General features: G+C 58.2%; 217 protein-coding genes, 1 tRNA gene and 19 pseudogenes (2 of these 237 cut by a window edge). 140 read left to right on the forward strand and 97 right to left on the reverse strand.

What is annotated here, in order from left to right; genetic code table 11:
• A protein-coding gene (gene aspS, locus N4R57_03680; GenBank protein UYV38200.1) for an aspartate--tRNA ligase crosses the window boundary here: on the forward strand, positions 1–349 show its 3' end. The gene continues 1,427 nt to the left of window position 1, outside the view; 349 of the gene's 1,776 nt are visible here — the last part of the coding sequence; the start codon falls outside the window, past its left edge; its stop codon occupies positions 347–349.
• A 134-nt stretch (positions 350–483) separates the two neighbouring features.
• Here the strand turns inward: aspS and N4R57_03685 are convergent, their stop codons facing one another.
• Both N4R57_03685 and N4R57_03690 read right to left on the reverse strand, forming a co-directional pair.
• Positions 484–642, reverse strand: coding sequence for a hypothetical protein (locus tag N4R57_03685; protein UYV38201.1), 159 nt, complete (start codon positions 640–642; stop codon positions 484–486).
• A 143-nt stretch (positions 643–785) separates the two neighbouring features.
• A complete protein-coding gene (locus tag N4R57_03690; protein UYV38202.1) occupies positions 786–1,502 on the reverse strand; it encodes a response regulator in 717 nt (238 codons plus the stop codon).
• Between the two features lie 197 nt (positions 1,503–1,699).
• On the opposite strand from N4R57_03690, the gene mce reads away from it, so the two are divergent.
• The 3 genes from mce to N4R57_03705 all read left to right on the forward strand — a co-directional run bounded on the left by mce (position 1,700) and on the right by N4R57_03705 (position 3,297).
• Entirely contained in the window at positions 1,700–2,104 is a 405-nt protein-coding gene (gene mce, locus N4R57_03695) for a methylmalonyl-CoA epimerase (GenBank protein UYV38203.1), read from the forward strand.
• Positions 2,104–2,379: a DUF1467 family protein gene (locus N4R57_03700; GenBank protein ID UYV38204.1), complete on the forward strand. Its 276-nt coding sequence runs from the start codon at positions 2,104–2,106 to the stop codon at positions 2,377–2,379. Before mce ends, N4R57_03700 begins: the two co-directional genes overlap by 1 nt.
• A gap of 75 nt (positions 2,380–2,454) precedes the next feature.
• Entirely contained in the window at positions 2,455–3,297 is an 843-nt protein-coding gene (locus tag N4R57_03705; GenBank protein UYV38205.1) for an isocitrate lyase/phosphoenolpyruvate mutase family protein, read from the forward strand.
• Here N4R57_03705 and N4R57_03710 read toward each other — a convergent pair.
• The 3 genes and pseudogenes from N4R57_03710 to N4R57_03720 all read right to left on the reverse strand — a co-directional run bounded on the left by N4R57_03710 (position 3,294) and on the right by N4R57_03720 (position 6,079).
• On the reverse strand, positions 3,294–3,995 hold the full coding sequence (locus tag N4R57_03710) for an EI24 domain-containing protein (protein ID UYV38206.1): 702 nt from the start codon (positions 3,993–3,995) through the stop codon (positions 3,294–3,296). The two genes, N4R57_03705 and N4R57_03710, sit on opposite strands and share 4 nt — an antisense overlap.
• The gene (locus N4R57_03715; protein UYV38207.1) at positions 3,980–4,558 is read right to left on the reverse strand and encodes a nitroreductase family protein; all 579 of its coding nucleotides are present in this window, start codon (positions 4,556–4,558) and stop codon (positions 3,980–3,982) included. Before N4R57_03715 ends, N4R57_03710 begins: the two co-directional genes overlap by 16 nt.
• A gap of 377 nt (positions 4,559–4,935) precedes the next feature.
• A pseudogene (locus N4R57_03720) lies at positions 4,936–6,079 on the reverse strand (class II histone deacetylase).
• Positions 6,080–6,173: 94 nt separating this feature from the next.
• Between N4R57_03720 and N4R57_03725 the strand changes: the two are divergent.
• Positions 6,174–6,434 carry a DUF167 domain-containing protein gene (locus N4R57_03725; protein UYV38208.1) on the forward strand — a complete coding sequence of 87 codons (261 nt, stop codon included), beginning with the start codon at positions 6,174–6,176 and terminating at the stop codon, positions 6,432–6,434.
• On the opposite strand, the gene N4R57_03730 is transcribed toward N4R57_03725, so the two are convergent.
• Complete coding sequence (locus N4R57_03730; GenBank protein UYV38209.1) at positions 6,431–6,682, reverse strand: hypothetical protein; 252 nt, start codon at positions 6,680–6,682, stop codon at positions 6,431–6,433. The two genes, N4R57_03725 and N4R57_03730, sit on opposite strands and share 4 nt — an antisense overlap.
• Positions 6,683–6,795: 113 nt before the next feature.
• On the opposite strand from N4R57_03730, the gene N4R57_03735 reads away from it, so the two are divergent.
• Entirely contained in the window at positions 6,796–7,524 is a 729-nt protein-coding gene (locus N4R57_03735; protein ID UYV38210.1) for a M48 family metallopeptidase, read from the forward strand.
• A 21-nt stretch (positions 7,525–7,545) separates the two neighbouring features.
• Here N4R57_03735 and N4R57_03740 read toward each other — a convergent pair whose 3' ends face one another.
• Entirely contained in the window at positions 7,546–7,797 is a 252-nt protein-coding gene (locus N4R57_03740; GenBank protein UYV38211.1) for a hypothetical protein, read from the reverse strand.
• 129 nt (positions 7,798–7,926) lie between these two features.
• Here N4R57_03740 and N4R57_03745 point away from each other — a divergent pair, with 129 nt between their 5' ends.
• The 3 genes from N4R57_03745 to N4R57_03755 all read left to right on the forward strand — a co-directional run bounded on the left by N4R57_03745 (position 7,927) and on the right by N4R57_03755 (position 8,901).
• Positions 7,927–8,283, forward strand: coding sequence for a YigZ family protein (locus N4R57_03745; GenBank protein ID UYV39505.1), 357 nt, complete (start codon positions 7,927–7,929; stop codon positions 8,281–8,283).
• A 70-nt stretch (positions 8,284–8,353) separates the two neighbouring features.
• Positions 8,354–8,641: a DUF6455 family protein gene (locus tag N4R57_03750; GenBank protein UYV38212.1), complete on the forward strand. Its 288-nt coding sequence runs from the start codon at positions 8,354–8,356 to the stop codon at positions 8,639–8,641.
• A complete protein-coding gene (locus N4R57_03755) occupies positions 8,638–8,901 on the forward strand; it encodes a DUF6455 family protein (GenBank protein ID UYV38213.1) in 264 nt (87 codons plus the stop codon). Before N4R57_03750 ends, N4R57_03755 begins: the two co-directional genes overlap by 4 nt.
• Positions 8,902–9,070: 169 nt before the next feature.
• Here the strand turns inward: N4R57_03755 and N4R57_03760 are convergent, their stop codons facing one another.
• Positions 9,071–9,904, reverse strand: coding sequence for a tryptophan 2,3-dioxygenase family protein (locus N4R57_03760; protein ID UYV38214.1), 834 nt, complete (start codon positions 9,902–9,904; stop codon positions 9,071–9,073).
• Between the two features lie 133 nt (positions 9,905–10,037).
• On the opposite strand from N4R57_03760, the gene N4R57_03765 reads away from it, so the two are divergent.
• The 9 genes from N4R57_03765 (at position 10,038) to N4R57_03805 (ending at position 18,989) form a co-directional block, all read left to right on the forward strand.
• The gene (locus N4R57_03765; protein ID UYV38215.1) at positions 10,038–12,332 is read left to right on the forward strand and encodes a bifunctional salicylyl-CoA 5-hydroxylase/oxidoreductase; all 2,295 of its coding nucleotides are present in this window, start codon (positions 10,038–10,040) and stop codon (positions 12,330–12,332) included.
• Entirely contained in the window at positions 12,329–12,826 is a 498-nt protein-coding gene (locus N4R57_03770; GenBank protein UYV38216.1) for a MarR family transcriptional regulator, read from the forward strand. The genes N4R57_03765 and N4R57_03770 overlap by 4 nt, the downstream gene beginning before the upstream one ends.
• Positions 12,826–13,626, forward strand: coding sequence for an enoyl-CoA hydratase family protein (locus tag N4R57_03775; GenBank protein UYV38217.1), 801 nt, complete (start codon positions 12,826–12,828; stop codon positions 13,624–13,626). Before N4R57_03770 ends, N4R57_03775 begins: the two co-directional genes overlap by 1 nt.
• Positions 13,627–13,690: 64 nt before the next feature.
• Positions 13,691–14,851, forward strand: coding sequence for an acyl-CoA dehydrogenase family protein (locus tag N4R57_03780; protein ID UYV38218.1), 1,161 nt, complete (start codon positions 13,691–13,693; stop codon positions 14,849–14,851).
• On the forward strand, positions 14,851–16,467 hold the full coding sequence (locus N4R57_03785) for an AMP-binding protein (GenBank protein UYV38219.1): 1,617 nt from the start codon (positions 14,851–14,853) through the stop codon (positions 16,465–16,467). Before N4R57_03780 ends, N4R57_03785 begins: the two co-directional genes overlap by 1 nt.
• A gap of 55 nt (positions 16,468–16,522) precedes the next feature.
• Positions 16,523–16,987: a cupin domain-containing protein gene (locus tag N4R57_03790; GenBank protein UYV38220.1), complete on the forward strand. Its 465-nt coding sequence runs from the start codon at positions 16,523–16,525 to the stop codon at positions 16,985–16,987.
• 14 nt (positions 16,988–17,001) lie between these two features.
• Complete coding sequence (locus tag N4R57_03795) at positions 17,002–17,304, forward strand: NAD(P)-binding protein (protein UYV38221.1); 303 nt, start codon at positions 17,002–17,004, stop codon at positions 17,302–17,304.
• A complete protein-coding gene (locus N4R57_03800) occupies positions 17,205–18,491 on the forward strand; it encodes an NAD(P)/FAD-dependent oxidoreductase (GenBank protein ID UYV38222.1) in 1,287 nt (428 codons plus the stop codon). Before N4R57_03795 ends, N4R57_03800 begins: the two co-directional genes overlap by 100 nt.
• Before the next feature lie 69 nt (positions 18,492–18,560).
• Positions 18,561–18,989 (forward strand): RidA family protein, encoded by a 429-nt coding sequence (locus N4R57_03805; GenBank protein UYV38223.1) that lies wholly within the window; start codon positions 18,561–18,563, stop codon positions 18,987–18,989.
• A gap of 593 nt (positions 18,990–19,582) precedes the next feature.
• Here the strand turns inward: N4R57_03805 and N4R57_03810 are convergent.
• Positions 19,583–20,191 carry a LuxR C-terminal-related transcriptional regulator gene (locus tag N4R57_03810; GenBank protein ID UYV38224.1) on the reverse strand — a complete coding sequence of 203 codons (609 nt, stop codon included), beginning with the start codon at positions 20,189–20,191 and terminating at the stop codon, positions 19,583–19,585.
• 109 nt (positions 20,192–20,300) lie between these two features.
• Between N4R57_03810 and N4R57_03815 the strand changes: the two genes are divergently transcribed.
• From N4R57_03815 to N4R57_03845, 7 genes are all read left to right on the forward strand, one after another.
• Positions 20,301–21,497, forward strand: coding sequence for a substrate-binding domain-containing protein (locus N4R57_03815; protein ID UYV38225.1), 1,197 nt, complete (start codon positions 20,301–20,303; stop codon positions 21,495–21,497).
• A gap of 76 nt (positions 21,498–21,573) precedes the next feature.
• Positions 21,574–22,341 (forward strand): ABC transporter ATP-binding protein, encoded by a 768-nt coding sequence (locus N4R57_03820; GenBank protein UYV38226.1) that lies wholly within the window; start codon positions 21,574–21,576, stop codon positions 22,339–22,341.
• Complete coding sequence (locus N4R57_03825) at positions 22,338–23,042, forward strand: ABC transporter ATP-binding protein (protein ID UYV38227.1); 705 nt, start codon at positions 22,338–22,340, stop codon at positions 23,040–23,042. The genes N4R57_03820 and N4R57_03825 overlap by 4 nt, the downstream gene beginning before the upstream one ends.
• A gap of 244 nt (positions 23,043–23,286) precedes the next feature.
• Positions 23,287–24,279: a branched-chain amino acid ABC transporter permease gene (locus N4R57_03830; GenBank protein UYV38228.1), complete on the forward strand. Its 993-nt coding sequence runs from the start codon at positions 23,287–23,289 to the stop codon at positions 24,277–24,279.
• A gap of 7 nt (positions 24,280–24,286) precedes the next feature.
• On the forward strand, positions 24,287–25,360 hold the full coding sequence (locus N4R57_03835) for a branched-chain amino acid ABC transporter permease (GenBank protein ID UYV38229.1): 1,074 nt from the start codon (positions 24,287–24,289) through the stop codon (positions 25,358–25,360).
• Positions 25,357–25,932: an alpha/beta hydrolase gene (locus N4R57_03840; protein ID UYV38230.1), complete on the forward strand. Its 576-nt coding sequence runs from the start codon at positions 25,357–25,359 to the stop codon at positions 25,930–25,932. The genes N4R57_03835 and N4R57_03840 overlap by 4 nt, the downstream gene beginning before the upstream one ends.
• The gene (locus N4R57_03845) at positions 25,929–26,195 is read left to right on the forward strand and encodes an alpha/beta hydrolase (GenBank protein UYV38231.1); all 267 of its coding nucleotides are present in this window, start codon (positions 25,929–25,931) and stop codon (positions 26,193–26,195) included. The genes N4R57_03840 and N4R57_03845 overlap by 4 nt, the downstream gene beginning before the upstream one ends.
• A 111-nt stretch (positions 26,196–26,306) precedes the next feature.
• On the opposite strand, the gene N4R57_03850 is transcribed toward N4R57_03845, so the two are convergent.
• The gene (locus N4R57_03850; protein ID UYV38232.1) at positions 26,307–28,511 is read right to left on the reverse strand and encodes an NADP-dependent isocitrate dehydrogenase; all 2,205 of its coding nucleotides are present in this window, start codon (positions 28,509–28,511) and stop codon (positions 26,307–26,309) included.
• A 252-nt stretch (positions 28,512–28,763) separates the two neighbouring features.
• Between N4R57_03850 and N4R57_03855 the strand changes: the two genes are divergently transcribed.
• On the forward strand, positions 28,764–29,549 hold the full coding sequence (locus N4R57_03855; GenBank protein UYV38233.1) for an HAD hydrolase family protein: 786 nt from the start codon (positions 28,764–28,766) through the stop codon (positions 29,547–29,549).
• A 12-nt stretch (positions 29,550–29,561) separates the two neighbouring features.
• Entirely contained in the window at positions 29,562–30,782 is a 1,221-nt protein-coding gene (locus N4R57_03860) for a glycosyl transferase (GenBank protein UYV38234.1), read from the forward strand.
• Between the two features lie 101 nt (positions 30,783–30,883).
• Here N4R57_03860 and N4R57_03865 read toward each other — a convergent pair whose 3' ends face one another.
• A complete protein-coding gene (locus tag N4R57_03865; protein UYV38235.1) occupies positions 30,884–31,450 on the reverse strand; it encodes a carboxymuconolactone decarboxylase family protein in 567 nt (188 codons plus the stop codon).
• A 101-nt stretch (positions 31,451–31,551) separates the two neighbouring features.
• Here N4R57_03865 and N4R57_03870 point away from each other — a divergent pair, with 101 nt between their 5' ends.
• On the forward strand, positions 31,552–32,127 hold the full coding sequence (locus N4R57_03870; GenBank protein ID UYV38236.1) for a TetR/AcrR family transcriptional regulator: 576 nt from the start codon (positions 31,552–31,554) through the stop codon (positions 32,125–32,127).
• A gap of 69 nt (positions 32,128–32,196) precedes the next feature.
• Here N4R57_03870 and N4R57_03875 read toward each other — a convergent pair whose 3' ends face one another.
• From N4R57_03875 to N4R57_03910, 8 genes and pseudogenes are all read right to left on the reverse strand, one after another.
• On the reverse strand, positions 32,197–33,168 hold the full coding sequence (locus N4R57_03875) for a helix-turn-helix domain-containing GNAT family N-acetyltransferase (GenBank protein UYV38237.1): 972 nt from the start codon (positions 33,166–33,168) through the stop codon (positions 32,197–32,199).
• 44 nt (positions 33,169–33,212) lie between these two features.
• Positions 33,213–33,821 (reverse strand): glycerol-3-phosphate 1-O-acyltransferase PlsY, encoded by a 609-nt coding sequence (gene plsY / locus N4R57_03880; GenBank protein ID UYV38238.1) that lies wholly within the window; start codon positions 33,819–33,821, stop codon positions 33,213–33,215.
• Positions 33,821–35,118 (reverse strand): annotated as a pseudogene (gene pyrC / locus N4R57_03885) (dihydroorotase). The gene plsY and the pseudogene pyrC overlap by 1 nt, the downstream one beginning before the upstream one ends.
• Positions 35,115–35,597 (reverse strand): hypothetical protein, encoded by a 483-nt coding sequence (locus N4R57_03890; GenBank protein UYV38239.1) that lies wholly within the window; start codon positions 35,595–35,597, stop codon positions 35,115–35,117. Before N4R57_03890 ends, pyrC begins: the two are co-directional and overlap by 4 nt.
• A gap of 79 nt (positions 35,598–35,676) precedes the next feature.
• Complete coding sequence (locus N4R57_03895; GenBank protein ID UYV38240.1) at positions 35,677–36,150, reverse strand: hypothetical protein; 474 nt, start codon at positions 36,148–36,150, stop codon at positions 35,677–35,679.
• The gene (locus N4R57_03900; protein ID UYV38241.1) at positions 36,143–36,619 is read right to left on the reverse strand and encodes a hypothetical protein; all 477 of its coding nucleotides are present in this window, start codon (positions 36,617–36,619) and stop codon (positions 36,143–36,145) included. Before N4R57_03900 ends, N4R57_03895 begins: the two co-directional genes overlap by 8 nt.
• A gap of 120 nt (positions 36,620–36,739) precedes the next feature.
• The gene (locus tag N4R57_03905; protein UYV38242.1) at positions 36,740–37,351 is read right to left on the reverse strand and encodes a hypothetical protein; all 612 of its coding nucleotides are present in this window, start codon (positions 37,349–37,351) and stop codon (positions 36,740–36,742) included.
• Positions 37,352–37,356: 5 nt separating this feature from the next.
• The gene (locus tag N4R57_03910; protein ID UYV38243.1) at positions 37,357–38,307 is read right to left on the reverse strand and encodes an aspartate carbamoyltransferase catalytic subunit; all 951 of its coding nucleotides are present in this window, start codon (positions 38,305–38,307) and stop codon (positions 37,357–37,359) included.
• A gap of 420 nt (positions 38,308–38,727) precedes the next feature.
• Here N4R57_03910 and N4R57_03915 point away from each other — a divergent pair, with 420 nt between their 5' ends.
• The 4 genes from N4R57_03915 to N4R57_03930 all read left to right on the forward strand — a co-directional run bounded on the left by N4R57_03915 (position 38,728) and on the right by N4R57_03930 (position 41,426).
• Complete coding sequence (locus N4R57_03915) at positions 38,728–39,531, forward strand: uracil-DNA glycosylase (protein UYV38244.1); 804 nt, start codon at positions 38,728–38,730, stop codon at positions 39,529–39,531.
• A 309-nt stretch (positions 39,532–39,840) separates the two neighbouring features.
• Positions 39,841–40,434, forward strand: coding sequence for a metallophosphoesterase family protein (locus N4R57_03920; GenBank protein ID UYV38245.1), 594 nt, complete (start codon positions 39,841–39,843; stop codon positions 40,432–40,434).
• Positions 40,435–40,446: 12 nt separating this feature from the next.
• A complete protein-coding gene (gene moaB / locus N4R57_03925; GenBank protein UYV38246.1) occupies positions 40,447–40,989 on the forward strand; it encodes a molybdenum cofactor biosynthesis protein B in 543 nt (180 codons plus the stop codon).
• Complete coding sequence (locus N4R57_03930; GenBank protein UYV38247.1) at positions 40,986–41,426, forward strand: NUDIX hydrolase; 441 nt, start codon at positions 40,986–40,988, stop codon at positions 41,424–41,426. Before moaB ends, N4R57_03930 begins: the two co-directional genes overlap by 4 nt.
• Here the strand turns inward: N4R57_03930 and N4R57_03935 are convergent.
• A complete protein-coding gene (locus N4R57_03935; protein UYV38248.1) occupies positions 41,392–41,568 on the reverse strand; it encodes a hypothetical protein in 177 nt (58 codons plus the stop codon). The genes N4R57_03930 and N4R57_03935 overlap by 35 nt on opposite strands.
• A gap of 253 nt (positions 41,569–41,821) precedes the next feature.
• Here N4R57_03935 and N4R57_03940 point away from each other — a divergent pair, with 253 nt between their 5' ends.
• Complete coding sequence (locus N4R57_03940; protein ID UYV38249.1) at positions 41,822–43,291, forward strand: efflux RND transporter periplasmic adaptor subunit; 1,470 nt, start codon at positions 41,822–41,824, stop codon at positions 43,289–43,291.
• A 35-nt stretch (positions 43,292–43,326) separates the two neighbouring features.
• Positions 43,327–46,712: pseudogene (locus tag N4R57_03945) on the forward strand (efflux RND transporter permease subunit).
• Positions 46,713–46,726: 14 nt separating this feature from the next.
• Here the strand turns inward: N4R57_03945 and N4R57_03950 are convergent.
• A complete protein-coding gene (locus N4R57_03950; GenBank protein UYV38250.1) occupies positions 46,727–48,487 on the reverse strand; it encodes an alpha-amylase family glycosyl hydrolase in 1,761 nt (586 codons plus the stop codon).
• Positions 48,488–48,743: 256 nt separating this feature from the next.
• Here N4R57_03950 and N4R57_03955 point away from each other — a divergent pair, with 256 nt between their 5' ends.
• Both N4R57_03955 and N4R57_03960 read left to right on the forward strand, forming a co-directional pair.
• Positions 48,744–48,941: a CsbD family protein gene (locus tag N4R57_03955; protein UYV38251.1), complete on the forward strand. Its 198-nt coding sequence runs from the start codon at positions 48,744–48,746 to the stop codon at positions 48,939–48,941.
• 207 nt (positions 48,942–49,148) lie between these two features.
• On the forward strand, positions 49,149–50,171 hold the full coding sequence (locus N4R57_03960; protein UYV38252.1) for an AI-2E family transporter: 1,023 nt from the start codon (positions 49,149–49,151) through the stop codon (positions 50,169–50,171).
• 52 nt (positions 50,172–50,223) lie between these two features.
• On the opposite strand, the gene N4R57_03965 is transcribed toward N4R57_03960, so the two are convergent.
• Genes N4R57_03965 through N4R57_03980 form a run of 4 tightly spaced genes read right to left on the reverse strand, consistent with a single transcriptional unit; the run spans position 50,224 to position 52,671 of the window.
• Entirely contained in the window at positions 50,224–50,526 is a 303-nt protein-coding gene (locus tag N4R57_03965; GenBank protein UYV38253.1) for a hypothetical protein, read from the reverse strand.
• Positions 50,487–51,941 (reverse strand): sensor histidine kinase, encoded by a 1,455-nt coding sequence (locus tag N4R57_03970; protein UYV38254.1) that lies wholly within the window; start codon positions 51,939–51,941, stop codon positions 50,487–50,489. Before N4R57_03970 ends, N4R57_03965 begins: the two co-directional genes overlap by 40 nt.
• The gene (locus N4R57_03975) at positions 51,941–52,495 is read right to left on the reverse strand and encodes an RNA polymerase sigma factor (protein ID UYV38255.1); all 555 of its coding nucleotides are present in this window, start codon (positions 52,493–52,495) and stop codon (positions 51,941–51,943) included. The genes N4R57_03970 and N4R57_03975 overlap by 1 nt, the downstream gene beginning before the upstream one ends.
• Positions 52,495–52,671, reverse strand: a complete 177-nt coding sequence (locus N4R57_03980; protein ID UYV38256.1) for a NepR family anti-sigma factor — start codon at positions 52,669–52,671, stop codon at positions 52,495–52,497. Before N4R57_03980 ends, N4R57_03975 begins: the two co-directional genes overlap by 1 nt.
• A 102-nt stretch (positions 52,672–52,773) precedes the next feature.
• Here N4R57_03980 and N4R57_03985 point away from each other — a divergent pair, with 102 nt between their 5' ends.
• Entirely contained in the window at positions 52,774–53,589 is an 816-nt protein-coding gene (locus N4R57_03985; protein UYV38257.1) for a response regulator, read from the forward strand.
• 118 nt (positions 53,590–53,707) lie between these two features.
• Here N4R57_03985 and N4R57_03990 read toward each other — a convergent pair whose 3' ends face one another.
• Entirely contained in the window at positions 53,708–54,205 is a 498-nt protein-coding gene (locus tag N4R57_03990; protein UYV38258.1) for a DNA starvation/stationary phase protection protein, read from the reverse strand.
• An 88-nt stretch (positions 54,206–54,293) separates the two neighbouring features.
• Positions 54,294–54,464, reverse strand: a complete 171-nt coding sequence (locus N4R57_03995) for a DUF1328 domain-containing protein (protein ID UYV38259.1) — start codon at positions 54,462–54,464, stop codon at positions 54,294–54,296.
• 176 nt (positions 54,465–54,640) lie between these two features.
• Here N4R57_03995 and N4R57_04000 point away from each other — a divergent pair, with 176 nt between their 5' ends.
• Positions 54,641–54,982, forward strand: a complete 342-nt coding sequence (locus tag N4R57_04000) for a DUF883 domain-containing protein (protein ID UYV38260.1) — start codon at positions 54,641–54,643, stop codon at positions 54,980–54,982.
• A 4-nt stretch (positions 54,983–54,986) separates the two neighbouring features.
• Positions 54,987–55,361 carry a hypothetical protein gene (locus tag N4R57_04005; protein UYV38261.1) on the forward strand — a complete coding sequence of 125 codons (375 nt, stop codon included), beginning with the start codon at positions 54,987–54,989 and terminating at the stop codon, positions 55,359–55,361.
• On the opposite strand, the gene N4R57_04010 is transcribed toward N4R57_04005, so the two are convergent.
• Positions 55,336–55,695, reverse strand: coding sequence for a hypothetical protein (locus tag N4R57_04010; GenBank protein ID UYV38262.1), 360 nt, complete (start codon positions 55,693–55,695; stop codon positions 55,336–55,338). The two genes, N4R57_04005 and N4R57_04010, sit on opposite strands and share 26 nt — an antisense overlap.
• Positions 55,696–55,943: 248 nt before the next feature.
• Complete coding sequence (locus N4R57_04015) at positions 55,944–56,135, reverse strand: PLDc N-terminal domain-containing protein (protein UYV38263.1); 192 nt, start codon at positions 56,133–56,135, stop codon at positions 55,944–55,946.
• Positions 56,136–56,370: 235 nt separating this feature from the next.
• Between N4R57_04015 and N4R57_04020 the strand changes: the two genes are divergently transcribed.
• Positions 56,371–57,603, forward strand: a complete 1,233-nt coding sequence (locus N4R57_04020) for a DUF2254 domain-containing protein (GenBank protein ID UYV38264.1) — start codon at positions 56,371–56,373, stop codon at positions 57,601–57,603.
• Between the two features lie 70 nt (positions 57,604–57,673).
• On the opposite strand, the gene N4R57_04025 is transcribed toward N4R57_04020, so the two are convergent.
• Positions 57,674–58,135, reverse strand: a complete 462-nt coding sequence (locus N4R57_04025) for a PRC-barrel domain-containing protein (GenBank protein ID UYV38265.1) — start codon at positions 58,133–58,135, stop codon at positions 57,674–57,676.
• Positions 58,136–58,383: 248 nt separating this feature from the next.
• On the opposite strand from N4R57_04025, the gene N4R57_04030 reads away from it, so the two are divergent.
• Positions 58,384–59,310: a mechanosensitive ion channel gene (locus tag N4R57_04030; protein ID UYV38266.1), complete on the forward strand. Its 927-nt coding sequence runs from the start codon at positions 58,384–58,386 to the stop codon at positions 59,308–59,310.
• Here N4R57_04030 and N4R57_04035 read toward each other — a convergent pair.
• The 5 genes from N4R57_04035 to N4R57_04055 form a co-directional block, all read right to left on the reverse strand.
• The gene (locus N4R57_04035) at positions 59,298–60,077 is read right to left on the reverse strand and encodes an SDR family oxidoreductase (protein UYV38267.1); all 780 of its coding nucleotides are present in this window, start codon (positions 60,075–60,077) and stop codon (positions 59,298–59,300) included. The two genes, N4R57_04030 and N4R57_04035, sit on opposite strands and share 13 nt — an antisense overlap.
• Before the next feature lie 2 nt (positions 60,078–60,079).
• Positions 60,080–61,444: a TRAP transporter large permease subunit gene (locus tag N4R57_04040; protein ID UYV38268.1), complete on the reverse strand. Its 1,365-nt coding sequence runs from the start codon at positions 61,442–61,444 to the stop codon at positions 60,080–60,082.
• Positions 61,445–61,981, reverse strand: a complete 537-nt coding sequence (locus N4R57_04045; GenBank protein ID UYV38269.1) for a TRAP transporter small permease subunit — start codon at positions 61,979–61,981, stop codon at positions 61,445–61,447.
• A 57-nt stretch (positions 61,982–62,038) separates the two neighbouring features.
• Complete coding sequence (locus N4R57_04050) at positions 62,039–63,067, reverse strand: TRAP transporter substrate-binding protein (GenBank protein UYV38270.1); 1,029 nt, start codon at positions 63,065–63,067, stop codon at positions 62,039–62,041.
• An 81-nt stretch (positions 63,068–63,148) separates the two neighbouring features.
• Positions 63,149–63,862: an SDR family oxidoreductase gene (locus N4R57_04055; GenBank protein ID UYV38271.1), complete on the reverse strand. Its 714-nt coding sequence runs from the start codon at positions 63,860–63,862 to the stop codon at positions 63,149–63,151.
• Between the two features lie 249 nt (positions 63,863–64,111).
• On the opposite strand from N4R57_04055, the gene N4R57_04060 reads away from it, so the two are divergent.
• The 5 genes from N4R57_04060 to N4R57_04080 are packed head-to-tail and all read left to right on the forward strand — an operon-like array spanning position 64,112 to position 69,821.
• A complete protein-coding gene (locus N4R57_04060; GenBank protein ID UYV38272.1) occupies positions 64,112–64,921 on the forward strand; it encodes an IclR family transcriptional regulator in 810 nt (269 codons plus the stop codon).
• Positions 64,922–64,954: 33 nt separating this feature from the next.
• Positions 64,955–66,133, forward strand: coding sequence for an acetyl-CoA acetyltransferase (locus tag N4R57_04065; protein UYV38273.1), 1,179 nt, complete (start codon positions 64,955–64,957; stop codon positions 66,131–66,133).
• A complete protein-coding gene (locus N4R57_04070; GenBank protein UYV38274.1) occupies positions 66,130–67,749 on the forward strand; it encodes an acyl-CoA synthetase in 1,620 nt (539 codons plus the stop codon). The genes N4R57_04065 and N4R57_04070 overlap by 4 nt, the downstream gene beginning before the upstream one ends.
• A 2-nt stretch (positions 67,750–67,751) precedes the next feature.
• A complete protein-coding gene (locus N4R57_04075; GenBank protein UYV38275.1) occupies positions 67,752–68,639 on the forward strand; it encodes a hypothetical protein in 888 nt (295 codons plus the stop codon).
• 54 nt (positions 68,640–68,693) lie between these two features.
• Positions 68,694–69,821, forward strand: coding sequence for a CoA transferase (locus N4R57_04080; protein ID UYV38276.1), 1,128 nt, complete (start codon positions 68,694–68,696; stop codon positions 69,819–69,821).
• On the opposite strand, the gene N4R57_04085 is transcribed toward N4R57_04080, so the two are convergent.
• Both N4R57_04085 and N4R57_04090 read right to left on the reverse strand, forming a co-directional pair.
• Complete coding sequence (locus N4R57_04085; protein UYV38277.1) at positions 69,818–71,377, reverse strand: acetolactate synthase large subunit; 1,560 nt, start codon at positions 71,375–71,377, stop codon at positions 69,818–69,820. The genes N4R57_04080 and N4R57_04085 overlap by 4 nt on opposite strands.
• Positions 71,374–72,942, reverse strand: a complete 1,569-nt coding sequence (locus N4R57_04090) for an acyl--CoA ligase (GenBank protein ID UYV38278.1) — start codon at positions 72,940–72,942, stop codon at positions 71,374–71,376. Before N4R57_04090 ends, N4R57_04085 begins: the two co-directional genes overlap by 4 nt.
• Positions 72,943–73,463: 521 nt before the next feature.
• On the opposite strand from N4R57_04090, the gene N4R57_04095 reads away from it, so the two are divergent.
• Together N4R57_04095 and N4R57_04100 are read left to right on the forward strand one after the other, a co-directional pair.
• Positions 73,464–76,910, forward strand: a complete 3,447-nt coding sequence (locus tag N4R57_04095; protein ID UYV38279.1) for a glycosyltransferase — start codon at positions 73,464–73,466, stop codon at positions 76,908–76,910.
• Positions 76,907–79,399 (forward strand): DUF3131 domain-containing protein, encoded by a 2,493-nt coding sequence (locus N4R57_04100; GenBank protein UYV38280.1) that lies wholly within the window; start codon positions 76,907–76,909, stop codon positions 79,397–79,399. The genes N4R57_04095 and N4R57_04100 overlap by 4 nt, the downstream gene beginning before the upstream one ends.
• Before the next feature lie 32 nt (positions 79,400–79,431).
• Here N4R57_04100 and N4R57_04105 read toward each other — a convergent pair whose 3' ends face one another.
• Positions 79,432–79,980 carry a hypothetical protein gene (locus N4R57_04105; GenBank protein UYV38281.1) on the reverse strand — a complete coding sequence of 183 codons (549 nt, stop codon included), beginning with the start codon at positions 79,978–79,980 and terminating at the stop codon, positions 79,432–79,434.
• Between the two features lie 270 nt (positions 79,981–80,250).
• Positions 80,251–81,018, reverse strand: coding sequence for a DeoR/GlpR family DNA-binding transcription regulator (locus tag N4R57_04110; GenBank protein ID UYV38282.1), 768 nt, complete (start codon positions 81,016–81,018; stop codon positions 80,251–80,253).
• A gap of 161 nt (positions 81,019–81,179) precedes the next feature.
• Here N4R57_04110 and N4R57_04115 point away from each other — a divergent pair, with 161 nt between their 5' ends.
• The 6 genes from N4R57_04115 to N4R57_04140 are packed head-to-tail and all read left to right on the forward strand — an operon-like array spanning position 81,180 to position 86,958.
• Complete coding sequence (locus tag N4R57_04115) at positions 81,180–82,148, forward strand: ABC transporter substrate-binding protein (protein UYV38283.1); 969 nt, start codon at positions 81,180–81,182, stop codon at positions 82,146–82,148.
• Positions 82,148–83,851 carry an iron ABC transporter permease gene (locus N4R57_04120; protein ID UYV38284.1) on the forward strand — a complete coding sequence of 568 codons (1,704 nt, stop codon included), beginning with the start codon at positions 82,148–82,150 and terminating at the stop codon, positions 83,849–83,851. Before N4R57_04115 ends, N4R57_04120 begins: the two co-directional genes overlap by 1 nt.
• Positions 83,839–84,888, forward strand: coding sequence for an ABC transporter ATP-binding protein (locus tag N4R57_04125; GenBank protein UYV38285.1), 1,050 nt, complete (start codon positions 83,839–83,841; stop codon positions 84,886–84,888). The genes N4R57_04120 and N4R57_04125 overlap by 13 nt, the downstream gene beginning before the upstream one ends.
• Positions 84,889–85,956 carry an MBL fold metallo-hydrolase gene (locus tag N4R57_04130; GenBank protein ID UYV38286.1) on the forward strand — a complete coding sequence of 356 codons (1,068 nt, stop codon included), beginning with the start codon at positions 84,889–84,891 and terminating at the stop codon, positions 85,954–85,956. It abuts the gene before it with no gap.
• On the forward strand, positions 85,953–86,531 hold the full coding sequence (locus tag N4R57_04135) for a histidine phosphatase family protein (GenBank protein ID UYV38287.1): 579 nt from the start codon (positions 85,953–85,955) through the stop codon (positions 86,529–86,531). Before N4R57_04130 ends, N4R57_04135 begins: the two co-directional genes overlap by 4 nt.
• The gene (locus N4R57_04140; protein UYV38288.1) at positions 86,494–86,958 is read left to right on the forward strand and encodes a polynucleotide kinase; all 465 of its coding nucleotides are present in this window, start codon (positions 86,494–86,496) and stop codon (positions 86,956–86,958) included. Before N4R57_04135 ends, N4R57_04140 begins: the two co-directional genes overlap by 38 nt.
• Positions 86,959–87,190: 232 nt before the next feature.
• Here the strand turns inward: N4R57_04140 and N4R57_04145 are convergent.
• From N4R57_04145 to N4R57_04175, 7 genes and pseudogenes are all read right to left on the reverse strand, one after another.
• A pseudogene (locus tag N4R57_04145) lies at positions 87,191–87,329 on the reverse strand (transposase).
• A gap of 210 nt (positions 87,330–87,539) precedes the next feature.
• On the reverse strand, positions 87,540–91,217 hold the full coding sequence (locus N4R57_04150) for a hypothetical protein (GenBank protein ID UYV38289.1): 3,678 nt from the start codon (positions 91,215–91,217) through the stop codon (positions 87,540–87,542).
• A gap of 703 nt (positions 91,218–91,920) precedes the next feature.
• On the reverse strand, positions 91,921–92,244 hold the full coding sequence (locus N4R57_04155; protein ID UYV38290.1) for an RcnB family protein: 324 nt from the start codon (positions 92,242–92,244) through the stop codon (positions 91,921–91,923).
• 324 nt (positions 92,245–92,568) lie between these two features.
• Complete coding sequence (locus N4R57_04160) at positions 92,569–94,515, reverse strand: MacB family efflux pump subunit (GenBank protein UYV38291.1); 1,947 nt, start codon at positions 94,513–94,515, stop codon at positions 92,569–92,571.
• A 2-nt stretch (positions 94,516–94,517) separates the two neighbouring features.
• Complete coding sequence (locus tag N4R57_04165; protein ID UYV38292.1) at positions 94,518–95,678, reverse strand: efflux RND transporter periplasmic adaptor subunit; 1,161 nt, start codon at positions 95,676–95,678, stop codon at positions 94,518–94,520.
• A gap of 261 nt (positions 95,679–95,939) precedes the next feature.
• On the reverse strand, positions 95,940–97,055 hold the full coding sequence (locus tag N4R57_04170; GenBank protein ID UYV38293.1) for a hypothetical protein: 1,116 nt from the start codon (positions 97,053–97,055) through the stop codon (positions 95,940–95,942).
• Positions 97,056–97,127: 72 nt separating this feature from the next.
• Positions 97,128–97,607 carry a tetratricopeptide repeat protein gene (locus tag N4R57_04175; GenBank protein ID UYV38294.1) on the reverse strand — a complete coding sequence of 160 codons (480 nt, stop codon included), beginning with the start codon at positions 97,605–97,607 and terminating at the stop codon, positions 97,128–97,130.
• 134 nt (positions 97,608–97,741) lie between these two features.
• Here N4R57_04175 and N4R57_04180 point away from each other — a divergent pair, with 134 nt between their 5' ends.
• Positions 97,742–97,930: a hypothetical protein gene (locus tag N4R57_04180; protein UYV38295.1), complete on the forward strand. Its 189-nt coding sequence runs from the start codon at positions 97,742–97,744 to the stop codon at positions 97,928–97,930.
• Positions 97,931–98,014: 84 nt separating this feature from the next.
• Here the strand turns inward: N4R57_04180 and N4R57_04185 are convergent, their stop codons facing one another.
• Positions 98,015–98,548, reverse strand: a complete 534-nt coding sequence (locus N4R57_04185) for a hypothetical protein (GenBank protein ID UYV38296.1) — start codon at positions 98,546–98,548, stop codon at positions 98,015–98,017.
• 482 nt (positions 98,549–99,030) lie between these two features.
• On the opposite strand from N4R57_04185, the gene N4R57_04190 reads away from it, so the two are divergent.
• Positions 99,031–100,389 carry a GntP family permease gene (locus tag N4R57_04190; protein ID UYV38297.1) on the forward strand — a complete coding sequence of 453 codons (1,359 nt, stop codon included), beginning with the start codon at positions 99,031–99,033 and terminating at the stop codon, positions 100,387–100,389.
• 35 nt (positions 100,390–100,424) lie between these two features.
• On the opposite strand, the gene N4R57_04195 is transcribed toward N4R57_04190, so the two are convergent.
• Together N4R57_04195 and N4R57_04200 are read right to left on the reverse strand one after the other, a co-directional pair.
• On the reverse strand, positions 100,425–100,775 hold the full coding sequence (locus N4R57_04195; protein UYV38298.1) for a universal stress protein: 351 nt from the start codon (positions 100,773–100,775) through the stop codon (positions 100,425–100,427).
• On the reverse strand, positions 100,748–101,296 hold the full coding sequence (locus N4R57_04200) for a universal stress protein (GenBank protein UYV38299.1): 549 nt from the start codon (positions 101,294–101,296) through the stop codon (positions 100,748–100,750). Before N4R57_04200 ends, N4R57_04195 begins: the two co-directional genes overlap by 28 nt.
• A gap of 386 nt (positions 101,297–101,682) precedes the next feature.
• On the opposite strand from N4R57_04200, the gene N4R57_04205 reads away from it, so the two are divergent.
• A complete protein-coding gene (locus N4R57_04205; protein ID UYV38300.1) occupies positions 101,683–103,404 on the forward strand; it encodes a cation:proton antiporter in 1,722 nt (573 codons plus the stop codon).
• Positions 103,405–104,268: 864 nt separating this feature from the next.
• Entirely contained in the window at positions 104,269–106,791 is a 2,523-nt protein-coding gene (locus N4R57_04210) for a cation:proton antiporter (protein ID UYV38301.1), read from the forward strand.
• A 117-nt stretch (positions 106,792–106,908) separates the two neighbouring features.
• Here N4R57_04210 and N4R57_04215 read toward each other — a convergent pair whose 3' ends face one another.
• Positions 106,909–107,382 (reverse strand): integrase core domain-containing protein, encoded by a 474-nt coding sequence (locus N4R57_04215; GenBank protein UYV38302.1) that lies wholly within the window; start codon positions 107,380–107,382, stop codon positions 106,909–106,911.
• Between the two features lie 162 nt (positions 107,383–107,544).
• Between N4R57_04215 and N4R57_04220 the strand changes: the two genes are divergently transcribed.
• From N4R57_04220 to N4R57_04290, 15 genes and pseudogenes are all read left to right on the forward strand, one after another.
• On the forward strand, positions 107,545–107,892 hold the full coding sequence (locus N4R57_04220; GenBank protein ID UYV38303.1) for a hypothetical protein: 348 nt from the start codon (positions 107,545–107,547) through the stop codon (positions 107,890–107,892).
• 704 nt (positions 107,893–108,596) lie between these two features.
• Positions 108,597–109,808 carry an ROK family transcriptional regulator gene (locus tag N4R57_04225; GenBank protein UYV38304.1) on the forward strand — a complete coding sequence of 404 codons (1,212 nt, stop codon included), beginning with the start codon at positions 108,597–108,599 and terminating at the stop codon, positions 109,806–109,808.
• A gap of 11 nt (positions 109,809–109,819) precedes the next feature.
• The gene (locus N4R57_04230) at positions 109,820–110,746 is read left to right on the forward strand and encodes a carbohydrate kinase (protein ID UYV38305.1); all 927 of its coding nucleotides are present in this window, start codon (positions 109,820–109,822) and stop codon (positions 110,744–110,746) included.
• Between the two features lie 64 nt (positions 110,747–110,810).
• On the forward strand, positions 110,811–111,839 hold the full coding sequence (gene gap, locus N4R57_04235) for a type I glyceraldehyde-3-phosphate dehydrogenase (GenBank protein ID UYV38306.1): 1,029 nt from the start codon (positions 110,811–110,813) through the stop codon (positions 111,837–111,839).
• Positions 111,840–111,843: 4 nt separating this feature from the next.
• The gene (gene zwf / locus N4R57_04240) at positions 111,844–113,289 is read left to right on the forward strand and encodes a glucose-6-phosphate dehydrogenase (GenBank protein ID UYV38307.1); all 1,446 of its coding nucleotides are present in this window, start codon (positions 111,844–111,846) and stop codon (positions 113,287–113,289) included.
• Positions 113,290–113,531: 242 nt separating this feature from the next.
• Positions 113,532–115,108: pseudogene (gene edd, locus N4R57_04245) on the forward strand (phosphogluconate dehydratase).
• 3 nt (positions 115,109–115,111) lie between these two features.
• Positions 115,112–115,782 (forward strand): annotated as a pseudogene (locus tag N4R57_04250) (bifunctional 4-hydroxy-2-oxoglutarate aldolase/2-dehydro-3-deoxy-phosphogluconate aldolase).
• 354 nt (positions 115,783–116,136) lie between these two features.
• Positions 116,137–117,168, forward strand: a complete 1,032-nt coding sequence (locus N4R57_04255; protein UYV38308.1) for a LacI family transcriptional regulator — start codon at positions 116,137–116,139, stop codon at positions 117,166–117,168.
• Between the two features lie 114 nt (positions 117,169–117,282).
• Positions 117,283–118,586: pseudogene (locus N4R57_04260) on the forward strand (sugar ABC transporter substrate-binding protein).
• Between the two features lie 115 nt (positions 118,587–118,701).
• Complete coding sequence (locus tag N4R57_04265) at positions 118,702–119,568, forward strand: sugar ABC transporter permease (protein ID UYV38309.1); 867 nt, start codon at positions 118,702–118,704, stop codon at positions 119,566–119,568.
• A gap of 10 nt (positions 119,569–119,578) precedes the next feature.
• Positions 119,579–120,409 carry a carbohydrate ABC transporter permease gene (locus N4R57_04270; protein UYV38310.1) on the forward strand — a complete coding sequence of 277 codons (831 nt, stop codon included), beginning with the start codon at positions 119,579–119,581 and terminating at the stop codon, positions 120,407–120,409.
• A 14-nt stretch (positions 120,410–120,423) separates the two neighbouring features.
• Complete coding sequence (locus N4R57_04275) at positions 120,424–121,428, forward strand: ABC transporter ATP-binding protein (GenBank protein ID UYV38311.1); 1,005 nt, start codon at positions 120,424–120,426, stop codon at positions 121,426–121,428.
• Positions 121,428–121,652: a hypothetical protein gene (locus tag N4R57_04280; protein UYV38312.1), complete on the forward strand. Its 225-nt coding sequence runs from the start codon at positions 121,428–121,430 to the stop codon at positions 121,650–121,652. The genes N4R57_04275 and N4R57_04280 overlap by 1 nt, the downstream gene beginning before the upstream one ends.
• Positions 121,645–123,183: a mannitol dehydrogenase family protein gene (locus N4R57_04285; protein UYV38313.1), complete on the forward strand. Its 1,539-nt coding sequence runs from the start codon at positions 121,645–121,647 to the stop codon at positions 123,181–123,183. Before N4R57_04280 ends, N4R57_04285 begins: the two co-directional genes overlap by 8 nt.
• 427 nt (positions 123,184–123,610) lie before the next feature.
• Positions 123,611–124,510: a LysR family transcriptional regulator gene (locus N4R57_04290; protein ID UYV38314.1), complete on the forward strand. Its 900-nt coding sequence runs from the start codon at positions 123,611–123,613 to the stop codon at positions 124,508–124,510.
• Here the strand turns inward: N4R57_04290 and N4R57_04295 are convergent.
• The 3 genes from N4R57_04295 to N4R57_04305 form a co-directional block, all read right to left on the reverse strand.
• Complete coding sequence (locus N4R57_04295) at positions 124,499–125,977, reverse strand: tripartite tricarboxylate transporter permease (GenBank protein ID UYV38315.1); 1,479 nt, start codon at positions 125,975–125,977, stop codon at positions 124,499–124,501. The two genes, N4R57_04290 and N4R57_04295, sit on opposite strands and share 12 nt — an antisense overlap.
• A 93-nt stretch (positions 125,978–126,070) precedes the next feature.
• Positions 126,071–126,535 (reverse strand): hypothetical protein, encoded by a 465-nt coding sequence (locus tag N4R57_04300; protein UYV38316.1) that lies wholly within the window; start codon positions 126,533–126,535, stop codon positions 126,071–126,073.
• The gene (locus N4R57_04305) at positions 126,536–127,471 is read right to left on the reverse strand and encodes a tripartite tricarboxylate transporter substrate binding protein (protein UYV38317.1); all 936 of its coding nucleotides are present in this window, start codon (positions 127,469–127,471) and stop codon (positions 126,536–126,538) included. It lies immediately after the preceding gene.
• Positions 127,472–127,819: 348 nt separating this feature from the next.
• Between N4R57_04305 and N4R57_04310 the strand changes: the two genes are divergently transcribed.
• The gene (locus N4R57_04310; protein UYV38318.1) at positions 127,820–128,227 is read left to right on the forward strand and encodes a hypothetical protein; all 408 of its coding nucleotides are present in this window, start codon (positions 127,820–127,822) and stop codon (positions 128,225–128,227) included.
• Here N4R57_04310 and N4R57_04315 read toward each other — a convergent pair.
• A complete protein-coding gene (locus N4R57_04315; GenBank protein UYV38319.1) occupies positions 128,193–128,909 on the reverse strand; it encodes a CPBP family intramembrane metalloprotease in 717 nt (238 codons plus the stop codon). The genes N4R57_04310 and N4R57_04315 overlap by 35 nt on opposite strands.
• A gap of 261 nt (positions 128,910–129,170) precedes the next feature.
• Between N4R57_04315 and N4R57_04320 the strand changes: the two genes are divergently transcribed.
• On the forward strand, positions 129,171–130,007 hold the full coding sequence (locus tag N4R57_04320; protein UYV38320.1) for a hypothetical protein: 837 nt from the start codon (positions 129,171–129,173) through the stop codon (positions 130,005–130,007).
• Between the two features lie 36 nt (positions 130,008–130,043).
• On the opposite strand, the gene N4R57_04325 is transcribed toward N4R57_04320, so the two are convergent.
• From N4R57_04325 to N4R57_04335, 3 genes are all read right to left on the reverse strand, one after another.
• Positions 130,044–130,418, reverse strand: coding sequence for a serine hydrolase (locus tag N4R57_04325; GenBank protein UYV38321.1), 375 nt, complete (start codon positions 130,416–130,418; stop codon positions 130,044–130,046).
• A 127-nt stretch (positions 130,419–130,545) separates the two neighbouring features.
• A complete protein-coding gene (locus N4R57_04330; protein UYV38322.1) occupies positions 130,546–131,205 on the reverse strand; it encodes a beta-lactamase family protein in 660 nt (219 codons plus the stop codon).
• Positions 131,202–132,035 carry a CPBP family intramembrane metalloprotease gene (locus N4R57_04335; protein ID UYV38323.1) on the reverse strand — a complete coding sequence of 278 codons (834 nt, stop codon included), beginning with the start codon at positions 132,033–132,035 and terminating at the stop codon, positions 131,202–131,204. Before N4R57_04335 ends, N4R57_04330 begins: the two co-directional genes overlap by 4 nt.
• A gap of 445 nt (positions 132,036–132,480) precedes the next feature.
• Between N4R57_04335 and N4R57_04340 the strand changes: the two genes are divergently transcribed.
• From N4R57_04340 to N4R57_04365, 6 genes are all read left to right on the forward strand, one after another.
• Positions 132,481–132,780 (forward strand): DUF3489 domain-containing protein, encoded by a 300-nt coding sequence (locus tag N4R57_04340; GenBank protein UYV38324.1) that lies wholly within the window; start codon positions 132,481–132,483, stop codon positions 132,778–132,780.
• A gap of 22 nt (positions 132,781–132,802) precedes the next feature.
• Positions 132,803–133,174, forward strand: coding sequence for a DUF2924 domain-containing protein (locus N4R57_04345; protein ID UYV38325.1), 372 nt, complete (start codon positions 132,803–132,805; stop codon positions 133,172–133,174).
• 3 nt (positions 133,175–133,177) lie between these two features.
• Positions 133,178–134,449 (forward strand): recombinase family protein, encoded by a 1,272-nt coding sequence (locus tag N4R57_04350; GenBank protein UYV38326.1) that lies wholly within the window; start codon positions 133,178–133,180, stop codon positions 134,447–134,449.
• Positions 134,450–134,671: 222 nt separating this feature from the next.
• Entirely contained in the window at positions 134,672–134,818 is a 147-nt protein-coding gene (locus N4R57_04355) for a hypothetical protein (protein UYV38327.1), read from the forward strand.
• Positions 134,819–135,481: 663 nt separating this feature from the next.
• Positions 135,482–136,783, forward strand: a complete 1,302-nt coding sequence (locus tag N4R57_04360) for a site-specific DNA-methyltransferase (GenBank protein ID UYV38328.1) — start codon at positions 135,482–135,484, stop codon at positions 136,781–136,783.
• Entirely contained in the window at positions 136,780–137,499 is a 720-nt protein-coding gene (locus N4R57_04365) for a DUF5681 domain-containing protein (protein ID UYV38329.1), read from the forward strand. Before N4R57_04360 ends, N4R57_04365 begins: the two co-directional genes overlap by 4 nt.
• Positions 137,500–137,853: 354 nt before the next feature.
• Here N4R57_04365 and N4R57_04370 read toward each other — a convergent pair whose 3' ends face one another.
• Positions 137,854–138,090 (reverse strand): hypothetical protein, encoded by a 237-nt coding sequence (locus N4R57_04370; protein UYV38330.1) that lies wholly within the window; start codon positions 138,088–138,090, stop codon positions 137,854–137,856.
• 151 nt (positions 138,091–138,241) lie between these two features.
• Here N4R57_04370 and N4R57_04375 point away from each other — a divergent pair, with 151 nt between their 5' ends.
• The gene (locus N4R57_04375; protein ID UYV38331.1) at positions 138,242–138,976 is read left to right on the forward strand and encodes a Crp/Fnr family transcriptional regulator; all 735 of its coding nucleotides are present in this window, start codon (positions 138,242–138,244) and stop codon (positions 138,974–138,976) included.
• A gap of 465 nt (positions 138,977–139,441) precedes the next feature.
• Here N4R57_04375 and N4R57_04380 read toward each other — a convergent pair whose 3' ends face one another.
• Both N4R57_04380 and N4R57_04385 read right to left on the reverse strand, forming a co-directional pair.
• Positions 139,442–139,855 carry a hypothetical protein gene (locus N4R57_04380; GenBank protein ID UYV38332.1) on the reverse strand — a complete coding sequence of 138 codons (414 nt, stop codon included), beginning with the start codon at positions 139,853–139,855 and terminating at the stop codon, positions 139,442–139,444.
• Positions 139,852–140,277: a hypothetical protein gene (locus N4R57_04385; protein ID UYV38333.1), complete on the reverse strand. Its 426-nt coding sequence runs from the start codon at positions 140,275–140,277 to the stop codon at positions 139,852–139,854. Before N4R57_04385 ends, N4R57_04380 begins: the two co-directional genes overlap by 4 nt.
• Before the next feature lie 467 nt (positions 140,278–140,744).
• On the opposite strand from N4R57_04385, the gene N4R57_04390 reads away from it, so the two are divergent.
• The 10 genes from N4R57_04390 (at position 140,745) to N4R57_04435 (ending at position 148,396) form a co-directional block, all read left to right on the forward strand.
• A complete protein-coding gene (locus N4R57_04390; GenBank protein ID UYV38334.1) occupies positions 140,745–141,035 on the forward strand; it encodes a hypothetical protein in 291 nt (96 codons plus the stop codon).
• Positions 141,036–141,307: 272 nt separating this feature from the next.
• The gene (locus N4R57_04395) at positions 141,308–141,787 is read left to right on the forward strand and encodes a hypothetical protein (protein ID UYV38335.1); all 480 of its coding nucleotides are present in this window, start codon (positions 141,308–141,310) and stop codon (positions 141,785–141,787) included.
• 201 nt (positions 141,788–141,988) lie between these two features.
• Positions 141,989–142,771, forward strand: a complete 783-nt coding sequence (locus N4R57_04400; protein ID UYV38336.1) for a hypothetical protein — start codon at positions 141,989–141,991, stop codon at positions 142,769–142,771.
• A 31-nt stretch (positions 142,772–142,802) separates the two neighbouring features.
• Positions 142,803–143,609, forward strand: a complete 807-nt coding sequence (locus N4R57_04405; protein ID UYV38337.1) for a transglutaminase family protein — start codon at positions 142,803–142,805, stop codon at positions 143,607–143,609.
• A gap of 341 nt (positions 143,610–143,950) precedes the next feature.
• A complete protein-coding gene (locus N4R57_04410) occupies positions 143,951–144,484 on the forward strand; it encodes a hypothetical protein (protein ID UYV38338.1) in 534 nt (177 codons plus the stop codon).
• 672 nt (positions 144,485–145,156) lie between these two features.
• Positions 145,157–145,444 (forward strand): co-chaperone GroES, encoded by a 288-nt coding sequence (locus N4R57_04415; GenBank protein UYV38339.1) that lies wholly within the window; start codon positions 145,157–145,159, stop codon positions 145,442–145,444.
• Between the two features lie 44 nt (positions 145,445–145,488).
• Entirely contained in the window at positions 145,489–147,132 is a 1,644-nt protein-coding gene (gene groL, locus N4R57_04420) for a chaperonin GroEL (protein UYV38340.1), read from the forward strand.
• Between the two features lie 335 nt (positions 147,133–147,467).
• Positions 147,468–147,656: a hypothetical protein gene (locus N4R57_04425; protein ID UYV38341.1), complete on the forward strand. Its 189-nt coding sequence runs from the start codon at positions 147,468–147,470 to the stop codon at positions 147,654–147,656.
• Between the two features lie 96 nt (positions 147,657–147,752).
• On the forward strand, positions 147,753–148,016 hold the full coding sequence (locus tag N4R57_04430; GenBank protein UYV38342.1) for a hypothetical protein: 264 nt from the start codon (positions 147,753–147,755) through the stop codon (positions 148,014–148,016).
• Between the two features lie 23 nt (positions 148,017–148,039).
• A complete protein-coding gene (locus tag N4R57_04435; protein ID UYV38343.1) occupies positions 148,040–148,396 on the forward strand; it encodes an SPW repeat protein in 357 nt (118 codons plus the stop codon).
• 184 nt (positions 148,397–148,580) lie between these two features.
• Here N4R57_04435 and N4R57_04440 read toward each other — a convergent pair.
• Positions 148,581–149,932 (reverse strand): IS3 family transposase gene (locus N4R57_04440; protein UYV38344.1). Its coding sequence is split into 2 segments (ribosomal slippage): positions 148,581–149,596 and positions 149,596–149,932, totalling 1,353 coding nucleotides; the frame shifts between segments, so codons are not numbered across the junction.
• Between the two features lie 92 nt (positions 149,933–150,024).
• Positions 150,025–150,549 (reverse strand): AAA family ATPase, encoded by a 525-nt coding sequence (locus N4R57_04445; GenBank protein ID UYV38345.1) that lies wholly within the window; start codon positions 150,547–150,549, stop codon positions 150,025–150,027.
• Between the two features lie 219 nt (positions 150,550–150,768).
• On the opposite strand from N4R57_04445, the gene N4R57_04450 reads away from it, so the two are divergent.
• From N4R57_04450 to N4R57_04480, 7 genes and pseudogenes are all read left to right on the forward strand, one after another.
• Entirely contained in the window at positions 150,769–151,110 is a 342-nt protein-coding gene (locus N4R57_04450; protein UYV39506.1) for a metalloregulator ArsR/SmtB family transcription factor, read from the forward strand.
• Positions 151,107–151,574, forward strand: coding sequence for an SRPBCC family protein (locus N4R57_04455; GenBank protein UYV38346.1), 468 nt, complete (start codon positions 151,107–151,109; stop codon positions 151,572–151,574). Before N4R57_04450 ends, N4R57_04455 begins: the two co-directional genes overlap by 4 nt.
• 95 nt (positions 151,575–151,669) lie before the next feature.
• Positions 151,670–152,089 carry a lactoylglutathione lyase gene (locus tag N4R57_04460; GenBank protein ID UYV38347.1) on the forward strand — a complete coding sequence of 140 codons (420 nt, stop codon included), beginning with the start codon at positions 151,670–151,672 and terminating at the stop codon, positions 152,087–152,089.
• Positions 152,086–152,568, forward strand: a pseudogene (locus N4R57_04465) (VOC family protein). The gene N4R57_04460 and the pseudogene N4R57_04465 overlap by 4 nt, the downstream one beginning before the upstream one ends.
• A 197-nt stretch (positions 152,569–152,765) precedes the next feature.
• A protein-coding gene (locus N4R57_04470; protein ID UYV38348.1) for an IS3 family transposase occupies positions 152,766–153,862 on the forward strand; the annotation gives its coding sequence in 2 pieces (ribosomal slippage) (positions 152,766–153,015 and positions 153,015–153,862; 1,098 coding nt in all).
• Between the two features lie 64 nt (positions 153,863–153,926).
• Positions 153,927–154,067 (forward strand): annotated as a pseudogene (locus N4R57_04475) (IS3 family transposase).
• Positions 154,068–154,087: 20 nt separating this feature from the next.
• Complete coding sequence (locus N4R57_04480; GenBank protein UYV38349.1) at positions 154,088–155,608, forward strand: hypothetical protein; 1,521 nt, start codon at positions 154,088–154,090, stop codon at positions 155,606–155,608.
• Positions 155,609–156,095: 487 nt separating this feature from the next.
• On the opposite strand, the gene N4R57_04485 is transcribed toward N4R57_04480, so the two are convergent.
• The 9 genes and pseudogenes from N4R57_04485 to N4R57_04525 form a co-directional block, all read right to left on the reverse strand.
• Entirely contained in the window at positions 156,096–156,728 is a 633-nt protein-coding gene (locus tag N4R57_04485) for a tyrosine-type recombinase/integrase (GenBank protein ID UYV38350.1), read from the reverse strand.
• 142 nt (positions 156,729–156,870) lie between these two features.
• Positions 156,871–157,641: a CPBP family intramembrane metalloprotease gene (locus N4R57_04490; GenBank protein ID UYV38351.1), complete on the reverse strand. Its 771-nt coding sequence runs from the start codon at positions 157,639–157,641 to the stop codon at positions 156,871–156,873.
• Between the two features lie 58 nt (positions 157,642–157,699).
• Positions 157,700–158,254, reverse strand: coding sequence for a TetR/AcrR family transcriptional regulator (locus tag N4R57_04495; protein ID UYV38352.1), 555 nt, complete (start codon positions 158,252–158,254; stop codon positions 157,700–157,702).
• A 413-nt stretch (positions 158,255–158,667) separates the two neighbouring features.
• A complete protein-coding gene (locus N4R57_04500) occupies positions 158,668–159,399 on the reverse strand; it encodes an SDR family NAD(P)-dependent oxidoreductase (GenBank protein ID UYV38353.1) in 732 nt (243 codons plus the stop codon).
• A 60-nt stretch (positions 159,400–159,459) separates the two neighbouring features.
• Positions 159,460–160,811 (reverse strand): IS3 family transposase gene (locus tag N4R57_04505; GenBank protein UYV38354.1). Its coding sequence is split into 2 segments (ribosomal slippage): positions 159,460–160,475 and positions 160,475–160,811, totalling 1,353 coding nucleotides; the frame shifts between segments, so codons are not numbered across the junction.
• 81 nt (positions 160,812–160,892) lie between these two features.
• Positions 160,893–160,982, reverse strand: a pseudogene (locus N4R57_04510) (SDR family NAD(P)-dependent oxidoreductase).
• Positions 160,983–160,992: 10 nt separating this feature from the next.
• Positions 160,993–161,955, reverse strand: a complete 963-nt coding sequence (locus tag N4R57_04515) for an LLM class oxidoreductase (protein UYV38355.1) — start codon at positions 161,953–161,955, stop codon at positions 160,993–160,995.
• A 52-nt stretch (positions 161,956–162,007) separates the two neighbouring features.
• A complete protein-coding gene (locus N4R57_04520) occupies positions 162,008–162,286 on the reverse strand; it encodes a DUF1330 domain-containing protein (GenBank protein ID UYV38356.1) in 279 nt (92 codons plus the stop codon).
• A 58-nt stretch (positions 162,287–162,344) separates the two neighbouring features.
• Positions 162,345–163,355, reverse strand: coding sequence for a zinc-binding alcohol dehydrogenase family protein (locus N4R57_04525; protein ID UYV38357.1), 1,011 nt, complete (start codon positions 163,353–163,355; stop codon positions 162,345–162,347).
• Between the two features lie 108 nt (positions 163,356–163,463).
• Here N4R57_04525 and N4R57_04530 point away from each other — a divergent pair, with 108 nt between their 5' ends.
• Entirely contained in the window at positions 163,464–164,369 is a 906-nt protein-coding gene (locus N4R57_04530; protein UYV38358.1) for a LysR family transcriptional regulator, read from the forward strand.
• A 626-nt stretch (positions 164,370–164,995) separates the two neighbouring features.
• Here N4R57_04530 and N4R57_04535 read toward each other — a convergent pair.
• From N4R57_04535 to N4R57_04565, 7 genes are all read right to left on the reverse strand, one after another.
• Entirely contained in the window at positions 164,996–165,277 is a 282-nt protein-coding gene (locus tag N4R57_04535) for a hypothetical protein (protein UYV38359.1), read from the reverse strand.
• 126 nt (positions 165,278–165,403) lie between these two features.
• Positions 165,404–165,640, reverse strand: coding sequence for a hypothetical protein (locus N4R57_04540; protein UYV38360.1), 237 nt, complete (start codon positions 165,638–165,640; stop codon positions 165,404–165,406).
• A 49-nt stretch (positions 165,641–165,689) separates the two neighbouring features.
• Positions 165,690–166,811 (reverse strand): alanine/ornithine racemase family PLP-dependent enzyme, encoded by a 1,122-nt coding sequence (locus N4R57_04545; GenBank protein ID UYV38361.1) that lies wholly within the window; start codon positions 166,809–166,811, stop codon positions 165,690–165,692.
• Positions 166,808–168,007, reverse strand: a complete 1,200-nt coding sequence (locus N4R57_04550; protein UYV38362.1) for a DUF1611 domain-containing protein — start codon at positions 168,005–168,007, stop codon at positions 166,808–166,810. The genes N4R57_04545 and N4R57_04550 overlap by 4 nt, the downstream gene beginning before the upstream one ends.
• Before the next feature lie 85 nt (positions 168,008–168,092).
• The gene (locus tag N4R57_04555) at positions 168,093–168,932 is read right to left on the reverse strand and encodes a hypothetical protein (protein UYV38363.1); all 840 of its coding nucleotides are present in this window, start codon (positions 168,930–168,932) and stop codon (positions 168,093–168,095) included.
• Positions 168,922–169,275 carry a hypothetical protein gene (locus N4R57_04560; GenBank protein ID UYV38364.1) on the reverse strand — a complete coding sequence of 118 codons (354 nt, stop codon included), beginning with the start codon at positions 169,273–169,275 and terminating at the stop codon, positions 168,922–168,924. Before N4R57_04560 ends, N4R57_04555 begins: the two co-directional genes overlap by 11 nt.
• Positions 169,272–169,556: a hypothetical protein gene (locus N4R57_04565; GenBank protein ID UYV38365.1), complete on the reverse strand. Its 285-nt coding sequence runs from the start codon at positions 169,554–169,556 to the stop codon at positions 169,272–169,274. The genes N4R57_04560 and N4R57_04565 overlap by 4 nt, the downstream gene beginning before the upstream one ends.
• Before the next feature lie 652 nt (positions 169,557–170,208).
• Here N4R57_04565 and N4R57_04570 point away from each other — a divergent pair.
• From N4R57_04570 to N4R57_04600, 7 genes are all read left to right on the forward strand, one after another.
• The gene (locus N4R57_04570) at positions 170,209–170,508 is read left to right on the forward strand and encodes a DUF3489 domain-containing protein (GenBank protein UYV38366.1); all 300 of its coding nucleotides are present in this window, start codon (positions 170,209–170,211) and stop codon (positions 170,506–170,508) included.
• A 22-nt stretch (positions 170,509–170,530) separates the two neighbouring features.
• Entirely contained in the window at positions 170,531–170,902 is a 372-nt protein-coding gene (locus N4R57_04575; GenBank protein ID UYV38367.1) for a DUF2924 domain-containing protein, read from the forward strand.
• Positions 170,903–170,905: 3 nt separating this feature from the next.
• Positions 170,906–172,177, forward strand: a complete 1,272-nt coding sequence (locus N4R57_04580; protein ID UYV38368.1) for a recombinase family protein — start codon at positions 170,906–170,908, stop codon at positions 172,175–172,177.
• Positions 172,178–172,399: 222 nt separating this feature from the next.
• The gene (locus tag N4R57_04585) at positions 172,400–172,546 is read left to right on the forward strand and encodes a hypothetical protein (GenBank protein UYV38369.1); all 147 of its coding nucleotides are present in this window, start codon (positions 172,400–172,402) and stop codon (positions 172,544–172,546) included.
• A gap of 663 nt (positions 172,547–173,209) precedes the next feature.
• Entirely contained in the window at positions 173,210–174,511 is a 1,302-nt protein-coding gene (locus tag N4R57_04590) for a site-specific DNA-methyltransferase (protein ID UYV38370.1), read from the forward strand.
• Entirely contained in the window at positions 174,508–175,080 is a 573-nt protein-coding gene (locus tag N4R57_04595; protein UYV38371.1) for a DUF5681 domain-containing protein, read from the forward strand. Before N4R57_04590 ends, N4R57_04595 begins: the two co-directional genes overlap by 4 nt.
• 458 nt (positions 175,081–175,538) lie before the next feature.
• Complete coding sequence (locus tag N4R57_04600) at positions 175,539–176,039, forward strand: GNAT family N-acetyltransferase (protein UYV38372.1); 501 nt, start codon at positions 175,539–175,541, stop codon at positions 176,037–176,039.
• 165 nt (positions 176,040–176,204) lie between these two features.
• Here the strand turns inward: N4R57_04600 and N4R57_04605 are convergent.
• A pseudogene (locus tag N4R57_04605) lies at positions 176,205–177,336 on the reverse strand (IS3 family transposase).
• 181 nt (positions 177,337–177,517) lie between these two features.
• Between N4R57_04605 and N4R57_04610 the strand changes: the two are divergent.
• From N4R57_04610 to N4R57_04640, 7 genes and pseudogenes are all read left to right on the forward strand, one after another.
• On the forward strand, positions 177,518–178,498 hold the full coding sequence (locus N4R57_04610) for a tripartite tricarboxylate transporter substrate binding protein (protein UYV38373.1): 981 nt from the start codon (positions 177,518–177,520) through the stop codon (positions 178,496–178,498).
• Between the two features lie 25 nt (positions 178,499–178,523).
• Positions 178,524–179,288, forward strand: coding sequence for an enoyl-CoA hydratase/isomerase family protein (locus N4R57_04615; GenBank protein ID UYV38374.1), 765 nt, complete (start codon positions 178,524–178,526; stop codon positions 179,286–179,288).
• A 24-nt stretch (positions 179,289–179,312) separates the two neighbouring features.
• Positions 179,313–180,524 (forward strand): annotated as a pseudogene (locus N4R57_04620) (CoA transferase).
• Positions 180,511–181,431 (forward strand): fumarylacetoacetate hydrolase family protein, encoded by a 921-nt coding sequence (locus tag N4R57_04625; GenBank protein UYV38375.1) that lies wholly within the window; start codon positions 180,511–180,513, stop codon positions 181,429–181,431. The pseudogene N4R57_04620 and the gene N4R57_04625 overlap by 14 nt, the downstream one beginning before the upstream one ends.
• A gap of 373 nt (positions 181,432–181,804) precedes the next feature.
• On the forward strand, positions 181,805–182,278 hold the full coding sequence (locus N4R57_04630) for a tripartite tricarboxylate transporter TctB family protein (GenBank protein ID UYV38376.1): 474 nt from the start codon (positions 181,805–181,807) through the stop codon (positions 182,276–182,278).
• A 17-nt stretch (positions 182,279–182,295) separates the two neighbouring features.
• Positions 182,296–183,764: pseudogene (locus N4R57_04635) on the forward strand (tripartite tricarboxylate transporter permease).
• Between the two features lie 87 nt (positions 183,765–183,851).
• Complete coding sequence (locus tag N4R57_04640) at positions 183,852–184,535, forward strand: TetR/AcrR family transcriptional regulator (GenBank protein ID UYV38377.1); 684 nt, start codon at positions 183,852–183,854, stop codon at positions 184,533–184,535.
• Positions 184,536–184,577: 42 nt separating this feature from the next.
• Here the strand turns inward: N4R57_04640 and N4R57_04645 are convergent, their stop codons facing one another.
• Entirely contained in the window at positions 184,578–185,078 is a 501-nt protein-coding gene (locus tag N4R57_04645) for a hypothetical protein (protein UYV38378.1), read from the reverse strand.
• 165 nt (positions 185,079–185,243) lie between these two features.
• On the opposite strand from N4R57_04645, the gene N4R57_04650 reads away from it, so the two are divergent.
• The 7 genes from N4R57_04650 (at position 185,244) to N4R57_04680 (ending at position 192,955) form a co-directional block, all read left to right on the forward strand.
• On the forward strand, positions 185,244–185,552 hold the full coding sequence (locus N4R57_04650) for an SCP2 sterol-binding domain-containing protein (GenBank protein ID UYV38379.1): 309 nt from the start codon (positions 185,244–185,246) through the stop codon (positions 185,550–185,552).
• A 14-nt stretch (positions 185,553–185,566) separates the two neighbouring features.
• Positions 185,567–186,052: a (2Fe-2S)-binding protein gene (locus N4R57_04655; GenBank protein ID UYV38380.1), complete on the forward strand. Its 486-nt coding sequence runs from the start codon at positions 185,567–185,569 to the stop codon at positions 186,050–186,052.
• Positions 186,049–188,361, forward strand: coding sequence for a xanthine dehydrogenase family protein molybdopterin-binding subunit (locus N4R57_04660; protein UYV38381.1), 2,313 nt, complete (start codon positions 186,049–186,051; stop codon positions 188,359–188,361). Before N4R57_04655 ends, N4R57_04660 begins: the two co-directional genes overlap by 4 nt.
• Positions 188,358–189,164, forward strand: coding sequence for an FAD binding domain-containing protein (locus tag N4R57_04665; protein ID UYV38382.1), 807 nt, complete (start codon positions 188,358–188,360; stop codon positions 189,162–189,164). Before N4R57_04660 ends, N4R57_04665 begins: the two co-directional genes overlap by 4 nt.
• A gap of 76 nt (positions 189,165–189,240) precedes the next feature.
• A complete protein-coding gene (locus tag N4R57_04670) occupies positions 189,241–190,419 on the forward strand; it encodes an acetyl-CoA C-acyltransferase (GenBank protein ID UYV38383.1) in 1,179 nt (392 codons plus the stop codon).
• A 306-nt stretch (positions 190,420–190,725) separates the two neighbouring features.
• Positions 190,726–191,913 carry a CoA transferase gene (locus N4R57_04675; GenBank protein ID UYV38384.1) on the forward strand — a complete coding sequence of 396 codons (1,188 nt, stop codon included), beginning with the start codon at positions 190,726–190,728 and terminating at the stop codon, positions 191,911–191,913.
• A gap of 235 nt (positions 191,914–192,148) precedes the next feature.
• Complete coding sequence (locus N4R57_04680) at positions 192,149–192,955, forward strand: TIGR03084 family metal-binding protein (protein UYV38385.1); 807 nt, start codon at positions 192,149–192,151, stop codon at positions 192,953–192,955.
• A 175-nt stretch (positions 192,956–193,130) separates the two neighbouring features.
• Here N4R57_04680 and N4R57_04685 read toward each other — a convergent pair whose 3' ends face one another.
• Genes N4R57_04685 through N4R57_04695 form a run of 3 tightly spaced genes read right to left on the reverse strand, consistent with a single transcriptional unit; the run spans position 193,131 to position 195,725 of the window.
• Entirely contained in the window at positions 193,131–193,988 is an 858-nt protein-coding gene (locus tag N4R57_04685; protein ID UYV38386.1) for an alpha/beta hydrolase, read from the reverse strand.
• A 1-nt stretch (position 193,989) separates the two neighbouring features.
• A complete protein-coding gene (locus tag N4R57_04690; GenBank protein ID UYV38387.1) occupies positions 193,990–195,195 on the reverse strand; it encodes an acetyl-CoA C-acyltransferase in 1,206 nt (401 codons plus the stop codon).
• Positions 195,192–195,725, reverse strand: coding sequence for a PaaI family thioesterase (locus tag N4R57_04695; protein UYV38388.1), 534 nt, complete (start codon positions 195,723–195,725; stop codon positions 195,192–195,194). Before N4R57_04695 ends, N4R57_04690 begins: the two co-directional genes overlap by 4 nt.
• A 212-nt stretch (positions 195,726–195,937) precedes the next feature.
• On the opposite strand from N4R57_04695, the gene N4R57_04700 reads away from it, so the two are divergent.
• Together N4R57_04700 and N4R57_04705 are read left to right on the forward strand one after the other, a co-directional pair.
• Positions 195,938–196,486: a TetR/AcrR family transcriptional regulator gene (locus N4R57_04700; GenBank protein UYV38389.1), complete on the forward strand. Its 549-nt coding sequence runs from the start codon at positions 195,938–195,940 to the stop codon at positions 196,484–196,486.
• Between the two features lie 35 nt (positions 196,487–196,521).
• Entirely contained in the window at positions 196,522–197,145 is a 624-nt protein-coding gene (locus tag N4R57_04705; GenBank protein UYV38390.1) for an aspartate/glutamate racemase family protein, read from the forward strand.
• Between the two features lie 738 nt (positions 197,146–197,883).
• Here the strand turns inward: N4R57_04705 and N4R57_04710 are convergent.
• The 3 genes from N4R57_04710 to N4R57_04720 are packed head-to-tail and all read right to left on the reverse strand — an operon-like array spanning position 197,884 to position 200,029.
• Positions 197,884–198,609 carry a DUF2182 domain-containing protein gene (locus N4R57_04710; GenBank protein ID UYV38391.1) on the reverse strand — a complete coding sequence of 242 codons (726 nt, stop codon included), beginning with the start codon at positions 198,607–198,609 and terminating at the stop codon, positions 197,884–197,886.
• On the reverse strand, positions 198,596–199,300 hold the full coding sequence (locus N4R57_04715; protein ID UYV38392.1) for a DUF899 domain-containing protein: 705 nt from the start codon (positions 199,298–199,300) through the stop codon (positions 198,596–198,598). The genes N4R57_04710 and N4R57_04715 overlap by 14 nt, the downstream gene beginning before the upstream one ends.
• A gap of 18 nt (positions 199,301–199,318) precedes the next feature.
• Positions 199,319–200,029: a glutathione S-transferase family protein gene (locus N4R57_04720; GenBank protein ID UYV38393.1), complete on the reverse strand. Its 711-nt coding sequence runs from the start codon at positions 200,027–200,029 to the stop codon at positions 199,319–199,321.
• A 113-nt stretch (positions 200,030–200,142) separates the two neighbouring features.
• Here N4R57_04720 and N4R57_04725 point away from each other — a divergent pair, with 113 nt between their 5' ends.
• The 4 genes from N4R57_04725 (at position 200,143) to N4R57_04740 (ending at position 202,454) form a co-directional block, all read left to right on the forward strand.
• Positions 200,143–200,496 carry a helix-turn-helix transcriptional regulator gene (locus tag N4R57_04725; protein UYV38394.1) on the forward strand — a complete coding sequence of 118 codons (354 nt, stop codon included), beginning with the start codon at positions 200,143–200,145 and terminating at the stop codon, positions 200,494–200,496.
• Positions 200,497–200,901: 405 nt separating this feature from the next.
• Positions 200,902–201,462: an XRE family transcriptional regulator gene (locus tag N4R57_04730; protein ID UYV38395.1), complete on the forward strand. Its 561-nt coding sequence runs from the start codon at positions 200,902–200,904 to the stop codon at positions 201,460–201,462.
• Complete coding sequence (locus N4R57_04735) at positions 201,459–201,992, forward strand: GNAT family N-acetyltransferase (protein UYV38396.1); 534 nt, start codon at positions 201,459–201,461, stop codon at positions 201,990–201,992. The genes N4R57_04730 and N4R57_04735 overlap by 4 nt, the downstream gene beginning before the upstream one ends.
• A gap of 3 nt (positions 201,993–201,995) precedes the next feature.
• Positions 201,996–202,454, forward strand: a complete 459-nt coding sequence (locus N4R57_04740; protein ID UYV38397.1) for a DMT family transporter — start codon at positions 201,996–201,998, stop codon at positions 202,452–202,454.
• Positions 202,455–202,573: 119 nt separating this feature from the next.
• On the opposite strand, the gene N4R57_04745 is transcribed toward N4R57_04740, so the two are convergent.
• Positions 202,574–203,092, reverse strand: coding sequence for a TetR/AcrR family transcriptional regulator (locus N4R57_04745; protein ID UYV38398.1), 519 nt, complete (start codon positions 203,090–203,092; stop codon positions 202,574–202,576).
• 162 nt (positions 203,093–203,254) lie between these two features.
• Here N4R57_04745 and N4R57_04750 point away from each other — a divergent pair, with 162 nt between their 5' ends.
• Together N4R57_04750 and N4R57_04755 are read left to right on the forward strand one after the other, a co-directional pair.
• On the forward strand, positions 203,255–203,788 hold the full coding sequence (locus N4R57_04750) for a redoxin family protein (protein ID UYV38399.1): 534 nt from the start codon (positions 203,255–203,257) through the stop codon (positions 203,786–203,788).
• Between the two features lie 17 nt (positions 203,789–203,805).
• Positions 203,806–204,204 (forward strand): hypothetical protein, encoded by a 399-nt coding sequence (locus tag N4R57_04755; protein UYV38400.1) that lies wholly within the window; start codon positions 203,806–203,808, stop codon positions 204,202–204,204.
• Positions 204,205–204,598: 394 nt separating this feature from the next.
• Here N4R57_04755 and N4R57_04760 read toward each other — a convergent pair whose 3' ends face one another.
• A complete protein-coding gene (locus N4R57_04760; protein ID UYV38401.1) occupies positions 204,599–205,558 on the reverse strand; it encodes a DJ-1/PfpI family protein in 960 nt (319 codons plus the stop codon).
• Between the two features lie 82 nt (positions 205,559–205,640).
• On the opposite strand from N4R57_04760, the gene N4R57_04765 reads away from it, so the two are divergent.
• The 3 genes and pseudogenes from N4R57_04765 to N4R57_04775 all read left to right on the forward strand — a co-directional run bounded on the left by N4R57_04765 (position 205,641) and on the right by N4R57_04775 (position 208,446).
• Positions 205,641–206,840, forward strand: a complete 1,200-nt coding sequence (locus N4R57_04765) for an MFS transporter (protein ID UYV38402.1) — start codon at positions 205,641–205,643, stop codon at positions 206,838–206,840.
• An 11-nt stretch (positions 206,841–206,851) separates the two neighbouring features.
• The gene (locus N4R57_04770; protein UYV38403.1) at positions 206,852–207,166 is read left to right on the forward strand and encodes a DUF1272 domain-containing protein; all 315 of its coding nucleotides are present in this window, start codon (positions 206,852–206,854) and stop codon (positions 207,164–207,166) included.
• Positions 207,167–207,336: 170 nt separating this feature from the next.
• Positions 207,337–208,446, forward strand: a pseudogene (locus N4R57_04775) (IS3 family transposase).
• Here N4R57_04775 and N4R57_04780 read toward each other — a convergent pair.
• Positions 208,408–208,956 carry a hypothetical protein gene (locus tag N4R57_04780; protein ID UYV39655.1) on the reverse strand — a complete coding sequence of 183 codons (549 nt, stop codon included), beginning with the start codon at positions 208,954–208,956 and terminating at the stop codon, positions 208,408–208,410. The pseudogene N4R57_04775 and the gene N4R57_04780 overlap by 39 nt on opposite strands.
• A gap of 664 nt (positions 208,957–209,620) precedes the next feature.
• Between N4R57_04780 and N4R57_04785 the strand changes: the two genes are divergently transcribed.
• Genes N4R57_04785 through N4R57_04795 form a run of 3 tightly spaced genes read left to right on the forward strand, consistent with a single transcriptional unit; the run spans position 209,621 to position 211,958 of the window.
• Positions 209,621–209,920, forward strand: coding sequence for a DUF3489 domain-containing protein (locus N4R57_04785; protein ID UYV38404.1), 300 nt, complete (start codon positions 209,621–209,623; stop codon positions 209,918–209,920).
• A 22-nt stretch (positions 209,921–209,942) separates the two neighbouring features.
• Entirely contained in the window at positions 209,943–210,314 is a 372-nt protein-coding gene (locus tag N4R57_04790; GenBank protein ID UYV38405.1) for a DUF2924 domain-containing protein, read from the forward strand.
• 3 nt (positions 210,315–210,317) lie between these two features.
• Positions 210,318–211,958 carry a recombinase family protein gene (locus N4R57_04795; protein ID UYV38406.1) on the forward strand — a complete coding sequence of 547 codons (1,641 nt, stop codon included), beginning with the start codon at positions 210,318–210,320 and terminating at the stop codon, positions 211,956–211,958.
• A gap of 172 nt (positions 211,959–212,130) precedes the next feature.
• Here N4R57_04795 and N4R57_04800 read toward each other — a convergent pair.
• From N4R57_04800 to N4R57_04810, 3 genes are all read right to left on the reverse strand, one after another.
• Positions 212,131–212,205 (reverse strand) — tRNA-Gln (locus tag N4R57_04800).
• A 61-nt stretch (positions 212,206–212,266) separates the two neighbouring features.
• On the reverse strand, positions 212,267–213,631 hold the full coding sequence (locus N4R57_04805; protein ID UYV38407.1) for a mechanosensitive ion channel: 1,365 nt from the start codon (positions 213,629–213,631) through the stop codon (positions 212,267–212,269).
• A 157-nt stretch (positions 213,632–213,788) separates the two neighbouring features.
• The gene (locus tag N4R57_04810) at positions 213,789–214,241 is read right to left on the reverse strand and encodes an SH3 domain-containing protein (protein ID UYV39507.1); all 453 of its coding nucleotides are present in this window, start codon (positions 214,239–214,241) and stop codon (positions 213,789–213,791) included.
• Positions 214,242–214,393: 152 nt separating this feature from the next.
• On the opposite strand from N4R57_04810, the pseudogene N4R57_04815 reads away from it, so the two are divergent.
• From N4R57_04815 to N4R57_04835, 5 genes and pseudogenes are all read left to right on the forward strand, one after another.
• Positions 214,394–215,384, forward strand: a pseudogene (locus tag N4R57_04815) (D-glycerate dehydrogenase).
• 185 nt (positions 215,385–215,569) lie between these two features.
• Positions 215,570–217,356: pseudogene (gene ggt / locus N4R57_04820) on the forward strand (gamma-glutamyltransferase).
• A 100-nt stretch (positions 217,357–217,456) separates the two neighbouring features.
• Positions 217,457–218,263 carry a hypothetical protein gene (locus tag N4R57_04825; GenBank protein ID UYV38408.1) on the forward strand — a complete coding sequence of 269 codons (807 nt, stop codon included), beginning with the start codon at positions 217,457–217,459 and terminating at the stop codon, positions 218,261–218,263.
• A gap of 165 nt (positions 218,264–218,428) precedes the next feature.
• The gene (locus N4R57_04830; protein ID UYV38409.1) at positions 218,429–220,120 is read left to right on the forward strand and encodes a hypothetical protein; all 1,692 of its coding nucleotides are present in this window, start codon (positions 218,429–218,431) and stop codon (positions 220,118–220,120) included.
• Between the two features lie 262 nt (positions 220,121–220,382).
• Positions 220,383–222,884: an FAD-dependent oxidoreductase gene (locus N4R57_04835; protein UYV38410.1), complete on the forward strand. Its 2,502-nt coding sequence runs from the start codon at positions 220,383–220,385 to the stop codon at positions 222,882–222,884.
• 58 nt (positions 222,885–222,942) lie between these two features.
• Here N4R57_04835 and N4R57_04840 read toward each other — a convergent pair.
• The 5 genes and pseudogenes from N4R57_04840 to N4R57_04860 all read right to left on the reverse strand — a co-directional run.
• Positions 222,943–223,772 (reverse strand): annotated as a pseudogene (locus tag N4R57_04840) (GH25 family lysozyme).
• A gap of 83 nt (positions 223,773–223,855) precedes the next feature.
• Complete coding sequence (locus N4R57_04845; protein ID UYV38411.1) at positions 223,856–224,521, reverse strand: class I SAM-dependent methyltransferase; 666 nt, start codon at positions 224,519–224,521, stop codon at positions 223,856–223,858.
• 92 nt (positions 224,522–224,613) lie between these two features.
• Positions 224,614–225,556, reverse strand: a pseudogene (locus N4R57_04850) (aldo/keto reductase).
• A gap of 178 nt (positions 225,557–225,734) precedes the next feature.
• Positions 225,735–226,807 (reverse strand): annotated as a pseudogene (locus N4R57_04855) (BMP family ABC transporter substrate-binding protein).
• A gap of 45 nt (positions 226,808–226,852) precedes the next feature.
• Positions 226,853–226,973: the end of an ABC transporter permease gene (locus N4R57_04860; protein UYV38412.1), read on the reverse strand. It continues 800 nt past the right edge of the window; the window shows 121 of its 921 coding nt (coding positions 801–921); its start codon lies beyond the right edge, outside the window — the gene reads right to left on this strand; the stop codon is at positions 226,853–226,855.

The raw sequence follows: 226,973 nt of genomic DNA on the forward strand, positions 1-226,973 counted from the left end.
TCAGTATGACCTTGCGTGCAACGGTTATGAGTTGGTGTCCGGGGCGATCCGGAACCACCGGCCAGAGATCATGTTCAAGGCGTTCGAGATTGCCGGGTATGGCAAGGACGAAGTCGAAAAGCGCTTTGGCGGGATGGTCAATGCCTTCCAATACGGCGCGCCGCCGCACGGGGGCTGTGCCGCCGGGATCGACCGGATGGTGATGCTGCTGGCGGATGAAACCTCGATCCGTGAGGTGATCATGTTCCCGATGAACCAACAGGCGCAGGACCTGATGATGAACGCGCCGAGCGATGTCAGCCCAGAGCAGTTGATGGAATTGCACCTGCGCACGGTTGAGCCGGAATAAACCCGGCACCATTGCAATGAGACGAAAAAAGAAACCGGGCGCTTTGGCGTCCGGTTTTCTTTTGGTCTGGTCTGGATCTAGGTGGATTGGCGGGCGAGTCGCGCAGCGCTAGCTGACCTGTTCGCGCGCCTCTGTCAGGGGGTGGGAGAATTGTCGGCGATGTCTTGGGGCGGCTGCCCGAGCGAGACAAAAAAGGCGGTGCACAGCATGAAAACTCCGGCACCGAGCACCAGCCTATCGGTGGTGACGTTGCCTTTTTCATCGCTGACGAAACGTTTGAACATGTGTTCCATATGCGGTGCCTTGCTCTCGTTGTTGCGAATTTGAAGGTGCCGCCGGAATGTGGCGAGATTTGGCACAAGTGCGGGCGGGAATGGTTCTTTTGACCAAAAGGAGTTTGCCCATCCGACCCCGTTTACCGGCGCAAATTACGGGGTTAAATGGCGACGCGTTCGGACAAGCGCTCTTGAACGAGGCCGGCGAGGCGGGCGAGCGCCGAGCCGGTGGGGCGTTTTTCAGAGCGCGACAGGGTCAGCGACCGGGCGGCGCGTTCGAGCTGTTCATCATGGGCGCTTCGGGCGACGCCGTAGACGAATTGAGCGAGGTAATCGAGCGACGGACCTTCGGCGCTGTCGGTCAGAAGCTCGGCAGCATGGGTGAGGTCGTCGCGATAGCTGACCTGATCGGGGAGCATTTCTTCGCCAGAGATGATGCGCGGGCCGGAGGGCTGCCGTTCGGCGGGCAGGTGAGACAGGATCACAGACTGAAAAAGCGAGAGGTTTGACAGGGGTTTGGCAAGGAAATCATCCGCCCCGGCGGCGCGCACGCATGCTTCGGCCCCGTCATCGCCGCTGGTCCCGAGGAGGACCGAGACACGCGGGTTGGCCCCGCTCATTTCGGTAATAAGCTCGGCACCGGAGCCATCAGGCAGGCCGAGATCGACGATCAGAACCGAAGGGCGATAGACCTGTAGGTGACGCCGCGCGGATTGCAGGCAATCGGCCCGCCGGATACGCGCCCCGGAACGCAGACACATCAGGCGGATCGCCTCGCAGGCGAAGCGGCTGTCTTCGACGACGAGAACGGTCAGGCCCAGAAGCGGGCGGTTGGCGGTTGGGGATTGTTGGGCGTTGAGCAGGTCGAAATCGTCCATGGTCTGTCCCTTTCAGGGATGGGGCGCGGCGGGCGCGGGGTTTCCTTTGGCAGTTGATTGGGACTCAGCATGGCGCAGTCTTGCCTAATGTTAGGTTAATGAAACGCCGGGGATTGCAGAGAACTTGCGCAAGGCGTCTGCGCACCGCATAAGGGCGGGCGAACCCAGAGCGACAGCCAAGCAGGAGAGTTGCCCCAATGATCGGACGCCTGAACCACGTAGCCATTGCCGTTCCCGACCTTGAAGCGGCGTCAGAGCAATACCGCAATGCGTTGGGCGCCAAAGTGGGCGCGCCGCAGGATGAGCCGGATCACGGCGTCACGGTTGTGTTCATTGAATTGCCCAACACCAAGATCGAGCTGCTCTACCCCTTGGGCGAAGACAGCCCGATCAACAGTTTTCTGGAAAAGAACCCGTCGGGCGGCATGCATCATGTTTGCTACGAGGTGGATGACATCATCGCGGCGCGTGACCATCTTAAGGAAACCGGCGCGCGGGTTCTGGGCAGCGGAGAGCCAAAGATCGGCGCACATGGCAAGCCGGTATTGTTCTTGCATCCCAAGGACTTCAATGGCTGTCTTGTGGAGTTGGAGCAAGTCTGATGAGCGTTACTTCGGCGATTGTTCTGTTTGTGGTGATCTGGTTTCTGACCTTCCTTGTGGTGATTCCGTTCCGGTTGAAGACCCAAGGCGACGTGGGCGAGATTGTTCCCGGAACGATGGCCGGGTCGCCGCATGAGCATAACCTGAAGAAGAAAGCGGTGATCACCACGGTGATTGCTGCGGTTCTTTGGGCCGTTATTGGCGGGATCATCCTTAGCGGTGTGATCACCGTGCGCGATTTCGACTGGTTCGGGCGGATGGGTCCGGTGGAGTGATCGCGCGCGTCTGAATTTGTTCGCCCTTTGTTCGCGCTTCTGCTAATGTGAGGCGCGCAACAGGAGGGCCGAGCCATGCCGAGCAGACAGGAAAAATTCGAGACATTTCGCGCGTTGCACGACCGCAGCGGCGTATTTGTGATGCCCAACCCATGGGATGCGGGAACGGCGCGGATATTGAGCACATTGGGGTTCGAGGCGCTGGCGACGACGAGCGCGGGCTATGCGTTTTCTGTTGGGCGTCGGGATTCCTTTGCCGGGTTGTCACGCGACGAATTGCTTGAAAACGCGCGCGCCATCGTCGAGGCGAGTGATCTGCCGGTGTCAGGGGATCTGGAGGACGGCTTTGGCGCGTCACCCGAGACATGCGGCGAGACCATCCGAATGGCCTGTGATGTCGGGCTGGTTGGCGGGTCGATCGAGGATGCGACGGGCAATGCGGACGATCCCATTTTTGGTGCCGATGCCGCGGTTGAGCGGGTGCGCGCCGCCGCAGAGGCGGCGCGGGGCAATGGGTTTGTATTGACGGCCAGAGCGGAGAATTACCTGTGGGGGCGGCCTGATCTGGGCGATACGATTGCGCGGCTGCAGAGGTTTGCCGAGGCGGGGGCCGATGTGGTTTACGCGCCCGGCCTGCGCGACATTGAGGCGATTGCAACGGTGTGCCGTGAGGTCGACAAGCCGGTGAACGTGGTGATGGGGTTGCAGGGCCCACGGTATTCGGTGGCACAGCTGGGCGACGCGGGGGTGAAACGGATCAGCGTGGGCGGATCATTTGCGCGTGCGGCGCTGGGCGCGATGATGCGGGCGGCGCAAGAGGTATTGCACGAGGGCAGTTTTGATTATGCCAGCGCGGCCGTGCCCGACCGTGAGGTCAGCGCGATGATGTCGGATGAGGCCATGACCCACCGGGGTTAACGCCGCTCTAGCCCGTGGAAGATATGGGTGAAGGTGGCCGCGCCGAGGATCGGGATGAACAGGTTCAGGATTGGCACGACGAGGGGCAGGGCCATGAGAACGCCTGCGGCCCAGATCGTTGCGCTATGGCGTTTGCGCAGGGCTTTGGCCCGGTCGCGCCCGATACGGCGCATGGCGGCGAGTTGGAAATACTCGCGCCCCAAGAGAAAGCCGTTCAGCCCGAAGAAGATGAAGAGCGACAGGTAAGGCAGAAAGGCATAGATCACGAACGCCAGAAGGTTGGCGGCGATGATGATCGCGAGAAAGCCCAAAGTGTCGCGCAGCGCATCGCCAAAGGACGCGCCGGGCGCCGGGGCGAGGGCGGGGTAGTGGCGCGCTTCGACCGCATCGGCGACCTCGTCGAGAAACATCGAGGTGATGGCCGAGGCGACGGGGATCATCAGAAAGAAGCTGAGCACCAGCATGAAAACCAGCGACGAGAAGGTCAGCAGATCGCCCAGATCAACCACGCGGCCGAGCACTTCGGTATGGGCGTCAGGACCGGCGATGGCTTCGGCGATCCAGAGCAGACCGGCATAGGCGGCCACCAGAAGCGCGATGGTCAGCAGGATGCCGAGCCAGAAGACGCGCCGGAAGCGGGCGTCGCCCATCTGGGACAAGGCTTTGAAAAAGGACGTAAATATCAGGTTGATAGCCATGTCGTGTTCTCTTGCACATCCGGGCGGGGGCGTTCCGGCGGGGTGTTGGTTTCAGTCGCGATATGGATAAAGCCGGCGACCCGTTCATGGGCGGCGAGGCCAAGGGTTTGTTCCTGAAAGCTGCGGTCATGCGAGGCAAAGCCCGACAGCCAGTTTGCGCCCCAGCCCGCCGCCAGTGCCGCATTGAGCAGCGCAAGGCAAACGCCACCGACGGCGTAGGTTTGTTCGATGGCAGGCACTTTTGCGGAGGGTTTTTGCACTTCGATCACGGCCACGGCGAGGTGACCCTGATCGAATTGGTTACGCGCTTTGGTGGTGGCATCGGCGTCAAGGCCTGCCGCCCGGGCGGCGGTTTCGGCGGCGTCGGCCATGCGGGGCATGGCGGCGGCGTCGATCACGATGAAGCGCCAGGGTTCAAGCTTGCCATGATCCGGGCTGCGCGAGGCGGCGGTGAGCAGCGTGTGCAGCTCTTCACGGGTCGGGGCCGGGGCGGTGAGCGTTTTGGCCGGGCGCGAGCGGCGCGAAAGCAGGAAATCAAGGGCGGCTTGGTTGCGTGCGGGCATTTTCGGTCCTTTGCGGTGTCTGGCGTCTTATGTCGGTTGGCGGCGGGTGGGCGTCAAGGGCGGAAGTGGTGCGGGGTTTGTCGTTACGGGCCGCTCCTTGGCGCGCAGGATGGGGGGCTGTGCCGCCCAAAGACGCGGTTTAAGAGGGGGAGGCTGAGCTCCACATACCGCAGTTTAGAAACGGGGGGCTCAGCCCTCCACACCAGCAGTTTAAAAGTGGGGGGCCAGCCCCCCACGCCAGCAGTTTGAAAGTGGGGGGCCAGCCCCCCACACCCCCCGGAGTATTTTTAGCAAGATGAAGGGTTGGTTGGGCCAAGGGGGCGGCGCGGCTCGGGTTTGGGGTGGTTATGGTTGGGGGGCGGGCAGTTGGGGGTGGGTTAGTCGAGCAGGGCCTCGGCCATTTCGGTGATGAGGTCGGAATGGAAGGCTTGCATCCGCGCGTTGGGTTGGCGGCGGGACAGGGTGTCGGCCATCGGGTCGGGCACGTGGTGGGCGGAGTCGGCGAGTTCTTCGATCACAGCATGGCCGCAGAAGGGCACGTAGGCCTCGGAGTAGCCGCCTTCATGCACCAGAACCAGTTTCCCGTCGCACAGGTGTTTGGCCGATTGCATCATCTGGGCGGTCATCGTGCGGAAGGTGTCAGCGGTGCAGAGCATATGCGCGAGCGGGTCGAAGGCGGAGGCGTCAAAGCCGCAGGCGACGATGATCACATCGGGGCGGAAATCGGCCAGCGCGGGTTGCACGATACGTTCCATCACCTCGGTATAGCCAGCGTGGCCAACGCCCGGGGGCAGGGGGATGTTGAGGTTATACCCCACGCCCGCACCGGTGCCGCGGTCGGTTACATCGCCGCTGTCGAGGGGGTAGTTGTGCTCTTGATGCATCGAGATCGTGAGCACGTCGTCGCGATCATAGAAGATCGCCTCAGTGCCATTGCCGTGATGCACGTCCCAATCGACCACGGCGAAGCGTTTGGCCTGTCCGGCGGCGATGGCGGCTTCGATGGCGACGGCGATATTGGCCAGAAGGCAGAAGCCGTTGGGCCAATCAGGCAGGCAGTGATGCCCCGGCGGGCGCGACAGGGAGTAGGCGTTGCTCAACTGGCCCGAGAGGGACCTGTGACAGCGCCTCTTTGGCGAGACCGGCGGAGAGGGCGGCGATTTCGAAGCCGCCTTTGAGGAAGGGGGTGCGCAGGCCGAGTTCGCCGCCGCCTGCGTCCGAGGTGTCTTTGAACTTTTGCAGGAAGCTTTCGGGGTGGACGCGGGCGAGGTCATCCCATGTGGCGGGATCGGCCGATTGTTGTTGCAGGTCTTTGATTAAACCGCTGACTTCCATAAGGTTTTTCAGGCGGCGTTTGGTTTCGGGGTTTTCAGGCAGCCCGCCAGCGGCAAGCGGTTGCACGTAATCGCCCAGAGGCAGGGTCAGCGCATAGTCGCCGCCCGCGTGCCAGAAGCATTTCTCATCCCAGAAAAAGCCCGTTTTTCCGGTTGCTGCTGATGCACCTGTTAACCCTGTTGTCATGTTGGCCCCTCTCACGAATCCTTTGATGGTGTCGCATTTAGCGCGGCTGTTGTGGCGGATTGCAAGCCGGGGCGTGCGCGCGTTAGGAAGGGGAATGGAGAAGAGCGCGTTGAAAACCCTTGCCAAACCGGGCGCGGAGATATCCGTGCGGGTGACGCCGAAAGCCTCGCGCAATGCAGTTGTGGCCGAGGCGGGCGGCGCGATCAGGGTCTATGTCACCACGGTGCCGGAGGGGGGCAAAGCCAATGCCGCGGTCGTCAAGCTATTGGCCAAGGCGTTGGGCGTGGCGAAGACCCGGCTTGAGCTTGTCCGTGGGCAGAGCGCACGCGACAAGGTGTTTCGGGTTCTGGATTAATCGGCGGCAGGCGCGAGGGAATAGACCCCTTCGGGCAGGTTGAGCGCGGCAGCCATGTCGCGGACCTGGGCCATGGAGAGCGTTATTTTCTGGACCATATCGGTGCGCGGGTCGACCTGTTCCACGGTGACGCATTCGGCGAAAGCGTTGACGATAATGTCCTCCTGCAAGGGGGAGTCGGTGCTGCTATCGCCTTCGTCTACGAGGGTGATCACGGTGGCGTCGAATTCATGCTCGATTGAAAACATACCCCCAGCATAAACGGCGAAAATCGGCGTGCAAGCCCTCAACCCTGCGTGAAGAGGCTGGAAAGGGCGGCGGCACCTGCTATTCTGGCGTTCGAACCAAAAGGATACAATCTATGCAAGGTCTTGCGCGATGGATGGTGATGGGCGCGGTTCTGGTGCTGGCCGGCTGTGTCGGCGTCACGCCAAGCCAAACGCCACCGGCGGGGGGCACGGCGGGCGCGGAAAAAGTCACCGTATCCTCGAAGGTCAGAGCGCAGCGGGCGGCGAAGCAATTCGTGGCGGTGGTCAACACGGTCGAGCCCGTGGCGGAAAGCGAATGTCGCAAGCGGGCAAAGGGCGCAAATTGCGATTTTCAGATCGTGGTGGACGACCGGCCGGGGCAGCCGCCGAATGCCTATCAAACGTTGGATAAAACGGGCCGTCCGATCATTGCCTTTACGCTGGCGTTGATCGCGGATGTGCGCAACGCGGATGAGTTGGCTTTTGTCATGGGGCATGAGGCGGCGCATCATATTGCGGGCCATATCCAGCGCCAGAAAGAGAACGCGGCGGCGGGGGCGGTGATCTTTGCCGGTTTGGCGGTTTTGACCGGGGCGGATGCGAGCTCGGTTCAATCGGCGCAGGATCTGGGGGCGGCGGTGGGCGCGCGCAGTTACTCGAAAGAATTCGAGTTGGAGGCGGATGCGCTGGGCACTGTGATAACCAAGCGGGCGGGGTATAACCCGTTGATTGGGGCGGAGTTTTTCACCCGTATCCCCGATCCGGGCAACCGGTTTTTGGGCACCCATCCGCCCAATGCACAGCGCATCGAAACGGTGCGACGGGTGGCGGCGCAGATGTAGGAGCGCGGCTGACGGCGCGGCTTAGATGCGGCGCATGACGCGCAGGGAAATTGCGATCAGCGACATCACGATCCAGAAGCCTTGGACCATGGCGGCGGCGAGGTTGAAGCTTGCCGTAAGGCCAAGCAGCACGAGGCTGGCTGCGCTGACGTTGATGACGTAATAAGTGATGCAATCGCCGCTCAGACGCCGAAAGGTGAGCATGGCGTAATTGAACACGTAAAGCGCAAAACCGAAGACGCCGGCGATTTCAAAAAGAGACAGGTCTGGCATGGAAAATGTCATTGAAATACCTATGAAACACTGGGGTTTATGGGGTAAATTGAGCGATAAAAGTCAAATAATATGCTGTGGTTTTAGCAGCCCTTGGCGTTGGCCGCAGGTGGGGGATTCCTGACCTTGATGAGACAACTTGAGAACGTGGTGAGCGATCGGGGCTCGAAATACGCGGTGTCGGGTGGCAAGGCCGCGAACCGGGCCGAGGCGGACGCGTTTTTGAAGGCGCTGAAACGGGTCAAGAAATACGCCAAGGCGACGCACAACAGTTGGGCGGTTTTGCTGTCGGACGGGACGCCGATCAAGGCGGATGACGGCGAATCCGGGGCCGGGATGGTGATCTTGAGGATGCTGGAGCGGGCGGATTTGCGCGATCACGTGATCGTTGTAACCCGTTGGTATGGCGGCACAAAGCTGGGCGGTGATCGGTTCCGGCGGGTGCAGGATTGCGTGCGCGCCTATCTGGATGACGGGGCGGTTTGATTAGGGTCAAAGACCGGGGTCAGCGGGCCGGGGTAGGGTGGGTTTAGCGACCAACCGACCGGAGAGCAGCATGACACCACCGATGACACCGCTGGGAGAGACCCGCAAACACACTTTGTTGGCGCAACGCATGGCGCGGCTGAACGGGGTGGCGCTGGTGCGGGCGGTGGAGGAGGGCAACCTCAGTCAGGAGGCATGGGCCGCGATGGTGCAACGCTGCCGGGGGTGCAAATGGGTCAAGGGCTGCGAGCGGTTTCTGGAGGCGAATGAGACGCCGGAAACGCTCCCTCAGAATTGCCGTAATCGGGTGCAGTTCGGGGTGCTCAAGGCGCTGACCGAGATGGAGGAAAATCCATGAAAGACAATGTATTACCCCTTGGCGATCCGGTAACGCACTTTTGGCTGACACGCTCGGTCGCGCGGGCGATGGGGATCAGTTTGAGCGAGGCGATGGCCGATGGCAAACTGACCACGCAGGCCTATTCCGGGATGGTCACGACGTGCCGCCAATGCCCGTTTGTTGCGGCCTGTCAGCAGTGGCTGGCGACGGAGGCGGTGCCGCTGTGCCAAGCCTATGAGGCGTGCCCGAACAAGGCGCAGTTGCAGCGGCTGCAATAGGGCGGGCGCCGCGCCGGATTTTACCGAAAAAACCGCAAAGGTTAACGCGGCCATGGGGGCCAAAGCGGGGGGGGTGACTCCCGGCTGACATCCGGCTGCCCCCCGGCTGCCGGGGCGCGGATAGGTGTTAACGCGCGTTAAGGTTAATGGGGCGTGCGGTGGGGGGCAATTACAGCCCGCCGCGCAGGTTCCAGAGTTCGGGGAAAAGTTCGACCTCGAGCATCTTGCGCAGGTATTTCACGCCGCTGGTGCCGCCGGTGCCGCGTTTGAAACCGATGATGCGTTCGACCGTGGTGACGTGGTTGAAACGCCAGCGGCGGAAGTAGTCTTCGAGGTCGACCAGCTTCTCGGCCAGCTCGTAGAGGTTCCAGTATTTTTCGGGGTCTTTGTAGACCACGCTCCACGCCGCTTCGATCGCGGGGTCGGCGATGTGCGGGCTGTCCATGCGATAGGTCTCAGGGGCGAAGGGCGTGCCGGTTTCGGCGGCGAGCGCGTCGAGGGCGACGTGATAGAGAGTCGGGCGGGCGAGTTCATCGACGAGCATCTGGTGCAGCTCGGGGCGGTGTTCGTGCACCTGCATCAGGTGGGTGTTGCGATTGCCGAGCGCGAATTCGATCAGCCGGTATTGATGCGACTGAAAGCCCGAAGAATTGCCCAAAGTCTCGCGGAAGGTGGTGTAGTCGGAGGGCGTCATGGTGCGCAGCACGTCCCACGCCGAATTGAGTTGGTCAAAGATGCGCGCAACGCGGGCGCACATTTTGAAGGCCTGTTGGAAAGCGCCCTTTTGCAGGAGCGTGCGGGCGGCGCCGATTTCATGCAAGGCGAGGCGCATCCAGAGTTCCGATGTCTGATGCTGGATGATGAAGAGCAGCTCATCATGGGCGTCCGATATCGGGTGCTGGGCCGAGAGGATTCGGTCGATCTGAAGGTAGTCGCCATAGCTCATATCCTTTTTATAGGACATTTTCGCGCCGTCCGTTTCGGGATTGTAGCTGTTGCTCATGGCCTTTTTTCCTTTGGTTTCTCAGGCAAAAGCCTATCCAGAGGGGCGCATAATTTCAAGCTTAAAGCTTTAGGCTTGAAATAATTTTGAACATGCGCAAAGCTTGATCCCATAACGACAAGGGAGAGTGGCGATGCGTGTTGCGTGTTTGGGTGGGGGGCCTGCGGGGCTATACTTTGCCATCTCGATGAAGTTGCGCGACCCGGATCACGAGGTTGTGGTGATCGAGCGCAACAAGGCGGATGACACCTTTGGTTGGGGCGTGGTTCTGTCGGATGACGCGCTTGAGAACATGACGGCGAATGACCCGGTGTCGGCCGAGGCGATCCGCGAGAATTTCGCCTATTGGGACGATATTGCCGTGGTGCATGACGGGCAGCGCACCGTGTCGGGCGGGCATGGGTTTGCCGGGATCGGGCGCAAGCGGATGCTGATGCTGTTGCAGGAGCGGGCGCGGGAATTGGGTGTTGATCTGCGGTTCGAGACCGAGTTTGCGCCGCTGGAAGAGTATCGCCGCGACTATGACATTGTGGTCGGCTGTGACGGATTGAATTCAAAGGTGCGCACGGAATATGCCGCGCATTTCAAGCCCGACATCGACGCGCGCAAATGCAAGTTCATCTGGCTGGGCACCGAGCAGCGGTTTGACGATGCGTTTACCTTTATTTTTGAAAAGACCGAGCATGGCTGGGTCTGGGCGCATGCCTATCAGTTTGATGACAAGACGGCGACCTTCATTGTCGAATGCTCGCAAGAGACATGGGACAATTTCGGCTTTGAGGGGATGAGCAAGGAAGAGATTGTCGAGACGTGTCGCGCGACGTTTGCGGCGCATTTGGGGGGGCACAAGCTTATCTCGAACGCGGATCATTTGCGGGGGTCGGCGGTTTGGATCAACTTCCCACGGGTGCTGTGCGAAAAGTGGCATTACGGCAATGTCGTATTGCTTGGCGATGCGTCGGCGACGGCACATTTTTCGATCGGGTCGGGAACGCGGTTGGCGTTTGACAGCGCGATTGCGCTGGCCGAGTTGGTCAATGTCGAGCCGAGCATGGAGCGGGCGTTTGAACGCTATCAGGAGGAGCGGCGGCTGGAGGTTTTGCGGCTGCAATCGGCGGCGCGCAATTCGCTGGAGTGGTTTGAGGAGGTCGAGCGGTATCTTGACCTTGATCCGGTGCAGTTCAACTATTCGCTGCTGACGCGATCGCAGAGAATATCGCATGAAAACTTGCGGTTACGCGATCCAGAGTGGCTGAGCTCGGCAGAGCGGTGGTTTATGGATCAGGCCGGGGCTGAGGCGAGTGCGCCGACGCGGGCGCCGATGTTTGCGCCTTATCGGTTGCGCGGGATGGCGTTGGAGAACCGCATCGTGGTGTCGCCGATGGCGCAGTATAAGGCGGTTGATGGCTGTCCGACCGATTGGCATTTGATCCATTACGGCGAGCGGGCCAAGGGCGGTGCCGGGCTGGTTTATACCGAGATGACATGTGTGTCGCCAGAGGGGCGGATCACGCCGGGCTGTCCGGGGCTTTATGCGCCCGAGCATGAGGCGGCGTGGGCGCGGCTGACCGGGTTTGTGCATGGCGAGACGGGGGCGAAGATCTGCTGTCAGATCGGGCATTCGGGGCGCAAGGGTTCGACGCAGGTCGGTTGGGAAGAGATGGACGCGCCATTGGGCGAGGGCAATTGGGAGATTGTCAGCGCCTCGGCGATCCCGTGGTCGGAGAGCAACGCCACCCCGCGCGAGATTACGCGCCGTGAGATGGACGCGATCCGCGATGAGTTTGTCGCGGCGGCAGAGATGGCGGAGCGGGCCGGGTTTGACATGATCGAGCTGCACGCGGCGCATGGGTATTTGCTGTCGTCGTTTATCTCGCCTTTGTCGAATATCCGTACCGACGAGTATGGAGGGGCGCTGGGGAACCGGATGCGCTATCCCTTGGAGGTGTTCGCGGCGATGCGGCAGGTGTGGCCCGAGGACAAGCCGATGTCGGTTCGGATTTCGGCCAATGATTGGGTCGGCGAGGGTGGGGTCACGCCGGATGAGGCGGTCGAGATTGCGCGAATGTTCAGCGCCGTGGGGGCCGACATCATCGACGTGAGCGCGGGGCAGACCAGCGTCGAGGCGCGGCCCGTTTATGGCCGGATGTTCCAGACGCCGTTTTCCGACCGTATCCGCAATGAGGCGGGGCTGGCGACGATGGCGGTTGGCAACATCTATGAGGCGGATCACGCCAATTCGATATTGATGGCGGGGCGCGCCGATCTGGTGGCTGTGGGGCGGCCGCATCTGGCCGATCCGTATTGGAGCCTGCATGAGGCGGCGCGGATTGGCGACCGGTTTGGTGCGTGGCCGCAGCCCTATGAAGCGGGGCGCGATCAGGCGTGGCGATTGGCGGACAGGGAAGCGGAGATGATCCGGGCATGAGTGGTTTGGACAGCGAGATGATTGAGGCCGCTGGCGGCGACAAGGCGAGCGAGGCGAGCAAGGCGCGGTTGCGGCTGTGGCTTCGCCTGCTCAAGGCGTCGCGCCATATCGAGGCGGAATTGCGCGAGCAGCTGCGGGTCGAGTTCGGCTCGACCTTGCCGCGGTTTGACGTGATGGCGGCGCTGGCGCGGTTTCCCGACGGGATGAAGATGAGCGCCCTGTCGAGCGTTTTGAAAGTGTCAAATGGCAATGTGACCGGGATCATCGACCGGCTGGCCGAAGATGGTCTGGCCGAGCGCGCAAAGGTGCCGGGGGACAAGCGGGCGTCATTGGCGCGGCTGACCAAAAAGGGGCGCGAGGAGTTCGCGCGGCAAGCTTTGGCGCATGAGGCATGGGTCGATGATTTGTTAAAGGATGTGCCCAAGGGGCGGGCCGAGAGGCTGTCTGCGCTTTTGGCGGATGTGGTGACTTCTATCGAAGAAAAGGACGTGTGATGCGCAGCGATGTGAAACATTTTCAATGCCGGATCGAGGATGGGGTGGCGACGATTGCGCTGAACCGGCCCGAGCGGAAGAACCCTTTGACGTTCGAGAGCTATGCCGAGCTGCGCGATTGGTTCCGCGATCTGGTGTATGACGATGAGGTCAAGGCGGTGGTCTTTGCCTCCAACGGCGGGAATTTTTCGTCCGGTGGCGATGTGCATGACATCATCGGGCCGCTGACGCGGATGAGCATGAAGGACCTGCTGAATTTTACCCGGATGACCGGCGATCTGGTCAAGGCGATGGTGAATTGCGGCCGGCCGGTGATTGCGGCAATTGACGGGATTTGCGTGGGCGCGGGGGCGATTATTGCCATGGCGTCGGATCTGCGGATTGCGACGCCGGAGGCGAAGGTGGCGTTTTTGTTCAGCCGTGTGGGCTTGGCCGGGTGCGACATGGGCGCTTGTGCGATCCTGCCGCGCATTATCGGGCAGGGACGGGCGGCGGAGCTGCTTTATACGGGCCGGTCGATGAGTGCGGAAGAGGGCGCGGCCTGGGGGTTTCACAACACGCTGGTGGCAGCAGATGCCTTGGACGATGAAGCGGCGACATGGGCCAAGCGGTTGGTTGCGGGGCCGAATTTCGGGCAGATGATGACCAAGACGATGTTGGCGCAGGAATGGTCGATGTCGATTGAACAGGCGATTGAGGCCGAGGCGCAGGCGCAGGCGATTTGCATGCAGACCGGCGATTTCGAGCGGGCCTATAAGGCGTTTGTGGCCAAGGAGCGCCCGGTTTTCGAGGGGGATTGAGCCGTGGTGAGGATGGGAGCCTCCGGCGGAGGTATTTTTCAAACAGAAGAAGCTGGGTGGTGTCATGGCTGATCGGAGTTTTTTGGGCTGGCCGTTTTTTGAAGAGCGGCATCGGGAGTTTGCCGGGCGGCTTGAGGTTTGGGCCGAAGGGACGCTCGTCGGGATTGACCATTCGGATGTGGATGGGGCCTGTCGTGGGTTGGTCAAGGCGCTGGGCGAGGGCGGCTGGTTGCAGCCTTCGGGGGCGGGAGAGGGAGAGGCGCTGGATGTGCGCACGCTCTGTTTGATCCGCGAAACGCTGGCGCGTCATGACGGGTTGGCGGATTTTGCCTTTGCCATGCAAGGCCTGGGCACCGGGGCGATTTCGCTGTTTGGGACGCCCGCGCAGCAGGAGGCGTGGTTGCCTTTGACGCGAACGGGCCAAGCGATTTCGGCCTTTGCGCTGACGGAGCCGCAGTCGGGATCGGATGTGGCGAATTCGACCATGAGCGCGGTTGAGGATGGCGATGATTACGTTTTGAATGGTGAAAAGACGTGGATTTCCAATGGTGGGATCGCGGATGTTTACACGCTGTTTGCCCGCACCGGTGAGGGGGCGGGTGCGAAGGGGTTGAGCGCCTTTATCGTGCCGGCAGGCCTGCCCGGTTTCGAGGTGGTCGAGCGGTTGGAGGTGATTGCGCCGCATCCCTTGGCGACCTTGCGGTTCACCGATTGCCGGGTGCCGAAGTCGGCGATGTTGGGCGCGCCGGGGCAGGGGTTTCGCATTGCGATGTCGGTTTTGGATGTGTTCCGCTCGACCGTGGCGGCCGCCGCTTTGGGCTTTGCGCGGCGGGCGTTGGACGAGGCCTTGGCAAGGGTCAGCACACGCGAGGTGCAGGGTGCGCCGCTGTTCGAATTGCAGATGGTGCAGGGGCATATTGCCGATATGGCGCTGGATGTGGATGCGGCGGCTTTGCTGGTTTATCGCGCGGCATGGGCCAAGGATTCTGGTGCGGCGCGGGTGACGCGCGAGGCGGCGATGGCGAAGCTTTTCTCGACCGATCAGGCGCAATTGGTGATTGACCGGGCGGTGCAGTTGCATGGCGGCGATGGTGTGAAGTCGGGTCAGAAGGTTGAGGAATTATACCGCGATATCAGGGCGTTGCGCATTTATGAAGGCGCGTCGGATGTGCAGCGTGTGGTGATCGCCCGCCAGACAATGGGTGCTTTTCAAGGAGGTCAGTGATGCTGGGGCCGAGTGCACATGAGGACAGGTTTTCGCGGGACAACTTGCCGCCGGAAGATCAGTGGCCTGCGTTTTTGCTGGAGGGGTTTGAGTATCCCGAGCGGTTGAATGCGGCGGTGGAATTGACCGATGCGATGGTGGCGCGGGGGTTTGGCGACCACACCGCGCTGATCGGCAACGGGCGACAGCGGACCTATAAGGAGCTGGCGGATTGGACCAACCGGCTGGCGCATGTGTTGGTTGAGGATCTGGGCGTTGTCCCGGGCAACCGAGTGCTGATCCGCTCGGCCAATAATCCGGCGATGGTGGCCTGTTGGCTGGCGGCGACCAAGGCGGGGGCGGTGGTGGTGAACACCATGCCGATGCTGCGTGCTGGAGAGTTGAGCGCGATTGTCGATAAGGCCGAGATTTCCCATGCGCTTTGTGACACGCGCTTGATGGAGGAAATGGCGGCCTGCGCGGATGGGAGCCGGTTTTTGACCCGCGTGGTCGGGTTTGACGGGACGTCGAACCATGAGGCCGAGCTGGACCGGATGGCGTTGGAAAAGCCGGTGCGGTTTGACGCGGTGGAGACCGGGCGGGACGATGTTGCGCTTCTGGGCTTTACCAGCGGGACTACGGGCAGCCCGAAGGCGACGATGCATTTTCACCGTGATTTGCTGATCATTGCCGATGGCTATGCCCGCGAGGTTTTGAACGTGGTGCCCGAGGATGTGTTCATCGGCTCGCCGCCATTGGCGTTTACCTTTGGGCTGGGCGGCTTGGCGGTGTTTCCCTTGCGGTTTGGTGCGACGGCGACGTTGTTGGAACAGGCGACGCCGCCGAACCTGATCGAGATCATCGAGAAATATAAAGCGACCGTGTGTTTCACCGCGCCGACCGCATACCGCGCGATGATGCGGGCGATGGATGAGGGGGCGGACCTGTCGAGCCTGCGCGCCGCCGTGTCGGCGGGCGAGACCTTGCCCGCGCCGGTTTATGACGAGTGGATGGAAAAGACCGGCAAGCCGATGCTGGACGGGATCGGCGCGACCGAGATGCTGCATATTTTCATCACCAACCGGTTTGACGATCACCGCCCCGCCTGCACCGGAAAGCCGGTGGCGGGGTATGAGGTCAAGGTGCTGGGGCCAGACGGCGAAGAGGTGGCGCGCGGCGAGGTTGGCAAGTTGGCTGTGCGGGGGCCGACCGGGTGCCGGTATCTGGCGGATGAGCGGCAGGGGGTTTACGTGCAGGGTGGCTGGAACATCACCGGCGACAGTTTCATGCAGGACGCGGATGGCTATCTGCATTTTGCCGCGCGGAACGATGATATGATCGTTTCGTCCGGGTATAACATTGCCGGGCCAGAGGTTGAGGCGGCGCTTTTGTCGCATGAAGCGGTGGTGGAATGCGGCGTGATCGGCGCGCCGGATGATGCGCGCGGGTTTATCGTTGAGGCGCATGTCGTGTTGGCCGAGGGCTGGGCGGCGGATGCGGCCACGGCGAAGGCCTTGCAGGATCACGTGAAGGCGGTGATCGCGCCATATAAGTATCCGCGCAGTGTGAGGTTTATTGACGCCCTGCCCAAGACGCAGACCGGCAAGATCCAGCGGTTCAGGCTGAGAGATGACTGAACCCATTATTATTAAACAATAAAAAACCAAATAAGTTCAACAAGGAGCGACAACCATGGAAGAGACAATTGGCATTACCCCGGCCTCGGACGGGATTGGCGGGACATCGTGGAACGTGGTGGGGCATACTTATAAGCCCAAGCTGCACAGTGATAACGCGATGATCTGGCACGCGGAAATTCCGGCGGAGACATTCGTGCCGCCGCATATTCACCCGACGCAGGATGAGTGGATTGTCATGCTGGAGGGCAATCTTGAGGTTGAGTTCGGCCACGACAAGGGCGCGCCGAGCGTTCACAAGGCCGGGCCGGGGGACACCATTCGCATGCCGCGCGGCATCGCCCACGGGATTTTCAACCGCTCGGGCAAGGTGGCGACCTGTGTGTTTGGCGTGGCGCCGTCGCGCAAGCTGTTTGACCTGTTTGGTGCGCTTGACGGGGTGACGGACCCTGAGGAGTTGACCCGCTTGTCGGCCTTGCATGAGGTTGATTTCCTGCCGCCGCCGCCGGATGGGGCCTGAGAGGGGGGCGCATCATGGTCAATCGCAAGACAGTTGCCGTCATCGGCGGCGGGGTGTCGGGCCTAGCCGCGGCCAAGGCCTTTGACGAGCGCGGGCATCGGGTGTGCGGGTTTGAGCGCAGTCACGATCTGGGCGGGGTGTGGGAGTTGTCACGCTCTTACCCCGGTGTGCAGACGCAATCGCCCAAGCCGACCTTTATCGCTATACCGATCTGCCCATGCCGGAGGACTATCCGGAGTGGCCCAAGGGGCCGCAGGTTCATGCGTATTTGCACAGCTATGCCCGCAAGCATGATCTGTCGCGTCTGTTCCGGTTGAATACCTCGATCAAGTCGATGGACCGGCGGGCCGACGGGCAGGCGGGCTGGACCCTGACAATTGAGGAAGCCGGGCGCGAACGGCAGGAAGATTTCGATTTTGTCGCCATTTGCACCGGGCAGTTTTCGGAGAAGAACATCATCAGTCACCCCGGTCAGGACGCGTTCATCGCGCGGGGCGGGCAGGTGATGCATTCGTCCGAATACACCGACCCCGAGATCGCGCGCGGCAAGCGTGTTGTCGTCCTTGGCGGGTCGAAATCGGCCACGGATATTGCCGTGAACGCGGCCAAGCATGGCGCGAGCGAGGTGACGATGGTCTACCGCGAGAACGTCTGGCGGGTGCCGTATTTCGTCGGCGGCATCAACTTTAAGCGCCTGCTTTATATGCGCGCGCAGGAGCAGCAGTTTAACCAATGGGGCAAATCGCCCCTACAGCGGGTGATCGCGGCGGTTTTGAAGCCTTTGGTCTGGGTCAACTTTCGCGGGCTTGAGACGCTATTGAAGTTCCAGTTGGGTTTGAAGAAGTGGAACATGGTGCCCGACAGCCCGATCGAGAAGGAGGCGTCATGTTCGCTGCCGATCGTGACGCCGGGGCTGTTTGAGGCGTTCAACGATGGCACGGTGAAGCCGATTCAAGGCACCTACGAACGCTATGACGGCGACGGTATCACGCTGACCACGGGAGAGACGGTGGGCTGTGATCTGTCGGTTCTGGCCGTGGGGTGGAAGTTGGGCGTGCCGTATCTTGCTCAGGAATACCGTGACAAGCTGATCGAGGCGGACGGGCAATACCGGGTGTACCGCTTGGCTGCGAACCCGGATTTGCCGGACATGGGCTTTGTCGGGTTCAATTCGAGCTTTTGCACGGTGTTGTCGGCAGAGATGGTGGCCAATTGGCTGGTGCGTTACGCCGACGGGCAGTTGGCGCATCAGCCGAGCGACAGCGAGATGCGCGAGAACATCGAAATGATGTTGAACTGGCGGCGCAAGGAGCGACCGGCGGCGCAGGTCTATGGCGGCTTGTGTTCAGCGCCGTTTCATTTCAAGCACTTCGACGAATTGCTCGCGGATATTGGCGCCAAGACGCGCAAGCGGTCCAATCCGCTGGCCGAGCAGTTTTCCTATCCCAATGCCGATGCCTATGGGACGTTTCTGGCGTCGGCGCCTCAATATCAGGCCGGGTGACAGGGGGTCACATCGGCAAGCATCCCGGCGCGCCAGATGGGGGCGCCGGGCCAAAGAAAGGACTGGCTTATGCCTAACAAGATCATTCACCCCGAAGGGTGGGCTCCGGCCAAGGGCTATGCCAATGGCGTGTTGACCGAGGATGGCACGCTTTATGTTGGCGGGCAGATCGGCTGGAGCGCGGAGCAGGTGTTCGAGAGCCATGATTTTATCGGCCAGATGGAACAGGCGCTATGGAATATCGTGGCGATTGTTGAGGCTGCCGGTGGCGGGCCCGAAGATATCACGCGGCTGACGTGGTATGTGGTGAACAAGGCAGAATATGTGGCCCGGCAGCGCGAGGTGGGTGAGACCTATCGGCGGGTGCTGGGGCGCAACTTTCCGGCGATGACGATGGTTGTTGTGGCGGGGTTGGTTGAGGATGACGCGCTGTTGGAGATCGAGGCGACGGCGAAGCTGTCGCCGCGTGGCGCGGAGGATGGGTTGAACCGGCGGTGAGTTGGGCTTTGAGGGCGGCGTGTCTGGCCCGGAATCAAGGGCGCAGCCCGCCGGGCCATCGTCAGCCCCTCCCGTGGGCTGACGATTGGGTGAGGGCAGCGCAGCAATGCTCTGTTGAGTGGTTTTGCCGGGATAAAGTGCTTTGCCATGGGCGTTGGATCGTCACCCCAGGGGCTGACGCTGGCCCGGCTTTGGGGAGAGGGGTGCGCTTTGCTGATTGGTTAGCGCTGCATGCCTGTCGCTCTGTCGAGTGGGTTGGCCGGGGTGAAGCGCTTTGCCGCGGGTGTTGGATCGTCAGCCCCTCCCTTGGGCTGACGATTGGGTGAGGGCAGCGCAACATTGTTCTGTGGAGTGGTTTTGCCGGGATAAAGTGCTTTGCCATGGGCGGTGGCTCGTCACCCCAGGGGCTGACGATGGCCCGGCTATGGGGGAGGCGGTGCACTTTGCTGATTGGTTAGCGCTGCATGCCTGTCGTTCTGTGGAGTGGTTTGGCGGGGATAAAGTGCTTTGCCGCGGGTGTTGGGTCGTCATCCCAGGGGCTGACGCTGGCTCGGCTATGGGGAGAGGCGGTACGGGGCTGGCGCTGGCGCGGCTTAGCGATCTGAGGCCATGTGGGGGGCGAGGTTTTCCTGACCCAGCGAGCTGAGCGATTGCAAAAGGCTCGACGTGTTGGAGGCATCGAATTTCTTGAGCAGCTTGGCGCGGTAAACCTCGACCGTGCGATAGGAAATGTCGAGCTTGCGGGCGATTTCCTTGCTGGTCAGACCGTCGGCGAGGAAAGACACGATTTCACGCTCGCGACGGGTCAGCGGTGAGTAGGGGCGGGTGGCGGAAAGGTCGGCAAAGCTCCAGACCGCGCGCATCAGCGGTTCATCCGGCGTGAAGGAATGGCCGCGCACACGCACCCAAAAGAGCGAGCCATCGCGGCGCGCCATCACCCGTTCGTCCCAATAGGTATTGGTGTCGCGCAGGTCCTGAATACCTCGGTCGCGGATGTTCACGAATTCTTCGTCCGAGGGGTAAAGGATTGCAAACAAACGATTTTGAAGCTCTTCACGGGGATAGCCGAACATCGCGGCAAAGGTGCGATTGCAGTCGCGGATCACCCGGTTTTCCGTGACGACAAGGCCGATCGGCGCATGGAGAAACGCCAGTTCGGCGAAGTCTCCGTTTTGATAGCATTCGTCGATACGTGTTTTCACAATATTGCTCCGGCACCGTCATTTCGGTGAAGTTTACCCATCGACACGCTACCTGTCGGCGCTGCGTCTTGCAACGCCGCGCTGGGTGTCTGTATGAGGAGGAACCACCATGAAACCTGTCATTCGACTGGCCGCTTCGGCCGTCGTTGCGGCGGCCTTTGCCACCGCATCCTGGGCCGCTGACCCGATCAAGATCGCGCTTGTGCACGGCATTTCGGGCCACGCGTTCGAGGCGTTTTCCAAGCAATCGCAGACCGGCTTCGAGCTGGGTCTGGAATATGCAACCAAGGGCACGATGGAGGTGAAGGGCCGCAAGATCGAGGTTATTCACAAGGATACGCAGTTCAAGCCCGACGTGGCGCGCGCTGTTCTGGCCGAAGCCTATGGCGACGATGATGTGCTGATTGCCGTGGGGGCGACGTCTTCGGGTGTGACCAAGGGGTTGCTGCCGATCGCCGAGGAATACGAGCGCATTCTGTTGATCGAACCGGCGGTGGCCGACAGCCTGACTGGGCCGGACAGCAACCGCTATGTTTTCAAGACTTCGCGCAACTCGTCGATGGACATGCAGGCGCAGGCGCTGGCGTTGAAGCCCGACAGCAACCTTTATGTGGCCACGCTGGCCGAGGATTATGCCTTTGGTCGTGACGGGATCGCCGCGTTCAAGACCGCGCTGGAAGGCACGGGCGCGACGCTTGTGACCGAGGAATATGTGCCGCAGAAGACCACCGATTTCACCGCCGCCGCCGAGCGCATGTTCAATGCGCTGAAGGATAAGGAAGGCCGCAAGGTTATCCTGATCTATGTCGCCGGTGGGGGCGATCCGATGGGCAAGATTCAGGCGATGGATCCGGCCCGCTTTGGCATCGAGATTTCGACCGGGGGGCATATCCTGCCAGTTTTGCCGACCTATAAGCGGGTGCCGGGCATGGAAGGCGCGATTTACTATTACTATGAAGCGCCCAAGAACGAGATCAACGACTGGCTGGTTGCCGAGCATCAGAAGCGGTTCAACAGCCCGCCGGATTTCTTTACTGCCGGTGGTATGGCGGCGGCTCTGGCTGTGGTGAAGGCGCTGGAGACGGCGGACAAGCTGGAGACCGAAGCGCTGATCACGGCGATGGAGGGTATGAGCTGGGAGACGCCGAAAGGGACGATGATGTTCCGTCCGGAGGACCATCAGGCGCTGCAATCCATGTATCACTTCAAAATCCGCGTGGATGACAACGTGGAGTGGGCGATCCCGGACCTTGTTCGTGAGATCAAGCCGGAAGAGATGAACATTCCGATCGGGCGCAAGAACTGATCCTGCGCTGTTGATTAGAACGCTCCGGGCCGGGTGTGCCCATGGCCCGGAGCACGCATTTGCGGATGATTTTCCAATGACAAAACCATCGCTTGAGACCCGCGATCTGACGATCCGGTTTGGTGGCCATACGGCTGTGAACCGGGTCAATTGTGCCTTTCACCCCGGTGAGTTGACCGTGATTGTGGGGCCGAACGGAGCGGGCAAGACGACGTATTTCAACCTGATCTCGGGCCAGTTGGCGGCCAGCGAGGGGCAGGTGGTGAAGGATGGTGTCGAGCTGACCCGGATGTCGCCATCGACGCGGGCGCATCACGGGATCGGGCGGGCGTTCCAGCTGACCAATCTGTTTCCGCAGTTGAGTGTGCTAGAGAATATCCGGCTGGCGGTTCAGGCGCGCTCTGGCGATGGCTGGCGGATGTTTCGCGGGGTCGGGGCGTTCAAGGAGTTGCGCGCCAAGGCCGAGCGATACCTTGAGGCGACAAAGCTGACCGATAAGGCCTATTTGCCAGCGAGCGCCCTGCCGCATGGCGATCAGCGCAAGCTGGAGGTGGCGCTGTTGATGGCGATGGAGCCGGACATTTACATGTTTGACGAGCCGACTGCGGGGATGAGCCTTGACCATGCGCCGGATGTTCTGGAGCTGATTGCCGAGATCAAGCATGACCGCTCGAAAACCGTGCTGTTGGTTGAGCACAAGATGGATGTGGTGCGGGCGCTGGCCGACCGGATCATCGTGCTGCACAACGGCGAGTTGTTGGCCGATGGGGCGCCCGACGAGGTGATGTCGAGCCAGATTGTGCGCGACGTTTACCTGGGTAAATCGGGGGAGGACGCGGCATGAGTTTCCTGACCCTGAGGGATATGAAAACCAGCATCGGGCAATATGCGGTGCTGCACGGGATCGACCTTGAGGTGCCGGAGGGCGGCGTGTTTGTCCTGTTGGGGCGCAACGGGGCGGGCAAGACAACGACGCTGCGTTCGATCATGGGCTTGTGGCGGCCATCGCCGGGGTCGGTGATGTTGCGCGGTGAGGATTTATCGGCGCTGCACACCGCCGATATTGCCCGCAAGGGGATCGCGTTTGTCCCCGAAAACATGGGTGTTTTTGGCGGGCTGACGGTGGAGGAGAACCTGATCCTTGCCACTGCGAAGGGCAAGTTTGATGCGGCGCGTTTGAAGCGGATACAGGAGCTGTTCCCGGCGTTGGAGCAGTTCTGGACCAAGCAGGCGTGGTCATTGTCGGGCGGGCAGAAGCAGATGCTGTCGGTGGCGCGAGCGATCATCGAGCCGCGTGAATTGATCCTGATTGATGAGCCGACCAAGGGGTTGGCCCCGGCGATTATCGACGCGATGGCGGATGCGTTCCGCGAGATCGCCGAGCAGACGACGATTTTGCTGGTTGAGCAGAACTTTCATTTCGCGCGCTCTTTGGGGCGCGACATGGCGGTGATTGATGACGGGCGGATTGCCCACGCCGGAACGATGGACGATTTCGCAGCGGACAAGGCGTTGCAGGATCGTTTGTTGAGCCTGTCGGCATGAGGGGGTTGGGGATGATAGGAAGCCGTATGTTGATGCTTCAGGGTGCCAGCCCGGAACAAGGCCGAAGGCCGCCGGGCATCGCTGCCGCGCCCGGACGCGGTGGCGATTGGGTGAGGTTGGCGCTTCGCTTTGAGCTTTTTCGGATTTGGCGGGCATTAAGTGGCCCCAACGACTGTTGGATCGCCCCCGCGCGCGGCAGCGATGCCCGGCTTGGTGCACGTGCTTTGCGACCAGGAGGATCGGCATGACACAGCTTTCGCAAATACTCGGACGGTTCGGCGGGGTGAACCTGTTGCCTGTCGCCGTGGCGCTGATCGCTTTTGTGCTGATCGGGGCGCCGTCGAGCTGGATGACGTTGACCGTGGCCGGCTTGGCCATGGGGATGATGATTTTCCTCATGGCCTCGGGCTTGAGCCTTGTGTTCGGGTTGATGGATGTTTTGAACTTCGGCCATTCGGCCTTTGTCAGCTTTGGCGCCTTTGTGGCGGCGACGGTTCTGGCCGCGCTGAGCGGTTGGCTGGCGGCGGATAGTATCGCGCTTAACGTCTTGGCTTTGGTCGCGTCTTTGGTGGCGGCGTTGATATTCGGGCTGGCCGCGGGGTGGTTTTTTGAGACCGTGATTATCAAGCCGGTTTATCACGACCATCTGCGTCAGATCCTGATCACGATGGGCGCGTTGATCGTGTCCGAGCAGATCATCCTTGCCGTTTGGGGCGGCACGCCGATGTCGGTGCCGCGGCCCGCGTTCCTTGAGGGGTCATGGATTTTGGGCGATGTGTCGATCGAGATTTACCGCGCCTTTGCCTTTGCGCTTGGGCTGGCGGTTTATATCGCGCTTTACCTGACGCTGAACCGCACGCGGATCGGATTGTTGATCCGTGCAGGCGTGGAAAACCGCGAGATGGTGGAGGCTTTGGGCTTTCGCATTGACCGGCTGTTTATCGGGGTCTTCATGCTTGGCTCGGCTTTGGCCGCGCTGGGGGGCGCGATGTGGGCTGGGTATGAGACGCTGATCACGCCCGCGCTGGGCGGAGAGATGATGATTGTGGTGTTTATCGTCGTCATCATCGGCGGATTGGGCAGCATCGAGGGCACCCTTTTGGGGGCGATCATGGTGGGGCTGATGGCGAATTACATTGGCTATCTAGCGCCGAAAATGGCGTTGGCGTCGAACATGCTTTTGATGATGGCGATTTTGATGTGGCGGCCCAGCGGGTTGCGCCCGGCGGTGAAGTGAGGTGGGCATGGTAGAGCAACAGACAAAAGGCGCTTTGGCGATCAAGCTGGTGGTTTTGGTGATCGGGGTCGCGCTGCTCTTTGCGCCGTTCCTGTTTCAGGATGTGCGCTCGCTCGAAGTGGCGGCGAAGGTGTGCATCTTTATCGTGCTGGTGGCGAGTTACGATTTGCTGATCGGCTACACCGGCATCGTGTCGTTTGCGCATACGATGTTTTTTGGCTTTGGCGCCTATGGCGGGGCGATTGCGTTGAAACAGATGGGGCCGGGCTGGGACGCGGTGTTGATTGGCGGGCTGGCGGGGGCGGCGGTGTCGTTGGTCGTGGCGGTGGCGATCGGCCTGTTGAGCCTGCGGGTCAAGGCGATTTTCTTTGCGATGATCACGCTGGCGGTGGCGAGTGTGATGTTGGTTCTGGCGTCGCAATTGTCGCAATTCACCGGCGGCGAGGACGGGATCACCTATCGCGCGCCGCAGATTTTCAAGACCGCGACCAAACTGATGGTGGATGAAGACGGCAAGGTTGTGCGGCTGTTCGGGGTCCGGTTGAACGGCAAGCTGGCGGCCTATTACTTTGTTTTCGCCTGTTCGGGGCTGTTGTTTTATTTGTTGTTCCGGCTGGTGGGCTCGCCCTTGGGCACCGTGCTCAAGGCGATCCGCGAGAACGAGGCGCGGGCCGAGGCGATTGGGTATCGCGTGGTGGCTTACCGGACGTTTGTGTTTGCGATTGCGGCGCTGGCGGCGTCTTTGATCGGGACGGTTTACGCGATCTGGTTGAAATATACCGGGCCGGATACGGCGCTGAGCTTTGCGATCATGATCGACATTTTGTTGATGACGGTGATTGGCGGCATGGGCACCATGTGGGGCGCGGTGATTGGCGCGGTGTTGATGGTGATGGCGCATTATTACCTGCGCGATCTGATGGGTGCGGCGGCGGAGGCGGTGGCGAGCGTGCCGCTGTTGCCGGAGTTGTTGAACCCGGATCGCTGGCTGTTCTGGCTCGGCATTATCTTCATCCTGTTGGTGTACTTCTTTCCGCGCGGGATTGCCGGGACGATCATGGCACGGGGTGCGGTGAAGTGAGCCTGCCTCGGTTTCGCTTTGTGCCGGTGTTGGGGCATGAGATCCATGTGAGCGAATGGGGAGATCGGCGCAATCCGGGCTTGGTCATGTGGCATGGCCTTGCGCGGACGGGTCGGGATTTTGATGAGCTGGCGGCGGCGCTGTCGGAGCGGTATTTCGTGATTTGCCCCGATACGATCGGGCGCGGGATGTCGAGTTGGGCGCGTGAACCTGAGGCGGAATATTCGGTGCGCTTCATGGCCGAACTGGCGGTTGGATTGCTTGATCACTACGCGCTGAGCCGTGTTGATTGGATCGGCACGTCGATGGGCGGGTTGATCGGGATGCGTCTGGCCTCGGGTGCGGCGGCGGGGCGGATCGGGCGGTTGATATTGAACGATATCGGGCCGGAGGTGCCGCAGGGGGCGATTGACCGGATATTGGCCTATGTTGGCGTGCTGCCGGAGTTTGACACGGTGCGCGCGGGTGGGGCGTGGTTGCGCACGACCTATGCGCCGTTTGGGGCCGCGCCGGAGGGATTTTGGGAGCGGATGATTGCGACTTCGCTCAGGCGGCGGGGGATGGGCGTTTGACGCTGCATTACGACCCGCGGATCGTGGTGCAGTTTGACGCCTCGGCGGATGAGTTGACGAGTTGGGACCGGTGGGCGCGGATCGCGGCGCCGGTGCATGTCATTCGCGGAGCGGAGTCAGATATTCTGACGCCCGAGATTGCCGCGCGGATGTCGGCGGAAGGGCCGAAGCCGGAGGTGATCGAGATGGCGGGCTGTGGTCATGCGCCGAGTTTGAGCCGGGCGGAAGATGTGGCGATGATTGGCGCGATGCTGGCGGGGTGACGATGGGCCGGCGGGCTTCGCCCTTGAGTCCGGACCAGACTTTTTCCCCAAACGCAAAACGGCGCGCCGGTTGCCCGACGCGCCGCTTGTTTGTTTCCGGTCGTGCGACCCTTAGCCGATGATCGCGTTCAGCGTGGCCGAGGGGCGCATGACGGCGGCGGTTTTAGCCGCGTCGCCGTGGTAGTATCCACCGAGATCGGCAGGCGCGCCTTGGGCCGCTGCGAGCTCGGACACGATGGCGGCTTCGCCCGCTGCCAGCGCCTTGGCCACGGGGGCGAAATGCGCCGCGAGCTCGGCGTCGTCGGTTTGCGCGGCCAGTGCTTCGGCCCAGTAGCGGGCGAACCAGTAGTGGCTGTCGCGGTTGTCAGGCTCACCCACTTTGCGCGAAGGCGAGCGGTTGTTGTCGAGGATGCCTTGGGTGGCGGCATCGACGGCGCGGCCCAACACGCGGGCTTTTTCATTGCCGCGCGCATCGGCGAGGAATTGCAGGCTTTCACCAAGGGCACAGAATTCGCCAAGGCTGTCCCAACGCAGGTGGTTTTGCTCGACCAACTGCTGCACGTGTTTGGGGGCCGAACCGCCAGCGCCGGTTTCAAACAGACCGCCGCCGTTCATCAGTTTGACGATCGACAGCATCTTGGCCGAGGTGGCCAGTTCGAGGATCGGGAACAGGTCGGTGAGGTAGTCACGCAGCACGTTGCCGGTGATGGCGATGGAGTTCTTGCCCGCCGTGATGGTTTCGAGCGAGGCGCGGGTGGCTTCGCGCGGTGCCATGATCTTGAACTTGTCGGCCACGCCATTCGCCTCGAGGATCGGCTTGACATAGGCGATCAGCTCGGCGTCGTGGGCGCGGTTTTCGTCAAGCCAGAAGATCGCCTCGCAGCCTTCGGCTTTTTGGCGGTCGATGGCGAGCTTGACCCAGTCTTCGATGGGCGCCTTGCGGGCCGAGGCCGAACGCCAGATGTCGCCCGCTTCGACTGCGTGGGAGTGCAGCACGGTGCCGTCATCAAGGATCATTTTGACGGTGCCGTTTTCGGGGATCTCGAATGTGGTCGGGTGGGAGCCGTATTCTTCGGCTTTTTGCGCCATCAGGCCGACGTTTTGCACGGTGCCTGCGGTGGCGGGGTTCAGCTTGCCATTGGCTTTGAAGAACTTGACCGCCTCGTCATAGACGGGGGCGTAGGAGTCATCCGGGATGACGCAGTTGCTGTCGCCTTCTTTGCCATCCGGGCCCCAGCCTTTGCCGCCAGCGCGGATCAGCGCGGGCATGGAGGCGTCGATGATCACGTCCGAGGGGACATGCAGGTTGGTGATGCCCTTGTCGCTGTCGACCATATACATCGGCGGGCGGGCGGCGGTGACATCGTTGATGGCGGCCATGATTTCGGCGTCATCAGCGACCTTGTCGAGCAGCGCGCCGAGGCCTTGGTTCGGGTTCACGCCAAGCGCGTCGAGCTTGTCGCCGAATTTGTCAAACACTGGCGCGAGCCATGCTTTGACCGCGTGGCCAAAGATGATCGGGTCGGAAACCTTCATCATCGTGGCTTTCATATGCAGCGAGAACAGCGTGCCGTCGGCTTTGGTTTTCTCGATCTCGTCGGCGAGGAAGGTGTCGAGCGCCTTGGCCGACATGAAGGTGGCATCAACCACGGTGCCCGCCGGATAGGACAGCCCGTCCTTGAGCACGGTCTCGCCATTGGCGGTTTCGAGCACGATTTTCGCGCCGGTTTCGGCGGCGAGGGTGGCGGATTTCTCGTTCGAGAAGAAATCATTGCCCGACATGGAGGACACGCGGGTTTTGCTGTCAGCGGACCAGTCGCCCATGCGGTGCGGGTTGGCTTGGGCAAAGGATTTCACCGCCTTGGCGGCGCGGCGGTCGGAGTTGCCTTCGCGCAGGACCGGGTTCACGGCGGAGCCTTTGATGGTGTCATATTTGGCGCGCGCGGCTTTTTCGGCATCGGTGGTCGGATCTTCGGGGTAGTCGGGCAGGGCGTAGCCTTGGGACTGCAGCTCTTTCACGGCGGCGACAAGCTGGGGCACCGAGGCCGAGATGTTGGGCAGCTTGATGACGTTGGCCTCGGGTGTTTTCACGAGGCGGCCGAGTTCGGCGAGGTCGTCGGATTGCTTCTGCTCATCGCTGAGATGCTCGGGGAAGGTGGCGAGGATACGCCCGGCGAGGGAGATGTCCTTGGTGCCCACGGCAACGCCAGCGGCGGCGGCAAATTTCTGGATGATCGGCAGGAAGGAGGCCGAGGCCAGCTCGGGGGCTTCGTCAACTTTGGTGTAGATGATGTCGGGGGTGCTCTGATCAGTCATGGGGTTCACCTTTCTTGGGTTGGCCCTTCCTTAACCTAGTGAAAGCGAGTCGTCTATGGCATACATTGGCATACAATGGGTAAAAATTGACGCGGTTGGACGGGGTCGGCGGGGTGTGAGGCGGGGGTTGGGCGTGGTGTGGGCTGGATTGACGTAGCGTATTGCCTAAAAATTAGGCAAATGCGATGAGTGGCTTAAAAATGCGGCGGGGGCGCCTTGTTGTTGGGCAGGGCGAGCAGCAGGATGAGCGCGATGACGCCGCTGCTTCCCCTTCTTGTTTTTAGTGACCTTGATGGCACGCTGATCGACCATGACAGTTATGGTTGGGAGGCGGCGCACCCTGCGTTGGCGCGGTTGCGAGAGATCGGCGCGGGGGTGATCCTTGCCAGTAGCAAAACGGCGACCGAGATGCAGGTGATCCGCGCGGCGATGGACCTTGGGCGGTGGCCCGCGATTGTGGAGAACGGTGCGGGGGTGCTGCAGGCCGGACAGGGTGAGTTGGCAGAGCGGGGCGATTATGCGCGGTTGCGGGCGGCGCTGGCGCGGGTGCCGGAGCCTGTGCGGCAGGGGTTTCGCGGCTTTGGCGACATGAGCGTGGCAGAGATTGCAGAGGTCACCGGGCTTGGGCCGGACGCGGCGGAGCGGGCAGCAAAGCGCGGGTTTTCCGAGCCGGGGTTGTGGCGCGGCAACGCGGCCGAGCGCGCCGCGTTTATCGCCGCCCTTGGCCGTGAGGGGATCGCGGCGCGTGAGGGTGGGCGGTTTTTGACGCTGTCGTTCGGACAGACCAAGGCGGACCGAATGGCCGAGATGATTGCCGCGTTTCGCCCGCAGCGCACCGTGGCCTTGGGCGATGCGCCCAATGACGTGGAAATGTTAGAGGCCGCTGATATTGGCGTGGTCATTGCCAACCCGCATCGCGCGGTTTTGCCGCCGCTTGCAGGTGAGGGCAGCGGCGCCATCAGGCGCAGCACCCGGCCCGGCCCGGAGGGGTGGAACGAAGAGATACTGCGTCTGATCGCAGAGATAGACAACGGATGAGGACAAGAGCGCATGGCTGACTTTCACCAGAACGGCAATATCGCGACCCTGCATAATCTGCGGATAAGACCCGTCGAAGAGATGGTTTACGAGTTGGAGACATTCTCGCAGACGCGGAAGATGTCGCTGATCCTGCCGTGTCTGTATTCGGAGTTGCAAACCGAGGCGATGCCGCGGATTTTGGACGAATTGTCGAAGGTGACATACCTGCACCGGATCATCATCGGGCTGGACCGCGCAACCGAGGAAGAGTTCCGCCATGCGCGCGAGTTCTTCAAGGGGTTAAAGCAGAACCATATCGTGATCTGGAACGACAGCCCGCGGATGAAGGCGCTGAATGCGCGGCTTGAGGAGATGGGGCTTGCGCCCGCCGAGCCGGGCAAGGGCAAGAACGTGTGGTCGGCGCTAGGCTATTTGATCGGCTGTGAGGACAGCGCGGTGATGGCGATCCATGATTGCGATATACTGACCTATACCAACGAGTTGCTGGCGCGGTTGATTTACCCGGTGGCGCACCCCGGTTTCCCCTATCAACTGGCCAAGGGGTATTATGCGCGGGTGGGCGGCGAGAAGATGAACGGGCGGGTGACGCGCCTGTTGGTGAGCCCTCTGTTGATTGCGCTCAAGCGGGTTGTGGGGGATCGTGATTACCTCGATTACCTGCGCAGTTTCCGCTATCCGCTGTCGGGGGAATTTGCCATGCGCACGGCGATTTTGCCGGACCTGCGGATCCCGTCGGATTGGGGGTTGGAGATTGGCGTATTGTCCGAGGCGTGGCGCAATCTGGCGCCCAAGGCGGTGTGTCAGGTCGAGATCGCGGATGCCTATGACCACAAGCATCAGGAACTGAGCCCGGAGGATGCCTCGAAAGGGTTGAGCCGGATGTCGACGGACATTTGCAAAGCGATTTTTCGCAAGCTGGCTGCCGATGGCACGGTGTTCACGCCGAATGTGTTCAGGACACTGAAGGCGACGTATTATCGCGGCGCTTTGGACCTGTTGGAGGCGTATTACAATGACGCCAAGATGAACGGTTTGCGGATTGATCGCCATTCCGAGGAGCAGGCGATTGAGCTGTTTGCCGAGAACATCATGCTGGCCGGGCAGACGTTTTTGGATAACCCGCATGAGACGCCGTTTATCCCGACGTGGAACCGCGTGCATTCGGCGGACCCCGGTTTTCTCAAGGCGCTGCATAGTGCGGCGGCGGCGGATGAGGCGGAGTTTGGGTGAGGTTGTGGGGGTGTTGGCAGGGCCCCGAATTGGCCCCGAAAAAACAAAGGCGCACTCCACGTTTACGTGCGAGCGCGCCTTTCTCTACTTAGACTTAAAGATCAGACTTTAAGAGGTGTGTCGCTGCGCTGCCATTTGAGCGGCTGGAACACTTCGTCAACCGGTGTGGCGGCGACGTGGTTGACGTAATTGGACATCGTTTTTTGAGCGAGTCCCAATATGACGTCCAACACGGCACGGTGGCTATAACCTGCAGCGAAGAAGGTTTCGATCTGGGCGTCGGTCACGTTTCCGCGTTCGCGCACCATCTGGATGGTGAACGTGCGCAAAGCCTCGAGCTTGGCCGATGGCAGCGGCGTTTCGTTGCGCAGGGCCTCGGTGATGTCATCGGAGACTTTCATCATCTTTGCGATGCCTGTGTGCGCAGGGACGCAGTAGTGGCAGGCGTGCTCGACGTTGATGGCCTGCCAAACGACAGTCAGCTCGTCGGCGTCAAAATCTGTTTCCGTGAACAGCTTGTGAAGCGATTGATAGGCTTCATATGCCTGTGGGCTTTCCGCCAGAACTTTGTGCAACCCGGGCAACCGGCCAAAGGCTTTTTGCGAGTTTTCGAGCAGCGGGCGAGAGGCTTCTGGTGCGGAGTCGAGGTCATGGGAGGGGAAGGTCATGCTGATGCGTCCTTTGAAAATTACGAATAGCTGCGGTTTAGGCTTTCTTGAGCGATCACTCAAGTATATAATTGAGCAATCATTCAACAATTGGTGATCCGATGCCACGCAAGCCAAGTTACGACCGAGACGAGCTAATCGACCGCGCCCGCGATTTGTTTTGGAAGCGTGGGTGGGCGGGAACGTCTTTGAAAGATCTCGAGGCGTCTTTGAAATTGAAGCCCGGCAGTTTTTATGCGGCGTTCGGCTCGAAGGATGCGCTTTTCAAGCTGGCGATGGAAAAATACGCGACGGACGGGCGAGAGCGCCTGAAGGCATTGGCGCAGGAGCATGGGCCGATCAAAGCGCTTCAGAGGTTTCCTAGAATGGTTATCGAGAACGATGCCGCCCCGGCCAAGGCTTGTATGCTGTCAAAGACACTGCTTGAGCTGCACGCCCATGGTCATCCGCTTGCGCATGACGCAAATCTGCATCTGTTGAAGATGGAGGCGCAATTTGCGGAGTTGTTCCAGCAGGCCCAATCAGCAGGGGACATTAACAGCGCGAACGATCCTCGCGCGCTTGCCCGGAGGTATCAATCGGACCTCTTGGGGCTGAGGGTTTCAGCGGAACGCGAGGGGGTCGATGCGACGGCGATAGCAGAGGAAATAGCGAGCGGTCTAACCAGACTGCAGTGACGCCTATTGGCCGCCCTTTGTGCGGTGCGGCCTTGGGCTATTGGCGGCTTTTTTGCCCCTATCGCCGGATTACGCCCCGCGCTGACGCAGAAATTCTTGCTCGATCACCTCTGTTCCCCATTGGTTGCCGGGCGTTTCATGGGCCAGCGTGAAACCGTGCTTTTCATAAAGGTGGCGTGCGGCATCCAATCCCTTGAACGTCCACAGGCGCGTGCGATCAAAGGCATTGGTGTCGACAAACGCCGTGGCGTGGCCGATCAGAAGGTTGCCGACACCCATCCCCTGTGCGCTGGGGCTGACAATGAACCAACGCAGATGGCTGGCGCCTTGGCCCAGATCTTCGCCGTCGAGAGAGACAGACCCGAGCAGCTCATCCCCTACGTAGGCAGAAAATGTCGTGTTTAGAGGGTTTTCGATGCGCCCGATAAATTCCGACATTTCGGTAGCAACTTTCCGCTCGAAGACAGCGCCGAACCCGTAGTGTTGGGAATAGAAGGTGGCATGCAAGTGGGCCACCGACGCGATAAGCCCCGCACGGTAGCCTTGCTGCACTTCGAGCTTCGGCACGGCGGCTGCTGCGCGCGCGCCTTTGGTGCCCAGAGACTTTGCAAACAGGGTCAGGCCCGTTTCGATTTGAGCAACATCGGGGTCCGACAGAACCTCTAGCGCGGAGCGCAGTTGCCGCCGCGCGAAGGCTTCGACGTTGCCAAGAAGGTCTTGGCCATCTTGGGTCAACGAAAGGACGCGGGATCGCTTGTCATGCGGGTCGGGACCCACCTCGATCAGGCCCTCTTTCGTTAGTTTTTGAACAAGGCGGCTGACACTCGATTTTTCCAGATGCAGAAGCGAGCCGAGGTCGCTTGCATTGCGCACCGTGCCATATCCGAGTTCGATAATCGTATGCACGGCAGAAGGGGAAAGCTCGGTGCCGGCGAGCCCCTTTTGCATAAAGCCAAGCTCGCGCACGATATGGCGTGACGCGGAGCGCAGTTTGTCGATGCGGTGTGTTGTGATCGCGTGATTCATAGTTGTATAATGCAACTACTATCCGCAGCTGTCGAGTCGCGCCGGACCGGACCAGTCGCCTAGTCCTTCTGGCCGATTTTGGGTTCGGTGCCAGCGCGCAGGCGTTTGATGTTGGCGAGGTGGCGCAGGTAGACAAGGCAGGTCAGCGCCACGCCGAGGAAGAATACCTTTCCGTCCGACAGGATCAGCATCCAGCCTGTTGAGGAGCCAGCCGCGACCAATGCGGCGAGCGAGGATGTGCGGCTGAGCGCGGCGGCGACCAGCCATGTGGCGCAGCAGGCCAGCCCCACCGGCCAGACCAGCGCCAGCATCAACCCGAGGAAGGTGGCCACGCCCTTGCCGCCCTTGAACCCCAGCCAGACCGGGAAGCAATGCCCCAGAAAGGCGAGGAGTGCCGCGATTTGCGCGGCGTCTTCACCGGCCAGCGCACGGGCCAGCAGCACGGCCACCGCGCCCTTGGCCCCGTCAAGCAGGAGGGTCAAAGCGGCGGCTTTTTTCGAGCCGGTTCTGAGCACATTGGTGGCGCCGATATTGCCCGATCCGATCTCGCGCAGGTTGCCGAGGCCCATGGCTTTGGACAGGACCAGCCCGAAGGGGATCGAGCCGAAAAGATAGCCGATCACGGCCCAAAGGGTGAGGGTAAGCGTGGTGCTTTCGATAATGGGCATCAGCCGTAGACCTTCTCTCCGCCGACAAAAGTTGCCAGCACTTTACCCTGCATGCGCGCGCCGTCAAACGGGGTGTTTTTCGATTTTGAGTGCAGCGCGGTGCGGTCGAGCAGGAAGGGTTTATCGGCGTCAAACAGCACGAGGTCGGCGGGGGCATCGGGCGCAAGGCGACCGGAGGCAAGGCCAAGCCGTTTGGCCGGATTGAGCGACATGGCGCGGAAGAGTTGCGGCAGCGTGAGATGCCCGACGTGATAGAGTCTGAGCGACGCGGGCAGCATGGTTTCAAGGGCGACAGCGCCGGAGGCGGCTTCCTCGAACGGCAGGCGTTTGCTCTCTTCGTCCTGCGGCGTGTGCATCGACGATATGATGTCGATCAGCCCGGAGGCGACGGCTTCGACCATGGCAAAGCGGTCATCTTCGGAGCGCAGCGGCGGCTTGACCTTGAAGAAGGTGCGATAGTCGGCCACGTCCATTTCATTGAGCGTCAGGTGGTGGATCGAGGTGCCGGCGGTGATGTCGAGGCCGTTGTTCTTGGCCCGTTGCAGCGCGGGCAGGGCGCGGGCGGTGGTGATTTGGTCGGCGTGATAGCGCGCGCCGGTCATTTCCAAGAGCGCGATGTCACGATCAAGCGCCATGCGTTCGGCCATGGGCGACACCGTTGAGAGCCCGCGCAGCGTGGCGAATTTTCCCGAGGTGGCGGCGGCCCCGCGCGACAGGGTCGGCTCTTGCGGGTGGGCGATGACCAACGCGCCGAGCGCGCGGGCATAGGTCAGCGCACGGGCGAAGACCTTGGGGTTTTGCACCACATGGTCGCAATCGGTAAAGGCGATGGCCCCGGCATCGAGAAGGAAGCCGATCTCGGTCATTTCGCGCCCTTCGCGGCCTTTGGTCAGGGCGGCCATGGGCAGGACATTGACCGGCGAGGCTTCGTTCGCGCGGCGGCGGACAAATTCGAGGGTTTCGGGCGTGTCGATGGCCGGGAAGGTATCGGGCCGGGTGGCGATGGTGGTGACGCCCCCGCCGCCGCAGCGAGGCCTGCGGAGCGGTAGCTTTCCTTATGACGCTCGCCCGGTTCACAGACTTTGACGCCGATGTCGACGATGCCGGGAGCGAGGCATTTGCCCATGCAGTCGATGATGGTGTCGGGTTTTGCGCCCGGCATGTCTGGCAAGTCTGGCGGGGGCGCGTCTCCTTCGCCCCGCGCGGCGATGGTTGCGCCGTCGATGAGCAGCCAGCCGGGGGCATCGGTCTGAGCCTCGGGGTCGATCAGGCGGGCGTTGGTGAGGAGGGTTTTCATATCATCTGTCTCTTGCGGGTCTGGTGCATCAGGCGCAGCACCGGGAGTGGGTCGGGGAGGCGGATAAAGCCGATGGGTTTGGGGGTTTTGCCATGCTGGCCACGGTTTTCATAGGCAAAGATCAGGGTGCCGGGGGTGTTGCCGTCAAACTCGATCTCGGTGGTCGGGGCGATGGGCCATGATTTGAGCGAGCGTTTCAGCAGGGGCAGGGCGGTGGCGATAAACGCCCGGCGGTTGGTCAGCGTGTACCAAGTGTAGCGGCGTTCATAGGCGCGCCAGACCCCGCCCACGCCAAGAATGCGCAGCCCGATCAACACAAAGGGGACGCCGAACAGCGGAAACAGCCGGAAGAGAAGGGGCAGGCCGGCTTGTCCGGTGATCCACCATGCCATGCCTGTCCAGAACAGCGAGAAGCCGGTGAAGGCGAGCCCGAGGAAGATCTTGGCCGCCGCGAAATCGCCCGTATAGAGGCCGGGCACGGGGCGCCCTTGCCAGAGTATGGTTTCGCCGGGGTCGAGGATGCCCTCCCAACCGGGGGTGGAGACGCGGGCGCTGCGCTCACGTGGGGTCTCCGGCGTGGGGCTGGTTGAATTTGGCCTGTTCGATCTGGGCCTTGGTTGCGGCGCTGTCGGCTTGGTATTTGATCAGGTGTTTGCCGCCTGTGCGCGTCACCACCTGCACGGCGGACATCAGCGTTTTGATCTCTTGCACCTGACCCAGCGTGATCGAGCGCCCACCGGGCCCGAGCAGGCGGTGGTTGGTCAAATCCCAACGCTGTGCCAGCTCGTCAGACGCGACATACCAGCCGCGCAGCGCCACCGCCGCCAGCCCGCCAATCGCGCCGGTCCAGACATGCGGATTGCCGATCGCCCAGAGGATCACCATCCCCAGCCCCATGGCGATGGCCGCCATCGTGGCGTGATCGCGCAGATAGGTGGCGCGGTCGGCCTGAAAGCTGGTCAGCCGCTCTTCGCCGGGGTTGAGCGTGCCGTCGGGGGTATTGGCATAATGCAGGTCGGATTGCTCAGTCATGGGCGGCGTCCTCGAAGGCGGCTTTGGCGTCGAGGATGCGCGTGCGCACCTCACGCGGGCGCGGCACAAAGCGGATCACCGTGGCGGTGCCCGCGCTGAAGCCGATCCGCAGCGACCACCAGAACCACGGCTGCATCCAATCGACACGGTCGAGGGTGAGGTTGGCGTTTTCCTCGGGCGCGCCGACGCGTTCAAAGATCAGCCGCTTGTTGGTCAGGAACCAGCGGTCATCGCGGCAGCGGAACCAAGTGGCGACGTCGTCAAACACGATGACAAAGATCACCGTGAAGATCGGCACGACGATCAGCCATTGCACGATGCTCAGGTAACCGAGGCTGGCCAGCACAAGAGCGGTTGCAAAGCTGAGCATCAGGGCGCGGTGGCTGAACAGGGTCAGCTGGGGTTGCCAGCATTGCAGCACGCGCTCGTCTTCGAGCAGGGGGGTGTTGGGCGTGGCGCTAAGGCTCATCCAGCGACCCAGACCATAAGTGCGGCCATTGCGAACATCACCAGCAGCGCCACGGTGGCGACACGGCCGCTCATCTTTGGATCTTTGGGATCTTCGGGGGGATTTTGGGCGGCTCTTCGCTCATTGCGCTATCTCGTGCTCGGGTGAGGTGTCTGTGCTGAGGGGGGCGACATTGCCCCAGACCAGCGAGCCGAGCCAGATCAGCACAGCCGCCAGCACCAGCGCCAGCAGGATGAGGGCCGTCGGGCGGCGTTTGCTTGGGGGAAGGGGTGCGGGTGGTGTTGCGGTCGGCTTGGGCGCGGTTGCGGTCGATCTGAGCGGGGTGGGTGAGACGGCGGCTTGCGGCGTCTCAAACTCTGCCAGCAAGGTCAGCGCCTTGACGGGGCGCAGTATGGCCGGCAGCGGCAGCGCATCCGAGAGCACCAGCAGCGCGACGCCGTCGAGCGCCGCGAGGGTGGCGTGATGGGGCGCGAGGGCGGCTTCGTCAATGTCATAGGCGCTGGCGAGATAGGCCGGCAGGCCGAGCCCGGCAAGATCGCGGGTCTCAAAGAGTTCGACATGGCGCGTGTCAGCCGCATCGACCCCTAAAAGCGCAGGCACCGCCGTTACATACGGGCGGTCGGGGTCAACTGGTGGATCGGCCAGCAGGCGCAGCGTCTTGACCGAGTGATCAACCGCAAAGAGCAGCAGTTTGCCGCGCCGATCGAGCGTGATGTCGCCGCCAGCCGTCATGGGCGTTACACCATCACCGGGCGCGCTGCGGCGCGCCGGTTGCGGGCCAGCATGTCCATCGCGGCCATGCGCACGGCGACGCCCATTTCGACCTGCTCCTGAATGACCGAGCGGGTGATGTCATCGGCGATCTCGCCGTCGATTTCGACCCCGCGGTTCATCGGGCCGGGGTGCATGACGATGGCGTCGGGCTTGGCATGGGACAGCTTTTCGGCGTCAAGCCCGTAGCGGTGAAAGAACTCGCGTTCGGAGGGGATGAAGCCACCATCCATACGCTCCTTTTGCAGGCGCAGCATCATAACGACATCAACGTCTTTCAGCCCCTCGCGCATGTCGTCGAACACTTCGACGCCAAATTCGTCGATCTGGGCCGGCATCAAAGTGGGCGGGCCAACGAGCCGGACGCGGTTTTCCATTTTGCCCAGCAAAATGAGGTTTGAGCGGGCCACACGGGAATGGGCAATGTCGCCGCAAATGGCGATCGACAGGCGGTGCAGCCGCCCCTTGGCGCGACGGATCGTCAGCGCATCAAGCAGGGCTTGCGTCGGGTGCTCGTGCTGGCCGTCCCCGGCGTTGAGCACGGCGCAGTTGACCTTTTGGCTCAGCAGATCGACCGCGCCCGAATTGGGGTGCCGCACGACCAGAAGATCGGGGTGCATGGCGTTGAGGGTGAGCGCCGTGTCGATCAGGGTTTCGCCCTTTTTGATCGAGCTGGCCTGCATCGCCATGTTCATTACATCGGCCCCAAGGCGCTTGCCGGCGAGCTCAAAACTGGCCTGCGTGCGGGTGGAGTTCTCGAAGAACATGTTGATCTGGGTCAGCCCGGCCAGCGCATCGGAGTGCTTTTGCGCACCTCGGTTCAGCTCGACATATTGATCGGCCAGATCGAGAAGCGCCGTGATGTCGCCAGGCGAGAGCGGTTCGATCCCCAGAAGATGCCGGTGCGCAAAGCTCATCTTGCCCCTCTCTGGCTTGGTGGTTTCGGCCGGTTATAGGAAGGCCGGAGACCGGAGTCTAGCGTTGCGGCGTGGCGCGCTGCACTTGGTCCGCGGCCCATGCTCTTTGCCAAAGCTTATCAGTGCGGCGGATGCGGCACTTGAGGTTTTTGAGAAAGATCAAAGCGCGCCGCATGCGCACCCGGTTCCATGCCGCGTTGTCAGGCTTGCTGTTGGCCCGTGCTCTCTTCCATTGCAGACATACCCAAACCCGACAGTCGCCAAATACGCGTCATCAGATGTGGGCGTGACATAGCCTTTTGCGCTGTGGGGGGGCCGAGCGAAGCGAGGCCCCCCTCTGGCGACGCACGAAGTGCGGCGCAAAACCTGTTCACAAATTCGGCGGTTCAGCCTGCCCCGACGATGGGCTAGGGTCGGGCCATGGAATCGCAAATGGGATATCACGAGGCACGCGCCGCGCTGGAATGGCTGTTAGAGCTGGGCGCAGTGGATGCGGTCGGAGACAGCCCTGTGGACCGCTATGCCTTGCCGCAGGCGGCGCCGGGCAAGAAAGCAAAGCCCGAAGCGACCGCACAGGCGGCGCCAGCGCCAACGCCGAATGCGGGTCCGCCGCAGACGCAAGTTGACGTGGTTGGTGAGGCGCGCCGCGCGGCGGCGGGGGCGGGTGATCTTGCGGCTCTCAAGGCGGCGATGGCGGCATATCCGCATTGTGAATTGCGCAAAGGCGCGCGGCAGTTGGTGTTTGGCGAGGGGCAAGCCGGGGCGCGGTTGATGATTGTCGGCGATGCGCCGGGGCGGGATGAGGACCAGCAGGGCAGGCCCTTTGTCGGGCGGCAGGGGCAATTGCTCGACCGGATGCTGGCCGCGATCGACATGGGCCGCGACATGCCGGACGCGCCGGTCTACCTCACTCATGTATTGCCATGGAGGCCGCCGCAGAACCGCGATCCGAAGCCTGATGAGATTGCCATGATCACGCCGTTTCTGGAGCGGCATGTGGCGTTGGTGAACCCGGATGTCATCATCCTTATGGGCAACACCGCTTGCGAGGCCGCTCTGGGCAAGCGCGGTGTGCAGCGGTTGCGCGGGCAATGGGGGGAGGCCTTTGGCAAGCCGGTTTTGCCGATGTGTCATCCTGAGTATCTGATGCGCACCCCGTCGGCCAAGCGCGACGCTTGGGCGGATTTGTTGAGTGTGAAGGCGAAGCTGGGAGCGTTGGCGTGATCCGCTTGTGCGACGTCACCGCTGTTTTATCGCCGTTCGGGACGGGGGCGAGCCGCGGGGCAAAGGGGTGTTTGCGCGCGGTGCAATCGGCGCGGCTGACGGGAGGCTGGCTCTGGCCTGTGCAAGAAATCAGGCCTGTGCAAGAAATTAGACCTTTGCCGGAAAACTGGGCGATATCCGCGCCGGGGCCGATTTAAACACAAACGTTACTGGGCCAGTTTTGCCAATCCGCAATCCTCTGTTGATGACCGGGAAGAATGACTGAACAATGACTGTTGAAAACGACTCTGGAAGCGACGGATAGGACACATGAAAATTCTTGGCTTTTCTGACCTGCATGGCAGCGCGAAACAGGCGCGGGAGCTGGTGAGTGCCAGTGCCGGGGCCGATCTTGTGATCGGGGCGGGCGACTTTTGCAACATGCGCAAGGGGCTGGATGAAGCGATGGAGCTGCTCTCGGGGATCCGCGCGCCGATGGTGTTGGTTCCGGGCAATGCAGAGAGCGCCGAAGAGTTGCAGGCAGCCGCGGATGAGGGCATCGCCGTGTTGCACGGGCGCGGCATTTCGATTGGCGGTGTACGTCTGTTCGGGCTGGGCGGGGGCGTGCCGCCGACTCCGTTTGGCGAGTGGTCTTGGGATTTGAGCGAAGAGGAGGCCACAGACGCGTTGGCCCAATGCGAGGCCGCCGATATTCTGATCACCCACAGCCCGCCCAAGGGCGTGGCGGACCGGACGTCGAGCGGGATCTCGGTGGGGTCGGAGGCGATTGCTGCGGCGATTGAGCGCGTCCAGCCGGGGCTGGCGCTTTGTGGGCATATCCACGACAGTTGGGGCGAGGAAGGGATGATCGGGCGCACGCGGATCGTGAACCTTGGCCCCTTTGCCAATTGGTTCGAGATATAGGAGGCAAACGGCATGAGCCGCATTGACGAGAGCAAGAATTTTGTGCCGGTCAGGATTGCGGTTCTGACGGTATCGGACACGCGCGACATGGCCGATGACAAGTCGGGCGAGACGTTGGTCGCCCGGATCGAGGGCGCCGGGCATGTGTTGGCCGACCGGATGATCGTGCGCGACGAGCGTGACCAGATTGCCGACCAGCTGCGTGAGTGGATCGCGCGCGAGGACGTGGATGTGGTGATTTCTACCGGCGGCACCGGGTTGACCGGCCGCGATGTAACGGTCGAGGCGCATCGCGACGTTTATGAAAAGGAAATCGAGGCCTTTGGCACGGTGTTCACCATCGTGAGCATGCAAAAGATCGGCACCAGCGCGGTGCAGAGCCGCGCCACCGGCGGCGTGGCTGCGGGCACCTATCTGTTTGCGCTTCCGGGCAGTCCGGGCGCCTGTAAGGACGCATGGGACGAGATCCTGCTGGCGCAGTTGGATTACCGGCACAGGCCGTGCAATTTCGTTGAGATCATGCCGCGACTGGATGAACATCTGAGGCGCAAGTGAGCGATTTTGTCGATTTCGGCAGCTTGCCCGATGAGGTGACGTGGCGGGGCGCGAGTGTTCTGGCGCAGGACGTGCGCGGGCGGGTTCTGATGCAGTTGCGCGACAGCGATGCGGGCTTGGCGTCGCCCGGCAAATGGGGGTTGTTCGGCGGCGGGGTAGAGCCCGGCGAGAGCCTTGACGCCGCCGCGCGGCGGGAGTTTCACGAAGAAACCGGAATTGATATAGCTGCGGAAGCGCTGCGCCCCTTGGCGCGGTTTCGCAGCCAAGCAATGGCGAGCGGCATTGTGCATGTCTTTGCTCTGGACCGCCGGGTGGTGCGGGAGGACGTGCGGCTGGCGGAGGGGGCTGGCTTTGCCTTTCTGACCCGCGAGCAGGTGGGTCATTTCGACCTTATCGAGGCCTTCAGGACTGTTTTGCAAGCTCCGGATCTGTGGTGAGGGCCGCCGGGAGGAGGGGTTTGACCTCGACAATCGGGAGTTTGAGCGGTTCAGGCGGGGTGGGCTTTTGCACCGAGGCAAGCATCACTCCACCAATCAGGAAAATGGTGAGCAGAAAACTTGCGAAACGAAGCGGGGACATGGTGGCTCCTTGTTTAAGTATCAGTGGTTTGCTGTCGATCTTGCGGTAATACGCAGGCCACGCGGCATTCCGTCGCAAAAAGCTGTACGCGGGGTGCATTTTGGTCGAAATGGGTCGCAAAACGGCACGGCGGCATATTTTTTCGACGGAATGGGCGGGGTGTGACGTAACACGCTTGTGCTTTGGAATTATTTCGTAGTGCGCTAGATTAATTGAACTGTTTTTTAACGGTTTCCATCGAGGATAGACCCAGATGCGTTTTATGCGGCAAAGCCTGACCGGATTGCTTCTTTTGTCCCTGACCATGGGGGCGTTGTTGTTTGCGGCAAATATGCTGCGCGAGGCGGTGAATGACCGGCTGAACCGTGAGGCGCGGGTACCCCAAGCGCGGGAGCGGGTGTTTGCGGTGAACGTCGTGACGGCCAGCACCGGGCAAGAAGCACCGGTGTTGACGGCTTATGGCGAGGTGCAGAGCCGCAGGACGCTGGACCTTAGGGCGGCGGTGGGTGGCACGGTTGTGATGCTGGCCGATGATTTTGTTGAGGGCGGTCAGGTGACTGCCGGGCAGCTTTTGGTGCGGATTGATCCGGCGGATGCGCAGGCGGCGTTGGATCGGGCGGCATCGGACGTTCAGGATTCCGAGGCCGAAAAGCGCGATGCGGCGCGGGCTTTGGCGTTGGCGCGGGACGAGGTGAAGGCAGCCGAGGAGCAGGCGGCGCTGCGCCAGCGGGCGTTTGAGCGGCAGGTGAATTTGAAGGACCGGGGTGTCGGCACCGATGCGGCGGTGGAAGAAGCCGAGCTGACCGCGAGTTCGGCGCGGGCGGCGGTGTTGTCAAAGCGTCAGGCGCTGGCCACGGCAGAAGCGCGGGTCGATCAGGCCGCGACCAATGCGGCACGGGCTCTGATTGCGTTGAACGAAGCCAAGCGGCGGCTGGCGGATACCGAGATCAGGGCCGGGTTCAGCGGCACTCTGAGCGAGGTCAGCGTGTTGGAAGGCGGATTGGTGTCGACCAACGAGCAACTGGCGCGGGTGGTGGACCAAAACGCGCTGGAGGTGGCGTTTCGCCTGTCAACACAGGCGCACACGCGGCTGTTGGATGACAACGGGCGGCTGCGGCCTGCGGATATGCGCGCGACGCTGGATGTCTATGGCATCGACATGATGGTCAAAGGCAAGCTGAGCCGGGACAGCGCAGCGGTGGGCGAAGGGCAGACCGGGCGGCTGGTGTTTGCGCAGCTTGAAGCCGGGCGCGGGTTGAAGCCGGGCGATTTTGTCACGGTCGAGATTGACGAGGCGCCGCTTGACGGTGTGATCCGCCTGCCTTCGGGGGCCTATGGCTCGGACGGCACGGTTTTGGTGCTGGACCCTGACGGGCGGCTGGAGGCGGTCGAGGTTGAGCTGGTGCGCCGGCAAGGCGACGATGTGATTGTGCGGGCCAACGGGCTTGACGGGCGCGAGGTTGTGACCGCGCGCACGCCGCTTTTGGGGCCGGGGATCAAGGTCAAGCCGTTGCGGGCTGCTGGCGCGGCGGCGGCAGCTGCTGCTGCGGCGGAGCCCGAGATGTTGAGCCTGTCGCAGGAGCGGCGGGCGAAATTGGTTGCTTTTGTTGAAGGCAACACGCGCCTTCCCGAAGCGGTGCGCAGCAATATTCTGGCGGCGCTGTCCAAGGACAAGGTGCCGGCCCGCATGGTCAAGCGCATCGAAGCGCGGATGGGGGGCTGAGCGATGGGGTGCTGTGACGTTAGCGGGTGGTCGGTATGAGACCCTCGGGCTTGTTGTCGTATTTCACCCGCCACGCCACAGCGGCGAACCTGCTGCTGGTGGTGTTGATCGTTGCGGGGATCGCAGCGGTGCCACGGATGCGGGCGCAGTTTTTCCCCGATGTGATCGTCGACAGCGTGAGCGTCTCGGTCGTATGGGAAGGGGCGGGGGCCGAAGATGTGGACCGCGCCATCGTGCAGATCCTTGAACCGGCGTTATTGTCGGTTGAGGGGGTTGAGGCGTCTACCGCGACCTCAAGCGAGGGGCGCGCGGTTGTCACGCTGGAATTCGAGCCATCATGGGACATGGCGCGCGCGGCGGATGATGTGCAGACGGCGGTGGATGCGCTGACGACCTTACCGGAGGAGGCCGAGGAGCCCACGGTGGTGCGCGGCGTGTGGCGCGACCGGGTCACGGATGTGGTGATCACCGGGCCGGTGGGGCCAGAGCAGCTGGGCGGGTTTGCCGATGAATTCATAACGCGGCTGTTTGCCGAAGGGGTGACGCGAACCACCATTCGCGGCGTTGCCGCGCCGCGCACCGTGATCGAGGTGCCGTCGGTCAATTTGATCTCATACAACGTCACATTCGCACAGATTGCCGCCGCGATTGCCGCCGAGGTAGATGCCTCGCCTGCGGGGGACGTGGAGGGGGCCAACACGCGGGTGCGCACCGGCAAGGAGAAACGCGCACCGGATGAGTTGGCTGCGATCACGCTGAGGGTTAACCCGGATGGATCGAAGTTGACCATCGGGGATGTGGCGCAGGTCAGGCGCGAGGGGATCGACCGGACGCGCGCGTATTATGTTGGGCAAAATCCGGCGGTGTCGGTCCGGGTGGACCGCTCGGCGCAGGGGGATGCGATCACCATTCAGGCGCAGGTGGAAAAGGTGGCCGCCGCGTTGCAGGCGACCCTGCCTGAGGGGACCAGCGTTGATTTGATCCGCACGCGGGCCGAAGCGATCACCGACCGGTTGGACATTCTGATTGATAACGGCGCGATGGGGCTGGTCCTTGTGCTGTGCATTCTGTTTTTGTTTTTGAACGCGCGCACGGCGTTTTGGGTGGCTGCGGGCATTCCGGTGGCGATGCTGAGCACGATTGCGTTGATGTATATGTTTGGTTTGACGATCAACATGATCTCGCTTTTTGCGCTGATCATCACGCTGGGGATCGTGGTGGATGATGCGATCGTGGTGGGCGAACATGCCGATGCGCGGGTCAAGGATTTGGGCGAGGCACCGGTGGAGGCCGCCGAGAACGCGGCCAAGCGCATGGCGATGCCGGTTTTCTCGTCAACGCTGACCACGATCATCGCGTTTTTCGGGCTGGTGGCGATTGGCGGGCGGTTTGGCGATCTGATCAAGGATATACCGTTCACGGTGATCGTGGTTCTGGCGGCGAGTCTGGTTGAGTGTTTTTTGATCCTGCCCAACCACATGTCACATGCGTTGAAGCATTCGTCCAAGGATCATTGGTATGATTTGCCCTCGCGCGTGGTGAACCGCGGCTTTGTGAAGGTGCGCGAATATCTGTTCCGCCCGTTCATTGCCGGGGTGGTTTGGGCGCGGTATCCGGTGTTTGCCGGGGCGCTTTTGTTGCTGGCGTCGCAGGCCGCGTTGCTGATCAAGGGCGACGTGCAATGGCGGTTTTTCAACGCGCCCGAGCGCAGCAGCGTGACCGGCAATTTCGCCATGGCGCCGGGCGCGGTGCGTGCGGATCTGATTGCGCAGATGCGGCTGATGCAGGAGGCGGTTGAGACGCTGGGGCGCGAATATGAAGAGCGCTATGGCCGCAACCCGATTGATTATGTCATCGCCGAAGTGGGCGGCAATTCGGGGCGCGCGCTTCCCGGGGCGGACACCAAGGATGCGGATCTTTTGGGGGGCATTGCGATTGAGCTGATCGACGTTGATTTGCGCCCCTATTCCAGTTTCGCCTTTGTTGGCGAGTTGCAGGAGCGGGTTGAAAACCACCCGATGGTTGAGGTTTTGAGCTTTCGCGGGTGGCGGTCCGGTCCCGGTGGCGATGCGCTTGACGTGCAGTTTTATGGCGCTTCGGCGGAGGTTTTGAAGCAGGCGGCAGAGGCGCTTAAGACTGCGGTGGCGCGTTACCCTGAGGTGAGCGCGGTCGAGGACAACCTGTCCTATGACAAGGACGAGTTGATCCTTGAGCTGACGCCGCAGGGGCGGGCGCTGGGCTTTACCATTGATGAGTTGGGCCGGGTGCTGCGGTATCGGTTGAACGGCTTGGAGGCGGCGACATATCCCGACGGGCCGAGGAGCGCGGAAATTCGCGTTGAGCTGCCCAAGGGAGAGCTGACGGCGGATTTTCTGGAGCGCAGCCAGATGCGCACGCCGGAGGGGGCATATGTGCCGTTGGCCGATATAGTCAGCGTCGAAAACCGCGCCGGATTCTCGACTGTTAAGCGCGAGAACGGTGTGCGCACCGTGTCGGTGACGGGCGACATTTCCGAGGATGACGCGGCGCGCGCAGAAGAGATCATGCGGGCGTTACAAGCCGAGATCCTGCCCGATATTGCAGCGCGCTTTCAGGTGGTATGGCAGATGTCGGGGCTGAGCGAGCAGGAGGACGAGTTTCTCAACGATGCGCGGCTTGGGCTGACGCTCTGTCTGACCGGGATATACCTTGTGCTGGCTTGGGTTTTCTCAAGCTGGACACGGCCCGTGGTGGTGATGGCGATCATTCCGTTTGGGTTGATCGGCACGATATACGGCCATGCGGCGTGGGATGTGCCGTTGAGCATGTTCACGGTTGTCGGGCTGTTGGGGATGACCGGGATCATCATCAACGATTCAATCGTGTTGGTCACGACAATCGACGAATACGCCGAAGAGCGCGGGTTGATCCCGTCGATCATTGACGGGACGGCGGACCGGTTGCGCCCGGTGTTGTTGACCACGGCGACCACTGTGTTCGGGCTTGCGCCGCTGTTGTTTGAACGCTCGCAACAGGCGCAGTTTTTGAAGCCGACGGTTATCACCTTGGTTTACGGCTTGGGGTTTGGGGTGATCCTTGTCTTGCTCGTCGTGCCGGCGTTGATTGCGATACAGGCGGATATCGGGCGGCAGGTGGCCGCGTTTCGCCACGGGATCAGAGCGCGCAGGGGGCGTTTGTGCTGCGCGGCGTGAATGTGGTTGGCGGGGTTTTGTCGCTGTGCTGGTTGGGGGCGACGATCGGGCATGTGGTGTGGCGCGGGGCGTTGCCGGATGCGTTGGCCACGATTGTGCCCGGGGTCGGGCCAATGGCGGCGGCGTTCGTGCTGTTTGTGCTGGGGGTTTTGGCGCTGGTGATCGGATTGTTTGTGGTTGCGGTATTGGCGCAGGCGATGGTCGCGCGGCGGATGAAGCCGGGGCGATAGCCGCAACCGTCACCTTAGCTTTTGTTACTGATCCAGCGGCATTGATAGGGCGCGAGGGTGAGCGTGTCGGCGGCGGTGTCGATGATGTCGTCGCTGAGCAGGTCGCGCCATGTCTGATCCTCGATCAGGTTGATAACAGAGAGCGGCAGGTGGACCGTTTCATCGCTGACGTTATGCAGGGCGAAGATGGATTGATGCCGGTGCAGGCTTTGCCGCCAGAGGCCAAAGACGCGGTCATCACCGATTGTTACCGTGAACTGTGTCGCGTTGGGGTGAAAGGCGGGTTGCGCCTTGCGCAGGATCAGCCGTTCAGAGAGCGCCGAGAGGGCCGTGGCCTGATCTGATGCAGGGTCGGCGAGGCGCGCGCGCAGGGTTGGGTAATCCCAGCGGTGGCGGTTGATGGCGCGGTTCATGCCGCGATGCACGACGCTGTCGTGATCGTTGGGCGTGGCGAGCAGGGAATGGATATAGAACGCCGGGATCCCTTCGAGCGACATGACGATGGTTTGCGAGCAGATAAACCGCGCCATATGCAGCGCGTCAGCCCCTTTGAAGGTTTGGCGCATGGCCTCGAAAAAGGTGATGTTGAGCTCGTAAGGGGCCTCGTCCCCGTCGGGGAGGGTGCGCATGGAGACCAGCCCGCCGCTTTTGCGGACGGTGTCGATGACGCGAGTTTTCTCGTCATCGGGGAGCAGCCCTTCGACGGGGCGCATGCCGATGCCATCATGGCTGGCCGTGAAGTTGAGATAGGCGCAGCCCATCGGCGCGGGCGGCATGGCGCGTTGCCAGCGGCGCAGATATTCGACGTTGCCCGACATCATCGCATGCAGGATCAGCGGCGGCAGCGGGAAGTTATAGATCGCGTGCGCTTCGCTTCCGACATGCGGGCCGGTGCCAAAATAGCTTAGGTTTTCGGCCTTGGGGACGTTGGTTTCGGTCAGCAGAATAATCTTTTCTGTGGCGTAGTCACACAGCGTGCGCATCAGTTGCACGATGGCGTGGGTTTGGGGCAGGTGGATCGAGGGGCTGCCCGCGATTTTCCACAGAAAGGCCACCGCATCTAGGCGAATGATGCTGACGCCATTGTCGACGTGCAGGCGGATGATGCGCAGGAATTCGAGCAGCACCTCGGGGTTGCGAAAGTCGAGATCGACCTGATCGTGGCTGAAGGTGCACCAGACGTGGCGCGGGCCATTGGCGGTTTCGACCTGTTGCAGGAGCGGCGTGGTGCGCGGGCGCACGACAGCGGTGAGGTCATCTTCGGGGGAGGCTTCGAAGAAGAAACGGTCATAGGGCGCTTGGCCCTGAAGGTAGGCGTTGAACCAGTGGCCCTGACTTGAGACATGGTTGAGCACGAGATCGGACATCAGGCGAAATTCGTCCGCGATGCGGGTGATGTCCGGCCAATCGCCGAGTTGCGGATTGACGGCGCGGTAGTCGGAGACGGCGAAGCCATCGTCCGACGTGTAGGGAAAGAACGGCAGGATATGCACGGAGTTCACCGCGTCGGCCATATAGCGTTGCAAGAAGTCGCGCAGCAGGTCGAGGGGCTTGTGTTTGCCGTCGATGATCGAGTTGCCATAGGTGATGACAAGCGCGTCCTTCTCGCTCCAGAGGGTATTCCCGACAGGACGGGCGCGTTTGCGGCGGATGCGCCCATCGGGCCAGAACGCGTCAATGATGAGGCTGGTCAGGATGTCGGCGTCTAGATCGGGATAGATTTGACGGACGAGCCGGGCGAGGCGCTGGCTGAACGGTTGGTTTTGGTCTGACATGAACCCTCTGCTCTGGTGTCCCACTATGCCGCGGGAGGCGTGCCCCCATGATAGCGGGAGCGGGGCGGGGAAATTAAGAGAAAACTTAGCAACTGCCCATTTTATAAGCGTTTTGCGGGGCGATGGAGGCCGTAGCCGGGGGGAAAGTGGCGGATCGGTGGAACCCTTTGGGCGGGGCGCGCGTTCTCTCACTGTTACGGCATGAGGGCTGTGACTGAGACAGATTGAAATACGACAGAAACCAAGGAGCATAGACATGAATTGGGATCAGATCGAAGGCAAATGGAAACAGATCAAGGGCGGTGCCCAAGAGAAGTGGGGTGCTTTGACCAACGATGATCTGGATCAGGTCGAAGGCAATGCCGAAAAGTTGGTTGGCAAGGTTCAGGAACGCTATGGCAAGTCGCGCGAAGAGGCCGAGAAGGAAGTCAACGACTGGCTCGCGACGCTTTGATGCAGATGCGCAGGGGACAAAACGGTTCCCTGCGACGCAGCCCCCAGAGGGGGCGAAAAAATTAGGGAACCATTCCTCCCGATAAGAGTTCCCTGATAGAGCGCCCGGTCATGCAGCCTGTTTTCCTGTCTCCCTCCCCAGAGATGCGCATGTTCCGGGCGTTCGATTTTTTAAGCAAAAGGATATAGCCCCGCCATGGTGACACCGATGATAACGCGTATCACCATTTTGGGCATCGGGGTTGTCGTTGCCTTTTCCACATTGAGCATAGCCAAGGAATTTTTCGCGCCAGTTTTGAGCGCGATGGTGTTTGGCGTGGTTTTGTCGCCGTTTTTCGACATGCTGGCGCGGTTAAAGCTGCGCCCGTCGTTGGCGGCGTTTGTGACGGTGGGCATTGCGTTTTCGCTGTTGGCGATTTTGACCGTGTTTCTGGAGCCCTATGTCAGCGAAGCGATCACGCGTGCGCCGGTGATCTGGTATGAATTGCGTGATGCGGTTGAGCAATTACAGGCGATGATGCTGGGTCTGAACGAGATTGCCGAGGATGTTGCCAAAGCGATCGACCCGGATGCGAAGGGGGCGGACAAGGTGGAGCCTGCTTTTGATGTGCCGCCGCTGAGTGATGCGCTGTTTTATGCGCCGCAGTTCCTTGCGCAGGTGATGATCTTTGTCGGCGTTTTGTATTTCTTCCTGATGACGCGGCCCGAGGTTTACCGCTGGCTTGGGGCGACGCTGGGCGGCTATGAGGAGGCGGATTTCACCCGCGCAGAGGCGCAGGTGGCGCGGTATTTCCTGACCATTACGGCCATCAACGCGGGGTTTGGCCTGTTGGTAGGGATTGTGCTTCAGCTGATCGGATTGCCGGGGGCTGTGTTCTGGGGCGTCATGGCGTTCATGCTGAACTATGTGCTCTACCTTGGGCCAATCGCGCTTGCCGGGGCGTTGCTGGTGACGGGGTTGGTGGCGTTTGACGGCGCGTGGGCGGTTGTGCCTGCGGCGCTTTATCTGTCGATGAATGCGACCGAGGGGCAGTTTGTGACGCCTGCTTTGGTCGGTCAGCGCCTGTCGGTGAACCCGTTGTTGGTGTTCGTGTCGCTGGTGTTCTGGCTGTGGCTTTGGGGGCCGATTGGCGGGGTGATTGCCATACCGCTGCTGGTGTGGTCGCTGTCGGTGGCCGAGGTGTTCGTGCGCGGAGAGATCGAGCGGCGCGAAGCCGGTAGCGCCGGGTGATTGTCCGGCGCTGATCAACGGCGCCGGTAGAAGACGTTGTCAGAAAGCGATGTTAGAAATCATTGGCGTCGGGTTCAAACTCGGTCGCTTGGAACGTCACGGTGATTTCAAAGCGCTCCGCGTCATTCGAGATCTCTACGGTGCCGCCGAGTTGGGTTGCGAAGGCTTTGATCAATCGCGACCCGAGGCCGGTGCTTTCGGCGCCAGACTCGCCGCCGACCGAATTGGCCAGCGAGAAGGTGCAGGTGTTGTCCGCGTCCCGTTTGAAGGAGACCGCGATCCACGGTGCGCCGCCTTGGGGTGCGCCGGCGAATTTCATCGCGTTGGTGGCGACTTCGGTCGCAAAAAGCGACATTGGCACGGCTTGGTCCGGGTAGAGCAGCACATGGTCAATGTCGGTGTCGACGCGGATGTCGACCGGGCTTTTGGTGCCGATGTCGGTGCTTTTGTCGATAATCTCGCGCAGGAGGCCCCCATGTCGACGAGGCCGGCGTTGCTGGTTTGATAGAGGTCTTTGTGAATGGTCGAGAGGCTGAGCACGCGGTCCTGCATGCGGCGCAGGATTTGCTTGGTCTCGGTATGTTCGGCGTCGCGGATCTGCATGTTCAGGATCGAAGAGATCAGTTGCAGATTGTTTTTGACCCGGTGGTGGACCTCTTTCATCAAGATGTTTTTCTGGCGCATCGCGTCTTCGATGGCGGCTTCGTCGTGCAGGATGGATTCGGCCATGAGCACGAAAGAGCGGTGGATGCTGGCCAGTTCGGTGGGCATTTCGGGGGCGGTTGTTTGCGCCGGCATCTCGCGGTCGCGGGCAAAGCGGACCATTTGAGAGCGCAGTTTGTTGACGTGGCGCGAGACCAAGCGGTGCACCGCAAAGAGCGATACGGCGAGGCTGATCACCCACATCAGGACGGGAAACAGGCTGGTCGGGAAGAGCACGTCGGCGCGTTGCGCGAGGCCGATTTCGGGGTCCCAAATGCCGAGCACGAAGAACTGGCCGCTTTCGATGGGCACGACCGTATAGAGGTATTGCGCGCCGTCGACGCCTTCGGTCGAGAAAGAGGCGGAGGTGCGCGAAAACACAGCGAGGTTGATGTCGAGCGGCAGGCGGCTCGCGGCTTCGTTCACATTGGTGCGGGTGGTGAGCACTTCGCCCGCGCCGTTGAAGGTGACGATATCGACGAGGGCGGGGGCGTCGAGTTTTTCGATCGCCTCGTCAATTTTGGAATGCGGGATCGAGACCTGCATAAATCCGATAAGCTCGCCATTGAGCATCACCGGATCAGAGACCGTGACAACCGACGGGCCGCCCATTTGGGTGCCGATATTCACATCGACCCGCTGTCGGGCGTCGGCAACGGCACGTTGAAACGCTTTGGAGTCGGACAGGTCGATGGGTTTGCGCGCCGAGGAGCAGGTCATTTTGCCAGAGAGGGGGGCGAAGCCTGCGAAGCTGAAGGTGGGGGATTTGAGCACAAATTCGGAGAGCATCGCCGAGCAAGTGTTGCCCTCGGTCGCAAGAAACCGGGGTTGGGACGTGAACACCGACGCGGCGCCGAACGCCCGCTGGATCAGGATGCGTTCGCGCAGTGCTGCGGTTTCAGTCAGCACCAGAAGCGCCAGTTCGGCGTTTTCCTGAGCCTTGTCGCTGACGCTTTTGGTTTGCAGGACGGCGATCAGTCCGATCGGCAGCAGCGCGAGCGACAAGAGGGCGGCGAGCCGGACACGCAGGCTGCTATACCAATGGAGCGGCGTCGTGTTGTCAGGCATTATTGTGGCACGGTCCCGGAGCTGGAGATCACCGACATGGTGGCGGCATCGGTGAGTTCCATGGGCGCGTTTTCGTCGAGTTCGAGCAGTTCGGCAAGGCGAGCGCGGCCACGGTTGACGCGGCTTTTGATCGTGCCGGTGGCAACGCCGCACATATCGGCGGCCTCGTCATAGGAAAAGCCCGACGCGCCAACAAGGATCAGGGCTTCGCGTTGTTCATCGGGCAGGGTTTCAAAGACGGTTTTGAAGTCGGCAAGGTTCATGCGCCCGTCGTGATCGGGTTTGACCGACAGGGTTTCGGTAAAGGCGCCATCGACATCGGCGACCTCGCGGTTGAGCTTGCGGCGGCTGGAGTAATAGGTGTTGCGCAAGATCGTGAAAAGCCAGGCGCGCAGGTTTGTGCCGCGCTGAAACTTGTCGATATTGGTCCATGCCTTGATGACCGTATCCTGGACCATGTCATCGGCGGCGGCACCATTGCGGGTGAGGCTGAGAGCAAAGGCCCTGAGCGCCGGCAGGTGATCGACCAGCTCGTTTCTGGGATCATCCGACATCAGCGGTGATCCTTGTCGGCGGAGTCTTTTTCCGCGTCTTGGGCCTTGAGCACAGCGAGAAGATCCTTGAACCGGTCAGGGAGTTCCTCTTGCACGAGGTCGGAGTAGACCAGCTTGAGGTTCTCGTCGATCAGCTCGGCGATGCGGTCCGGGTCATTGCCTGTTGTCTTTTTCATGCTATTGCTTCAGCTCTTTCACAAATATTTCTTCAGCCACCGGAACCAAACGCCCGCGGGATGCGTTTGGTTCCCAGAAAGTTTGAAAAAAGGCAAAGAAAAATGTCAAACACTCAAGACACGATGGATTTTTCCGATCAGGTTGCGGCGCAATTGCCGTTTCTGCGTCGCTATGCGCGGGCGCTGACCGGGGCACAATCAAGCGGGGATAAATATGCGGTGGCGACGCTTGAGGCGTTGTTGCAGGATCGCTCGATGTTCGAGGGCGGGGATATTTCCGTCAAGGTGGGGCTGTTCAAATGCTTCCACGTCATCTGGTCCAGTTCGGGCGCACCGATTGGTGAGGCCGAGAGCGAAACGGCAGCGCGGGCTCAGGCGCATCTGGCCGGGTTGACGCAGAACAGCCGCGAGGCGCTGTTGCTGTCCACAGTCGAGGATTTCTCGATTGCCGATATTGCCGAGATTATGGGCGTGAGCCGCGATGAGGTGCGGGCCTTGGTCGCCACGGCGCGCAAGGATATGGAACGCAGCGTGTCCGGGCGGATCTTGATCATCGAGGATGAGCCGATCATCGCCGAGGATCTGAGCGTGATTGTCAGCGATCTGGGGCATAGTGTGACCAATGTGGCGCGCACCCGCAGTGAAGCGGTGGAAATGGGCAAGGCCGACGCGCCGGACCTGATCCTTGCTGATATTCAGCTGGCCGATAATTCATCGGGGATCGACGCGGTGAATGACCTGTTGGGCGCGCTGGGCGAAACGCCGGTGATCTTTATCACCGCCTTCCCCGAGCGGCTGTTGACGGGTGAGCGGCCGGAACCGGCGTTCCTGATCTCGAAACCTTACAAGGAAGAGCAGGTCGAGACGGCGGTGAGCCAGGCGATGTTCTTTGCCTCGACCCGGACGCTGACCGCCTAGGGCGGCTTGCGATTTGCGCCAAGACAAACCCCCGCCAGAGTGATCCTCTGGCGGGGGTTTTCGTGTGAACGGTCAGGCGTTTGCGCGCCGGATTAATTGGCCGGATTGCTTGACCGGATTACTTGGCGGTGATCGCCTTGAGCATCCATGCGGCCTGTTCGTGGAAAGACGAGCGCGCGGTCGCGAGGTCTTCGGTCACGGCGTCATTATGCGAGCCGGCAAGTTCGATCAGGGCGTGCAGGCGATGGGCCACACGTTCGTGATCGGCGGCCAGATCGGCGCACATTTCACCCGCCGAGGGGCTGTCGGTGAGGTCTTTGATCACCGAAGCGTCGGTGATTTCAGCCAGCGTCGAGGGGGCGAGTTGACCCAAGGCGCGGATGCGTTCGGCCAATACATCGGCAGCGGCGAAGAGGTTTTCATATTGCTCTTCGGTGAGCTTGTGCAGCGAGAAGAACAGCGGCCCTTCGACATTCCAGTGATAGGCGTGGGTCTTGAACATCAGCCGATAGGTATCGGCCAGCACATCGGCAAGGCCACGGGTAAGCGCTTGGGCGTTACGCACGCCGGATTTGATGTCATGTTCTTGCGGGACGACGTTTAGGGGAGATGTCATTTGAAAGCTCCTTTTTTGCGAGTTGGTAAGGGGGAGGCGCGAAAGAGGGGCGGAAAGACCGCCCCCCGTTTCACCGGATTATGCGTGGTTAGCGCGAGGCGCTACGCGCCACATTCACGATCAACGCCACGACAAAGAGGGCGAGGAAAATGAAGAACAGGATTTGCGCGATGCCAGCCGATGCGCTGGCGATGCCGCCAAAACCAAAGACGGCGGCGATGATCGCCACAACAAAGAAAACAAGGGCCCAATACAGCATGATATGTTCCTTTCAGTAGTTATTTTGATGCGCCGCCAGCAGCGGCATTGTGAAAAGACAACGGGTCAGGGCGGCTTGGGTTCCAAGAAAAACTTTTTGTGATGAGGGGAACTTTTGGCGTGGATGGGGGTTGAGGTGCCAGACACGCCAACAACCCTCATAAGGAGAACCACGACATGGCACGAACATCGACCAACGGTTCCGCAAAGGACGCCACGGTAGCTGATCTTTCGGCGGAAATCGAAACGCTGCGCAAGGATTTGGGCAGCCTGACGGATACGATTGCCGAGCTGGGGAAATCCAAGGCAAGCGCGTTGAAGGACGCCGCCAGCGAGCGGGTCAAATCGGCACGCGACACGGCGCAGCAGAAGGGGGCCGAGGCGGCCGAAAAGGTTGGCGCACAGGCTCAATATGCCCAGACGCAGGCGAATGAGTTCATTCAGCAGAAGCCCGCGACCGCGATGGGTATTGCAGCCGGTGTCGGCTTTCTTGTCGGCATGTTGAGCACGCGCCGGTGAGCCGATGCTGAGCGGGATCAAACAAACCGCAGCCGATGCTGCGCGCAAGGCAGGCCTCCTGACGGGGGGGCTGCTTTGTGTTGGTGTTGGCTTGGCGTTTTTGACGGCGGCGGCGTGGATTTACCTTGCTGCGACGTTGGATGCTTTGGCGGCGGCGTCGATCATTGGTGGCGTATACGCCGGGCTGGGCCTGATCCTGATCGGGGTGGCAAGCTCGTCAGGGGCGCGAAACGCACAGGCGCGGGCCTATCGCGAGGCGCTGCACGAGAGCGAGGCGCAGCATGCGCCAGCGGGTGAAGCGCCACCGTTGATGCAGGCGTTTTTATACGGCATGCAGGCGGGCACCAATGCCTCTAGCGTGACGCGACGCCCAGAGTAAAAAGCGCCGAGGCGATCATCGCATCGGTAAAGAGACGCGGCAGGATGACGACCTTGCCGGTCTCTGATGTGTCCAGAAGCTCGTCATCATCCGACAACAAAATCAGACGTTCACCAACGCTGCGGCGCATCATGGCGATGAGGTTGGCGGCGGCGTGACCGCTGGGCATCATCGCCAAGGCGAGATGGGCGAGCGAGGCGGAGGACTGCTCGATCGCGGAGTCGATGGTGTCAGCCACCTCGATCACTGCGTCGGGCACGCAGTTTTGCAGGATCTGACTTAGATCCATCGCAACGATAGGGTCATCCATGATGACCAGCATTCTCGAAGCCATACCAATTTTTCCTGAACCGAGGAGGCGGGCGAATTGAGCCCGCAGCGGGATCGTGCCTTAAACCAAGACAGATTACCGTGCAATATTTTCTATGCAATAATTACTCTGCGATTGGCTTGGATGGTTCTGCGCACCACATTTGGGTTAGAAAAGACCGCTGTTTCAGAAATGGAGCGCTATGAACACGCAAAAGCGGGCCGAAATCGGCCCGCTTGGCATGTCGTTCATCGGGGGTAGCCCCCCTTTGGTTAGGCGTGGGATGTCGCGCTGCGCGGACCCGCCACAAGCCAGATGATAAAGCCCAGCAACGGCAGGAAGAGCACGAGAAGCGTCCAGAGAACTTTCTTGCCGGTTGAGACGCTCGATCCGACAATCGAAACGATTGCCCAAATGTCGAGTACCAAGATGATCAGGCCGCCTAATCCACTAACTTCCAACATTGTTATATCTCCTTCGGTGCTGATCCCGCTGCCGCGTTATTGGCGGGTTTTATCTGCGGGCTTCAGATATAAAACGCACGGGAGGGCGGGTTTGTTCCGTAAATTTGGCTGAAAATACAGGGATTTCGGCGTGATTTGGGAACGGAAACCGGCGCGCTGCGTTAGGTGTTTAGGGGCGTGCGCCCTTGGAATGGACCTGCGGGCGCGAGCGCTGCGAAAGTTGGGGGTGAACACGATGAGAATAAACGCTTTTGTGGCGAAGCTGGTGCAGGATGTGCGGGCGAGTTATTGGTTTTTGCCGGCTTCTTTGGTGTGTCTGGCGCTGTTGGTGTCGCAGGCAAGTTTGTTCATTGATCGCAATCCCGAGTGGTTGCCGTTTGAGCCGCCGCAGGCGTTTCGCAACACCCATGTCGAGGGCGCGCGGTCGCTCTTGTCGATCGTTGCGCAGTCGATTTTTGGCGTGGCGGGGGTGTTGTTTTCGATGACGATCGCGGCGGTGTCGTTTGCGTCGGGCAATTTCGGGCCGCGGCTGATCGGGAATTTCATGCGCGACCGGGGCAATCAATGGAGCCTTGGCATTTTGATCATGACCTTTGTGTTCGCTTTGATGATCTTGCGCGCCATTCAGGGGGGCGGGGTTTCGGGCGCGGACGAGGTGTTTGTGCCGCATCTGTCGATCTTTCTGGCGTTGATTTTGACGTTGGTGTCGGTGTTTACGGTGATCTATTTCGTGCATCACATCCCGGAAACCATCAATGTTTCGAATATCACCGCCGCGCTGGGGCGCAGGCTTGTCGGGGCAATCAAAAAGGTGATTGAGGCCCAAGGCGAGCGCAGCGAGGAAGGTGGCGCCGTGACCTGGCCCAGGACCGAGGCGGAGGCCAATGTCACCCTGTCAAAAACCGGCTATATTCAGGCGTTGAACACCCAGGATTTGCGCGATCTGGCCGAGAAAAATGATCTGTGTATTCAGGTGATGCGCCCGATCGGGAGCTTTGTCACCCACGACACGGTGGTATTGCGGGTGTGGGGTAAGGCCGCGGGCGATGAGGCGGTGAGGCGCGAAATCCGCACCGCGTTTGCATTGGGGGCGAGCCCGACAGAAGCGCAGAACCTGATGTTCGTGGTGGATCAGCTGGTTGAGATGATCGCGCGGGCGATGTCGCCGGGAATGAACGATCCGTTCACGGCGATCAACTGTTTGAACTGGTTGCATGCGGCGGCAGTGACGGGCGCGAATTACGAAGGTGGTTTGCTGGGGGAAACGCAGGGCGCGGTGCGCCTTAGGCGGCCAGAGTTTCGCGACATTTTGCAGGGCGGATTTGGCGCGGCCTATCCATATGTAAGCTCGGATGCGCTGTGTTTGAGCCATGTGACGGGGATCTTTGTGCAGATGAAAGAGCAGATCGAGGACAGCGCGCACCGCGATACGCTGAAAGAGTTTTTGGCCCAGTTGGATGAAGGGTAGGCGCGGCGAACGCAAAAAAGGGGAGCATGGCGCCCCCCTTTTCCGGTAGATGTGTCAAGCGATGGACGGCTTATTTACCGTAGGTGTCCATGGCTTCCAGTTCGGCTTTGCTCAGCGTGACGTGAACGCGCATGTCGTCACCTTCGGTGGAGCGCAGAACATTCAGCTTGTCGAGCTCAAGCGCGACCGGCTTTTCGCCAATACCAAGGAAGCCGCCAACGTCGATCACGGCTTTTTCGACTTTCATGTCGTCCGTCATCAGAACTTCGGACACTTCGCCAATCCAGACGTTTTTCGAGTCATAGACTTCGGTTCCGGTCAGGGTCTCGGCGGTGATATACTGCTGTTCGGCAGCCGCAAAACCGTCGATATCGAGCTTGGTCTCGGCTTTCATGGCCGGGTCTTTGTCGGTCATCTCGGTCTTGGCAGCCTCGGGTGATTTGTCCAGCGGCGTGCTGTCGGCCATGGAATCGGCAATGGCAGCGGATGCGCCAAAGGTGATAAGAGCGGTGGTCATCATAAGATTTTTCATCGGTCTCTCCTTACTTTCAGTTACATGCACATTGTCGTGCTGTGGGGAGAGAACACATGCGGATGCGAAATGTTCCGGGTGAAAAAATCTTTTTCGAAATATTCCATCAACCTGCTGAATTCATTAGATTATAGAATATTCAGCACCAAAGGGGGCTGGAACCTTTTGCGCGGGCATGCGTTTAAGACCCGGAAGGGTGCGCCGATGCGCGCGCCGCGTTGAAAAACCTAGGAAAGTGACGAAAAACCATGGATCAGACGACCACGACGACCGAACCGCAGGGGTTCATTGCGCAATTGTTTCAAACCGACATCTATGACGGCAAGTCTTTGGCCGATCTGGTGACGCTGGAGAGCCTGTTTGATCTGGCGGGCAATGTGGTGGCCGCGATCCTGATCATCTTTGCCGGTTTTGTTATCGCGGGGTTTTTGAAGCGCCGGATTGTGCGGGTCGGGGAGCGGTATGAGCATCTGGATGTGACGCTGTTCCGGTTTCTGGGGAATGTGACGCGTTACACTGTGCTGGCGTTTACCGCTCTGTTTGTTCTGAACACATTCGGGGTGCAGACCACGTCGATTGTTGCGGTTATCGGTGCTGCCGGTCTGGCGATTGGCTTGGCGTTGCAGGGCACATTGTCGAATGTTGCGGCGGGGGTGATGATTGTGATGTTTCGCCCGCTTAAAATCGGGGATTTTGTCGAGGTCAACGACGTGATGGGCACGGTCAAGGATATCACGCTCAACTATACCGAGTTGGCCGATCTGTCGAATGTGCAGGTGATCGTGCCGAATTCGGAGGTTTGGGGCAACACGATCAAGAACTATTCGACCAACGCCACGCGCCGGGCCGAGTGGACCTTTGGCGTGGGCTATGGCGTTAACCTTGCCGCTGCAGAGCAGGTGATCCGCGACACGATCCTTGCTGATGAGCGGGCGCTGAGCGACCCGGAGCCGTTCTTTCAGGTGACGAACCTAGGCGACAGCAGCGTTGATTTCCTTGTGCGGGTCTGGTGCGATGCGGGGGATTATTTCCAGTTCAAGGCCGACATGACGCGCAAGGTCAAAGAGGCGATGGACGCGGGTGATATCGACATCCCGTTCCCGACGCGCACCTTGGTGCATGACACGCCCGTGCTGGTGCGTGACGACAGCGAAGAGGTGGCTCAGGCGAGCTGACCACCATCAACGCGCAGGTCGATGCCGGTGACAAAGCCGGCTTCGTCCGAAGCAAGATAAAGCGCGGCGTTGGCAATGTCCCACGCCGTGCCCTGCCGGCCCATCGGCACCATTGCGGCGCGGCGTTTGGCCAGCTCGTCGGGCGGGGTTTCGCGATCAACGAACGAACTGACATGCGGGGTGTCGATCACGCCGGGCAGGATCGCGTTGGAGCGGATGCCAAGCGCGGCGTTCTCGCTGGCGATAGAGCGCGACAGGCGCAGGAGCGCGGCCTTGGATACCTCGTAAGAGACATAGCTGTAGGGTGCGGAATAGACCGCCGCCAGCGACGAGACAAAGATGAAGGCGCCGGATTTCTGGGCCTGCATGGCGGGTAGAACCGCCCGCGACAAGCGCATGGCCGAGGTCAGGTTGATATCAAAGATACGCTCCCAATCGGCGTCGGATGTGTCGGTGACACCTCCCGGCATGCTGATCCCGACGTTATAGTTGAGCACGTCGATCCCGCCCCAATGGGCCACCATCGTGTCGAGCACGGTCGCACCGGCGTCGGGCGTGGTGACATCAACGGCGAGGGTCGTGGCGCTGCCGCCTTCGGCGTGGATTAGGGCAGCGGTTTCGGCGGCGGCCTCGGCGTTGCGATCAACGCAGAGCACATGCGCCCCTTCGCGGGCAAAGCGCAGGGCGGTGGCCTTGCCATTGCCCCAGCCCGCGCCGATCGACCCGGCGCCGATGATGGCGCAGCGTTTGTTTTCAAGCCGTTTCATGGTCAGTTCCCCAAGAGCGTATTGGGCAGCCACATAACGATGCCCGGCTTCCACACGAACAGCATCAGCGCGCCGATTTGCAGCAGCACGAAGGGAATGATGCCGCGATAGATCTGCCCCATGGTGACATGCGCCCCGCCCGCGCCCTTGAGATAGAACAGGGCAAAGCCGAAGGGTGGTGTCAGGAACGAGGTTTGCAGGTTCACCGCCACAAGGATTGCGAACCAGTAGATCATATCGCCCTTTGCCACGTGATCGCCAAAGTCCATCGTATGCACGATGGGCGCAAAGATCGGCAGCATGATCAGCGTGATTTCGATCCAGTCAAAGAAGAAGCCCATGATGAAAATCATCAGCATCATCATTGCCAGGAGGCCCCAATCGCCAAACGACAGGCTGCGTGCGGTCGAGACGATAAAGTGCTCGCCCCCGATCAGGCGGAAGATATAGGAAAACGCCGTTGCCCCGACAAAGATGAAGAACAGCATCGCGATGGTGCGGATCGAACCGTCAAGCGCGCTGGTGAGCGCCTTCCAGTCGAGCCTACGGCGCAGGAAGCCGAGGAGCAGCGCCGCGACAGCGCCGACGCCTGAGGCTTCGGTCGGGGTGGCCACGCCGCCGAGGATCGAGCCGAGCACCGCGACGATGATAAGGAACGGCAGGCCGAGCGAGACGACGAGTTCGCCCCAGCCGTCGAACGTTTCGGTCCCGTCGCGGGGGGCGCGCGGGGCGAGATCGGGCCGCCGCCATGCGATCAGCACGATATAGAGGAGGTAGAGCCCCGCCAGCGCAAGGCCGGGCAGGAAGGCCGCGACAAAGAGCTTGGCGAGGTTCAGCGTCAGCAGATCGCCCATGAAGACGAGCATTACCGACGGCGGAATGAGAATGCCAAGCGTGCCCGCGCTGGCGATTGTGCCCGCGGCGAGCGAGGGGGCATAGCCGCGTTTGATCATCGTCGGTAACGCCAGCGCCGTGAGCATCACCACGGAGGCGCCAATAATGCCGGTCGCCGCCGCAAGGATCGTGCCGACCAGCGTCACCGCAAGGGCCAGCCCGCCGGGCACCGCGCGCAGCAGTTTTTGCAGCGCGATCAGCAGGTCATCGGCAATGCGGGTTTTTTCCAGCACCAGCCCCATGAAGACAAACATCGGCGCGGCGACAAGCACCGGGTTTTCGATGATGCCGCCAAAGATCCGGTTCGGCAGAAGTGTTAGCTGGGCAAAGCGGATATCGCCCGAATAAAGCGCGATGGAGCCAAAGATTAGCGTGACACCCATCAGCATGACGCCGACAGGGAGGCTTGAAAACAGGCCAAAGATCAGCCCGAGAAACATGAAGGCGGGCAAAAGGTCGCTCAGAAATTCCATTTAGCTGGCCTCGAACGGGTTGGGTTGCAGATCGGGGCGATAGAGCGAGACAACACAGCGCAAAGCGACCGAAAGGCCGCCGAGCATGGTCAGCACAGCCGAAACCGGGATGACCGATTTGATGATCCAGCGGTGCGACAAGCCGACCCCGCCATTCGAGGTTTCGCCGCGCAGAAAGGAGCGTTCGGCAAAGTCGTAGCCAAACCACAGCAGCAGACCCATGAAGGGCAGCAGGAACAGGATGATGGAAAACAATTCAAGCCAGAGGCGACGGCGGGCGCCGATCCGTGCGGCGAAGATGTCGATCCGCACATGCGCGTCCTTGAGATAGGCATAGCCAAAGGCCAGCACCGCAATCGCGCCGTGCAGATGCCATTCCAGCTCTTGCAGTTTGAACGACCCGGTGGCGAAGAAGCGCCGCCCGATCACGTCATACATGATAACGCCCGCAAGGATCAGGATAAGCGCGCCGCAAAGCGCGGCAAACCAGCGGCATGGCAGCGCGAACCAGCGCGACAGGGTGAGACAGGTTTCCATGATGCAATTCCCGAAAGCTGCGCGGGCCACGCCAAAGCGGCCCGCGCAGGGTTGCGTTTAGTCGACGTAGCCGAGGTCTTTCCACTGGGCATATTCGGTGCGGAAGGCTTGAATATGATCCCAGACGCGCTTGAACTCGGGGCTTTGCGCGGTCTTTTCGGCAACGACCTCGTCCCATGCGCCACGGAAGGCAGCCATCATCTCGTCATTCCAGCGGTGGACGATGACGCCGTTTTCGGCCTGCATCTTTTTCAGCGGTGCGATTTCGATCGCTTCGCCCTGTGCCGTGGTGCGGGCCACATTGGCGGTGCAGACTTCCTGAATGGCGGCGCGGTCACGATCGCTCAGGCCGTCCCAGCTGTCTTTGTTCATCATGAAGACGATGAGCGAGGTCTGCTGGTGCCAGCCGGGGAAGTAGTAATGCTTGGCGTGCTCATACATGCCGAGCGCGTTGTCGATCGCCGGGAAGGACATTTCCGCGGCGTCGATGGTGCCGAGGTTGAGCGCGCTCATCGTGTCGGCGGGGGGCATGGATTGCGCCGCGACGCCGAGTTTTTCCATCACCGCAGCGCCGAGGCCGAAGATCCGCATCTTCTTGCCTTTGAGGTCGGCGGGGGTGTTGATTTCTTCGCGGAACCAGCCCGAGGCTTCGGGGGCGAGGATCGAGCAGAGTTCGGAGTGGATGTTGTAGGGGGCGGAAATCTCGTTCCAGAGTTCATAGCCGCCAGCGTTATACCACCAGGCGGTATATTCGCGCACGTCCGGGCCGAACGGGAAGGCGGTAAAGAGCGAGGCCGAGGGCACGACGCCTTCGGCAAAGCCGGGGCTATACCAAGCCGCTTCGATGGCGCCGGTTGAAAGCGCGTCCCAGATTTCGTTGCCAGCAACGATTTCGCCGGGGTTGCGGAAGACAAAGTTCAGCTCTCCGCCGGTGATTTTGGAAATACGCCCGCCCAGTTCGGCACCGGACGAGCCGAGTAGCGGCAGGGTGCCGGGGTAGATCGACTGCATTTCAATGTCGCGCGCGCCAGCCGGAAGGGCCAGAGCGGTCAGGGCGGCCGTAAGGGCCAGTGTTTTGAGTTTCATGTTTTCTCCTCCGTTATAATCAAACCGGCGATGGGCCGGGTCTTGTGTAAATTCGGGTGTTCGGGGCGGCTGCGCGATGCGTCAGACCCCTGCGATACGCCATCCTCCGTCGACGTTGAGGCAATGGCCGGTGATGTTGGATGCGCCGGGTGAGACGAGGAAGCGCACGGCTTCGGCGATCTCTTCGCCGCGCGCATAGCGGCCTTGCGGAATGGTTTCTAGGTAACGCTGGCGTTGCTCGGGCGGGTGGTGTTTGGCCATCGGGCCATCAACCGGGCCGGGGGCAACGGAGTTACAACGGATGTTATGTTCGGCCAGTTCGACGGCCATCTGGCGGGTCAGGTGCAGCAGCCCGGCCTTGGAGGTGCCATAGGCCACGCGCCCGCGGCTGGCGACTTGGCCCGAGACCGAGGCGATATTGACGATATTGCCGCCGCCGGTTTTGACCATCGCCTGTGCCGCCGCCTGTGACAGGAGCATGGGCACGGTCAGGTTGACCTCTATGATACTGTCCCAGAGCGCCTTGTCGGTTTCAAAGAAGGGCACGACGCGGCCCAGCCCGGCGCAGTTGATCAGCGCGCCGATCTCGCCGGCTTGGCTTATGAGGCTATTGCGGGTGTCGGGGTCTGTCAGATCGCCGATAAATCCACGCGCGCCAATGCTTTGAGCCGCGTCCATGACTGTATCGGTGAGATCGACGAGCAGCACGGGCCAGCCATCCGCAACCAAGGCGCGGCCAATGGCAAGACCGAGCGTCCCCGCTCCGCCAGTCACGATTGCCGTGGCTTTGGTCATGGCATGTGCCTCCCCATTCCTCCTTGTTGGGTTTCGCTCTGTCCTGCTGCGCGTCCTCTCACGCGGCAGGTCTGGAGAAACCCTCACTTTCACATGCTGTCCATATTATGGATGTAAAAGTGTCGTGACCTTAGTTGCGAGTCGGGAGACTTGTAAAGATATTTTATCGCGTTCAGTCCTAATAACAATTTCCGCTTGATTGACGGAGTGAAGCGGTTCTAAGATTACCGCAGGAGGAGTGTCCATATTATGGATAGCGGCAAAGAAACATCCGGCGGCAGCCAGAGTATCGACCGGGCGTTGAGCCTGTTGTCGCTTGTGGCGAGTCACGGCGGCGACGAGGTTCCGATGCCCGAGCTGACCGAGAAGACCGGGCTCTCGCGTCCGACGGTGCGGCGCATTATGCTGGCCCTGATGCGGGCGGGCTATGTCGAGCAGGCGCCGCAGGGTGGCTATTTTCCCGGACCCGAATGCCTTGTCGTGGGGACGATGGCGGCGCGGCGGCATAACCTGCTTGATGCGTCGATGGACAGTTTGATTGCGCTGGCCGCGGCCTGTGGTGACAGCAGTTTCGTGTCGGTGCGGCGCGGGTCCTATTCGGTTTGCCTGCACCGTGAAGAGGGCGATTTTCCGATCCGCACCCATGTATTGCAGCCCGGCGCGCGCCACCCTTTGGGGGTTGGTGCGGGAGCGATGGCGATACTGGCGGCGCTGCCCGAAGATGAAATTGAACAGGTTCTTGAGGCGACCAACGCCGAGAGGCGCGCGGATTTTCCGGGGTTTACCGAAGAGTTCCTACGCCGTGAAATTGCCGCGCAACAGAGCCGGGGCTGGACCCTTAATCCGGGCATGTATGTGGCCAACAGCTGGGCCATCGGGGTGCCGGTCAAGGGCGCGGCGGGTCGGGTGCTTGGCTCGATCTCGATCGCGGCGATTGACAATCGCATGACGCCGGACCGGCAGGCGGCCTTGGGCAAGATGTTGCTGGAGCAGGCCAAGATAATCGAGGGGCGGCTGACCGTGCCGACCCGGACACCGCAAAACCAGAGCGCCGGATAAGGGCGCGAGATATATTCCGAGGAGAACCACGACATGACCAATCACCCTTGTATCGTTGGATGGGCGCACAGCCCGTTTGGTAAGCTGGACGACGCGCCGGACACCGAGAGCCTGATCAAGGCGACCGTGCCGGATGCGCTGAGCCATGCAGGTGTGGCGGCGGAGGATGTTGATGGCATTTTCCTTGGCACGTTCAACAGCGGTTTTGTGCCGCAGAACTTTGAGGCGGGGCTGGTTGGTATGGCCGTGCCGGAGCTGGCGCATGTGCCGGCGGTGCGGATGGAGAACGCCTGTGCCACCGGGTCGGCGGCGCTGTATTCGGCGATGGATTTTGTGGCGGCGGGGCGCGGGCGTATCGCGCTTGTCGTCGGGGTTGAGAAGATGACGACGATCCCGCCGTCAGAGGCGGCGGACCTGATGCTCAAGGGCGCATATGTTGCCGAAGAGGGCCATTTTTCGCCCGGTTTTGCAGGCGTGTTCGGTCATATCGCACAGAGCTATTTCCAGCAGTATGGCGACCAGTCTGATGCGCTGGCGATGATTGCGGCGAAGAACCACAAGAACGCGGTGCGCAACCCTTATGCCCATATGCCCAAGGATTTCGGCTTTGAGTTCTGCAACACGGTGAGCGACAAGAACCCCAAGGTGGCGGGGCCATTGCGGCGCACGGATTGTTCGCTGATCTCGGACGGAGCGGCGGTTTTGGTGATCGCGGACGCCGAGACGGCGAAGTCGATGAAACAGGCGATTGCCTTCCGCGCGCGCAACCACGTCAATGATTTCATGGCCCTGTCGCGGCGCGAGGCACCTTATGCGTTTGACGGTGCGGCGCGGGCATGGCGCGGGGCGCTGGACGAGGCGGGCCTCACGATTGGCGATCTCGATCTGGTGGAAACGCATGACTGTTTCACCGTGGCCGAGATGTTGGAATACGAAGCGATGGGGCTGGCCGAGCGCGGGCAGGGGCATCGCGTGATCCGCGAGGGTGTGACCACGCGCGAGGGCAAGCTTCCGGTGAACCTGTCGGGTGGGTTGAAGGCGCGGGGGCATCCGTTGGGCGCGACCGGTGTGTCGATGCATGTAATGGCCGCGATGCAGCTTGTCGGTGACGCGGGCGTGATGCAGCTTGAGGGTGCCGAGTTGGCCGGTGTGTTCAACATGGGCGGCGCGGCAGTGGCGAATTACACATCGATTCTGGAGCGCCTGAAATGAGCGAAGCGATGTCTTGGCCGACCAGCACGCGGGTGCCAAATGTCGCGCATTTCCTAACGCGGCATGCCCGCCGTCAGGCGGATGCGGTGGCGATCGTCTATGACGATCGGACATGGACATGGGGGCAGTTCGATGCGCGGGTGAGCGCGTTGGCGCGTGCGCTGCGCGTGGATTTGGGCCTTGAGAAGGGCGACCGGGTTTTGGTGCAATCGGCCAACAACAACCAGATGCTTGAGATCATGATGGCGGTGTTTCGCGCGGGGTTGGTTTGGGCACCGGCGAATTTCCGGCAGGGCACCGAAGAGATTGCGTATCAGTGCCAGAAATCCGGTGCCAAGGCGATGTTTGTTGAGCCTGCCTTTCCTGACCATGCCGAGGCCTGTCGCGGTATGCTGGAGCATGTGGTGGCGATTGGCGAGATGGCGGGCGCGCTGTCTTATGAGGCATTGGTGGCCAAGCATCTGGGGCAGGATTTCCCCAACGAAGAGGTCAGTCGCGACGATGCTTGCTGGCTGTTCTTTACGTCCGGGTCAACCGGGCGGCCCAAGGCGGTTGTGCTGACCCACGGGCAGATGACATTCACCATTCTGAACCACATGAATGATCTGATGCCGGGGCTGAGCGCACGGGATGCGAGCCTTGTCGTGGCGCCGCTGTCGCATGGTGCGGCAGCGCACCAGATGGCGCAGATCGCGGGCGGCGCGAAGAGCGTGATCCTGCCGCAGGGGCGTTTTGAGCCAGCTTTTGCGTGGAAGATGGTCGAAGACTGGCGCATCACCAATATGTTCACCGTGCCGACCATCGTGAAGATCATGGTCGAGGACGCCGCGGTGAAAGAGCATGACCACTCCAGCCTGAAGCATGTCATCTATGCCGGAGCGCCGATGTATCGCGCCGATCAGAAACGCGCTTTGCAAGAACTGGGTCATGTGTTGGTGCAATACTATGGGCTTGGCGAAGTGACGGGGGCGATCACCGTGTTGCGCCCGGAAGATCACCATCTTGAGGACGGGCCCGAGGCACGCCCCGGCACCTGTGGTGTCGAGCGCACCGGCATCGAAGTGAGCATTCAGGACGAGAAGGGCAACATCCTTGCCCCCGGCGAGACCGGCGAGATCTGTGTGATCGGCGCGGCGGTGACGCCCGGCTATTTCGAGGACGAGGGCGCCAATGCCAAGTCGTTCCGCAACGGCTGGTTCTGCACCGGCGATCTGGGCCACATGGACGAACAGCGGTTCCTGTTCATCACAGGGCGGTCTTCGGACATGTATATCTCGGGCGGTTCGAATGTCTATCCGCGCGAGATCGAAGAGATCCTGTTGACCATCGACGGGGTGAGCGAGGTCGCCATTCTTGGGGTGCCGCATCCGCGCTGGGGCGAGGTCGGTTTGTGCGTCTGTGTTCCCGAAGTGGGCAAGAGCGTAGATGAAGACAGCCTGCGCGGGAAGCTGGTTGGCAAGGTGGCGAAATACAAGCTGCCGCAGCATTTCGTGTTTCTCGAAGAGATGCCAAAGACCGCCTATGGCAAGATCACCAAGAAGCTGGTGCGCGAAGAGCTGACGGCGCGAGGTTTGATCCCCGATTACGAGGCCGAAACCAGCGGCGCGGGGGCCTGATCATGCGAACACTTCCCTTGCCGCGCCGCCCCGATGCCACGCCGATGCCCGAGGGGGACAGCCACGATTGGCTGACCCATCCCGGCCCGGTTCAGGAAGAACGCTTTACCCTTGGGCCGTGCACTGCGCAAAAGCTCACGCTTTCACTGCGCGGGGGGCTGTCGCTTCTTGATGCGGTGGCCGAGGCGGTCGAGGGCGCGGGCGCGGATGGCGCGACGGTGATCCTTGACGGTTTGCGGTTTAGCGCGATGGACTATGTCATGCCGGATGGCCCGCTCGATGAGCAGCACGCGGCGTGGTATAGCGAGACCTATCGCACCGGCGCGGCGCGTCTGGATTTCGGCACGGCGTCGTGCGGCAGGAAGGACGGCGCGTGGTTCATGCACAGCCATGCGATGTGGCAGGCCGAGGCACCGGGCATGGGGCATCTGATGAACGATCAGTGCTTTCTGGACGGTGATCAGGAGATCGAGGCCTATCTGCTGAGCGGTGCGCACCTTGTGGTGACCCATGACAGCGAGACGAATTTTTCGTTGTTCCACCCCGAGGTGCTGCGCAAGGTCGAGGGGGCCAATGCCGCGCTTCTGACGATTCGCCCGCATGAGGATTTGCGACCGACCATCGAGGCGGCCTGCGCCGAGATGGGCTTTGCCGATGCGTCAATCCACGGGATCGGGAGCCTGATCGGGGCCGGGTTCAGAGACGGCGCGCCGATGGCCGCGCCACTTTCGGAGGTGGTGCTGCTGGCGGGCTGTGCGGTGGAAGGCGGGCAATGTCGCGATCTGTCGATGGCGATGGTTGATCCGGCGGGCACGGTGTTTCGCGGCGATCTGCTCTCGGGCAAGGGGCCGGTTTGCGTGACCTTCGAGCTGTTGCTGGTTGCGGGTTAGACCGTTACTCCTTGGCTGTTAGCCAGGAGGAGTGACGGCGATGGCAGGTGCAGGATGAGCGGGCCTTTGAAGGGCCTGAAAGTGGTCGAGATGCAGGGGCTTGGCCCGGCGCCATTGGCGGGTCAGTTCCTTGCCGATATGGGCGCCGAGGTGGTGTTGATCACCCGCAAGTCGGGCGCGGCCGACCCCACGGATATCAACAATCGCGGCAAACGCTCGGTTGCGTTGAACCTCAAGGCGGCCGAGGGCGTGGAAGCGGCGATGGAGTTGATCGCGCGGGCGGATGTTGTGATCGAAGGCTTTCGCCCCGGCGTGATGGAGCGCATGGGGCTGGGGCCGGAGCCCTGCGCGGCGCGCAACCCAAAGCTTGTTTTTGCGCGGATGACCGGTTGGGGTCAGGAGGGGCCGCTGGCGCAGAGTGCGGGGCATGACATCAACTATCTTGGGCTGACCGGGTTTTTGCACGCGCTTGGCCCGGCGCAGGGCGTGCCAGCGCCGCCGCTCAATATCGGGGCGGATTATGGCGGCGGCACCATGTTCCTGTTGTTCGGGATCATGGCGGCGCTTTATGAGCGCCAGACCTCGGGCTTGGGGCAGGTTGTGGATGCGGCGATGGTTGACGGGGCCTCGGCGATGATGGCGCTGGTCCATAGTTTCATTGCGCGCGGGCAATGGTCCGAGGCGCGCGAGGCGAACCTGCTGGACGGGGGCGCGCCGTTTTACCGGACCTATGAATGCGGCGATGGCAAATTCCTTGCCGTTGGGCCGTTGGAGCCGCAGTTTTTTGCCGAGCTTGTCCGCCTTGCCGGCCTGCCCGAAGATCACATGGCGACGCAGATGGATGCGCCAAGCTGGGGTGAGCGCAGGGACGCCTATGCGCAGGTGTTCAAGCAAAAGAGCCGCGATGAATGGGCGGCGATTTTTGACGGATCGGACGCCTGTGCGACGCCGGTGATGACATGGTCGGAAGCGCCTGCGCATCCGCATATGGCAGCGCGCGGCACCTTCACCGAGGTCGCAGGCGTGACGCAGGCCGCGCCCGCGCCGAGACTGTCGCGCAGCGCCCCCGATACGCCCGCGCCGCCGCCTGCGCCGGGGGCAGACAGCGACGCGGTGCTGCGTGAGATCGGCTATGACGCGGCGGCGATTGCGCGGCTGCGCGAGGCCGGGGTTCTGACCTAGAGGTTCACCTGAATGAGATAGGGGCCGGGGGTTTCGAGCCCGGTTTCCATCGCGACTTCGAGGTCTTCGCAGGTGTCGGCCTGACAGGCGTCGACGCCCATGGATTTGGCCATATGGACCCAATCGAGCGCCGGGCGGTCAAGTGACAGCATGTCAATCGCGCGCGGGCCGGGGTTGGCAACGCCGACATTGGTCAGCTCGCCGCGCAGGATGGTGTAGCTGCGGTTGGCGAAAATCAGCACCGTCACGTCGAGCTTCTCGCGGGCCATCGTCCAGAGCGCCTGAACCGTATACATGGCCGAGCCGTCTCCGGTGAGGGCGAGCACATTGCGATCCGGGCAGGCGATAGATGCGCCGACCGCGGCAGGCAGGCTGTAGCCGATAGAGCCGCCACAATTGTTAAGCCATGTGTGCCGCGCCGCGCCACGGGTCGCCGGAAAGAAGGCCCGCCCGGTGGTTACGGATTCATCGACGACGATTGCATCCTCGGGGATGGCGCGCGCGATGACCTGTGCCAGATTATCAAGGTCGAGCCGCCCTGTGGGCTGATCGGGCAGATCGGGCGTGGCGACATGGGCGGGGGCGGTTTCGGTTGCGCCTGTGGCCTCGGTCAGGGCGGTGAGCGTCGCGTCAAGATCGGCGCTGGCGTCCGCGAGGGTGATGATTTCGGCGTCGTCGCGGGTGAGGGTGGCGGGTTTGCCGGGATAGGCAAAAAAGCCGATGGGTGCGCGCGCGCCGACAAGGACGATGCGTTTGAAGGGGGCGAGCACCTCGAGTGCGATGTCAATCGGGTAAGGCACGCGGTCGATCGCAACCCGTCCGGCGCCGCGTTCGAGCCGCGCGTTGGACCATTCTGACAACAGCTTGCAGCCGGTTTTGGCCGCGATGCGCCCGGCGAGAGCGAGGTTGTCTTCGGTGAGCGCCGCGCCGCCGAGCAGCAACAGGGTTTCAGGGCCGTCGAGCGCTGCGACCGCCAGTGGCAGGGCAGCGGCGTCAAATGCGCCGCGGGCAGGTGGCGCGAGCGCGTCATGTGTCACGCCACCCTCGTTCCAGGCGGTATCGCTGGGTAGGATCAGGGTGGTGATCTGACCGGGGGCGACCATGGCGGCCTGCACCGCTTCGGCGGCGTCTTTGCCCACGGCGGTCGCGGATTCCGAGGTGCGGACCCAATGCGAAACCGGGCGCGCGATGCCTTCGATATCCGAGGTCAGCGGCGCGTCGAGTTCGATATGGGTGGCGGCGTGTTCACCGACGATATTGACAATGCCGGAGCCTGCCTTTTTCGCGTTGTGCAGGTTTGACAGACCATTGGCGAGGCCGGGCCCGAGGTGCAGCAGTGTCGAGGCCGGTTTGCCAGCCATCCGGTAATAGCCATCGGCGGCCCCGGTTGCGACGCCCTCTTGCAAGGCCAGAACCGAGCGCATGCCGGGGATATGGTCAAGCGCCGCGACAAAGTGCATTTCGGAGGTGCCGGGGTTGGTAAAGCAGACGTCAACGTCATTGGCGAGCAGAGTGTGCACGAGGCTTTCTGCCCCGTTCATTGGTGGTTTGGTCACGGTGTTTCCTTTTCCCAGTATGGTGCGCGCAGGTCTTTTTTGAGGATTTTGCCGATGGTGCTGCGGGGCAGGCTTGTGCGAATTTCGACCCCCGAGAGGCGTTGGCTTTTGCCCAGCTTTGCATTGGCGCTTTGGCGGATGTCTTGGTCTGAGCGGGTGGCGCCATCGCGCAGGACCACAAGGCCGAGCGGTGTTTCGCCCCATGCCTCGGACGGGATGCCGATCACGGCGGCGTCAATCACATCGGGATCATCAAGCAGGACCAGTTCCAGATCATTGGCATAGATATTGAGACCGCCCGAGATGATCATGTCTTTCTTGCGGTCCGACAGAACGAGGAAGCCATCGTCGTCAAACGCGCCCATATCGCCGGAGCGAAAGAAGATATTGCCCGCCGCGTCGCGCCAGATGTATTCGGCGGTCAGGTCGTCGCGGCCGAAATAGCCCGCCATCATGGTCGGGCCACGGCCACAGATTTCGCCGGTTTCGCCGGGGGCGACTTCGGTTCCGTCCGGGTTGATCAGGCGGATTTCATTGCCGGGGGCGACACGGCCAACGGTGTGGAGCTTGTCAGGGTGGTCATCAGCCACCAGAACGCAGACGCCGCCGCCTTCGGTCAGGCCGTAATATTCGATCAGCTTGCCGGGGAAGCGGTTGAGCACATCGCGTTTTACATCGGCGCGCAGGGGGGCAGAGGTGGAGAATTTGATTTGCATCGAGGTGAGATCGAAGCTGTCAAAATCGGCCACATCCATGATGCGTTTATATTGCACGGGCACGAGCATGGTGTGGGTGATACGCTCGCGCTCGACAATTTGAAGGTAGGCGCGGGCGTCGAATTTAGACATCAGGTGCACGGTCGACCCGCCAAAGAGTGTCGGGACGAACGACACGATGGTCGTGTTGGAATAGAGCGGCGTCGAGATCAGCGTGCGGGCGGCATTGTCATAGCCATTGGGCGAGACACGATCCATTTGCGCCGCGCGCATCCAGTGGTCGTGCAGGATGCCCTTGGGCGTGCCGGTGGTGCCGGAAGAGTAGATCAGGTTGAACGGATCGGACATCGCGATCGGGATCATCGGATCGGTGGCGGAGGCGGCGGCCATGGCGCTCGGGTAATCCTCAAAACCGGGGTGCTCAAAATCAATGGCAAAGCAGGTGATCGGCAGGTGATCAACAAAGCCGCTAACCAGATCGAGGTATTGGCGGGCAACAAAGAGGAAGGTTGCGCCGCAATCCGTCAGCATTTTTTCGAGCGCGGCGGGCGAGGCCATAGACGACAGCGGCGTGACGCAGCCGCCGGCGCGCAGGATGCCCATGAACAGCTCGGCGTAGGCAATCGAATTGGGCGAAATGATCGCGACATTGGCGCTTTTTTGAAGTCCGCGGCTGAGCAGGAGATTGGCCACACGGTTCATCCGGTCGTCAAACTGTGCCCATGTCAGGTGATCGTCGCCACATACCAGCGCATCGCGGTCCGGGGTGGCGCGGGCATTGGCCCGGACACGTTCAACGATGGTCTCGGTGGGCGGGTTTTCGGCGAAGGGAGGGTCGATTGCGATCATCTGAAGCGGGCCGTTTCATGTAGGGTCGGGACTACAGGCTATGGCGCTGGGTATCAGGGGCACAAGCGGAACGCCACGTCTGAAACGGGTTCTGTTGCGGGTTCTGTTGCCGGGCAATTGTGGCGATAAATTTGGGCGCGCGGCGGGAGATTCTTGGCCGGGTGGCGTGTATTTGGTGTGTGAGAGTGCATAATCGGTATGTCTTGCGGCAGATTGTTGACGCAAACTCATCTAATTTTCGCCTTATTTCGCACAAAGGCGGCATTTTCTTGCCAAACTTCGACCACAATTGATACAAGCCGTCTTGGGGGCATTCTTGCGGAGAGAGTATCGCATTGAATGTGGGAAACGGTCCATCGGGTGGTGTCGTTTCGGTGTAATTTGCTCTGGGGAGCGCGCCGAACGTCATTGGCCATTTTATGTTTTGTTAACGATTTTTCTCGTTGTTTGTTTGTGATTGCGCGATGGAACGTGTGCTGCTTGATGAGGTGCTCGCCGGCATTTGCTGGAGCTGACGGCGCGTGACACAACTGAGCTATAAATTCCTGTTTGATGTCGAGGAGGCAAACCAGCACCCTGTCTTTTACGACCCGCGCCGGGTTCGAAAGAAACGCTTTCGGCGGTTGGTTGGGCTGGTTGTTTTCACCTTTTTCCTTTGGATTGGTGTGTTCTTTTGGAGCACCCTGCCGATGGGTGCGATCGTTGATGAGTTGCGTTTTTGGTGGAACATCGACAGCGTCAGCGAGCGTGTGACCACACCCGAGCGCGAGGCGAAGACGCCCGAGACGCAGCATCAAGGGTTTTTTGTACGCGCCGCACGGGCGAGCGCGAACGCGCAGGATGCCTGTAGCGCGATGCCGCAGGGTGTGTTGGGCGCAAAGCCCGATGGCACGGACCATGTGTTTTTCGGGCATGTGCCGACGGCGTTGGAGTGGGCGCCTTTGTCGCTCAAGAAAAGCTGTGGCACGCTGAACGTCTTGATCCCTGATTGGTTGAGCGTGGTGCGGGATGCCAAGGCTGCGGGCGCGTCGCTGGCTGTTGTGTCGGCGGATGCGAGCACGCGCGAGCCGATTGATGCCTACCTCAAGACCGCAGCGACGCCGCCCGCTCTGATGCCGACGGTCGCGTTGGATGCGGAGCAGGACCTTGACGGGTTGGTCGCGCAAATGACTGATACAGCAGCGGCAGCGGGGTTGGTGGGCGATCTTGTGGCCTCGGCGCAGCGCCTTGACGCGATTGGTTTGTGTCTGGATTTCAAACAGCTTGATGATGCACAGATGGCGAAGACGGCCCCGTTTCTGAGCGCCTTTGGCGCGGGGATGAAACAGGGCGGCCTGCAATCCTGTGTTATTGTTGGCGCACAGCAGGCGATCTGGCAGGACCGCACGCTGATGCAGGGGTTCGATAAGGTTATCCTAAAGGCGTTTGTCGAGCCGTGGGTCGGAAGCCCGCCCAGCCCGCTGGCGGCGGATACGTGGTTTGCGGATGTCGCGGCCAAGGCGGTTGCCGCCATCGGGCCAGAGCGGCTGACCATTGCGATTGGCAATTTCGCGTCGGAGTGGACCACGCGCCAGCCTCTGCCCGAAACCCTTCCGGTGGTCGAAGCATGGAAGCGGATCGACGACGCCAAGGCGAAGCTGAACTTTGGGGCGGATGTTGGCAACGGGTTTGCCTCGTTCCGGGATCGCGCGCGGGGGAGCCACAAGCTTTGGCTGCTTGATGCGGTGTCGGCGCACAACCAGATACGCACGCTTAACACGCTTGGGGTGCGCAACATCGCGCTTTGGTCGCTTGGGCGGGAGGATCCGGGTGTGTGGCCGGTATTGGCCGCCGCCAAGTCCGACACGGTCGAGATTGCGAGCCATTTGAAACAGCTGCGCTATGACAACTATGTGTCCTATACTGGCAAGGGCGCGTTTTTGCGCGTGCTTGACCAGCCAAGGGATGGCGCGCGCGACGTCGATGTGGACGCGGCCACGGGGCGGATCACGGACGTGCGCTATACGCAGTTTCCGCGCCCCTATCTGCTTGAGCGCTATGGCCAGCCCGCGCCTAACAAGCTGGTGCTGACGTTTGATGACGGGCCGGACCCGGTCTACACGAAAGCGATTTTGGACACGCTGCGCGAGACGCAAACGCCGGGGGCATTTTTTGTCGTTGGATCGCGGGTGATGGAAGAGCCCGACCTGTTGAACCGGATGATCGCCGAGGGGCATGAGATTGGTGCGCATACGTTTTCGCATCCGCGTATGGACCTTGTCTCGCAAGCGCGGGCCGAGTTGGAGCACCGCATGTCGGCGCGGGTGATCGCCGGCTATTCGGGCCACAAAACGCAGCTCTATCGCGAGCCGTTTTTGCGGGCGGGCGGGCCGATCGAAGAAGCGCGGGTGCATTCGCTTGAGCGGGTGCAGCTGGACGGCGGGATCATCGCCGGGATGGAAGTTGTGCCCAAGGATTGGCTGGGGCTGAGCGCAACCGAAATTGCCGATTTCGTAATCGACGAGGTCAACAAGGGCACCGGCAACGTCATCCTGTTGCATGATGGTGGCGATGATCGCACGGCCTCGGTGAACGCGCTGCCGCGGATTATTCGCGAGCTGCGCGAGCAGGGGTATGAGTTCACGACGCTGGCTGATTTCCTTGGGACGGATCGCGCCGCCTTGATGCCGGAGGTCACGGGACAGTGGCTGATCTTTGACCGGCTGACGTTTACCGCGCTGTCGGTGACGTGGTTCAGCCTTGAGACGATATTCTGGATCGTGCTGTTGATCGGGGTTCTCAGAACGCTGTTCATTCTGGTTCTGGCCGCTTTGAGACGGCGGACGCGACCGATTTCGACCGATCAGACGCCCAAGGTTTCGGTGGTGATCCCGGCATTTAACGAGCAGGGCCGCATCAAGCAATGTATCGAGAGTGTGCTGGCCAGCGATTACCCCAACTTTGATGTGATCGTCGTTGATGACGGCTCGCAGGACGAGACATTCAACGATGTACTGTGCTTTCAAAGAGATCGCCGCGTATATATTTTTGCGCAGCTCAATCAGGGTAAATGGGCGGCGTTGAACGCGGCGATTGCCAATACAAAATCCGAGATTCTGGTCTGTATTGATGCCGATACGGTGATTGACCCGCAGGCGATTGGCCATCTTGCGCGGCAGTTCAGCAACCCGCGGGTGGGGGCCGTTGCGGGCAAGATTTCGGTTGCGAACCGGCGCAATCTGTTGACGCGGTTGCAAGCGCTTGAATACATCACGGCGCAGAATTTCGATCGGCGGGCGTTTGATCTGGCCAACGGGATTTTTGTTGTTCCGGGCGCGATTGGCGCGTGGCGTACCCAAGCGGTGCGCGAGGCGGGGCGGTATCGCAATGACACTCTGACCGAAGATGCGGACCTGACCATCAACGTCAACCGCGCCGGGTATCGCGTGACCTATGAGGAAAAGGCCATCGCCTTTACCCAAGCGCCGGAGACGGTGCGCCAGTTGCTGGGACAGCGGCTGCGTTGGTCACTGGGCATGTTCCAATGCACGTGGAAGCACAAGAAGGCCATTTTTGAGGGCCGGAGCATCGGGATGCTGTCGATCCCTGACATGCTGATCTTTGGCTATTTGTTTCCGCTGTTGGCACCGATTGCTGACGCCTTTGTGCTGGTGCTGCTGTACAAGCTTTTTGCCGGCAACTGGAGTGGCGAGGTCGGGGGCGCGGTGTCGGATACGCCGACCCATCTGATCTTTGCGTATATGGTTTTGCCGTTGCTGGATTTCATTGTCGCGGCGTTTGCGTTGAAGACTGACGGGCGCGAAAGCTTGCGCATGTTGTGGCTGTTTCCGTTTCAGCGTTTCTTTTACCGCCAGCTGCTGTATTTTTCCGTCTACCGCTCGGTTTTGCGCGCGGTCACGGGAACATTGGCAGGCTGGGGTCGGGTGAAAACCAGAAAACGGGTCCTGTTCAGGAAGAGAATGGCATGAAAAGACGCAGTTTTCTGGCGTCGTCCATCGCTGCGGGCGTGTGGGCGGTGGGGCCGGCCAATCGCGGTGTGGCGGCGTTGCGCGTGAAATCGGCATCGGTGATACTCACCGACATCACGGCAGAGACCGACACCGGAACGCTTTTTGATCTGGTTGAACGCTTTCTTGAGAACGGTGTTTGGGTCACCTGTGTGATCCGGCTGGGGCAGGAGGAGGCGCGCGACGAAGCGCTTGCCGCGACGCTGGAGTTTCTTGGCGGGTTGGGCGGCGGTGTCGATCTTGCGCTCGAGGTTCCGGCGCTTGCCAGCCTGTCGCCGTATTTTCAGGCGCGCGCGGTTTATGAGGCCAGCAAGCGGCTGCGTCGTGTCATGGCATCGCGCGGGGTGCGTATGCGGGTGCGCGCGGTCATGTGTGACGAGGTGGAAAAACCAATGCGGCCCACGGGTGTACGCTCGTCAGGTATTCGCAACGTGTTGGTGCGCCCGCGGGCGAGCGGGCGTGTGCGCTCGGAAACATGGGACAATGGCGTTGTGCGGTTTTTCGGCGGCGAGATTGTCGACCCTGCGTTGGGAGATGCGGTGAGCGGGTCCGGCAATGCCGAGGAAGACGCCGTGTTCTTTTACCTGCCGATGGCAGCGTTAGCGCGCCAGCCAGAAGGGGTGGTGCAGACTTGGGGTGACCAATTTTCCAAGGGGCTGGTGGCGCGCGAGTTGCAGGGGCAACTGGCGTTGATGACTGTGTCGGATTTGCAATTGCGCGACCAGTTCGGCAAGCATAGGTTGATTGCCGTGATCCTTGAGGCAGCTGACCCGTCAGAGCCTGAGGCGGTGCAGGCGGTCGAGACATTTCGCGGTGAGCTTTTGGCGGCGGGGATCCCGTCGGCGGTCCGGCCCAAGGGCGCGACATTCTGGGCCAACCACACGGACAACAACGCCGGATTGATGGCTGCGAGTTTAACCTGCGATGCGGGGCAAGCGGTTAAAACCGCTGTTGACGGCGTGGCTGGCGCGGGGGGTTTGCTGGCTTTTGACAGGGTGGAGGTGTCGAATTCGGGGGTCGATGGCTGTGCGGTGTTACATGTGCCTGAGTTTCGCGCGGGGCCAAATATAGCGTTGCAAGAGCTGTCGGCGGGCGAGCTGACGGATGTGGATATTGCGTTGGTTTTGCCTGCGGATTTGATCCGGCATGAAAAATTGCGCCGCCGCGTTTTGGCGCGGCTCGGGGCATTGCGGCAGGATGCGATCACCCGTTTTGTGCCGATTGGTAAGCTGGCGGGTGAGTTGCTGACCAATGAGCCGGTTGCGCTTAGGCATCGGCTGACGCGGGCGGCGATGGCGCGGGCGCCTCAGGCCGCACATCCGGGACCGGATCAGGCGGAAAGAGCGCGTCTCCTTGATGATGCGAAGCTGGCCTGGACGTATTTTGAAACATACACCGAGGCGGCAACCGGGCTTTGCCCGGCGACGGTGAACCGCCATCCGGGCGGGGAGATTCACCGGGCGGTGACGATGTGGGATGTTGGCAGCAACCTGAATGCGATTGTTGCGGCCACCGAACTTGGGTTGATCGAGCGAAAAGAGGCGGAGAAAACGTTTCGCCGGATTTTGCCGAACCTTGCCGGACGCGTCACCGATGGTGTGCGCCTGCCGCAGGGGTGGATACGCACCGACCGGCACCGGTGGGGGGTTCGCGATTTTGATGGCTGCGACGGGGGGCGGTTGCTGGCTTCGCTGGACAATGTGCGCCGGCGGTTCGGGATGGAGAAGGAGGTCAGCGCGCTGGTTTCCTCGTGGAATTTGGACAAGATCGTTGTCGACCGGCAGATCCATTCCGTGATCAAGCGCGAGTTGCGCTCTACTTTCGGGTCGCATTGCGCGCATTATTCCGCGCTGGCGTTTCGGCGCTGGGGGCTTGATGTGGCCTCGCCCTATGAGACATTCGCGGGGCGGTCTTCGGGGGATGGAGAAATGGCCATGCTGGAGGCTGTGTCCAAGATTGGGCCGCTCGGTGCCGAGCCGTTACTGCTTGAGGCGATGGAGTTGGGGATGTCGCCAGAGAGCGGGTATCTGGCAGAGGTGCTGTTTGCAGCGCTGGAGGAAGAATTCGCCGAAAACGGCCGTTTGTTGAGCGTGTCGGAAACGCCAATCGACCGCAAGCCATGGTTCATTTACCAAGGGCTGGAGTTGGGGTCTGGGCCGCGCAATTGGCGGTTGGACACGGTAGGTCATCAGCCTGAATACCTTTCGGCGGAGGCGGCGGAAGAGTTTTTGACCTTCAGCACCAAGGCGGCCTATTTGTGGGCAGCTTATCGTCCCGGCCCGTTTGCGGACAAGCTTCTTGAGTTTGCCCGCAGCAAGGCGCGGTATCCGCATGGTTTTGCATCAGGTGTTCACCTCGCCAGCCAGCGTGCGATGCACGACTATAGTGATCTGAATTCAAACGCGATCATACTTCAGTCAATTTCTCACACCCTGCGACAGTCTGGGTAAGCACGCAGGGTGTCGATGTCTTTTGGCCGTTCTTAGGCGCCTCGACAATTTGACAGGGCAATCTCTCCGGCGTGGACAGGCAGGCCCGGCGCGGGTTGGATGATGACGTCCTGAACGCCGGTGATTGAATACATGCAGCGATCAGAGGCGCTCGCTCCGACGCTTTTGCCGCCGACATAAATATCAAGCCAGGCATAGCCGCCATAGCCGGTGTGGCAGGGGCCGTTTTGGGGGCGGGGACCGTCGCCGCACAGGTCTTCGACGATGCCGTATTTCTGTAGGTTGGGGAAATAGAAGCGCGTGCCTGTAGGGAAGTCCATTTTGCTGCGGCCATTAGATTTCGAATGACCGACCGCGACGGTGACCGGATCGTTATAGGTGCCGGTTCCTCCGGCCTGACGGTGGACCACGGGACGGGCGATGCGTGCGCTTCCGGGAGGGGTATTGTCCCAAAAGCTATAGCCGGTGACGTAGGCTTTGGTCCGGCCTGCTGTGGGGGATTGGGTGCCGCCAGAGTTGTATGCAACGGGCTGGGGATCGGTCGTTACGATGTTTCGCGTCGATGTGTCGACTGATGGCATGCAGCCCATCAAAGAAAATGCACATATCGTGACAATGATAGATTTGACTTTGAAAACTGGCATGGATGCCTCCGATTGGTTGAACACAACCGGATGAGCATCGCGTCAGTGATTTGCGCGGTTGCTTCCGGTGCGTTGAACATCGGAAAGCGTGGTGAATTGCAGCTTAACAAGCTGGGAGAAGATAGGCAGGATTTGATTCAAATCCCTTGTGTTTGCAGTGTTTCCGGGGCGTCCCGAGAGGCCGCTGCAAGGCGTGGGGAAGGCGGGTTAGACCCGAATGCCGGTGCAGTCGTTGCGCTTGCAGATTTGCACAACACGGTCGGGGATATCTGCGCCGCTTACAAAGAAGTCATAGTCCCACAGATGCCCGTGCTGACAGGCTAGATCCAGTCCGAGTTTTTCGCTATCCGCGATCAGGATCGTTTTGTTGGCGCAACTGGCAATGGCTTTGCGGGCGGCGACCTCATCCGAGTTGTAGTCCATGACCGCGCCGGTGGAGGACAGGCCGCCGCAACTGAAAATGGCGAAATCGACGCGGTAATGTGCGTAGAATTCAAGCGCGGCGGCGCCGATCATATCGAGATCGCGCATCCGTACAGAGCCGCCCGCCATATCGACGCTGACGCCCGGTGCATTTTGCAGGGCGCAGACGGCGTGGATGCTGTTGGACACGACGAACAGGTTTTTATGCGAAGCCAGAAAGCGCGCACAATGTTCAACGGTGGTGCCCGTGCCGAGTGCGACACGCGCACCTTGGGGGATCAGGTTTTTCACCGCGAGCGCGATGCGTTGTTTTTCCTGACGGGCGACGCTTTCGCGGGGCAGGTAGCCGATGTTCTCGCTTTGCTGGCGCAGGCGTGCGGCCCCGTTGCGGCGTTGCACCAATGCGGCCTCGTCAAGGTCGCGCAGATCGGCGCGGATGGTTTGCACAGAAACAGAAAGGCGCCCGGATAGATCGGCGGCAGAGAGCTCTCCGTTTTCGGAGAGAAGCGAGACGATTCTGTCGCGTCGCTCGGCTATGTCTAATCGCGTCATGACTTTCCTTCGAAAGAAAGTGCCCAATTCGCGGTCAGCCTAGAGCGCGTGTGAAAACAGATCAATTTGAATCAGAGAATCTGGGAAATTGTCACAAAACTGTTGTTCTCGGCAGGGATAAGGCACCCGAGCGCTACTTTCGAACGAAACAGGAGAGATCCATGAAAACCTTCCTTTCGGCCACGGCTTTTGCCCTTATGGCCAGCACTGCAATCGCTGACAAGATCACGCTTTATACCTCGCAGCCGAATGCCGACGCGCAAAAGACCGTTGATGCGTTTATGGCCGCCAATCCGGGCACAGAAGTTGAGTGGGTGCGCGATGGCACCACCAAGCTGATGGCACGTTTGCGGGCAGAAATCGAAGCGGGCAACCCGCAGCCTGATGTGCTTTTGATCGCCGATACCGTGACCCTTGAAGGCATGGCGCAACAGGGGCAGTTGGCGGCGCATAAGTCGCTGGAGGCCAAGAATTATGATCCGGCGCTTTATTCGGCGGACGGCTATTACCACTCTACCAAGCTGATCACGACCGGCATTGTTTATAACACTGGCATCGAGAAAGCGCCGACCGCTTGGAGTGATCTGTCGGATGGCGCGCTTAAAGGTCAGGTGGCAATGCCGTCGCCGCTTTATTCCGGGGCGGCGTTGATCCATCTCGCGACGTTGACGGGTGATAAAACGCTTGGTTGGGATTATTATCAGGCGCTGGCCGGTAACGATGCCCGTGCGCAAGGCGGCAATGGTGGCACGTTCAAGGCCGTAGCATCGGGTGAGAAACCCTATGGCATGGTCGTCGACTTTCTTGCCATTCGCAACAAGGCCAACGGCTCCCCGGTTGAGTTTGTTTTCCCGAAAGAGGGCGTCTCTTATGTGACCGAGCCTGTGGCGATCATGTCCACGGCCAAGAACGTCGAGGGCGCGCAGAAGTTCGTTGATTTCCTGCTGAGCAAGGACGGACAGGATCTTGTTCTGGACATGGGCTATATCCCCGCGCGTAACGACATGGGCGTCCCCGAAGGGTTCCCGGCGCGTGCAGAAATCAAGCTGATGGCGTTTGATCCGGCGACCGCGTTGAAAAACGCCGAGGCCAACAAGGCAAAATTTGCCGAGATGTTTGGCGCCGAATGATGCGATCGTCGACAAAAATGGGAGGCAGCCGGTCCGAGGATCGGCTGCTCTCGGTTATTCTGGTCCTTGCGATTTGCCTGACGCTGGCGCCTGTGTTGCGGCTGTTTGTTGAAGGCGTCACGGATCAGGGCGCGTTGAGCTTTGAGGTGATGCAAGAGGTTCTGGCGCAGCCGTCGACGCTGAGCGCGTTGCGGCATTCCTTGATCACTGCAGGGCTGGGCACGGTTGTGTCGCTGATCCTTGGGGCGGCGTTTGCGTTTCTGGTGGCACTGACGGATTTGCGGGCCAAGGCGGCTTTGGTCTTTTGCCTGATGATCCCGATGATGATCCCGCCGCAGATTACCGCGCTGTCATGGACACAGATCATGGGGCCTTCGTCGGTTTTGCTCAAGACATTGGGCATTGCGCCACCGCTTGGGGCGCCGCAGCCGCTTTATTCGGCTGAGGGCATTATCCTGTTGTTGGGTATTCAGCATATGTCGATCATTTTCCTGACCCTGCGGGCGGGTTTGCGTGCGATCCCGCAAGAGGCGGTCGAGGCGGCGCGGATCAGCGGGGCGAGGGGCCTGCGCACGTGGTGGCAGGTGGTGATGCCGCTGACGCTTCCCAGTTTGGCGGCGGGCACAGCGATTACATTTGTGACTGCGCTGGGCAATTTTGGGATTCCGGCGATGCTGGGCATTCCGGCGGGCTATGCCACGCTGCCGACGCTTGTGTATCAAAAGCTGGCCGGGATGGGGCCGAGCGTTTTGGGCGAGGTTTCGGTTCTGGCGATGCTGATCGGGGCGGTGGCCGTGGCGGGCATTCTGTTGCAGCGGTTCTTTCAAAGCCGACAGAAGCTGCATCTGGTTGGCTCCACCTCGCGGCCATTGGCGATCCCGCTTGGGCGGGCGCGATTGCCGGTTGAGATATTGCTGTGGGCGGTGGTTTTCAGCATCCTCGTTTTGCCGATGTTTGGCCTTTTGGCGACCTCTCTGGTGCCGGCATACGGTGTCGCGCTGGGCTTGGACACGGTGACGATTGCCTCGTGGCACGAAGTGTTGTTGCGTCAGCCGGCGACGACGCGGGCGTTTGTCAATTCGTTCGGATTGGCGGCCGGGGCGTCGGTTGTGCTGATGCTGATTTGCTTGCCACTGGCGTGGTTGATGGAGCGGCGCAACACGCGGTTGGCGCGCATCTTCGACAGCCTGCTTGATCTGCCCTATGCGCTGCCCGGTGTTGTCTTGTCGATTGCGATGATCCTGTTGCTGATCAAGCTGCCGTTCACCGACGTCACGCTTTATGGCACGATCTGGATCATTTTTCTGGCGTATCTTGCGCGGTTTTTCGCGGTGATGTTCCGCCCGGTGCAGGCGAGCCTGAAACAGCTGGACCCGGCGATGGGCGAGGCGGCGCAATCTGTTGGAGCCTCGCTTTACCGGCGGATGCGGGATGTGATCCTGCCGCTGTCTGCGCCTGCGGCGGCGGCGGGGGCGATCCTTGTCTTTCTGACCGCATTCAACGAACTCACGGTGTCCGCGCTGCTCTGGTCTTCGGGGACCGAGACCCTTGGCGTGGTTATCTTCAATCTCGACGACAGCGGTGAAGCCGGCATGGCGAGCGCGCTTGCCATGACCATCGTGTTGGTGGTCATGGCGCTTATGGCGTTGATCCAGCTGTTTTCGCGCCGTTTACCCAAAGGAGTTGTCCCATGGCAGACATAGACCTGTCCTCGGTTGGCAAAACATTCGCGGGCACGCCCGCGCTTGCAGACATCACAACGCGGTTTGAGGATGGCGAGTTCATTGCCCTGCTTGGACCGTCAGGATGCGGCAAAACCACGTTGTTGCGGATTTTGGCGGGGTTCGAATTGCCAAGCAGCGGGCGGTTGAGCATCGGCGGGCGTGAAATGGCCAATGCCGACACCGGCGCGGTGATCCCGCCGGAGGAGCGTAACATTGGTTTTGTGTTTCAATCCTATGCTTTGTGGCCGCATATGTCGGTGCGGCGCAACGTGTCTTACCCCTTGGAAATCCGCCGGTTTTCCAAAGCCGAGATCACAGTGCAAACCGATGCGGCGCTGGCGGCGACCGGGCTTGGGGCCTATGCCGACCGCATGCCGTCGGATCTTTCTGGTGGGCAGAGACAGCGGGTGGCTTTGGCGCGTTGCCTTGTGTCTGATCCTTGCGCGGTATTGTTGGACGAGCCATTGGCCAACCTTGATGTGGCGCTGCGGGCGTCGATGCAGGGGGTGTTCACCGATTTCCACAAACGCACCGGCGCGACCATGGTCTATGTCACCCATGATCAGGCCGAAGCCATGGCGATGGCCGACCGGATCGTGGTGATGGACAAAGGGCGCATTCAGCAATTCGACACGCCCCAGACGCTCTATGAGCGGCCCAAGAACCGCTTTGTTGCAGAGTTTGTCGGGCGTGGCACCGTGGTGCCCGTGCAAGAGGCAGAACAGGTGGGCGCCGCGCGGCAGGCCCGCGTTTTGGGCGCGCAGGTGGTGGTGCACTCCGATGCCAGCGCCGTGCCGGTCAGCCATGTTTGTTTGCGGCCCGAAAACTTGACCATTTCCGAGGTCGGAGACCTGCGCGCCAAGGTGGCACGGGTCACCTATATGGGCGGAAAATACCTGTTGGAGACGGTGACCGGCTGTGGCGCGCGGCTTTTGGCGGAAACGCGGGCGCGGTTCGACGAGGGCGCACAATTGGGCCTGACGATTACAACCCCTTGGGCCTTTTCAGAGGATTAAATGCAGAGCGTAAGATTACTTTCGGGCATCGGGGACAAGGGCCCCGCATGCATTCAGTTGACCGCGAACGAGCGGATCTGGCTGTTGGATTGCGGCTTTGGGCCGGAGGCGCATGCGCAGTTCGACCCCGCGTGGTTAAGCGGGGCGGAGGCGGTGTTTATCACCCATGACCACATCGACCATATCGGTGGCGCGTCACATGCGGTCGAGGCGGGGCTTGTGATCTATGCAACGGCCCAGACCGCCAAGGCGCTGCCGCCGGCGGCCAAGGTGCGCCTGCTGCCCGAGCAGGGCGAGACGGTGATCGACGGCGTGACCCTCACCACCGGGCGCAACGGCCATGCGATGGGCGGCGTGTGGATGCATTTCGATCTGGGCGAGGGGTTCTTTTACTCTGGCGATTGGTCGGAAGAATCCGATTGGTTCCCGCTTGATATGCCGCCTGCGGCGGCGACGGCGGTTCTGGATTGTTCCTATCAATTGAATGACGTGCCGCAATCAGAGCGGCTTGCGGCGTTGCATGCGTTGCTGGACGGCTTGCAGGGGCAGGTGCTTTTGCCGGTGCCGCCCTCGGGGCGGGCGGGCGAGATGGCGCTGCATCTGGTGCGGCGGTACGGGCATGAGAGCGTCATGCTTGACCCGGAGTGTCAGGCGACATTGCTGAGCGCGTTGAAGAGCACGACCCTGAGCCCGGATGCGCAGGAGATTGCGCCGCTGTTGCAACGCGGCCCGATGGAGCAGGCACGGTTCCTTGTGTGTGACACGCCCAATGCGGATGGCGGTGCGGCGTGGGGCTATGTGCGGGCATGGCACGAAGGCGGGCGATTGGGGCGCGATGCGCATGTGGTGTTCACGGGCCATATGACGGCCCATGCGCGCGGAATTTGCGCTGTTCCTGGCGGGTATTTCCAACGCTGGAATGTGCATCCGCCATTGCGCGATCAGGTCAAGATGCTTGGTCGACTAGGGGCGAAATGCTTTGCTCCTGCGTTTTGTGCGCAGCCCGAAGATTACCTTGTCGAGGATCTGAACGTCGAGATTTTCCTGCATGATCCGGTGCGGCTATGACGGGGTCTGAACTGCCCGCGACGAGCTTTTGCTTGATCCGCCATGGCGAGACAACGGCCAATGCGCAGAGCATCATCGCTGGCGTAACCGACGTGGCGCTGACTGAGCGGGGCCGCACGCAGGCGCGGGCGCTGGCGCAATTGACTTGGCCGGATCAGCTTGCGATTTTCACCAGCCCGATGGCACGCGCAAGGGAGACCGCGCGCTTGGGGTTTCCGGGCCGCGATATGCAGCACCATGCAGGCTTGCGCGAGCGTGATTGGGGCGTTTATGAAGGCGCGCCGATCAGCGATAGCCCTGTAAGAGAGGCAACTCCGGAGCGCGGTGAAAGCTGGCCCGGAATGCTGGCGCGGGTGCATCGCGCCATCTGTGAAATCTGTATTCAGTCGGGTGGGCGGCTGCCTGTTTTGGTTTGCCATTCCGGCGTGATCCGCGCCGCGCGAGTGCTGTGGACAAGCGGGCATGTCGGCGAGCGGCCTGCGAATGCCATGCCGATCCTCTTTCTTAAAACCAACGATAAATTAATGGAGCAGAGTTATGAAAACAGCGGGTTCGACGCCCTGCGTGGTGTTTGATGTTGATGGCACATTGGCCGAGTTCGATGCGGATCGGCTTGGGTATCTGGTGCACGGCAAGGAAAAGCTGTGGGATGAATTCCATGACGCCATGGCAAGCGCGGCTTTGATTGAGCCGATCGCACAGTTGATGCGTCGTTTAAAGGACAGCGGCGAAACGATTGTGATTTGCTCCGGGCGCCCCAAGGGCTGGATCGCGCACACGGTTGCGTGGCTGCGCAAACATGAACTGCCGTTTGACGGAATCTACCTGCGCGCCGACGATCAGGACGAGGCCAGCGACCCGGACGTGAAGCGCCGCGCCTTGGAGGAGATGAAGGCCGATGGCTTTGCGCCATGGCTGGTGGTGGATGACCGCAGTTCAGTCGTGCAGGCATGGCGTGACGAAGGGCTTGTTTGCCTGCAATGCGCGCCGGGAGATTTTTGAGCCGCGCGCAGGAGGTTGGGCGGGGGGCATCCTGAGCGAAAGGCTGAAAAGCGTCACGCCAGCCTGTGGCCACTCTAGGCGTAACCACCCGATGATCGGTATCGGGTTTTTTAGCGAAGCTGGGAGATTCCGACCGCAGCTCTTTGACTTCGAGGGATATCGCTTGTTGCGCCGTGTCACCCGCCAAGCGGTTCTTTCCAGCTTCAAGGAATTCTTTTGACCAGGAACAATACAGGCTCTCAACGACTCCTGTCGTCTGCCGGAAGCGGCAGGTCGAGCAGCGCCTTCAAGGTTAGGCATGTCTGGGTCGCCGTATCGCTGAATTGCCGCTGACGACCACGGTTGCCGTTCGGCGGAGCAATCCAGACCATCTCTGGATCAAACAATATTAACAACTTAGGCGGTCTTCTCCGGCAACTCCACCGATTACACGCTGACGCGCAGCGGCAATAGCGTCTCGGTCGTGGGGGCCGGTGGGGCCGATCTTCTGATCAACGTGGATTATTTTCGCTTTGGTGACGAGGATGTCAGGATCTGGGATCTCTAAAACCGGCCTAGGCTAAGGTTGACTGCGGGCGTCTCTAAACGCCCGCAGTCTGGTGTTGTATCGCTGATCGGAGATCCCAGATGGTCACGTCGCCATCGTCAAACCGGAAGTACTCGACATCGATCAATTGGTCCGTGCCATCCGCGCCCACAACCGTCACGTTGTTGCCAGAACGGGTCAGCGTGTAATCGGCCGCATTGCCCGTGAACAGCGCATAGTCCGAGCCGCCGCCACCGTCGATCACGTCGTTGCCAAGCCCACCCATCAGGTAGTCGACACCGCCATAACCGAACAGGAAGTCGTCGCCTTCAAGCCCGCTTAGCTGGTTGCGTTCGCTTGAACCGCGCAGCTCGTCATCGAAGCGCGACCCGACGAGGTTCTCGATCTCGACATAGAGGTCGCTCCGCGCGTCCCCGACCGAGCCGTAGCCCGTCTCGCGGCCGTTCGTTACAGCGCCGTTCGACAGGTTCGCCGTTACGCCCGAAGAGGCGTTGTAATAGGTCACCGTGTCGGTGCCGCTGCCGCCGTAATAGCGCTCGCGACCGCCGGTCGAGCTGACGAACCAATCATAGCCGCCCAAGCCGCGGAAGTCGTTCTCGCCATCGTCGCCATAGAACACATCCTGCCGGCTCGACCCGGTGATGCGTTCCACCGACGTCAGGGTCAGACCCTCGGCCAGGGCGGTGTTATTGGCCGAATTGGCCAGATCAATCACCACGCCCGTCGCCAGCGCCCCGCTGGGCGGGAGGCCGTTGGCCGAGAACACATCGGCCACCACGGTCACCTCGCTCGACTGGTATTCGAGGAAGGAGATCATGTCCTGCCCCGAGCCGCCATCGATCGTGTCATTGCCCTCGGTCGCGATGATCCAGTCGTAGTTGCCTAGCGCGCGGATCTCGTCATCGCCATCAGTGCCGCGGATACGGTCGGCATAGATGGTGGTGGTGATCCGCTCGACGTTGGAAAAGGCGATCTGTTCGGAGCCATCGTGGTTAACCGCCGTGCCGGCTTGCATGTCGATATCAAGGCGATAGTCGACATTGGTCCGCCCCGGCGTGTCGGCGAGGTTGTAGAACGAGACCATGTCGCGTCCGTCGCCACCGTCGATGGTATCCGAACCACCCCCTACGTTCATCCAGTCATTGCCTCCCATCGCATTGAAACGTTCGGCGGCGGGTGTGCCCGTTTGCAAATCGGCATTGTCCGTGCCCGTGAATGTCGGAGGGGCCAGGTCTGCAAGATCGTCGTAGCTGATCGTTTGATCCGAAAACTCAATGAATTCAACGTCGTCATGGATAATGTCCGTGCCATCCGATGTGGCCACAGCTAACCCATTCGGCACATGGTACAACTCCGCAGACAGGCTGCCGCCGGAGCTTAGGGACGCACCGATAACCGCCGTGTCGCTGCCGCCGCCGCCCTGCAGATCGTCGTTATCCGCGCCGCCGATCAGCCGGTCATCGCCCTCTCCGCCTAGAAGCATGTCGTTGCCTGCAAGGCCGCTAATGGTGTCATCACCGTAGTTCCCCGGGAGGGTATCGTCATCAACGGTGCCGGTAATATCGCGGTTTCGAAGCTCCAAAATCTCAGCGTAACTCAATACCACAACGGGATCACTGTAGTTCTGGAACTCGTAGGTTTCGACGTTGCTTACGACATTGTGCTGTGGGTTGTAGTAGCTGTTGTCGTAGTCGATGGTGAGTGCATCATCTGGCCCGCCAACCACGAGATCAGCAATCGGGAACGCGTTAAAAATGGCCCTGTCATTTCCATCCCCGCCATCTAGAGTGTCGTCGCCGAAGCCGGCGTACAGCACGTCATCTCCGGCCTCACCGTACAACTCGTCGTTGTGCTTCCCACCGTCCAAGGTGTCATTGCCGATCCCACCGTAGAGCTGATCATCGCCGTCCCTGCCATCTATGGAGTCGTCGCCAGCTTCGCCAAAGATGTCGTCATCGCCATATGATCCAATGAGTGTATCCTGGCCGTAATCTCCGACGATCGTATCGTCGTCGACTGTCCCGTACTCGTAAATGTTACGAAGCTCCAAAATTTCGGCATAGGTGCGCGTGTCGGTGTAGGAGCCATCCGAAAACTCGAATACCTCAAAGCCTTGCACAACATCACTGCTGCCCGCGTAAGAGATAGTCAGCGCATCCGATGGCCCCCGAACGGAAGTGATGTCAGCGATCCTGACATCAAACGCCGCCGTGTCGTTTCCTGCCCCACCGATCATGGAATCGTTTCCCGGACCGGCGTTGACGAAATCATCGCCATCACCGCCTGTCAGGCTGTCGTCACCTTCACCGCCAATGAGCGTGTCGCCACCATCACCGCCGGTGATCGTGTCATTGCCGACTTCGCCATCAAGATAATCCGCAGCGCCAGCACCTTGCAGCAGGTCGTCACCGTCGCGACCAAAGATCGCTGTTCCGCCTTCAGCCGCGATCAATTCGTCTTCGCCTGAGGTGCCGAGCGAGTCGGGCAGATACAATCTGACCAAGACATCATTGCCGAGTTCATCCGAAAAGGCGCTGCCTTCGATGAGGGCCATTATCTTGCCGTTGCCCAGCGTCACCATGTCGAGGGGGCTGTGATAGTAGTTTATCTCGTAGTCGGGCACACGCCGCGATGTGGCGACAAACATCTCACCAACAGCTTCGTTATTCTCGTCATAGCGTTGGGCATATGTCGTGTAGCCGACAGAACCGCTCGAAATATACCGCGCCGTGATCAGCACTCCTCCGTCTTCCATAGCAGCAGCGGCAGTGTCGTAATACCGAGCATCAAGGTCGATATCATCTGTTACGGCAACGCCGTCGGCATCGAAGCGGCGCCATGCGGAAACGTCCCCGTTGTACCAAGTGACGACAAAGCCGCCATCCGGCATTGCAGTGGCCGCTGGTCTTGCTTCCCAGTCTGGCGCATCCGAACTGATCATGAAGCTGTCGCCCAAAGCGTTTCCGCTCTGATCAAAAACTCGCCCGAGGATCGCGGGTTGGTCGCTGGTGTTACCGGCTGCGTCAATACCGCCCCGCATAAAGACGATGTACCGACCACCTGGCAGAGAAACAGACTCTCCGACCCAGTTGGAATAGTCGACAGAATAGGATCCTGTGCCAACCCAAGGCGTTATGGCCGAGGGCGTTCCATTTGCAGCAGCAGTATCAGTAAATGTTTGTGTATAGACAATCTGCGCACCTCCATATTGCGCTAGAATGCCCGGGTAAGACGCGTTCCATGTGAACGCAAAACCGCCAGTGTCCAGGGCGGTAATCGCATATAGATCGCCATCGGCGGTGACTTCCGCCAGTTGACCGACATCGCGATCAGGCAGATCAATGATCGTTTCGCCGCGCATTGCGCCGTCGGCATCATAGCTGCGCACATGAGCGTCCCTTGTCACTGAATCCCGCCAGCCAACAGCATAACCGCCATCGGCGAGGCCCGTCACAACGGGGTACATGCTGGAACTGTCATCAGTTTGCTCAATAGAAACAGGCGCACCCATAGCAACCCCGTCCGCATCGTAGCGCTGGGCAAACATTTCATAGAGAAACGAATAGACGTCTGGGTCCGGCTGCGTGGTCTGCGTATAGACTACCATTGCGCCACCGTCGGCAAGCGCGGTGATATCGGAGCGGGCTTGAGAGCCTGCGCGGTCAGCAGACGCTGAAACAGCATCCGAGGCGGGGACAAGTGTATAAGTCATGTTAGGCTCTTTCCACTGGAGATATTTCGCTGCCCAATATCTCGGTAAGGCAAAACGCACTTTTTTGCGCTTTACGTAATTTTAGCTTTTTCACCGCACAGACGTCGTTGATTGGTATCAATTACTGAGTAGAAACACCCAAAATCCGGCCCTGAAATATGGCGTCTGCTCCTTTAGACGCTTGGTGCCCGTCGCCTTCATGCCGCGGAATTAAGGGGCGGGAGGCATAACCAGAACACGACCATGGCAGCCAAGGTACATGCGGGCAGGAAGACCTTGAGGCATCTGTCGCGACGGGTCGGGGCCCGGCGCCAATCCCTGAGCCGGGCGAAGCTGTTCTCGATCTTGTGGGATGGACAACGCATGGTTGCTGCCTTGGTTATGGGGGGGCTACATCGACCGAACATTGGCAGCACTGAGCCCGAGACCTTGCCACCCATGATCGGCATCGGTTTTTAGCGAAGCTGAGAGAGCTGGAGCGGAAACTGGGGCGTTTCCGAGGACACAAGACGAGGCAGTCAGCGACGGGCGGTTCGGCACGGTTGGGGAGAGGTGCGACCGTTCGGGAGTGGCCGGGGGTAGCCTAGAGGGGGAGGAGTGGCGCTATCGGCCCATTCCGGTCATTGGCTTTTCCGCTAAGCGCCGCAGCGCATTAGCGTCAGGCCAGCCATTCGCTGCGACAGCGCCACCTCTCGTCGCGTGATCAGTTAATCAAAGCCTTTACCAAAAGCGTTGCAGCCGCCGCCAAGTAAATACTGCCTCCATTCGTGACGTAAACTTCGTCGCGGTCTGGGCGCGGTAGCCCGCGTTTTTGCCAATCTTTGACAACGATTACGTCCTGTTTGGCGAAGCGGTGACCAACTGCATGCCGATGGCTTTGCTTTTTCACCACCTTTGCCTTGTGACCGTGGCTGTGGGAGTCTTGCTTTGTCATTACCCTGTCCGCCATGGCCGTCATTGGCATTACAGCCACTGCTGCGGTAGCTAAGAAAAAAATGGTTGCGCATTGTTTTGTCAGGTTCTGCATTGGCTTCTTCCTTATTGTTAACTCCTATTAATACGTTTGCTCGACAGATACCCGTCGCTGCGGCTCTATCGCTTTCGGACATTGAACCGCGATAAGACGGTCGAGCTTAGAAGCTGGAAGGCTGCAACATGGGTTTGCGCCAACTTCGATCATATCTCTATCACCTCGCGGCGACGTCTGTCCCCATAGAGGTTGAGTATAGATCTAGAAACCGCGACAGATCCTAAATGATCGCTGAACTTTGGGGATAGCGATTGAACCTCATTCCTCACCACCTGCTATGGCAGACGTTCACTCGAGACCGTTCGCACCACCTGGTCGCTCTCACGCGTGGTTGAGCGCAACGACCGGGTCGAGTCGTGCCGCCGCCCGCGCTGGCAAATAGCCAAAGGTGATCCCGATCAAGGTTGAGGACAGAAAAGCCACAACAATCGCCGTAGCCGAGAAGCTCAATTGCACATCGGACGAGAAATACCCCACCATCTGCCCGCCGATCAGGGCTCCGGCGATCCCTATGACGCCACCTGTCAGGCAAACCAGCACTGCTTCGATCAGGAACTGCGCCACAATATCCGACCGCCGCGCCCCGATTGCGATGCGCACACCGATCTCTTTTGTGCGCTCGGTGACGGATACCAGCATGATATTCATCACCCCGATCCCCCCGACGATCAAAGAAATCACAGCGATCATCGCCACTAGCAAGGTCAACGTTTCCGTAGTGGAGGTCATCGTATCTCGGATCGTGTCGGAGTTTGAGAGGAAGAAATCCTTGGTGCTGTGGCGGGTGGTCAACAACGCGTTGATCTCTGACTCGGCAAGTGTGGTATCGTAATCATCGCTTACCCGCACCGCGATGCTATCGAGGAAGTTCTGCCCGGAAATCCGCGCCATCACTGTCGTATAGGGCACCCATACATTCAGTGACTCCGGGCCAAAGCTCGCCCCGCTTGACCGCACAACGCCAATCACCCGCACCGGCACGCCACCCAGCAGCAGCACTTTACCAACCGGGTCAACGCCTACGTCGAAAAAGGTGTCGCGCGTGTCCTCGTCGATCACCGCGACTTGGGCACGGCCAACAACATCGTCGGCCGCAAAGGTGCTGCCGCTCACCATTATGTAATTGTGGACATTAAAGTAATCCCCGCCCACCCCGTTAATCGCTGCCTCCGAGGAGGAGCCACGATACACGACCGTCCGTTTGGTCTCGACGGAGGGAGACGCGCTGTCGGCATAGGGTTGCAGCGCAAGCGCATCCGCATCGGACGGCATCAGCGTTTCCACCTTGGCAGCGTCACGCGCCCCAAACCCCGTGCCCGAGCGCACGGTGATCGTGCTGGTCCCAAGCGTTGAAATACTGTCGAGCACCTTTTCCTTGGTGCCGGTTCCCAACGCGACCACCAGCACAACAGACGCAATGCCGATAATGATCCCCAGCATTGTCAAAACCGAGCGCACCCGATGCGCCAAAAGCGCCTTGATCGACATTTGGAACGCCTCGCGCAGCCGTAGAAGCGCAGCCCCTGTACCCGTTTTTCGCGGGGCATGCTCCAACCGGCTGGCATCTGTGACATCCTTGGCATCCGTCTTTGTATCCGAGATGATCCGCCCGTCACTGATCTCGATCGTGCGATGGGCATGCTGGGCGACCTCTGGGTCATGGGTGACCATGACAATGGTGTGGCCTTTGCGGTTTAGCTCCAACAGCAAATTGATCATTTCTTTGGAGCTTTTTGTATCAAGCGCGCCGGTGGGCTCATCCGCGAGGATAACCTCGCCTCCGTTCATCAGCGCGCGTGCCACGGAAACCCGTTGCTGTTGGCCCCCCGAAAGCTCGCCGGGGCGGTGGTCCAGCCGGTCGGCTAAGCCGAGTTGTCCCAGCAGCTCAGCGGCGCGCGTGCGCCGGGCCGCGCTGCTTTCCCCGGCATAAATCGCAGGCACCTCGACATTGCTCACAGCGTCAAGATCGGGCAAAAGTTGATAGCGCTGGAAGATAAAGCCGAAATGTTCGCGCCGCAGTTGGGCAAGCTGATCGGAGCCGAGTTCACTCACATTCTGACCCGCAAAGCTGTAGCTGCCCGAGCTGGCGCGATCGAGGCACCCCAGAATGTTCATCAGCGTTGATTTACCCGACCCCGATGCGCCGATGATCGCCACCATCTCACCCGGCCAAATGTCGACATCGACATCGCGCAGGACAGTGATAGTGTCATCGCCAGCTTGAAAGCTGCGCGATATCCCATGTGCAGAAATCAGCGGTTCGTTCATAGTCATAGCCTCACCCGAGGCGTGCGCGTATTACTTTGTGACGCCTTGGGGGCCGTAGCGGCTATGCCGGTCACAACCACGTCACCTTCCTTTAAACCCGATTTTATTTCGGCCCTGATCTTATTGTTCAGCCCGACCACAACCGGCACTGTGGTCATTGAGCCATCGGCGTTATCATACAATTTGATGGTATAGCCATCAGCGGTTTTTGTCAGCGCCGAAGACGGAACGGACAGCACATCCTCGACCCTGTCCAATACGATCGAAACCTCAGCTGTCATACCGATGCGCAGCAAATGGTCTGGGTTATCAACTTCCAGCAACCCATTGTAATAGATCGCTACGTCGGTCGAAATGGTGTCGCTGGTTTCAATTGCCGACGGCGCAGGTTCAACCGCGCGAACAGTGGCAGAAAACTGGTGATCCGGTTCGCCCAAAATGGTAAAGAACACCTGCTGCCCAGGCTTCACATGCACCACGTCGACTTCGGATATTTCTGTCTTCACGACCATCTTGTCCAGATTGGCCAGCTTGACAATTGTCGGCGCGCTTTGCGAAGCGTTCACCGTCTGGCCTTCATCGGTTACGATCGCAACGACTGTGCCAGAAATCGCCGTGATCTTAGTCCGGTCAAGCGCGATTTGCGCGGTCGAAACAGTGACCTCAACGCTATCTTTCTGTGCGTTCAGCGCGTCAAGTTCTGCCTTGTTAACATCGACTTCGGCCTGTGCGGCGTCCAGTGCCTCTTTCGAAACGTAGTCCGAGGTAATCAGCTTTACTTGCCGCGCCAAGGTCAGCTCTGCCTTGACCAAGCTGGCATTCTTGGCGGCGATCTGGGCCTTGATATTTGCCAGATTGGCCCTTGCCGTCAACACGGCATTCTGTTGGTCCTGACTGTCGATCAGCGCGATCAAATCGCCTTTCTTGACCTCATCCCCAAGGGCGACTGACAGTGTTTCGATCTGCCCCGATACCCGTGCGCCTACGCTGACCAATTGCTTGGCTTCCATCGTGCCCGACGCCAACACCGTCTCCTCTACCGTGCCAAGCCTGACAACCGCTGTCGTCGGCGGGGCCGTGGCTTCGTTTCGGGTGAGATAATACCAGCCGCCAACTGCGATCAACGCCAAGACGAGAGGAAATAGAATGCGGGATGTTTTCATAAACGAAAGCCTTTCGGGCAGAAACTATGGCGATAACCTGTACTACGCCAGAGCATGGAATTTCCGTCACATGGTCTTCGAGAAATATCCCTCAGTCTGACAAATAGAGTGGGGCCGCCCAAGTTTTAGTCGTCCGCAATTGTTTGCCTGCCAGTTGCCGGGTTAATCATTCGCGACCGCCGAGAACGTCCGCTCCTCGTCCTAACCACAGCCCTACACCCAAGTTCGGCAATCGTTGTTCGAAATGCCAAAGGTAACGTTTCAATCCTTGCCAGCTGTCACCTTGGCCGCATCTGAAAGAAGGTGTTCTAACTCAGAGCTGAGGAGCGGCGACAGTCCGGTCCGGATCGCATGAAGTGTGGCGCGATTGTCTGGCCGGGTTGCGACCTGGCGGATGGCGAAATCCCAGCGTTCCTTTGTCCATGCCTCAAAGTCGGTCTTAACGCGCTCCAGCTCTTCTTGCTTTTCGGAGATGTCGAGCACCAAAGAGGTATCCTGCGCTGTGACAGGCGTCGGTGCCTTGAGCCATCTTTCAAAGCTCTTTAGCCGAGCACGTAAAATGGAAAGGTCGGTTTCAAGGCTCTCAATCTGCTCTTCACGGCTCTGCGGGTTGCAGTGAAGCGGAGTCAGGACGAAGGCCGACACAAAGGCGTCGCATATTTCAGGGCGATTATCGCGCACAGCTTGGGCAACAGGCCCCATGATTGCGGGGCCTAACTCGCGGAGCCATTTGCGGTCCCTGCGCAAGTCTATCGTGCCCTCGGCGACCGCCTGACAGAGGTTATGTGCAACGTCCCCGCGGTCTACCACATAGAAAATCATGATCTGGCTTATAGGTTCGGCGGCATGCGCACCATGCGACAGCAGGGAGAGCGCGAAAGGGAATGTCTGCGCGGGAAAGGCCATCACCGTTTCGGGAATGATGCGTCCGATATCCGCGTGCAAACCCTTGGCAACATCACCATAGGAGACATGATAGAAATACAGCGACATGAGCGCGTCCACGGCCACGGCAAGATCTTGTCGGTGCTTTGCCGCAGCCGTCATCTGAGCAATCAAAGACAAAATCGTTTCATTATGCCGTGAGAGTCTTTCTTCAATCGCGGACTTTGAGCCAATGGCGACCAGATAGCCCGCGTCCGAAGCGGTGTAGAGAAAAACATCGGCGCTCTGTCGTGTGAATGCATAGGGCTGCCGGGAAGACGGCTCTATGCCCAATAGGGTCTGGCCTGCGTTGACAATGAGGTTATAGAAGGTGTCGAAATGTCCGAAATCCATTGCGAAAATCTCTGACCACTCTTTTCTGATCGCATGCTGCTCGGTCAAATCATTGGTCCCGACGGAGGCGAGGCGTTCTAATGACGAGGCGAAAATCATCGTGGCAATCCCTTCGAAACACGACAGCTATCATTGCGAATAAGGGTGTTTCGGTCGCCTTCGACAATAGGACTAAAAATATCCATCTCGCCACTCACGGCTGGCGCGCTCGACCTCGGGGAGGCCTTCGCGGATGGCATGCCCATCCCTTTGCGCCTTTAGCCCTTCATCGGTGCGGCCCAATTTGATCAAGGTCGCTCCGATTTTGTCATGACTGCGGGCGATGTTTTCTTGTCCGACAGTGGTTTTTGGAATTCTATCTTCAAGGCGCTCTTGGATTGCAAGGCAGTCACGATAGGCCTGCAAAGCCTCATCATAGAGGCCTTGTTTGAACAAGATGGTGCCGATGCGATCATGGCTGACACAGAGGTAGCCGCGCCAATGCTCGTTTTCAGGGTCTTGCCTTAAATAGCCTTCCGCCAAGTCGCGCGCGTCTCGAGAGGTCCGCAGGGCCTCTTCAAATCGGTTCGCCTGCAAAAGCGCTTTGCCGCGTTTGTTGAGGCCGTGGAACAGATCATGCTGGCGTAATATGTTCTCGGGTTCTTGCGCCATAGTATAGAGTCCTGAATGATGGAAATAGATGACACGATACCGCTACACCAAGCGGCCGAAACAGAAAAATGGCTGAGACTTCGTGCTGGCCGTCTAAAGTAGGTCATGATGATGGTCCAGAAAAGTGAGGTTCCATGAGGGGTGCCGCCGATAAGAACGATAAGATCATGACGGGCGTGGATCTCGAAACGATACGTGACGTGCTCAATAATTATGCCCATGGTGCCACGGTAGAGCAATGCGCCGAGAGCGCCGGTATAGATTACGATACGGCCTATCAGATCATAGCAGATGCCATCGCCGCGCAGAAAAGCGCGGGGTGAACCAGTTCTATTGCCTGATGGATCGCGCGTGCGTTGCGCGATGTTCTGGCAATCACGCCTGATCCAAATGTGTCAGATATCGTTTTAGCGCCAACAATCTACAAGGGCCCTATAGCCCCTCTCAGATTCCATGAGCACCATATTTCCCAAGTCCTCATGCGCCTCACCCTGCAAAGTCATATTTGAGGAAATCCCCCAATCACCGGCAAATTTCCAAAGCTCAGCGACGGGAAGCAATATCGTGTAAATATGCCCGCTTGAATAGCGCTCGAAGGACACATCATGATCGTCCACTTTGAAGTTCCAAACGTCGATTTCGCGATTTGGGTGGGGTTGCCTGTGTAAATCCAAGAACTCAACGGAAATAGCCTTGCCTTGATAGGGGGTTCCCCTAAACGGAACCTGAATACTGATGACCCCAGCCTCCTTCCGCTTGCGCGGAAATCTCATGGAAAGGGTCATGTCGTCTATACGGTCGTGATGGGTTAGGAGGCAGTATTTACGCCTGTCAGATTGTCTGACACGCAAGATGTCTAAATAATAACGGTCTCTGTCATCGACCCCAAACAGCTTAATCTCCGAAACCGCCGGCGCCGAAGACGGTGTTTCCAAAGCCATAGCTTCGACTTCCTCTGGCGTTTTTTGTCGCATATTCAGATCTCTTAGAGCTGTTCACAGTCGGTGACGGTGTGAATGGGCGGCGCTGTGACGTTGCTTGATCTCGTCTTCGAGTTCAAGCGCCTGATTGCGCAGTCGCAGCGAATGGCTAGTTTGACGCTAATGAGCTGCGCCGTTTAGCGAAAAAGCCAATGACGGGTAGCCGACATTGGCTGGTATAGCCGATGCTGGAAAGCGGAAGCACCGAACAGGTCATTCGTGCGCCGCGCAGCATATCAACAAAATGAATGGCCGGGATGCGGGGCTTTCCGCCGCGTGCTGTGGGCACAGCTTAGCCCGGCCTGATTGACCTAAATGCGTGGGGAGTGGATGGTTCAACGGGGCATTGGAGTTTTTGGAGTAGCGGCAGCACGCTGTCCTCACAGGCCTCTCGCATCTCCTGAGTTATCTGTGTATGCTGCACCGCAGCAAGAGGGGCCTCAATGAGCATTTTCCTGATCCTTTTAGCCTTGGCGACACTCATTGTAGGCGCGTGGCGCGGTGTATCCGTGCTCGTGCTTGCGCCTGCGCTGACCATGCTTGCGGCGATGGCGTCGGGAACGCCGGTTCTCGCGGGGTATACGCAGGTCTTCATGCAGGCGGCAGGGGGTTTTGTAGTGGCCTTCTTTCCCCTGTTTTTGCTGGGCGCGTTGTTTGGCAAGGTGATGGAAGCCTCGGGAGCCGCCGAGTGTTTAGCCTCTGCTATTGTCAACAAGCTGGGGCCGCAAAACGCCATACTCGCTGTGGTGCTGAGTTGCGCCCTGCTGACCTATGGCGGGGTGTCGCTTTTCGTGGTGGCCTTTGCAGCATGGCCGCTGGCGCGCGCCTTGTTCGCGCAAACCGGGCTGCCGGCACGGCTTATCCCGGCGGCTATCGCACTGGGCACCTTTACCTTTACCATGACGGCCCTGCCCGGCACGCCATCAATCCAGAATGCGATCCCGATGGCAACCTTTGGCACGACAGCCTTTGCAGCCCCCGGTCTGGGGCTGATCGCGGGCGGTGTCATGCTGACCCTCGGGCTCGTCTGGCTGCAATTCCGCGTGCGGTCGCTTGCCGGTGATGCGGCGCCTGATGCGCCCGGCACCACACCGGATGCGCCGTCCCTACCGCTGTGGATCGCGCTGGTGCCGATCCTCTCGGTCGGGGTGGTCACGTTGCTGATGGGCAACGTGCTCCTGCCCGCGTTGGACACCGGATATCTTGCCCTTCCCGCATACGGCATGACCGAGCTGTCGCGGGTCAGAGGGCTGTGGTCGGTGATCACGGCACTTGGGGTGGCGCTGGCTCTGGCGCTTGTCCTCAGTCGCCCGCCCAAGATGATGCAAGTGCTCAACACCGGCGCGGAGTCTGCCCTGCTGCCTTTGTTCAATACAGCCAGCCTCGTGGGCTTTGGCGCGGTGATGGCATCTTTGCCGGGCTTCGAGGTATTGCGGGCAAGCCTGGACGGGCTTTCGGGCGGCAATGTCCTGATCTCGGCTGCGTTGTCATCAAGCGCACTGGCCGGCATTACCGGATCTGCATCGGGGGGCATGTCGATCGCGCTGGACGTGCTGGGTCCGTCCCTGATGACGCAGGCATCGGCTCAGGGGGTCGATCCGGCGCTGCTTCACCGCGTTGTCGCTGTTGCGACAGGAGGCCTTGATACGCTGCCGCACAACGGCGCAGTCGTCACACTTCTGGGGATCTGCGGGATGAGCCACAAGCAGGCCTACGGGGATATCTTCGTGGTGGCGGTGCTGGTGCCCACGATCGCCTGCGTTATGATCATTGCACTGGGGAAGGGGTTCGGCAGTTTTTGAACCGTATTATGTGGGTTCAGTTTTGCGACGCCTCGTCAATCTGGCAAAGCGGTGGATGTTGGCGGAATTGCAAGAACATCAATGGTCGAGACACGCAACACCTGCTCAGTAACACTGCCCAAGATCATTTTATTCACGACGCTGCGCCCCCGGGTCGACAGCACGATCAGGTCGGCTTTTTCCGATTGTGCGGCTTTTAGAATTTCCCTCGGTGCTGATGTTGTTTCATGTCGCACAATTTTCCGGCATTCACCCAGTTCAGATGAGGCAACGAATTCCGCGAGGTCCCGCTCTGCTGTATGCTTCTCGCCATCAAGGTAAATCTGCTGATTTTCCTCGGTAATCGTTCCACTCAAACTCAAGCGAAGCGCAGGAGCATCAAACACGTAAAGAAGAGAGTTTTTTGCATGCTGGGTGATCCCGAGCGAGGGGAGGCGCCGAAGCGCGTCGCGGGGCCCTCAGAAAGATCGGTTGTCTGCAAAACACATTTGTAACGCCCCGCAGGCGTCGCGTTCACCATGAGGACGGGACAGGCCACCGATCGGATGGTCCGTTCTACGGTGGTGCCGATAAAGACATCACTGAGAACTTGTCGCCGATGTGGCCCCATGACCAGCAGGTCGGGTCCCAGTTCTTTTGCAGCCCTGACAATCCCGGCGAAAGGCGACGCCAGCATGACCCGAATGTCGCAGCTTACGCCATCCACGTTCCGGATAGTTTCGGCTAACTGGCGAAGAAGCTTGGACGCTTGATCGTGCTCGGTATCGACGACTCGTTTTGGCTGATCATCGTCAACAACATGGACGAGGTGAAGCTTGGCCTCAAACTGCCGTGCAAGCAATGTGGCGCGCCGAAGTGCCCTATCTGATCGTTCAGAGAAATCCGTGGCCACCATGATCATCTTCATCGAATTACGTCCTTCCCCGCCTTCTCGATCCATCGGGTTTTCGAACGTCAAACCGCTCGAAAAACTGTCTGGATTATTTAACTCTCGCGATAATGCGTTATAGGAATACCAATACGGTGAAAAGGCATTCAGCATATTCCAAAAGCAATGTCAGACCCTTAAGAAAACGGCTGCCCTATTTAAGGTCAGCGAGGTGACGGTTCGGCGCGGGATCAAGGACGGCAAGCCCTGTGCAATTGACATCGGCAATAGATGGCGGTCCCGCCCGGGTGATCTCGTTGCTTTGCTTAAAGGCCATGCGACACGACCCGCTACATAGTTGAACGGGGTTACGGAAAACCCCGCGCAGAAGATAAGGCCGCATTCAAGAAGGAGCAGGAGAATTGATGGAAGTGATTGTTCAGTCGCCGTTTACGGAGATCGCCGCACTTTTGGTGATGGCGGCGGTAATCGGGTTCATTGGGATCATTCTGCGCCAACCGCTGATCGTCAGCTTCATCGTCGTCGGTCTGATCGCAGGGCCTTCGGCGCTGGATGTTGTGCGCTCGGATGAACAAATCAGCCTTCTGTCCGAGCTTGGCATCGCCGTGTTGCTCTTTCTTGTGGGCATCAAGCTCGATGTAAAACTCATCCGCTCACTTGGAGCCGTGTCGCTTCTGACGGGTCTCGGCCAGGTCGCCTTTACCTCGATCTTCGGATTCCTGATCGGTTTGGCTTTGGGGCTGAGCGCGATCACAAGCCTCTATGTTGCCGTCGCGCTTACGTTTTCGTCAACGATCATCATCGTGAAACTTCTGTCGGACAAGCGCGAGATCGACAGCCTGCACGGGCAGATCGCCCTTGGTTTCCTGATCGTGCAGGATCTTGTCGTGGTTCTGGCCATGATCGTGTTGTCTGCAGTCGGAATTGGTGCGGCAGGCGATGGCCACGGCGGCGGGTCTGTGACGATGGTGTTGGGGGCCGGCGTCGCTATGGTCGCACTCGTTATCTTGTTCGTGCGCTATATCGCCGATCCACTGACAGAGCGTCTGGCCCATGTGCCCGAACTTCTGGTGATCTTTGCCATTGCAATGGCGGCAATGTTCGCGGCGACTGGCGATATCGTGGGGCTGGGCATGGAGGTCGGCGGGCTTCTGGCGGGCGTGGCTCTTGCGTCGACGCCGTATCGTGAAACCATCGCGGCCCGCCTTGCATCGTTGCGCGATTTCCTGCTGCTTTTCTTTTTCATCGCCCTTGGCTCGACACTTGATCTGTCGCTTCTGGGCACGCATGTCACTGGCGCGATCATCTTTTCGCTCTTCGTTCTGATCGGGAACCCGCTGATCGTACTCGTGATCATGGGGGCTTTGGGCTATCGCAACCGGACAGGTTTTCTTGCCGGCCTGACGGTTGCACAGATCAGCGAGTTTTCCTTAATCTTCGTGGCTATGGGGGTGTCGCTGGGACATGTTCAAGAGGATGTCCTTGGCCTTGTCACCATGGTTGGTCTCGTAACCATCGCGGCCTCGACTTACATGATCACCTATTCGCACCAGCTTTATGCCGTATTCGAGCGGTTCTTGGGTGTGTTCGAGCGCAAGGGCACCCCGCGCGAACCCTCCGAGGCAGGCGCACATCGCAATGAGGGTCACAAGGTTATCATTTTCGGGCTGGGGCGTTTCGGCACCGCAATCGGTATCAGGCTTCAAAAACGCGGCATCAAGGCGCTTGGCGTTGATTTCAACCCTTTGGCGATCAGGCGCTGGCGCGAACTTGGGCTTGAGACCGAATTCGGAGATGCGACCGATCCCGAATTCGTGGCCGAACTGCCCCTGCCGCACGCGGAATGGATTGTGGCGACTGTCCCGATTCATCCTACAGGTCTCAGCCACGAAGACACGCGTACAACGTTGATCCAGTTGACCCGGACGTCTGGCTTCTGTGGCCGGATCGCGGTTGCCTCGCATCAACCGCGCGACACCGAGGAACTGCTCGCCTCGGGTGCCGATCTTGTGTTGGAGCCTTTTCAGGATGCCGCCGATCGAGCCGTCGAGCTGCTCTGCGGTGCCCAAGAAGAAGAGCGAACTGAAATCCCTTCAATTACGTCAGAGGAACAGCAGACATCATAAAAAATGGTTCGGATTTTTATTCGGTGGCCCGTTCATTTGTGAAATTGCGGCCCCACCCATTTGGTAAAATACGTTGAATGCGAGCCCCGGAAACTCAGTGTATGATCCGAGGCAACGCTGAACCGCAAGCGTGACGAGCATCCAAGCGAACGTGTCAAAAAGGCGGTAATTGACCCGCTGAAGGTGAGGCATTTCAAGCGGGCCCTACGGTCGAGTATGGACTCGAAGTTGCGCTCCTGAGGTGCAGCTAATGTTGTTATGTACGGACCTTCGGGGCACTTCTTTTAAAGTGTTTGGTTTGGGATGGAGGGATCATGCAATTTGTTTTCCTATTTAGGAATTCATGCTTTGGCGCATAGAATTGAACACTCGCTACAAGCCTGCCGCAGTGAAATTGTCAAAATAGCCGGCCTGACCGCGCAAGACCCTGCCTGCCCGCAGTTGCATAATGACCTCGCTCTCAGCCATCGCTGATCCTCCAATTTGCGGGACGAATTTATCTCAGTTGGTTGACCACTTTCAGTGGGCCACTCCAATTGCTGTAATTCGTAACGCTTGAAGAAATGGCGGCTTGCACAGTTCAAGTTCGACACTCCGTTTCTGTGCGCTGCAATCTCGATAAGGCGTACGATTATCGGGAACCAGACATAGGCTGATGCGTCGAGTTATAGGAATGTCGCGGTTTGTGAACCGTATCATGGGCCATTATCGCGGCTCTTCGTAGCCCTGTTAAACGTTGATTTTACGGAAATTAACTATTTTCCGACCAGTGTGACTCATGAACTTCGTTCATTGAACGAGCATTTCAGTGGTTCTTGCCTAACCCTGATTTTCTCCTGATTGAATCTCTGCTATTTCGCACCCATGAACATCATACTGATTACAGCTGTTATCTCATCGCTCTTTCTGGTTATCGCCGCGGCCGAGCCGCTGGCGGCACGGCTGCGGCTGCCCTACAGCGTAATCCTCGCACTTGTTGGTATCCTTATTGGCGCAGGCGCGATCTTTTTTCTGCGCACTGACCTGACGGACGCATTGAACCCGGTCGCAGAGGCGATTCTCGGCTTGCCGATCCGCTCAAACGTCTTCCTGTATGTGTTCCTGCCAACGCTGTTGTTTCAGGCAACGCTGGGCATGAATTTGCGGCGTATGCTGGACGACTGGGTGCCGATTTTGGTGCTGGCAGTTGTGGCTGTCGTCGTTGCCACGTTGGGTGTTGGCTACTCGCTGGCTTGGGCCAGCACCTTGCCGCTTGCGGCGTGCCTGTTGATCGGCGCCATCGTTTCAACCACAGACCCTTCGGCCGTTGTGTCTATTTTCCGCTCGATTTCCGCGCCGCGGCGGCTCGCGCGTATCATCGAAGGAGAGAGCCTGCTGAACGATGCCGCAGCGATCGCGCTGTTTGGTTTGTTCATGGGGTTTGTGATGCTTGGCATGCCGGATCCAACGCTGACGGATGCCTTGGGGCAGTTCCCGTTGCTGATCGGGGGCGGTGCAATCGCCGGTTGGTTTACCGCACGCCTTTCTATCTGGGCGATGTCGACTTTTGTTCATTATGAACGCGCGCAGATTTCCGTTTCGGTCGCGCTGCCGTATCTTGTCTATATCGGTTCGGAACAGTTAATCGGCGCATCGGGCGTGATTGCAGTTGTGACCGCGGGTCTCACCATGAACCTGACGGGCCCCCGGCGTTTGTCGCCCCAGACATGGACAAACCTGAACGAGGTCTGGGCCCTGTTGGCACATTGGGCCGGTGCCTTGATTTTTATTCTGGCTGCGTTGCTCATCCCTCGACTGTTGGAAGAAGTGAGAACCGAAGATTTTGTGCTGGTCGGTGTCGTGATTTGCGCGGCTGTCGTTGCACGGATGGTGATTTTGTTCGGATTACTTCCCCTGCTGACGGTGCTCCGCCTGTCACCAGAAGTTGAACGCCCCTACCGTGTGGCGATCCTTTGGGGCGGACTGCGCGGGGCAGTCACGCTGGCGCTGGCATTGGCCGTCACTGAAAGCATCCGCGTCCCGATTGAGGTAAAGCGCGTCGTGGGGATCCTCGCGACGGGCTTCACGCTTTTCACTCTTGTCGTGCAGGGGACAACCCTAAGAACCGTAATCAGGTGGCTTGGATTGGACCGCCTTTCGCCGATAGACGAAGCCTTGTCACGCCAAGTGGTCGCCGTCGCCCTGCAAACCGTGCGGGAAGACGTCGAAAGGACAACCGAAAACTACGAATTGACGCGGGAGATTGTCCGTTCCGAGGCCAAAAACTTCGGTGAACGTCTTGATCAAACGGTTCAAGCCGCCGAGGACGGTGCCGAAATTCTTGATCGGGACCGGATCACTTTGGGCCTGATCGCTTTGGCTGGGCACGAGCGCGACACCATCCTCGTTCGAATGCGCGAACGCACAATCTCGCAGCGGATGGCCGAACAAGTCCTGTCAGATGCCGACCGACTGATTGAAGGGGCACGATCTGACGGGCGAAACGGCTACCAACGGGCTGCCCGGCGCAGCGTGTCCTACGGTCGGGGCTTCAAAATTGGAGTCGCGCTACAGCGTCGGCTGCGCTGGTCGGGGCCATTGGCCCGAATGACCGCCGACCGCTTTGAGATTTTGTTGTCTCAACGGCTAATCCTGCGAGACCTTGATGCGTTCATCGACAGCCGCATCCGCCGCATCCACGGGCGACGGGTGGCCGATTTGCTGCACGAATTGCTGGCGCGGCGGGTCGAAGCCATGGAGACCGCATTAGAGGGCCTCCGCCTGCAATATCCCGGATACGCGGAAAAACTCGAACGCCGTTTCATCCGGCGGACCGCGCTGCGACTTGAGGAGCGTGAATACACCATTATGCGCGAGGACGGGTTGATCGGCGCAGAAGTATATACATCCCTTATGCAAAGATTGAATGTTCAACGCGCCGCATCCGAGCAACGCCCGACGCTCGACATTGCTATTCAACGGCTGGAACTTGTAAAACGTTTCCCGTTGTTTGTCGGGATTGAGGACGCGGCTCTCAAAAAGTTGGGACGTGCGCTCAAGACAGTTTACGTGAACTCCGGCGAAGTCATAATTGCCAAAGACGGTCCCGCTGACAGCGTTTATTTTATCGCATCGGGCGCAGTCGAGTTGGAAAGTGCGGGGCAAACGTGGCGCCGTGGTGGTGGCGAGATGTTCGGCCAAATGGCGATCCTGACGAAGAAAGCGGTTCGTGCACAGGTGCGCGCGATTGCTCCGTCAACACTTCTGGTCCTCGACGCCGAACGTTTCCGTCGCCTGCTTGCCCGTAGCCCGGCCATACAGCAAGCCATTCGCACCAGCGCGAAAGAGCGCGGCATAGATCCAGACGTCCTCATGTCTGTTGAGAAAACCTCGCCTCAAGGGCTGTGAGCAACAGTCGGCATTGCCGCTTTGGCACCCTAGCTTGCTGCAAACCGGCGCAGTACTGAAGTGGTCCTGCTTTATAGAACAGGTTTGCGGCTCTGCTATGATGTGATCTGGTTGGTTTCATGCGGACTTCTGCGTCTGTTCATTTGTGAAGAAAGCGTCGCTGGGTGATCGTTTGTCGAGAGCGAAGTGGGGCCGCTCGATGTTGTAGAAGCTGATCCAATCTTTAATCACGCGTTTGGCTTGGAGCCCGTCCTGCAATTCTTGAAAGTATACGGCCTCCTGCTTGAGGGGCCGCCACAGCCGTTCGATGAAGATATTGTTCATTGCGCGGCAAGACATCAAAGATGCATGAGAGGGGAGATAACGGCCACGCTCATCTTTTACCATTCGTGCATTGCGTAGCAATGTCACGAGAGGCATCGAAATTTTGACTTCAGTCGCAACCGAAATGGTGATCGCGGCCGACCGTTTCGCCTCGGTCGGCGTTCCCAATATCCAGCTTACCGGCGAGCTGCGATTTGACCAGGCCATCGCGCCAGAATTGATTGCCGCCGCCCACGCTGCGAACGCCGCGCTCACGAGGGACCGCATTGTCGTGGCCTTGGCTTCGGTGGTGGAAAATGAGGAAGACCTCTTTATCGACACGATCCGCACCGTTTTGTCTCGGTCGGAAAAGAAACCCTTTTTCGTTTTCGTTCCGCGCGCGCCAGAACGGTTCGATGCTGTTGCCCGGAAGCTCGACGAAGCCGGGCTATGCTACGTCCGCCGCACCGATTGTTTCAGCGATCCCTCGCGTTTGGCCCCGATATTCAGGGGGCAGATATTTTGCTCGGCGACTCATTGGGCGAAATGTATTTTTATTTGGAGCTCTGCGACGTCACAGTGGTCGGCGGCGGCTACACGCCGCGCGGTTCGCACAATATCATCGAACCCATTGCCCTCGGCAAATCCGTTATCGTCGGACCCCATATTTGGACTATCGAATATTCTGTCGTCGAGGCGCTGGACGCAGGCGTCGCATTGCAGGTCGAACCAGACATGCTGACTACGGCGCTGCTGGACGTGAAAATTTCAGACCGGAACGCGATCAACACCTTTTAGGATGCACATACAGGCGCCACGCCAAGACCCTCAACGAGCTGGAAAGGTGGATAAAAATTGGCTCGCGAAGCCATCCGAATGATCCGGAAAAATTTGGGCTGGCGGGTGAGGGTTGGGGTAGGTGTAATCGATCAGTTGCAATTGTGCTGGTTCATCAGTCCTTCGAAGGGCCGGAAATCCAATTCGCGTTCGATATTCAGGCTGCGCCCATCGGACCGAAAATAGGGAAGCATGCATCCATAGAAATCAGCGTCGCCGCTCTCGGGCACGCTATCTGGATAAAGCCAAGCTATTCCCTGAAGATGGAAGGGTCTACGGCGGTGACTCCGAAACGGTTCATTTTCGGATTTCCTCGAAGCGAGCGAGCCCTTTTAATCAATAGCAAGCATTTGATTATGAGAGACGAAATTACCTACTTGGATGACTGCGAGCTTTGGCTGCAGGACATCATCGTAAATCATTGTGAGGAGGCCCGTTAGACTTGTTTCGCCGGAAAGGCATTCGCCTTTTGGGGCAGGTTCCATGTCGTCGCTGGGCTAGCACTATTTGCGCAAATTATGTAGACGTATGTCATCGTGGTTCTTTAGAGGGAGACTTCTCGCTTGCACGATAATTAATAAATCATATTTATTTATCTATTGACATGGGCGCTCGTATCTAAGACTTTGCGGTCAAGTTGTCTCGCTGTTTCGCAAAGGACCGTCATGTCGCTCGATGCCCGCCCAGATTTTGATCGCGAAGGCGCTGACAGCGCGGTGCGCGGGTCGAACCAAAGCGGGATGCGCGCATATAATGAACGCCTTGTGCTGTCGATTATCCGCCAAACGGGCCCGATGCCCAAAGCCGCGATTGCGCGAATGACTGGTCTGTCGGCACAGACGGTTTCCGTCATCATGCGCGCATTGGAACAGGATGGGTTGCTGACCAAGGGAGACCCCGTTCGGGGAAAAGTTGGCCAGCCGTCGGTGCCAATCGGTCTTGCGCCGGATGGGGCTTTTTTCCTTGGGCTCAAGGTCGGGCGAGGTGGCTCGGAGCTGCTGCTTACAGACTTTCTCGGGAAAACCAAAATTAATCGCCGTAAGCTTCATCACTTACCAACGCCAGATGGGGTTGTCGCATTTGCCGATGAAACCATTCGCGAATTTCTGGCGCTGCTTCCGCAAGAGCATCGGGCGCGTGTTGCTGGTCTGGGCATTGCGCTTCCTTTCCGTCTTTGGGATTGGAGCGACGTCTCAGATGAAGATAGCGCAAAACTCGCAGATTGGCGCGGGCGCGACATCGCTGCCGAAATCGGCAAATCGTGGGATTTCCCAGTCTATCTGTGTAATGATGCCTCGGCGGCCTGCGGAGCAGAGTTGGTCTTTGGAGGGGAGACGCAGCCTCGTGATTTCCTGTATTTCTATATCGGGTATTTCGTTGGGGGCGGCCTCGTGATGGATAACGCGCTTTACACAGGCAAAAGCGGCAATGCGGCGGCGCTTGGCTCGATGCAGATCACTGCAAATGGTGGAGGGCGGTGCCAGCTTGTTGACGTGGTGTCGCTGGTGAAATTGGAAAAAATGCTTCTTAGCGCGGGGGAGGACAGTAATTCGGTTTGGGAGCGGTCGGGCGACTGGCGAGTGTCACAAACCGTTTTGAATGCATGGCTGGATCAGGCAGCGGATGGTTTGGCGCAGGCGATTGTAGCGGCCACTTGCCTAATAGATTTCGAAACCGTTCTGATCGACGGCTCTTTGCCGGGTGAGGTGCGTGCTGAACTGGCCAATCGCGCCGGGCTGGCACTCGAAAAGCGCACCGTTCCGGAATCGAGTTTCCAAAAATCGGGCAAGGCACGATTGGTTACGATGCCAAGGCACTTGGCGCCGCCAGCTTGCCGCTTTCGGACCGGTTCCTTGTCGACCGTGACGCATTTCTGAAAGTCTGACAGATGATACTTTGCTGTGGAGAAGCCCTGATTGACATGATCCCGACCCCGATTGAAGCCGGCAATGACGGGTTTGTGCCCCATTGCGGGGGGGCAGTCTATAACACTGCCATCGCGCTTGGGCGGCTTGGCGTTCGAACCGGGATTCTAACGGGCCTTTCGAGCGACATGTTCGGGCAACTCCTCTTGGACGGCCTTAAGGCGAGCCATGTGGATGTGAGCCACGTGATCAAATCCGATCGCTTAACGACGCTGGCTTTCGTGCGGCTTGTCGGCGGGCATGCGACCTATGATTTCTATGATGAAAATTCTGCCGGGCGGATGATTCGACCAGAGGATATGCCGACGCTTACGGCGGAGATCACCGCGCTCTATTTCGGCGGGATCAGCTTGGCCTGTGAGCCGGGCGCCAACGCTTACGCGGAGCTGTTAGAGCAGAGCGCGAGCGACAGGGCAGTGATGTTGGATCCCAATATCCGGCCGGGTTTCATTCGCAACATCGAGCGCTATCGAACGCGGCTCGACAGGATGATCGCCCTGTCGGATATCGTAAAAGTGTCCGACGAAGACCTGAACTGGATCACGCCCGAACCGCTTTCGCTACGCGAGAAGGTCGACAAGCTTCTGGCCAAGGGCCCGTCGGTGGTGATTCTGACACGTGGCGGCGAGGGGGCCACAGGGTTTCTGGCGAGTGGTGGTCAAGTATTGGTGCCCGCCTCGCTGGCCGAGATCACCGATACGGTGGGCGCAGGGGATACGTTCAACGCCGGTGTTCTGGCCAAGCTCTCTGAATTGGGGCTGCTGCATAAGGCCGGGCTGGCCGAGTTGTCAGAGAACGATCTGCGTTCGGCGCTGGCGCACGGTGCGCGCGTTGCTGCAATTACTGTTTCACGAGCGGGCGCCAACCCGCCATGGGCAGGGGAATTGTGATTTGGACAGAATCCTTTTTTGCCTTTAATGTTAGCGCTAACATGGCTTCTCAGAGGAGACCAAAATGACACTCAAGATCGCAATTAACGGATTTGGACGGATTGGACGTGGTGTGCTGCGCGCTCTCATCGAGCGTGATGACAGTGAGATCGAAATCGTCGCTATCAACGATTTGGCGCCTCCGAAAAACATCGCCCACCTGCTGAAGTATGACTCCGTGCATGGCCGTGTCGGCGTGCCCGTTTCGATTGAAAGTGACATCTTAAGTGTGGGGGCGCGCACAATCCGGCTCACATCAATCCGCAACCCTGAAGACCTGCCTTGGACTGATGTGGACATCGCATATGAATGCACCGGGCTCTTTACCGAGCGCGCGGCCGCGGCGCGACATCTGCGCAACGGCTCAAAGCGGGTGTTGATCTCGGCCCCGGGCAAAAGCGCCGACCGTACGGTCGTGTATGGTGTCAACCACGCCGAACTGACAGCGGAAGACGTCATTGTGTCAAACGCCTCCTGCACCACCAATTGCCTGGCCCCGGTGGCAATGGTTCTGGACCGCGCTTTTGGCATCAAGACGGGCTACATGACAACGATTCACGCCTTCACCGGCGATCAGCCGAGCCATGACACTAATCACAAGGATCTCTACCGCGCGCGGGCGGCGTCAATGTCGATGGTGCCAACTTCAACTGGTGCGGCCAAGGCGATATCGTTAGTTCTGCCTCGTCTTGAGGGTAGGCTCGAAGGCTCCGCAGTGCGGGTGCCCACGCCAAACGTGTCGATGGTGGATTTGTGCTTTATGCCCGAACGCGCAGCTACTCGCGATGGCATCAACGCCGCAATCGCTGTCGCGGCGCAGGGTGAGCTTGCCGGGGTGCTGTCTTATGAGGAAGACCCGCTGGTCTCGATTGACTTCAACCATGATCCGCATTCGTCGTGTTTTGCGGCGGCGCAGACGACCGTGACGGCAGAAGGCATGGTCCGAGTGGTGAGCTGGTATGACAACGAATGGGGCTTTTCCAATCGGATGCTCGACACGGGTCGTGCGATTGGTGAACTGCTCAATATCGCGCCCCTCAAACTGGTGAGCTGACGTTATGGTCTCGCGCGTTATTCCGGTTGAACCCTTCGATCTTGTCATCTTCGGTGCCACTGGCGACTTGGCCCGACGCAAGATCCTGCCGGACTCTTTCACCGATTTGTCATGGGGCAGATGCCCGATGGCGCGCGGATCATCGGCGCTGCGTTCTGTGATGGACACGGCGGCTTTTCGCACAAGCGTCGAGAAGAGCCTTAGGGAATTTGCACCTGCGATGGTGGATCAGGCCAAACTGCTCGACAGTTTTCTCGAAAAAATCGGCTATGAGCGAGTGGATGCTGCGGGCAAAAGCGGCTGGGCCGAGCTTGGCAAAGCTTTGCGCGGCGATGTGGTACGCGCTTTCTACTTTTCCGTTTCGCCATCGCTTTTCGGCACGATTGCAACCAAGCTTCACACCTATGGCATCGCCACGCCCGAAAGCCGTATTGTTGTGGAAAAGCCCTTCGGACATGATCTGGCCAGCGCGCGGGCGCTCAATGCTGATTTGAGGCAAAGTTTCGAAGAGCGTCAGATCTACCGCATTGACCACTACCTTGGCAAAGAGACGGTGCAGAACCTGATGGCGCTCCGTTTTGCCAATGCGCTGTGGGAGCCACTGTGGAACGCCACCCATATCGACCACGTTCAGATCACTGTGGCCGAAAGCCTCGGCGTTGAAGGGCGTGGTGAGTATTATGACCGTTCTGGCGCGATGCGTGACATGGTGCAGAACCACCTGATGCAGCTTCTGTGCTTAACCGCAATGGAACCGCCATCGAAGTTTAGCCCGAACGCAGTGCGCGACGAAAAGGTGAAAGTAATCGAGGCGTTAGAGCTCGTCTCTGCTGAAGACATTGTGCGCGGACAGTATCGCGGCAAGGACGGTGCGGACAGTTATCGCGACCAAGCCGGGAACCCGGGTTCGCGTACCGAGAGCTTTGTGGCGATGAAAGTAAATATTGGCAACTGGCGCTGGGCGGGCACACCTTTTTATTTGCGCACGGGCAAGAAGCTGCGCGCGCGCAGTTCGGAGATTGCCGTGGTGTTTCGCGATCCGCCGCATATGATTTTTCCCAAGGCGAAAAAACGTCGTGGCAATGCAATGATTATCCGTTTGCAGCCCGATGAAGGCATAACGCTACGCAACACAATCAAGGAACCCGGGCCGGGCGGTTTCCGCCTTGCCGAAGTGACGCTTGATATGACCTTCGCCGACGCGCTTAAACAGGGTAGCGAACCGCAGGACGCATATGAACGTCTGATCATGGATGTGATCCGCGGCGATCAGACCCTGTTCATGCGCGGCGACGAAGTTGAAGCGGCCTGGGCTTGGGCCGACCCTATCATCGGGAGTTGGCTCGATAGGCGCGAGGCTCCTGCGCATTATGATCAAGGCAGTTCTGGGCCCGAAGATGCGCTCATGCTTCTGCACCGCGATGGCCGGCGCTGGCGCGAGTTAGGCTGAAAGGACGACAGATGACAGTTCATTCCACTATTTTGCGCGTGACGGAGCGTATTGTTGAGCGCAGCAAGGCGCATCGGGCGCCTTATCTTGAGCGGATGGCGGCGGCGCATATCAAGGGCCCGGCGCGGGCGCATTTGTCGTGCAGCGGGCAGGCGCATGCCTATGCGGCGAGTGGGGATGACAAGGGCGCGCTGGCCACGGGCGGGGCGGGCAACCTCGGGATAGTCACCACCTATAACGATATGCTGTCGGCGCATCAGCCGTTTGAACGCTTTCCCAACCTGATCCGCGAGGCGGCGCGCCAGGCCGGGGGCACGGCGCAGGTTGCGGGCGGGGTTCCGGCCATGTGCGACGGCGTCACGCAGGGCGAGGCGGGGATGGAATTGTCGCTGTTCTCGCGCGATGTGATCGCGTTGGCCGCGTCGGTTGCGCTGTCCCACAACACGTTTGATGCCGCTGTGTTTCTTGGGGTCTGTGACAAGATCGTGCCGGGGCTGGTGATCGCGGCGCAGGCGTTTGGCCACCTGCCGGCTGTGTTCCTTCCGGCGGGTCCGATGGAAAGCGGGCTGGGCAACGATGAAAAAGCCAAGGTGCGCCAGAAATTCGCCGCCGGAGAGGTTGGGCGCGAGACGTTGATGGAGGCCGAGATGGCCGCCTATCACGGCCCCGGCACCTGCACCTTTTACGGCACCGCCAACACCAACCAGATGCTGATGGAGTTCATGGGGCTGCACCTGCCGGTGCGAGCTTTGTGCCGCCCAACGGTGCGCTGCGCGACGCGCTCACAAAAGAGGGTGCGAAACGGGCGCTGTCGCTCAGCGCGCTCGGCAACAGTTATACGCCGGTCAGCGCCATTCTGGACGAGCGGGCGTTTGTGAACGGGATTGTCGGGCTAAACGCGACGGGCGGGTCAACCAACCTGCTCATTCACCTTGTTGCCATGGCGCGGGCCGGTGGGATCATCCTCGATTGGCAGGATTTTTCTGAGATTTCCGAGGTCACGCCTTTGATGGCGCGCGTCTATCCCAACGGCTTGGCGGATGTGAACCATTTCCACGCGGCGGGCGGGCTTGGTTATATGATCGGTGATCTGCTCAAATCGGGGCTGCTGCATCCTGACACCCAAACCGTCGCGGGGCAGGGGCTGGAGCATTACACACGCGATCCGGTGTTGAGTGATGGCGCGTTGACATGGAGCCCGGGGCCGCATGCAAGCCTGAACGACAAGATCCTGCGCCCGGCCTCTGCGCCGTTCCAGCCAACGGGAGGTTTGAAGCGCATGAGTGGTTCGATGGGCACGGCGGTGATGAAAGTGTCCGCGGTTGCGCCGGAACATCACGTGGTCAAGGCGCGTGCACGCGTGTTTGGCGATCAGGACGCGGTCAAGGCGGCGTTCAGGGCCGGGGAGTTCACGGGCGATGTGGTTGTGGTCGTGCGCTTTCAGGGGCCAAAGGCCAACGGCATGCCAGAACTGCACAGCCTGACGCCGCTGCTGTCGATCCTGCAGGGCAGGGGGCATAAGGTGGCGCTGGTCACGGATGGGCGGATGTCGGGGGCGTCGGGTAAGGTGCCTGCGGCGATCCATGTCTCGCCCGAGGCGGTGGATGGCGGCCCGATTGCGCGGGTGCGTGATGGCGATATGGTATGCGTTGATGCCAGTGCCGGCACGCTTGATATTCTGGCCGATGATCTGGACAGCCGCGCGGATGCGATGGCCGATCTTTCGGCGGGGCAGGCGGGCACCGGGCGCGAATTGTTTGCCGCGTTTCGCAATACGGTTGGCGCGGCCACGGATGGCGCCAGCATATTCGGAGGTTGAGACATGACCCTTTCGCCAAGAGATGCGAGCCGGTTGACCCGAGAGCTTTGCGCGCTGGCCCCGATCGTGCCAGTTCTGGTGGTCAAGGATGCGGCCCAGTGCGCGCCCCTTGGCCGAGGCGCTGGTGGCGGGGGCTGCCCGCTTTGGAAGTCACGCTGCGCACGCCCGCGGCATTGGAGGTGATCCGCGAGATGGCACAGGTGCCGGGCGGGCATGTCGGCGCGGGCACGCTGGTCACGCCCCAGGACGTGCAGGCCGCCAAGGCGGCAGGTGCGACATTCGGCGTCTCTCCCGGCGCGACGGAGGCATTGCTGGCGGCGTGTGAAGAGGCGGACCTGCCGCTTCTGCCCGGCGCGGCCACGGCAAGTGAGGCGATGCAATTGCTTGAGCGCGGCTATGACATGCTGAAGTTCTTCCCCGCCGAAGCGTCGGGCGGCGCGCCTGCCCTCAAAGCCATCGGCGCGCCCCTGCCGCAGATCAGCTTCTGCCCGACAGGGGGCGTCAGCCCGGCCAACGCGCAATCCTATCTCGACCTGCCCAATGTCATCTGCGCCGGAGGCAGCTGGGTCGCTCCGAAAAACAAGGTCGAATCCGGCGATTGGGCCGGGATCGAGGCGCTGGCACGTGACGCGGTGAAGCTGGGGCGAAACGAATGGCCGTCGGAAATGGATTGAAACGGACGTCTCTGCTGATTGCAGCAGCAATGATATGAGCCCGTCCATAACGCTGGCCTATCGCAAACTGACAGGCGGCATGCCAGGAGAGGGTGTTGCGCCCAACGGGCACCGCGCCTTTGGTGGCGGTGGGACTGGCGTGTCTCCCGTTTGATCAGTTGAGGTTAGGGGCGACGCAAAGAATTGGCCCGTGGTGCTTTTACGGCGCCTGGTCGGGCGAACTCCTCAAATGACATTCCTGCTTGTCGGCTCATAATGGTGCGTGACTTTTCTCGATGTCACACTTGATCTTTATAAAGTTGCGCCGCTATCTTATCATAAGTTTACGCGCGCAATATTAGGTCGAGCTTTGATGTGAAACAGAAGAAGATACGTAACATGGAGGAGCTTGCCGTGGTCAGCGGTATTTCGCGCCCGACATTGTCGAAGTATTTCAATGATGCCGATAGCGTGCGCCAATCGACGCGGGAAAGGATCGAAGTGGCTCTGACGCGCTATGACTATCGCCCCAATGTTTACGCGATAAATCAGAACAGGAAGACGACGAAGAGCATCGGTATTGTCGTCCCCAATCTCGCCGACCCGTTCTTTTCAGAGATCGGGCGCGAAGTTGAGTTGGCCTGCCTTGCAGAAGGCTACAGTCCTATCCTTATGAGCTCGCACGGCAGCCCGGCGCAGGAAAAGAGCAATCTCGAATCGCTGAGCGCCCTAAAGCCTGCTGGAGTGTTGCTCGCACCGTTCGGGCGGATGTCAGACCGAGGTGAGATTGAAAACCTAAACAAAGATGTGCCGGTGGTTCTTTTTGATGCCAACATAGAGGGGGCGTGTGAGGCATTTGTCGGAACAAATAATGACCAAAGCATTGATTTAATGGTTGAATACCTCTGTCGCAGCGGTGAGCCGCCGTGCTTTTTCGAGATGGAAAAACCAAGCAATCCGAACGCCAACAAGCGCCATCAGGCCTATCTCGAAAGCATGGAGCGGCATGGGCATGCGGCTCAGGTCGTGCAAGTGAAGGGCGACGGATGGGATTTCGAGGAGATCGGAAAATCAGAAGGCGGGCAGTTGATTTCTAGCGGGGTTTTCGCGACCAACACCATATTGTGCAGCAACGACCGACTGGCAATTGGAATGCTGTCGGCAGCGTTTGAACTGGGCAAATCCATTGGGCATGGACCCGGCGCGCAAATGCGGATCGCCGGGCATGACGACCACCCATTTTCGCGCTTTACCTGCCCGTCTCTCACCACGATCGCACAAGATTACGCAGCGATTGCGAATCGCGCTTCGGGCGCACTTTTCAAGATTCTCGATGCAAATAAACGCCCTTCGAAGCGAGAAGACACCATCTTCGATGGCCGTTTAGTCATGCGAAATTCCGCGTAAGCTATTGATATTGAGGCATTGCAAAATTATACTTTACGCGCGTAAAACTTTAGTTGACTGCGCGTCACTTGCTTCTCTAGTCTCGTTTCATCATCCCGATATGGAGGAGCACGGATGTCTCTCAAGAGCACAATTTTCGCGGCAACGGCGCTGTCGTTTGTCACGGTCGGCGCTTCGCTGGCCGATACCATCACCATTGCCACAGTGAACAACGGCGACATGATCCGCATGCAGGGTCTGACCGACGATTTCACCGCCAAGACCGGTCACACTGTTGAGTGGGTCACGCTAGAAGAAAATGTTCTGCGTCAGCGCGTCACCACCGACATTTCGACCAAGGGTGGTGCTTTCGACATCATGACCATTGGCATGTATGAAACCCCGATCTGGGGTGCAAATGGCTGGCTTGTTCCGCTGAATGATCTGAGCGCAGAGTATGATGTGGGCGATATTCTGCCCGCAATGGCAGGCGGTCTGAGCCACGATGGCACGCTCTTTGCTGCGCCGTTTTATGGTGAAAGCTCAATGATCATGTTCCGTTCGGACCTGATGGCGAAAGCTGGTCTGGAAATGCCTAAGGCGCCGACTTGGGATTTCATCCGCAAGGCCGCAGCTGCAATGACCGATCGCGACAACGATATCAACGGCATTTGCCTACGTGGGAAGCCCGGTTGGGGCGAGGGCGGCGCATTCATTACGGCGATGTCGAATTCCTTTGGCGCGCGCTGGTTTGATGAAAACTGGAACGCTCAGTTCGACAGCAAAGCATGGGCCGACACGCTGACCTTCTACAAGGGTATGATGGATGAAAGCGGCCCCAAAGGCTATGCGACAAACGGGTTCAACGAAAACCTATCGCTGTTCCAACAGGGCAAATGCGGCATGTGGATTGATGCCACGGTTGCTGCGTCTTTTGTGACCAACCCGACGGACTCGACGGTAGCTGACAAAGTTGGTTTCGCGCTGGCCCCTGACAATGGTCTCGGCAAGCGCTCCAACTGGCTTTGGGCATGGGCGCTGGCAATCCCCGCCGGTTCGCAAAATGAAGCTGCGGCTAAGGAGTTCATCGAATGGGCAACTTCGAAAAGCTATATCGAGCTGGTTGCCGCGAAAGAAGGCTGGGCCAATGTTCCCCCGGGCGCGCGCAAATCGCTTTATGCCAACCCGGAATACCAGAAGGTTCCTTTCGCACAGATGACGCTTGATTGATCCTGTCGGCTGACCCGAAGAACCCGACTGTTGATCCGGTTCCTTATGTTGGCGTGCAATTCGCAGCCATTCCCGAATTCGCCGGCATTGCAACCGAAGTGAGCCAGGAGTTCTCGGCGGCCTATGCTGGGCAGCAAACCATCGAAGAGGCCCTTGCCAAGGCGCAGGCGCTGACCAACGATGCGATGGAAGCCGCAGGCTACCGCTAGAACTGCGATACCGATCGAGGGCGGCGCGTGAGCCGCCCTCGCCACAATCACCACCTCACATGTGTTAACATTGTTCTACGACGGTATTTGACCGTTAACAGAGGAGGTATGCCCGATGGCTACTCAGCATTCCCGATCAGCTGCGCGCTTTATGATGGCCCCGGCGGTGATCCTGCTTCTTGGGTGGATGCTCATCCCCCTGACAATGACGCTCTATTTTTCGTTCAAGAAATTTCAGCCCCTGCGCGGTGGCGATCTTGGATGGGTCGGTTTCGACAATTACGTTCGTTTTGTAAGCTCCAGCTCGTTTTGGCCGTCGGTCATGACCACGCTTATAATCGTTGGTGGTGTTCTGCTTATTACCGTGGTTCTGGGCATATTGCTCGCGATCCTTCTGAACCAGCCGATGTGGGGGCAGGGGGTTGTTCGCATCCTCGTCATTGCACCGTTTTTTGTGATGCCAACGGTTTCGGCGCTGGTGTGGAAGAACATGTTCATGGATCCGAACTATGGTCTGTTTGCGCACTTGTGGGAATTCTTCGGAGCGCAACCGGTCGAATGGCTTAGCCAAGCTTCACTAACCTCGGTAATCATGATCGTGTCCTGGCAGTGGCTTCCCTTTGCGACGCTAATCTTACTTACCGCGATTCAATCTCTGGACAGTGAGCAACTTGAAGCCGCCGAAATGGACGGAGCACCCTCATCAAAACGGTTTGCCTTTATCACCTTGCCGCATCTGGGGCGTGCGATCACCGTTGTGATCCTTATCCAGACAATCTTTTTGTTGTCGATCTTTGCTGAAATCTTCGTCACCACCGGCGGGGCGTTTGGCACCAAGACACTGACTTACCTGATCTTCCAGCGCGTGTTGGAGAGCCAGTATGTCGGCCTCGGCTCGGCCGGTGGGGTCTATGCAATCATCCTTGCCAATGTCGTTGCGATCTTCCTGATGCGCATCGTCGGCAAGAACCTGGACGCTTGAGGAGGGCATTATGGCACGCGCAGTTACACAACAACGCAAGATCATAAACACCGCCGCCGCTTGGGCCGTGGGCCTGCTAATCTTCTTTCCAATCTTTTGGACGATCCTGACCAGCTTCAAGACCGAAGCACAGGCCATCGCAGACCCGCCAATCTTCCTTGGCTTTGACTGGACGCTGGAAAACTATTCGGCAGTGTTGGAGCGGTCGAATTACGGGCGGTTTCTGTGGAACTCGATCATCATCGCGGGCGGCTCAACGATCCTTGGGATCATCATTGCGGTGCCTGCCGCATGGTCAATGGCTTTTGTGCCCAGCAAACGAACCAAGGATATCCTACTCTGGATGCTCTCGACCAAGATGCTGCCCGCTGTCGGCGTGCTTTATCCAATCTATCTGTTGTGCATCAAGTTTGGGGTTCTGGACAGCAAGATTGCGCTCGTCTTCATCCTGATGCTGATCAACCTGCCGATCATTGTCTGGATGCTCTACACCTATTTCAAGGAAATCCCCGGCGAGATCCTTGAAGCGGCGCGTATGGATGGCGCATCACTCAAGGAAGAGGTGCTTTATGTGCTGACGCCGATGGCCATTCCCGGCATTGCCTCGACGCTTCTTTTGAACGTTATTCTGGCATGGAACGAAGCCTTCTGGACGCTCAACCTGACGGCGGCCAAGGCGGCACCGCTCACGGCCTTCATCGCCAGTTATTCCAGCCCCGAAGGATTGTTTTATGCCAAGCTCAGCGCGGCCTCGACTATGGCCATTGCGCCGATCCTCATTCTTGGCTGGTTCAGCCAGAAACAACTTGTCAGCGGCCTGACCTTTGGCGCCGTGAAGTAGGAAGGACCAGATCAATGGGACAAATCAAACTTAACCAAGTTTCGAAGAGCTTTGGCGCAGTCGAAGTCATCCCGCCGCTCGACCTGACCATCGAAGATGGTGAATTCACGGTCTTTGTCGGCCCGTCGGGTTGCGGCAAGTCGACCCTGCTGCGCCTGATCGCCGGGCTTGAGGATATCACATCGGGGCATATCGAGATTGATGGGGCAGATGCGACTAACGTGCCCCCGGCCAAGCGTGGCCTTGCGATGGTGTTTCAATCTTATGCGCTTTATCCGCACATGTCGGTGCGCAAGAATATCGCCTTCCCTATGCGCATGGCGGGCTTGCCGCAAGACGAGCAAGAACGCCGGATCGAAGCAGCCGCCAAGGCCTTGAACCTCACCGATTATCTCGACCGCCGTCCGGGCCAGCTTTCGGGCGGACAGCGTCAGCGTGTCGCCATCGGTCGTGCGATTGTCCGAGAGCCGGATGCCTTTCTCTTCGACGAGCCACTTTCGAACCTCGACGCCGCCCTTCGTGTCGGTATGCGCCTTGAGATCAGCGAACTGCACAAGCGGTTAGAGACAACGATGATCTATGTCACCCACGATCAAGTCGAAGCGATGACCATGGCCGACAAGATCGTGGTCCTGCGCGCGGGATTCATCGAACAGGTCGGCTCGCCACTTGAGCTCTATCACGAGCCGTGCAACGAGTTCGTCGCAGGGTTCATTGGGTCGCCCAGGATGAACCTTATTAAAGGTGCCGAGGCCGCGAAACACGGCGCGGCGACCATTGGCATCCGACCCGAGCACACGCAGGTCAGCAAGACCGAAGGCACATGGCAAGGTTTCGTCGGCGTGGCCGAGCATCTGGGGTCTGACACCTTCCTGCACGTTCATGGCGTTGAAGGCTGTGACCCGATGACCGTACGGGTGGACGGCGAATTGCCAGTGCGCCATGGAGACACGATCCATCTCACGCCGCAGATGGACAAGCTGCACAAGTTCGACGCTCAAGGCCTAAGGATGGGCTAATGCGTCTGGCTGGCAAAACCGCTCTGATCACAGCGACCGCCCGAGGGATTGGGCGGGCCTTTGCCAATGCTGTCTTCGCAAAATACGAGAGCATGTCTCTGCGCCGGAAGCTGGCGGAGGTTCGCATGGGCGGCGATCTGACAGGCATGGCCGCGTTTCTGGCTCACAATGAAACAACTATGTCGTTGCGCAACCCTAAATTGTGGATGGTGGTCAATGGGTGAACTGATCAAACTTAGCGACGCAACGCTGGATCAATTGAGCATCGATCACCCGCGCTATGATCGTTCGGCTCTCACGCCCGGTATCGTTCACATCGGTGTTGGCAATTTTCATCGTGCACATCAGGCATGGTATCTGCACCGCCTCATGCAAGCGGGCAAGGCGCAAGACTGGGCGATCCTCGGTGCAGGGGTACGCCCCTACGATGCCGAGATGCGTGACAAGCTTTTGCTGCAGAACTGTCTGACCACGCTGATCAAGCTGGACCCGAATGAGACGTCTGCCGAAATCGTCGGTTCGATGATTAACTACCTGCCAATCGAGGAGGGCAACAGTTCCCTGATCGTAGCCATGTCCGACCCGGCCATTCGCATTGTGGCGATGACCGTGACGGAAAGCGGATACTACGTCGATCCGGTGACCAAGGGGTTTGATGCGAACCACGCGGATATTCAGCATGACGCTGCCAACCCTGACGCGCCGCGCACGGCATTCGGTGCCATGATCGCTGCTTTGCGCTTGCGCCGTGCCGCAGGGCATGGCCCTTTCGCCGGGCTTAGCTGCGACAACCTGCAAGGCAATGGTGATATCCTGCGTCAAACCGTGGTTTCGCTGGCGCGTTTGTCCGACCCGGCACTGGCCGACTGGATTGCAGCCAACGCAACCTTCCCCAACTCGATGGTCGATTGCATCGCTCCCGCCAGCGGCCCGAAGGAAATCGCGTTGGCTCACGGATTTGGCGTAGATGATGCCGCACCGGTTACCCACGAGGCCTTCCGCCAATGGGTTATCGAAGACAATTTCTGCGCCGGACGCCCGAACTGGGACGAGGTGGGCGCAACGTTCTCTGACGATGTTCATGCCTATGAAACAATGAAGATCCGCATGCTCAACGCCGGGCATCAACTGCTCGCCAATCTGGGCGAGGTGCTGGGGGTCGAAACCATTTCCGATTGTATGGCCCACCCGCTGATCGCGGCCATGTTCCGTAAGGTGCAAACCGAAGAGATCGCTCCAACTGTCGATCCTGTTCCCGGCATGACCCCGCTGGCTTATCTTGACCTGATCGAGCGGCGTTTTGCCAATCCGCGCATTGTCGACACCACGCGCCGCGTTGCTTTTGACGGCTCGGCTCGCCATACGGGGTTCGTTTTGCCCATCTTGCGCGATCAGTTGGTCGCCGGACGCTCTGTTTCTGGCCTTGCGCTCTCTCAGGCGCTATGGGCAAGAATGTGCGCTGGCACCCGCGAGAATGGCACCGAAATCGCCCCGAACGATCCGATATGGAGTGAGTTGACCCATGCGGCGCGTGCCGCCAAAATCCAGCCCGCTGTTTGGCTTGCTCAAAACAGGTTCTATGGCGATTTGGGCGATGCCCAACCCTTTGTGCAGGCTTTCGAAAGCTGGCTGCAGATGATCTGGGCTGAGGGCTGCGAAGCAACCTTGGCTGAATATACCGCACAGACATCTCACCAGCAGGAATTGTTGAAACCGGCTTTGTTGCACAAGTCACACCGGGGATTCAGTGTATGAATCGAGTGTGATTGCGGAGAGGCATGAGTGATCAGCCCCACCTAAGCGGTCCAGTTTGAATGTTAGTGCATGATTGGCCTGGGTTCCATCGGAACGATGGCCTCCGGGGCCGGTGGGCGGTAGCCAGAGCACTCTAAGCTTGCGTTGAATGTCGCGTTCTTCGTTCGTCATGAATACTTCCTCCATCCTAAATGAGGGCATTTACAGGAAGTGTCCCGAGAGTCCGTACATATCTACAGTTAGCCATGTGTTTCCTCCGTTCTCCCAAAAGTAGCGGAAGACCATTTCCGTGGGGGATCAACTCCTTTTGTGCAACAAACCCATTCCGACCTCGAAAGCGAGGTGGCGCGCTTGCCTGTTTTGAACTGCTTTCTCGCGACTTTCAAATGGGCTAACATTCGTCTCAATTGGATCATTGGTTGGATACGTGCTGAACCTTAGAGAACTCCGAAACTTCATAGAAGTGGCTGACCGGCTCAATATTTCGACTGCTGCGAGCGTGGTGAACCTTAGCCAGTCTGCCCTGTCTCGACAAATACAGGCGCTTGAACGGAAATTGAGTGTGACGCTGTTTGAGCGGATCGGAAAGCGTATGGTGCTGACAGCCGAGGGTGCGGAGCTTGCTGTGCAGGCGGCTGCGCTGCTTGAGCAGGCCGATGATCTGGCGCAAAGCGCGTCGCGAAAAACGCTCACGCAAAGCGGAACGCTCCGGGTCGCGGGGACACCGCAGACAATCACATGGTTGCTCTCGCCTGCGATGGCAAGGTTTCGGGTTAAACAACCGAAGGTTAGCCTGTTGCTAAGAGAGGGCAACAATGACGAACTGGTTGAAATGGTCGAGCATCGGGTTGTTGATGTGGCTGTCGCGAACCTCGGGGTTAACCATATTCTTGCGGGCCAACCCCTTTTTCAAGCGCAGCTTTTTGCGATTTTGCCACCCGGACATCCCTGTTTAGGCAAGGCTTCGATTTCCATGGAGCAAATTGCAGAGGATATGTTGATTGTAATGCGTCGCGGTTTTCTGACGCGGCATCTTTATGAGCAGATCGCTGCGGCGCACGGTCTGCGCCCTCGCATATTGCTGGAAAGCGACAGCACTCAGACGATTGCCGCGTTGGCGCGTGACGGGCACGGGGTGGGCGTGGTGTCGTCCTCGGCGCCAAAAATAACGACGATGAAAAACGCGGTGCGCATCCAGTCGGATCTCTCTAAAACTACATCTGAGGTTTCGGCCCTTTGGAACCCCAAGCGCTATCGGCCCGCCTATTTCCAGAGCTTTCTGGATACGCTGCTTGAAATCTGCGCCGAGCGCGAGCTACCGCTCTGACCTTAAAAATAGAAGAAGGGCAGCGACAGAAGCCAGCAAAAAGCCCATGGCGATTGGATGGTCGATCACCTTCAGCGGAGAGTGGTCTGTGACGATCAACGCTTGCCTTAGCGAGAGTTCAAACAGCGGGCCGATCACAAATCCGATCAGGAAGGTCACGACGGAATAGCCAAAGCGTTGCATAAGGTACCCCAGCAGACCGAGGGCCAGCATGGCGAAAACCGAAAACACCGTATCGCGCTCGAGATATGTTCCGACCACGCAAAACAGCACCACAAACGGAATGATAAATCTCGCGGGAACCTGCGTAATTCGGGCAAAAACGGTCAACCCTAGGCGCCCCACGACCAGCATCACCAGACTGGCTACTATCATCGAAACATAGATGCCGTAGATCAATCGCGGGTGTTGTTCAAAAACGAGGGGGCCGGGTTGAACCCCGTGCAGCATAAACGCCGAGACCAGAATGGCGGCAGACACGCTGCCGGGCAGGCCAATGGCAAACAGCGGAATGAGGCTTGCTGGGAGGACTGCGTTGTCGGCCGCCTCTGTTGCGGCAACGCCTTTGAGGTCACCTGCGCCGTATTGGTCATCAGGTTTGGCCATGCGTTTGTTGATTGCATAAGACAGGAATGCGCCGATTGTCGGCCCCAGGCCCGGAATGATACCGGCAGCAATGCCGATGCCGGTGGCACGCAGCGTCACAGGAAAGGTGCGTTTCACATCTTCGGCGCGAATGTCGCGGTCTGTTTCAGGCACAAACCCTTCCGGCTTTGTTTTGTTGTCACGATTGGCAAAAAGTAGCTGCACCTGAATGAGCATTTCGGTGAAGGCCAACATGCCGACCGTTGCTGCGATAAGGGGGATACCATCGAACAATTCGATGAAGCCGAACGTCATGCGGGGTGTTGCGCTTTCCGGGTCAAGCCCGACAGTGGCGAGGAGCAAGCCCAGCACACCCGAGATGATGCCGCGTGACAGGGAGGCTCCCGAAAGCGCCGCAATAAAACTGAGAGCAAAGATCATCACTGCGGTCATCTCGACCGGCCCCATCTTGAGGGCGAATTGTGCAAGCGAGGAGGCGAGCAGGATGAGCGTAAATGTTGCCACAAGATCGCCGAATACAGACGCATAAAGCGCAGTTTTCAAGGCACGCGTGGCCTGGCCCTTACGGGCAAGTGGGTAGCCGTCAAAAGTGGTAGCCGCAGAGCTTGGCTCGCCCGGAGTGTTCAGCAAGATCGCCCCAGTCGCACCGCCTGCTGCGCTGGCTTTGGTCACGCCCACAAGAAAGGCAATCGCGCCAATCGGGCTCATCGCATAAGTCATAGGCACTGCCACCGAGAGGGCGGCAGGACGGCTTAGACCGGGCAGCACCCCCACCAAATAGCCAAGCAAAATGCCTCCGATAACCGAAAGGATCGAAGAAAAGGTAAGCGCATCACTCGCCCCTTGAAGGAAGACGTCCATTAGGCAAAGCCTCTCATTTTCTACTCTTGAGGTGACGGAATGACTGCCGCGGCACTGCGGCAAAGGTCGCCCATATGCCTGCGGGATCGAGCTTCAAAGCCCTGACCATTCGACGAACGACAGCAATGCCAATGCGCCGCCGCCCATCGCGGCCAGGACAATTGGTTTGCGCTCTCCAATAGCCAAAGAGGCCTGCACCACAAGTACTGTTCCGCCAATGATGAAGTTGATCTGGTCAATCGTCAGCACACCGATCAGTGTGGCAAGAACAAGCAACACTACCCCGCGCATGCCCTTGGTGCCGGGCCCGCAGTCGTCTGGCTTGGAGGGGCGTATCAAGCCGAAAATCAGTGTGAAGATCGACACAAACAGGATAAACAAGGTCGCAACGATCGGAAGCATCGCGGGCGAAAGGCCGAAATTGTCGCTTTCAACAGTCCCGGCAGGAATGACGACCAAAAGCGCAAACAGGCAGAGCCCCGCAACGATGGCAAACTCGGAAACAGGGCGCATCCATGGATGCGCCCCGTTTTGCGGTTGGGTGACCGGCTTCTTCATTTACTCAAGAGCCGCTTTGAACTGAGCGCTCTGTGCACGGATTTGCGTGTCAAAGGCATCGCCGGTGAGGGTGAAGCTGCCCATGTTACGCTTGGCAAGCACGTCTAGAACGGGTTTTGACGCTGCTGCGGCTTCGAAGGCTGCAACCAGTTTGGCTTTTGCCTCGGTCGGAATGCCTGCGGGGGCGACATAAATCACCATGTTGACGCTCGAAATGTCATAGCCCAAACTTTTGAGTGTCGGCGCATTTTCAAATCCGGGAACAGGGTCGGTGCCCAGACCGGCCAGAACATTCAGCGCGCCGGCAACCGCTTGGGCGTAATACGTGCCCGAGCTATAGGCATAGTCGACATGACCGCCGAGCACGGCAGAGACCGCCTCTGCGCCACCCTTCGTCGGAACGGGCTTCAGAACCACCCCCTCCTTTGCTGAGATGGCCTTCATCACCACACGATCAAGCGATGTCGTCGAGGCATAGGTGAGGCCGCTCGGTGCTTTTTTAGCCGCAGCGATTACGTCGGAAAAATCGGTCCAGCCGCGGTCGGGCAGGGCCACCAGTGCTTCGGGGAACACACCGAACGCGCCGATATATTCGAAATCACTGATGCCATAGCTGACATTTGAGGAATGTGGGTCAAACGAGATCGTCGTCGAAATGGCTGCCGCCAGGTGATAGCCGTCAGCAGGCTTTGCCTTGAGCGCGGTGAGGGCTAGACCTCCTCCGGCACCGGGTTGGTTGGTCACAACGAGGGCTTGACCAAGCGATGACGCCAGCGCCTCTGACGCCGCTCGGGTGATGGTATCGACACCGCCACCGGGGCCAAAACCGACCGTCACGGTGACTTCTTTTTCAGGGAATTCGGCAAGGGCAGGGCTTGCCAGCACGGCAAGCGCAAGCCCACAACCAATGAGTGATCTGCTAAACGATAAGGCCAAGAGATAGTCCTTTCTGTTGGGAGTAATCAGATTTTTTCTCACGAAATGGAAAGGATGCACGGAAAGCCGCTGCTGTCTAATGCATTCTTTATCGTGCTATTGATGCAGAAAACGCATAAGGCTGTCTGCTTGGAATATCGGGTGAATATGGCGGGGTAAGCGCTTTCTAAGTTGGAAGGACTGCGCGGAATATGTGCAAGTAGCTGAGGTGTTTTTGTGCATTTAAGCAAAGTGTAGGCGCAAGCACTCGATCCTTTCGCGTCTTGCGCTTGATCTCTTTGACATGTCTGTCAGCCGATCCATTCGGCGTTGTCTTCGTTCTCATCTCGTGTCTCTCCAGGGATTGCGATGAGCGAAAGATACTCCTTTTGCAAAACAACGCTGTCTATCTTAAAGGCCATGACGGGTTACAGAAGGTGGAGATGTTTCTCGCCCTTTCTCAAACACATCCTTGGTCCGGGCCGGTTCTTGATCGCCATTCACGGCCCAGGGCTGACCTTGGTGATGTCTGCAGCGGATGACGGCTTCGAGCCCATTTTGACCGATGCTGCGGATGGCACCAATGTCCGCTATGGTCTCAGGAATTTCATGACGTGCAGCCGCGATAAGAGTGTTGCTGCAATCTTCCTCGGCAAGTCTGTCTCCACATTAGCCCTTCTAAGTTACTGTGCCAATGAAAGCGGTGCGGAGTGTCGCCGTAAAAATCGCGCCCCCACGACCATCAGCTGGCGCTTGATGATACGCGCCTTCGAATGACGAAAATAGTCGTCACCGCGATTGCGCAGAGTATCCCCACGGCGGACCAAAGCGCGGTGACATCGCCGCCACGTGCCTGCGGCAGTACTGGAAAAAGCCCGACGGAGGCGTTGAACGAGGCATGAAACAAATGTGCCGGGACGAGCGAGCCGCCGCTGGCGAGATGTAGATGCATATAGATGACGCTGGACGCGATGATCTGTGTGGCGAACAGAAGTGGCGGGATGGCGTTATGAAAATCGCCAGGCAGTAGAAAGAGCGGTGCGTGCCATATCGCCCAAAACAGCCCAAGGCCGAGGCTGGCCTTAATGGGACCATGCCGAGCAATGAGCGGCGGTAGCGCCAAGCCACGCCACCCCAGTTCCTCGCCCACGACGCTAAAGACCATGATGTAGGCAAAGACGGCTATCGGGAGCCAGATCAGCATCGGCTCAGGCCATACGGGACCATTTCCCGTTATCGCACGCACAGCCAAAAGCGCGAGCAAGATGCCCGCTACGGGCAGCGCCCCCGCGTATAACCATACGCCGATCGGTATACGCCAACGAACGAGGCGGCTTAGCAACTCGCGGCGTTCTTGCAGATGCGGCCAGACCAGGATCAGGGCAGCCGTGCTTGGCCCGAAAGTGCCTGCAATCTTCAGGGGACCTCGAGGCTTGGCGCGATCGCTGCCAATAGCCATAACGTCCACGAAATCCCGAACGCCAGAGCAAGAAAGTGTCCAATTTGGTTTTGCCGCTCTAAGGTGCCCATTCTCGGATCATTTCATAGTGGGCATCAATACGTATTTGATCGGGATCAATATAAACGCCCACCACGTCTACTATTCTAACATCGGACTCGGAAGATTGTTACGCGGTGTGAATGTTTTGAGCGCCTTGGGGCGGCATGAAATCGATAAGGGATAAGATGCCTGACGAGAGAGTCAGAGATTGGACGGGAAATGCGTATGATCGTTATCGCGATACTGGTAGTCGTCGGGATCAGTTTAGCCGGTCTTTTCGCGTGGCGGCAGTTGGATCATCGTGCCGATCATGCGGAAATGGATCGCCTGATCGGGTTCCAGCCTACCGATCCGGGAAGGTTCGCGCCAAAAATGGTCGCAGACCTGCCCAAACCTGCACGTCGCTTTTTCGCATTCGCCATCGCTGAGGGCACACCGCTTTATACGGTGGCCCAGTTAAGGATGGAGGGGCAGTTTAGCATGGGTGACAAGGCCGCGCCAGGTTACATGCCCATGCGCGCCACGCAATTGCTTGCTGCTCCTCATGGGTTCGTTTGGGCGATGACTGGCGGCGAGGGCGCGATGCGCATGGCAGGCTCCGATAGCGGAACGTGGACCCGGTTCTGGCTTGCCGGTCTTGTCCCCGTGGCGCGGTTCGGTGGCACCCCGGACCACAGCCGCTCCGCCTTCGGGCGCTATGTGGCCGAAGCTGTTTTCTGGACACCTGCAGCCGTTCTGCCAAGCCCCAACGTCACTTGGGAAGCTGTCTCTGAAAACGTTGCGCGTATGACGATGCGTTACGGAGATCTTGAACAGGCGGTTGATATCACCGTAGGCGAGTTCGGCCAGCCGCTTCATGTGACGTTCATGCGTTGGAGCGACGCTAACCCCCAGAAGACCCATCAGTTACAGCCGTTTGGCGGCTATCTCTCTGAGTTTCGGGAGTTCGAGGGTTTCATGCTTCCAACACATATCGAGGCGGGAAACTTCTTTGACACCGATGAGTATTTCCCGTTCTTCGTTGTCGATGTTTCCGACATCAGCTTTCCGCATTGAACCCAAAGTCGTGCGGATCCTCTCCGTGAGCGGGTGTCATTGCACAGCGCCTATCGCCAAATCTGCAAGTGCTGCTTCCAGCGCAGGCACGAGATCGGTGCTGTCATCGGCAATTCCTACATCGGTGTTGACTTGAAACGCAACTGTCACGCCATGCTCGGCATAGTGACGTAGGCTCGACACATAACCGGGTATCCACCCGCCATGTCCGTAGACCGGTCCGTGGGCAGTGTCGGCATAGATTGCGACGCCAGAGCCATAAAGGATACCCTGTTCATCGGGACTCACCGGCGTCCCATCCAGTAGCCGGTCAAGATAAGGTGCCGCCAGTGCCGCCCCGCGAAAAAGAGCGTGGCCCCAGAATGCAAGGTCTCGGGATGTTGATATCAGCCCGCCCCCTGTCCACTCCATCGCGGGCCCCACAGTAAAGTTCCGCTCTCATCCATGGTTCGTGCGGGCAGGCCGAACGGGTTGTCTTCTGCTACGTATCCAACCGCGAGGCCCAGTAACGTCGGCCGATCCGAAGAAGTGGTGGCGGTCAAGCCAAGCGGTTCGAGGAAGCGTTCTGCGACGAGGTCGTAGTACGCCTGCCCGCTGGCTTCTTCAATTGCGAGGCCAAGCAAGAGGTATCCGGTATCCGTGTAGGCCCAACCGGAGCCGGTCGGGAACGCAGGCGTAGCATCGAGGATGAAGGCGACGGATTCCTCTGGTGAAAAGGCGGCACCTTCGCTAGCCATCCGCCTTGCCATCTCGTTTTGGAAACTGCCGAGATGCACGTGGTCGGGCAGGCGGACGTGTGGCGCAGAAGGTCGCCAATCGTCATTGTCTCTTGGTTCGGCAGCTGTGTGAACCAATCGCGGTTCCCTAGGTATTCGGACACAAGATCAGCACGGGAAAAAACACCATCGCTTTCCAGCGTCAGAACGGTCATTGCGACGAATGTTTTCCCGATGCTCGCGGCCAGCATGCGCGTGTTTGCGGCCATAGTTGCCTCCGCCTCCTGGTCCGCAAGTCCGGTCGCAACCGTCAATAGGTTGCCGTCCGGCAAAACGATGGCAGCAGTCGCACCGGGAAAGCCATAGTCCGCATGAAAACCATCCATCAGGGCCTGCATCTGACCCTCCATCGTCTCGGCTCGCACTAGGCCCGCGAATGTCGTGATTGCTGTAAGCACAGCGGCGACCAGATACTGCTTCATTGCCGGGTTTCTTGGGGGATCACTTCTGTAACCGCGCCCTCGCGCGAGAGCATTGTGTCGCGCTTCCACCAGACGACGGTTGCGGCGACGAAAACAAGAAGCCAGGTATCCCAGGGCTGTGCATCGGGCCAGAAAGGGTTGATCAATTGCCAGTGGAACAGCATCGGCAATGCCAGGCTGCCGCGCGATGCGTTGAAGATTGGGGTCACGAGGATCGCCAGAGTGATATTTCCGATGAAGAAAGGCAGAAAGCTCCATTCAGCGAAGACAACACCGGCAAGAAAGAAGGCAGGCAGGTGCCAGATGCCCCAGACCGTGCCAATCAGGGCACCAGCCCAGATCGGTGCCATGTACCGCTGGAGAAGTGGCTGTGCCACGCCACGCCAGCCGAATTCTTCAATCGGCCCTAGCAAGAGCATCATGAACATCAGGCCGACGACCGGGGCCATGCCTTCAGGTGGAAGCGGTGCGAGGAGCTGCCCACCTTTGATGAGCGAGCCTGCCATAAAAACCAGCGGTATCAAGATCAGGATGAATAGCCACCACGAAGCGGGGCAGCGCCAAAGGAAGAGCCGCGACAGGAACCTTTTTAGTCCGGCCAAGCCGCCATACAACATTACCACGGTGCATGCCGCGATGGCCGGGGCCCACGTCGCGAGAAAGAAGAGCGGATGCGACCCGCTGACATCGCCAAAAGCGTTGGACATCGCTTCGGGCCAGAAAATGTAGCCGCCGATGACGCCCCAAGTGATCAAAAAGGTGAGCCCCAATAAGAAAAAGAGCGCAGTCAATGGCAGTTTTCGAGTCGGAATTTCGATATAGATCGACATTGGAGTCGCCCCCAGTTTGAAAGAATCGGAATTTGTTCACTTTACCATGCACTGCGTGAGCGTTCTTGCCCTCGATCAATCCCTTCAGGGCATCTTCTGCGCTGACTATCTACGATCAGCTCCCAAAGCGACGCGCCGAAACCGGCCGTTGGTTTTAAAATGGCCAAGGTCTGAAAAGTCCCCACAGCGGACCTTGGTCTATTGTGCAGCGTCCCCTTAGCAGACCTCGGTGCAAAGTGCAGCGAAGGTCTGGTTTCCGCCCGATTTGTCCATTCCATATTAGCCTTGGGCACTCCCATTGAGAACCCTTTCAAAAGACTGGACTACGTCGTCGTATCGAGCGTTAGTGTTCCTGCGCCTGGCCTTATTCGGCGGCGCGGTCCGGAACTCCGGGCTCTACTCGGTAGCAGCGGGGTTTTTCCGCTGATCAACCGAGGAGACCAACATGACCAAGTCTGACGAGCACAACGCACCTGCCAAGGCGATGGCAGCATCGCTTACGACCAAGAAGGACCAGTTGATCAAACTGCTGGGGACGAGGGCAGGAGCTGATACCAAAACCCTGAGCGCGAAGCTGGTCTGGCAGCAACATACAACGCGCGCGGCTCTGACCGGTTTGCGCAAAGCAGGGTACGAGATTGCCTGCAACAAACCTACCAAAGGCGGGATGTCGAGGCATCGCATCCTTTCTGCGCCTACGCCGAATAAATCCCGTGGATCCGAGAGCGCAGCCAATGGGGCGTGATCCGAACTCGGAGCGGCCCCGCATGCTTGCGGAGTGGGAGGCGGTCTTCGGATCGCCTCCGCCAGCCTATCTGTCGGTGCCGTTCATGCAGCGCGCGGTTTGCTACGAGCGGCAATGCAGGGCGCATGGGCGGCTGGCCGCCACAACGCGCCGCGCACTAACACAGATTGCGAGCGGGGAGGACGTTGCCGTTGCGGTGCCGGCAAGGCTGAACCCCGGCGCGCATCTCGTGCGGGAATGGAACGGTCGAACATACCAGGTGCAGGTCACGGAGGCGGGCTTTGAGATGGATGGAAAGACTTGGAGGTCACTATCAGCCATCGCCAAACACATCACCGGCGCTACCTGGTCTGGCCCCCGGTTCTTTGGCCTGCAGAGCAAAGCCGGGAGATAAGATATGAAGAAGCTGCGTTGCGCCATCTATACCCGCAAGTCATCTGAAGAGGGCCTTGAGCAAGAGTTCAACTCGCTGGATGCGCAGCGCGAAGCCTGTGCGGCTTATGTTGCCAGCCAGAAGCACGAAGGCTGGGTGTTGCTGCCCGCGCATTATGACGATGGTGGGTTGTCCGGCGGAACCCTGGAACGACCGGCGCTGCAGAGCCTTCTGCAGGACATATCTGACGGGCGGGTGGACCAGATCATCGTGTATAAGATCGACCGGCTCACGCGGTCCCTCGCGGACTTCTCCAAGATCGTCGACATTCTGGATGCGGCAGAGGCCTCGTTTGTCTCGGTCACCCAATCCTTCAACACGGCCACCAGTATGGGGCGGCTGACGCTGAACATGCTGCTGTCCTTCGCGCAGTTTGAGCGAGAGGTAACGGCCGAACGTATCCGCGACAAGATCGCGGCGTCCAAGCGCAAGGGGCTATGGATGGGCGGGCAGGTGCCACTGGGCTATGATGCTGATGGGCGAACACTCAGCGTGAACCTCAAGGAAGCGGCGGTGGTCGAGCAGCTTTATGCGCTCTACGAGGATCTTGGCACCGTCAGGGCGGTGAAAGCACAGGCTGACGCGCTGGATCTACGGAGCCGTCAACGAACGCTTGCAGATGGCAGCACGACGGGCGGAACCCATATGGACCGTGGCCACATCCATCATCTACTGACCAACCCGATCTACGCTGGGCGCATCCGGCATCGTGACAAGGTGTTCGAGGGGCAGCACCCGGCGATAATCGCACCTGAGCGATGGGATCGCGTCCAGCGGTTGTTGCAGGATGGTGCGGCGAAGGGCAGGGGACGCAAAGCCGCCAATCAACGCTCTTTGCTATGCGGCAAACTCTTCGACGAAACTGGTGATCGCCTGACGCCTTCGCATACGAAGACGCGGAAAGGCGCACGACTGCGCTATTACATCTCGCACAGGTTAGTGGCCGGGAGCAGCGAAGCACACAAAGATGCCTGGCGCCTGCCTGCGCCGGAGCTGGAGAACAAGATCGCTGATTTGGTACGCAAGATGATCTCTGCATCCGGCTTCGCACCCACACTACTGCCGGCAGCAACGGCGGATCAGATCGATCGCGCTGCTGATACTCTTATCTCCCGCGCGAAACGCGACAAGCCAAGCAGCCTGTTTGACCTCATCGAACGCGTGGACATCGCTCCCGGTGAGTTGGTCGTGCAACTGAGTGCTGACGCCATCGCCGGGAGTATTGACGTAAACTAGGAGCATCTGGAAGAGCATGTTCTCAGTGAGACCATCCCCTTCCAACTCCGCAAGCGCGGCGTCGAGACGAAGATCATTCTTGCGGATGCGCCAGCCGGTATCGACAAAACGCTCATCCATAACATCGCCAAAGCCTACGTTTGGTTTGAGCGGATCAAGGCCGGCGAAACCTTCTCCGAGATCGCAGAGGCAGACGCCACATCCAAACGGCGCATCCAGCAGATGATTGATCTTGCCTTCCTGGCACCCGACGTCGTGCGCGATGTTATGGAGGGAAAACAGCCCGTTGGTTTTACATCGGACTGGTGCTTGCGCCACGAGTTGCCATCGGACTGGGACGAACAGCGCCAGATGATCGCGGCCCTCTGACCCCAAACACCCCAAACTCGTATCGCGGAAATGCCGTTCCCAGACTTCGCGGCATATCGGCCCCGTTTTGGCTCACAGGCACAGTCTGCCCTTCGCCCCAACCCACACAACCCGCGGACAACACGCGACAATGTCACGCCTACCGCGCACGGTCTCTTTTAATGAAAGTGTATGGCTGTGTGGGCAGTCCTGAGCTAACGCGTCTCGCCAATTTTGCCTGGTTACAGGGAATTTACAGGGAAATTTGCGGAATTCTGTACGTTTTACCCGATTTTGGAGGGTTTCTGCCCCAGGTTTACGCGTTGTGTCAGTGGGTTAAGCGCCAATTCCCTGTTCGACTAAAAACAGGGAATTGGCCGCGCGGGAACAGAGAAATTTGGGAGGATATCAGCGAATAGCGCTGTTGATATCGTGTGTCGCGAGTTTTGGTTTTGGCGCGTGCGTTTCCAGGAATGTGGTTGGCCGATATTCGTAGAGCGGAGCCGGCTCCGACGCGGAGCAATTGCAAAGCATTTTTGTTCATGTTATGTTCTTGTTGGGCGATTCTGCCCGAGGAGGGACAACCGTGCGTGCACGGCTGTCCTTTTTTTGTTTCGGCGGGTTGGCCGCCAGGCGCACGGCGTGGCCGGCGCTTAAACGAAGATCAATAGGGGCAACAACATCATGTCAGGCAAGAAAACAGAACTGATCCCAATCGAGGATCTCAAACCATGGGCTCGCAATGCGCGGACCCACTCGAAGAAGCAGGTCCGCCAGATCGCGGATAGCATCAAGACTTTCGGGTTTACCAATCCGGTCTTGATCGACGAGCGGCGCACGATACTGGCCGGTCACGGTCGGGTCGAAGCGGCAAAGCAACTCGGCATGGCGGAGGTTCCATGTTTGCGGTTGGATTATATGAGTGCGGATGAAAAGCGCGCCTATGTCTTGGCCGATAATAAGCTCGCCTTGAACGCCGGCTGGGACGAAGACTTGCTTGCTGCAGAACTTGGTGAGCTGCTGTCGAGCGATTTAGAGTTCGATGTTTCCGTGACCGGGTTTTCTATTCCGGAAATTGATGGGCTTTTGGAGACTGTTGCTCCGGAAGACGACGGAGATCCAGACGACGATACTTTGCCTGATGTGGCGCCAGCTCGGGTCCGCGTTGGTGACGTTTGGCAATTGGGTTCACACCGATTGGTTTGCGGCGATGCGCTGGATCCGCAAGTGGTGGCTACGTTGATGCAGGGAGAGCAGGCCCGCATGGTGTTCAGCGATCCGCCGTACAATGTTCCGATCGACGGCCATGTCGGGAACTCGGGCAAGATACAGCACCGTGAATTTGCCATGGCTTCTGGTGAGATGAGCCGGGCTGAGTTCACTTCGTTCCTGGAGAAGGGTTTGAGCAATCTCGCGGCAAACAGCATGGATGGCGCGATACATTATCTGTGCATGGACTGGCGCCATATGGCTGAAATGTTGGAAGCAGGGCAGGGGGTTTATGATGAGTTGAAGAACCTGATTGTCTGGGCCAAGGACAACGGTGGTATGGGGACGTTCTATCGCTCCCGCCACGAACTGATCTTTGTGTTCAAGAAGGGCAAGGCGCCGCATCTGAACAATTTCGAGCTTGGCCAGCATGGGCGGTATCGAACCAATGTGTGGGAGTATCGCGGCGCAAACAGTCGTCGTGCCGGGCGGTTGGAGGAGCTTGCCCTACATCCGACGGTCAAACCTGTGCAAATGATTGCTGACGCCATCCGGGATGTTTCTGGACGTGGAGACATTGTACTCGATATTTTTGACGGATCGGGATCGACCTTGATTGCTGCACATAAGACGGGTCGCAAGGGATACTTGTGTGAACTGGATCCGATTTATTGCGACCGCATTCTAGCGCGATGGGAAGCCTATGCAAATGACGAGGCTGAGCAACTGGTGTGTGGCTGGGCGTCACCTGAAAAACTGTTGGAGGCCGCAGAATGACCCGATCCTCCCCAAAATTGCCAATCCATAAACCGGGATCTGACTATGAAGTCGGCTATGGAAAGCCACCGAAAGCAACCCGGTTCAAACCTGGTAGGTCAGGTAACCCCAAAGGCCGACCTCGGGGTGCGAAGAACAAGCGGCCGGGGATGCACGAGGAACGGCTGAAAGATTTGGTCATTGAAGAGGCGTATCGCGGCGTGACGGTGCGCGATGGCGATCGTAGCGTAACGGTGCCTATGGCGCAGGCCATACTCCGGTCAATGGCGGTAAATGCAGCAAAGGGTCAGCACCGGGCTCAAAGGCTCTTCGCTGAACTGTTGGCGTCCGTCGAAAGTTCACGAAAGCTGTTGCATGATGAGTATTTCGAGAAAGCTCTGACCTACAAGCTTGAGTGGGAAAAAGAGCTCAACCGGCGTGCACAACATGGCATCACGCACCTGCCTGATCCTCTGCCTCACCCGAACCAGGTCAAGATCGACATGCGTGAAGGGACGGTGCATCTCGTTGGACCGTTGACCCTGGAGGAAAAGGCCGAGCTGGATTACTGGCGGGGGCAGAAACCGCTGATCCGGGAAGCGATCGCAAATCTAAGGGATGACCTGATCGAAACGGATGATCCCGAGGATCGGGCAAGTATCGAGCACCACATTGGCATAGGGGAACACGTGCTTGAGCAAATCGAAACGGCGATCCCGGATGACGGTGAGTTCTGAAAGTTAATGGAGCGGGCGCTGGCCCGCTCCAATGGTTCAAATCTGTCGCATTTTTGCTGGCCTATCCTTGCATAGTGGTCAGCAGCAATGGGAAATAATCTCGCCGCGAAGGCGATCCTGCAGTCGCGCGAGTATTGGCAGGTCACTACCCTACATCGCGGCAGAAAAGCGCGTGCATAGCCACCTGGTTGAGAGCCTGTATGTGCGCATGCGCGAGGAGTGCCTGAACGGTCTCGTGTTCCCGTATGCGCGCAACGCATGCCGTATGATTGCGGCGAAGCGTGCAGACCATAGTAACTACTTCCGCCCAGGCTACACTGCGAGATTGTGGATCGCGACCGCCGCTGTATCGCATCACGTGCGTCGAACAGAATTCCCGCCAGCGATGATCCCGTTTATCATTTCAGCGACGGCCCTGTGCCTTTCCATTTCGAGTTCGGTGCCAAGGGCGTTCACATGGGTCGCCGCGGCGTCACGAAGAACCCCCGCGACCTCGTGCTCGGGCAGCAACCCGTGATCGTTCATGGCAAGCAGGAGCGCCTCGCAGATCGATAGGGCGGCCTGGCCTGCATGTTCGCTTGCAGTGGACATCTGAGTTTCCTTCCTTGGCATCGTGAACCTGAGAGAAGGTAGGATTGAGATGCATCCGTACATTTCGCATGAAATGCTCTATGCTGGACTGATCCAGAGCAGTGCCCGAGTAAATTTCTGCTTTTGGGGCACGACACGCCGGGAGGCCCCCTTGACATCAGTTGAACACAGCCCCCTGATCCGCAAGCTCTCGGCCTTCGTCGCCCTGTCGGAGGTCGAGCTAACCGTGCTTGAACGACTTCATCAGCGTTGCCGCTCCTTCGTAGCGGGGCGTGATATGGTGCATCAGGGGCAGTCGGCTCAGGCTGCTTATATTCTGTCCGCGGGTTGGGTCTGTTCCTACAAACTGCAGGCCGACGGGACCCGGCAGATTGTGGATTTCCAAGTGCCGGGGGATTTTCTCGGGCTGCGGAGCGTCCTTTTGCGCACGTCGGACCATAGCTTCGAACCCATTGTCGACATCGAGGCTGCGGAGGTGCTGAAGAGCGACCTTCTTGATGCATTCGCGCAGACGCCGCGCCTTGCAACGGCCATACTCTGGGCGGTGTCACGGGACGAAGCGATGGTCGTGGAACATCTCGTCGGAATCGGTCGGCGTGATGCGGACGCCCGCATGACGCATTTTCTGTTGGAGCTGGGATCGCGGCTTGCGCTGGTGGGCATGGGGACTAAGGATGGATACGACTGCCCGCTGACCCAGTACCACCTCGCGGATGTGCTGGGACTGAGTGCCATCCACGTGAACCGCGTTCTGCGCCAGCTTCGCGAGAGTGGACTGGTGACCTTTCGGGACGGTCGCGTGACGTTTCACGACTATGATGGCCTGGTGGATCTTGCCGAGTTCGATCCGGCATATCTGGACCAGACCGGACCGCTCCTGAAGTGAGGGGGCCGCCCTCCGTTGCTCGGCAGGCGACCCCAAGTATCACATCAGACGATGGCGTTCACGCGAGGGCGTGGGTCGCAGCATCGAGTTCCTTGTTGGTCTCGGCGTCGTTCTTGGCCGTGTTGGCCTTCTCGGCCGCCTGGTAATGCTGCAGCGCCGCGTCTTTCTAGGGGCCAGAGGGCGCTGACGTCAAACACACGCGGCCTTCACGGACTTCATCTTCTCGGCAGTCTTGGTCTGTTCGGGAGTCATTGGAATTGTCCTTTCCTTCACGCTCTGAGAATAAGAAGCGTGTCGACATGCCAACCTTTTTGGGATCGGCACGCCCACACGCTTCTCAGGTACTCGGAAAAATGCACCACCGAAAGTTCGGCGGACACGTCTCATCTAACCAGCGTCGAAGCCACGCCGCACTGACGCAGATTGGTCCCGACGCCTGCGGCAGGTCGGTAGCCCATGCGCTTCTCAACTCATCGCAGTTTGCTGGTGGCAAATCCTCAGCCAAGTGTCCTCATCGTTGAGATAGGTAGAGGCACAGAGGGCCTCGTAGATCGGCACATCGGGTTTCTCTGCCGAGACGCGATAGGTGAGAATGGCGATGTCATGACACCGCATCAAGCGTCGTTCGGCCATGACAACGGTGCGCCAGCCGGTCCTTTCACGAAGGTGGGTCCAAATCTCGTCGCCTTGGAGGATGACGGGCGGATAAGTGAAGACCATGACGGCGTTGGTCGCAGTCGTTGCTCGCGCGTTGTCGGCGCCACTGGTCCAGAAGTATTCCTCCATGTCCCAGAGAACGCCCTGTTCGCGAGGCGATAGCGTGCCGGTCTTGTGTGCCGCATGTGCCGGTCTGCCCATGGTTGCGGTTGAGACGGTCATTCGCCTGACCCCGACCCGCCAACCATGAACATCTGAAACAGCAAAAAGATGATAGCGAGCACGGCCCAGATCGCGCCGCTTGTTCCCGGGCGGCCATCGGCCACCGTCGAGGCAGTTCGCTTCAGGGCACCTGGCGTCGGGTCTTGCGGAAGCAGCTGGCTCAGGTCTCGTGCGACCCTGCCGTGATCGCTTGCGAGTGTGGGAACATCCCGAAATCGGGCAAGCAGCGTTCCCAACCGCGCTCGCGCGGCATCGTGCCCCAGCATGACCAGTTCAGCGGTTTCCTTCCATGGATCGAGGCCAAGCCGCGCGAGCGTGGAGAGCACAGTCACGGCATAGCCGTTTCGGTCCTCGCCGACGGAGGCATGGAGAAACCGATCGAATTCGGGCGGGTGCGGGTTGAGTACATTGGAGTCGGCCATAGCCAATCCTTTCAAGGGTTGCAGGAATGCAGATCATCCCTGTTTTCCAAAGTGTATGCGCAGGTCAGTCCTCGCGCGCTTACACAGGTCAGTGCCCGAAAACCTCTCCAGGGAGTTCGCTACCCGCGCGGCGTCCGGGACTAACATGTGTCAGCACCAGTGGCACGGTTCTGATGTACAAGAAGAGAAATCGTTCGACCGGTCAGGTCCGGAAACCAAGGGACCGTCAATATTGGCGAGCGACAAATCTGCCAAAATCGTGGAGGCCAAAGATGAGCGTGCGTTCATCCAGTTTGAGGGTGACTTTCCTGCACCCGTTCAGCCTAGCCGATTTTCCGGACGAACTTCCGGCCGGGGACTACGAAGTCTTGATTCAGGAGGAACTTCTCCGCGGGCAAGGTTTCGAAACGTATCAGAGGACGGCGACCCATATGACCGTTCCTGGCAGAGGGGATCGGGCGGGTTGGATGGAACTGCACACGATATCAGAGCGCGACCTGAATGAGGCGCTGAGCCGGGATCAAGGTCTGACAGAGATAAACTACAGCGACATGATCTCGGACGACACAACGCTTGTCCTGACGACGGACAGCGATCTGTTCCGGTTCCGGCGCGGCATGCAGGTCGAGGCAGATCCCTTCCTCGACCCCGGCAGCGACCTGGGCGATGGTGGCGTGGCGTCAACCGGCAGGGCCCGGCCAGCGCAAAACCCCGTGTCGCCAATCGTGACACAGGCGGAGGTTGAAGTAGGCCGCTAGGTTCATGGTGGAAGGTTTCAAGCATGATTAGAGAGGGTATCAAGCGGGAAGCACGTCAATGACACCTGGACCACCGCGGTCGGTTTCTGTCCGCTTCTGAGCAAGACACACCCACTTAAATTCCGTGCCCCTAACCTGGGCCAGCGCACGATTTACGCTTGGCTGGTAGGTAGATGGCAAGAGCTGGATCGCGATGAGGCGAGGGCCTGCCTGCACACGCTCGAGCACACGAGATCCAGCGTCACACTACGCAGCGTGAAGGACGACAAGCCATGACATCAGTGAAAAATCTCACCAGGACGGCCGCAGAGACAACCAATCTTGAACGGCGCGTGTTGGCCCATGAACGGATCCTGCAAGCTTTGATCGCTTACATGGCCCGGACGGAGCCGCGGTTCATCGATCACTTGAGAGGACGGTTCGTCGAGCCGATGAGTATGGCCCGGCACGAACATGACCACCGCGAAACGGATGATTACGCGGAAGAATTCATTCGCGCCGTGATGCTCCTCGGAGAAGCGCGCGCGCCCAACGCGAAGGAGCCGGAAATGACCAACATGAAACCCGTGCAGCTGAAAAGCAAAGGTGGACAGGGTTCTTCCATGAACAGGCCACCGCAGCGCGGTGGAGTTCAGGTGCGCGAAAGAAACGGTATTTGGGAGGTACAGGTCGATGGCAAGTTCCGCGGCGACTACCACCAGAAGGAACATGCTCTTGCAGCTGCAGCCTTGCACAGATTGTCGCCCCGATGACCGGTAGCTTTCGTCCGACAGTTTCGCAGGACTTCGCGATCCAGGTGGCCGAGAACGAAGGCATGCCAACGAAACCGAATTCCGAGGGGCTCCCCGCCACCGCCCGCGCCAACTCGACGGCTGACCGGAACGCTCACGCTTGGGCCAGCGAAGACACGCGGGGCAACCGGCGGACTCTGGTCCGCCAAGGAGAAAGCGGCGATGAGACATCCGCTGGCGAGGCTGATCGCGGGGACGGCAGTTATAGCGGGTGTGATCGCGTCTTTCGCCTTCCCCGTTCTCGCGCAGGATGGCACGGGCCCAATGCCTGAGAACGCCCAGCCGCGCAGCTATGGTGGCGGGTGGGTCTGCGATCTTGGTTACCGGGTGGCGGGCACCGAATGCCTTGCGCTCGACATCCCCGAGCATGCCTATCCAACCGGGCGCTCCTTCGGGACGGGTTGGAAGTGCGACCGCGGGTATGAGGAGGTAAACGGGATATCCTGCAATTTCATCCCGCTGCCCGCCAATGCCTTCCTCCGGTCTTCCGGCTACGATTGGCAATGCGAACGCGGGTTCCGGCAGGAGAACGAGGCATGCGTGCCCATCGTAATTCCCGAGCGCGCCTATCTGACAGAAGACAGCTCGGGAACGGGATGGACCTGTGATCGTGGCTATGAGGCTCTTGCAGGAACATGTTCGCCGATTGCCGTGCCAGCGAACGCATATTTGACCAACGCAAACTATGGCGCCGCCTGGGTTTGCGAGCGAGGCTTCGTCAAGATCGACGACCGATGCGAAGCCGTTGTTTTGCCTGCCAACGCGTTTCTCGACCAAGCATCCTATGGACCTGGCTGGAGCTGTGATCGTGGGTACGAGCCGCTGAGCGGTTCCTGCGTCTCTATCGATCTGCCGGAGAACGCCTATCTCGACCGATCCGGAACCCGGTGGGGCTGCAATCGAGGCTTACGGCTCTCCGATGCGATGTGCATCCTTGCACGGTGATGCGGATTTTTCTCGTCGTGGCGGGTCCGCCATGCGCGTCAGCATCGGGTGCCGTCTGCGCTACAGCTTCCCGCAGCCGACGCCACTGATTGCGCTGCTGAACGTGCACTACTCGCGCTTTGGCGATCTGGAGCGTGCCGACTATCTCGTGACGCAGCCGAGCGTGCCGCTGGAAAGCTTTCGCGACGGCTTCGGCAACTGGTGCACGCGGATGGTGGCCCCGGAGGGCGACTTCTGCCTGTCGACGGATGGCATCTTCCGCGACACGGGCCAGCCTGATCCCTCCATGCCCAGCGCGCGGCAGCACGCGGTTCAGGATCTGCCGTTCGAGACCCTCGTGTTTCTGCAGGGAAGCCGGTATTGCGATACCGACCTTCTGTCAGAGGAGGCGTGGCGCCTGTTCGAGACCACGGACCTTGGTTGGCCCCGCGTGCAGGCGATCTGCGATTTCGTGCACGGACATGTCCGTTTCGACTACATGCAGGCGAAGGCGACGCGCACCGCATCGCAGACCATGGCCGAGCGACAGGGTGTCTGCCGCGACTTCGCCCATCTCGCCATCGCCCTGTGTCGTTGCATGAACATTCCGGCCCGCTACTGCACCGGATATCTGAGCGACATTGGGGAACCTCTGCCTCATCCGCCTGGGGACTTCGCCGCTTGGATGGAGGTGTTCCTTGCAGGTGAATGGCACATGTTCGACCCACGGAATAACAAGCCGCGGTTTGCCAGAATTCTGATCGCGCGGGGCCGCGATGCCGCTGACGTCCCTCTGACCCAGACATTTGGTCGGAATACACTGACGGAGTTCAAGGTTTGGACTGACGATCTGGTGTGATCTTTGACTTCTTGGCGGCGCGCCATCGTAAATCGGGTCGCCAGTCCCCATATAGGTAGTACCGATGTCAGGCATCCCGGTCCGACATGGACGAGGAGTTGGCGCCGGCCAATCAAAGGATCGATGATATGTCCTTCAAGGACCTGACCGCCGGGCTGCGGCCGCAATGAAGCCGAAGCCCGCGGAGACCGCGAAGACCCCAGCCAAGGAGAACGAGCCGAAGGCAGCCGGCAAGGATGCGCTCGCGAAATCCTAGACATCTTGAGACGTTCACAGGCCACGCGCCCCATTCTTAACTGGGGCGCGGACCACCCGCAGCAACAAGGGAGAGGATCACGCCAATGGAAGAACTGACGAGCAAGACCGTTGCGGTTTTTTCCCGACCGTTCACCGTTCCAGGCTTTGATGAGACGCTCCCGGCGGGAGAGTACGAGACCGAAACGGAGTTGGTTTCACCCTCGGATCAACAGAATCCTGCAGCCTGGAAAGCTTCAGTCCTGGTGAAACTTCATCCCCGGACATCGCATCCGGGGCTTGCGCGGTCTCTGACCCTTTCCCTTGCCGATCTGGACTATGCCCGCGCCAGGGACAAGTTGACGGGCAGAGCGTTGTCCGACTTCTTCCTCGAGGAAATGCTGGCTGATCCGATGGTGCGCCTCGTTATGGAGGCCGACGGGGTCTCTGCGGCACATATGCGGCATCTCTATTCGGCACACCGAACGCCCCAGTCTGACAGGGATGTTCTGGACCGGAACCCGGCGCGACAAGGTGCACGTGACATTGCGTCAATCCATGCTGCTGAAAACGAGGGCATGCCTCCACGACCGACAGGGGCGATGGCTATGCGCACGGAAGTCAGCTCGGATTTGACATGATCGCGAACAAAACTTCGGTCGATGTAGCGTTGCCGGACATCGCCCGCGGAAGGGCCTTTGGCGACGTAATTCGAGAGCGTCCCTGTCTGAGATGCGATGCTGTCTTTCGGAGTGAAGGCGTTGGAGAACGGCTCTGTCGGCGCTGAAAGGGGTTGAAAGCCTGGCGGAACGCCGTTCCCGTCAGCCCTAGTGGTGCATCTCGTCGCCGCTGATCCCCGCAGGCGCGCGGCGTCTTCTCAGTAACGTACTGGACCCGTCAATTCGGCCTGTCTAGACATCGGTCGCATCACGCCGACTGATGTCTTATGGGGCGTAGAGGGTCGGGAACTTCCCCACCGTCACAGAAAATGCAGACGGCTCTATCACAAGGGCAGCTCTATCATTCGCCTGCGCCCAAGAAACCCAATCAAGAAAAGCCGAAGGTCTCTGCCACAGCCAACTCCATTGCAGGAAAGCCTGCGCTGGCGATTGGTGGGAAAAGGGTGAAGTAAGGCAGGTTTCAAGGTCGGCAATTCCTGACGGACATACCTCAAAGGAAATATAGTTCCGTTCACTATTGTAGAGATCTGTCGGGATAGCCATTTTTCATACACTGGCACTCAGGTGTGGCGAGTGCCAATGTGTCCCTACGCATGCCACCCTTATTCGGAAATCTCGAAAAGGAGCATTTCCATGAAGTTTACTCCATTACATGACCGTGTCTTGGTCCACCGTATTGAAGGCGAAGAAAAGACCTCGGGCGGTCTGATCATCCCTGACAATGCAAAAGAAAAACCGCAGGAAGGCGAAGTCGTATCCGTCGGTGCCGGTGCAAAAGACGATGCCGGCGCGCGTATCGCAATGGACGTCAAAGCTGGCGACAAAATTCTGTTCGGCAAATGGTCGGGCACTGAAATTATGATTGATAGCGAAGAGCTGATGATCATGAAGGAGAGCGACATCTTAGGCATTATGGCCTGAACGACGCGTCCCCATTCACACATCTTTCATTTAGGAATACCGACATGTCTGCAAAAGACGTCAAATTCGGCACGGACTCCCGTGACCGCATGCTCAAGGGCATCAATACGCTCGCCAACGCTGTCAAGGTCACGCTTGGCCCCAAGGGCCGAAACGTGGTTCTCGACAAGTCCTATGGCGCGCCACGCATCACCAAGGACGGTGTTACGGTCGCCAAGGAAATCGAACTCTCGGATGCGTTCGAGAACATGGGCGCACAGCTCGTTAAAGATGTTGCATCGCGCACAAATGACGAGGCTGGCGACGGTACGACCACCGCGACAGTACTGGCGCAAGCAATTGTGAAAGAAGGTATGATATCAGTCGCAGCGGGCATGAACCCGATGGACCTTAAGCGCGGCATCGACAAAGCGGTCACCGCCGTTGTTGCCGAGGTCAAGGCAATGTCACGGCCAGTGGGCGATACGGCCGAGATCGCCATAGTCGGCACAATCTCCGCAAACGGTGAGGCTGCTGTCGGTCAGCAAATCGCGGACGCGATGGCCAAGGTCGGCAACGAAGGCGTCATCACCGTCGAAGAGAACAAAGGGCTGGAGACCGAGACCGAAGTGGTCAAGGGCATGCAGTTCGATCGTGGCTATCTCAGCCCGTATTTCATCACAGATACCGCCAAGATGACTGCGACCCTGGAGGACTGCGTCATCCTCTTGCACGAAAAGAAGCTGACGTCTCTGGCCCCCATGGTGCCCTTGCTTGAGGCTGTCATGCAGGCGAACAAGCAGCTCTTGGTGATGGCCGAGGACATTGATGGCGAAGCGATCGCAACCCTTGTGGTAAACAAGCTGCGCGGTGGCCTGAAAGTGGCCGGTGTCAAAGCACCTGGTTTTGGGGATCGCCGCAAAGCGATGCTGGAAGATCTTGCCGTCCTGACGGGCGGCCAAGTGATTTCCGAAGAAATGGGCATCAAGCTCGAAAATGTCACGATGGACATGCTTGGCGATGCCAAAAAGATCACAATCACCAAGGACACAACAACTGTGATCGACGGCGCAGGCGACAAAGAAGCTATCGCTTCGCGTGTCACCCAAATCCGCGCCCAGATCGAAGAGACCACCTCAGATTACGACAAGGAAAAACTGCAGGAGCGGCTGGCCAAATTGGCGGGCGGCGTTGCGGTGATCAAAGTTGGTGGTGCGACCGAGATCGAAGTGAAAGAGCGTAAGGACCGGGTTGATGACGCCTTGAACGCAACACGTGCAGCTGTCCAAGAAGGCGTCGTACCAGGCGGTGGCGTTGCATTTGTCCATGCGGGCAAGGTTCTGGAAGGTCTAAAAGGTGACAACGCGGATCAGGATGCGGGTATCAAGATCATCCGCAAAGCTCTTCAGGCACCGTTGCGCCAGATCGCTGAAAACGCCGGTGTCGATGGCTCAGTCGTTGCTGGAAAAGTAATTGAGAACACCAGCAAGACGTTCGGTTATGATGCGCAGCTGGACCAGTACGGCGACATGTTGAAGGCCGGTGTCATTGATCCAACCAAGGTCGTTAGGATCGCGCTTGAATACGCGGCATCGGTTGCGGGCCTACTGGTCACCACTGAAGCGATGGTGGCTGACAAACCTGTCAAGTCCGGCGGCCATAGTATGTCCGGCATGGAAAGCATGGGTGGTATGGGCGGCATGATGTAGGAACGAATTTCTGCTCGCGGCATTGGCACCACACTTTATGAGCTGCGAGCAGCATATTTCTGAAAACGGCTCGCACCAGCGACCCGGCTTTTGGGGTCGCTCTGCCCCCTGAGCAGGTCATGTCTGAAGGCTCCGCTTTCTGACGTTAAATTGCTCCAAGCTGATCTGTGTAAGCGTCGAAAATTGGAATGTAAGCTAGCTAGAGAATGCCTGCTGAAAATTCAGCAGGAAGTGTGTTGTCGAGTTTTTAAGCGGCGCGCAAGTGGCAGTTCCCTAAAAAGAAATTCCTCTTTCGCGCGCCGCTCTTTCTCGAAGTGCCTAGGAAAGGACACCCAATGAAACTCAACCCCAATACCATCTCGGAAAAGATGAAGTCCGTTAAAGCCAGCTGTGGAGGCGCACCCTTCGGTGAAAAACGAACGCAGGCCTGGAGGCATTACAACGCTGCTGAGGCCGCGCACAAAGCGAATGACGACATCAAGACGAAATACGAACTCGACGCTGCCAGTAAAGCCCTTGCGTAATCAAAAACGGCCGCGTGAAAACGCGGGCCAGTTTGAGCAAATGCAGAATGCAATACGCCGGGGCCTGAACCGCAATCCATGATGGATTGCCTTACCTTGATTGGAAAAAACGTGAAAAATGTAACTCTCGTAGCTGCCCTCATGACATCCGTCGCATTTTCCGCCAACGCAATGTCTGCCGAAATTGATACTGACGGCGACGGCATGGCATCCTTCGCTGAACTTCAAGTTTCATATCCTGAACTCACCGAGGAAGTGTTCAGCGACATCGACACAGATGGTGATGGGCTCGTCAACGACGAGGAAATGGCTATCGCCGTCGAGCTTGGCAATCTCGCGGATCCTGAAACCGACTCCTAAAACCAAAGGTTGGAGTATGAGCTATGCAAAATCGTGAAGCTTTCAGATGGACCTTCACAGCTTCAGGGCTTTGGCTCATCTTGTCGCCATTCATGCTTCTTGGCGGCCAATCGGCTCTTGGCAATGCCCTCGTTGGCGATGCAGGACTGCTCATTCTCTCGGGGCTTCTGGCTTTGACCGTAGCGGGTTACGGCCTCAACAAGCATTACCTGGTCCAGACCTATCTGGGAGTGTCCTACGGTTTGATTTTGGTAGCGGCGCCTTGGCTGTTCGGATTCACCGAACCTATGACCGCCTGGAATGCCGGCGTCGTCGGAACGGCTTTGGTTCTGGCGGGCCTTTATGTGGTGTTGCAGAAAACGCCGAAATGTCACGCATAGTGAAAAACACTGTGTGGGGCGGCAAACGCCCCACACTTCCAATCGTTGTCCTTGCCAATACTACTCACCCTGCATCTCTTCCGAAGATGGCTATTTGAGGTGCCCCTAGATTGTCAGTCGTCATATAAAATGGGACATCAGAGCGGCTTGAACATTGGAGGCTCTGGTTCGGTTGCGTGATTGATTATGCGGCTTGTTTTTGATGTTGCAAGCGGCGTTGTCGGATCGTCAGTTTCTTGATCTTCTCCCTTTCTCTCAGAATGGCTTTGTCCCGTCCAAAGTAGACGTCGGCGGGTGTGACGTTATTCAGGCTCTCGTGGTAGCGCTGGTTGTTGTAGTAGTCGACGAAGGCCCCGATCTGTCGCTCGAGATCACCGGGCAGGTAGTAATTCTCCAGCAGAACACGGTTCTTCATGGTCTGATGCCATCGTTCTATTTTGCCTTGGGTTTGCGGGTGGAATGGCGCTCCGCGAACGTGGTCCATCTTCTGATCCTCCAGCCATTTGGCCAGATCGCCAGAGATGTAACAGGATCCGTTGTCGCTGAGCAGACGGGGTTTGTGTCGGACCACGGCCTGGTCGCAGCCCGATGCCTGAAGCGCCAGCTCGATCGTGCTGGTCACATCCTCGGCCCGCATGTTCGTGCAGAGCTTCCAGGCGATGATGTAGCGGCTGTAGTCGTCGAGGATGGTGGACAGGTAATACCAGCCCCAGCCAATGATCTTGAAGTAGGTGAAGTCAGTCTGCCACATCTGGTTGATGGCGGTGGTCTTGTCCGTGAACTCATCGGCGGCCTTGATCACCACGTAGTCCGGCGCAGTAATCAGATCAGCGGCTTTCAGGATGCGGTAAACCGATGATTCAGAGACAAAATATCGCTTCTCATCGGTATATTTAACGGCCAGCTCGCGTGTGGTCAGTGCCTCATGCTCCAACGCAAACTCGATCAGATCGTCACGGCGGATATCAGGGATGCGGTTCCAGACCGACTTTGGACGTGGCGAACGATCTGCCAAGGCATCCAAGCCACCTTCGACATATCGGTCATACCATCGGTAAAATGTGGTGCGCGGGATGCCCAGCATATCAAGGGTCTTCTTGGTTGGCAGATGCGACCCTTCAACTGTGCGAATGATCTCCAACTTCTCGGTTGCTGGATACCTCATTCCTCGAACTCCCCAGCCCCTGTCATGCTTTTTTTGAGCAGACGGTTTTCCAAGGTGAGGTCGGCCACGCATTCCTTCAGGGCCATGGCCTCAGATCTCAACTCCTTCACCTCAGGCGATGTCGCTTGACGCGCCGTGTCGCCGGAAAGACGACGCTTTCCAGCCTCAAGGAATTCCTTCGACCAAGTGTAATACAGGCTGTCAGAAATACCCTCGCGGCGACATAACGCCGAGATGCTTTCCTCCCCGCGCAATCCGGCCAAAACAATGCGGATCTTCTCCTCCGCCGAGTAGGTCTGGCGGGTCTTGCGGCGGATGTTTTTGACCAGCTTGTCAGCTGCGCCTTTCGATGTTCCGGGCTTCTTGTTCATCTTCGCTCCTTAAAGGCTACGATGAACCAGAAACCCTCCGTTATTCAAATCCTCATATCTGTCCCATAGGTGCTGACGTCAGACACCCAAACTTACTGCGCTGCAAACCTCAAGCGGTCCATTTCCTTGGCGATCAGAAACGCGCATACGTCAACTGAGTCGAGGGCGGTATCCACGATCAAGCGGTCGCACTGCCACGGCTCAAAGGTTCGTTTGGAAACCTCGTGCCAGTTGGGAACGACAAGCCCGCTGATGTCGCTGACACGCGTCTCGACTCGTTTTCGATGAAGCGCTTTATCGGAACAGATGACTTCGACGTTCAACAAGTGAGCCGCGCCGTTAGAAGCAGTCTTCGTCCATAGTTCTCGTGAAACTCCGACAGGATTGACTGTGTCGGCAATAACGTCGAGGCCAAGCAAAAGGTTGTCTTCCGCGATAGCTGCGAGCGCCAAGTAGCCTGCATCCTCTGCGGGATGAATACATAGGATGCTTCGTTTCAAAGCAGTTTCAACGGAATCTACACGAAGATGAACAGCCGGAGTAAGCGCCGCCAGTTTCCTTGCCAAGGTCGTTTTGCCGACACCGGGAAGTCCGGAAAGAGAAACTAAAATATTCATTACGCGAACCTATCATGGAGGCGGCGCAACCCGCCAGTCGAACGGCAGCAAAGTCCGCTTTGCGAACTTTTATGTGTCGTGCGGCAAACGTCGGCAGTGAGCCCAAACTGTTCGTTCGTCACTGGGCAGCGAATGTCTGCAATTGCTCTCTCATGGCAATGGTTAGGACGTTCCCTAAGTCTTATTGACAACCTTCAGTCTGCAGTGTTACTTAGGTATATGCCTAAGTACGACCCCAACCTCGACCAGTGCTTTTCCGCTCTTGGAGATCCGACGCGGCGCTTGATCCTTCAACGTCTTGCAAGAGGCGAGGCAAGCGTCAGCGAATTGGCTGAGCCGCACGACATGGCGTTGCCGTCATTCATGGAACATCTGAAAAAGTTGGAAGTGGCTGGCCTCGTCACATCAAAAAAGCAGGGGCGAACGCGAACCTGCGAACTAGCACCCGGCGCTTTTGCTCCTGCCAAAGATTGGCTGAGCGAACAAAGCGAGATTTGGGAAGGGCGACTGGACCGCTTTGATGACTACGTCAAAAATCTCATGAAGGAACGCCAAAGATGAAACTTGAACCGGCAACCGATCTGACCTTCACCCGCAAGATCAATGCACCTAAAGAGCTGCTATGGGAGTGCTGGACAACGCCGAGGCACATCAAGAATTTCTTTGTGCCCAAGCCGCATAGCATCGACGCTTGCGAAATCGACCTGCGCGTTGGCGGCAAGTTCAACACGACGATGAATGTCGAAGGCAATCTGATGGAAAATGAGGGTATCATTCTGGAAGTCGTTGATTGCAAGCGCCTTGTTTTCACGGACACCTACAGCGAAGGCTGGAAGCCTGCCGCCGATCCGTTCATGACGGCGATTGTCGAATTCGCAGATGATGGGAAGGGTGGCACTATCTACACCGCGACCGCCCGTCACCGCTCGCCCGAAGCACGCCAGAGCCACGAAGACATGGGCTTTTATGATGGCTGGGGCACCGTCGCGACGCAGCTCGAAGAATACGCCCAGTCTCTCAAATGACTGACAGCGCACATCGCATCTAAGACAGCTTTGGCCGCTAAACCGAGGTACTCTAACAGCAGCCCGGTATTCGGCTGCACGGAAAGGACGCCACAATGCCAAAGATGATTTTCGTAAATCTGCCGGTAACCGATTTGCCAAAGGCGATGGCATTCTATCAAGCTATCGGGTTTGAGAATAATCCGCAATTTACCGATGATACAGCGGCTTGTATGGTTTGGAGCGAGGCAGTCTTTGTAATGTTGCTGACCCATGACAAATGGCGCACTTTCACCAAGCGCCCAATACCGCCTGCAACCTCAAGCGAAGTGCTTTTAGCGATTTCTTTCGACGATATAGCTGCCGTTGATACAATACTGGACGCCGCAGCGGCATTTGACGGCGCACCAGATATCAACGCCAAACAGGATTACGGATGGATGTATAGCCGCAGCTTTGCCGATCCGGACGGGCATGTATGGGAGTGCATGTGGATGGATATGGCTGCGGCCGGCGAAAAGGAGGCACAATCATGACTTCTGCCAAAAACACCATTTGCATCTGGTATGACAAAGACGCCGAAGCTGCCGCAAGTTTTTACGCTACTGTTTTCCCGGACAGCGAAGTCACGGCGGTGAATTTCGCGCCTACCGACTATCCGTCGGGCAAGGCTGGTGACGTTTTGACCGTTCAATTCACGGTCGCGGGAGTACACTGTATCGGCCTGAACGGCGGGCCAGCATTCACACAGGATGAGGCGTTTTCGTTTCAGATAGCCACGGACGATTAGGCCGAAACTGACCGTTACTGGAATGCAATCGTCGACAATGACGGGCAAGCAAGTGCCTGTGGCTGGTGCAAGGACAAATGGGGTGTCTCTTGGCAAATCATACCTCGCGTGTTGACCGATGCCATGGCCGCCTGCGGGGACCCAGCGCAACGTGCGTTTGAGGCGATGATGCAGATGGGCAAGATTGACGTGGCCAAAATCGAAGAAGCTTTACGGAACCAGTAACTCTAGCATGTCCACCAAGGCGGACCGCATTTGATTGAAAGAATCTGCTGTGAGCAGACTTTGGCGCAAATGCGGCGAACGGCAACAACGTCTGCTGACCGACGTTCTGGCCGACACGATGCTGCACAATCCACTGACCTGAGCCCCTGAATCTCCTCCAGATTTGTGTAGAGTCCGGCCAACAAAAGGACGGACAAATGAAGGCACGATTTACGGACGAACAGATCATAGCGATGATCAAGGAACAGGAATCTGGCGAGAAGACTGCTGATGTATGTCGGCGGCACGGGATCAGCTCGGCGACGTTCTACAAATACAAATCGAAGTATGGTGGTATGGAGCCGTCTGACGCGAAGCGGTTGCGAGCGTTGGAAGACGAGAACGGCAAGCTGAAGAAGCTGTTGGCAGAACAGATGTTGGACAACGCAATGTTGCGAGACATCAACTCAAAAAAATGGTGACGCCCGCCGTGAAGCGGAAAGCTGTGGCGCACCTGATGGAGCAACATCAGGTCAGCCAGCGGCGGGCGTGTGATGTGCTACAGATTGATCGATCCACGATACGATATCTGTCGCGACGTGGCGATGATGCTGAACTGCGAGATGCCATCAAGCGCGTTTCGAGGGAACGGCGTCGGTTTGGTTGCCGTCGGATCCATGTAATGATTGCGCGAGAAGGCTTTGAGGTGAACCATAAGAAGGTCAGGCGTATCTATCGCGAGGAGAAGCTGCAGGTGCGGCGCAGAGGCGGCAGGAAGCGCGCATTGGGTACAAGAAAGCCGATGGTGCTGCCGGATGGCCCAAACCAACGCTGGAGCTTGGACTTTGTATCTGACGCGCTGACGGATGGTCGCCGCTTCCGCATCTTAGCGGTCGTGGATGATTACAGTCGAGAGAACCTGGTGCTGGTTGCGGACACATCATTGTCGGGCCAACGGGTTGCGCGTGAGCTGGACCGCATCATCGCTGAGCGTGGCATGCCAAAGACGATTGTCTCGGACAATGGAACCGAGTTCACCAGCATGGCGATCCTCAAATGGGTGCAGGATACCGTCATTGATTGGCACTACATCGCGCCAGGCAAGCCCCAGCAGAACGGTTTCATCGAAAGCTTCAACGGCAAACTCAGAGATGAATGCCTCAACGAAACACTGTTCGGCACATTGCTGGATGCAAGACAAATGTTGGAACAATGGCAGGAAGATTACAATTGGCGCAGACCACATTCAGCCTTGGGCAACCTGACACCGATGAAATTTTTGCAGAGAAAGGCAATGGACAAGATGGCGGCTTAACGCCAAAGATTTAACCCTAAGGACTCCGCGCAAAGATGGAGGGAACTTGGGGCGCAGGTCACTCACACGCGACGCTGCAAGGCAGGACGTGTTCGATTACATCGAGATGTTTTACAACCCGACACGCAAGCACACAAACAATGGCATGCTGTCACCGGTTGACTATGAAATGAAACAGCAGAAAATGAATGAGGCAGGCGTCTAGGAAACTAAGGGCACCTCACGTTGCTCCTTGGCGCGCAATCGCATTCGAGTAAAGGATTACAGAAGTTAGCTAACCACTTTCCACAAATCCCGGGCAAGGTCAGTATTAGTGCGTGTCGCAGTCGTCGGGGAAGGAAATTCCCTGCTTGCTTTAAAGAAGTCTTCACATTTCCCAAGCGGAAAGGTGGCTTTGAGAAATACCTCTCCTCCGGTAAATATGTAACCGGCGCTTTGAGTCTAAGCGCTGAATTGTTTGTTCGTTTCGAGGAGAAGTCCATGCAAAACCATGAGTACTCCGGCGCGGCGAGTGGCGTACCGCGCACTCTAAGTGGCGCACTGTCAATCATTGTCGCGATTGCTACTGTCCTCGCACTCGCCTTCCTGCTTGCCCGGCCCGCTGGCGCCCAGGATATCGCAGATCTCAAGGCCAGGCTAGCCAATGTCGGCTGCTACAAAGGCGAGCCACCCTATGACGATAAACTGACCCTGAAATTCCGCACCGGTGTACGATGCATCAAAAAGAAGATTGGCCAGGACCCGACTGGAGAAATCACGCCCGAGGTGGTGGATTATCTCGCCCGCGTATCAGCGGAAATCCCACCCAGAGAGGTGATGATTCTCGGCGTGAGCGAGTGGATGATCGAACGCCTCTTGAAGGAAGCCATCGAAGTTACCCATGCCGCCCCGACTGTCTACGCTGGCCCTGTCCTAGAGGGTGTGCGCGCCTCCCAGCTTCTCAATCGAATCTATCTCGGACAATTTGCCAACATCCCTGCGGCGCAACGTGGCGAAGTAGGCGCAGCCTACGCGGCTCTTCTGATAGAGCACAATGCCATGGTGCGTCGTTACGGGCCGGACTGCGTCTACCCTGGCGACACAGAGTACCAGCTGACTCAAACACAAAACAGTCGCACAGCCTTCGCAATAGGTACGACCGAGCACTACGAGCAACGCTTCTTTGCCCCCCGATCGCATGAGCAGACCGCTCGGATCAGCTTTTCTGCAGTAGGCATAACCCCAGGCATCAATATTATGCAGGACATGCTGAAAGTCGTTAATCGTGAGGGGTGTCGAAGCTCTCGAACGGCACTCTTGCGCGAAAACCTCTATAGGTATCTTGCGCGCATGGAGCCTTCAAGTATTGCTCAAATGAAGGTTCGCTACCCCCAACCTGAGCCTATTATGCAGGCAGCCGGCGGTGCAGGCCTCCCTAAAGACGCTCAATCCTTCAGTACTTCCTGTCTTCTGGGTCGGAGAACGGTCACGGGGCATGGTACCGCATTGAAACTTGCCGCCTTTTGCATCTGCTTTGAGCGGCACCTGCGCGCTGTTGATAACTCAGGGGCCGACATCTCCAAGGTTTATGGTCACCTCGAGGCAAACTGGGCTTCAGGATATGATCGCTACCGATCGGAGAAGCTGGTTAAATCGATCGGCTCGACCTGCGGTAAGGCCCCCAATGAGGAGGATTATGAAAATGGGAAACGCCTGCTAGGGAAGCGAGGTATCCCCCTCAATGTGGGGACGCTCGGAATCCGGTAGTCCGGACTTATTTACCGTGTTAAGTGTAGCAAGTGACTGGTCGCTCGCCTACCAACCGATGGAGTTCGCGCTCGCGACGAAAACCAAGCTCGCGAGGCGAATGATAGAAATGTCGGCGTGGCCGACGTTTAGGGGAAAAACCTCGCTGGAAGCCGACATAAAATGCTCTTTGGGAGGTTCCGCTTCGCAGCGATGAGCTCTTCACCGAAGGTCCGGTTCGGGCCGCCGTCGCTGTGTGGATGGCTTTCGGTTGAGATTCTTGTCCCCTCAATACTTCAAGGCCGGCTAAATCATACAGAATATGACTTTCTGTAGCGGACTTTCGTGCTCGGCGCAGCGAAGGCTAACTCTGTCTGCGCAGTGTGAGTTCAGCCATCGCCTGAGTTTGCGGCCGCAGCGAACGGCTGGTTCGGTGGGCCGCACCGCAGCGGTGTGATCGCAAGGTGAAAGTCCGCACTGGGCCGCCAGCGACGACGACCTGAAGTTGTTAGATTTCAATGGCCTCGGCGATTGCTAGCGCGTCTTCGAGTTCGACGCCCAAGTACCGGACTGTGCTGTCCATCTTGGTGTGACCAAGCAGAAGCTGAACCGCTCGCAAGTTGCCAGTCTTCTTGTAGATCTGGGTTACCTTTGTTCGCCTCATCGAATGCGTGCCGTAGGCACTCGCCTCTAATCCGATTGAAGTGACCCAATCGCGAACGATCCGCGCGTACTGGCGAGTCGAGATATGAAGACGCTCATGGAAGCGGCCCTGCCAAAGGTACTCTGAGCCGACCATGAGTTCATGCTCCATCCACTTCTCGACCGAGGCTCTTGCGCCCTCGGATATCTCAAAGCGCACCGGTTTTTGCGTTTTGCTTTGCAACACGGAAGCCCGTTCTTTGATCTGACCAGATGCCATGACGTCGACGACTTTCATCTTCACCAGGTCGCAGCCTCGAAGTTTGCTGTCGATCGCCATGTTGAACAGCGCGAGGTCGCGATGATTTTCTGCCAGTTCAAGGCGAACACGGATTGCCCAGACATGCTTTGGCTTCAGCGGTCGTTTCTGACCGACGATGCGGCCTTTGTTCCATGCAGGGCGAAGTGCGCGAATGGCTGGTAGGTTTGGTGTTTCCATGACTGATCCTCCGATCCGCCATGCCCTCCACAACGACAACCCGACGTTGACGAGGGACTTTATCACAGGATTGCTGCGTTGCCTCTGAGGTCGGCTCTGAGCCCGATGTGACGGATGCTGCGTGGGGCACGAAGGGCAGCTTTCAAACATCCGGCCACCTCAGGCTGGACTGACTGGTTTTAAGGAACACCAATCCGACCGCAATTACGGCGATGACGGAGTATGGCAATAAGCTGGAACTGAACCACGCATTTGGATCCCGGAACCCTGCGAATATGGCCAGGTTTGCTGCTAAGTTTACGGTGAGATGGATCAGGATCGCAGGCAAAATGGAGCCGCCTGATAGGGTGTAGGCCGCACCAATGATGACAGCATAGCACATCACATGCCCCGCATAGAGCGGCAATTCAATCTGGGCATGCGGTGAATCAATCGTCCAAAGCGGCAAATGCCAAACAAACCAGATCGCGCCAACCAGTAGCGACGCCGTCAGCCATCCGATATTTGGATTGAGGCGGTCCTGGAAGTATCCGCGCCAGCCAAGCTCTTCGCCGAGCGGTCCGAGGATCAGGTTAAATCCGATCACTGCCACAAGAAGGGCGGCACCGAGATTTGTTGTCCCTTCTGGCGCAAAGGGGCGCATCACCAGAAAAAGAACCAGCGGCGCGAGAACAAGAGCCCAGGCGGATGCCGGGACAGTCGAGACTTTCACCACCCGTCCTAACAAGTCCATCAGTTCACCATCCCGCAGACTAAGCAAAATGGCCGCCAGCGACGGGCCCCAGACCATGATCAACCAAAATGGAAGACCGATTGCACTTTCTGGTGATCGTGCGGCGGGTATGAAGAAAATGCAGGCAAATCCTGCAAGAGAAATGGCAAAGGTAAGTGCCAGAAATTGTAGGAATATCATGAAGATGACGCCTTCTGCTTGAGGTCCAAAAGGATCGGATTGAGTTCTTCGGGAGATTTCAGCAGAGGTGCCAAAGCCTCCAGCGAAGTGGCAGTAAAACCGGCAGCTTGAGCGCTTGACCAATGTCCCAGGGAATGACCTCGCGCCGGTTAATAAGTGCGTTAATTGTTAGAAATAATTCTACCACGTGTTCGACGTTGATGTCATCGCGGACAAAATTTGTCATACGGGCAAGCAACGCGTCTTTTAGGACGACCGAGAAAGCCTGCTCAAGTGCGAAAAGGTAATCCAGTTTGTCTTCCAGAGTCTGGAGGGCCGAGACAACGCCCGCATCGCCGCCAAGGTGGCTCGATCCATTCAAAAGAAGAACTAGTATCGGTGAAGCTTCTTTGTCGTTGAGTGCATCGGCAAGGCCTCCAACCTCTTCACGGACAAGTGCATCCAGCACCGCACGCTTATTCGAGAAATGGTGATACAGCCCGCCGCGGGAGATCCCGCAGGCAAGACGGATGTCCTCCATCTCAGTCTTGGCCAGCCCCTGTTCTACGACGATCTGGCGGGCCTTCTTCAGGATTTCATCTCGTCGCTCGGACTTTGATAGGCGTGTTCGCATGCGAGTCAATTACCGACACGTGTCGGTAAGGTCAATGGCATAATGTGAGCATGCCCCGCAAACCCAACCGCCCTTTGGCGGCATCAGGCAAATTAGCGCAATGATTGCGGCCGAAATTTAAGACTGTTTTCGTTGGGGTCCTCGCAAATGCAGCCATTGGCGCAGCCGCAGCGAAGGCACACTCTGTCCCGCGATTTGTGAGTTCGGACGTGACTTATATTTGCTCTAGCGGCGAATGACCGCAAAGCGGGCTGCTACCGCAGCACTGATAGATGTCGGTCAACGGCAGGAAAGGGCCGTTCTTGTCGTCAGGGATAGCGTCTAATGATCAGAATGCTGCGGGTTGCACGAATGGCGAAAATGCCGAAATCCAATCCCTCCGCCCCTCGCTTAGGCCGTTAGGCGGAAATAACTCAGCTTCCGTTCTGTTTCTCTCCAATCTGTGCATCGATGATCGCAACAAAACGCGTAACCGTCCCCACATCGTCGGCATCTGAATGTGGGGCTGCGAAACGCCCGCTATCATTGTCGAAATACTGCCCCGATGCGCGTGTGAACTCATCTGACAGGGCCGCACGGCACAAGATGTCGACCCCAATACTCAGGTCATTGCCGGATGTGCCGAACCCCTCGCGCACCATCTTGGTGGCCAGAAGAGAACCAGGGTTGACCGCAACCGAAACTGGCCCGTCGGGGTGTTTCGATGCAAAGTCTTGACTCCACATCGTCAGGGCCAGCTTGCTTTGGGCGTAGGCCTCCATGTCTTGTAGGGGTCGTTTGCCCGCCATCGCGTCCTCATCGATCGGCGCTTGGGCTGCAGAGGAAAGATGCACAAAGCGGCCGTCTCTTGGGACCACGGGCAACAGAAGGGTCGAGAGCAACGCAGGCGCATAGGTATTCACGACAAACCGGACATCCATACCGTCGCTCAAACGCGGCGTAGATGTTTTGAAAACACCTGCATTGTTGGTCACCACATCAATCCGGCTTTCGGCCCGCACCAGATCGCGCGCCATTTGCGCGATTTGGGACAGGTCCGACATATCGGCCTGAATGGTAGTTAGGTTCGCGCCAATCTCAGCTTTCAGCTCTGCAAGCTTCTCAGCATTGCGGCCATGCGCAATAACCGTATTGTCAGTCGTCATATAAAATGGGACATCAGAGCGGCTTGAACATTGGAGGCTCTGGTTCGGTTGCGTGATTGATTATGCGGCTTGTTTTTGATGTTGCAAGCGGCGTTGTCGGATCGTCAGTTTCTTGATCTTCTCCCTTTCTCTCAGAATGGCTTTGTCCCGTCCAAAGTAGACGTCGGCGGGTGTGACGTTATTCAGGCTCTCGTGGTAGCGCTGGTTGTTGTAGTAGTCGACGAAGGCCCCGATCTGTCGCTCGAGATCACCGGGCAGGTAGTAATTCTCCAGCAGAACACGGTTCTTCATGGTCTGATGCCATCGTTCTATTTTGCCTTGGGTTTGCGGGTGGAATGGCGCTCCGCGAACGTGGTCCATCTTCTGATCCTCCAGCCATTTGGCCAGATCGCCAGAGATGTAACAGGATCCGTTGTCGCTGAGCAGACGGGGTTTGTGTCGGACCACGGCCTGGTCGCAGCCCGATGCCTGAAGCGCCAGCTCGATCGTGCTGGTCACATCCTCGGCCCGCATGTTCGTGCAGAGCTTCCAGGCGATGATGTAGCGGCTGTAGTCGTCGAGGATGGTGGACAGGTAATACCAGCCCCAGCCAATGATCTTGAAGTAGGTGAAGTCAGTCTGCCACATCTGGTTGATGGCGGTGGTCTTGTCCGTGAACTCATCGGCGGCCTTGATCACCACGTAGTCCGGCGCAGTAATCAGATCAGCGGCTTTCAGGATGCGGTAAACCGATGATTCAGAGACAAAATATCGCTTCTCATCGGTATATTTAACGGCCAGCTCGCGTGTGGTCAGTGCCTCATGCTCCAACGCAAACTCGATCAGATCGTCACGGCGGATATCAGGGATGCGGTTCCAGACCGACTTTGGACGTGGCGAACGATCTGCCAAGGCATCCAAGCCACCTTCGACATATCGGTCATACCATCGGTAAAATGTGGTGCGCGGGATGCCCAGCATATCAAGGGTCTTCTTGGTTGGCAGATGCGACCCTTCAACTGTGCGAATGATCTCCAACTTCTCGGTTGCTGGATACCTCATTCCTCGAACTCCCCAGCCCCTGTCATGCTTTTTTTGAGCAGACGGTTTTCCAAGGTGAGGTCGGCCACGCATTCCTTCAGGGCCATGGCCTCAGATCTCAACTCCTTCACCTCAGGCGATGTCGCTTGACGCGCCGTGTCGCCGGAAAGACGACGCTTTCCAGCCTCAAGGAATTCCTTCGACCAAGTGTAATACAGGCTGTCAGAAATACCCTCGCGGCGACATAACGCCGAGATGCTTTCCTCCCCGCGCAATCCGGCCAAAACAATGCGGATCTTCTCCTCCGCCGAGTAGGTCTGGCGGGTCTTGCGGCGGATGTTTTTGACCAGCTTGTCAGCTGCGCCTTTCGATGTTCCGGGCTTCTTGTTCATCTTCGCTCCTTAAAGGCTACGATGAACCAGAAACCCTCCGTTATTCAAATCCTCATATCTGTCCCATAGGTGCTGACGTCAGACAACCGTATGTCCCTGGTTCGCCAATGCGATTGCAGTTGCGCGGCCAAGGCCATCGGTCGCGCCGGTGATGAGAATCGTCTTTGTCATGATCTAATCCTTATTTAAAAACCGGCAGGACATGCTCTGCCAAAGCCTCGAAGGTTTTCTTAACGGGGGTGGTGCTGAACCGCAGATTGAGTGCAACATGGTTCACTCCGATCTGTTCGAGTTGTTGAAGATACTGCACCAACACGCCATGCCCAGACCGGAAGCCGAGGTGGATGGGGCTGGGCGGCTCGTCGGGGTTATCGGCAAGATCAATATAGAGCGGTTGCAACACAGGTTTCGGTGCCTGTCCAAGATCGGCCAATTGTGTCCGCCAATCCTGCAACACGCGATCCTGCGCCACACCGGGGCGGGGATAGGTCATCCAGCCGTCGCCATGTTGCGCAATCCAGTCCGGCGATTGGCGGCTTGAGCCTGTGATCAACATTGGCAGCTTTGTGCCTGCCGGTTTGGGCAACATCTCGATGGAGGGGTCGACCTTGCCAAAGCGGTTGTCAATCTGTGCAGCGGACGCGCCCATCGCGCGAATGTACTCAAAGCTTTCGCGGAAAGCGTCGCCGCGCCCGTCGAAATCGCGGTTCATAGCGGGGTATTCTTCGGGGCGATCGCCAGAGGCCACGCCAAGGATCAACCGCCCGCCTGACAGCACATCGGCAGTTGCCGCGGCTTTGGCCACATGGGCGGGGTGGCGCAAAGGCAAGATGATACTGGCAACGCCCAAAGCGATATCGGTTGTCGTCGCGGCGAGATAGCCAAGATACGCAAAGGGATCAAATAGCTGCCCAGCATCGCCAAAGCTGGGAACGTTGAACGGCACATCGCGTAACCAGACGGCTTTGAAGCCAAGCTTTTCGGCCTGCTGAACACGGCTCAGATGGTCGGCCATATCCGGCACGGGGCTGCTTGCGTATTGCGCGATCGGGACCACAAGCCCGACACTCAACCGACCGTTCTGAAACGTCGCATTGTAGCCGCGGTTGATTTGCTCGAAGAAGGTCTGGGTGTCGTCGCGCATGGGGGCTCTCCCTCAAAATGCGCCGCCCCTTGAGAGGGACGGCGCGGATGCTTTAGGCAAGATCGTCTTTGCCCTCGATTAGGTAGTGGTGGCCCACTGATCCGGCCGTGCGTGCAGCGAGGTGGGGTGCATAAGCCTCATCAGCTATGAAAGCTTGTGCAGCTTCCTTGGATTGCCATTTGATAATGATGCGCAGACCCGCTTCTTGAGCTTCGCCGTCCACCTGCTTGTGGCTTATGGTGCGGGCTATGTATTTGCCGCCGTACGCGGCGACGCGCTCATTGGCAGTCGGCAGGTAGTCGGGGATCCACACATCGTCGGTCGGGGTCATGTCGAGACCAGAGTAACAAGCCATTTTGGTTTTCCTCTCAAGGGTCGGTTAGGTTTGGTCAAGAGGACAGTCCGGGAAGGACCTGTTTGCCGATTACGCGACCACTTTCCTGACGCTTGTGCGCCTCGGTCAGCGTGTCCACCGTCAGCGCCTCGGCGCGTTCGGTGACCGTGGATTGGAGGGCGCCCGCATCGATCATTTGCGATACGCGGTTCAATAGATCGCGCTGCGCGGTGATGTCATCAGTGGCGAACATCGAACGGGTGAACATGAATTCCCAAGAGATCGTCAGCGCCTTTGGTTTTGCGATTGAGATATCGAGGTTTGCAGGGTCGTCGATTAGCGCGATGTGGCCGCGCGGCGCGATCAAATCAATGATAGCGGGCCAATGCTGATCCGTGGCTGTCAGTGCGGCAACATAGGTTGGCGCGAGGCCCAGATCCTTAATTTGCGCCGCCAGATCGCCGCGGTGGTTGACCACATGATCCGCACCCATCTTGCGCACCCAGTCTTCGGTTTCGGGGCGCGATGCCGTCGCGATAACGGTCAGGCTGGTAAGCGTCTTGGCAAGCTGGATCAGGATCGAGCCGACGCCGCCCGCGCCACCGATCACCAAGAGGCTCTGGCCTTCGCCTTGGTCTTCAACCAGACGGAAACTGTCGAACAGCATTTCCCAAGCAGTGATGGAGGTTAGCGGAAGGCCCGCGCTTTCTACGAAATCGAGAGACGCCGGTTTCTTGCCGACAATGCGTTCGTCAACGGCGTGGAACTCTGCATTTGTACCGTCGCGGGTTACATCGCCCGCATAAAACACCTCGTCGCCGACCGCGTAGCCCGTGACGTCAGAGCCGATTTCTGCAACCGTGCCTGCCGCGTCATATCCCAAAATACCGTGATCGCCCTCGGGGGCACGCGCCTCGCGCAATTTGACGTCAACGGGATTGACCGAGATGCCCTTAACCGCGACCAGAATATCGTGTGCGCCAAGGGTCGGCTTATCCCGATCAAACAGGCTCAAGGCACCTGCGCCGTCGATAGGACCGTTTTGTGTGTAGCCGATAGATATCATGTTCAATGCTCCAAAATGCTGCGTTACTGACAGCATATCACCATGATTTCTTATAGAAACGGCGCAAATATTATTTCAGAATTCCGACTATTGATATAATTGGGATGTATGGACACAGACGCCCTTCGCCTTTTCGTCGCCGCTGCTGAACGGCTGAACATCACCGCCGCTGGCCGCGATCTTGGCCTTGCCCCTGCTATGGCAAGCAATCGCCTTGCGAAGCTTGAGCGGGAACTGGGCACGGAGCTATTGCATCGCACCACGCGCAAGATCTCGGTCAGTCAGGAGGGGGCGGCGTTCTTGCCCTATGCGCGGGAGGTTCTGGCCCAAGTCGATGCCGGCCGTGCCGCCTTGGGCGCGGGCACCCTGCACCCAAGCGGCAGACTGCGGTTCGCGGCCCCCAGCAGCTTTGCCCAGCTGCATATCATTCCGATCCTGCCGGAGTTTCAATCGCGCTACCCCGATATCACACTGGATCTCAGGCTCTCGGATACACGCCAAGACATTATCGAAGGCAGCTTCGATCTGGCCCTGCGCAACGCGCCGCTCGAAGACAGCAGCCTTATGGGGCGCAAACTGGCAGATGACACGCGCATTTTATGTGCATCGCCTGCCTACATCGAGGAGTTCGGCCATCCACTGACGCCTGATGCTCTCGACGCCTACCGCTTCCTATCGTGGTCGAACATGGCCCCGCGACAGATCATGCATGTCGATGGCAAAACTGCTGTGGTCGATCCCGCAAAAATGATGTGTCGGACGATCCTTGACGATGGAACATCTCAACGGCTGGCGACACTGGCGGGGATGGGGATCTCGATAAACTCACTCTGGAGCGTGGCGCAAGACCTTGAGACGGGACGTTTGCTTCGCGTGCTGCCGGACTGGCGCTTGAATGACCAATCAGTGCTTTGGTTGATCTATCCCAAGTCGAATGTTCTGACGCCAAAAGTCAGGTGCTTTATGGACTTTTTGATTAACCAACTGGACGTGGCGAAGCTGACGGGTGGGTAATTCCTTAATCCTTGCCCATCGATATTGGTCTGTGAGATTACAGAGCGAGAAAATCACCTGGGCCGTTTCTCTTTAGCAGTCGTTGGTCCTGCCGCAGCGAAAGCTCACTTTGTCCACGATGTGTCAGTTCAGCCAACCCCAGATTTTGCGGGGCGCAGCGAATGTCCGTAATGCGGGCTGCGACTGCAGCATTTTGGTGTTGTTACCAATGACCGGTTAGGGCCGTTCGCGCGACTTTGCAAAGGTCGCTATCTGCGCATTGCTGACCTTGGTGCATGGCGCGGCAAGAGCTACCGCGCAGGCAGTGGTGTGAATGTCGGCTTTTCACATTACGAACCAATGATCGCGCACCTGCAGAGGATGTCTGCAAACCGCCCCTAGTGTTGATCGACGCGAACGACCCTTTGCTGCCTTTCACCGACCGGTCAAGATGCTGCGGTTCCAGCCCACTTTGCGGTCATTCGCTGCAGCTGTGAAATCACCAAGGCCGGGAACTCAAAGAATGCGGACGAAGTGAGAGTTCGCCGCGTTTGCACAGATGGCCGCTTTTTGGGTGCGCAGGATTGGGATCGAGGAATAGCGCGTCGATTACGGCCTTCGGGAAGTCCGTGATTAATTTCGGGTTTCTAGAATTCGTCAGATTCCGGAAAAATGCCTAGCCTAACAAGGAAGCTTGGGTCGCTGACTTCTCCGCTCGCTGGATCTTCAGTAACCATGTAGGCGTCAGCACCCGCGCAATTTTCGGATAGCGCCTCTCGTTCGGCTCTGTTTGTCGCTTCCAACGCTGTGGAATATTCAAATTGCTTGGCAATCTTCAGGCCTGTCTGCCCATTGCGCCCAGCCTTGATTACAACATAAGTCTGGCAGATATAGTGGGTTTTTTCTGGGGGACGGTCTGCGTCTGTCATGGATCGATCCTTCTGATCGGCTGTGACACTTGGAAGTTCCGGGAACAGCCCTTGCCGATTTCAGCCGGATTGAAGCGCCTGTTTCCCAGCTGAGCACTTAACGCACACAAAACCACCGAAATTCAACTACCGCGTTGAAGCGGCTTTCGAGCGACGCGATTTAGACGCTGCTAAATTTTTGGTTACAGTTGGCGTGTTTGCTTCTCTTTCAAGGCGGGCGTTTCGCAGTCGGGAATTCTTGGCGTCACGTTTTTCCGTTTCTTCGTCGACCATTTGTCGGACGACACGCGTCGTCTTATCCATCGCCGTTTCCGGTTTGGAGTCATACACTTTGAACAGATTGTTTTTTGTGAGTTTCGTCAATTTTCAGTTTCCTTTGTAGCTTAAGGTTGGCCCGACCAAGCGAGGTCTTTCACGCCAACGCCAAGTGGTTGACCTTGCCTTGGGCACGCCGTGATGGGCGCATGGATTGATCGCCCAACAGTGTCACTTCGATGTCCGGCGCTGCCATGGCATGTATCAACGCATTGTAATTCATCCGGAATCTCACCTCGGAACCCACCATTGGCAGGGTTCGGGGCGTTCCGATGACAATATGATCACTGGTTGCACCGATCAATGTGCTTCCAACAGGCATTGAGAGCCCCGGAATGTCGGTGTCCTGATGTCCCATCGCGAGGATCATGCGCGCAGAGGCAGCGCAGGTTGTCACAATGCGATGTCGTCCCGGTGCTGGATCGATCAGGGCGATAGTGGAAGGCGGGGGTTTTGCATTCGTTTCGATAACTTCGGCAACAAGCGTGAAGGCGTCCGTGTGCATCCCACCGATCTGGTCCCCAGAAACCGGCTCAACACCCAGAAGGATCGCCTCACCCAAACGGAGGTCGTTGACGCGACCCGTCGCGTGTTCGCCAAGCGCCCAGGGCAAGTTGGCTGAGTTGCCACCTGACACAAACTTGAGGATCGGGCCGCATACCCCCTCGATCTCATTCGCGAGGTCGCAAAAAGCGGCCATTTGAGATGCAGTAGGGGCGATCCCGCTCAGACAGGCAAAATTCGCACCAATCCCTTTCAATGCAACCCCTGACATTTGCATGACCTGCTGTGCAATACCTTCCAGGTTCTCGGGTAGTATCCCGTCGCGCAGATCACCCATTTCGACCATGAGGACGATACCGTGGACGGAACGATTGCGGATCGCGGCAGCAGCCAGCGCCGAAATAACCGAAAGCTCTGTGTTATAGCTCTCTTCGCAGGACTGAACGACTTGGTCGGCCTGGCTTAACATCGGCGTACGGATCAGAGTGATAGGGCCTGTCACGCCCGCCGAACGTAGCCTTTGCACATTGCGGACACGTGCATCTGCAAGCCCGGCTGCCCCACCATCGAGCATGGCCTGAGCGATCGCTGGATGCCCACAGACAGCCTTGGTCACGCCTGTGACGCCGATCCCACGCGGGCCTAGGCGCTTGACAAGGGTCTGTGTGTTGCGACGTATCTTGCTGAGGTCCACCTCGATGCGCGGGCAGCTCATATCGCGGCCATACACGGCCTTTGTGTCAAGCCGGGGTATACGGCGAGTACCATCGCAAGCAGATTTGAAGCCGGTCGGGCCAACGCATCGGTGACCGGCAGCCCGAGTTTGAGTGATTGGGCCGCGATGGTGGCGGTGATTTCGGCCTCGGACATCCTTTCGTGGTTGAGCGTAACACCGATGACCCTAGTGTCGGCAAAGGCCTCGATCAAGGCAATCTCACTTGACGACGTGGGCATCGGCATATCGGGAAAGTCACAGCGATGGACACGTTTGGGCGCGTGCTGAAGGATGACAGCGTTCGGCTGGCTCCCCCTAAGGATAAAGGCTGAAGTGCAGAACGCGGGATGGCTCAAAGCACCCTGACCTTCGATCAGAATGACATCCGGTTGTTCCACTTCAGAAGCTGCAACAATCGCACCTTCAAGTTCGCCGCAGCAGAATTGAGGCGGCACGGCATCCATGGCGATACCGTATTTTGCGCCCTGCATCAGGCCGGTCTGGCCTGTGCCGACCAGCACTGTCTTGATGCCCTTCGCATTCAGAGCCCGGGCCAAAACGGTCGCCGTTGTCCGCTTGCCGATCGCGCAATCAGTACCAAGAACGGCAATCCGCAGCGCTTTTACACCGGCGACACTACCATCAAACAGGCGCATGTCCTTGCTGGGTTTCGGCTTGCGGATGTCGCGGATCGTGACGTTCCGTTCCGAGGCAGCGTTGGCTATTTCTCGGTCATCGCTCAGATATTCATGCAGCCCACTCACAATGTTCATACCAAGCTCAATTGCTTGCAGAACAACGCCTCGGTCCGCAGTCGAGAGACGCCCCGTTGACGGAGCCATCCCATAGATCAGCGTATCGGGAATGACGGTTTCATGGGCAACAGCGGCGTCCAGATGATCAAAGATAGGTATGCTGTTGCTTACGTCGTCTAGAACGGATCCGCTGTCTTGTCCGCTAACGGTGCTGTCGATGACGGAAAGGATGCGATACGCTTGTGAATGACGAACAAGGCCATTTGCCGTCTTACCATCGATTTGCGCGAAATTCCCCTCGCAATAGACGACTGCCGTCGGTGAGGATGTGATCTGACTGCCTGACGTTATGCCTGCGGGTTTGATCTGTTTCATTGGAGGTGCTTGTGCTCCCCTGATAGGGCGGCGGATGGTATCAACAGTTTCAGATTTGGTTTCCATTGTGGTTCTCTTTTATTGATTGGCACGAAGGGCGGAATTACCCTCACATGTGCATTTTAAATGGGGATGGAGCCGTGGCTCGCGCCTAGTTGTTAAGGACGCACAGCCCCTTTGATTTTTGGAAATTTTTGTTGCACTCCCAGCGATTTCCCGACCCGTCCAGATGCGCATTTTCGGGAACGTTTATGAATTCGCATGCCTCGCCTGAGGCTGCGTATCCCCGATCACACTTCCACCCTGAGCCATAGCTTGCGTCGTCGAAGTATGCATTTGCAGGGATCGCGACGGCTTCGCACAGACCAGCCTGGTCAAAGAAGCCGCGCTCACATGTCCAGGGCTGACCGTATCCAGATCCATTCAGATAGGCGTTTGCTGGAACCGCGATGGCAGTACACCGGTCGCCAGTTGTTTCAAACCCACGTTTGCAGGTCCACGTGGAGCCATATAATTCATCTGCCAAGTATGCATTCTCTGGAATCACGATCTCCTGACATGTGTCATCGACCTTGATGTAGCCGCGCAAACAGCGCCACTGTTCGCCTGACGGATCCAAAAATCCACCCTCAGGCACCTCAACAGCAACACATGCAATTTCATCGGTCCTGCGAAACCCATGCAGACATTCCCACCCGGGACCGTAGGGCCGCTTCGTTTCGTATGCGTTTTGCGGCACAATCACGGCGACGCAGGCATTTTCGTTTAGCCGGAAGCCAATGTTACATTCCCACCCATCACCGTAACTTTTAGCACTGGCGTTCTCAGGCATGGGCTGAGTGGCGGTCTGGGCAAGTGCTGGTAGTGCAAACAGCAGGACTGCAATAATCGAACCCATAAATAGCGGCATGATTGTTGGTGTGTCCGCTGAAATATGGGCAGTAATAGATTGCGGAGAACGCGGCTCCATTAACTGTGATTTACGATCCATCTAACTCTAGCCCCGCAAGACACGCGTCTGCCAGATCTCGGCTTGGGGTATCAGTGCCCGGCAACGTGGCCCAGCCGGTTTCCATCATGGCTTTGCGTCGCTGAAAGCTTGACTCTTCTTGAAGTGTTGCCAGTTTTGCGGTGCGTTCTGTATCAACTTGTGAAAGATTCAAGCAGACCGGCACCATCGCCAATGTGACTTCCTCTGCCGCAAGGTTTTGGGCCATCTCGTCCGCACTGCCTGCAGTTGTCCAGCCGCCCCAGGTGAAGCCAAGAACAAAGACAGCAACTGCGCCAACCAACGCGCCGTAAACGCCGGGTTTCGTCCATTCGGGAAATGTCATTTTTGATCCTCTGACGGAGAAAGCGCCGCCGCACTATTTTTGATTTCGTGTTTGTTCGCGTTGGCCTGATCCTGTGCCAGAGCCAACTCCAGGTCTCGGTGATCCACTGTGCGCAGCTCTGACTTTCCTGCGCGCAAATTGATCAATAGAAACGTCGCGGTCCGTCGGTACGCAGCAAAGCTGTCGCTCTGCATTACTTCGTCGTCCGCAAAAACTTGACGCTCGCCCGCAGGCAATTCATCCGTGTATCCAGCGACCGCGAACGGATAAAGGAATGTCACAACTGACGTGGTCGTGCGCGATAACATCGGCAACCTTCCCAAACATCAAATCCCTAGTACAGGACGTGACAGCTGAATTTTCATGATCAAGGGTTGCGGTTCGCCCTGGCAGGCTGATGCACCTATGCCGCAGAGAACCGCAACTTCCGTATCTCTCATATAGCCTCTCAACGTCGAAAATACAACGTTGATGACTCTGGCTTCATTTCTGAGACATCTATGACCTTAAGGTGGTTAAAGTTTGCAAGCCCTCAACATGCGGACCGGAAGACCTCTGTCGATCTATGTCATTTTCCGGCTCGCTCGCTCAGAGGCTGACGTTCGGTGCGTCCCAGTAAATTGGCAAAGAGGGGCTCAAATCCGCCTTGTGGTATTGCAGAAAAAAGCGGGCTAATGGTCGAGTGAATGTCAGCTTCTACTGATTGGACCGTGAGAACTCGCACCCGCAGCGAAGGTCTGGTTTCCGCCCGATTTGTCCATTCCATATTAGCCTTGGGCACTCCCATTGAGAACCCTTTCAAAAGACTGGACTACGTCGTCGTATCGAGCGTTAGTGTTCCTGCGCCTGGCCTTATTCGGCGGCGCGGTCCGGAACTCCGGGCTCTACTCGGTAGCAGCGGGGTTTTTCCGCTGATCAACCGAGGAGACCAACATGACCAAGTCTGACGAGCACAACGCACCTGCCAAGGCGATGGCAGCATCGCGTACGACCAAGAAGGACCAGTTGATCAAACTGCTGGGGACGAGGGCAGGAGCTGATACCAAAACCCTGAGCGCGAAGCTGGTCTGGCAGCAACATACAACGCGCGCGGCTCTGACCGGTTTGCGCAAAGCAGGGTACGAGATTGCCTGCAACAAACCTACCAAAGGCGGGATGTCGAGGCATCGCATCCTTTCTGCGCCTACGCCGAATAAATCCCGTGGATCCGAGAGCGCAGCCAATGGGGCGTGATCCGAACCCGGAGCGGCCCCGCATGCTTGCGGAGTGGGAGGCGGTCTTCGGATCGCCTCCGCCAGCCTATCTGTCGGTGCCGTTCATGCAGCGCGCGGTTTGCTACGAGCGGCAATGCAGGGCGCATGGGCGGCTGGCCGCCACAACGCGCCGCGCACTAACACAGATTGCGAGCGGGGAGGACGTTGCCGTTGCGGTGCCGGCAAGGCTGAACCCCGGCGCGCATCTCGTGCGGGAATGGAACGGTCGAACATACCAGGTGCAGGTCACGGAGGCGGGCTTTGAGATGGATGGAAAGACTTGGAGGTCACTATCAGCCATCGCCAAACACATCACCGGCGCTACCTGGTCTGGCCCCCGGTTCTTTGGCCTGCAGAGCAAAGCCGGGAGATAAGATATGAAGAAGCTGCGTTGCGCCATCTATACCCGCAAGTCATCTGAAGAGGGCCTTGAGCAAGAGTTCAACTCGCTGGATGCGCAGCGCGAAGCCTGTGCGGCTTATGTTGCCAGCCAGAAGCACGAAGGCTGGGTGTTGCTGCCCGCGCATTATGACGATGGTGGGTTGTCCGGCGGAACCCTGGAACGACCGGCGCTGCAGAGCCTTCTGCAGGACATATCTGACGGGCGGGTGGACCAGATCATCGTGTATAAGATCGACCGGCTCACGCGGTCCCTCGCGGACTTCTCCAAGATCGTCGACATTCTGGATGCGGCAGAGGCCTCGTTTGTCTCGGTCACCCAATCCTTCAACACGGCCACCAGTATGGGGCGGCTGACGCTGAACATGCTGCTGTCCTTCGCGCAGTTTGAGCGAGAGGTAACGGCCGAACGTATCCGCGACAAGATCGCGGCGTCCAAGCGCAAGGGGCTATGGATGGGCGGGCAGGTGCCACTGGGCTATGATGCTGATGGGCGAACACTCAGCGTGAACCTCAAGGAAGCGGCGGTGGTCGAGCAGCTTTATGCGCTCTACGAGGATCTTGGCACCGTCAGGGCGGTGAAAGCACAGGCTGACGCGCTGGATCTACGGAGCCGTCAACGAACGCTTGCAGATGGCAGCACGACGGGCGGAACCCATATGGACCGTGGCCACATCCATCATCTACTGACCAACCCGATCTACGCTGGGCGCATCCGGCATCGTGACAAGGTGTTCGAGGGGCAGCACCCGGCGATAATCGCACCTGAGCGATGGGATCGCGTCCAGCGGTTGTTGCAGGATGGTGCGGCGAAGGGCAGGGGACGCAAAGCCGCCAATCAACGCTCTTTGCTATGCGGCAAACTCTTCGACGAAACTGGTGATCGCCTGACGCCTTCGCATACGAAGACGCGGAAAGGCGCACGACTGCGCTATTACATCTCGCACAGGTTAGTGGCCGGGAGCAGCGAAGCACACAAAGATGCCTGGCGCCTGCCTGCGCCGGAGCTGGAGAACAAGATCGCTGATTTGGTACGCAAGATGATCTCTGCATCCGGCTTCGCACCCACACTACTGCCGGCAGCAACGGCGGATCAGATCGATCGCGCTGCTGATACTCTTATCTCCCGCGCGAAACGCGACAAGCCAAGCAGCCTGTTTGACCTCATCGAACGCGTGGACATCGCTCCCGGTGAGTTGGTCGTGCAACTGAGTGCTGACGCCATCGCCGGGAGTATTGACGTAAACTAGGAGCATCTGGAAGAGCATGTTCTCAGTGAGACCATCCCCTTCCAACTCCGCAAGCGCGGCGTCGAGACGAAGATCATTCTTGCGGATGCGCCAGCCGGTATCGACAAAACGCTCATCCATAACATCGCCAAAGCCTACGTTTGGTTTGAGCGGATCAAGGCCGGCGAAACCTTCTCCGAGATCGCAGAGGCAGACGCCACATCCAAACGGCGCATCCAGCAGATGATTGATCTTGCCTTCCTGGCACCCGACGTCGTGCGCGATGTTATGGAGGGAAAACAGCCCGTTGGTTTTACATCGGACTGGTGCTTGCGCCACGAGTTGCCATCGGACTGGGACGAACAGCGCCAGATGATCGCGGCCCTCTGACCCCAAACACCCCAAACTCGTATCGCGGAAATGCCGTTCCCAGACTTCGCGGCATATCGGCTCCGTTTTGGCTCACAGGCACAGTCTGCCCTTCGCCCCAACCCACACAACCCGCGGACAACACGCGACAATGTCACGCCTACCGCGCACGGTCTCTTTTAATGAAAGTGTATGGCTGTGTGGGCAGTCCTGAGCTAACGCGTCTCGCCAATTTTGCCTGGTTACAGGGAATTTACAGGGAAATTTGCGGAATTCTGTACGTTTTACCCGATTTTGGAGGGTTTCTGCCCCAGGTTTACGCGTTGTGTCAGTGGGTTAAGCGCCAATTCCCTGTTCGACTAAAAACAGGGAATTGGCCGCGCGGGAACAGAGAAATTTGGGAGGATATCAGCGAATAGCGCTGTTGATATCGTGTGTCGCGAGTTTTGGTTTTGGCGCGTGCGTTTCCAGGAATGTGGTTGGCCGATATTCGTAGAGCGGAGCCGGCTCCGACGCGGAGCAATTGCAAAGCATTTTTGTTCATGTTATGTTCTTGTTGGGCGATTCTGCCCGAGGAGGGACAACCGTGCGTGCACGGCTGTCCTTTTTTTGTTTCGGCGGGTTGGCCGCCAGGCGCACGGCGTGGCCGGCGCTTAAACGAAGATCAATAGGGGCAACAACATCATGTCAGGCAAGAAAACAGAACTGATCCCAATCGAGGATCTCAAACCATGGGCTCGCAATGCGCGGACCCACTCGAAGAAGCAGGTCCGCCAGATCGCGGATAGCATCAAGACTTTCGGGTTTACCAATCCGGTCTTGATCGACGAGCGGCGCACGATACTGGCCGGTCACGGTCGGGTCGAAGCGGCAAAGCAACTCGGCATGGCGGAGGTTCCATGTTTGCGGTTGGATTATATGAGTGCGGATGAAAAGCGCGCCTATGTCTTGGCCGATAATAAGCTCGCCTTGAACGCCGGCTGGGACGAAGACTTGCTTGCTGCAGAACTTGGTGAGCTGCTGTCGAGCGATTTAGAGTTCGATGTTTCCGTGACCGGGTTTTCTATTCCGGAAATTGATGGGCTTTTGGAGACTGTTGCTCCGGAAGACGACGGAGATCCAGACGACGATACTTTGCCTGATGTGGCGCCAGCTCGGGTCCGCGTTGGTGACGTTTGGCAATTGGGTTCACACCGATTGGTTTGCGGCGATGCGCTGGATCCGCAAGTGGTGGCTACGTTGATGCAGGGAGAGCAGGCCCGCATGGTGTTCAGCGATCCGCCGTACAATGTTCCGATCGACGGCCATGTCGGGAACTCGGGCAAGATACAGCACCGTGAATTTGCCATGGCTTCTGGTGAGATGAGCCGGGCTGAGTTCACTTCGTTCCTGGAGAAGGGTTTGAGCAATCTCGCGGCAAACAGCATGGATGGCGCGATACATTATCTGTGCATGGACTGGCGCCATATGGCTGAAATGTTGGAAGCAGGGCAGGGGGTTTATGATGAGTTGAAGAACCTGATTGTCTGGGCCAAGGACAACGGTGGTATGGGGACGTTCTATCGCTCCCGCCACGAACTGATCTTTGTGTTCAAGAAGGGCAAGGCGCCGCATCTGAACAATTTCGAGCTTGGCCAGCATGGGCGGTATCGAACCAATGTGTGGGAGTATCGCGGCGCAAACAGTCGTCGTGCCGGGCGGTTGGAGGAGCTTGCCCTACATCCGACGGTCAAACCTGTGCAAATGATTGCTGACGCCATCCGGGATGTTTCTGGACGTGGAGACATTGTACTCGATATTTTTGGCGGATCGGGATCGACCTTGATTGCTGCACATAAGACGGGTCGCAAGGGATACTTGTGTGAACTGGATCCGATTTATTGCGACCGCATTCTAGCGCGATGGGAAGCCTATGCAAATGACGAGGCTGAGCAACTGGTGTGTGGCTGGGCGTCACCTGAAAAACTGTTGGAGGCCGCAGAATGACCCGATCCTCCCCAAAATTGCCAATCCATAAACCGGGATCTGACTATGAAGTCGGCTATGGAAAGCCACCGAAAGCAACCCGGTTCAAACCTGGTAGGTCAGGTAACCCCAAAGGCCGACCTCGGGGTGCGAAGAACAAGCGGCCGGGGATGCACGAGGAACGGCTGAAAGATTTGGTCATTGAAGAGGCGTATCGCGGCGTGACGGTGCGCGATGGCGATCGTAGCGTAACGGTGCCTATGGCGCAGGCCATACTCCGGTCAATGGCGGTAAATGCAGCAAAGGGTCAGCACCGGGCTCAAAGGCTCTTCGCTGAACTGTTGGCGTCCGTCGAAAGTTCACGAAAGCTGTTGCATGATGAGTATTTCGAGAAAGCTCTGACCTACAAGCTTGAGTGGGAAAAAGAGCTCAACCGGCGTGCACAACATGGCATCACGCACCTGCCTGATCCTCTGCCTCACCCGAACCAGGTCAAGATCGACATGCGTGAAGGGACGGTGCATCTCGTTGGACCGTTGACCCGGAGGAAAAGGCCGAGCTGGATTACTGGCGGGGGCAGAAACCGCTGATCCGGGAAGCGATCGCAAATCTAAGGGATGACCTGATCGAAACGGATGATCCCGAGGATCGGGCAAGTATCGAGCACCACATTGGCATAGGGGAACACGTGCTTGAGCAAATCGAAACGGCGATCCCGGATGACGGTGAGTTCTGAAAGTTGATGGAGCGGGCGATGGCCCGCTACAATAGCTCGTTGCAATGTCTGACGTCGGCGCCAATGGGGCAGTTTAGTGTGATTTGATAAGAGAGCGTTTCTGGCTCATCGTAATCAACAAGGAGTGAAGATTAGGATCGTGTTGCATACGAGCAAAGGTGAAGGAAAGGAAGGCGGGGCAAAACAGGCTTTCGCTACTGTTGTTCGAAAGCCCGCTTCTGGCTCGATAGGCAACACTTCTTACCGTCCGTAGTTTTCACACTTAATTCGTGTCGTCCCGCCAATATGAGCCATAAGTGAACGGATTCTGGTATGCAAACCTATCTCTTAGAAACCAAACGGCTCCTGTTCAGGCGGCCTAATCGATCAGACTTGCCTTGGTATACGAGCTATTGTCTTAGCGAACGAACGCGGTATGTCGGCGGACCGTTTAGTGAGGTACAGGCGTTCGAAAAGTTAGCTTCGATGATCGGACACTGGGAGCTGCGCGGATTCGGTCGTTTCGTGTTTATTGACCGTAAGACGGAACGACCGCTGGGACACTTCGGTGCGTTACAACTCAGTTTGTCTAAGCCTCCAGAAATCACTTGGACAATTTGGAACGATGTCGATGAGGGCAAAGGGTTTGCCACTGAGGCTGGTGTTGCTTTCAAGAGTTACGCTATGGGGGAGCTCGGGCTTTCGAGCCTAGTTGCGCGAGTGCATCGCGAGAATTCAGCGTCGCGAGGTCTAGCCGAACGCTTAGGTGGTGAACTTGACGCCGCAGCAGTTCCGCCATCTTGGTTACCGAACTCGGTGTTGTATCGGTTTTGATTCATAGCTGGGCAGAGCAGACTTTTGTACAGCGGGCAGCATCGGACAAGAATGGCTCTTTCCAGCCCTTCTCCGCCTCGCAGCAACTGTGGGCAGTCTAGGCAAAGAGGTGTTCCTAGATATTGGACCAGTTTGCAGCCTTGTTAAGATGGATCATGGTTTCATTTAGGCTGCTAATCTCATTGGTTCTGTTTTGTCGGCGTATACCTCATCGGGGGTCAATAAGCCGTGCGTTGAGTGAGGGCGTTCGGAGTTATAGTAGCTCAGCCACTTGCCGATCCCGTCACGCATTTTTGACCCTGTCTCGAAGGCATTCAAATAGATGCATTCATACTTCAGCGACCGCGACAATCGTTCGATCATCCGGTTGTCGCGCCAAGCGCCTTTGCCATCCATGCTGATTTTTATCCTTGCGTCCGTCAGCACATCGATTCAAACGCCACAGGTGAATTGAATGCCCTGATCGGTGTTGAAGATTTCCGGCTTACCGTGTTTGGCTAGGGCTTCTTTCAAAGCCTCGACGCAGAAGTTCGCATCCATGCTGTTTGACAGCCGCCAGGCCAGCACTTTGCGGCTGTACCAGTCCATGATCGCCACGAGATACAGAAAGCCACGTCGCATAGGGATGTAGGTAATATCTGCGCACCAAACTTGGTTCGGGCGGTCGATGATCAACTTCCTCAGCAGTTATGGCCAGATCTTGTGCTGTGGGTGCTTCTTGCTTGTGTTGGGTTCCTGATAGATCGGTACCAGCCGCATAAGGCGCATCAACCGGCGGACACGGTGGCGGCCACATGAGTGATTGTTGCGCTTCATGCACCGGGCCATCTGACGCGACCCATACCAAGGTGTTTCAAGGAACTGTTTGTCAATTATTTCCATGAACCGCAGGTTCTGGGCGCTTTCGCCGACAGGCTAATAGAAAAGCCGCTACCGCGACAGATGCAACAGTTCGCACTGTTTACGCATGCTTAACTCTTGATCCCGGCTTACCATTTTTTCCTTCGCGTCCCGAGCAACTGATGCGAGGCATTGGCTAAAAAAACCGTTCCACAACAAGTTGGTCAATCTTGGAATGTAGCTTGTCGACATCCGCCATGCTCACCTGTTCAGGAACCTAACCCCGGCGCGCAAAGGCCGTCGCCATGTTCTATATCGCCGTCCGTTTCCAAGTGCCGTTCTGCGTTGGATGCACACCAATCTTCTTGAATAACTCCGCCAGCGTCATCTCCTCGCGGATCGCTTCAAGCGCAACCTTGGCCTTAAACTCAGGTGAATGGTTCTTGCGTTTCTTCATTTCGGATCACTTCTCTCGATATGCGATCCACCTTAACGACTGGTCTGAATTTCCGCGGCCACCTCTCCCATTTTGCAGGGGCAGAGCACACTTCAAGATTTCTATTGCATGATAACACTGTTAACATTAGAAGACTTCATAGGTTCACGATGTTAACATTTTGTTACCCTGAGGAGGAAACATGAATATGACAATTTTCCGCGCAGCTTCGTTGTTCGCATATGCCGTCATAGTAGTTGTCGGCAGTCTCGGCCCCGCAAAATCGGTCGCTGAAGGTTTCCCCGACCGTCCGATCACCATCCGTGTCGCTTACCCACCCGGAGGCCCAGCCGATGAATCGATCCGCACTGCCGCGAAGGTTCTCGAGCAGGCCCTGAACGCCAAGCTAGTGATCACGAACGCCCCGGGCGCGAATGGATCGATAGCTGCGGCGGGTGTGCTGAATGCCGATCCGAACGGATTTACACTGCTTGGAACGACCGGAACCGATTTCATTTCTGCGCCCCGCGTCGTTCCGTCGGCAGATTACAATCCGACGGCTTTTCACCTGCTTGGGCAGGTGGGTGTTGCAGACTTCATGCTCGTGTCGAGCTCTGCCCGGAAATTTGCCAGTCTGGATGAACTGCTCGACTATGCGCGCAATCCAAACAACAAGCCGCTGCTTATAGCACATTGGGGTGACGGTTCCGCGCCGCAAATCGTAGGGAAGGCTTTTCAGAGCAAGGCTGGGATCGAATTGCTCGAGGTTCCCTACAAAGGTGCGGCTCCCGCTATCGCTAGTGTCATCGGTGGACATGTTGATCTGTCTTTCGTGCCGCTCAGCAGCGCCACTCTGGGGCTGATGAAAAGCAACAAGATGCACCCAATCGCCCTCGCTGCACCGAATCGCAGTGATGTTGTGCCTGATGTGCCGACATTCAGCGAAAGCGACGAATTCGACAACTTCTCATTCAGCATCTGGTCCGCACTTTTCGCTCCGCCGGGAACACCGGAACCCGTGGTGCAGAAGTTGACAGATGCCATGAATGCCTGGACCACGAGCCAAGCCAACATCGACAGAGTTAGGTTGAATGCTGGCCGGCTGCTGCCTGCCCGAACCGTGGCCGATAACGCCAAGCTGCTTGCTGCCGAAGCCAAGGCTCTGTCGGAAATCTTCGACTGATACAACCAAAGAAAGGAAATTAAACATGTCCAATGTGACGTTTAAACGCGACGGCGACGTCGGGGTTGTTACCCTTGCAAAGCCGCCCCACAACCTGATTGATGACGCTCTGCTTTCTGATCTTCTAGCCGCTTATAAACAGGCGGTGGACGGCGGGTGCCGATCGATCTTGCTTCGCAGTGAAATGCGCCATTTCTGCGCCGGGGCTGATGTAACTGCCTTCACTAACGGCGGTCAGCGGCGGGATCAGAAAGGCTTTGAGAAACTTCTCTCAGATCTCGAAGACGTAAGTCTGCCGACCGTGGCGGCCGTACATGGGGCCGCTCTGGGCGGTGGGGTCGAGCTGGCCTTGACCTGCGATATGATTATAGCTTCAGATACTGCGACATTCGCCATGTCGGAGTCTTCTATTGGTTTGATGCCGCTTCTTGGTGGGGTCCAGCGCGTCGTGCAACGTGTCGGTCTACCTCGTGCAAAGGAGCTTGCGATGTTCGGCCGTCGAAATGATCCGGCGATGTTGGAACGTTGGGGTATGATCAACCTTGTCACCCCAGAGGCGGAGCTGCCAACCGTGTCGATGTCCTGGGCGCGTCAACTGGCGCAGGGTCCAACCGTTGCGCTTTTGGGGATCAAGCGTCTTGCCAACCTGTCGGCACGCGACGGTCTCGGTGCTGCGGATAAGGTCCAGCTTGAGACGAATGGCCAAATGTGGGCGAGTAAAGATCAAAAGCGAGGCCTTAAAGCCTTCATGCAAACCGGTCCCGGTACCGCCGTTTTCGAGGGGAACTGAGATGACAGCCCCCTTAACGGAGTAAAGGTGCTCGATTTTACCCGTGTACTGGCCGGACCTCTTTGCACGAAAACACTGCGTGACCTTGGAGCGCAGGTCACAAAAATCGAACCGCCTGCTGGTGATTCCGGCCGGGCAGGAATCCCACATATTAACAAAATGTCAGTCTATTACGCCCAGCAGAATGCTGGCAAACGCAACATGAGCATCGATCTCAACTGGCCCCGCGCCAAGGAGATCGTCAAGAACCTTTGCCGAGACGCCGACGTAATCGTTGAGAACTTTCGTCCGGGTACCTTGGCGAGGTTTGGCCTTGGATATGACGATATCCGAGCGATAAATCCTAGCATCGTCTACGTGTCGATGAGTGGTTACGGTCAGACCGGTCCGTGGCGAAACCGACCTGCTTTCGCGCCGACAGTTCAGGCTGAAACAGGCCTGACCGACATTTTGGAGCAACACTACGGCTCGGACCTAACCGCCCTGCGCAATGACGCGTGCAGTCACGCAGATGTTTACACTGGGTTGCAGGGCGTCATCGCGGTTTTAGCTGGTCTCCAGGACCGACAGAACACCGGCGAAGGACAACACATCGACGTGTCGATGGCGGCCACCATGCTTGCGGCAAATGAACGGGCTGGGGCCCAGCTTTCTGGCATTGACACTATGGGCGAACCTGTCGCCCTCAGCGCGCCGGATTCACATATTTTTCCGCTGCCTGACGGCCGGAAAGTGACGATCGCAGCGAGCCCAATTTACACGCCCATGTTTGCCCGGTTCGCCGCCATCATGCGACGCAACGACCTGTTGAAAGACCCTAGGTTCAAAACGGCTCTATTGCGGCGGGAAAACCTCTCCGCGCTACTGGCGGAGATCGGAGCTTGGATATTGACGTTCCGCGATCTGGACCATCTACAAACTCAAGTCAGCGAGGGCGGGTTAGCGATTGGTGTTGTGCGCAGCACCGAAGAGCTGGCAGAGTCAGAGTGGGCCGAAGACTGGGGGGCCATCGTCGAGATCGACGACCGCGGCGGCAGCGTCATGCGTATGCCAGGCGTTCCTTGGCGGTTCGGTCGATCTGTCCTGCCAGAACCGGGTGTTCCGTCCTTCCAAGGCGAAGAAAATGCCGCGATCTTGACCGATGCCGGATTGAGCATTGAAGAAATCGATGAACTGAAGTCAGCGCAGATCATCTTGAGCCGCAAAAGTCTGGTTGAGCCCTATGACGATGCTTGATTATACGCATGATCAGGCGGCGACAAGTTGGGTGCAAGTTCCGGCGGGGAATGACTTCCCGATCCAGAACCTGCCGCTGGGCATCGTAAAGCCAAAGGACGGCAAGGCTCGCGTCGTTGTTGCGATCGGCGATCAGGTTCTAGATTTAGCGAAACTCGCAGACATGGGCCCGTTCGATGGTCTGGCCGGTCAGGCGCTGAACCTGTGCCGGCACGAACATCTAAACCCGCTTGCCGCTGCAGGTGTCGCGCATCGGCGAGCGCTTCGTTTGGCATTGTTCGGCATATTGTCGGCAGAGGCGCCCAGATCCATGGTTAACCAAGTGCGTGAGTGTCTGAGGCCCGCGGTTCAGAACGAGTATCTTCTGCCTTTTGAGATTGGGGACTATACTGATTTCTATGCCTCACTCGACCACGCAATAAATGTTGGGCGCGCATTCCACACAGACTATACGCTTCCTTCAAATTTCACGCATATGCCAATTGCATATCACGGGCGGGCTTCGACCGTTCGGGTATCGGGGACGTCCATCGCTCGGCCAATAGGCCAGCACGCGCCACAAGGTGGCGCCGCGCCAGTCCTTGCCCCTTCTACCGCACTAGATTTCGAGCTTGAGGTCGGGGTTTTCATCGGTACTGGCAACGTGCCGGATATCCCCATTCCGATATCTGCGGCGCGGGAGGCCATCTTCGGGCTTTGCCTCCTAAACGACTGGTCCGCCCGCGACCTCCAGGTTTGGGAATCCCGCCCCTTGGGGCCGTTCTTGTCCAAGAGTTTCGCGACCACGGTTTCGCCATGGGTTGTAACGCCAGAAGCGCTCGCCCCCTTTCGTTGTGAGATTTCTCGTCCGACAGGGTTTCCGGGTCCACCGGAATACCGGAAATCGCCGGGGCTGGATTCGACATAGAACTTGAAGTCGATATGAATCTACCCGCGGTTGGAGGGCCCGTTGCGTTGACCCGTACCAATTTCGCGTCCCATTTCTGGGGGGTGGAGCAGATGATTGCGCATCACACGGTCAACGGTTGTCATCTTAGGACTGGGGATCTGTTGGGGTCCGGTACGGTGTCCGGTCCCGGTGCAACGGAGGCAGGATCCATGGTCGAACTGTCCCAGGGTGGAAAGATTCCGGTGCAGTTGACGCCCACAGAGACCAGACGGTTCCTTGAAAATGGGGATGAGATCGTCCTGCGAGGCCGATGCCGAAGAGAAGGATTTGCCCCGATCGGATTCGGAGAATGTCGCGGGCGAATCGCCGCAGGACATCAATAGGGAGGTACATGAATATGAGTACGAAAAAAAGCAGTTTTCTAAGCACCAACTGGCCTGCCGGGTTGCCGCTGATGGTTGTTGGTGGGTTGGCCATCTGGTTCAGTCGCGAATACCCAATGGGGACGCTGAGTGCCATGGGCCCCGGCATGCTACCGGTTTTTCTTGGCGGTGTCCTCGTGTTAATCGGAGCGTTTCTGAGCTTGCAGAATGCGCCCAAGCTCAACGATGACGGTGAAGAAAAAATAGCTTTGAGAAGCTGGGGATGCGTTGCCTTGGGCATGCTGGCCTTCGTTGCATTTGGCGCGTGGTTTGGTTTACTCCCCGCTACCATTTCACTTGTTGCCCTGTCGGCGGCTGGCGACCGTCGGAACAGCCTTATTGACGTTCTTGCGTTGTCAGTGGGGATGTCTCTAATTGCGTCCCTTGTATTTGTCTACGCTCTAGGGCTTCCGTTTCCCTTGTTGAAATTCGGAGGTCTTTAATGCCGCTACAAGATCTTATGGACGGGTTTCTGGTCGCGCTCCAACCGACCAACCTAGGCTTTTCGCTGCTAGGCGTCGTGGTCGGCAACCTATTCGGGGTTCTGCCGGGTATCGGGCCAATCACCGCTATCTCAATGCTGTTACCACTGACTTATGTTATGCCTCCAGAAGGGGCGTTGATGATGTTGGCTGGCATTTACTATGGCGCGCAATACGGCGGGGCTATTACGTCAATCCTTATGCGGGTGCCCGGTGTCCCCTCGCACGCGGTTACATGCTTGGACGGGCACCCGCTCACACTCGCCGGAAAGGGGGGCAGGCACTTTTTGCTGCAATGATCTCTTCCTTCAGCGGCGCGAGCATCGGTATTCTGGTGATGATCCTGTTTTCTCCCCTCATCGTCGATTTCGCGCTCAGTTTCGGGCCTGCGGAATACTTTTCTCTTATGGCGCTAGGACTGCTTGCGGCCTCAACTCTGGCACGCGGCTCTACCCTGAAAAGTGTGGCCATGGTGGTATTGGGGTTGCTTATGGGGCTGGTGGGCACGGATATTACTAGTGGCTATCAGCGATTTACCTTCGGTGTCGCGGAGCTTTATGACGGCGTCAGCCTTGTCGCGCTGGCTTTAGGGCTTTTTGCAATTGCCGAAACACTTGGCAACCTTAATCGGTTGGGAAGCGAAGTATCCGACAGGGTTTTGGTTCCCAAGAGTGTAAAGGGGGAAAAGGGGCTTGTCCGAAGAATTTGGCCCTCCGTTCTTCGCGGCTCAACCCTTGGTTCGTTCTTCGGGGTCTTGCCTGGTACGGGATCAACAGTGGCTTCCTATATTTCATACGCCATTGAGAAACGTGTCTCCAAAACGCCGGCGCGGTTTGGCTCTGGCGCCATCGAAGGTGTATCCGGCCCTGAAGCATCTAACAACGCAGCCGCCCAGACTGCTTTCATTCCGACGATGACTCTTGGTATTCCTGGAGACCCGCTGATGGCGTTAATGCTGAGCGCCATGGTGATTCAGGGCATTCAACCGGGTCCGCAAATGGTGACGGAGCGTCCTGATGTCTTCTGGGGTTTGATCGCCAGTTTCTGGGTCGGAAATCTGTTCCTGCTAATGTTGAACATTCCACTTATTGGCATTTGGATCCGTTTGCTGTCGGTGCCGTATCGGTTGTTCTATCCTGCCCTGCTGTTCTTTGTCTGTATCGGTGTTTACTCAAGTGGCAACAGCCTGACGGATGTGGCCATTGCTTTTGTCATAGGAGTAGCGGGATTTGGAATGATCCGACTCGGCTTCGAGGCGGCGCCAATGCTTCTCGGATTCGTTCTTGGCCCCCTGATCGAAGAAAACTTTCGCCGAGCCCTGTTGATTTCTCGTGGGAATCCGATGATTTTTCTGGAAAGCCCCATCTGCATCGTTATCGCCGGGTCGTGCCTGTTCCTTCTTTTCCAAGGGGCTATACGCCGTTGGCGATCTGCTCCTGCCGCGTGACGGAGAACGACGATTTCCCAGCTACAGGTCGGCCCGTTTTTCCTCTAGATTGACGTTGCACCAAACGCCGAACAGGAGAGCGTCGACATGACCCAAAGAAGCGAGCGCAAGCCACGATCGCGATCCTATCACCACGGTACTCTTCGTGAGACATTGATTTCCGAGGGCCGGCGCATGTTGGAAAAAACAGGCCCGGTGGAACTTAGCCTACGCCAAGTCGCACGTAGCGCTGGTGTATCGGAAGCGGCCCCTGCGCGTCATTTTGACGGCAAAGACGGGCTGTTGGCAGCCATCGCGACGCAAGGTTTCCAAGAGTTAACCGCTATTCGCCGGGAGATCGTCGCCCGGAAATTAGACAATCTGCGCACCGCTTACGAGATGATGCGCAGCTATGTGGATTTTGCGATCGGCAAAAAGGGCGTGTTCAACCTAATGGTCGGACCACGCCTGATAGAAAAGCGGCGGCACGAAGCGTTGCAAGCGGCAGGTGCAGAGTCGTTCGAATATTTCGCAATGGCTGTGAAAAACCTCGCAAATGAGTCTGGCTGGCCCGAGCACCAAGTCGAACTGGTTGCACATTTTGCATGGTCCGTCGAGCATGGTCTTGCGACGCTAATCCTCGGTGACCGAGCCCCGAGAAGCAGTCGAGGCATGACGCTGGATGAGATGATCGGTTTCTCGATTTCTTTCGCCCTTAACGCTATCCGCTCCGGGCCAAGCAATTTTGAAGAAGTGATGGCCATCGTTGACCCGCAGGGCAGTCAAAATTGATCTGGCCTGAGAGCTTGTTAAAGAAATAGATCTATTGAGGCGTTAAGTTAAATTGGTCGTGCGAAATGCACGTTGTATGGTCAATTCACCCGAAAGTTGACCAAGAAGATGCAGCGCCTCCGCGTCAGACGAAACGTCGGGCCATTGCCGCATGGCTGCAATCATTAGTGCTAAACCTTTCCCAAACGCATCTTTTTCTACTTTTGAGGCGGAATTCACTTCTGCCGCATAGCTCATTGCTGGGCACCATAGCTCGCCTTCCGGACGCTGGCCGTATGTGCGAACTTCTCTGCAATAGTGTTCCGCCGTTTCAAATTGCGTCATCCATTCGATAACACGCGTGAAACCGGCCTCAATTCCGGCAGCTGCGAGGTCGTTACGTGATTTGAAACGCGCATAAACTGCACCCGTGGTGAGCTCTGCAAGTTTCGCGACCTTGGCCGGGCCGATAGCAGATAGTCCGAATCGACGCCCCACCAAATCAGCAGCATCAGCCAGAGCGCGTCCGTTTTCTTCTGCTATTTCCGGATTAACCTTTACCATGAGGGCCTCGCTTTGAACTGCTAATGTCGAAAGTGGTCAGGAATTTTTGATATTATCAAATATCATTGTTGACAAGGTATGCATCGCCTGCAACTTTAATAACTCAAATTATCAAAATATCAACGTCGTGACGATGAAATTTGAATTACTAGGGGAGGTATCAAGATGAAAACACTAGAGGAATACACAAGCGGGATTGCATCTGCGATTTCGACGGATGACTTTGGCTCGAAAACTGTAAGGTTGGACATTGCCGAAGTTGGCTCGATCTATGTGAGCGGAGCATCTGTTTCCAATGCAACGGACCGTGCCGATTGTGAGTTGAAAACGGACCATGCAACTTTTGAAAAAATGTTTCATGGGCAGCTCGATTCAACCGTCGCGTTTGGCCAAGGCGCGCTGCAAATTGATGGTGATATGGGGCTAGCACTTAAGGTGCCGCCGCTCTTTGTTCGCGCTGCAACAAAGTCTTAGGCTGGGCGGGCCTCATGGATAGTTTGTTCTCTTTATCGTTCGTCGTCGATGGCAGTCCGTCTACCGTAAATGTGCGGGATCGCGATCTGTTGGTATTCGTTTTGCGCGATCAACTGCGTCGTACATCAGTGCATATTGGCTGTGAGTCCGGACGCTGCGGTGCTTGCACGGTTATGTTGAATGGTACACCGACCAAATCGTGCATGGTGCTTGCGCGCCAAGTGGAAGGTATGACGATTTCCACTCTTGAAGAGACCGCTCAAGCCCCAACAGGTGAAATTGTAGCGGCCGCATTCAAAAGGGCACACGCCTTGCAATGCGGTTTTTGCACGCCCGGCATGGTCACTGCAGTCGTTGGGTTGCTCAATCGAGATACCGATGTAAGCGAGGATGACGTCCGGCAGGCCCTGAGGGGCAATCTATGCCGATGCACCGGGTATCAGCACATCGTAGATGCGGTGTTGGATGCTGCTGCGACTTTGCGGGAGGCTCGGACATGATACGGCCGGTAATTGGCATGTCAATGGTGCGGCGAGAGGATGATCGTCAGCTCGCTGGATTGGGTCGTTTTGTCGAGGATGTGACCCATCCAGGCCAGCTTTACGCGATATTTGTTAGAAGCACACAAGCTCATGCAGAATTAATTGCGGTCGATACCAGTTCAGCTGCATCTGCACCCGGGGTGGTGCAGGTATTAACCGGAAAGGATCTGTCTGAGATAGGGGCGCTTAAGCCGCAATGGGCTTTGGCAACCGCTCTTACTGCCGGTCGGCCGGTATTGGCGCGCGAAAAAGTGCGCCATGTAGGCGAACCTGTGGCGGTTGTGATCGCGGAGTCCGAGGCACAAGCCATCGATGCTGTTGCCCAGGTGGTTGTGAGTTATAAGGCATTGCCTTCGGTCTTGGATCAAGATGAGGCAATGCTTGCCACAGCGCCTCAGATTCATGACCATATTCAGTCAAACCATTCGGGAAGCTTCACACGTGGCACAGACGATGTGGATGAAATTTTGGCGAAAGCGCACTTCGTTCATACAATTGAGCTAGTAAATCAGCGTTTGGTTCCTTCGCCTTTGGAAGGCAGAGCGATCAACGCAAGAATTGATCCACTTGATGGGCGTTTGGAAATCTACGTTGGCCATCAACTGCCGCATTTGTTTCGTCGTTCCGTGTCTGAAGTCCTGGGCGTCGAAGAAAACCAGATCAGAGTGATTTCCCCCGATGTGGGTGGAGGCTTTGGTGCGAAAATGCACTTTTACCCGGAAGACATGGTGGTGGCCTATGCCGCGATTACCCTGAAGCGGCCCGTTAAATGGTCGGAGCGGCGTCTTGAAGGACGTTATGCTACATCGCACGGGCGCGACCACAAAACCACGATCACTGTTGGTGCTGATGTCGATGGCCGTATTCAAGCACTGAAATTGCATAGTCGCGCAAATCTTGGGGCGTATATGTCCAGCATGGGCGGCGGTGTGCCAACAATCAACGTGGCTCTGTTTGTGCTTGGCACATATAATATCCCCGCGGCCTGGGTTAAGATTGATTGTATCTACACCAATACGACCCCTACAGATGCCTATCGCGGTGCAGGGCGACCTGAAGCCTCGTATATGATTGAGCGCACAATTGATTTGTTGGCCCGTGAGATGGGACTGGATCCATTCGAAGTACGCGCTCGCAACTTAATAGAGCCAAAAGCTCTGCCGATGAGACAAGTGACGGGCGCGAACTTGGACAGCGGCGATTACCAAAGAGTTCTGTCCAGAGCCCAGCAAATTCTGAAAGAGAGTGATCCCGTTGAATGCCCTAAGGGGTGGCTGCGCGGCGAAGGTATTTCGTTCTATACCGAAACCTGTGGAGTTGGTCCCGGTGAACTTCAGTCTTTGGTCGGGTTTGATAGGGGAGGCTATGAAAGCGCGCGCGTTGTCATCGGATCAGATGCAAGCGTTACTGTTTTGTCTGGCGCACATAGTCACGGTCAGGGCCACAAAACAGTATTTGCACAGATTGCAGCAGATGCGCTTGGCATTGAATTTGAAAAAATCAATGTCATTCAAGGTGATACCGATCGTGTTCCACAAGGTGTTGGCACGTTTAATTCACGTTCCATACCTGTGGGTGGCACTGCAGTTAGAGAAGCTTGTGATCGTTTGCGTGAGAAAATGCGATTGATCGCATGCAGTATACTTAGGATCAGTGTCGACGCTTTGATCGAGCAAGACGGAGGTTTCGGTGTTGTCGGCGAAGACCGTAGCATTTCTATTTCCGAAGTTTGTCGGGAAGCCTGGATTGGCCACAAATCGCGGCAAGCAGGCATCGGGCTTGAGGAAACTGAGTTTTTCCACCCCCGCGCGATGTCGGCTCCTTATGGCGCGCATATCGTTCGGGTTGACGTAGACCCACGCACTGGTGAAATCTGCCTGCGAGACTACATCGCAGTTGATGATTGTGGCACTGTTATAAACCCGTTGCTCGCACGCGGTCAGGTTCATGGCGGCGTTGCACAAGGTCTGGGCCAAGCGCTGTTCGAGGACGGCACAAGCGATGAATTTGGTTTTCTTCCCGAAGACCTGCCCTTGCCGCGATTTGATCACATGCCACGGCTGAATACAGAACACGTCGAAATACCGACTTGGACGAACCCACTCGGTGCTAAGGGGCTCGGAGAGGCGGGCACTATCGCGGCCCCATCTGCTTTGGTGAACGCTGTGCAAGATGCGCTTTGGCCGATTGGTGTTCGAAATTTGGAAATGCCGCTGACGCCAGAACGCGTCTTGTCTGCGATTGATAGTGCAGAGGTCTCAAAATGATACCTGCTTCCTTTTCTTATAAGCGGCCAGAAACGATAGACGAAGCCGTGGCATTACTGACGGATCCAAATTCCGTTCCTTTGGCTGGAGGGCATTCGTTGTTGACCCGTCTAAAGCGGAGAACCCAAAGGCCTTCTGTTGTTGTAGATATTTCTAGGCTTGGCCTTGAAAAAATGTCGCAAGCCTCAGGGCGGCTTAATGTTGGCGCGATGGTCCGTCAGGCGAATTTGAAAGATTGCGAAGGTGGGTGCGCTCTATTGAACGCGGTCGTTGATGCCACCGGAGACTCGTCAACTCGCGCAAACGGCACCCTGGTTGGAGCGCTTTGCGCAAAAGAGCCAGGAGGAGACTGGATTCCCGCTGCCTTGGCTTTGGATGGAGTATTGTCGATAGTTGGACCAGAGGGCCGAGAAACTATTCCTCTGAGCCAGGCGCTGACGCGGCCGATTGAGGGTCGTTTGGTTACTGAAGTAGCGCTCTCGATACCTGGCAAAGAGGCCATCCAAGGATACCGCAAAGTAAAACACGCCGCTGTGGGTTGGAGCATCGCCAGTGTTGCTTTTCTTATTGAAAAAGAACGGGTGCGTTTTTCTGTAGGAGGCGCTGTTGCGCGGCCGGGCCGCTTGAAACAGATCGAAAATGCTGTGTTGCGGGGAACTAAGGTAACTGCTGAGCAAATCGCTGCGCAGATCGATGCGTTGGAGCCAATCGGGGACCGATACGCTTCGGCCAAATACCGCGCTCGCCGGCTTACAATATTGGTAAACGACATAATTAGCGAAGTCTCCCAGACGGATAGATGAATGGGAGGAACCAGACATGACAAATAACACAGATATAGTTCCAAGTGGACTTGTTTAGCTACACAGGAGAAACGCTATGACGGACGCAGTAATCGTAAGCATCGCACGCACAGGTATTGGTAAAGCTGGGCGCGGTTCTTTTAACCAAACACATGGTGCTACGATGGGGGGGCACGTTGCGGCGGCAGCGGTTGAACGGGGAGGAATTGATCCTGCCCTAATCGAAGATAGCCTTTGGGGTTGCGGCTATCCTGAAGGTGCGACTGGAGGAAATATTGCCCGTCAAATCGCTTTGCGCGCAGGAATGCCTGATACAGTTGCAGGAGCTACTGTAAACCGTTTTTGCGCTAGCGGACTTAATGCGGTTGCTTTAGGTGGTGGTGCTATTCGCGATGGTGCCGAGACTGTTCTTGTTGGTGGAGTTGAGAGCATTAGCCTGGTGCAACCACCGGCTCGCCATTCACGCGAGGCCTTTCTCGAACAAACCCGCCCTGATTTGTATTTTCCGATGATCGATACAGGCGATATTGTGGCGCGTCGGTATGGGATATCACGCGAAGATCAGGACATCTTGTCTTTAGAAAGCCAACAGCGCACAGCCTCAGCTCAGGAGGCGGGCCATTTCGACGAAGAAATTGTCCCAATGACTGTCAAAATGCTAAAAATGGACAAGCAAACTGGCGAAGCCTCTGAGGTTGAGGTCACGGTTGATCGCGATGAATGCAACCGACCATCTACCACGCTTGAAGGTTTGGCAAACCTGCGGCCTGTTCGCGGCGATGGTGAATTTGTGACCGCGGGAAACTCCAGCCAGTTGTCAGATGGAGCAGCTGCGTTGGTGATGATGTCTGGTGAACGCGCGCGTGCCGAAGGCATTACGCCATTGGGTCGCTTTGCAGGGTTTTCTGTTGCGGGCTGCGCACCTGATGAGATGGGGATTGGGCCGGTTCTCGCAATTCCACGCTTGTTAGAACGCGCTGGATTGACTGTCGAAGACATTGATATTTGGGAGTTAAACGAAGCTTTTGCATCGCAGGTATTGTACTGCCGCGACCGACTTGACATTGACCCTGAGCGACTAAATGTCGATGGCGGTTCCATTTCAATTGGGCACCCGTTTGGCATGACAGGTGCGCGTATGACAGGTCATTTGCTCCTGGCGGGTCGACGTATCGGCGCGCGTTGGGGTGTGGTGACGATGTGCATTGGCGGTGGCCAGGGTGCAGCAGGCTTGTTTGAAATTTACGGAGCTTAAAGAAATGTTTTAGGGGGCGCAGGAAGATGAAGCCCCCCTCTCCTTGTGTGCGACTATTCGCGAACTTGAAAGCGCTATAAAGGACATTCGACGATCAGGCGTGATGGCAAACCCACAGACCAGCAAACGTTCTCTGGCAAACTGACTAGCACTGCTTGTTTATGCCAAACAATGCCGTTCATTTTTTAAATGACAGCTATTCGAAACCCATAAGGGTTGGATCTTAGCTCAGAGGGCCGCCGTACAGCACCGGGTTTTTCAAGATCGACAAGACACTAAATATTATGATGAGAAGGTAGAACACCCATGGGTGAAATGAAACCACTGACAGGGCTAAAAGTCATAGACTTTAGCCAGGGCGTTGCGGGCCCTTATTCCGGCATGGTAATGGCGCAGGCAGGAGCAACAGTCACCAAGGTCGAGCCACTGGACGGTGAATGGAGCAGGACGCTCGGTAAGATGTATGGAGATTATAGTGCCCACGCCGTTGCCTGCAATCTGGGAAAAAAGTCTATTGCCTTGAACCTCAAATCTGAAGCGGGCTTAGAGATTGCTCAAAAACTGGTTGAGGATGCCGATGTTGTTATTGAGTCGTTTCGCCCAGGTGTCATGGCCAAATTCGGATTGGACTATCCCTCGCTGGTACAGCGAAACCGTAATGTTATCTACCTCTCCGTTTCGGGCTTTGGCCAAGAGGGACTTTATTCTAAACTTCCTACAACTGATACGGTGACCCAGGCATTTTCGGGATGGATGTCTATCACTCGGGATATGGACGGTGCCCCGATGAAATCGGGCATGGTCGCGATCGATTTTATGACCGGCCTCTTTGCCTCCCAAAGCTTGTTTAAAGCTCTATTGGCGCGCAGCCTTCAGGGTGAAGGAAGCTATATCGATTGTAGTATGATGCAGTCGGCTGCCGCCTTCCAGGCCGCAAAAATCATGGAACATCATCTCCAAAGCGGTAAGCCAGAGGTTCTCTATGTCCCTGCCGGCACAATGAAAACGGCGGATGGATATATCGCCATTACAGCAATGCGTGAACATCATTATGTCGATCTCTGTTCGGTATTAGGTCGTAAAGACCTTGTCACAGATACCCGTTTCAGCAATCGAAAAAAGCGAGTGGAACGTCAACATGAACTGATGGATCTTCTTGGGTCTGAGTTTATGAAGAAGCCAACGGCCCACTGGGCTAGAGCGTTGACCAAGGCTGGCGTTATGAACAGCCCAGTGAATACCTACACTGATTATCTTGAAGATCCGCACGTTTGTAAAGTTGGCAGCGTTTCTTGGGTCAATCAAACTGGTCTGGGCAAAGTCCCCTTGGTGCATTCACCTGGTTTTGAGCCTTTTGTTGAGGGCGATCCTCAAGCGAAGAGCCCGGCCGTCGGAGAGCACACTCAAGAAATTTTGGTGGAGTTTGGTTTTTCAGAAGGACAGATCAACCAATGGGAGGCTGTAGAAGCCATAAGGACGGTTCCCGTAAACTAGCGGTCAGAGTATTCAGCAAACCGCAGCGGAGGTGTTTGCTGTTGTTTTTCCGAAAATCTCGAAGTGAGCTCCCTCAATATGGCAGGCGAATTAGGTCTGCGACTGCCGAGTACGCCGGAGAAAAAACGGCTGTTCTAGCGAGGTCGCGAAAGATGTTATTGGACGTTTTCTATAACCGAATGCCTCGCCCAATAGGCCGGTACTTGGCCTGTGAATCGATCATGGATCCGGAGAGATGATACAAATGATACTGCAGGCGAAAGATTTCAAAACCGAAAGCATGGCCCTTCATGGCTTGTTGACCAGCATAGATCCCAGTCGATTTGATGAGAATACCCAGTTTAAGGACTGGACGCTCAATTGCGTCCTTCAACATTTGCATTTTTGGAACATAATGGCTGATTTTTCGCTCACGAATGAAGCTGAATTTGTAAAGATCCTAGGTGAACTCAGAGAAAGCGATTTGAGCAAGCGCGGCTTTGAGAATTATTACCTTGAGGGGTTGAAAGGAAAGCCGCTTCTGGACGCTTGGCGCAAACGGGTTTTCGACGTAGCAGACAATTTTTTTTCCGCCGACCCCAAAGTACGCCTTAAATGGGGTGGACCTGATATGAGTGCCAAATCTTCAATTTCCGCCCGCCTAATGGAAACCTGGGCTCACGGACAGGAAGTGTATGATCAACTAGGTATCCAGCGAGTTAACAGCGACTACATCAGGAACATCGCCCATCTTGGCGTCAACACTTTCGGCTATGCCCATAGCATACGTGAGCGCAAAGTGCCCGAACACATTCCTTATGTGAAACTAATTGCGGCTTCCGGTGGGATCTGGGAATGGAACACACCGGACGCAACAAGCTTTGTCGAAGGTGATGCAGTGGAGTTCTGCCAGGTGATCACTCAAACGCGTAATATTGCCGATACAAAGCTGCAGGTGGTTGGGGATGTTGCCACGCAGTGGATGTCTATCGCGCAGTGTTTTGCGGGTGGGGTTGAAGAGCCCCCCGCTGTTGGTACGCGTTTTATCAGAAGAAATGCTTAAAGAGCCACGACTTTAGACTGAGGCGTTAAGTATCGCCATAGCTTCGAGACCACGTCAAATTATGATAGATCACCTAGGGAGAAACCGGGCATAAAAACCTTCATGCCCGGTTTCTCCATCGACGGTCCGGCGAAGCTTTGGAAGGATGCCAGCCAAGACATCGACTTCGACTTCCTTAGCTGTACGGCGCGGATAGGAACGCTGTGACGTCATTTGCAAAGTGATCTGCGTGCTGGAACAAGAAGGCATGGCCTGCATCAGGATATATCGCAAGTTGCGCATTGGGGATCGCGCGCACAAGCGCAACCGAGTTTTCGACCGCGAAGGCCCGGTCTTGATCGCCATTGGCAACCAAAACGGGGACGCTGATCGTGCCCAGCTTCTTGAATGCCCCGTCCTCGCCAAAGAAAAATGTCCGTGTCGCCGCACCTTGCGCCGCAATGGTTTGCATGGTTGTTTTTGATGCCGCTCCTGCGATTGCGTCACCCCCGCCAATACGCTCAAGCGACGCCATACCTGCAGCGCGGCTGGTGTCCGTGTCAGCATAGAACAGAAATTGCATGTCATGGGGGGTGTTCTGTTCTTTCGTTGCTGTGCCCAGCCATTCATTCGATACAGGGACCGTCCCTTCAATGGCAAAGCTTGGTGTGGTTCCAGCAAGAATAACCCCGCCGATTTCGTCACCGTACTTGGCGGCAAGGATCTGGGCCGTCATGCCGCCCATAGACCAACCAAGCACATTTGGTTTGTCCAGCCCAATGGCGTTTGCCAATCCCATCGTGATGTCTGCAGCCCCTTCGAGCGTTTCGGGAACTGTGCCGCCACTTGCGGCGACACCAGCGCTATCAAAAGTGATGACTTGGTGGTGATGGGCCAAAGCATCAATGAGCGCAGGGTCCCAATCATCCATAGATGCGCGAAACCGGTTGAGCATCAACAGTGGATGTCCAGAACCCGTGCTGCGCCAAGCGATCTGGTGTCCGTTTACGTCTGTGACGTTGCTGCTATTCGCGTGGTCTGTATCAAGTGGCATTTCAATTTTCCTCTTTTGTGTTGAGTTCGACAGCGATGGCGGTTGCTTCGCCCCCGCCAATGCAAAGGGCGGCAACACCGCGTGTCAGGCCTCGCTTCGCCAGCGCGTGGCACAGGGTAACGACAAGCCGCGCACCTGTTGCGCCAATTGGATGGCCTAGCGCGCAAGCGCCTCCGTTGACGTTTAGTTTGTCACGTGGAAAGCCAATGTCTTTTGCGGCGGCCATTGCGACGACGGCGAAGGCTTCATTGATTTCCCAAAGGTCGACATCATCCGCTTGCCAACCTGCGCGCTCAAGCAGTTGCTCAATCGCAGGGATTGGGGCGGTAGTGTACCAGGCGGGGTCTTGGGCATGGGACGCTTGCGCAGTGATCGTCGCCAAAACGGGCAACCCTTCAGCATGCGCAAATGATTGCCGGGTAAGGACCAGCGCAGCCGCCCCATCTGCATTTGCCGATGCGCTTGCCGCGGTAATCGTTCCATCTGTTTGAAATGCGGGGCGCAGGTTCGGAATCTTGGCAGGATCTACCATACTTGGCTTTTCATCCTGCGAAATGACAACTTCGCCTTTGCGCGTTGGTACTTTTAATTCGACGATCTCGTCATCAAAGGCACCTGATGCTTGCGCCGCTTGCGCCCGTTTTAGCGTCTCAATCGCAAAGGCGTCCTGTTCGGCCCGGGTAAAGCCATATTTTTCCACTGCTGCTTCACCGAAGGATCCCATCGGACGTCCGGCATCATAGGCGTCCTCAAGGCCATCATGCATCATGTGATCTAGAACCGCGCTTGCGCCTGCTTTGCGCCCGCTGCGCATTTCTGGAAGCAGAAATGGTGCATTCGACATGGATTCCATCCCGCCGGCCAAGACCACATCAGCCCTGTTCAGGGTCAACAAATCACAACCCATCATGATCGCCTTCATTCCCGATCCGCAGACCTTGTTGATGGTCGTCGCCCCGACGTGATCTGGCAGCGCTGCGCCTCTTGCGGCTTGTCTGGCAGGCGCTTGACCCTGACCTGCGCTGAGCACGCAACCCATCAAGACCTCGTTAACCTGTTCGGGTGCGAGGCCTGCAGTCTCAATAGCAGCGCGGATCGCGGCGGCACCCAGCTCGGCCGCTTTAAGTGACTTGGTCGAGCCGCAAAACGCCCCTATAGGCGTTCGTTTTGCGGCACAGATTACGATGGGATCAACAGCGGGGGTCATACTTTGCGCGCCGGTTGAGCAGGCATCAAAAAACAAGTGCTTGTTCCTGTTGCCAGAATTCGACCGGTACTGTCCTCTACGCGTGCTTCGGCAGATGCTGTCTGGCGGGTCCGGTCAATTACCGTCCCAATGGCGCGGACTTGGCCCGTTTTTGCTGTGATAGGACGTTGGAATTTAACCTCGGTACCGAGCGATACATAGATCTCGCCCGCATCCAGAATGGTCTGAACAGCACACCCCATTGCGCTGTCCAACAGCGCCATCGTCCAGCCGCCATGCACAAGGCCCATGGGGTTAAGGTACTCTTTAGACGGGTTTCCACGAAATTCGGCACGGCCCTTGTCAGCCGCTTCGATCCACTGCTGCAAGGTCCGCGCCATGGGTGGCGCAGGCAAAGCACCTGTTGGGATCGCACGAATAGCCTCAAGCCCGGAAAGCCCGATGACCTGTTCAGGGCGGGCTATTCCGAAAGAGACATCGGGCATGATGCTTGGCGTGAATTTTGGATTAGCGGATTTCATATCTTGCATGGCTTCGTCCTTGGTGACGCTTAAAATCAGCCCCCTTTGAATGGGAGTTCATTTAGAGTGCGATTGTAATCTTGATGAGTCAACGATAGAGTGTGATTGCAATCTTAATGACGCTGCGTTAGATGTCGGTTGGCATCTTACCTTGCCGAACCAGCAATCAGTCCCGCTGTGCGGGTAAGGTGGGGGCGGCGTCAAAAAAAGGATCAAACAAAATGAGAGTGAGCCGAGAGACTGCACAAAAGAACCGCCAGAACGTCGTCAAAACGGCCAGCGAGCAGTTTCGCACGCACGGCTATGACGGCATCGGCATCGCAAGCCTGATGAAAGCGGCGGGGATGACCCAAGGCGGTTTTTACAAACAGTTCGACAACAAGGAAGCGCTTGAATGCGAGGCGACCGAATTGGCGCTGAACGACAATTTCGAGCTTTGGGCCAAAACGATAGAGGGGAAAAGCGATCCCGTGGCCGCACTCAAGGTGTGGTACTTGTCACCTCAACACGTGTCGACGGTCGGGCATGGCTGCGCCTATGCCGCGCTTGCATCAGAGGCGACCCGTCAACGTCCGGCGTTGCAAAATATCTTTACAAACGCCGTCGCACAGCAAATTGAACAGGTGGCCCAAGCCCTTGGTGATCAACCCGAAAGCCGGACCGATGCCATTCAGGCAATATCTCAAATGATCGGTGCCTTGATTTTGGCCCGCGCGGTCGACGACACGGACCTGCAAAACGAAATCCTGACGGCAGGACAAAAACCCTGAGCGTCGGAACTGCCTTTAGACTTGGACATTTAAACATGCACATCGGATTGATCGGCGGCCTCGGTCCAGCAGCAACGATATCCTACTACACGCGCTTGATTGCAGCGTTCAAAAAGGCCGATTTGCCCCTTTCATTGACGATTGAACATGCTGATATGAATGCTTTGCTGCAAAGGGCAGCCGAAGATCAGCGGGTAGTGCAGGCAGAGGTCTTCGCGACGCACCTCGACCGCCTCGCTGGCGCAGGCAGCGATATTGCTTTGATCACCGCCATTACAGGGCATTTTTGCTTCGAAGAAACGCGCACCATATCACCCATGGCGCTGATGGATGGCACGGGCATCATCGAGACGTATTGCCACGACAATGGGATTAAAACGCTCGGCATACTGGGGAGCAGAACCACCCTCGAAAGCAATCTATTTGGCCTATTGAAAACCGTTGAGGTTGTCGTGCCTCAAAATCGGTTTGAGAGTGTTTGGGCCGCCTACATGGAGATGGCAGAGACCGGCGTTTGTAGTGAGAAACAGCGCGCTTTGTTTTTTGAGGCGGGGCAGGCAATGATCGACGACCAGCAGGCGGACGCTGTGTTGCTTGCGGGAACGGACTGGGATTGGCATTCGACAAGCAAACGCCTGGATTTAGGGTCATTGACGTGATCGAACTCCACGTCAACGCGCTGGTCTCAATGTTCGCAGCAGGTGGACTAAATTGAAGGTACCGTTGGACCGGTCTTCCATTCATGCGCCACAGGTTTGAAGCGTTGCGCCGATTTGCGGCGTTGTGCCAATGCCCGATCTGTGGATCTCTGTGCGGCCAGCGTGGTCGGCCGCAAGAGACACATTATCCAGTGACTTTTCCGAAAGAAGAAACTTACCCGAAACATTAAGATAGCAGTCATTCGTGCTGCGTGCAGCATTCGTCGAAGAGGCCTCTTTGATGCCGTTTACTGCGGTTGATCGGATTACATGCAGCCGAAGGTCTGCTTCACTATATGAAGAAACAATCTTTCGCAGACGCAGCAAATGTCGGTAATCCGCCCCTTGTGTAGATGAACGCGAACGGCCCTTATGTATGTACCGGCTGCTGTTCGCAAATGGTTTTCTGGCATTTTCTCGGAAGTCGCTCATATGTATTCGGCCTGTTTATCGATACGCGGATCGTGGCCTTGTTGGGGTTACGCACGCGCCGAAATCTCATTAGCGGACATTCGTTGCAGGTTCGGTTGCTGCGGCGCGGCTTCCCCAAAGCAGACATCTGAACTCGGTGCAGCATCTCGCTCGCCTTGATGTCCGCTGTGCGGACAAACCCGACTATCAACATCACTTTCCAGAGGTCCGCTTTGCAACTTCTGCATATCCATCGTGCAGTTGAGACCGGTTTTGGCAGCCTTAATCTCAGATGTAAGCCGCCATTAGAAAGCATGTCACACCGAAAAAGTTGGAAAACGCTGGGGCCCGTGGCCGCCATTTTTCGATCGTAACAACAACCGACAGGCCAAAAATCCAAAATATGTTCATCGCCCCCCCGACATAGAGCAACAACATCAGCGGCGCAGAGGCCATCAGACAATGAGTGCCGAAGTACCAGCCTGACATAGCCTCTGAGACGTCATTGCCGTTCGAGCTACATTTGGCTAGTGCAGTCCGTTTCATCGGTAGGAATTGATAAACGCCCGCAGCAGTCAGAAAAACAACTGAAAGGTTCCCATTGATGCTCCACATCTTCATTCCATGAAACAGCCCAAGCTGTTCCAGAGCGAACTGAAGGCCCGTCGCGGCAAAGCTGAATACCAGCCAGATTAGGGCGTATTGGAAAAAGAACCGCGTTGACGGCCCGGCTGGAAATCTCCGCGAATGAACATGGATCATTGCTCCCGGCAGCATCATGGCAATCATCATCGACCACCACATTCCAACTACAATCAGCACATATTGAGTCGACCAGTTTGTTGCCATGCGTGGAATATCTATAGGCGGAGGCAACTGCAGAGTGCTCATTGCCCAAATGCTCATTCCTGTGCCTGCTCCTGCCAGAACATAAGTCCAGCAGAAGCAGGCCAGAAGCGTTGGAAATATGAGGGCTGCCAACTCAGGCGGTTGCCTGGCTTTAGTATGCATCATGGTGTTTCACCCAAGCCATCGGGTTACCACTGGATGGTTCATTTCGACCAGCGGGTGTCATGTCGAGGTAAGCATAGGCAGCATTGGTGATGTCTAGTCCACGGCCGTAGGTCGAATAGGTGTGATAGATTGAACCGTCGCCGCCTTTTGCGAAAACGCTTGTGCCATGCATTTCGTCCATTTGAGCAGCTTCAATTTCTTTGAAGTTGTACATCATGGGAGAGTCATCGGGTCGATCTGGATAGAATCCCACATTGAAATCCGCATTAAATGTGTTTGGCCGCGAAGACACCCATTCAAAGTCCCAACCCATGCGTTTCTTGAAAGAGGTAATCATCGACATAGGCGCGCTCGAAACCGCGACAAATGCCGTGTCGCGTTCTGCCAAATGCGGGGCGAGGCCGTTGAAGCTGTCGGCCCAAAAGGAGCAACTGACGCAACCAGCTTTCCATTCGGGTCCATACATAAAGTGGTAGACGATCAGTTGGCTTCGGCTTTTGAACAGATCAGCCAGCTGCACTTCTCCGCCCTCTGTCTCAAAGACGTACTCTTTTTCCAACAGCACTCTGGGTAGTGCCATGCGTGCTTTTGTGATTTCGTCCTTTTGTTTGGTATGCGCTTTTTCTTGCTCCAGCAGTGCCCGGCGGGCTTCGAGCCACTCAGCGCGGGTTACAGTGTTTGGGTGGGTCATAGAATTAGTCTCCATTGGTTAGGCAGCGGGCTTGGTTGATTGAGGCGTTTCACCCCAGTGAGGTGGCAGGGTGGCGGCGATACGGGGATCCTCATTCAGACGAGCCTTCCAGGAGGCTGTGTGAGGGTAGGTCTCTGGAGGGTTCCCAAATCCAAAAGCCGACATCAGTGCGTGTTTTGTTTCAACGCCGCGTTGAAGCAGTCGAATTTCTGGAAACGCGACCGCATCAGCGGCACTCGGTACATCACCGCCAAGATAGAGACGTCCGTCCGACAAGATATCTTCGAGGTATCTACATTCAGCATGGGCCATTTTCGCACCCAGTTGGAGCGCGTCCCGCTCGGTGCTACCCTCGCTTGGCATCGATCCGTCACTTGGGAAAACCCGCGATAAAAGCTGGTGGTTTGCCGCGCGCAAGTATTCGCAACACTCCATTGTTATCTGCCAAATTTCACTCGCTTGCGCGGGGGTTGAGCCAAAGAGCGGGTTTTCTGGATACGCACGATCGAGCCAAGCTAGGATTGCGATCGAATCCCGCACAACACCAGTTTCGGTTTCCAATACAGGGGCCTTGGCACGCGGACTAATGGCCAAAAACTCTGGACGAAGCTGGTCTTTGTCATCGTTACTGAGTCTGCGAATGTCGGCGGCTAGGTTCTTGAACGTCAGACCCAGATGCACGCGCCATCCTGTTGGCGCACCGCTGAACAAATGTAAAACAAGCGACATTTTTCTCTCTCCTGTTTGCTTAGGAGAGAATTAACTCTATGGTATTAAAGCACAAGAAGGCAGAATTTTCGTATATAGTGCGGAAAATGATACTATTGGATAAGGAGACCTCAATGGCGCTTGACAGAAAAGACGCAGAGAACGCTGTGCGTGGTGATGAACCATCAGCCCTTTGTCCGATGCCGGACATCGCTCAATTGATTGGTGGCAAATGGAAGCTGATCGTACTCCAGATCCTGATTTTCCAAGGAACCAAGCGCTTTAATGAGTTGCGTCGTCTGATTGACGGGGTAACACAGACCATGTTGACCAATCAGTTACGCGCGCTCGAGCGGGATGGATTGGTATCGCGCAAAATCTATGCCGAAGTGCCACCACGGGTCGAATACACCGCGACGCCTCGCGCCATTGCGCTGACAAAAATGTTCCACGCCATGCACGAATGGTGGGAATCTGAGCAAAGCTAGATAGTGTACCAAGGGGGCTTGAATGACCTCTTCCAATATTCGCTTTCGAATGCGACGGACCCTTAACGGCACACTGGACCCTAGGCAGTGCAAAGCCGACATTCATGCGTCTTGCAGCATCTGTAGCTTTGGGCTCGAAGCCGACATGCGGCGCTGCGGCACGCGGATCTTGACCTTGCAGGGCTGAGCGCGACCAACCAGATGACCGCTCTCAGCCCAAAGCGGACCCGTGTCTCATGACCTTGCAGCCGTGGGAGCAAGTGCAGGTCAGGGCGGAAAGCGGGAATTCGCTGCGCGCTCCTCCAAAGTCGGGACAGCAGGACGATGGGGACCTTGGATGTCTCAGCATGAACGATCGCTCTCTAAAGATTGACATCATTTCCGAATCTGGGATATATCCCAAATATGGGAATTGAACGCAAATCAGACAACGAGAAGCTTGCCAGTCACTTGCGCAACTTACGTGAAACACACGATATGACACTGGCGGTTCTCGCAGAACGCAGCGGCCTAAGCCGGGCAACACTGTCCCGGATAGAGAACGCCGATGTGAGTCCTACCGCTGAGACGCTTGGGCAACTCGCAGCAGTCTATGCGCTTCCCATTTCAAAACTCCTGTCACCACTTGAACAAGGATTTCAGCCAGTTCTCAGGCAGGGCGAGCAAAGCGTGTGGCGCGATCCGACCCACAAGTTCGTGCGGCGCAGCGTGTCACCCTCTAACGGTCGGCTCTCCATCGAATTGATCGATGGCGAGCTGGGTCCCGGACAACTGATTACCTATGCTACTCCCGCAATTCCCGGTCAGGAGCATCACGTCTATGTCCTCTCGGGGCAGATGCAAATCACGGTTGACGGCAATGCCCACGACCTGAAGCCGGGAGACTGCCTCAGATATATCCTTTTCGGCGAGACGATTTTCAAAACCTCAGATGCTTCGTGCAGATATGTGATTGCGCTCTCATGACCAACCATTCCCACTACATCATCGAACTCAACGCCGCCGACATCACGATACATGTGGACGATCTCTGCCGTGTGCTGATGGACAGCGTTGCAGGCGGGGCCGCCATCAGCTTTATGACACCTGTTCCTAAGGCGGATGCCGAGCGTTTTTGGTTGCAGGATGTAGCCACTGCTGTGGAAGGTGGAACCAGACGCTTGTTTGGTGCCATTGTCGATCAACGACTGGTGGGCACGGTCCAACTGGTCCTCGGCATGCCGCCCAATCAGCCACACCGCGCCGAAATATCGAAAATGATCGTTCATCCTGATGGCCGCCGCTGTGGCTTGGGTAAGGCTCTCATGAACGAGGCGCTGACGGTCGCCAAACGGATGGGAAAGACGCTCGTGACGCTTGATACGCGCACGGGTGACGTGGCCGAACCGCTCTATAGAGGGGTCGGTTTCAAAGAGGCCGGTGTCATTCCAGATTTTGCCTTTGATCCGGACGGCGCCAAGCATCATGCAACCACCTACATGTATCGGTATCTTTGACCGATGTCTGTGGTTTCTCTGATCTTCGGTGTGTTGGCGTTTCTGGGAGGCATGCTGGTTGCGGCTCAAGGGCCGATCTATGCGCGGTTGGCGGAAGGGCTGGGGCGAAACTATCTTCTCGCCGTATTTCTCGCCTTTGCAACCGCAGCGCTTGTCACAGGGCTCATGGCTTTGGTTACCGGAAGTCTCCGGGGTCTGAACGCGGCGACACTGGGCGGTTTACCGGTTTGGGCCTGGCTTGGCGGCATGTTTGGTGCCATACACGTGGTCATCTCGATGCAAAGCATTCCCGTGCTTGGTGTCACACTCTTTCTTGTTATTGTCGTGACTGGCAATCTGGTCGGCGCGGCTCTTTACGATCATGTCGGCGCAATGGGGCTGACCGAGCGACCGTTTTCTTTGATCAAAGCATTTGGGCTGGCGCTGGTAGTTTTGGGAGTTGGTATGGTGGCGAGAGCCTGAACCCAAAGCCGACATTCATACACAGCGCAGCATCGGTGACTATGGGCTCGAAGCGGACATGCGACTTTGTGGCGATGTAGACACCTTATCAGGTCGACGCATTCGTCGCTTTCGGCCTGTCACGTTGAAAGCAGCATGGCCACCCGATCCGGCACGTCTTGCAGCATCCGCTCACGCGGCCAGCCTGCGCGGCCTTTAAACATATAGCCCTGCCGGATGTCGAACAGCAACGCGGCCCGCTCTTTCGCGGGAAATGCAGGGGGCAAGCTACCTTTATCGATTTCCCGCTGAAAGCGCGCCGTCAGGCGTGTCTCAGTATCTTCAATCGCATCGTCCACCCGCTCAGCCACCCCGTCCACCTGACCGACCGAGGTCACAACGCTGGAGCCCAGAAAACACCCTTTGGCACCGCTTTCATGCTCTGTCGCCGATCGGATGACCTCGGCCAAAAAAGCACGAAGGGCTGTTTCGATATCCTCTTCGCGCTCCAGCACGACCAGAGGCGTGCAGGCGTCGGAGGAGCAATAGTGATCGATTGTCTTGAGGTAGAGACCATGCTTGTCGCCGAAGGCCGCATAGAGGCTCGGACCCGTGATCCCCATCGCACTGGTCAGGTCCCTGCATGCTGGCGCCATCATAGCCTTTTTCCCAAAACACGGCCATCGCCTTTAGCAAAGCCTGGTCATAGTCGAAGGTGCGGGGGCGCCCCATTCTTTTTGTAGCGATCAATACAGAACTCCTTGACGCGGGCGATTTTTCCGACTTATGTATCGATCAATACATATAGGAGGCCCCTCGAATTGACCAGTAGAAAACTTGCCGCCGGATCGGCTTTTCCGGCGATCACTCTCCCTATGCTCGGCCGTCAGCCGCGCGACATTTCCAGGCCGGGCGACGGCTTTGACTGGATGCTTATCGTCGTGTATCGCGGCAAGCACTGCCCGCTCTGCACCCGGTATCTGCAACAGCTTAACGACGTACTGCCAGACTTGAACGCTCTTGGCGTGGATGTCGTGGCGGTGTCCGCCGACAGTGAGACGCGAGCAACGTCCCAGATGGCCGAGGTTTCGCCAGCGTTCGGCGTGGCCTATGGGCTCACTGTGCCCCAGATGCAGGGGCTGGGACTCTATATTTCTGACCCGCGAAACGGAACCGATGTCGAGGCTCCCTTCGCCGAACCCGGCCTCTTCGTGCTGAACGAAGACCGCGTCCTTCAAATCACCGACATCTCGAACGTGCCCTTCGCCCGCCCGGATCTGACCTGGATCGCCAAGGGCATTGGGTTTCGTCGCGGCCCTATGAAAGCCGCGCCTGTCAACGGCACCTATGCCTGATCAAAACGGAGACAACGATGACCGAGAAGACCAAAGAAGCCCTGCACAGCAAAGTGCAGGATCTGATGAAATACGGCACCAGCGCCAATATGGAAGAACTGGACAAGATCTATCACAATGACATCGTGGTGATGGATCTCAGCATCGACGGCCGCCTTGTCACGCTTGAGAAACAGGGTTTCATGGCCATGATCAAGGAGTCGTTCAAGGACAAGATCCCCGAAGATTACATGTGGTCGAAAATTCACAGTCTGACGGTGAACGGAGAGCGCGGCCATGTCCTGATTTCACGGAAGATCCCTGTGGGGGGGCCGAAAATGCTCATCGACCTCAGCATCGACTTTGTCTTTGAGGACGGACGCTGGCAGGTCACGCGCGAGGTTAACTTCAGCCGCCCAGACGCCGAAGCGGCCTGACCCGCGTGTGAAAAAGGTCGGCCGTCCACTGAACTGCCGACCTTCACCCCTTTCGCAGCAACTGGGTGGTGGGCGGTTATCGGTGCGGGCATTTCGTGCGTGGCCACCCCACCTCTCTGACCTGATTGCCACCTTGCTCCTTGGCTATCGGCGCGTTGAACTTGGTGGTTGTAAAATCGAATAGTTAGGGCGATATTCTAGGTCGCTTTCTGGAAAAGCCGTCATCCATCCATCGCGCAGCACTGATCTAAATAGGCTCAAACCGGTCCTTAGCTGCGTGATGCAGCAATGTCTGCTTTGCGCGACTTTCCGGCCATTCGCTGCGGTTGCACGAATGGCAGTATCTGGCGCGTTAGAAGTGGCGTCTGGCGTAATCGTCTTAATCGCAACAGCATCAACCAAAAACGCTCCGATACTCACTCACGCCAACGCCAAGCCTGCGCTGGAATGCACGCCGCATCCGTTGCAGATCACAAAAGCCGCTTTCTATCGCCACCTGCTTTGGCACCATATTTTCCATCAGCAGACCGCGCGCATGATCAACGCGGACCTTTTCTACAAAATGGGCAGGCGTTTCATCAAGATCACGTTTGAAGTGGCGCGACAAAGTGCGTGCGTTCATCCCCGCAGCATCTGCCAAAGCATCAAGCGTCCAATCCAACTGGGGTTGGGAAACAACCCGTTCGATAAGCTGCGTAAGCGCGTCGTCACGGGTGAATTGTCCAGCAAGATGCATGGCATACTGGCTTTGCCCGCCTGTGCGGCGCAGCTGCACGACAAGCTCACGCGCAACTTCAAGGGCAACACTGCTGCCGCAATCCGCCCGGATGATGGCGAGCGCAAGATCAATGCCAGTTGTAACACCCGCTGATGTAAAGACACGATCCGTCATGGTACAGATGCGATCAAGGTCCCAATGTACCTGAACGTAGCTGCGCGTGTCGGCCTGCCGTGACCAATGCGTCGTTGCGACGTGCCCGTCCAAAACGCCCGCAGACGCCAGCAACAACGCGCCTGAACAGACAGAAATCAAACGGGCCCCACGCGATGAGGCGCGATTGCGGATGGCCTCACGGACCAATTGATTTGCCACCAAATGATCGACCCCTTCACCGCCGGGGACAAGAAGATCATGGGTATCGCAATCAGGTGATAGTTTCGCGTCTGCCGATAACGTCATCCCACAACAGGCCGTTACAGATTTTCCATCAAGCGACACAAACCTAAGGTGGTACTTTCTGCGGCCATTGACCTGCGCAGTTTTGAAGGCCTGAACCGGTCCGGACACATCCAGCAGGTTGACGTCGTTGAACAGCAGAACGTCTATTTTTCGGAGTTTTGAAGATTTGTCCATTTTTGATGCTCATTTGACATATCAGACATGACTCCTCTGCGATAGATACGGTCCTGTCAACCTAACGATGTGGATTTTCCAAATGTCTGTTTCCTCGCTTGCCCGAAATGGTAACCTGATCTGTCTGCTTATCTCAGACGCGATCTTGGTGTCCGCAATGCCGATGCTTGTCATCCTCGGTGGGCTTTCCGGCCTGATGCTGGCGCCAACGACGGCGCTTGCGACACTGCCAGCGTCCCTTCAGACCTTGGCGTGGTTGCTGGCCGCCGCCCCTTTTTCGCTTTTTATGGGAAAATTTGGCCGCAGGCCGGGGTTTATCCTTGGGGTCGGGCTAACGATCTTAGGCGCAGCGCTGGGGGTTTGGGCGCTGATGTCCGGTAGTTTTGTGCTGATCTGCGCCTCGCATCTGATCCTTGGGATTGGCTTGACGTCTCACCAGTATTTTCGATTTGCCGCGGCGGAGGTGGTCAGCAAAGAATGGCGCCCAGTTGCGATTTCACTGATGCTGACATCCGGTTTGATCGCGTCGTTTATCGGACCGCAGATATTCATCTTGGCGAAAGACGCGTTAGCCCCGATCCCGCTGGCGGGGGGCTATGGCGCGATTGTGGTGCTTTCACTTGTTGGCGCGATCCCACTTCTGTTCCTGCGGATCCCGATCCCCTCGCAAAGACCAGCATCGGGACCAACTTCACGGTTCGCATCATTGGCGGTGCTGCGCCAAATACCGGTGCTTAAGGCGGTGTTGATCGGGGCGATATCCCAAGGTGTGATGATGTTCATGATGGTGCCGACCACACTGGCGATGATTGGGTGCGGATTTAGCGAAGCTGTCGCGGGCGATGTGATCCGCTGGCACTTCATCGCCATGTTTGCACCCAGCTTTTTCACAGGGTTTTTGATCAAGCGTTTTGGCACAAGACCGATTGTATCGATTGGCCTGTTCTTTCTGGCCCTCGCGACGCTCACCGGCGCAAGCGGTCTGGCGGCCGGGCAGTTCTACGGAGCGCTCATCCTGCTGGGGCTAGGTTGGAACTTTAGCTTTATCGGGGCAACGACCATGCTGACCGAAGCTGCGCCTGACGAAAATAAATCAGTCGTACAGGGCGTCAATGACACGGTGATTGCGCTGGTTTCCACGATCTGTGCCTTTGCCTCTGGTGCGGTGATCGCGGGATTTGGATGGATCATTCTTTCCATCGTCACATTGGCCTTTGTCTTGCTTTCATTCGCCGTGCTCCTCCTGGATCGTGGCGCATCGACCCCATCCATGTCAAAATAAGGACTGACAACATGCTTCTTCTAAGGCCCAACTGCGAATGGTGTGATCGTGACCTGCCACCAGATTCAGCGGACGCGCGGATTTGTTCCTATGAGTGCACCTATTGTGCGCATTGCGTAGAGACAGTCCTTCACAATGTGTGCGCGACCTGCGGTGGTGGTTTTGTCCCGCGTCCCATTCGTCCCAAGAAGGCCTATCGTGATCAACTAAAGCTTGGTTTGTTAAACGATCCGGCAACAACCGAACGCAAACACACGCGCTGGACTCGAGAAGAAGTGGATAACCAGGTTGCAAAACTTCGGTCAGTAGACCCAAGTGATCGATGAAAGACGTTGCCCGTTATCCTAGACGCACCTTCGCCGCACTGTTAGCTGCCGTTCGACCAAAATGCAGCATCAGTCAAAGTTGGGCTCATTCCTGTCGTTAGTGGCTGACCTGCTCCCCTGAAAAGTCCCCGTTTTGAAGTTAGCCTGTTCTCCACCTAAGGAGACAGACGATGAAGAAGAGCCGATTCAGCGAAGAGCAGATCATTGGCATCCTGAAGGAGCACCAAGCTGGGCTTGGCGCCAAAGAGCTGTGCCGCAAGCACGGTATCAGCGACGGGACGTTTTACAAGTGGCGGTCAAAGTATGGCGGCATGGAGGTGTCCGATGCTCGCCGTCTGAAGGCATTGGAGGCTGAGAACGCCAAGCTCAAGAAGATGCTGGCCGAGCAGATGCTCGACGTGGCGACCTTGAAGGAGATGTTGGGAAAAAACTTTTGAGGCCCGGTTCTAGGCGGCGAGCTGTGGACTGGGCCATAAAAGAGAAGCGCTATTCCCAGCGGCGGGCCTGTGCCCTGGCCGGGATCGATCCGCGCGTGTATCGGCGCGAGCCGAAGAGGGCCGAGGACAAGGCACTGCGAGTTCGGCTGCGAGAGCTATCCAGCGAGCGGCGACGGTTCGGCTATCGTCGCCTGCATATCCTTCTCAAGCGCGAGGGGTGGGAGCTGAACTGGAAGAAGCTCTATCGGATCTACCGCGAGGAAGGGCTCACCGTGCGCAAGCGGGGCGGCCGAAAGAGAGCGCTTGGGACACGGGCGCCAATGGCGATCCCGCAGGGGCCGAACCAGCGGTGGTCGCTCGACTTTGTGTCGGACACGCTCTCAGAGGGGCGCCGATTCCGCATTCTGAACGTGATCGACGACTTCAGCCGGGAATGCCGGCCTCGGTGGTCGACACGTCTCTGTCGGGCCAGCGTGTCGCCCGCGAACAGGACCGGATCGCCGAGATGCGGGGCTATCCTTGCATGGTGGTCAGCGACAATGGGACCGAACTCACCTCGAATGCGATCCTGAAATGGCAGGAGGAGCACCGGATCGAGTGGCACTACATCGCGCCGGGCAAGCCGATGCAGAACGGCTTCGTGGAGAGCTTCAATGACCGCCTGAGGGACGAGTGCCTGAACGAGCACCTCTTTGCCAAGCAGCGCCATGCCCGCCATCTGATCGCGGCATGGCGCGACGACGACAACCATCACCGCCCCCACTCGAGCCTCGACGGGCTCACCCGTGGGAGTATCACCAACGGTCAAGAGAGGACCAAACCCTGAACAGAGCGAACCAATAAACGCGGACTCCTTGGGGAGCAGGTCAGGATCTCGCTCCTGGCTAACTGATTGAGATAAAAGAAGTTAAACAGCCTTTGCCCCAACGGAAATAGAGCCAAGGAGCTAGCAAGCGTCAATAACGTACCGAGATTGTAGTTCACCAAACCAGGTTCAAAACCAAACATTGGAAGAGATGTTGCGGTCAAACAAAAAGCAGCAGCTAAGACCAAGACGCGAGAGTAGACACTTCCCACCTGCTCACTCGTCACCAACTGAATTATGTCGCGTCGAAGCCGCGTGTAACCGGCACTCAAGATGATGCCAATCGTAGCAAAATAGATAGAAAAGATTGCAGTGAGGAGCTGCGAGTACATCCGAAGTTGCTCAACAATGAATTCTCTGTCATCTGCGCCGAGCGGCTGAAGCCAAGTTGTGTTGGTCCTAATTGATCCTTCGACGAGGATTGAAGCTGTCAGCGCCAATACAACCCAAACCAGACTTTTCAATCCGATTGATGTCAGGGTACCCAAGATCTTGGCATTTGTGCCAGCTTGAGAAACTGAAACGCCGCGCTTATACGCACTACGTTCGAAGAAGAACCTTATCCTCCCAACCCTTGACCTAGCCCTCCAAAACCACGATTGGGAAACTAACCAAATTTCCAAACGGTCAATCAAAATATACCTACTTTTCTTTTCCTATACACTACGTATAGTCAGCCTGATTTGAGAGATCGAGAGGCTACCGCCCTCAAACTAACTTTGACAGCTGTCGCAATCAAGTTTTGGAAGTGGTTTGCCACAAGGGCCTCAGAAAGCTTCATGAGGCGCTTGGACCAAAGTTTGTCGGCTGGATCGTCAGTTATAATGAGCCTCAGACAAGGCCTTTTTTTGAATACTTGATCCCCATTGCCGACCTCAGCGCTATGACGTTGACAAACCATACTCAAAGTCCGCTTTGCCTTTTGCCCATAAATTCTCGCAGAACGCAGCGAAAGTCGGCTCTCCGCCCTTTTTAAGCATTCGATAGCAGCCACGGCTATTCCCACCGCGAACCCTGTCAAAAGACTGGACTACGTCGGCGTATCGAGCGTTAGTGTTCCTGCGCCTGGCCTTGTTCGTCGGCGCGGCCCGGAACTCCGGGCTCTACTCGGTAGCAGCGGGGTTTTTCCGCTGATCAACCGAGGAGACCAACATGACCAAGTCTGACGAGCATAACGCACCTGCCAAGGCGAGGGCAGCATCGCGCCCAACCAAGAAAGACCAGTTGATCAAACTGCTGGGGACGAGGGCCGGAGCTGATACCAAAACCCTGAGCGCGAAGCTGGGCTGGCAGCAACATACAACGCGCGCGGCTCTGACCGGTTTGCGCAAAGCAGGGTACGAGATTGCCTGCAACAAACCTACCAAAGGCGGGATGTCGAGGTATCGCATCCTTTCTGCGCCTACGCCGAATAAATCCCGTGGAACCGAGAGCGCAGCCAATGGGGCGTGATCCGAACCCGGAGCGGCCCCGCATGCTTACGGAGTGGGAGGCGATCTTCGGATCGCCTCCGCCAGCCTATCTGTCGGTGCCATTCATGCAGCGTGCGGTTTGCTACGAGCGGCAATGCAGAGAGCGTGGGCGGCTGGCCGCCACAACGCGCCGCGCACTAACACAGATTGCGAGCGGGGAGGACGTTGCCGTTGCGGTGCCGGCAAGGCTGAGCCCCGGCGCGCATCTCGTGCGGGAATGGAACGGTCGAACATACCAGGTGCAGGTCACGGAGGCGGGCTTCGAGATGGATGGCAAGACCTGGAGGTCACTATCGGCCATCGCCAAACACATCACCGGCGCCGCCTGGTCTGGCCCGCGGTTCTTTGGCCTGCAGAGCAAAGCCGGGAGATAAGATATGAAGAAGCTGCGTTGCGCCATCTATACCCGCAAGTCATCTGAAGAGGGTCTTGAGCAAGAGTTCAACTCGCTGGACGCGCAGCACGAAGCCTGTGCGGCTTATGTTGCCAGCCAGAAGCACGAAGGCTGGGTGTTGCTGCCCGCGCATTATGACGATGGTGGGTTGTCCGGCGGGACCCTGGAACGACCGGCGCTGCAGAGCCTTCTGCGGGACATATCTGATGGGCGCGTGGACCAGATCATCGTTTACAAGATCGACCGGCTCACGCGGTCCCTCGCGGACTTCTCCAAGATCGTCGATATTCTGGATGCGGCAGAGGCCTCGTTTGTCTCGGTCACCCAATCCTTCAACACGGCCACCAGTATGGGGCGGCTGACGCTGAACATGCTGCTGTCCTTCGCGCAGTTTGAGCGAGAGGTAACGGCCGAACGTATCCGCGACAAGATCGCGGCGTCCAAGCGCAAGGGGCTATGGATGGGCGGGCAGGTGCCACTGGGCTATGATGCTGATGGGCGAACACTCAGCGTGAACCTCAAGGAAGCGGCGGTGGTCGAGCAGCTTTATGCGCTCTACGAGGATCTTGGCACCGTCAGGGCGGTGAAAGCACAGGCTGACGCGCTGGATCTACGGAGCCGTCAACGAACGCTTGCAGATGGCAGCACGACGGGCGGAACCCATATGGACCGTGGCCACATCCATCATCTACTGACCAACCCGATCTACGCTGGGCGCATCCGGCATCGTGACAAGGTGTTCGAGGGGCAGCACCCGGCGATAATCGCACCTGAGCGATGGGATCGCGTCCAGCGGTTGTTGCAGGATGGTGCGGCGAAGGGCAGGGGACGCAAAGCCGCCAATCAACGCTCTTTGCTATGCGGCAAACTCTTCGACGAAACTGGTGATCGCCTGACGCCTTCGCATACGAAGACGCGGAAAGGCGCACGACTGCGCTATTACATCTCGCACAGGTTGGTGGCCGGGAGCAGCGAAGCACACAAAGATGCCTGGCGCCTGCCTGCGCCGGAGCTGGAGAACAAGATCGCTGATTTGGTACGCAAGATGATCTCTGCACCCGGCTTCGCACCCACACTACTGCCGGCAGCAACGGCGGATCAGATCGATCGCGCTGCTGATACTCTTGCCCGCCGCACGAAACAGGATAAGCCGAACACCCTGTTGGGCCTCGTCGAACGCGTCAACATCGCTCCCGGTGAGTTGGTCTTAGACTTGAGTGCCGACGCCATCGCCCAAACCATCGACGCAGACCTGGAGCATCTGGAAGAGCATGTTCTCAGCAAGACCATCCCCTTCCAACTCCGCAAGCGCGGCGTCGAGACGAAGATCATTCTTGCGGATGCGCCAGCCGGTATCGACAAAACGCTCATCCATAACATCGCCAAAGCCTACGTTTGGTTTGAGCGGATCAAGGCCGGCGAAACCTTCTCCGAGATCGCAAGTGCAGACGCCACATCCAAACGGCGCATCCAGCAGATGATTGATCTTGCCTTCCTGGCACCCGATATCGTGCGCGATGTTATGGAGGGAAAACAGCCCATTGGTTTTACATCGGACTGGTGCTTGCGCCACGAACTGCCATCGGACTGGGACGAACAGCGCCAGATGATCGCGGCCCTCTGACCCCAAACACCGCAAACTCGTATCGCGGAAATGCCGTTCCCAGACTTCGCGGCATATCGGCCCCGTTTTGGCTCACAGGCACAGTCTGCCCTTCGCCCCAACCCACACAACCCGCGGAAAACACGCGACAAAGTCACGCGTACCGCGCACGGTCTCTTTTAATGAAAGTGTATGGCTGGGATGGTAGGATTCGAACCTACGATACCCTGTACCAAAAACAGGTGCCTTACCACTTGGCCACATCCCAACTGTGAGGCGCTAAATACGCAAGGATGAGACGGCTTGCAAGAGTGCAGATTGAAAAAAATTCATTCCTGCACCGCCCCTTCGCGATTGAGCAGATCGTCGTCTTTGGTGGCCTGTCTTTCCACGTCGACGATCTGTTCCAGCTCGTGGTCGGTCGTGGCTTCGACGTTGAGCGGGGGTTCCTTGTGTTTGCCGATCGCAAGGCTCTTGGGTGCGGCTTTGGCGGGGCTTTCCTGGCTGGGCATATCGGGGGACGTTGCGGCGCCGCTGTCGGTGACGATCCGATAAGTCGGCTCGGGCATCTCGATGCCGGCGTTTTCAAAGGCGCGCAGGGTCTGGCGGATGGCTTCGGACCGGGCCGCGAGGATCGAGGTCTCGCGCTGGTTGATCCAGCCGACCACGCGCAGGGTGATGTCACTGCCGCCCAATTCGACGATCCAGACATTCACCGCCGGGCTTTCGATCACGAAGGGCAGGGCAGAGACGGTGTCATGAGCGAGCTTGAGCGCCTGTGCCAGATCGGTGTCATAGGCCGCTGTAATGTCGAATTTAAAGCGCCGCTCCTCGTTGCGGGAATAGTTCAGGATGCGCGATTTGAACACCGTCGCATTGGGGATGCGCACATGGTTGCCGTCCCAGTTGAGCAGGATCGTCGCGCGCGAGGTAAGGCGGATGACCTTGCCTTCGTCGCCGTTGATTTCGATGGAATCATTTGGGCGGAATGGCTGTCGGACCGACAGCATGATCGAGGCGATGAAGTTTTCGACCGTGTCACGCACAGCAAAACCGATGGCCAAACCGATGATCCCAGCGGCCCCAAGGATGGTGGACAAAAGCGCCGTCGCCCCAAGGATATCAAGCGCCACGACAAGCCCTGCGATGATCGAGCCAAGGCGGATCAGTTGTCGGTAGATATCAGCGATGAAGGCATTCGGCGCGAGCCGGTCCCAAGGTTTGCGCCGCCGAGCGACGAAAAAGCCGAGCCAAACCACCAGCACAAAGGCAAATACCGCCACCGCTAGCAATGGCAGGTAGGCTAGCAATTGCTTGGTTCGGGTCCAGAATCTTTCAAACGCGGGGTTGAGGCGTTTGACTACATCCGTTGTCTCAACCACCTTATTTTCAATGGTGACGACGCCTTCAACCCGCCCGACAATTTCGTTCAACCTATCCGCTGTGGTGCTGTCGAGCGTGGTGCCACGCAGCGTCACGATGCCCGAGCTAACAGTGACGGTGACGTCCTCAAAACCTTCCAGTTCGCTCAGAATGTCGCGGATGCGCACGGCGATGGCGGCGTCTTTGCTGGCGCTGTCATCAACGGCGATTGTGCCGCTTGGCTGCGCCGCGGATTGGGCAAAAACAGGGGTTGAGAACAGGCCAAGCGAAAGGCCAAGTGTTAGGCAAAGCGAAAGAAGAAAACGGGTCATGCTAAAAATTCGGCAGTTGTTTGCAATTGCCAGAAGCCTAGCGACAGGACGGGCCGGGGGAAGCCCCAAGATGCGAGACGAGATGTTGGCCCAGATGCAGCCCACAATACGGTTTTCTCGTGTGAATAAATGCGGCCTTGGTGCCCAGGCGCATAGGTCAGTCGCGAATCTCGTCTGCTTTTACGCCCCAGAGTTCCGATTTCATCGCCCATCCGCGATAACCGCCCGCGTTCAGCCGACACCACGTTGCGTCACATTCGCCCAAGCGCGCGACAACGCCCAGTTCCAAACGGGCGGCGATAGGGGTGGTTTTATCCGCCCCAAGGTGAAGATCGAGCATGTCGCGTTGCACGATAACGGTGCGCGTGCCGGACAAAAGCGAGTAATGCACCCAGCCGCCAGCGCCGTCACGATCGCGCACGCGCCGCCAGTGGCCATATTCGGCGGTGATCTCTAACGGCATGCCCTTGCGCTTGAAAACCCAATCAATCCTGTGGGTTAGGGAGGGGCCGCGCCGCACGTTCACTTCGTCAGTCTTAATCGAGACATAGCGCGGGAGGGGAAGGTTGGTCACGCTTCCACGATCCGCAGCAACGGCCATTTGCGCCATACCAAGCACAATAGAAATCACAAAAAGGATGCTTTTCATCGCGTCCTGCCCCGGCTGCCTGAATGAATTTGCACGAGGTTCTTGTGCCTCGGCTGACTATCCGTCACTTTGCCAGTAAGACGCGCCCGATGGAACCTATGGGAGGGACCTTCATGCCCACGAAACGCCTGAGTGTTGTTGTTACGCGACGCTTGCCCGATGTTGTCGAGACGCGAATGAGCGAATTGTTCGATGTGCGCCTGCGCGATGACGACACACCGATGAGCCGGGCCGAACTTATGGCGGCGGTGGAAACGGCTGACATTCTTGTGCCCACCATCACCGATCAGATCGACTCGGGGTTGTTGGCCCATGCGGGTGAGCAACTTCGCCTGATCGCGAATTATGGCTCAGGGGTGGATCATATCGACGTGGAAAGCGCGCGGCGGCGGGGCATTTTGGTGTCGAACACGCCGGGCGTGTCTGCGGATGATACCGCCGATATGGCGATGGCGCTTATGTTGGCGGTGACACGGCGCATTCCCGAAGGGCTGGAGAGGATGAAAGCAGGCGATTGGGCCGGCTGGGCGCCGACCGCTTTGCTCGGAACGCGGGTGCATGGCAAGCGGATGGGTATTCTGGGCATGGGGCGGATCGGACAGGCCGTTGCCAGTGCGCGCCGCCGCCTTTGGCATGCAGATCCATTACCACAACCGCCGGCGTTTGCGGGCTGAGACCGAAGCCGTGCATGAGGCGACTTGGTGGGAGAGCCTAGACCAGATGGTTGCGCGCATGGATGTGATCAGCATCTGTTGCCCGCATACGCCCTCGACCTTTCATCTGATGAATGCGCGGCGGCTAAAGCTGCTCAAGCCCGAGGCGGTGATTGTGAATACATCGCGTGGCGAGGTGATCGACCAAAGCGCCTTGGCGCGGATGCTTGAGGCCGGTGATATTGCCGGGGCCGGGCTCGACGTGTTCGAACATGGCTCTGAGGAAACCAATACGCGCCTCAAGGCGTTGCCGAATGTGGTGCTGAGCCCGCATATGGCCAGCGCCACCCACGAGGGACGGCTTGAAATGGGTGAAAAGGTGATCATCAATATCAAGACATTCGATGATGGTCATAGGCCCCCGGATCAGGTTATTCCGTCAATGCTGTAATCGCTGACTGACGCGCATCCGCGTTCGGGGTGACGCTATTCAGTGAATTGTCAAACGGTTGCGTTTTTGTACATGATCGAAGCGTTCGGGTGGGGCAAGGGACAGCCATGGCCGGGCAAGGCGTTTGAACTGCAGCTTGGCTTGGGGTCCGGCGCGGAGCATGGGGAGAAGATGCCGTGGCGTGGATACGCAATACGATCCTGGTTTCTGCCTTGGCTGTGGCCTCGGGATTGGCCGTTCTGGCACAGGAGCGCGCCGATGGCGTTGCGCCCGAAGCTCCGACCGCATTAGGGGCGCAAGCTGCAGGTGCCGCGCTTCAAGACGCGCAGGCGGCCAAGGACAGCGGCAAACCGGTTAAAGCACAAACATGGATGATTTCGGCGGCCAATCCCCATGCGGTGGCCGCAGGCGCGCGGGTGCTGTCCGAAGGGGGCAGCGCAGCAGACGCTATGGTGGCGGTTCAGGTGGTTCTTGGGCTGGTAGAGCCGCAAAGCTCGGGGCTTGGCGGGGGGCGTTCCTTATCTGGTATGACGCCGAAACCGGCAAGATCAGCACCCTTGATGGTCGCGAGGCCGCGCCTTTGGCGGCTGGGCCGCGGCTGTTTCAGGATGCGGATGGTGCGCCGATCAAGTTTTTTGACGCGGTTGTGGGCGGGCGCTCTGTCGGGGTGCCGGGCACCCCGGCGTTGTTGCAAACGGCCCATGCGCGCTGGGGAAAAAAGGAATGGGCCGGTTTGTTCTCTGACGCGATCCGGCTCGCGAATGACGGTTTCCCGGTGTCGGCGCGATTGTCTGCTATGGTGACCGCAGACGCCAAACGCTTGTCGGTTGATCCTGTTGCGCGAGCGTATTTCCTGCCCGGCGGTCGTCCGCTGGTCGCAGGGGCGCCGCTGAAAAACCCGGAGTATGCCGAAACCCTGCGCGCTCTGGCGGGGCAGGGGGTCGGACAGTTCTACACAGGCAAGATAGCCAAGGACATCGTTGCCAAAGTGCGCGGCGCCCAAGGCAACCCCGGAGTTCTGAGCGACGTCGACATGAGCCTTTATGGTGTGCGCGAACGCGATGCAGTTTGTGCGCCGTATCGCGGCCATTCTGTGTGCGGGATGGGGCCGCCGTCGTCCGGCGGGCTGAGCGTGGGGCAGATCCTTGGGATGCTTGAGGGGTATGACCTCTCCGAACTTGGCCCCGATGATCCGCGCACATGGCGGTTGATCGGTGATGCCAGCCGCCTCGCCTTTGCTGACCGGGGCCGTTACATCGCCGATAGCGATTACGTCCCGGTGCCGAGCAAGGGTTTGCTTGACCCGGCCTATCTTGCGGCGCGGGGCGCATTGCTGCACCGCGATGACGCGCTCAGCGATGTGGCACCCGGTAAACCGGATTTCGACCACGCGATGCTGCTGGCGGATGATGACGCGATCGAGTTTCCCTCGACCTCGCATATTTCGATTGTCGATGCGGCGGGCAATGCCCTGTCGATGACCACCACGATCGAAAACGCCTTTGGGTCGCGCCTGATGGTGCGTGGCTTTCTTTTGAACAATGAGCTTACAGATTTCTCGTTCCGCTCGCACCGTGATGGCGTGCCGATCGCCAACCGGGTTGAGCCGGGCAAGCGGCCGCGCTCCTCGATGGCTCCGACGATTGTGCTCAAAGACGGCAAGCCTGTTCTGGTCGTCGGCAGCCCCGGCGGCAGCCGCATCATCGGCTATGTTGCCAAGACCATCATTGCGCATATTGACTGGGGAATGAACGTGCAACAAGCGGTAAGCTTGCCGCATCTGATCAACCGCTTCGGCACATATGATGTTGAGGCCGGCACGGCGGCAGAAGGGCTGAAAAACCCGCTTGAGGCCATGGGGTTTGAGGTCAAAATCCGCGATCTCAACTCTGGACTGCACGCGATTGCGATTGGTGAAACGCTTTCCGGTGGAGCCGATCCGCGCCGCGAGGGGCTGGCTCTGGGGCAATAAGATTGCTGACGTGCCGGAAAATTGCCCCAATCGGTTCACATTGACGCCCTGCACCCGCGGATAACTGTTCTAAATTGGTGAACAGTTTGGGGCAGTGAGTATGATCGGCATCGGAAATATGTTTGGCGCCGGACGCCAAAATACCAGCGCACTGGCATTGGGCGTGGTTTTTTTGGCGGCTCAACTGGTGCTGATTTCATGGCTGATGGTCGGTGGCGGAAATGGGTTTTTCGGGGGCGACAGCGAAGTCGACGTCCTTGACCGCCCTGCCTTGACCTCGCATTTGCCGAAATCGCTCCCGGGTTGGCACAAGCGCAGCTACCTGCGCTCGGATGGAGAGGCAATCACTGCCGGAGCCAAGGGCCGCGGGCTGGACGCGCGCCTCGCCATGGGCGCAGACCTCGAGCAATTCCTGCTCTATGAACAAGCCGGGATCAACGCGGCAACCGCCGTTTATGTGAAAGGCGACTACCGGACCGTTGTCGCAATTATGCGCGGGGCGATGAAAATGCCCCCATGGCTTGAAGAAAGCAGCTATTCCTCGGCGGATTGGGCCGCCAAGGTGGCCGGTCTACACGAGGGTAAAATCGCCGCCATCGTTCAGGGCTTGGCGTTTGAACGCCGTGACATTCGCGGAGTTGACGGCAAGGGGATCGGCTATGACCGCTATGTTGCGCGGATTGGCCACGAATTGACCATCGACGTGATCTCGAACGCGCCGCAGGCTGATGTGGAAACTCTTTTGGCTCGGATCGACGGTGTCGCGCTCAAGCGGCAATTGCCCGAGGACAGCCCCGCAATCAGCGCCGATTTCGGGCTCGCTCTCTATCATCTGCCCGAAACATGGCCTGAGCGGCTCGATATGACCGGCACGCACAAGCTTAAAGATTGGATCGTGGGCCAATAATTACCCGGCGAGGCGCAAATTAGTGCCGCATTTGCTAGCGATTTTGCAGCGAGAGTTTTCAACCCAAGGACCGTGACAGGCAAGAGATTGCGGCCGGACACCAGAGGCAACAAGGCCCCGGACACCAAACCAGATGTTCTGGTCGGGGAAGATGGAGTAAGTGACATGAACTTTTATGCAATCGGGTTTGTCGCCGTGGCGGGTATTGTCGGCCTTGGCGTTGATTATCAACAACAATCCGTAAAAGCGGGCATGTCCTTGGGCAAAATGTCGGTTGGCCAATACATCGACACCTACGAGGCGCGCTTTCTAGGAGCCAAAGCCGAGAAACTGGCGGCTGAGCGCGAACGCCAACGCGAACTCGATTGGAAATCCGGGGGGCTCAAGTTTCTGCCCGAAGCGCCCGAAGGCTGGACCCGGCGCAAATACAGCGAAGCCACAAATACGGCCATCATGCCAGACGCTGTGACCTATTACGAGGAAATGGCCAAGAATGGCGGCGCCGCGTCAATTGCTGAAAACCTCAAAGCACAGCACGCCATGAAAAGCGCGGGCAAGATGGACAAGACCTCGTGGGTTTATGAACGCGGCGACGAAGCGATATTTATTTCCCTTAATCTCCGGGAGAAAATCAACACGAACTCGCTTGGCGGGATGATTCATCTGGCTATGGGCGGGATGAGCGGGATCAGCCACTCATCCGTTCGTGGCTATGACGTGATCGGCGGGGTCAGCTTTATCGAATTGCCGCAGAGAACCGGAATGGCTGCGATGGTCGCTGAACAGACCAGCAGTGGAAAACGCAAGGGCGGTTTTGATCGTGCCCATTTCCGTCGTTTGCTCGGGGTGATCGGTTTTGGCCAAGAAGTCGAGCTGACAGTGCACGCGAATGCCGAAAAATCCTCGGCAATGGAAATTCTCGGTGCGGTCGATTGGGACGGCCTTAACAACATGCTGGAAACTCCGATGGCGACCGTCGGCAATGATGTTGTGCTGCCCGAAGAGCTTGATCCGCAAGAGATTGCAGTGGCTCTGCATCGCCATCGCAACCAGTTTAATCAGCTGCGATCCAAAGCAGCGGATTTCAAGCTTATGAACGCGAACCAAGGCGCGATGATCATGAATATGTATACCGGCGGGCGGTTTGACATGTCTGCCGGTGCGATCCCGGATCTCGGCCAGTTGATCGAAATGGGCTTCCGCAAGGAAGTGCGTGACCTCATGTCGGGGCGCCCCTCGGAAGGGGAGTATCAACGCCTCAGAGCAATGATGGTCGAACGCCCGGAAAGCGAACGCGATCTGCCCAAAGGCGAGATGAGCGATAACCTTCGCGAAGAGCTTATGGGCGGTGTCGCTCCGGCCAAAGGCGGAGAGCGCAAGGCAGGCGGAGCCAATACGGGCGGAGGAGCTGCGCAGGGCAATGCGCCGTCTCAATTCGCCATGCAGAATGGCAAGATCGACTATCGCCAAAGCCGCGCCTTTGCCACGGTAAAGATGCCGAATGAAATGACCACCCAGCAGGCGCTCTACTTCAAACACACGCAGGATATTGCCAAACAAAAAGGTGACGGTCCGGCGCAACAGGCGGCACGCCTGATGGAAATGGATCGCGGTTTGCCGCCGGGAAGCTGCCTTGTGCGCCATGACAATGGCAAAGTCGCCTGCAACAAGAACGCCGATCTCGTCCGCAAAGAGCGCGCACAGGCCGTGGCCTCGGCCGCGCCAGCAGCCGCCGCTGCACCAGCAGCGCGAAGCACCGGAACGGGTGGCAAAGCCGAGGTCAAGCGCCTTGGTGGTGGCAAATCCAAAGCGGGGGCAGGCTGTGGTGCTGGCAAATTCTGCAAGGCAAACCAGTAAGCCCAGACTGACAAGCGCAAGGACTCCTGCGCATTAAAGAGAACCCCGCGCATCGCCGGAAACCTTGACCACGGGTTTCTGGCGATGCCTTTGCGACGCCCTGTCAATGTCGGCGGCGTTGATTTGCTCTACTACACCGCATGAAACCAAGCGCTTTTACCGTCGCAAGTCGGAAAAGCACCTCCAAGTGTCGGATCGCTTGTGCGTAAATTTTCGGTTGCGTTAAAACCGACTTGAACACGCGTTGCCCCGGAGGTGCCTCATGAAAACGAATGTCAAAGCTCTGGTTGTTGGCGGCGGTGCCGTTGGCACGTCGATTGCCTATCACCTTGCCAAAGCCGGATGGGACGATGTCATGCTGATCGAGCGTGACGAGCTGACTTCTGGCTCGACATGGCATGCGGCGGGATTGTTGCCGCTGTTCAACATGTCCTTTGCGACCACACATATTCACAAATACTCGGTCGATTTCTACAAGACGCTTGAGGAAGAGACGGGTCTTAACGCGGGCTTCGCCGTGGTTGGCAACCTGCGCATGGCGCAAACCCAAGAGCGCATGGACGAGTATATGCTCTATGCCTCGACCGCCGAAACCTGCGAGGTGGAGTATGAGTGGCTCACCCCCGATCAGATCAAGGAACGCTGGCCGCTGATCCGCACCGATGATCTCAAAGGCGCGATCTACCACACCGAGGACGGCTATATTAACCCCGCCGACGTGACACAGGCGATGGCCAAAGGTGCACGGCAACGCGGCGTGATGATCGAACGTAAATGGCAGGCGGATGCCTTCCACTGGACCGGTAGCCATTGGGAAGTGACTTGCACCAAGATGGTCGAGCAGGGTGGCAACCTCGTGGAAAGCGACGAACAGGTCGTGATCACTGCCGAGCATGTGGTGACCGCCTCTGGCAACCACGCACAGCGCACCGCCAAAATGCTGGGCCTCAAAATGCCCGCGATTCCGGTCGAACATACATTCATTGTGATGGACAAAGATCCCGAGCTAGTTGAGTGGCGCAAGACCAACCCGGAACACCCCGTTGTGCGCGACGCCGATGCGCAATCTTATGCCCGCGAAGAACGCGGCGGCTGGATCTTGGGCATTTATGAGGTTGGCGCACCTGCACGTTTTGAACATGGCGTGCCCGACAGTTTCCGCGCCGATCTGTTCCCGCTCGACCTTGACCGAATTGCCGAACAATACATGGCCATGACTGAACGTGTGCCGTCCTGTGCCGACTCCGGTCTCAAGGACGATTTCAACGGTCCGATCTGTTACACGCCGGATGGCAATCCTCTGGTCGGTCCAGCACCGGGGTTGCGCAACATGTGGCTGGCCGAAGGCTTTAGCTTTGGTATCACGGCTGCGGGTGGCACCGGCTACTACCTTGCCCAAATGATGGTGGAGGGCGAGGCCGAGATCGACATGGCGTCGCTCGATCCCAAGCGTTACTCGCAGAGTTGGATGACCACCGAGTTTGCGGCGCGCAAGAACGAGGAATGCTATAACCACGTCTATGTCCTTCACCACCCGGACGAAGAGCGCGAAGCCTGCCGCCCGCTGCGCACCGCGCCCGCCTATGACCGGCAAAAGGCGCTGGGCGCGCAGTTTGGTTTCGTCAACGGTTGGGAGCGCCCGAACTACTATGGGCCTCTAGATGCATCGGACAGTTTTGACCATGACGCACGCAGCTTCCGGCGTGGCGGTTGGTGGCAATACGCCGTGGATGAGGCCAAGGCGATCCGTGAAGGTGTCGGGCTGATCGACGCGACCGCCTTTACCAAACATGTGGTCAAAGGGCCCGGCGCGACTGCTTTTCTTGACTGGTTCACCTGTAACAAGCTGCCCAAGGTTGGGCGCATCAACCTGACCTACGCGCTGACCGCTGCCGGAACCACGCGCACAGAATACACCATCGTGCGCAATGGCGAGGACAATTATTACCTCGTCTCGGCCGGGGCATGGACAGAATATGACGCCGACTTCCTGCGCAAAGCGGCCGAGGACAAGATGGGCGAATTCGGCTATATCGAAATTCAGGACGTGACCACACAATGGGGCGTTTTTGCCATTGCCGGGCCGAAATCGCGCGATGTTCTGCGCGAGGTTATTACCGATGCCGACCCCGACACCGCGCTGTCGAACAAGCGGTTCCCGTGGCTGTCCGCACGCAAGATCGAACTGGGCATGTGCCCGGTGAACGCAATCCGCGTCGCCTATACAGGCGAGCTGGGTTGGGAGTTGCACCATCCGATCGAGATGCAGAATTACCTCTGGGATCTGCTGACCGCCGCCGGCGAAAAGCATGGCATGAAGCTGGTTGGCGCCCGCGCGCAAAACTGGCTGCGTCAGGAGAAAAGCTATCGCGCGTTCGGAACCGAATTGGGCCGCGATGCAACCCCGCTAGAGGCTGATCTGCCGCGGTTTGTAGACCTTGGTAAAGACTTTCACGGCAAGGCCGAGATGGAGGCAAAAGGCATCCGTGCAAAATGCGTGACCTTGCTGATTGACGGGCCGGACGATGCCGATCCTTGGGGCCGTGAGGCGCTGTATGATGGCGATACCAAGGTCGGGCGGCTGACGTCGGGCGGCTATTCGGTGGCGTTCAGCAAGTCTATCGGCATGGGCTATGTCGCGCCGGAACTGGCGGTTGTCGGTCAAAAGTTGAAAGTCAGAATGTTTGATCAACTTTGGGACGCCGAGATTGTCGAGGATAGCCCCTATGATCCGTCAAACGCCAATATCCGCGTGGACGGTTAAGCGCGCCTCCACCCTCGGATGCGAGATCAAGACCGGCAGGGCCGGGGAAACCCCCGGCCTATGTCACCCGCCGCGCAGCAAGCCATGCGGCCCAATCGGCCTCTGACCCGTTGAATAGGTTCAAATCGGTCTCTTCCACGAAACCCGGCACCAGACCGGTGCCGGAATATTGCCAAAAGCGCCAAGGCTGTCCGGGATAAGCCTCGCGCGGGGTTTTTGCGGTGGTGCGCAGCCAGAATTCTACGTTGTGCAAGCGGCCAAGGTCATTGTCCTCGTAAAATCCCGGCGTAGTATAAATCAGCGGGCGCTGACCATAATGCCCCTCAAGGGCGGCAAGGAAAATGCGTGCTTGCCGGCGAACTTCCTTACCTGGGGGCGTTTGGTGCAGGTGGGCGAAAACGGGTTCCACTCCATGTCGAGCACGGGCGGCAGCATGCCGCGCCGCTTGCGCACGTTCTTGATAAACCATTTGGCCTGAACCTCAGGCGGGGTGCAGAAATAATAGAAGTGATAAGCACCGGTTTCGACGCCTGCACGGTTGGCCCCGCGCCAGTGGTCGTGGAATTTCGGGTCGAGCAGGTCGCCGCCTTCAGTCGCTTTCACCCAAGCAAAATTCGCGCCGTTCTGGCGCGCGATATTCCAATCGGCGGTTTTCTGGAACCTGGCCGCATCAATCCCGTGGACTTTGTAACGCGAGGGCGGGCGACCATTGAAATCCACCGGATCGCTATCGCCAAAATTGGGGCGGATGACCTGTGGCGCGGCGATGTTCCCCGGTTGCGGTGGCACGTTCGGTTGAGGCACCGGCGCAGGCCCGCGCGCCCGGCAGCCCGTCAATACAAGGGCGCCAATCGAAAGACCAAAGGCGCGGCGGTTTGGGTGGGCCATTTTACTCTCCGAACTTGTTACGACGCGGGTTCACCTTGCCCTTGAGCGCGCCTGTCTCGCAACCCCGCGATTTCGCTGCGCGGTCACCCGCCGGTCGCGCTTCGCGAAACAAAGGCAAGATTGTTGGCCGGCATTTCAACCACTTCTACCAACTCAAGGCCCTGTGACTGAAGCCACTCAATCACGTCCCAATTGTCCTTGTAGCCAATCTCAGTGTCCTGGCGGCGCAGGCTGTCGTGAAACTTGGCATCTCCGTCCGAGGAGGCCTCGCCATCGCGCAGAAATGGGCCATAAAGCACGAACACCCCCCCGGGAGAGAGCGCCTGCGCAACCTCGGAAATCAATGTTTTGGCTTCGCCTGTCGACACGAGATGCAAAAGGTTCACCAGCAAAACCAACGCGGTGTCGCCCTGCGTGCTGCCCCATCCCGGCGCGGTCGCATCCAGCTCGATCGCAGGCGCAACATTCGCCGCCTCGGCCTTGCCCACCCACGCGTCGATGGATCTACGTCTCACCGGGTCAACATCGCTGGGCTGCCATGTCAAATCCGGCAAACGCCGCGACAGCGCAACCACATGCTGCCCCGTCCCCGAAGCGATCTCAAGCGCCCTGCCTCGGTCCGGCGCATGATCCGCCACAAGATCGCAAATCGCCGCCGCATTGCGTTCGGCCGAGGGGGCAAATAGTTGCCCATCCGGGCGCGGCTCTGCAACCGAAGCACTATCGGGGAGGTTCAATCGGCGGGGCATGGGGCGGCTCCTTGGGGGCTGTCTTGGTGAAAACACTTAACACACGAATGGTGCTGCGGGCGCAAGGCGGCCGGGCGGGGCGATTGTCGAAACTATGTCTCTTCCGTCCGGTCCGTTGCGGGCGGTGGCGCAGGGTATAGCGCGCTGATCCGGTGATAAAGCGCGTCATCAAGCTCGAACTCAATCGCAGCAAGCGACGGCGCAAGCTGTTCAACCGATCTTGCCGACAGGATCGGCATCGGCCCGCTCGCGTGATGTGCCACCCAAGCCGCCGCCAGAGTGGCGGGATCATGACCCAGCTCTTGGGCGAGGTCGGCAAGGCCCTGTGCCGCAACACGCATCGACGCGTCGCTATAGCGCGCGTTATACTGTTCATCTTCCGTCAATCGCCCGCTGGCACCTTTGGTATATTTCCCGGTCAACAGCCCACCACCCAGAGGTGAGTATGCGGCACAGGCAATCCCTTCGGCATGGCACATCGGCAGAAGTTCCACCTCGGCCTGACGTTTCACAAGGTTATACATTGGCTGAATGATCGCAATATCATGCCCAAGGCTTTGCGCGATCTGCCGGGCTTTCATGACCTGCCACGCGGCAAAATTTGATAGGCCAAGGTAGCGAACCGCGCCGTCTTCGCGCAGTTGCGCCAGCGTTTCGATCTGCTCCTCCAATGGCGCTCTCGTTGAAGCGGTGGAGGTAGAGGACATCAATGCACGCCATCCCCAGACGCTCCCGCGAGGTTTCAAACTGCGCGCGCAGGCTCGCGGCATCGGCCGCGCCGGTATTGGCAATTTTGCTGGCGATCACCAGACGCTCGCGCTCGGGCGCTGCAAGCTGAGCACACAACTGACCAAGCAGGACTTCGGACCGCCCGCCATTATAGGCATGCGCCGTGTCAAAATGCGTGATCCCCGCCGCCATTGCGGCCGCGAACATTTCGCCCGACGCTTCGGGGTCGGCGCGGCCGCCAAACTGCATGGTGCCAAAGGCAAAGCGTGAAACAGGGTGCGCGTCGGGGGATGTCAGCTCTTTCATAAGAGCAAACCTGCCACGCGCAGACTGTGAAGGGAAGGGGGCGGCCTGCACCTCGGCACAGGCCATGTGCATCGCAGTGTCCGCTATGCGCGCTTGCCTTGCCCGTCATCAAAAGCCCCGCAACGCAAAAAGGCCCGGAACATGTCCGGGCCTTCTCATACCTAGCTGTCATTAAGGCTTACTTCGGGATTTCGCCGGTCAGACCTTCGACGTAAAAGTTCATGCCAGCCAGCGCGCCATCATCGGCCACGGCCCCTTCGGCAAGCCAATCCGACCCGTCCTGCTTTTTCAGCGGGCCGGTGAAGGGGTGGTACGTCCCCGCGGCAAGCGCCTCTTTCAGAGCCAGCGCCTCGGCTTTGACGTCCGCAGGCACGGCGCTCGAAATCTCACCGATGCCGACCATGCCAGCGCCGATGCCGTCCCACGTGCTTACACTTGTCCATGTTCCATCCATCACCGCTTGGGTGCGGGCGATGTAATAGGGCGCCCAGTCGTCAATGATCGAGCTGACACGCGGCATTGGGGCGTATTCGCCCATATCCGAGGCCTGCCCAAAGGTGATGACATTGCCTGCCGCCTTGGCGGCTGCCTGTGGTGCGGTCGAGTCGGTGTGTTGCAAGATCACGTCCGCGCCTTGTTCAATCAGAACCTTGGCAGCGTCGGCTTCTTTCGCCGGGTCAAACCAGGTAAACGCCCAGACAATTTTGAACTCAACGTCCGGGTTCACCTTCTTGGCGTGGATATAGGCGCTGTTGATGCCACGGATCACTTCGGGGATCGGGAAGGGCCGATATAACCGACGATGTTCGATTTGGTCATCTTGCCCGCGATATGGCCCTGCACCGCGCGACCTTCGTAAAAGCGGGCGGAATAGACGCTGACGTTGTCGGCCTGCTTATACCCGGTGGCGTGCTCGAATTTCACCTTGGGGAACTTCTTGGCCACGTTGATCGTCGGGTCCATGTAACCAAACGAGGTGGTAAAGATCAGGTCCGCGCCCTGAAGCGCCATCTGGGTGATCGCACGCTCGGCATCCGCGCCTTCTGGCACGCTTTCCTGAAACATGGTTTCAACCTTGTCGCCAAAGTGTTTTTCAACGGCAAGACGGCCTTTGTCGTGTTCATACGTCCAGCCACCGTCACCGATGGGACCGACATAGATAAAGCCGACTTTGGTTTTGTCCTGCGCCACAGCGCCAGAGGCCAGGCCAAGCGCCACAGCGGCACTGGCAAGCAGTTTTGTGAGTTTCATAAGGTTTTTCTCCCTGTTTCTTCAAGTTGGCAGCCGCGCCGGATCTCAGCCCGACGCATGGAATGTACGACCAAGCGAGGCAGGTGCCCGGCTCCGATCGGCAGACATGATGACCAGCACGAGGATGGTGATCAGGTATGGGGACATGGAAAGGTATTCAGCAGGA

This window comes from Rhodobacteraceae bacterium D3-12 (genome assembly GCA_025916135.1).
Lineage (GTDB): Bacteria > Pseudomonadota > Alphaproteobacteria > Rhodobacterales > Rhodobacteraceae > JAKGBX01.

What these genes read in the sequence shown, in the direction of transcription:
- N4R57_04020 (UYV38264.1), top strand. Translation starts at nt 56,371, where the DNA reads ATGAGAATAAACGCTTTTGTGGCGAAGCTGGTGCAGGATGTGCGGGCG.
- N4R57_03920 (UYV38245.1), top strand. Translation starts at nt 39,841, where the DNA reads ATGAAAATTCTTGGCTTTTCTGACCTGCATGGCAGCGCGAAACAGGCG.
- N4R57_04415 (UYV38339.1), top strand. Translation starts at nt 145,157, where the DNA reads ATGAAGTTTACTCCATTACATGACCGTGTCTTGGTCCACCGTATTGAA.
- N4R57_03970 (UYV38254.1), bottom strand. Translation starts at nt 51,941, where the DNA reads ATGCCTGACAACACGACGCCGCTCCATTGGTATAGCAGCCTGCGTGTC.
- N4R57_04725 (UYV38394.1), top strand. Translation starts at nt 200,143, where the DNA reads ATGGCGCTTGACAGAAAAGACGCAGAGAACGCTGTGCGTGGTGATGAA.
- N4R57_03705 (UYV38205.1), top strand. Translation starts at nt 2,455, where the DNA reads ATGCCGAGCAGACAGGAAAAATTCGAGACATTTCGCGCGTTGCACGAC.
- N4R57_03775 (UYV38217.1), top strand. Translation starts at nt 12,826, where the DNA reads ATGCGCAGCGATGTGAAACATTTTCAATGCCGGATCGAGGATGGGGTG.
- N4R57_04110 (UYV38282.1), bottom strand. Translation starts at nt 81,018, where the DNA reads ATGACGCGATTAGACATAGCCGAGCGACGCGACAGAATCGTCTCGCTT.
- N4R57_04190 (UYV38297.1), top strand. Translation starts at nt 99,031, where the DNA reads ATGAGCATTTTCCTGATCCTTTTAGCCTTGGCGACACTCATTGTAGGC.
- N4R57_04545 (UYV38361.1), bottom strand. Translation starts at nt 166,811, where the DNA reads ATGAGCTGCCCGCGCATCGAGGTGGACCTCAGCAAGATACGTCGCAAC.
- N4R57_04425 (UYV38341.1), top strand. Translation starts at nt 147,468, where the DNA reads ATGAAACTCAACCCCAATACCATCTCGGAAAAGATGAAGTCCGTTAAA.
- N4R57_04065 (UYV38273.1), top strand. Translation starts at nt 64,955, where the DNA reads ATGACCAATCACCCTTGTATCGTTGGATGGGCGCACAGCCCGTTTGGT.
- N4R57_03980 (UYV38256.1), bottom strand. Translation starts at nt 52,671, where the DNA reads ATGAAAAAGACAACAGGCAATGACCCGGACCGCATCGCCGAGCTGATC.
- N4R57_04025 (UYV38265.1), bottom strand. Translation starts at nt 58,135, where the DNA reads ATGAAAAATCTTATGATGACCACCGCTCTTATCACCTTTGGCGCATCC.
- N4R57_04845 (UYV38411.1), bottom strand. Translation starts at nt 224,521, where the DNA reads ATGCCCCGCCGATTGAACCTCCCCGATAGTGCTTCGGTTGCAGAGCCG.
- N4R57_04830 (UYV38409.1), top strand. Translation starts at nt 218,429, where the DNA reads ATGAACTTTTATGCAATCGGGTTTGTCGCCGTGGCGGGTATTGTCGGC.
- N4R57_03685 (UYV38201.1), bottom strand. Translation starts at nt 642, where the DNA reads ATGGAACACATGTTCAAACGTTTCGTCAGCGATGAAAAAGGCAACGTC.
- N4R57_04530 (UYV38358.1), top strand. Translation starts at nt 163,464, where the DNA reads ATGGACACAGACGCCCTTCGCCTTTTCGTCGCCGCTGCTGAACGGCTG.
- N4R57_04015 (UYV38263.1), bottom strand. Translation starts at nt 56,135, where the DNA reads ATGTTGGAAGTTAGTGGATTAGGCGGCCTGATCATCTTGGTACTCGAC.
- N4R57_04150 (UYV38289.1), bottom strand. Translation starts at nt 91,217, where the DNA reads ATGACTTATACACTTGTCCCCGCCTCGGATGCTGTTTCAGCGTCTGCT.
- N4R57_04445 (UYV38345.1), bottom strand. Translation starts at nt 150,549, where the DNA reads ATGAATATTTTAGTTTCTCTTTCCGGACTTCCCGGTGTCGGCAAAACG.
- N4R57_04685 (UYV38386.1), bottom strand. Translation starts at nt 193,988, where the DNA reads ATGCCACTTGATACAGACCACGCGAATAGCAGCAACGTCACAGACGTA.
- N4R57_03745 (UYV39505.1), top strand. Translation starts at nt 7,927, where the DNA reads ATGAGACAACTTGAGAACGTGGTGAGCGATCGGGGCTCGAAATACGCG.
- N4R57_04370 (UYV38330.1), bottom strand. Translation starts at nt 138,090, where the DNA reads ATGTCCACTGCAAGCGAACATGCAGGCCAGGCCGCCCTATCGATCTGC.
- N4R57_04715 (UYV38392.1), bottom strand. Translation starts at nt 199,300, where the DNA reads ATGACCCACCCAAACACTGTAACCCGCGCTGAGTGGCTCGAAGCCCGC.
- N4R57_04050 (UYV38270.1), bottom strand. Translation starts at nt 63,067, where the DNA reads ATGAAACTCAAAACACTGGCCCTTACGGCCGCCCTGACCGCTCTGGCC.
- N4R57_04675 (UYV38384.1), top strand. Translation starts at nt 190,726, where the DNA reads ATGGGTGAAATGAAACCACTGACAGGGCTAAAAGTCATAGACTTTAGC.
- N4R57_04295 (UYV38315.1), bottom strand. Translation starts at nt 125,977, where the DNA reads ATGGACGTCTTCCTTCAAGGGGCGAGTGATGCGCTTACCTTTTCTTCG.
- N4R57_04600 (UYV38372.1), top strand. Translation starts at nt 175,539, where the DNA reads ATGCAAACCTATCTCTTAGAAACCAAACGGCTCCTGTTCAGGCGGCCT.
- groL (UYV38340.1), top strand. Translation starts at nt 145,489, where the DNA reads ATGTCTGCAAAAGACGTCAAATTCGGCACGGACTCCCGTGACCGCATG.
- N4R57_04730 (UYV38395.1), top strand. Translation starts at nt 200,902, where the DNA reads ATGGGAATTGAACGCAAATCAGACAACGAGAAGCTTGCCAGTCACTTG.
- N4R57_04555 (UYV38363.1), bottom strand. Translation starts at nt 168,932, where the DNA reads ATGGATCGTAAATCACAGTTAATGGAGCCGCGTTCTCCGCAATCTATT.
- N4R57_03795 (UYV38221.1), top strand. Translation starts at nt 17,002, where the DNA reads ATGGTCAATCGCAAGACAGTTGCCGTCATCGGCGGCGGGGTGTCGGGC.
- N4R57_03935 (UYV38248.1), bottom strand. Translation starts at nt 41,568, where the DNA reads ATGTCCCCGCTTCGTTTCGCAAGTTTTCTGCTCACCATTTTCCTGATT.
- N4R57_04005 (UYV38261.1), top strand. Translation starts at nt 54,987, where the DNA reads ATGCTGAGCGGGATCAAACAAACCGCAGCCGATGCTGCGCGCAAGGCA.
- N4R57_04665 (UYV38382.1), top strand. Translation starts at nt 188,358, where the DNA reads ATGATACCTGCTTCCTTTTCTTATAAGCGGCCAGAAACGATAGACGAA.
- N4R57_04670 (UYV38383.1), top strand. Translation starts at nt 189,241, where the DNA reads ATGACGGACGCAGTAATCGTAAGCATCGCACGCACAGGTATTGGTAAA.
- N4R57_04610 (UYV38373.1), top strand. Translation starts at nt 177,518, where the DNA reads ATGAATATGACAATTTTCCGCGCAGCTTCGTTGTTCGCATATGCCGTC.
- N4R57_04490 (UYV38351.1), bottom strand. Translation starts at nt 157,641, where the DNA reads ATGATATTCCTACAATTTCTGGCACTTACCTTTGCCATTTCTCTTGCA.
- N4R57_03995 (UYV38259.1), bottom strand. Translation starts at nt 54,464, where the DNA reads ATGCTGTATTGGGCCCTTGTTTTCTTTGTTGTGGCGATCATCGCCGCC.
- N4R57_03905 (UYV38242.1), bottom strand. Translation starts at nt 37,351, where the DNA reads ATGACGGCTGGCGGCGACATCACGCTCGATCGGCGCGGCAAACTGCTG.
- N4R57_04455 (UYV38346.1), top strand. Translation starts at nt 151,107, where the DNA reads ATGAAACTTGAACCGGCAACCGATCTGACCTTCACCCGCAAGATCAAT.
- N4R57_03785 (UYV38219.1), top strand. Translation starts at nt 14,851, where the DNA reads ATGCTGGGGCCGAGTGCACATGAGGACAGGTTTTCGCGGGACAACTTG.
- N4R57_04785 (UYV38404.1), top strand. Translation starts at nt 209,621, where the DNA reads ATGACCAAGTCTGACGAGCATAACGCACCTGCCAAGGCGAGGGCAGCA.
- N4R57_03750 (UYV38212.1), top strand. Translation starts at nt 8,354, where the DNA reads ATGACACCACCGATGACACCGCTGGGAGAGACCCGCAAACACACTTTG.
- mce (UYV38203.1), top strand. Translation starts at nt 1,700, where the DNA reads ATGATCGGACGCCTGAACCACGTAGCCATTGCCGTTCCCGACCTTGAA.
- N4R57_03835 (UYV38229.1), top strand. Translation starts at nt 24,287, where the DNA reads ATGGTAGAGCAACAGACAAAAGGCGCTTTGGCGATCAAGCTGGTGGTT.
- N4R57_04695 (UYV38388.1), bottom strand. Translation starts at nt 195,725, where the DNA reads ATGCAAGATATGAAATCCGCTAATCCAAAATTCACGCCAAGCATCATG.
- N4R57_04765 (UYV38402.1), top strand. Translation starts at nt 205,641, where the DNA reads ATGTCTGTTTCCTCGCTTGCCCGAAATGGTAACCTGATCTGTCTGCTT.
- N4R57_04090 (UYV38278.1), bottom strand. Translation starts at nt 72,942, where the DNA reads ATGATCGCAATCGACCCTCCCTTCGCCGAAAACCCGCCCACCGAGACC.
- N4R57_04360 (UYV38328.1), top strand. Translation starts at nt 135,482, where the DNA reads ATGTCAGGCAAGAAAACAGAACTGATCCCAATCGAGGATCTCAAACCA.
- N4R57_03990 (UYV38258.1), bottom strand. Translation starts at nt 54,205, where the DNA reads ATGACATCTCCCCTAAACGTCGTCCCGCAAGAACATGACATCAAATCC.
- N4R57_04515 (UYV38355.1), bottom strand. Translation starts at nt 161,955, where the DNA reads ATGCGCGACGACACCCAGACCTTCTTCGAGCAAATCAACCGCGGCTAC.
- N4R57_03755 (UYV38213.1), top strand. Translation starts at nt 8,638, where the DNA reads ATGAAAGACAATGTATTACCCCTTGGCGATCCGGTAACGCACTTTTGG.
- N4R57_04495 (UYV38352.1), bottom strand. Translation starts at nt 158,254, where the DNA reads ATGCGAACACGCCTATCAAAGTCCGAGCGACGAGATGAAATCCTGAAG.
- N4R57_03700 (UYV38204.1), top strand. Translation starts at nt 2,104, where the DNA reads ATGAGCGTTACTTCGGCGATTGTTCTGTTTGTGGTGATCTGGTTTCTG.
- N4R57_04210 (UYV38301.1), top strand. Translation starts at nt 104,269, where the DNA reads ATGAACATCATACTGATTACAGCTGTTATCTCATCGCTCTTTCTGGTT.
- N4R57_03915 (UYV38244.1), top strand. Translation starts at nt 38,728, where the DNA reads ATGGAATCGCAAATGGGATATCACGAGGCACGCGCCGCGCTGGAATGG.
- N4R57_03895 (UYV38240.1), bottom strand. Translation starts at nt 36,150, where the DNA reads ATGACTGAGCAATCCGACCTGCATTATGCCAATACCCCCGACGGCACG.
- N4R57_04300 (UYV38316.1), bottom strand. Translation starts at nt 126,535, where the DNA reads ATGAAGAAGCCGGTCACCCAACCGCAAAACGGGGCGCATCCATGGATG.
- N4R57_03765 (UYV38215.1), top strand. Translation starts at nt 10,038, where the DNA reads ATGCGTGTTGCGTGTTTGGGTGGGGGGCCTGCGGGGCTATACTTTGCC.
- N4R57_04655 (UYV38380.1), top strand. Translation starts at nt 185,567, where the DNA reads ATGGATAGTTTGTTCTCTTTATCGTTCGTCGTCGATGGCAGTCCGTCT.
- N4R57_04035 (UYV38267.1), bottom strand. Translation starts at nt 60,077, where the DNA reads ATGAAACGGCTTGAAAACAAACGCTGCGCCATCATCGGCGCCGGGTCG.
- N4R57_03860 (UYV38234.1), top strand. Translation starts at nt 29,562, where the DNA reads ATGGCTGACTTTCACCAGAACGGCAATATCGCGACCCTGCATAATCTG.
- N4R57_04400 (UYV38336.1), top strand. Translation starts at nt 141,989, where the DNA reads ATGAGACATCCGCTGGCGAGGCTGATCGCGGGGACGGCAGTTATAGCG.
- N4R57_04570 (UYV38366.1), top strand. Translation starts at nt 170,209, where the DNA reads ATGACCAAGTCTGACGAGCACAACGCACCTGCCAAGGCGATGGCAGCA.
- N4R57_04645 (UYV38378.1), bottom strand. Translation starts at nt 185,078, where the DNA reads ATGGTAAAGGTTAATCCGGAAATAGCAGAAGAAAACGGACGCGCTCTG.
- N4R57_04485 (UYV38350.1), bottom strand. Translation starts at nt 156,728, where the DNA reads ATGGAAACACCAAACCTACCAGCCATTCGCGCACTTCGCCCTGCATGG.
- N4R57_03740 (UYV38211.1), bottom strand. Translation starts at nt 7,797, where the DNA reads ATGCCAGACCTGTCTCTTTTTGAAATCGCCGGCGTCTTCGGTTTTGCG.
- N4R57_04175 (UYV38294.1), bottom strand. Translation starts at nt 97,607, where the DNA reads ATGGCGCAAGAACCCGAGAACATATTACGCCAGCATGATCTGTTCCAC.
- N4R57_04835 (UYV38410.1), top strand. Translation starts at nt 220,383, where the DNA reads ATGAAAACGAATGTCAAAGCTCTGGTTGTTGGCGGCGGTGCCGTTGGC.
- N4R57_03760 (UYV38214.1), bottom strand. Translation starts at nt 9,904, where the DNA reads ATGAGCAACAGCTACAATCCCGAAACGGACGGCGCGAAAATGTCCTAT.
- N4R57_04550 (UYV38362.1), bottom strand. Translation starts at nt 168,007, where the DNA reads ATGGAAACCAAATCTGAAACTGTTGATACCATCCGCCGCCCTATCAGG.
- N4R57_04345 (UYV38325.1), top strand. Translation starts at nt 132,803, where the DNA reads ATGCTTGCGGAGTGGGAGGCGGTCTTCGGATCGCCTCCGCCAGCCTAT.
- N4R57_03900 (UYV38241.1), bottom strand. Translation starts at nt 36,619, where the DNA reads ATGAGCCTTAGCGCCACGCCCAACACCCCCCTGCTCGAAGACGAGCGC.
- N4R57_04220 (UYV38303.1), top strand. Translation starts at nt 107,545, where the DNA reads ATGCTACGTCCGCCGCACCGATTGTTTCAGCGATCCCTCGCGTTTGGC.
- N4R57_04105 (UYV38281.1), bottom strand. Translation starts at nt 79,980, where the DNA reads ATGCCATCAGTCGACACATCGACGCGAAACATCGTAACGACCGATCCC.
- N4R57_04215 (UYV38302.1), bottom strand. Translation starts at nt 107,382, where the DNA reads ATGCGGTCCCTCGTGAGCGCGGCGTTCGCAGCGTGGGCGGCGGCAATC.
- N4R57_04735 (UYV38396.1), top strand. Translation starts at nt 201,459, where the DNA reads ATGACCAACCATTCCCACTACATCATCGAACTCAACGCCGCCGACATC.
- N4R57_04285 (UYV38313.1), top strand. Translation starts at nt 121,645, where the DNA reads ATGGGTGAACTGATCAAACTTAGCGACGCAACGCTGGATCAATTGAGC.
- N4R57_04155 (UYV38290.1), bottom strand. Translation starts at nt 92,244, where the DNA reads ATGCAGAACCTGACAAAACAATGCGCAACCATTTTTTTCTTAGCTACC.
- N4R57_04130 (UYV38286.1), top strand. Translation starts at nt 84,889, where the DNA reads ATGCAGAGCGTAAGATTACTTTCGGGCATCGGGGACAAGGGCCCCGCA.
- N4R57_04405 (UYV38337.1), top strand. Translation starts at nt 142,803, where the DNA reads ATGCGCGTCAGCATCGGGTGCCGTCTGCGCTACAGCTTCCCGCAGCCG.
- N4R57_04040 (UYV38268.1), bottom strand. Translation starts at nt 61,444, where the DNA reads ATGGAATTTCTGAGCGACCTTTTGCCCGCCTTCATGTTTCTCGGGCTG.
- N4R57_03715 (UYV38207.1), bottom strand. Translation starts at nt 4,558, where the DNA reads ATGCCCGCACGCAACCAAGCCGCCCTTGATTTCCTGCTTTCGCGCCGC.
- N4R57_04385 (UYV38333.1), bottom strand. Translation starts at nt 140,277, where the DNA reads ATGGCCGACTCCAATGTACTCAACCCGCACCCGCCCGAATTCGATCGG.
- N4R57_04330 (UYV38322.1), bottom strand. Translation starts at nt 131,205, where the DNA reads ATGAAGCAGTATCTGGTCGCCGCTGTGCTTACAGCAATCACGACATTC.
- N4R57_04640 (UYV38377.1), top strand. Translation starts at nt 183,852, where the DNA reads ATGACCCAAAGAAGCGAGCGCAAGCCACGATCGCGATCCTATCACCAC.
- N4R57_04230 (UYV38305.1), top strand. Translation starts at nt 109,820, where the DNA reads ATGATACTTTGCTGTGGAGAAGCCCTGATTGACATGATCCCGACCCCG.
- N4R57_04720 (UYV38393.1), bottom strand. Translation starts at nt 200,029, where the DNA reads ATGTCGCTTGTTTTACATTTGTTCAGCGGTGCGCCAACAGGATGGCGC.
- N4R57_04115 (UYV38283.1), top strand. Translation starts at nt 81,180, where the DNA reads ATGAAAACCTTCCTTTCGGCCACGGCTTTTGCCCTTATGGCCAGCACT.
- N4R57_04460 (UYV38347.1), top strand. Translation starts at nt 151,670, where the DNA reads ATGCCAAAGATGATTTTCGTAAATCTGCCGGTAACCGATTTGCCAAAG.
- N4R57_03965 (UYV38253.1), bottom strand. Translation starts at nt 50,526, where the DNA reads ATGTCGCTTTTTGCGACCGAAGTCGCCACCAACGCGATGAAATTCGCC.
- N4R57_04575 (UYV38367.1), top strand. Translation starts at nt 170,531, where the DNA reads ATGCTTGCGGAGTGGGAGGCGGTCTTCGGATCGCCTCCGCCAGCCTAT.
- N4R57_03830 (UYV38228.1), top strand. Translation starts at nt 23,287, where the DNA reads ATGACACAGCTTTCGCAAATACTCGGACGGTTCGGCGGGGTGAACCTG.
- N4R57_04380 (UYV38332.1), bottom strand. Translation starts at nt 139,855, where the DNA reads ATGACCGTCTCAACCGCAACCATGGGCAGACCGGCACATGCGGCACAC.
- N4R57_03960 (UYV38252.1), top strand. Translation starts at nt 49,149, where the DNA reads ATGATAACGCGTATCACCATTTTGGGCATCGGGGTTGTCGTTGCCTTT.
- N4R57_04500 (UYV38353.1), bottom strand. Translation starts at nt 159,399, where the DNA reads ATGACGACTGACAATACGGTTATTGCGCATGGCCGCAATGCTGAGAAG.
- N4R57_04630 (UYV38376.1), top strand. Translation starts at nt 181,805, where the DNA reads ATGAATATGAGTACGAAAAAAAGCAGTTTTCTAAGCACCAACTGGCCT.
- N4R57_04710 (UYV38391.1), bottom strand. Translation starts at nt 198,609, where the DNA reads ATGATGCATACTAAAGCCAGGCAACCGCCTGAGTTGGCAGCCCTCATA.
- N4R57_04760 (UYV38401.1), bottom strand. Translation starts at nt 205,558, where the DNA reads ATGGACAAATCTTCAAAACTCCGAAAAATAGACGTTCTGCTGTTCAAC.
- N4R57_04350 (UYV38326.1), top strand. Translation starts at nt 133,178, where the DNA reads ATGAAGAAGCTGCGTTGCGCCATCTATACCCGCAAGTCATCTGAAGAG.
- N4R57_04810 (UYV39507.1), bottom strand. Translation starts at nt 214,241, where the DNA reads ATGGCGCAAATGGCCGTTGCTGCGGATCGTGGAAGCGTGACCAACCTT.
- N4R57_04160 (UYV38291.1), bottom strand. Translation starts at nt 94,515, where the DNA reads ATGAACGAACCGCTGATTTCTGCACATGGGATATCGCGCAGCTTTCAA.
- N4R57_04265 (UYV38309.1), top strand. Translation starts at nt 118,702, where the DNA reads ATGGCTACTCAGCATTCCCGATCAGCTGCGCGCTTTATGATGGCCCCG.
- N4R57_04125 (UYV38285.1), top strand. Translation starts at nt 83,839, where the DNA reads ATGGCAGACATAGACCTGTCCTCGGTTGGCAAAACATTCGCGGGCACG.
- N4R57_04770 (UYV38403.1), top strand. Translation starts at nt 206,852, where the DNA reads ATGCTTCTTCTAAGGCCCAACTGCGAATGGTGTGATCGTGACCTGCCA.
- N4R57_04680 (UYV38385.1), top strand. Translation starts at nt 192,149, where the DNA reads ATGATACAAATGATACTGCAGGCGAAAGATTTCAAAACCGAAAGCATG.
- N4R57_04270 (UYV38310.1), top strand. Translation starts at nt 119,579, where the DNA reads ATGGCACGCGCAGTTACACAACAACGCAAGATCATAAACACCGCCGCC.
- N4R57_04165 (UYV38292.1), bottom strand. Translation starts at nt 95,678, where the DNA reads ATGAAAACATCCCGCATTCTATTTCCTCTCGTCTTGGCGTTGATCGCA.
- N4R57_04520 (UYV38356.1), bottom strand. Translation starts at nt 162,286, where the DNA reads ATGACCCCGACCGACGATGTGTGGATCCCCGACTACCTGCCGACTGCC.
- N4R57_04185 (UYV38296.1), bottom strand. Translation starts at nt 98,548, where the DNA reads ATGGCTTTGGAAACACCGTCTTCGGCGCCGGCGGTTTCGGAGATTAAG.
- N4R57_03805 (UYV38223.1), top strand. Translation starts at nt 18,561, where the DNA reads ATGCCTAACAAGATCATTCACCCCGAAGGGTGGGCTCCGGCCAAGGGC.
- N4R57_03790 (UYV38220.1), top strand. Translation starts at nt 16,523, where the DNA reads ATGGAAGAGACAATTGGCATTACCCCGGCCTCGGACGGGATTGGCGGG.
- N4R57_04390 (UYV38334.1), top strand. Translation starts at nt 140,745, where the DNA reads ATGGAACTGCACACGATATCAGAGCGCGACCTGAATGAGGCGCTGAGC.
- N4R57_04280 (UYV38312.1), top strand. Translation starts at nt 121,428, where the DNA reads ATGCGTCTGGCTGGCAAAACCGCTCTGATCACAGCGACCGCCCGAGGG.
- N4R57_04660 (UYV38381.1), top strand. Translation starts at nt 186,049, where the DNA reads ATGATACGGCCGGTAATTGGCATGTCAATGGTGCGGCGAGAGGATGAT.
- N4R57_04080 (UYV38276.1), top strand. Translation starts at nt 68,694, where the DNA reads ATGAGCGGGCCTTTGAAGGGCCTGAAAGTGGTCGAGATGCAGGGGCTT.
- N4R57_04070 (UYV38274.1), top strand. Translation starts at nt 66,130, where the DNA reads ATGAGCGAAGCGATGTCTTGGCCGACCAGCACGCGGGTGCCAAATGTC.
- N4R57_04580 (UYV38368.1), top strand. Translation starts at nt 170,906, where the DNA reads ATGAAGAAGCTGCGTTGCGCCATCTATACCCGCAAGTCATCTGAAGAG.
- N4R57_04340 (UYV38324.1), top strand. Translation starts at nt 132,481, where the DNA reads ATGACCAAGTCTGACGAGCACAACGCACCTGCCAAGGCGATGGCAGCA.
- N4R57_03730 (UYV38209.1), bottom strand. Translation starts at nt 6,682, where the DNA reads ATGTTTTCAATCGAGCATGAATTCGACGCCACCGTGATCACCCTCGTA.
- N4R57_03910 (UYV38243.1), bottom strand. Translation starts at nt 38,307, where the DNA reads ATGAGCTTTGCGCACCGGCATCTTCTGGGGATCGAACCGCTCTCGCCT.
- N4R57_04740 (UYV38397.1), top strand. Translation starts at nt 201,996, where the DNA reads ATGTCTGTGGTTTCTCTGATCTTCGGTGTGTTGGCGTTTCTGGGAGGC.
- moaB (UYV38246.1), top strand. Translation starts at nt 40,447, where the DNA reads ATGAGCCGCATTGACGAGAGCAAGAATTTTGTGCCGGTCAGGATTGCG.
- N4R57_03710 (UYV38206.1), bottom strand. Translation starts at nt 3,995, where the DNA reads ATGGCTATCAACCTGATATTTACGTCCTTTTTCAAAGCCTTGTCCCAG.
- N4R57_03955 (UYV38251.1), top strand. Translation starts at nt 48,744, where the DNA reads ATGAATTGGGATCAGATCGAAGGCAAATGGAAACAGATCAAGGGCGGT.
- N4R57_04625 (UYV38375.1), top strand. Translation starts at nt 180,511, where the DNA reads ATGACGATGCTTGATTATACGCATGATCAGGCGGCGACAAGTTGGGTG.
- N4R57_04435 (UYV38343.1), top strand. Translation starts at nt 148,040, where the DNA reads ATGCAAAATCGTGAAGCTTTCAGATGGACCTTCACAGCTTCAGGGCTT.
- N4R57_03950 (UYV38250.1), bottom strand. Translation starts at nt 48,487, where the DNA reads ATGTCAGACCAAAACCAACCGTTCAGCCAGCGCCTCGCCCGGCTCGTC.
- N4R57_04805 (UYV38407.1), bottom strand. Translation starts at nt 213,631, where the DNA reads ATGACCCGTTTTCTTCTTTCGCTTTGCCTAACACTTGGCCTTTCGCTT.
- N4R57_04275 (UYV38311.1), top strand. Translation starts at nt 120,424, where the DNA reads ATGGGACAAATCAAACTTAACCAAGTTTCGAAGAGCTTTGGCGCAGTC.
- N4R57_04135 (UYV38287.1), top strand. Translation starts at nt 85,953, where the DNA reads ATGACGGGGTCTGAACTGCCCGCGACGAGCTTTTGCTTGATCCGCCAT.
- N4R57_04410 (UYV38338.1), top strand. Translation starts at nt 143,951, where the DNA reads ATGGAAGAACTGACGAGCAAGACCGTTGCGGTTTTTTCCCGACCGTTC.
- N4R57_04030 (UYV38266.1), top strand. Translation starts at nt 58,384, where the DNA reads ATGGATCAGACGACCACGACGACCGAACCGCAGGGGTTCATTGCGCAA.
- N4R57_04325 (UYV38321.1), bottom strand. Translation starts at nt 130,418, where the DNA reads ATGGAGTGGACAGGGGGCGGGCTGATATCAACATCCCGAGACCTTGCA.
- N4R57_03800 (UYV38222.1), top strand. Translation starts at nt 17,205, where the DNA reads ATGCCGGAGGACTATCCGGAGTGGCCCAAGGGGCCGCAGGTTCATGCG.
- N4R57_04205 (UYV38300.1), top strand. Translation starts at nt 101,683, where the DNA reads ATGGAAGTGATTGTTCAGTCGCCGTTTACGGAGATCGCCGCACTTTTG.
- N4R57_04335 (UYV38323.1), bottom strand. Translation starts at nt 132,035, where the DNA reads ATGTCGATCTATATCGAAATTCCGACTCGAAAACTGCCATTGACTGCG.
- N4R57_04755 (UYV38400.1), top strand. Translation starts at nt 203,806, where the DNA reads ATGACCGAGAAGACCAAAGAAGCCCTGCACAGCAAAGTGCAGGATCTG.
- N4R57_04365 (UYV38329.1), top strand. Translation starts at nt 136,780, where the DNA reads ATGACCCGATCCTCCCCAAAATTGCCAATCCATAAACCGGGATCTGAC.
- N4R57_04535 (UYV38359.1), bottom strand. Translation starts at nt 165,277, where the DNA reads ATGACAGACGCAGACCGTCCCCCAGAAAAAACCCACTATATCTGCCAG.
- N4R57_04075 (UYV38275.1), top strand. Translation starts at nt 67,752, where the DNA reads ATGCGAACACTTCCCTTGCCGCGCCGCCCCGATGCCACGCCGATGCCC.
- N4R57_03940 (UYV38249.1), top strand. Translation starts at nt 41,822, where the DNA reads ATGCGTTTTATGCGGCAAAGCCTGACCGGATTGCTTCTTTTGTCCCTG.
- N4R57_04120 (UYV38284.1), top strand. Translation starts at nt 82,148, where the DNA reads ATGCGATCGTCGACAAAAATGGGAGGCAGCCGGTCCGAGGATCGGCTG.
- N4R57_04010 (UYV38262.1), bottom strand. Translation starts at nt 55,695, where the DNA reads ATGGCTTCGAGAATGCTGGTCATCATGGATGACCCTATCGTTGCGATG.
- N4R57_03815 (UYV38225.1), top strand. Translation starts at nt 20,301, where the DNA reads ATGAAACCTGTCATTCGACTGGCCGCTTCGGCCGTCGTTGCGGCGGCC.
- N4R57_03690 (UYV38202.1), bottom strand. Translation starts at nt 1,502, where the DNA reads ATGGACGATTTCGACCTGCTCAACGCCCAACAATCCCCAACCGCCAAC.
- N4R57_04525 (UYV38357.1), bottom strand. Translation starts at nt 163,355, where the DNA reads ATGATATCTATCGGCTACACACAAAACGGTCCTATCGACGGCGCAGGT.
- N4R57_04795 (UYV38406.1), top strand. Translation starts at nt 210,318, where the DNA reads ATGAAGAAGCTGCGTTGCGCCATCTATACCCGCAAGTCATCTGAAGAG.
- N4R57_04180 (UYV38295.1), top strand. Translation starts at nt 97,742, where the DNA reads ATGAGGGGTGCCGCCGATAAGAACGATAAGATCATGACGGGCGTGGAT.
- N4R57_04705 (UYV38390.1), top strand. Translation starts at nt 196,522, where the DNA reads ATGCACATCGGATTGATCGGCGGCCTCGGTCCAGCAGCAACGATATCC.
- N4R57_04825 (UYV38408.1), top strand. Translation starts at nt 217,457, where the DNA reads ATGATCGGCATCGGAAATATGTTTGGCGCCGGACGCCAAAATACCAGC.
- N4R57_04700 (UYV38389.1), top strand. Translation starts at nt 195,938, where the DNA reads ATGAGAGTGAGCCGAGAGACTGCACAAAAGAACCGCCAGAACGTCGTC.
- N4R57_04170 (UYV38293.1), bottom strand. Translation starts at nt 97,055, where the DNA reads ATGATTTTCGCCTCGTCATTAGAACGCCTCGCCTCCGTCGGGACCAAT.
- N4R57_04200 (UYV38299.1), bottom strand. Translation starts at nt 101,296, where the DNA reads ATGAAGATGATCATGGTGGCCACGGATTTCTCTGAACGATCAGATAGG.
- N4R57_04225 (UYV38304.1), top strand. Translation starts at nt 108,597, where the DNA reads ATGTCGCTCGATGCCCGCCCAGATTTTGATCGCGAAGGCGCTGACAGC.
- N4R57_04745 (UYV38398.1), bottom strand. Translation starts at nt 203,092, where the DNA reads ATGATGGCGCCAGCATGCAGGGACCTGACCAGTGCGATGGGGATCACG.
- N4R57_03820 (UYV38226.1), top strand. Translation starts at nt 21,574, where the DNA reads ATGACAAAACCATCGCTTGAGACCCGCGATCTGACGATCCGGTTTGGT.
- N4R57_03780 (UYV38218.1), top strand. Translation starts at nt 13,691, where the DNA reads ATGGCTGATCGGAGTTTTTTGGGCTGGCCGTTTTTTGAAGAGCGGCAT.
- plsY (UYV38238.1), bottom strand. Translation starts at nt 33,821, where the DNA reads ATGCCCATTATCGAAAGCACCACGCTTACCCTCACCCTTTGGGCCGTG.
- N4R57_04595 (UYV38371.1), top strand. Translation starts at nt 174,508, where the DNA reads ATGACCCGATCCTCCCCAAAATTGCCAATCCATAAACCGGGATCTGAC.
- N4R57_04045 (UYV38269.1), bottom strand. Translation starts at nt 61,981, where the DNA reads ATGGAAACCTGTCTCACCCTGTCGCGCTGGTTCGCGCTGCCATGCCGC.
- N4R57_03985 (UYV38257.1), top strand. Translation starts at nt 52,774, where the DNA reads ATGTCAAACACTCAAGACACGATGGATTTTTCCGATCAGGTTGCGGCG.
- N4R57_04590 (UYV38370.1), top strand. Translation starts at nt 173,210, where the DNA reads ATGTCAGGCAAGAAAACAGAACTGATCCCAATCGAGGATCTCAAACCA.
- N4R57_04315 (UYV38319.1), bottom strand. Translation starts at nt 128,909, where the DNA reads ATGGCTATTGGCAGCGATCGCGCCAAGCCTCGAGGTCCCCTGAAGATT.
- N4R57_04310 (UYV38318.1), top strand. Translation starts at nt 127,820, where the DNA reads ATGAGCGAAAGATACTCCTTTTGCAAAACAACGCTGTCTATCTTAAAG.
- gap (UYV38306.1), top strand. Translation starts at nt 110,811, where the DNA reads ATGACACTCAAGATCGCAATTAACGGATTTGGACGGATTGGACGTGGT.
- N4R57_03850 (UYV38232.1), bottom strand. Translation starts at nt 28,511, where the DNA reads ATGACTGATCAGAGCACCCCCGACATCATCTACACCAAAGTTGACGAA.
- N4R57_04690 (UYV38387.1), bottom strand. Translation starts at nt 195,195, where the DNA reads ATGACCCCCGCTGTTGATCCCATCGTAATCTGTGCCGCAAAACGAACG.
- N4R57_04140 (UYV38288.1), top strand. Translation starts at nt 86,494, where the DNA reads ATGAAAACAGCGGGTTCGACGCCCTGCGTGGTGTTTGATGTTGATGGC.
- N4R57_04790 (UYV38405.1), top strand. Translation starts at nt 209,943, where the DNA reads ATGCTTACGGAGTGGGAGGCGATCTTCGGATCGCCTCCGCCAGCCTAT.
- N4R57_04585 (UYV38369.1), top strand. Translation starts at nt 172,400, where the DNA reads ATGATTGATCTTGCCTTCCTGGCACCCGACGTCGTGCGCGATGTTATG.
- zwf (UYV38307.1), top strand. Translation starts at nt 111,844, where the DNA reads ATGGTCTCGCGCGTTATTCCGGTTGAACCCTTCGATCTTGTCATCTTC.
- N4R57_04055 (UYV38271.1), bottom strand. Translation starts at nt 63,862, where the DNA reads ATGACCAAAGCCACGGCAATCGTGACTGGCGGAGCGGGGACGCTCGGT.
- N4R57_04355 (UYV38327.1), top strand. Translation starts at nt 134,672, where the DNA reads ATGATTGATCTTGCCTTCCTGGCACCCGACGTCGTGCGCGATGTTATG.
- N4R57_03825 (UYV38227.1), top strand. Translation starts at nt 22,338, where the DNA reads ATGAGTTTCCTGACCCTGAGGGATATGAAAACCAGCATCGGGCAATAT.
- N4R57_03975 (UYV38255.1), bottom strand. Translation starts at nt 52,495, where the DNA reads ATGTCGGATGATCCCAGAAACGAGCTGGTCGATCACCTGCCGGCGCTC.
- N4R57_04100 (UYV38280.1), top strand. Translation starts at nt 76,907, where the DNA reads ATGAAAAGACGCAGTTTTCTGGCGTCGTCCATCGCTGCGGGCGTGTGG.
- N4R57_04450 (UYV39506.1), top strand. Translation starts at nt 150,769, where the DNA reads ATGCCTAAGTACGACCCCAACCTCGACCAGTGCTTTTCCGCTCTTGGA.
- N4R57_04650 (UYV38379.1), top strand. Translation starts at nt 185,244, where the DNA reads ATGAAAACACTAGAGGAATACACAAGCGGGATTGCATCTGCGATTTCG.
- N4R57_04395 (UYV38335.1), top strand. Translation starts at nt 141,308, where the DNA reads ATGACATCAGTGAAAAATCTCACCAGGACGGCCGCAGAGACAACCAAT.
- N4R57_04320 (UYV38320.1), top strand. Translation starts at nt 129,171, where the DNA reads ATGCGTATGATCGTTATCGCGATACTGGTAGTCGTCGGGATCAGTTTA.
- N4R57_04000 (UYV38260.1), top strand. Translation starts at nt 54,641, where the DNA reads ATGGCACGAACATCGACCAACGGTTCCGCAAAGGACGCCACGGTAGCT.
- N4R57_03725 (UYV38208.1), top strand. Translation starts at nt 6,174, where the DNA reads ATGGAGAAGAGCGCGTTGAAAACCCTTGCCAAACCGGGCGCGGAGATA.
- N4R57_04060 (UYV38272.1), top strand. Translation starts at nt 64,112, where the DNA reads ATGGATAGCGGCAAAGAAACATCCGGCGGCAGCCAGAGTATCGACCGG.
- N4R57_03865 (UYV38235.1), bottom strand. Translation starts at nt 31,450, where the DNA reads ATGACCTTCCCCTCCCATGACCTCGACTCCGCACCAGAAGCCTCTCGC.
- N4R57_03735 (UYV38210.1), top strand. Translation starts at nt 6,796, where the DNA reads ATGCAAGGTCTTGCGCGATGGATGGTGATGGGCGCGGTTCTGGTGCTG.
- N4R57_03770 (UYV38216.1), top strand. Translation starts at nt 12,329, where the DNA reads ATGAGTGGTTTGGACAGCGAGATGATTGAGGCCGCTGGCGGCGACAAG.
- N4R57_03855 (UYV38233.1), top strand. Translation starts at nt 28,764, where the DNA reads ATGACGCCGCTGCTTCCCCTTCTTGTTTTTAGTGACCTTGATGGCACG.
- N4R57_04560 (UYV38364.1), bottom strand. Translation starts at nt 169,275, where the DNA reads ATGACATTTCCCGAATGGACGAAACCCGGCGTTTACGGCGCGTTGGTT.
- N4R57_04615 (UYV38374.1), top strand. Translation starts at nt 178,524, where the DNA reads ATGTCCAATGTGACGTTTAAACGCGACGGCGACGTCGGGGTTGTTACC.
- N4R57_03870 (UYV38236.1), top strand. Translation starts at nt 31,552, where the DNA reads ATGCCACGCAAGCCAAGTTACGACCGAGACGAGCTAATCGACCGCGCC.